Genomic DNA, 230,686 nt, shown 5'->3' on the forward strand with positions numbered 1-230,686 from the left:
GTGGTGGACATCTACGCAAAACGCCTCCAGATCCAGGAGAAGATGACCGCGCAGATCGCCAATACGATCAACGATGTGTTGAAGCCCGAAGGCGTCGGCGTCATCATCAAGGCGACGCATCACTGCATGACCACGCGTGGCGCGCATAAACCTGGAACCGATCTCGTCACCAGCCGCATGCTGGGTGTGTTCCGTGACAACGCGCTGACACGTCAGGAGCTGTTGGGGCTGGCCAATTCGGACGCGTGATCCGCGCGGGCCGAGCTGAAGGAGACGACACCATGACCGAGCACAAGACGCCGAGCGGGCCGGACCTTACCAGGGGCGTGTTGCTGACCGCGTTCGAGGACGGCAAGCTGCTCGGCCATGTCGGCGAGGAAGACGTCTTGCTGGTGCAAGCCGGCAGCGAAATCTTCGCGATCGAACCGTCCTGCAGTCACTACCACGGCCCGCTCGCCGAAGGGCTGGTCGTGGGCGACACGATCCGCTGCCCCTGGCATCACGCCTGCTTCTCCTTGCGCACCGGCGAGGCCACCCGCCCGCCGGCGCTGAATGCACTGGCGGTCTGGGAGGTCACGCGCGACCAGGACAGGATCTCGGTTCAGCGCAAGCGCGAGATGCCGCAGCCTGCAGCGTCACATCGCAGCGCGCCGACGCCGGAAAAATTCGTCATCGTCGGCGGCGGTGCGGCCGGCTTTGCGGCCGCCGAGACGCTTCGGCGCGAGGGCTTTGCCGGCGCCATCACCATGCTCAGCGATGACGGCGCGATGCCGGTCGACCGGCCGAACCTCTCCAAGGATTACCTCACCGGCAGTGCACCCGAGGATTGGCTGCCGCTGCGGGGCGAGGACTATTATCAGGACGCAGGCATCGATCTCAGGCTCAACATCAGCGTTGCAGCGATCGATCCGAAGGCGCGCATCATCACGCTCGGCAATGGCGACAAGCTGCCGTTCGACAGGCTGCTGCTCGCGACCGGCGCCGAACCGGTCAAATTGCAGATTCCGGGCGCGGACCAGCCGCACGTGCGCACCTTGCGCACCGTCGCCGACAGCCGCGCCATCATCAAGGCGGCGGGCAGCGCGAAGCGCGCGCTGGTGATCGGCGCCAGCTTCATTGGCCTCGAAGTCGCGGCCTCCTTGCGGGCGCGCAAGCTGGAGGTGCATGTGGTTGCGCCCGAGGAGCGGCCGATGCAGCGCGTGCTTGGCCCCGAGATGGGCGATTTCGTCCGCGCGCTGCATGAAGACAACGGCGTCCACTTTCACCTCGAGGACACCGTCGAAAAGCTCGACGGCAAACGCGCCACGCTGAAAAGCGGCGGCGTGATCGAGGCCGATCTGGTCGTGGTCGGGATCGGCGTCAAGCCGCGCCTTGTGCTCGCCGAGCAGGCGGGGCTCGCCATCGATCGTGGCGTCAGCGTGAACGAGTATCTCGAGACCAGCGCATCAGGCATCTTCGCCGCCGGCGACATCGCGCGCTGGCCCGATCCGCATTCGGGCCAGAACATCCGCGTCGAGCACTGGGTGGTGGCGGAGCGGCAGGGCCAGGCCGCGGCGCGCAACATGCTCGGCAGGCGCGAACGCTTCAACGTCGTGCCGTTCTTCTGGTCGCAGCACTATGACGTTCCGATCAACTATGTCGGCCATGCCGAGAGCTTCGACGACATCGCGATCGACGGCAGCATCGACGGCAGGGACTGCCTGCTGAAGTATCGCAAGGGCGGGCGCGTGCTGGCGGTTGCTTCGATCTATCGCGATCTCGATAGTCTCAAGGCCGAGCTCGACATGGAGCGCTCGCGCGCGTGAGGCGCCCCGTCCGCCCTTGACCTAAGTCAATGGGGGCTCCCGCGGGGGCTGCTCTACTGGCTGTTGTCCCGGCGCGGCTCGTGCTATCCTGAGATGTGCCTTGGGACTTCGCATGCAGGAGTAGCCGTCATGACAAGTGCTTCGGATACGTCTCCAAACTTGGGTCTTGGGTCCGGCATTGCTGCGCTGCACGCCAAGTGGGGCTGGATCGTCGCCCTCGGCGTCGTCTATCTCATCACCGGCTTCATCGCGCTCGGCAGCATGATGATGGCGACGGTGGCGAGCGTGCTCGTGGTTGGTGTGATGATGATCATCGCCGGGGTCACCGAGGTGATCGGCGCGTTCCAGATGAAGAGCTGGGGCAAGTTCCTGATCTGGGCCTTGCTCGGCGTGCTCTATATCGTCGCGGGCTTCCTGACCTTCGAGAACCCGTTGTTCGCCGCGGTGCTGCTCACCTTGTTCCTCGGCGCGTCGCTGCTGGCCTCGGGCGCCGTCAGGCTGTTTCTCGCCTTCAGCATGAAAAGGGAAAGCCCGTGGGTGTGGGTGGCGCTGTCTGCGGTCATCACCCTGCTGCTCGGGCTCTTGATCCTGGCGCGCTGGCCGGTCAACAGCGTTTATATCCTCGGCCTGTTCCTCGGCATCGACCTGATCATGGCCGGCGCCGGCTGGGTCAGTCTGGGCTTTAGCCTGCGGCGGCGCCATTAAGGCTTGATCCGGAGAAGGACCGTGGTCGCCCAAGAGCGCGATGACGGTTCATCCAGATTTCATCGCGCGTCGGGCGACGCTGAGGGATTGTCATGCGCTGGTTTCATCTCGCCGTGATCGTGTTTTTCGCCGCAGCGACCATCGTCTTCGCCGTGCAGAATCTCGACACGGTCACGATCTCCTTCTTCAAGATGAACCTCAGTCTGCCGCTCGCGCTCCAAACCCTCGTTGTCTATCTCGTTGGAGCCGCGACCGGCGGCAGCCTGTTCGCCCTGCTGCGGCGTTCATACGCAGGTTCGAAACGAGACGTCGAATGAACCAGCAACTCGACGCAAGACCATCTTGCGGAACTCCGCTGATCTGACGTGCTGGCAAAAAGCAGCACGCCGCGCGGTCGCCTCGCGTGGACGATCATCACCGGGGAGAAACCATGAGAGCCGCTTTGGTCCTGGCCGCAGCGCTGGCTGCCGCCTGCCTGTCCACGCCCGTCTCCGCGCAAAAGTCCTACGGTCCCGGCGTCAGTGACACCGAGATCAAGATCGGCAACACCATGCCCTACAGCGGCCCCGCATCGCCGCTCGGCATCACCGGCAGGGTGATCTCCGCCTATTTCGATGAGGTCAACGAGAAGGGCGGCGTCAACGGCCGCAAGCTCAATCTGTTGTCGCTCGACGACGCCTTCTCGCCGCCGAAGACCATGGAAGCCGCGCGACGCTTGGTCGAGGGCGACGGCGTCGCCTTCATCTTCGCGACCATGGGCACGGCGCCGAGCTCGGCGATCGCAAAATACCTCAACAGCAACAAGGTGCCGCAGCTGTTCCTGATCAGCTCAGCCTCGAAGTGGAACGATCCCGCCAACATGCCGTGGTCGATGGCGCTGCCCTGGGCGCCGAACTACACCAGCGAGGCCGCGATCGACGTCGCTTACGCCCGCGCCAAGAACCCGAATGCGCGTTTCGCAGTGCTCTATCAGAACGACGACGCCGGTAAGGAATATTTTCGCGGTGTCAAGGAAGCGCTTGGTGCCGACGCCGACAAGGCGCTCGCGATGGCCTCGAGCTTCGAGGTCACCGATCCCACCGTCGATTCCCAGGTGCTGACGCTGGCCAACACCAAGGCCGATGTCTTCATGATCTATTCGGTGACGCCGCGCGCTTGCGCGCAGGCGATCCGCAAGGCCCATGAGGTCGGCTGGCAGCCGACGCGCTTCCTCGCCTCCGGCTGCGCCAACAAGGCGACCGTCATGGTCCCTGCGGGCCTCGATGCCGGCAAGGGCGTGCTGTCGCTCGGCTCGCTCAAGCCGTTTGTCGAGCAGCCGAAGGACGACCCGGCGATGACGGCCTATATCGACTTCATGAAGAAGCGCCTGCCCAATGCCGACATCAACAACGTCGCCGGCCTCTACGGCTACACCGTCGCCGAGGCGTTGGTCGTCCTGCTCAAGCAGTGCAAGGACAATCTGACGCGCGAGAACATCATGGCGCAGGCGGCGAACCTCAAGAACGTGCCGCTGTCGCTGTTGATGCCCGGCATCACGCTCAACACCACACCGCAGGATTTCCGCCCGATCAAGGACGGCTATATGCTCCAGTTCGACGGCAACGACTGGATCGTGGCGAGCGAGCTCTTGCGCGGGACGTGAGGCGTAACTGGTCGACAGGTCGCACGAACGGTGCACCCTCTCCCCTTGCGGGAGAGGGTGGATCGCCGCGAAGCGGCGAGCCGGGTGAGGGGTATCTCTCGGCGAGTCGTCTCTACATTTGAACTCGCGGTTGCAACCCCTCATCCGGCGCTTCGCGCCACCTTCTCCCACAAGGGGAGAAGGGAAGAGCTAAGCGCAGCGAACAGGAGACCACCATGGACTTTCAACACTCCGCCCGTTCGCTGGAGCTGCAGGAACGCGTTCGCCAGTTCATGCTTGCGCATGTCGAGCCGGTCGAGGAGCTCTATTACGAGCAGGTGAAGCCGGAAGCCGCGCGTTACAAGACGCCGCAGGTGCTGCAGGACTTGAAGCGGTTGGCGCGGGAGCAGGGGCTCTGGAACCTGTTCCTGTCAGGCGAGCACGGCCAAGACCCTAACAATAGTGGCCTCACCAATCTCGAATATGCGCCGGTGAAGGAGATCATGGGCCGCATCCTCTGGGCGCCCGAAATCTTCAACTGCTCGGCGCCTGATGTCGGCAACATGGAGGTGCTGGCAAATTATGGTACGCCGGCGCAGCAGGAGCGCTGGCTGAAGCCGCTGCTGGAGGGGCGCATCCGCTCCGGCTTCTCGATGACGGAGCCGCAGGTCGCCTCCAGCGACGCCACCAACATCCAGTGCGAGATCAAGCGCGACGGCGGCGACTACGTCATCAACGGCCGCAAATGGTTCACGTCAGGCGCGATGAACGAGGATTGCGAGATCCTGATCGTGATGGGCAAGACCGCGCCCGATGATCCCGATCGCCATCGCCAGCAATCCATGATCCTGGTGCCGAAGGCGACGCCCGGCGTGCGCATCGTCCGCGACATGCTGACCTACGGCTACGATGACGCGCCGGTCGGCCATCCCGAAATCGTCTACGAGAATGTCCGTGTGCCGGCCGAGAACATCCTGCTCGGCGAGGGCCGCGGCTTCGAGATCGCGCAGGGCCGGCTCGGCCCCGGCCGCATCCATCATTGCATGCGCTTGATCGGCTGCGCCCAGCGCGCGCTCGAATTGATGTGCCGGCGATCCGTGTCGCGCACAGCCTTCGGCAAGCCGCTCGCAGACCAGGGCTCGGTGCGCGAGGACATCGCGCACTCCTTCTGCGAGATCGCGCAGGCGCGGCTGCTCACCTTGCAAGCTGCCGACAAGATGGACCGCGAAGGCAACAAGTCAGCGCGCGACCTGATCGCCGCCGCCAAGATCGTGGTGCCCAGCATGGCCGCCCGCGTCATCGACCGCGCCATCCAGATCCACGGCGCCGCCGGCGTCTCGCAGGACACCTTCCTCGCCCGCGCCTACGTCTACGCCCGCTTCATCCGCATCGGCGACGGCCCCGACCAGGTGCATCTCGCTGCCGTCGGCAAGGAGTTGATCAAGCGCGGCGGCGTGATGGGGTAGGGGCGCTGCTCTCGGCCTCTCGGGTGTGAATCTGCAGGCTTCTGATCAGCAGCCCAGTCGTCGATCTTGCCCAGCGCGGTTTGGGAGCGAGGTACTCGATATCATCCACGTCCCAGTATTCGACACAATGAGCTACACGGCACAGCGATCTCCGCCGTCCTTTAGCGCGACCACTAGTTCCGCGTCCGGAAAATCAGCGACAGTACAGAGCAACGGATTCCGCGCAGTTCCTCCCGCCGCAATACCTTTTGCTTGCAGGGCCTCTAACGCAAATGGCGAGATGGGACCGACGTCTTCAGGCGAAAGTTTCTCGGCCGCGGCTCGCGAGAAGGAGAGCCAATCCAGACCTTCGAGCTTGGCTCGGTGGTGGAAAACCTCCTCGGCATAGCGGCTTCGGTAGCAATGGCCTGCGCAGAGATTTGGCGCCATTATGATTCTATCAAGACTCCACAACCTAAAGGAGTCAGTTAGAGTGTATCCAACTTGATAAACACGCGTTTGTTGTGATTCTATTAATGGTTGTGTATTCATTTGCACTCTCGTAATGCAGGGAGTGGCCGCAAATGGCGCAGGATTCTTGTGGGAAGTCGTCACATTCAAAGTAGAGAAGCACGACGCAAGACGAAATCGTTTCTCTGCGGCTGTTCCAGCTGAATTGGGCTCTCATCACCATGGTCTTGGGGAGCTTTTGTCTCGGCCTTTTGCTCACCGAATTCCGCATTGAGTGGTGCAGCTACCTCACTATGCTCGGAATCGCCGCGCTGTATGGTACCGTCGGTCATCTCAATGCGAGATCCGCGGCCGGAGACCCCAGGATCTACGCCACGCTCCTGATGCAGGCCCAATTCATTTCGATGATCGTGCTGATCACTTCGCTCGGTTACGTCGCAGCTTCTGCGAACCTGCCAATGCAGGAAGAAAATCTGCTCACGCTTGACCGCAGGCTGGGATTGGATTTCCGGGCCTATCTCGGTGTCGTAAACGACCAGCTTCAGTTACGCTGGGCGTTTGAGCAAACCTATAATTCCATTCAATGGCAGCTCGTCATCCTGATTCTAATCCTGCCGTTGTTCGGCCACCATCGGCGCGCGGCGGAGTTCGCGCTTGCCTTCGCCATAGCGCTGATCGTGACCACCATCATCTCTACGCTTGTGCCGGCGACTGGTGTCTATCACGCTCTTGGACTCGTGCCGAGCGACCATCCCAATGTCGAACCAGTTGTCTACTACGGGACTCTGAAAGAGCTTCCACTCGTGCGCGACGGCACTACCAGACTGCTCAACGCCTATCTCCTGGGGCCTATTCTGACGTTTCCGAGCTTCCATGCCATTTCCGCGGCACTTTACGCTTGGGTCTTTTGGCCGTTTCGTTGGCTGAGGGCCGTTGGTCTCTTGTGGAATGCCGTTATGGTCGCAGCGACTCCAATTGGTGGTGGCCATTTCTTTGCTGATGTTGCCGCCGGATTGATCATAGCCGTGGCGGCGATATACGCGGTGCGCCGTGTTGGAAAATATCTTACGAGCGATCGGCAGAAGCAACAAAAGACTCTGATGCCGCCAGATCCCCTAAACGCGCCGATTTTGAGAGTGCAATGAGACTTCGGCTACGTATCATTTTCGACGGTGGTTTTCGGTTGGTTGATGTCCGCTCTACCCACAAATCGGCGGAAGCTGGATGAGCAGTTCTTGCGCCGCGCATCCTTTGGCGGCTGGCGCAATGCTGCGCCAGAATAGCTCGCAGCTGACTCGAGACGAGCGAACGAAACTCGATGACATCGCACATTTCGAGCAGCGGCTGCTGTTGGCGGACCTGCGAGAGGGCGCCCCGATGTGATTCTCGTGGATGCCTATCTGCTGAGTGCGGCCCGTTTCGATGGGTTGGCTTGGGACACCAATTCGGACCCCGAACTCTGGGTGGAATTGAGTCATTATCGTGAAGTTGAGGACTCCCGGCGGCCGCGTTCAAATTTTGGTTGCTCAATCCAATTCGGAACGCCAGTTCGTTTCATTCGATCTGCGCTGTTGATGGCATAGACTTCCGATCAGCAGCCGAATCGGTTCGTCGATCTTGCCCAGCGCGGTTTGGGGATCGAGGTACTCAATATCATCGACGAGCTGCGCCGGCGAAGCGTTCCTCGATCATGGGGCGATGCTCGGCGTCCTTCTGCACGACGCGTAGCGACTTCGGTAGCAATTGCCAGTGCGGAGCACTCGATTGCCGGCGGGGCGGGTAGCGCCGCTCAGCTGCGACTTCTCGTAGCACAATAGTAACGACTGCCGGTTGAGAATGGCCCATCACGCCATGGCAGGTTCACGCGGGTGAAAGAGAATAGATCGCCTCCTTCCAGGGAGAGCGCCCTGGCCCTGCTAGGAACCGACTTCGGCACGCATCAGCGGCAGTTTGTCGTGATCGCGATCCTGCTGACGGCCCTGCTCGTCCAAATACCTGTCGTTCTCAACGCGGATGTGGGCTGGCTTCTGACCGTCAACGAAAAAATCCTGGACGGCCGAAAGTTTGGGGTCGACCTCTTCGAGTCCAATCCGCCTCTGTCGGTCTACATGTACATGCCGGCGGCGATGCTCGGGCGAATGACCGGCATTGCACCCGAGTTCATCGTGATCGTCCTGGTGATCGCCGAGATATCAGGCGCGCTTTTTGTGATCGATCGCGCGGCTGCGGCCGCGAAGCTGGGCGCTCGGGAGAGGAGTCTTTCAACCTGGTCGTTTGCGTTTCTGCTCGCAATTCTTCCGGGCACCATCTTCGGACAGCGTGAACACATCGCTGTCATCGCGCTGACCCCTTTTGTCGCCATCACCGCGCTGCGCTGGCGCGGGCTCGATCCCGGACGGGTCGCGATCCTCGCTGGCGTAGGGGCGGGGCTGGCCATGAGCATCAAGCCGTTCTTTGCCCTGGTGGCCGGCCTCCCGATCATTCTGAGCGCCCTCCGCCAGCGGTCCTTCAGGCCCTTGTTCACCCCTGAAGCATGGACGGCCGCGATTGTCGTAATCAGCTACGGGGCGGTGGTTGTTGCCGTCTTCCCCGCTTATCTCTCCACCTATGCCCCGATGGTCGCCGAAGCCTATTTGCCGATCAGACGGGAGCTAAGTGCCCTGCTTCCTATTCCGATCGCCGTGATCGGCGCTTCTCTTGGGTTCTTGCGTCTGAGCGGTCCTCAAAACCTCAAGATGGGGAGCGCCGCAATCCCTTGGCTTGCCGCATCGGTCGGCGGCGCCGCGAGTTTCCTGCTTCAAGGCAAGGGATGGCCATACACGGCCTTCGCGCTCTGTCTGTTTGCGATTACCGCACCGTTGCTGCAGGTTGGCACCAAGACGTTGCGGGCGCCTGTTGTGATCGGCGGCCTTGCGACCGTCGTCGCCATCGGGCTCTATTTGTCATCACCAGCCCCGGGATTTCCGCCGCTGCAGGCGCGCGTCCAGGCATATGTGAAGCACCCGCGGCTGCTGACGATTACCGATCACATCGGCCTCGGGCATCCGCTCGTCCGCCAGATCGACGGAGTTTGGGTGGGCAGCTCTTGTGCGCAGCTGCTGGCCGCCGGCGCGATGCTGCGCGAGAACAGCTCGCAACCAAGCGAAGGTGAGCGAGCAAGATTGGACAGCATCATCGAGTTCGAGCGGCAGCAATTGCTGGCGGACGTGCGAAACGGGCGCCCCAACGTCATTCTCGTTGATACCTCTCTGCTGAGCTCGTTCCCGTTCGATTGGCTGGCCTGGGCCAATTCGGATCCCGAGCTCCGGATGGAGTTAAGCCGCTATCGTGAAGTCGAGGATGTCGGCCGCGTTCGAATATTCGTCGATCAATCGAATTCAGAACGCTGATCCCTGCGTTCGATGGCAGGCTGCCAATGCCGGAGCGGGGACTGGCGTGCCATCGCGATGATGACATCATGCCGGTGTTTTGCCCGACGAGTCAAATAGGATTCGTAAAATCCGCAAGGCGTCGAGTGGGGCGGTCAAGCCATTGATATCGTTATCCCCGGCTACTGTGCATGGGGTTGTTTTCGCGTTTTTTGTGAGAGCGTGAGCCCGCCGCGGGTGTGCGCGCTCTTACCCCGCCTTGGCGACGCGGCTGTCCGCGGGGCCCGATCGCAGGTTCTGGAAAAACGTCTCCACCTCCCGCGACAGCGTGTCCGCCGTCTCCGTGAGGCTGCTCGCCGCCGTCAGCACGGAGGCTGCCGCCGTGTCGGTCTCGCCGATGGCGTCGCGCAGCGAGGTGATGTTGGCGACCAGGGTCTCGTTGCCCTGCGCGGCCGATTGGGCGTTGGACGAGATCTCGCGCGTGGCGGTGTCCTGCTGGCCGATGGCGCCGGCGATTGCCGAGGTGACGTCGCTGATCTCGCGCACGGCGCCGCCGATCTCGCGCACGGCATCGACCGCGTTGCGGGTGGACGCCTGGATCATCGAGACGTTCTCGCCGATCTCGGCGGTCGCCTTGGCGGTCTGACCCGCCAGCGCCTTCACTTCGTGCGCGACGACGGCAAAGCCGCGGCCGGCGTCACCGGCGCGCGCGGCTTCGATGGTGGCGTTGAGCGCGAGCAGATTGGTCTGCTCGGCGATCGCCTGGATCAGGTTGAGCACGCCGTCGATGCGCTGGGTGGCGGCCGCGAGGCTTTCGATCTCGGAGATCGACTTCTCGGTGCGCTGACCGGTCTGCTCGACCGCGCCTGCGGACTGCCGGACCTGGCGGCCGATCTCCACCACCGACGCGGACAGCTCCTCGGCTGCGCCTGCCACCGCCGTGACGTTGTGCGAGGCCTGCTCGGTGGCGTTCGCCGCGGTGCCGGCGCGGCTGCTGGCATCCGCCGTGACGCGGGTGATGGTCTGTGCCGTCTCGCGCATGACGGAGGCGTTGTCGCTGAGGCCGCGCATGATCGCGCCGATCGCCTCGCCAAACGCCTCGACGGATTGCTCGATGTGGCGGGCGCGCTGCTCGCGCGCGGCGGAGTCCTGCGAGACCTGCGAGGCGAGATTGCGGTTGCGGCCCATCGCGTCCTGGAAGATCTGGATGGCGCGTGCCAGCGCGCCGATCTCGTCGGCGCGGTCAGAGTGCGGCACCACGACATTCTCGGCGCCGTCCGCGACCTGCTCGATGGTCGCGGTGATGGCGGAGAGGGGACGGGCTATCGAGCGGGCGATGATGACGATGCCGATCACGACGAGGGCCAGCGCCACGCCGCCGAGGCAGGTCAGCACGAAGGAGAGGGTGCGATTGGTCTCGGTCTCGTGCGCGATCTGCCTGGCGCGCTCGGCATAGACCTTGGACAGCGCCTCGAGATCCTTGTTCAGCGCCGAGCGCACGGCGCGATTGGCGTCGTTGTCGCCCCATTCGCGGCCCGCGGCCGCATTGATCTCGACGCCGCGGCGCACCAGCTCCTTGCGGAACTCGACGAACTGCTCGATGCGCCTCTTGAACGTGGCAAACTGCTCGGCATCGTCGGCTTTGACGATGGTCTCCCAGCGCTTCACGACATCGAGGATCTGGGCGTTGAACTTGAGCAGGCCTTCGCCGTATTTCTTCACGACGGCCGGTTCGGTCGACATGTAGACGCCGCGCGATTCCATCACGACCGCGTAGACCAGCGAGTTGACCCGCTCGACATTGAGTGCTGCGGCGTTCGCCGTCTCGATCGCGCTCGTCAACTCGGCGCTGCGGCGGCTGTTGTAGTCGGACAGCATCGCGATCGCCGCCGTGAGCAGCGCGAACAGCGCGAAGATCGCGTAGAGCTTGATCGCAAGCGTGAAACGGCCTGCCACCCCCGTGGCATTCCCAGAACGGTCGGTTGTCATGCTTTTCAGAGGCCCCAATGGCCGGCAGTGGCCGGAGAGCGCGGTCGTATAAAATTGATGCAAAACTATGCAGAATGAAGATGGACGCCGTCTTAACGCCGTGGCCCGGCCCCTTCGTCCTTAGTCAAAAGAAAGGTAAGATATTTCAGTGTCTTGATCTGGGTATAGTTTGGGATCGCGCTGATGTCGGCCACTGGCCGATGAACCCCGGAGGGGCCTTTGGTCTACCGCCACACCATCGACGCCACGACCTACACATTTCCGGACCTGCGCGACCTGCTCGCCAAGGCGACGCCGCCGCGCTCCGGCGACCGGCTGGCCGGGATTGCCGCCGCAAGCGCCGCGCAGATGATCGCGGCGCGGATGGCGCTCGCCGACGTCCCGCTCGGCCAGTTCTTGCAGGAAGCGGTCATCCCGTACGAAGCCGACGAGGTCACCCGCCTCGTCATCGACAGCCACGATGCCAGGGCATTCGCGCCGGTGGCTTCGCTGACGGTCGGCGCCTTTCGCGACTGGCTGCTGTCGGATGCGGCGACATCCGAGGTTTTGCGCAGGCTGGCGGGCGGCATCACCCCGGAAATGGCGGCCGCGGTCTCAAAGCTGATGCGCAACCAGGATTTGATCCTGGCGGCGCGGAAATGCGAGGTCACCACCGCCTTTCGCAACACCATTGGCCTGAAGGGGCGGATGAGCACGCGGCTGCAGCCCAACCATCCCTTCGACGACGCCAGGGGCATCACCGCCTCGATCCTCGACGGCATCCTGTTAGGGGCCGGCGATGCCTGCATCGGCATCAATCCGGCCAGCGACGATCCCGCGGTCATCGGGCAATTGCTGCGGCTGCTAGACGAGATCATCGCGCGGCTGAAGATCCCGACGCAAGCCTGCGTGCTGACCCATGTCACGACGACGCTGTCGCTGATCGGGCAGGGCGTGCCGGTCGATCTCGTCTTCCAGTCGGTCGCCGGCACCGAGGCCGCCAACCGCAGCTTTGGCGTCGACCTCGCGCTCCTGAAGGAGGCGCAGCAGGCCGGCCTGTCGCAGAAGCGCGGCACGGTCGGCGAGAACGTGATGTATTTCGAGACCGGCCAGGGCTCGGCGCTGTCGGCGGGCGCCCATCACGGCGTCGACCAGCAGACCTGCGAGGCGCGGGCCTATGCGGTCGCCCGCGCCTTTGCGCCATTGCTGGTCAACAGCGTGGTCGGCTTCATCGGCCCGGAATATCTCTACGACGGCAAGGAAATCATCCGTGCCGGGCTGGAGGATCATTTCTGCGGCAAGCTGCTCGGCCTGCCGCTCGGGATCGACATCTGCTACACCAACCATGCCGAGGCGGACCAGGACGACATGGACAATCTGCTGACGCTGCTGGCGGCCGCCGGCGTCACCTTCATTATGGGTGTCCCCGGGGCCGACGACGTCATGCTGAACTACCAGTCGACGTCTTTTCACGACGCGCTCTATGTCCGCGACGTCTTCGGCCTGCGCCGCGCGCCGGAATTCGACGACTGGCTGGTGCACTCGGGGATCGCGGGCGCCGATTTCCGTCTTGCCGGCGACGCAGGCCTGCTGCCCGATTTTGCCTCACGGCTGATCGCGTGACGCGGCGGGAGCGCCCGGCGGCTTGAGGAAACCATTGGTCCCTCTCGGAATTATGGTCCTGCCACAATTTTGAGAAATTCCGGCGACAGCATTACGCTATGTGTCTGGCTGGCAATTTCCGCAGCTATGTCGACCGTGGCGGGGGAGCTTTGATGCGAGCTGAAAGTAACGGTACGGCCCGGCGGATTCTGTGCGTGTTTCCCCGGTACACCTCGTCGTTCGGGACGTTCGAGCATTCCTATCCTTTGACCGACGGCGTCTGCGCCTTCATGCCCCCGCAGGGGCTTTTGCTGCTCGCGGCCTATCTGCCCGAGGAGTGGGAGGTCAAGTTCGTCGACGAGAATCTCCGTCGCGCGACCAACGAAGAGTTCGCGTGGGCGGAGGCGATCTTCGTCAGCGGCATGCACATCCAGCGCCAGCAGATGAACGACATTTGCCGCCGCGCCCATGAATTCGATCTCCCGGTCGCGCTCGGCGGTCCCTCCGTCAGCGCCTGCCCGGACTATTATCCGTCCTTCGACTATCTCCATGTCGGCGAACTCGGCGACGCCACCAATCGGCTGATCGAGATTTTGGCGCGCGACACGTCGCGTCCCGGGGAGCAGGTGGTGCTCACCACCAAGGACCGCGTGCCGATGACGGAGTTTCCGATCCCGGCCTACGAACTCGCCGACGTGAAGAAATACTTCCTCGGCAGCATCCAATATTCCAGCGGCTGCCCCTATCAGTGCGAGTTCTGCGACATCCCCGGCCTCTACGGCCGCAATCCGCGCCTCAAATCGCCCGAGCAGATCATCGCAGAGCTCGACCGCCTGCGCGAATGCGGCATGACCGACACGGTCTATTTCGTCGACGACAATTTCATCGGCAACCGCAAAGCGGCGATGGACCTGCTGCCGCATCTGATCGAATGGCAGAAGCGGACCGGCTATGTGGTGCGGCTCGCCTGCGAGGCGACGCTCAACATCGCCAAGCGGCCCGAGATCCTCGAAAAGATGCGCGAGGCCTATTTCATCACCATCTTCTGCGGCATCGAGACGCCCGATCCCGACGCGCTGAAGGCGATGCACAAGGACCACAACATGATGGTCCCGATCCTCGAGGGCGTGCAAACGATCAACTCCTACGGCATGGAGGTCGTGTCCGGCATCATCATGGGGCTCGACACCGACAAGCCGAACACGTCGGAGGCGCTGCTGGCCTTCGTCGAGGAGTCCCGGATTCCGCTGCTCACGATCAACCTGCTCCAGGCGCTGCCGAAGACGCCGCTGTGGGACCGTCTGGAGCGCGAGGGACGCCTGATCGAGGATGACGGCCGCGATTCCAACGTCGACTTCCTGTTGCCCTATGACGAGGTCGTCGCATCCTGGAAGCACGCCATGGGCGTCGCCTACGAGCCCGAGAAGGTCTACGCGCGCTTCCAGTATCAATGCGACAACGTCTATGTGCACCGCCTGAAGATGCCGACGCCGGACGAGATGAAGACCTGGCGCAACATCCGGCGCGGTCTCGTGATGCTGCGCAACATCTTCTGGAAAGTGGGTGTGCTCGGCGACTACAGGCGCGTGTTCTGGAAGTTTGCGCTCGGGCGCATCAAGCGCGGTGACCTCGAAGGGTTGATCGGCTGCACCTTGATCGCGCACCATCTGATTACGTTTGCGCGCGCGGCGTCCAGCGGCAGGCAAAACGCCTCGAACTATTCGATCCGCCTGCGCGAGGCCTCCGTTCCCGCCGAATGATGCGACATGTCTGATCCGGCCGTCCCGCGCCGCCCGACCCTCGATCTGCGGTCGCTGACGCCCGCGCGCGTCGCGCTCGGCCGCAGCGGCGCGAGCGTGCCGACAAGGGCCTTGCTGGATTTCACGCTGGACCATGCCCGCGCCCGCGATGCCGTGCATGCAGTGTTCGACGCGCCGCGTCTGGTCGCCGATCTCCGCGCGCTTGGCCTCGTCGTCACCGAGGCGCGGAGCCAGGCGGTCGACCGCAGGGATTATTTGCGGCGGCCGGATCTGGGACGACAGCTCGATGCCGGCTCGATCGAATTGTTGGCACGACATGCCTCGGAGCCGTGCCAGCTCGCGCTCGTGATCGGCGACGGCCTGTCGGCGGCGGCGGTCCACGCCCATGCGGTGGCGCTGGTGTCTCATCTGCTGCCGCTGCTTGCGGAAGGCGATGACGTCGCGATTGGACATGTCGTTGTCGCCTCAGGCGCGCGCGTCGCGCTCGGCGACGAGATCGGCGCCATTCTCGGTGCGCGCATGGTGGTGACGCTGATCGGCGAGCGGCCGGGCCTGTCCGCGCCCGACAGCCTCGGCGCCTATCTGACCTTCGCACCGAAGCCGGGCCGCACCGATGCCGAGCGCAATTGCGTCTCGAACGTCCACAAGGCCGGGTTGAGCCATGACGAGGCCGCCTTCAAAATCGCTTGGCTTGTTCGCGAGGGGCTGGCGCGGGAGGCCACCGGCGTGGCGCTGAAAGACGAGAGCGGCGATCCTCCCGCTCGAATCGGGACGATCCGGCCGGAATGACCGGTATCAAGGGTCGAAATCGCCGCATGTTGATCCAATTTGTGCGCTTGCGCGCGCTTGCGAGAGGGCGTTTGGACCTGCTAAACCCCTCGCGGCGATTTTCCGCGCATTTTCAAAGGGCAAGCCTCCCATCTGTATGGCATTTTCAAGCCGTTCGCGGGACGCAATAAGCTCACAGACCCGAGCCGATTAGGAACTGGACAAGGCATGCTCGAAAAGCACCGCGAGAATGAGGTTCATGTCGACAAGGTCGAGCAGGGACCGACGTCCTCGATCGCCTTCGGGCTCGAGCGCATCGGGCTGATCGCCGTCCGGGCGCCGATCGTCTCCTGCATCGTTCTGCTCGCCCTGATCGTCGGTGCCGTGTTCGGCATTCACCGGATCAAGATCGACGATTCGCTGTCGCAGCTGTTCCGGTCCAACACGCCGGAATTCCGCCAGTATGAAGCGGTGACAAAGAAGTTCCCGGCTGAGGAATTCGACGTCCTCGTCGTGGTCGAGGGCAAGACCCTCCTGGCGCGGAATAACCTCGAGAAGCTGCGCGACTTCGTCACCGACATGCAGCTGGTCGAAGGCACGCGTGGCCTGGTCTCGCTGTTCTCGGCGCGGCAGGCGCCGGCGCCGGGCAGGCTGCCGGCGGCGCTGTTCCCGCCCGAACTGCCCGAGGGCGCGGCCTATGACAAGTTCGTCGAGACCGTCAAGAACAACGAGATCATCCGCGGCAAGCTGTTGTCGGACGACGGCACGCTGGCGCTGATCGTGCTGTCGCTCGATCCGGAGGTGGTCGCCTCCAACAAGCTGACCAAGACCGTCGGCGACATCCGTGCGCTGATGAAGGAAGACCTCGGCAATACCGGCCTCAACGTGCAGCTCTCCGGCGTGCCGGTGATGCAGCTCGAGATCCGCAACGCGGTCGAGCGTGACGGGCTGACCTACAACATCCTCGGCATCCTCGCCGGCTGCGTTATCGCCATCATCTTCTTCCGCAAGATCTCGTTCATGGTCGCGGCGGCGTTCCCGCCGATGATTGCGATCCTGCTGGCGCTCGGTGCGCTCGGCTGGGCCAATTTCAATCTCAACATGTTCCTGAACGTGATGACGCCGCTCATCATGGTCATCAGCTTCTCGGACTCGATGCAGTTGACGTTCGCCGCGCGCGACCGGCTGATCGCAGGCCAGGACAAGTTCACCGCGTTCAAGAACGCGGTGCTGGTGGTGGGACCGGCCTGCGTGCTGACGCACGGCACCGCCGGCATTTCCTTCATCGCACTCCAGTTCTCCGACTCCGACCTGATCCGCAAGTTCGGCGAGGCGGGCTTGGCCGCCACCATCATCGCGCTGGTCGCGGTGTTGTCGCTGGTGCCGGTGTTCGGCGTGCTGTTGGTGCGCAACGAGAAAGTCTTTGCTTCCAAGTTCCAGAGCGCGGATGCCGGCGTCCAGGCGCTGCGCAATTTCTGCTACTGGATCGCGGTCCGCATGGTGGGTCGTCCCGGCCTGTTCAGCCTGATTGCAGTGTTGTTCGTCGCGGGCCTCGGCGTCATCTACGCCAATCTGGAGCCGCGCTACCGGCTCGCGGATCAGGTGCCGGACAAGCGCCAGGCCGTCGCCGCCAGCGACCGGCTCGATGCCAAGCTCACCGGTGCCAATCCGGTCAACGTGCTGGTCCAGTTCCCCAAGGGTGAGACGCTCTACTCGCCGGAGACGCTCCAGACCATCGCGGACGTGCATGCGACCGTCGAGAAAGCCGCCGGTGTCGGCAACGTCTGGTCGCTCGAGACCCTGCGCCGCTGGCTCGCGGACAAGGCCGGTAGCGCCGACGTCGCGACGCTGAAGGAATATGTCAACGTCATCCCCGAGCATCTGGTCCGACGCTTCATCGACGCCGAGCAGGATGCCGTCGTAGTCGCAGGCCGCGTGCCGGACAAGGATTCCAGTCAGCTGCTACCGATCGTCGACAAGCTCGATTCCGAACTTGACGCCGTCCGCAAGAAGCATCCCGGCTACGAGATCGCGGTAACGGGTCTTGCCGCGATTGCCGCGCGCAACTCGGCCGGCATGATCGAGAAGCTCAACCGCGGGCTCACTGTCGAATTCGCGCTCGTCGCGATCTTCATCGGCCTTGCCTTCCGCTCCTGGGTCGTGATGTTCGCCTGTATCCTGCCGGGCATCTTCCCGGTGGTGATGTCGGGAACGGTGCTGTGGGCGATGGGCGAGGGGCTGCAATTTGCCAGTGTCGTGGCGCTGACCGTTTCGTTCGGCCTGGGCTTGAGCGCGACGATCCACTTCCTCAATCGCCTCAGGCTGGAGAGCAAGCCGGGCGTCGGTTCGGCGCTCGCGGTGGAGCGCGCGACGGTGCTGGTCGGCCCGGCGTTGATCCTGACCACGCTGGTGCTGGCCTGCGGTCTCGTCGTCACCGTGTTCTCCGACCTGCCGTCGCTGCGGCTGTTCGGCTGGCTCAGCGCCTTCTCGATGGTGATGGCCCTCGTCGCCGACCTCTTCATCCTGCGGCCGACGGCGATGTGGCTGATCAACCTGCACGCCAAGCTTCAGGGCCCCGACAAGCCGGCGATCTGAGCGGGCGGCGGCATACGCCGCCCCTTGCTCACGCCTCGACCCGGACGATCCCGTACGGATTGAACTTGAAATCGTCCTCGGCGTAGTCCTGCTCCCGCGAGAGCGTAAGCTTGCGATCGCGTAGCGTCGCTTCGATGCCGCGCTCGGCCATGGCGTTGGCAAGCTCCTCCATGAGCAGCACCGCCGACCATTCGTTGCCGCGCGATTTCGCGACATAGATCTCCGGCAAGCCGACGAGGTGATAGCCGACGGTCTCGTAATAGCGATCGCCGCCGAGCGGACGCTTGGCGAAAGCAAGACGACACGCCTTGGCGACGGCGAGGGTCATGCCAAGGTCCTGACTGGTCTTTGCGCCCTTGCGTGCCTGATCGCCGAGACTGCGCCACCGCTCGAGGCCGTGGGCAACGCCGGCGCTTTCGCCCTTCACGGCGGTGGCGCCGGCTTCGATCATCTCCTCGACGATGCGCAAGGCCGCCGCCGAAAAGGCGACTGCTTTCTGCTGCTCTAGCGGCGGGCTCAGCAAATAAAGCACCGCTTTGTGGTTGACCACGGCCGCTTCGTCCGCGGCAGACCAGGCTTTCGGGAAGACGCGGTCCCAGCACACGCCGAACGACCACTCCATGTGCGGATCGGGCTTGGCCTGCGAATAGGTGCGGTCGATCTCGAAGTTGAAATCCGCGATTGTCTTGGCCACCGCCTTCGGCGGGTGCAGCAGGCTCTCGTCCTTGCCGAGGAAGCAGAGCACGTGACGCGGTTTTACCGACGAAGGCTGCATGCTCGTACCCTGCTGGTCATTGGCGAAGGCGCGGCTGGTTACGAAGAGCCCGGCGGCCTTGAGCAGATGTCTGCGAATTGGGTCCATGTCCGTAACAATGTCAGCAAAAAGCCCCCGGCTCGCGAGAACCGGGGGCGTGTTCCTCTCGAAGCGGGAAGGGTGTCAGCCCTTCGTCATCGTGATGTTGACGCCGCGGATCTCGCCCTTCGAGCTGATCTGCACCGTCTGCTTGGTGCCGTTGGTGCGCAGCGACAGGTTGGCGGCGAAGCCGTTGGCCTCGACGAACACCTCGATCTGGCCTCCGCCGGCGGTGCCCTGGAGATTGCCGAAGATGTTGCGGTTGGTCTCGCTCCAGTTGCCGGAGATTCGCTCGCCCTGGCTCGTCACGTCGCTGGTGAGGTCGAACTTGTAGCTGTCGGACGCGCAGTGAAGGGCCTGCTTGAGGCTGAGACCGGTGCCGGCGACCTTGTAGTCGGCCTTGCAGCGGATGCGCTCGGTGCTACCATCGGACAGCGACACCGTGCCGGTGCCGCTCCACGCACCGTCGAAACCTGCAAACGGTCCGGACGACTGAGCATGGCTTGCCGAGACTGAGAAGAGCAGCGCAGCCCCGATGCCGGCCGCCTTGATTGCCTGTCCAGATCGCCCAATGAATTGCATTTTGAATATCCCGTTTTCGAGCGACGTTCGCTTAGGATGAACGTCTCGCCACATCGAAAGTTTAGTGTTCCGAGCCTGTGTCTGGTTCAAAGCCTGACAGCCAGGGACGGCGGTTCACGACGCCGTCGCGCCAGGTCAGGCTGCGCGATTCTCTCTGTTTCGCTGTGTTTCTCGCGGGAAAAGCAGGGCGGAGAGATGCAGCTCTGCAACAGGTACGCATCAAAACGCAGTGTGCCAGAATTATGACGTAGTATCAATCTGTTACATCTGCCAATGAAGAGCGAGGGAAGACCCGATTTGGTGGCTGTGGCGCCAATTTGGCCGCATTTGCCAGTGCTTGTGCCTTCTCCGAGGCCGCACGTTCCGCGGCGACTTGCCATCAGAACAATCCGTTCCGGTCGTTCGCCCTGTCCGGGATCGGTGCGGTTCTGCCGTCAGAATGAAGGAATACAATGCGTAAGCTTCTCGTCGCTCTCACCCTACTGTTGGCATCCCTTTCGACGGCGGCATTCGCCCAGGCAGGACGTGGCACAGACGCGGAACAGAAGGCCTGCACGCGCGATGTGCAGAAGTTCTGCCGTCCGGTCATCGACCAGGGCGATTTCACCATCCTGGCCTGCCTCAAGGAGAACCGGGCCAAGATCTCGCAGGCCTGCGACCAGGTCCTGAAGACCCACAACCAGTAAGCTCGGCCACTGGCCCACAAGGGCGGCCCGGGGGCCGCCTTTTCGGGCCGGATCCGGAAGGGCAGCCATCGAGAGACAGGATTGGTTTTGCGGCCGTATTCCCCTATATGGGGGCCGCGGCGGCATCGCCGGCATAAGCCCGCGCGAGCGAAAAAGCCCTTCCTGTCCAAACGATTGTAAACCAGCCCTCGATGACCTCTGCGAGCGAATTGCGATCCGGCAAGGGTGACCGCGACGAGAATTTTCCCGTCGCGTCCTGGATCATTCATCCGCGCCATCGCGCGCTGATCCTGGCGTACTACAATTTCGTCCGCACCGCCGACGACATCGCGGATCACGCGACGCTGCCTCCCGACCAGAAACTCGCTTATCTCGACCTGCTCGAGGCGGAACTGCTCGGCGAGGGCGACACCCAGGCCGAAGCCGTCATTCTGCGGCGGGCGCTGGCCGAGCGAGGCATGGCGCCGCGCCACGCGCTCGACGTGCTCATCGCGTTCCGCATGGACGTCACCAAGCTGCGCTACGAGAACTGGGACGAGGTCATCCACTATTGCCGCTACTCGGCGATGCCGGTCGGCCGTTTCATGCTCGACGTCCACGGCGAGAGCACGTCGACATGGGCGGCCTCGGACGCGCTCTGTGCGGCGCTCCAGATCAACAACCACCTCCAGGATTGCGGCAAGGATTTTCGCGAGCTCAATCGTGTCTATCTGCCGCGCGACGCGCTGGCCGCGAGTGGCGCCTCGGTCGAGCAGTTGGGGCTGACGCAGTCGCCGCCGGCGATGCTGGCCTGCCTTCAGGCGCTCGCCGTGCGTAACGCAGCCCTGCTCGACGAGGGCAGATCGCTGAGCGCGGAGATCCGGGATTTCCGCCTCGGCGTCGATGTTGCGGTGATCCAGGCCTATGCCGATCGTATCGTGCGTCTGTTGAAGGTGCGCGATCCCCTGCGCGAGCGCGTGCATCTGAACAAGTTCGAGCTTCTCACTTTCAGCCTCGCCGGCATGATCGGCGAAGTCGGCCGCCGCGCGATCGGACGCAAGGCCATTTCCAGACCGGGGACTGCACATGACGCTTGAGGCGACCTCGCCCAGCGCCAATTACGGCTCGACCGCATCGAACAGCTCCTTCTACGCTGCGATGCGCATCCTGCCGCATGACCAGCGCGAAGCGATGTTCCAGATCTACAGCTTCTGCCGACAGGTCGACGACATCGCCGACTCCGACGGCCCGCGCGACGAGCGGCTCGCCGCGCTTCAGGAGTGGCGCAACGACATCGACGCGCTCTATCAGGGCCATCCGCCGCCGCGGCTGAAGGACTACGTCGCCTCGGTGAAGACCTTCGGCCTCAAGCGCGAGGATTTCCTTGCGATCGTCGACGGCATGGAGATGGACGTGCCGCAGGACATCCGTGCGCCCGACATGGCGACGCTCGATCTCTACTGCGATCGCGTCGCCAGCGCCGTGGGGCGGCTGTCGGTACGGGTGTTCGGCCTGCCCGAGGAAGACGGCATCCAGCTCGCCTACCATCTCGGCCGCGCGCTCCAGCTCACCAACATCCTGCGCGACATCGACGAGGACGCTGGCCTCGGCCGGCTCTATCTGCCGCGCGAGGCGCTGCTGCATGCCGGCATCACCTCCAACGACCCGAACCGCGTGATCACCGAGCGCGCGCTGCCGAAGGTCTGCCAGTCGCTGACGCAGCGTGCGAAGGCGCATTTCGAGAAGTCTGACGAGATCATGAACCGCAACAAGCGCCGCGCCGTGCGCGCGCCGCGGATCATGTCGAAGTATTATCATTCCATCTTGGATCTCCTGATCGCGCGCGGCTTCAACGCGCCGCGCGAGCCGGTGCGTGTGTCGAAGGTCACGCGCATCCTGATCCTGCTCCGTTACGCTTTCATCTGATGCAAAAGACAGCTCATATCATCGGTGCTGGAATTTCCGGCCTCTCCGCCGCCGTGCGGCTCGCCAATGCGGGCTTCAAGGTCGCCGTCCACGAGGCGACGCACCAGGCCGGCGGCCGCTGCCGCTCCTATTTCGACGGCGCCACCAATCTCACCATCGACAACGGCAATCATCTGCTGCTGTCGGGCAACAGCCATGCGCGCGCCTATGCCCGCTCGATCGGCACCGAGGCGGGCCTCGTCGGCCCCGAACGCGCGCAGTTTCCGTTCGTCGACATCAAGACCGGGCAGCGCTGGCAGATCGATCTCGGCGATGGCCGGCTGCCGACCTGGGTGCTCGACGAGAGCCGCCGCGTTCCCGACACCGGGCTCAGCGATTATCTCAAGCTGGCGCCGCTGATCTGGGCGTCGGAGGAGACGCTGGTCGGCAAGTCCATTCCCTGCGAAGGCATCCTCTATCAGCGCTTGGTGCAGCCGCTGCTGCTTGCGGCGCTCAACGTCGATCCGCCAGAGGGCTCGGCCGGGCTTGCCGGCGCGATCGTGCGCGAGACGCTGCTTGCTGGCGGACAGGCGTGCCGGCCGCTGATTGCGCGCGACGGCTTGAGCGCCGTGCTGATCGAGCCTGCCGTGAAGTTCTTGCAGGAGCGCGGCCACACCGTTCAGCTCGGCCATGAGCTGCGTTCGTTTACGACCGGTGACGGCAAGGCTAGCGCGCTGAATTTCGGCGGCGAGGATGTGATCCAGCTCGGTGAGGGCGATGTCGTCGTGATGGCAGTGCCGCCGCGCGCCGCCGCGAGCCTGCTGCCCAGGCTGAAGACGCCGACCGAATTCCGCGCCATCGTGAACGCGCATTTCCGCTTTGAACCGCCGCCCGGTTCGGCGCCGATCCTCGGCGTGATCGGCGGCGTCGTGGAATGGCTGTTCGCGTTCCCGAACCGGCTGTCCGTGACCATCAGCAATGGCGACCGCCTGGTCGACATGCCGCGCGAGGAACTCGCGCAGGCGATCTGGAACGACGTCTGCAAGGCGGGCGGGGTGTCCGGCGAGCTGCCCCCCTGGCAGATCGTGCGCGAGCGCCGTGCCACATTTGCGGCGACGCCGGCCCAGAATGCCCTGCGTCCGGGGCCGGCCACTGCGCTGAAAAACCTGTTTCTTGCCGGCGACTGGACTGCTACGGGATTGCCTGCAACCATCGAGGGATCGGTGCGGTCCGGTGATCGCGCCGCCGATCTGGTTTTGGCCGCAAAGCGGCCCTGACGGGCAAAGTCCCGGTCAATTTCAATCGACTATCGGAGCAATCGAGCGACATGGATGCCGTGAACGCGACCAGCCGCGAAGCCTTGGAATCGGGCGTCCTGGAATCGAGCATTGCGTCGGCGACGCAAGGCGTTCTCGGCTTCCAGCAATCCGACGGCCATTGGGTGTTCGAGCTCGAGGCCGACTGCACGATTCCGGCCGAATACATCCTGCTGCGCCATTATCTCGCAGAGCCCGTGGACGCCGTGCTCGAGGCCAAGATCGGCAATTATCTCCGCCGCGTTCAGGGCGCCCATGGTGGCTGGCCGCTCGTGCATGACGGCGAGTTCGACATGAGTGCGAGCGTGAAGTCCTACTTCGCGCTCAAGATGATCGGCGATTCCGTCGACGCCCCGCACATGGTGCGTGCGCGCGAGGCGATCCATGCCCGCGGCGGCGCGATCAACAGCAACGTCTTCACGCGCTTCCTGCTTGCGATGTTCGGCGTGGTGACCTGGCGCGCGGTGCCGGTGCTGCCGATCGAGATCGTGCTGCTGCCGTTCTGGTCGCCGTTCCACATCAACAAGATTTCCTACTGGGCCCGCACCACCATGGTGCCGCTGATGGTTCTTGCCGCGCTGAAGCCGCTGGCGAAGAATCCCAAGGGCGTCGGGATCGACGAGCTGTTTCTCCAGGATCCGCGCTCGATCGGCATGACCGCGAAGGCGCCGCACCAGAGCATGGCCTGGTTCGTGCTGTTCCGCGCGCTCGACGGCATTCTGCGCGTGATCGAGCCGATGTTTCCGAAGAGCCTGCGCCAGCGCGCGATCGATGCGGCGCTCGCCTTCACCGAGGAACGCCTCAACGGCGAGGACGGCATGGGCGCGATCTATCCGCCCATGGCCAACATCGTCATGATGTATGACGCGCTCGGCAAGGACGAGAATTATCCGCCGCGCGCGGTCACGCGCCGGGGCATCGACAAGCTGCTCGTGTTCAACGGCGACGAGGCCTATTGCCAGCCCTGCGTCTCGCCGGTGTGGGACACGACGCTGACCGCCCACGCGCTGCTGGAAGCCGGCGGTGACATAGCCCTGCCTGCGGCCAAGCAGGGCCTCGACTGGCTGATCCCGAAGCAGGAGCTCGAGGTGAAGGGCGACTGGGCGGTGAAGCGGCCCGAGGTACGCCCGGGCGGCTGGGCCTTCCAGTACAACAATGCCTATTATCCCGATCTCGACGACACCGCGGTGGTGGTGATGTCGATGGACCGCATGCGACGCGAGCACGGTGCGACCGGCTATGACGCCGCGATCGACCGCGGCCGGGAGTGGATCGAGGGCATGCAGAGCGACGACGGCGGCTGGGCCGCCTTCGACGTCAACAACCTCGAATACTATCTGAACAACATCCCGTTCTCGGATCATGGCGCGCTGCTCGATCCGCCGACCGAGGACGTCACCGCGCGCTGCATCTCCATGCTGGCCCAGCTCGGCGAGACCGAGAAGTCCAGCAAGCATGTGGCCGACGGGGTCGCCTACCTCAGGAAGACCCAGCACCCGGAGGGGTCCTGGTACGGCCGCTGGGGCATGAACTTCATCTACGGAACCTGGTCGGTGCTCTGTGCCCTCAACATGGCCGGCGTCCGCCATAACGACCCGATGATTCGGAAAGCCGCCGACTGGCTGGCCTCGATCCAGAACAAGGACGGCGGCTGGGGCGAGGATGCCGTCAGCTACCGTCTCGACTACAAGGGCTGGGAGGCGTCTCCCTCGACCGCCTCGCAAACGGCATGGGCCTTGCTTGCCCTGATGGCTGCTGGCGAGGTTGATCGCCCGGCCGTCGCCCGCGGGGTGGAGTACCTGATTGCAACACAGAACAAAAAAGGACTGTGGGACGAGCAGCGGTACACCGCCACAGGCTTTCCTCGTGTATTCTATCTGCGTTATCACGGTTACCCGAAGTTCTTCCCGCTGTGGGCGTTGGCGCGGTATCGGAACTTGCGGAACACCAACAGCAGGGTGGTAGGGGTCGGGATGTGACTTTGGGGACGGGGGACTATCTGACCGTGGGTAATGCCATCGACCCGCGGCCGATATTGATCGTGACTGGACTGGTTCAGGAGGCCCGTATCGCGGCTGGGCCCGGAATGGCGGTCATTTGCTCGTCGAGCAGCCCGACCCAGTTGCGGGCGCTTCTGACGGTAGTGGATCCCGAGACGATTCGCGGCGTGATCTCGTTCGGCGTGGCCGGCGGGCTCGATCCGACGCTGCGCTCGGGCGACGTCGTGCTGGCGACCGAGGTGCTCTCCGGCGATACCCGCTGGGCCGCGGGCCTGTCGCTCGGCGACGACCTGATCGACCGCCTGACGTCGGGCCGCCGCCGCGTGGTGCGCGGCAGCCTTGCCGGCGCCGAGGAGGTGGTTACGAAGCGGTCCTGCAAGGCGGCGCTGCATTCGGAAACCGGCGCCTCCGCCGTCGACATGGAGAGCCACATCGCGGCCGCCTACGCCGCCGAGGCGGGGCTGCCCTTTGCCGCGGTCCGCGTCATCAGCGATCCCGCCCATCGCGCGCTGCCGGCGCTCGCCCGCGCCGCCATCAAGCCGAACGGCCAGATCGATCTCGCCGCCGTGCTCCGTGGCATCGTGCGCAATCCGACCACGCTGCATGCGCTGGTCTCGACCGGCATCGACTTCAACCGCGCGCTGCGTAGCTTGCGCGGCTGCCGCGACTATTTGATCGGCACCGAGCTCGTCGACAGCGAGGCCTTGGTCTCAAAGGCGGCCTGACCTCTTGATGCGATAAAGCAAAGGGCCCGGTCGCCGTTGGCGACCGGGCCCTTTGCGTTTTGGTGCCTGCTCAGTCGGTCGCTTCCATGCGGTTTCGATCCACGACCCACAGCGTCCGTCGCATCATGCCCTCGACAATTGCCGCCGACTCGCTTGAACGCAGATAGATCGCCGTCGCACGACGCTCGTTCCGGACACGCTGGGCTCGATCGTCGGTTTGCTGGATTCAGCGCGATCAGCCTGACGAAGGTCGGCAATCTGCCTTATGGCACGAGTGGCCGCGCAGGGCCGTTTGGCTTCACGGGGCAGCGGATCTGCCTCCGGTCGCCTCGGGGCGTTCGTGCCGAAGATGAAAAGGCCCGGTCGCGGTGGCGACCGGGCCTTCTTTGTTCGTACCGACTTGCGCGCTTACGCGGCCGTCGAAGCCTTCCGCGCCGCCTTCTCCTGCGCCGCGGCCGCCTCGTCCTTGCGGATCTCCGACAGGCGCTTCTGCACTTCCGCCGAGAAGATGTACTGCGCCGGACGCTGCTTGGTCATGTCGATCTCGGGCGCCATCGGGCCCGTGGTCCTGATGCCGCGCAGCGACACCCACATCGCCTTCAGCGGGTGGCTGATGGCAGCGGTCGCAGCCGTCGGCTCGTAGCCGCAATGGGCCATACAGTCGGCGCACTTCTCGTACTTGCCGGTGCCGTAGGTTTCCCAATCGGTGGTGTCCATCAGCTCCTTGAAGGTCTTGGCATAGCCTTCACCGAGCAGATAGCAGGGCTTCTGCCAGCCGAAGATATTGCGCGCGGGCATGCCCCACGGCGTGCACTCGTATTCCTGGTTGCCGGCGAGGAAGTCCAGGAACAGGCCGGAATGCATGAAGTTCCACTTCTTGCCCTTGCCCATCGCGAAGACGTCGCGGAACAGCTTCTTGGTCTTGGTGCGGTTGAGGAAGTGCTCCTGGTCCGGCGCACGCTCATACGCATAGCCCGGCGACATCGAGACGCCGACACCGAGCTCGACGGTGAGGTCGAGGAATTTCGCGATCTCCTCGGCCGGATGGCCGTCGAAGATGGTGGCGTTGACGTTGACGGTGAAGCCGCGCGCCTTGGCCGCCTTGATCGCGGAGACGGCGCGGTCGAACACGCCCTTCTGCGACACGGCCTTGTCGTGGTGATCCTTCAGGCCGTCGAGATGCACCGAGAAGAACAGGTACGGGGAGGGCGTGAACAGGTCGAGCTTCTTCTCGAGCAGCAGCGCGTTGGTGCAGAGCGAGACGAACTTCTTGCGTTCGACCAGGCCACGCACGATCTCGCCGATCTCCTTGTGGATCAGCGGCTCGCCGCCGGGAATGGCGACCATCGGCGCGCCGCACTCGTCGGCCGCGTCCCAGCACTCTTGGGCGGTCATGCGGCGGTTGAGGATCGCATCCGGATAATCGATCTTGCCGCAGCCGACGCAGGCGAGGTTGCAGCGGAACAGCGGCTCCAGCATCAGCACGAGCGGATAGCGCTTGCGGCCAAGCAGTTTCTGCTTGAGCAAATAGCCGCCGATACGCATTTCCTTGAAGAAGGGGATAGCCATTACAAGTTTCTTTCTGGGCTAGGAATTCGGGTGGGTCAGCTCGCAGCCAGTTCGGCCGGAAGCCGGAATTCGATGTTTTCCTCGCGGCCCGGCAGCACCGAGACCTTGACTGGTCCGATCCGCCGCATCGCTTCGATCACGTCATCCACGAGTACCTCAGGCGCCGAAGCGCCGGCCGTGACGCCGACGGTCTTGGCATCTTTCAACCACTCCGGATTGAGCGCGCTGCCGTCGGCAATCAAATAACTCGCGACGCCGGCCTCAGTGCCGATTTCGCGGAGCCGGTTCGAGTTCGAGCTATTGGCAGCGCCCACCACCAAGATCACGTCGACCAGCTTGCTCAAGTCCCTTACCGCAGATTGGCGGTTCTGTGTCGCATAGCAGATATCCCGGATATCCGGGCCTTGAATATCTGTAAAGCGGGCCTGGAGGGCCGCAATAATGTCCTTGGTGTCGTCGACCGACAGGGTGGTCTGGGTGATGTAGGCCACTGGCGTATCCGCCTGCAGCGTCAAGGCCTTAACCTCTTCAACGCTTTGGACAAGCAGCACCGGGGCGGGAACCTGGCCCATCGTACCCTCGACCTCGGGGTGGCCGGCATGGCCGATCAGGATCAGGGTGCGGCCCCTGGAGATGTAGCGTTTCCCCTGATTGTGAACTTTCGTGACCAGGGGGCAGGTGGCATTGAGCACCGGAAGGTCGCGCGCGGCAGCCTCTTCCTCGACGCTGCGGGCGACGCCATGGGCACTGAAAACGGTCACGGCTTTCGGCGGAACCTCGGACAATTCCTCGACGAAGATCGCGCCCTTGTTCTTCAGGCTCTCGACCACGTACTTGTTGTGCACGATCTCGTGGCGCACGTAGACGGGCGGGCCGTACTTCTCCAGCGCCCGTTCCACGATCTCGATCGCACGTACCACGCCCGCGCAAAAGCCGCGCGGCTGCGCTAGATAAACTTCCATAGGACGCCCATCACGCAAGTTGCACCAATCCGCTTCTCAAGTCCCCGGCGGCACTTCGATACTGCCCAATGAGTTGCAATAACCGCACCATTGGTTTCGCGCACGCGGTAACCGCCCACCCTACTTGGGCCCCGGCGCATGGAGGCACAGCACTTTGTGTCAAAAAATCGGCAAAAAGGAAAGACCGGATGAAACCCTGGTTCCGTTACCGTGCGCATCCGCGGTATTATAATAGGGCATGCGCTCTGAGCAAAATGGCGACATTTGTGCTCACCGCTTCGCCACTTTCCCGCCTCAAGTCACCGGCTATACCGACCGCCCCGCATGATTTTGCCTAGGTCTGTCGCCGTTTACCTCGAACCTTCGTGCGGCGAGAACCACTCAAAACAGCAATAGGTTTCGCCGGGGAACTCCGATAAACAGCGGGCGTTTCCGGCAAGCTGTTAACCGCAGAAAGAAAAGATGCTGCAAAGCGTAGTCGTTGCCATCGTCAGGGCCTGCACCCGGTTTGCCTCCCTCGTCGTCGTTCTCGGGCTCCTGCTTTCGGTCGGGGCGGGCTATTACACGTCTAAGCATTTCGCCATCAACACCGACATCAATTCGCTGATTGCCCAGAATTTGGACTGGCGCCAGCGCGACCAGCAATTCGACCGTGCCTTCGACCGCGACGCGACGATTCTCGCGGTCGTCGAGGCCAGGACGCCGGAGATGGCGACCGCGGCAGCGGATGTGCTCTTCGCCAAGCTGAAGGACAACAAGACCGACTTCCAGTCGATGCAGCAGCTCGGCACCGGCGAGTTCTTTGAGAAGAACGGCTTGCTGTTCCTGCCGACCGAAGAGGTCGGCAAGATCACCAGCCAGTTCGAATCCGCAGCGCCCCTGGTCGAGATCATGGCCGGTGATCCCTCGATCCGCGGCCTGACCGGCGCGCTGGAGACGGGACTTGCCGGCGTCAAGCGCGGCCAGGTCAAGCTCGACAATACCGCGCGGCCCTTCAATCAGATCGCGCAAACGGTCGAGACCGTGCTCAACAAGGGCAAAGCGAGCTTCTCCTGGCGTGAGCTCGTCAGCGACGAGCCGCTGACGGATTCCGATAAGCGCGCCTTCATCGAGTTCAAGCCGATCCTGGACTACAACGCGCTGGAGCCCGGCAAGGGCGCCACCGACGCGATCCGCAAGGCGGCAGTTGATCTGGATTTTGCGAACAAGTACCAGGCACGAGTGCGACTGACCGGTCCGGTCCCGATCGCCAACGAGGAATACGCCACCGTCCAGGAAGGCGCCGTCGTCAACGGCGTCGGGACTGTGCTGGTCGTGCTGCTCATCCTGTGGATGGCGCTGCACTCGTCGAAGATCATTTTCGCGGTGTTCGTCAATCTCTTCGTCGGCCTTGCGCTGACGACCGCTGCCGGCCTGATGATGGTCGGCTCGTTCAATTTGCTGTCGATCGCGTTCGCCGTGCTGTTCGTGGGACTGGGCGTCGATTTTGGTATCCAGTACAGCGTCCGCTACCGCTCGGAGCGCTACAAGCACAACGATCTCTCCGGCGCGCTGGTGCTTGCCGCCAAGCGCTCCGCGGTGCCGCTGTCGCTGGCGGCAATGGCGACCGCCGCCGGCTTCCTCTGTTTCCTGCCCACCGATTACAAGGGCATCTCCGAGCTCGGCCAGATCGCCGGCGTCGGCATGCTGGTGGCGTTCCTCTCCAGCATCACCGTACTGCCCGCAATGCTGAAGCTGTTGAACCCGCCCGGTGAGCAGGAGCCCGTCGGTTATGCCTTCCTGGCGCCGCTCGATTACTTTCTGGAGAAGCACCGTGTGCTGGTCGTGGGCGGCACGTTGCTGCTGGCGCTCGCCGGCCTGCCGCTGCTCTACTTCCTGAAGTTCGACTTCAACCCAATGAACCTGCGCAACCCGAAGGCCGAGTCGATCGCGACCTTCCTCGATTTGCGCAAGGATCCGAACACCGGCGCCAATGCCATCAACGTGATGACCACGTCCGAGGAGCAGGCGAGGCAGGTCGAGGCGAAGCTGGAGAAGGTGCCGGAGGTGCTGCGCGTGATGTCGCTCGACAGCTTCGTGCCGACCGACCAGGCGCCAAAGCTGAAGCTGCTCGCGCAGGGCGCCAAGGTGCTCAACCCCGCGCTCAATCCTGACCAGGTCGACGCTGCGCCAACGGACAAGGAAAACGTCGAGGCGTTGAAATCCTCGGTCGACAATCTGCGCCGGACCGCCGGTGACACGAAGGGCCCGGGCGCCGTCGCCTCGCGCCGGCTGGCGGACGCGCTCGAAAAGCTCGCCAATGGCGACGAGGCCACGCGGAACAAGGCGCAGGACGTGTTCGTCACGCCGCTGAAGATCGCGTTCGGCCAGCTCAGGAACGCGATGCAGGCCGGGCCGGTCACCCTGGCCTCACTGCCCCCCGAGCTCGTCAGCGCCTGGAAGAGCAAGGACGGGATCATCCGCGTCGAGGCGCAGCCGAAGGGCGATCCCAACGACAACGACACGCTGCGCAAGTTTGCAGCCGCCGTGCTCGCTGCCGAGCCGACCGCGATCGGCGGGCCGGTCTCGATCCTGAAATCCGGTGACACCGTGGTGAAGGCGTTCATCCACGCCGGCATCTACGCGCTGCTGGTGATCGGCCTGTTGCTTTGGATCACGCTGCGGCGGTTCGTCGACGTGCTGATGACGCTGGTGCCGCTGCTGGTCGCCGGCGCGGTCACGCTCGAAATCTGCGTGTTGATCGGCCTGCCGCTCAACTTCGCCAACATCGTCGCGTTCCCGCTGCTGCTCGGCGTCGGCGTCGCCTTCAAGATCTATTATGTCGTGGCCTGGCGCTCGGGCAGGACAAACCTGCTCCAGACCAGCCTGACGCGCGCAATCTTTTTCAGCGCGCTGACGACGGCGACCGCGTTCGGCAGCCTGTGGCTGTCGAGCCACCCCGGAACGTCCAGCATGGGCAAGCTGCTCGCACTCTCGCTGGTGACGACGCTTGCCGCAGTGCTGCTGTTCCAGCCGGCCCTAATGGGCAAACCCCGCAATCTCAGGGAGTAGGCAGATGTCGCCGACCGGGTCGGCGGCGTTCTTCTGACCGGGCTTGGCGGTGGTGGTGGCGGTCTTCGGGGCCGCGGGGGCAGGGGCCGGCGCTGTGGCGCTGGCGACGGTCGTGCCGCCTGTTGTGGTGCCGCCGTTGTTGCCTTGGGCTTTCGGCGCCGCACCGGTGGGCTTCGGCGCGCCCTTGGCCATGGCGTTGGCGGTGCTCATAGGAATCGGCGGGGCGACGCGGGTCCAGGTCTCGCCGCCGCAGAGGAAGCCCATCACGCAGCCCTTGATTTCGAGCTGGTCGGTGCCGACGGTCGTGATGGTTGCGCTGTAGAGCTGGCCGTCCTTGGCGTTGTAGACCTGCCCTTCCCACTGATCGACGCCGGGCTTCTTCTTCATGTCGATCAGGGTCGCCATGCCCAGCGTCGGCCTGGTCTTTTTCGATGCATCCGGATTGTATTCATCGCGGCCGCCGGGCTGCTTTTCCCAGGAAACCGCGCCCCACATGCTGCCATTGCATTGGGCGACACGAATGTTGGCGACGGCGTCGGCAACCCGCCAGTCGCCGGTCGGATCGGCGGCGAGCGCCGGGGTCAGGCCGGTGAAGCCGCCAGCCAGTATTAGTCCGGTGTAAAGGGCTAAACGCATGATAGTTCCTTGGCAGTGCAACATGGTTTAAAGCTGTGCTTGCGAAGATGGTCCGAAAAAGGGCAAAAGGCCGCACAGACCGTTTTCGGTAACGGTCCCTTTTCAGTTGACGAGCCGGCCCTCAAGCGAAGTATGTAGCGGATGCACAGCCCAAATCCAGACATGTCTCAGCTATTCGCGGACCGTCAGGCCCAGCGCAGCACCCTGCATAATCGGTATCTGAACGAACAGTTCGTTCGGGTTCTCAAGACCATCGGCTACGATGTCGGCTTCCAGAAGGGGCAGGGGCAGTACCTCTACGATCGCGAGGGAGCGCGCTATCTCGACCTGTTGTCCGGCTTTGGCGTGTTCGCGATCGGGCGCAATCACCCTGTCATGCGCGAGGCGCTCAAGAGCGTGCTCGATGCCGACCTGCCTAATCTGGTCCAGTTCGACGTCTCGGTGCTCGCCGGCGTGCTCGCCGAGCGGCTGCTGAAATACGTCCCCTATCTCGACAAGGCGTTCTTCGCCAATTCCGGCGCCGAATGCGTCGAAGCGGCGATCAAGTTCGCGCGCGGCGCTACCGGCCGTCCCGGCATCGTCTATTGCGCCCATGGCTATCATGGCCTGACCTACGGCGCGCTGTCGCTGACGGGTGATTCGAACTTCCGTGCCGGCTTCGAGCCGCTGCTGCCCGGCTGCACCTCGATTCCGTTCAACGACCTCGCCGCGCTCGAAAAGGCGCTGGCCTCGCGCGAGGTCGCGGCCTTCGTCGTCGAGCCGATCCAGGGCAAGGGCGTCAACATGCCCACCGACGAGTTCCTGCCGGGCGCTGCCGCACTCTGCAAGAAATACGGCACGCTGTTCGTCGCCGACGAGATCCAGACCGGCATGGGCCGCACCGGCCGCTTCCTGGCGGTCGAGCACTGGAACGTCGAGCCCGACATGGTGCTGCTGTCGAAGTCGCTGTCCGGCGGCCACGTGCCGGTCGGCGCCGTGCTGACGCGCAAGAGCATCTTCGACAAGATCTTCAATCAGATGGACCGCGCGGTGGTGCACGGCTCCACCTTCTCCAAGAACGATCTGGCGATGGCCGCGGGCATCGCGACGCTCGACGTCATGGAGTCCGAGAAGCTGATCGAGTCCGCCGCCAAGCGCGGCGCCGAGCTGCGCCTCGCGCTGACGCGCATGGTGCCCGGCTACGAACTGATGAAGGAAGTGCGCGGCAAGGGCCTGATGATCGGCGTCGAGTTCGGCCCGCCGAAGTCGCTGCGGCTCCGGGCGTCCTGGAACGTGCTGGAAGCTGCCAACAAGGGCCTGTTCTGCCAGCTCATCACCGTGCCGCTGTTCAAGGACCACAAGATCCTCACGCAAGTCGCCGGTCACGGCAGCCACACCATCAAGCTGCTGCCGCCGCTGACCATCACCGAGGAAGATTGCGGCTGGATCGAGCGCGCCTTCGACGACGTCATCGCCGGCAGCCACAAGGTCCCCGGCGCGATCTGGTCGCTCGGCAAGACGCTCGTGGACAACGCGGTGCGGCGGTCGGCGTAAATTCGCCGATCTATCTCAGCAATCGTCATTGCGAGCGAAGCGAAGCAATCCAGTATCCCTCTGCGGATGCGGGCTGGATTGCTTCGCTCCGCCAGCTACCCCTCCACATTCGCCTTCATCGCCGCCTCGAACTTGTCGACGAATTCGGCGAGCTCGTCGGCGCCGATATCGCTGACGGCCCAGAAGTTCAGGCCGCGATTGCCCCAGCGGCGGCAGTTGAAGCCCTGCATGGTCTCGGTCTTCGGCGCGCGATATTCCGCGTTCGATGTCTGCGATACGAACAGATTGATCACGTGCTGCCGGCGCTTGTAGACGACGGCGCCGATGGCGCGGGCGTCGATATAGTCGAGCCGGCCGCCGACCAGCGTGAAGCCTTGCGCGGTGAGATCGATCACGGGCGGGGCGACGTCGAGCTTGCCGTTGAACCACGGCTTCACGGTGTGCTGGTCGGTGGAGACCACGTCGATGAGATGGCCGGCCTGAAGCGAGCGCAGATGCGCGGAGACGACCTCCGACAGGATGCGCTGCTGGTCGTCCTGGCGCAGCACCACGGCGACGACGCCGGAGGCGGCGAGCGCGGACACGGCAGAGCCCATCGCAAAGCCGCGCAGCACGGAGCGGCGGGTCGGTTGCCGGCGCTGCGGCTGTGGCAGCGACGCTTCGATCCGGGCGCGCAGGCTAGCCGGCGCGGTATAGCGCAAATCGGTGTCGGCGAGCACGCGCTGCATCTCGCGTTGTGCGGCAAACTCCGCGGCGCAGTCCGGGCAGCCGGCAATGTGGGCTTCGACCTCGCGCGCGTGGCCGGCATCGAGCTCGTTGTCGAGCAGCGCGTGAAGCAGGATTTTTGCTTCGTCGCAGGTCATCTCGAGTGCTCCTCTTCCGCCGTCCAGGCCGCGCGCAGCATGGCGCGGGCGCGGGCGAGGCGGGACATCACGGTGCCGACGGGGGCGCCGACGGCCTCGGCGATTTCACGATAGGACAGGTTGTTGATCTCCCGCAGCACGAATGTTTCCTTGAACGGTTCGGCGAGCGCGTCGATCAACTTGCGGATGGCGCCGGCATCGCGGCTGCGCAGCACCTCGGTCTCGGGGCTCGCCTCGCTCTCCTGCCAGATCGGCGTCTGCTCGGCGGCGCCGGGCGTATCCTCGATCGCGCTGGGCCTGTGCGCGCGCCGCGCGTATTCGGCGTTGCAGACGTTGCGCAGGATCGCGAACAGCCAGGGCTTCATCGCCGGCCCGCGATAGCTGTCAAAATGCTTCAGCGCGCGCAAATAGCACTCCTGCACCGCATCCTCGGCGTCGGAGGCATCGCGCAGCAGATAGCGCGCGAGCGTGTAGACGTCGTCGAGATAGGGCAGCGCGGCTTCGCGGAAGCGCTGCGCCTTCTGCAAATCGTCGTTGGCGGGCATCGCTCCTCGCTTTGCCTCTTGTTCTGCGCGTCGCGTTGTTTCGTCCCTGTTTGTTTCGTCCCCGTGTGTGACGGAAGGCACACGAGCCCGGCCGGCTTGGGACCACCGGCCGGGCAAGACGTTGATGCCTTGGTTTGAGACGTTACTCAACCTTGATCATCCCCGTCATGTGCGGGTGCAACGAACAAAAATATTTGTAGTCGCCCGCATTGGTGAAGGTGAACGAGAACTTGTCGTCGGTGTCCAGGGCCTTGGACCTGAACTTGCCGGCCGACACCACGGTGTGCGGGATGTCGTCCCGGTTGGTCCAGGTCACGGTGGTGCCGAGCTTGATCTTCAACTCGGCCGGCTGGAAAACGAAATTGTCGATATGCACTTCCATGTCGTCGGCACGGGCCGTCGTTGCGGGCAACAGGATGGCCGCGACCACGGCGACACCGAAGTCGCGGCGATTGAGTGTTTTCATTGTCAGCTTCCGTTCAGCCTTTTTCCGTTCAATCTTGGATCAACCCTGCAGTGGCGTGTCGATGATCGCGAGCCGCTGCTCGTTCTGCTTGAAGTTGATGCTGGCGACGCCGAGCATGCCGCGCAGCTTTGCGTCCTCGACCTTCATCGGTCCGGGCGAGGGCGCGGTCCCCGGCGCGGGCTGCGGGAACGCAGTCGAGCGCGCGGTGTGGAAAGTGACGTTGCCCTCGACCTTCTGCATCACCTGATGGATATGGCCGTTCAGCACGGTGACGGAGCCGAAGCCCTTGACGTATTCGAGCGCGCGACCGCCGTCCTCGGTGCCCCAGCCCCATTCGGGATAGACCGTCCAGAGCGGGATATGCGCGAACAGCACGATCGGTGTCGATTTCGACTTGCCGCGCAGATCGTCCTCGAGCCAGGCGAGTTGCTCGGCGCCGAGATTGCCGAGACCGCCGCCCTTGAGGTCGACGACGTTGACGAGGCCGATGAAGTGTACGCCGCCGGCGTCGAACGAATACCAGCCTGCACCCTTGGTGCCGCGGCCGTAACGCTCGCGATAGAATTTCACCTCCTCGTCGAGAAAGTCATGCTCGCCAGGCACGTAGTGCACGTCGAGCTTGCTCTGCGAGATGATGCGGTCGGCATTGTCGAACTCGGCGGCCTTCGACAGATGCGTGATGTCGCCGGTGTGGATCATGAAGGAGGGTTTTGCCGGCATTGCGTTGATCTTGTTGATAGCCTCCTCCAGCGTGCCGAGCGCGTTGGGGTTCGCCGGCTTGTCGAAGCCGACATGGCTGTCGCTGATCTGGAGGAAGGTCATGCCGGGCGCGGCTGCCGTGGCGGCCTGCGCGGAATCGATGATGCCGAGCGAGCGCGGCACGCCGCCCGTGATGGTCCAGAGCACCCCGGTGCCGGCCCAGGTCATGCATTCCAGCACCTTGCGGCGGCTGACGCCGTCCCCGTGATCGTGTCCGCTCATCGCACGTCTCCACTTCGCCCGGAATTGGGCTTCGGGGAGGTGATTGGGGGAGGAGGAGACTTATTCCCGGATGCGATGACGTTTTCGTGAGGTGGCGGATCTCGTGTCCCGGACGCGGTGCAGCGCCCAAAAGCGCGTTCACGCGCGTCTTCGACGCGTTATGGCACTGCGCAGCAGCGTTGCACGCTGCAGCGCGTCCGGGGCGCGAGACTTATTTCGCGAATTCCCGCACGGCGGCTACCACGCGTTCCGGCACTTCCTGCGCCACGCAGTGCCCGGCACCCTCGAAGACCATCGTGCTGACGCGCGGAATCAGCGATACGGCGCGTCGCGCCATCTCCTTGTAGATCGGTCCCGACTTCGCGGCAGTCGCGACGCGGACGGGGCATTCGATCTCGGCGAGCCCTGCAAACGGGTTGCCGCGGGCATCGCCAACGTAAACCTGCTCCATCGCCTCGTAGATCGGACGCAGGATTGCGAATTCGATCTCGGGCGTGCAGCAGAGCCGGACACGGCCATCGTTGAGCGGCACGAAGCCGTGTTGGACATAGGCCCGCAGCGAGGTCTCGGTCCAATCGGCAAATGCCGGCGCAGCGCGGTAGCGCTCGAACACGGTGTCGGCACTGTCGAATTCGGCCCGCCGGCGCAGCGTGCCCTGGACGCGGGTGAGCGAGTCTTCGTTCAATCCTCCGGGCCGTGTCGCGCGCGGGTCCATCACGGTCGGCTCCATCACGAACAGGCGTGTGAAGCGTCCGGGCCGAAGTTTCGTCGCGAGCAGGAGATCGGTCGCGCCGGCGCTGTGGCCGATGCCGTAGACGTCGCGCAGATCGAGCGCATCGATCACCCGGCAGACATCCTCGGCATAATCAAGGAAATGATAGGCATCGGGCTTGTGGCTCGCGCCGTGGCCGCGGCGGTCGAGCGCGTAAACGGTGTAGGTCGATGCAAGCTCGCGCGCGACCTCGTCCCAGACGTCGGCGACGAAACCGGTGCCGTGCACGAGCAGCGCGGGCGGCCTCCCGCTCTCGCCCCATCGCAGCATCGCGATCTGCGCGTCAGTGGGGCCGATGGAGAAGCGATGTGGATTGATCATGGGGACGGGATGCTACTTCGCATCCTCCAAAATCATCGTCGCGCCTTTCTCGGCGATCATCGCGGTCGGCGTATTGGTATTGCCCGAGGTGATCGTCGGCATGATCGACGCGTCGATAATGCGCAGGCCGCTCAGGCCGTAGAAACGCAGCCGTTCATCCACCACCGCCATCGGATCATTAGCCGCGCCCATCTTCGCGGTGCCGACGGGATGGAAGATGGTGGTGCCGATGTCGCCGGCGGCCTTTGCGAGCGAGGCATCGTCGTCGCCGACGGTGGGGCCGGGCAGATATTCGCTCGGGCGATATTTGGCGAGCGCCTTCTGCTGCATCAGGCGGCGCGTGGTGCGGATCGCGTCGGCGCCGACCTGGCGGTCGTCGTCGGTCGACAGATAGTTCGGCGCGATGATCGGCTTCTCGTCCGGGCTCGCCGAGCGCAGCCGCACCGTGCCGCGCGAGGTCGGCTGCAGATTGCAGGCGCTCACCGTGATCGCGGGGAAGCGGTGCAGGGGATCGCCGAACTTGTCGAGCGACAGCGGCTGCACGTGGAACTGGATGTTGGCGCGGGCGCGCGTCGCATCGGAGCGCGTGAAGATGCCGAGCTGCGACGGCGCCATGGTCAGCGGTCCGCGGCGGCGGAAGGCGTAGTCGAGCCCCATCAGGCCACGGCGGAACAGATTGTAGTAGGTCTCGTTCAGCGTGCGCACGCCCACGCCCTCGACCTTGTAGATCGCGCGCTGCTGGAGATGGTCCTGGAGGTTGCGGCCGACGCCGGGCTTGTCCATCACGATGTTGATGCCGAGCGGCGACAGCCAGTCGGCGGGGCCAATGCCGGAGCGATGCAGCACCTGCACCGAGCCGATGGAGCCTGCCGAGAGGATCACCTCGCGCTTCGCACGCGCCTCGATGACCTCGCCATTCTGGATGAAGCGCACGCCGACGGCGCGGCCCTGCTCGATGATGAGACGATCGACCAGCACGTTCTTCTCGAGCCGCAGATTTTGGCGGTTCAGTGCGGGCTTGAGGAAGCCGCGCGCGGACGACCAGCGCCGACCGCGCTTCTGGTTGACGTGGAAATAGCTGGTGCCTTCGTTGTCGCCGGTGTTGAAATCCGGAATGCGCTTGATGCCCATCTCCTCGGCGGCGTCGCCCACGGCGTCGAGAACGGCCCATGACAGCCGCGGCGCCTCGATGCGCCAGCCGCCGCCGGCGCCGTGATGCTCGCTCGCGCCGAGGAAGTGATCTTCGAGTTTCTTGAACAGCGGCAGCACGTCGTCATAACCCCAGCCGGTCATGCCAAGCTGGCGCCAGTGGTCGTAATCGGCGGCCTGTCCGCGCATCGAGATCATGGCGTTGATCGCCGAAGAGCCGCCGATCACCTTGCCGCGGGGATAGGCCAGCGAGCGGCCATTGAGACCGGGCTCGGCCTCGGTCTTGAACATCCAGTCCGAGCGCGGATTGCCGATCGCGAAGAGATAGCCGACCGGAATGTGGAACCAGATCCAGTTGTCGTCGCCGCCGGCTTCGAGAATGAGGACGCGATTCCCTGATACGGCCGAGAGGCGGTTGGCAATGATGCAGCCGGCCGTCCCGGCCCCGACGACAATGTAGTCAAACTCACCTTCGAGCCGCCTCGGCATTCTGCTTCCACCCAAACAGGCGTCATGCCCAGGCTCGTCCCGGGCATCCACGCGCTTTCCGTCCTAATAGTCAGACGTGGATGGCCAAGACAAGCTGGTGACAAGCCCGGCCATGACGAGAGCACAGGGGACCCTCGATCCACGGGAGTTAGGTGGACTGGTGCTTGCATGGTAGACAGTCCTGTATTCCCAACAAGGCTTGAGACCCTCCATGCCCATCGTGAACCGCGTCGCCGACCTCCAACCCGATATTCAGGCCTGGCGCCGGGACATCCACCAGCATCCGGAGCTGCTGTACGATGTTCACCGCACCGCAGCATTCGTTGCGGACCGGCTGCGCGAGTTCGGCTGCGACGAGGTTGTGACCGGCCTCGGGCAGACCGGCGTGGTCGGCGTGATCAAGGGCAGCAAGCCGGCCGGCGACGGGCTCAAGGTGATCGGCATGCGTGCCGACATGGACGCGCTGCCCGTCGACGAGCAGACCAACCTGCCTTACGCCTCCAAGACTCCGGGCAAGATGCACGCCTGTGGCCATGACGGCCACACCGCGATGCTGCTCGGTGCGGCCCGCTACCTCGCCGAGACCCGCAACTTCGCCGGCGATGCTGTGGTGATCTTCCAGCCTGCCGAGGAGGGCGGCGCCGGCGGCGCGGCCATGGTCAAGGACGGCCTGATGGAGCGCTTCGGCATCGAGCAGGTCTACGGCATGCACAACGGCCCGGGCATCCCGATCGGCTCGTTCGCGATCCGGCCGGGCCCGATCATGGCGGCGACCGACGAGGTCGACATCATGATCGAGGGCCTCGGCGGCCATGCCGCGCGTCCGCACAAGTGCATCGATTCCGTGCTGGTCGGCGCGCAGGTGATCACCGCGCTGCAGTCGATCGTCGCCCGCAGCGTCGATCCGCTGGAATCGGCCGTGATCTCGATCTGCGAATTCCACGCCGGCAATGCCCGCAACGTCATTCCGCAGACTGCGACGTTGAGGGGCACCATCCGCACGTTGTCGCCGGAGGTGCGCAAGCTGGTCGAGAAGCGCGTGCACGAAGTGGTGGCGGGCGTGGCGCAGATCACCGGTGCCAAGATCGACCTGCACTACAAGCGCAACTACCCTGTCGTGAACAACCACGCCGCGGAGACCGAGGTGGCGCGGCGCATCGCCAGGAACGTTGCCGGCGAGGCCAATGTGCACGAGATGCCGCCGCTGATGGGCGGCGAGGATTTCGCCTACATGCTGGAAGCGCGGCCCGGCGCGTTCATCTTCTGCGGCAACGGCGACAGCGCCGGTCTGCATCACCCCGCCTACAATTTCAACGACGAGGCGATCGTGTTCGGTACGTCCTATTGGGTCAAGCTGGTCGAGGAGTCGCTCGCGGCGTCTTAACGCCGAACCGAAGCACAAACGAAGAGGGCCCGTGCATCGCACGGGCCCTTTGTCTTTGCGGAATGATCGGCTCAGAAAATCTGCGAGAAGATCACATACAGCGTGGCCGACAGCGCGATCGCGCAGGGCAGCGTCAGCACCCAGGCCATCAGCAGGTTGCGGATGGTCGCCATCTGCAGGCCCGAGCCGTTCGCGGCCATGGTGCCGGCGACGCCGGACGACAGCACGTGGGTGGTCGAGACCGGCAGGCCGAACACGTCGGCGGCGCCGATCGTGGCGGCGGCGACCAGCTCGGCGGAGGCGCCCTGTGCGTAGGTGAGATGGGTCTTGCCGATCTTCTCACCGACGGTGACGACGATGCGCTTCCAGCCGACCATGGTGCCGAGGCCGAGCGCGATGGCGACGGCGACCTTCACCCAGGTCGGGATGAACTTCGTGGCGCTATCGAGGCCGCCCTTGTAGGCGTTCAAGGTCGCGACCTCTTCCTTGTTGAGGTCGTTTTCCTTGTCCTTCATCAGGAAGCGGATCGCTTCCGAGGTCAGGTACATGTCGTTACGGGTGTTGCCGACCACTTCCGCCGGTACCTTGTTGAGCGAGCCGTACTTCGCGACCTGGTCGCCGACATCCTTCACCAGCACCGACAGCGAGGGGTAGGTGCCTTCGCTGATGTGGTGCGAGGTGATGTACTGCGTCACCGCAGGACGGGGATCGCCGATGATCGAGTGACCGGCGCCCTTGGCCGCGATCACCTTGGAGGCTGCGTCCGAGACCTTCTGGAACTGGGCGACCTGGCTCTCCGGCAGCGCGCGGTTAAGCGCGTAAGCGGTCGGCACGGTGCCGATCAGGATCAGCATGATCAGGCCCATGCCCTTCTGGCCGTCGTTCGAGCCGTGGGCGAAGCTGACGCCGGTGCAGGTTGCGATCAGCAGGCCGCGGATCCACAGCGGCGGCGCCTTGTTGCCTTCGGGCGCGGCATAGAGCGCAGGGTTGCGCACGATGAACTTGAGCAGCAGCAGCAGCACGGCGGCGCAGATGAAACCGAACAGCGGCGACAGCAGCAGCGCGTAGCCGATCTCGGTGGCCTTGCTCCAGTCGACGCCCGAGGTGCCGTCGCGGCCGCGCATGACGGCATTGGCGATGCCGACGCCGATGATCGAGCCGATCAGCGTGTGCGAGGAGGAGGCGGGCAGGCCGAAATACCAGGTACCGAGGTTCCAGATGATCGCGGCGATCAAGAGTGCGAACACCATGGCGAAGCCGGCGCTGGAGCCGACCTGGAGGATCAGCTCGACCGGCAGCAGCGAGACGATGCCGAACGCGACCGCGCCGGAGGACAGCAGCACGCCGAGGAAGTTGAAGAAGCCCGACCACATCACCGCGAATTCAGCCGGCAGCGAATGGGTGTAGATCACGGTCGCCACCGCGTTGGCGGTGTCGTGGAAGCCGTTGACGAATTCGAAGCCGAGCGCGATCAGCAGCGCGACGAACAAGAGGATGTAGGGCAGGAAGGTCGTCACCTTCGTGCCGGTCGCGTTGACGTCGACATAGATGCTGTAGGCAACGAACAGCAGGCCTGCGGCAAGGATGCCGAAGAACAGGATCATCGTGAGCGGGTTAAAACCCTTGTCGAGATTTGGCCTGGAAGCCGGCTGGACAGGCGTCGGATCGCCTACCGCACGGTCGAATGCAACATCTGTCATTTTTGGACGCCCCTTAACTAATTTGAAGGGCTATTGTCCGCGATGGATTTGAAGGCTGGATGACAGCTGCGTCGTAAAGTCGCTTTCCCTCCAGTATTTGCCAGTATTTAGGCGGCGCGTGCGGCTTTCTTCTGCAAGCCGGCGGCAATCTTCAGGTCTTCGACAAAGCGCTGATATTCCAGCACTTTGGCTTCCGGATCGGGCAGTCGGAGCAGATAGGACGGGTGCACCGTCACCAGCGCCTTGCGGCCGTCGGGCAGGTCTATGAGCCGGCCACGGGTCTTGCCGATCGGGATGATCTTGCCGAACACGCTTTGCGCGGCGGTGGCGCCCATTGCCACGACGAGCTCGGGCTGGATTGCCGAAACTTCCCGCTCGTACCATTGCCGGCACGCCCGGATCTCCGGCGTCGCCGGCTTCTGGTGCAGACGGATCTTTCCGCGCGGCACGAATTTGAAGTGCTTGACCGCGTTGGTGACGTAGACCTTGTTGCGGTCGACGCCGGCTTCCTGAAGCGCACGGTCGAGCATCTGGCCGGCCGGGCCGACGAAGGGGTGGCCGGCGAGGTCTTCCTTGTCGCCGGGCTGCTCGCCGACCAGCATGATGGTCGCGTCTTTCGGGCCCTCGCCGAACACGGTCTGCGTCGCGTCCTTGTAGAGCGGGCAGGCGCGGCAATGCGCGGCCTCCTCGCGGAGCGCTTCGAGATCGTCGGCAGCCAGCTTGCGTGGCATCGGAGCCTCCGGCCGCTTCTGGGGCTTGTGCGGATCGGTTGCGGCATTGGCGATCATGGCGCCGGTCATGCGCTCGGCGTCCTCGATCAAGGGCTTAATGATCGACGCCTCGGGCAGGTTCCTCCAGTATTTCTTCGGCATCTCCGTCTGCATTGCCTTCACCTTCAGCCGCGCCGGATTGAAGATGCTGGCGTAGTAGCGCCGCCAGGTTTCCTCCAACCGGTCTTCGCCGGGTGCTTCGTTCTTGCTCACGCCCGACGTGAACGAGAGCGCGTGGCCGTCCCAATGCGCACACAGATCGGGTGTCAGGATCGACCAGGGCATGTCGGCGAAGCGCTTGGCAAAGAACGGCGCGGCAAGCTCGACGATGTGATGCTCCGGCTCGAACCAGGCGACGTAATGCGCCGCGCGCTCGCGTCCGATCTCGCGGAAGCGCACGAAGGCATGCATCTTGTGCTCGTCGCGATGGACTGCTCTTGCCATGGCGGTGACTTGCGCGACATCGGGATCGGTCGCGACCTCGATGAGATCGTGATTGTCTTTCAAGCGCCAGAGCAGGCGATAGAGGATCGCAAAGCGCTCGCCGTCGCGATGCAGGATCGCGGCCTTGGCGAGCTCGACGAATTTTGCCGAGACGTTGAAGGTGCCGTCGTTTACCTCAAATATCGGAGACGGCGCGGGCGGTGCGAACAGCTCGGCTTCGCCGCCTTGTACGGTCCAGGTGGCATCGGTTGGCGGCACATGATGCAGCACGAGCGACCGCGCGGCTTTGCGCCAGCCGTCGAAATCGGTTTCGGTGTCGAGGGTGATGTACTGCATCAGAAGCCAAACCCCAGTTGTGTTGCCTTCGGCTTGAACCGTTCGATCAGCCGCGCCTCGTCGAGGCGGTGCGGCGCGGGGCGGTGATCGCTGAGGACGATGAAAGGCAGCGCCTTGTTGCGGGGCACGTGCAGCCGCGCGAGATCGGAGAGGCGGATCGTGGTGGTGCGCCGGGTCGCGATGATGCGTTCGACCGCCTTGGTGCCGAAGCCGGGCACGCGCAACAGCTCCTCGCGGCTGGCGCGGTTGACGTCGAGCGGGAAGCGGTCGCGATGGCGCAGCGCCCAGGCGAGCTTCGGATCGATGTCGAGCGGCAGCATCGCGTTGTCATCGACGATCTCCGCAACGTCGAAACCGTAGAACCGCATCAGCCAGTCGGCCTGGTAGAGCCGGTGCTCGCGCAGCAGCGGCGGCTGTACCAGAGGCAAAGCGCGGCTGGCATCGGGGATCGGGCTGAAGGCGGAGTAATAGACGCGCCGCAGCCTGTAGGAGCCATAGAGATTGGAGCTGGTGTGGAGAATGGTGTGATCGGAGGCCGCGTCGGCGCCGACGATCATCTGCGTGCTCTGTCCGGCGGGCGCGAAGCGCTGCGGCCTCGCCTTCGTCTTTGTGCTGCGGTTTTCCTCAGCCTCGTCGAGCTTCAGCCGCAGCCGGCCCATGGTGCGGCGGATCGCGCGCACATCCTTTTCCGGTGCGTATTGCTGCAGGCTCGTCTCCTCAGGCATCTCGATGTTGATGGAGAGGCGATCTGCATATTTGCCGGCTTCCGCGATCAGCGCGTCGTCGGCCTCGGGAATGGTCTTGAGATGGATGTAGCCGCGAAAGTGATGCTCCTCGCGCAGTTTGCGCGCGACGCTGACCACCTGCTCCATGGTGTAGTCGGGGCTGCGGATGATGCCGGAGGAGAGAAACAAGCCCTCGATGTAATTGCGCCGGTAGAAGTCGAGCGTGAGCTTGACCACTTCGTCGATGGTGAAGCGGGCACGCGGCACGTTGGAAGAGGCGCGGTTGACGCAATAAAGGCAGTTGTAATTGCAGGCGTTGGTCAGGAGCACTTTGAGCAGCGAGATGCAGCGTCCGTCCGGCGCGTAGGAATGGCAGATGCCCATGCCCGGTGCGGTCGAGCCCATGCCCTTGCCGTCGCTGGAATCCCGCTTCTCGGTGCCGCTGGAGGCGCACGACGCATCGTATTTGGCGGCATCAGCCAGAATCTCCAGCTTGCGTTGTACGTCCATCGTGGAATCCCTTTGATTCAGCTTACGAATCCGGATGAGCACCAATTCGATTGACTCCCCGGCCGCTGTTAGCTTTATATTAGAACATATCATGAACAAATGAGCCAGCCGCAGGTTCTTATTTTTGAGAACCTCGGCAATCACCTCTGAAGGAGCGGCGTATATGAGCGGCGCACGGATGAACGCGCTTGCGACCTTGCGCGGCCAGATCGAGCGCATCGAGACGGCGGAGGTCGTGCATCAGCACGATCGCGTCGCGCTCGGCCACGACGAGGTCGACAGCGCGCTGAAGGGCGGGCTCGCGCGCGCGGTGATCCACGAGGTGTTTTGCGAGGGCCGGCAGGGAACCGCCGCGACGGGTTTTGTCATGGGGCTTGCGGGGCGTGTCTCGCGGCGCCGGCCGCTGCTGTGGGTGCGGCAGGATTTTTCGGAACTCGAGACCGGCGCGCTGTCGATGAGCGGGCTTGCCGAGATCGGTCTCGATCCGCGCCGCGTGGTGATGGTGCGCGCCGCCGATGTCGAGAGCGCGTTGCGGACCTCGGCCGATGCGCTCGCCTGCGACGCGCTTGGCGCCGTCGTGCTCGAGCTCTGGGGTGAGACGCGGCAGTTCGATCTCGTGGCGAGCCGTAAGCTGACACTGGCCGCGCAATCGTCCGGTGTCACCGGCCTGATGTTGCGGATGGCCGCGCAGCCGCTGCCCTCGACCGCGGAGACGCGATGGATGCTGCGCGCGGCGCATTCGCCGCCGGGCCCGGCATGGAGTGCCTGGGGCGCGCCGCGCTTCGATGCCGAGCTCTTGCGCAATCGTCATGGCCCCTGCGGCCGGTGGATCATGGAATGGAAATGTGATGAGTGCCAGTTCTCTGAACCGTCGACGTATCCTCAGCCTGTGGCTGCCACGCCTGCCCATCGATCGGATTCAGCGGTTCTTCGGCGCGCTGGGTAAGACCAATGATCCGAGCATCGTCGTCATCAAGGACAACAATGCGCTGGTGATCCATGCGCTGGACGAAGCCGCCGAGCGCCTCGGCTTGCACATCGGCCAGCCCCTGGCCAATGCACGGGCGATGTGTCCGGACTTGAAAGTGTTCGACGCCGATGTCGTGGCCGATGCGAAGACGCTCAGCGACGTCGCCGACTGGTGCGATCGCTTCACGCCGCTGGTGGCGCTCGATCCGCCGCACGGGCTGTTTCTGGACATCACCGGCTGCGCGCATCTGTTCGGCGGCGAGGCTGCGTTGTTGCAGACCTTCGTCCGCGGGCTCGCCCGTCAGGGTTTTGCCGTCAGCGCGGCGATCGCCGGCACCTCGGTCTGCGCGCGCACGCTGACGCGGCAGGCCTCCGGCACCATCGTCGCCGATGGCGGGGAGGCGGCGGCGGTCAGCCGGCTGCCGGTGTCCGCGCTCGGTGCGGGCGAGGCCATCACCACGGGCCTGCGTCGCGCCGGCCTGAAAACCATCGGCGATGTCGCCTCGCGCGAGCCGCATGAGATCACGGCGCGGTTCGGCGCGCGGTTCTCCACGCTGCTCGCGCATGCGCAGGGGCATGGCGATGCCCCGATCAATCCGCGCAAACCGCTGCCGGATTACATCGTGGAGAAGCGCTTTGCCGAACCGATCGCCACCGACACCATGATCGCGATGACGCTGTCGCGGCTGGCCGACACGCTGATCGCGTCCATGGAGAAGCAGGGCAAGGGTGCGCGGCGCCTGGAAGCCGCCTTCTTTCGCACCGACGGCGTGGTGCGCGCGATCATGGTCGAGACCGGGCGGCCGGTCACGCAAAGCAAAGTCATCGACCGGCTGTTCCGCGAGCGCCTCGATGCGCTCGCCGATCCGCTGGATCCCGGCTTCGGTTTCGACATGGTACGACTGTCGGCAAGCCGCACCGAGATCGTGGTGCAGGAGCAGCGCGATCTCGACGCCCATGTCCATGACAATGACGAGCTCGCCGCGCTGATCGACCGCATCGCCGCGCGCATCGGCGGAAAGCGCGTCGTCGTGCATTTGCCTGAGGATACCCATATCCCGGAATGTGCGGTGCTGGCCGCGCCTGCCCAGCACCATCTCGCCGTGGCCATGCAGGCCGAATGGCCGGCGCGCGCCGAGAGCGAGCCGCCGCTGCGCCCCCTGCGGCTGTTCGACAGACCGGAGCCGATCAAGGTGCCGTTCGCGACCGTGCCCGACGGCCCGCCGCATCAGTTCACCTGGCGGCGCGCGCTGCATGCGGTGGTGCGGGTGGAAGGGCCCGAGCGCATCGCGATGGAATGGTGGCGGCAGGACGGCAAGCAATTGACGCGGGATTATTTCCGCATCGAGGATGCCGAAGGCCTGCGCTTCTGGATCTTTCGCGACGGTCTTTACGAAGGAGAGGTGTTCGACGACGAAGGTAAACCCATTCCCCCCAACTGGTATGTGCACGGTCTCTTCGCATGAACACGCCCGCTTATGCCGAGATCGGCATCACCACCAACTTCTCCTTCCTGCGCGGCGGCTCGGATCCGCGCGCCTATGTGCATCAGGCGAGCATCCTCGGCATTCCCGTGATCGGCATTGCCGACCACAACACGCTCGCCGGCGTCGTGCGCGCCTACAAGGAGCTCGACAATGACAAGGTGCTGCACAAGCCGAAATTGCTGATCGGCGCGCGCATCGTTTTCATCGACGGAACGCCCGACATTTTTGTCTATCCGCGCGACCGCGCCGCCTATGGCCGGCTGTGCCAGCTCCTCACCAGGGGCAAGCGCGGCGACGACATCACGCGGATCGAGAAGGGCGAATGCCATCTCACTTTTGTCGACCTTCTTGAGTTTTCCGAGGGCCAGCTCCTGGTCCTGACGCTGCCGCATCGCTTCGAGCCCGCGCAGGCGCTGGATGTTCTCGCCAAGCTTAAGGACAGCCGCGCCGAGGGCGTGTGGCTGGCGGCGAGCCTGGTCTATCGCGGCGACGACCGCCGCCGCCTGGCGCGGCTCGATGATCTCGCCGCCAAAGCAAACGTGCCGCTGCTCGCAACCAACGAGGTGCTCTATCACCATCCCGGCCGCCGCCCGCTCCAGGACGTGCTCACCTGCATCCGGGAAAAGACCACGATCGAGGCGGTCGGACGGAAGCTCGAAGCCAATGCCGAGCGCTTCCTGAAGACGCCACGCGAAATGTCGCGGCTGTTCCGAGATTTTCCCGAGGCGATCGCGGAGACCATGCGCTTTGCGGGCAAGATCGATTTCACGCTCGACCAACTCAAATACCAGTATCCGGACGAACCTGTGCCGCGGGGCAAGACCGCGCAGGGGCATCTGGAGGATCTGACCTGGGCGGGCGTGCAGACATATTTCGGCGGCAACATCGATGACAAGCTTCGCGCGACCCTGAAGAAAGAGCTCGCGCTGATCGCAGAGCTGAAATACGCGCACTACTTCCTCACCGTGCACGACATCGTGCATTATGCGCGCAGCCAGAACATCCTGTGCCAGGGGCGGGGATCGGCGGCGAACTCAGCGGTCTGCTACGTGCTCGGCATCACCTCCGTTAATCCGACCAGCGTCGATCTCCTGTTCGAGCGCTTCATCTCCAAGGAGCGGCTGGAGCCGCCTGACATCGACGTCGATTTCGAGCATTCGCGGCGCGAGGAGGTGATGCAATATGTCTATCGCCGCTACGGCCGCCACCGCGCCGCGATCATCGCCACGATCATCCATTACCGCCCGCGCAGCGCCATCCGTGACGTCGGCAAGGCGCTGGGCCTGACCGAGGACGTCACCGCTGCGCTTGCCGACACCGTCTGGGGAAGCTGGGGCAAGGGCCTCAACGACATGCAGGTCAGGCAGGCCGGGCTCGATCCCAACAATCCCATGATCAACCTCGCGGTCGAGCTCGCGACCGAGCTGATCGAATTCCCGCGCCATCTCTCCCAGCATGTCGGGGGCTATGTACTGACGCAGGACCGGCTCGACACCTATGTGCCGATCGGCAACGCCGCGATGGACGACCGCACCTTCATCGAATGGGACAAGGACGACGTCGACGCGCTCAACATGATGAAGGTCGACGTGCTCGCGCTGGGCATGCTGACCTGCATCCGGAAATGTTTTGATTTGATCGACCACCACAAGGGCAAGCGCTGGGTGCTGGCGAGTGTCCCTCAGGACGATCCCAAGGTTTACGACATGCTGTGTGCTGGGGAATCCCTCGGCGTGTTCCAGGTCGAGAGCCGCGCCCAGATGAACATGTTGCCGCGGTTGAAGCCGCGGACCTTCTACGACCTTGTCATCGAAGTCGCGATCGTGCGGCCGGGGCCAATCCAGGGCGACATGGTGCATCCCTATTTGCGACGGCGTAACGGGATCGAGAAAGTGACCTATCCCTCGCCATCGCCCGAGCATGGTCCCGCGGATGAGCTCTACAAGGTGCTGCACAAGACGAAGGGCGTGCCGCTGTTTCAGGAACAGGCCATGCGAATCGCGATCGAAGCAGCAAAGTTCACCTCCGAGGAGGCTAACGGCCTGCGCCGCTCAATGGCGACCTTCCGCAATGTCGGCACCATCGGCCAATACGAGGAGAAGCTGATCGGCAACATGGTCGCGCGCGGCTACGATCCCAACTTCGCCAGAAGCTGCTTTGACCAGATCAAGGGCTTTGGCTCCTACGGTTTTCCAGAGAGCCATGCCGCGAGCTTTGCTCAGCTCGTCTACATCTCGTCATGGCTGAAATATCATCACCCCGATGCGTTCTGTTGCGGCCTGTTGAACTCGCAGCCCATGGGCTTTTACGCGCCGGCGCAGATCGTCGGCGACGCCCGCAAGAACGGCGTCGAGGTGCGCGACATCGACGTATCCTGCAGCTTTGCGCAAAACACGCTGGAGAACACCGACGGCAAATACTGCGCCGTGCGCCTGGGCTTCCGTCAGATCGACGGCTTTCACTGGCTCGATCCCGATGAGGAGTTGCTCAAAGAGGCGCAGGCGAAACGGCAAGGCAAGGTCTACGTCACTCAGAAAGACTGGGCCGACCTGATCATCGACGCCCGCAACAGCGGTCCCTTCACCTCGCTCGAAGACTTCGCCCGCGACACCGGGCTGCCCAAGCGTGCGCTGATCCTGCTCGCGGATGCCGACGCGTTCCGCTCGCTCGGCCTCGACCGCCGCGAGGCGCTGTGGCAGGTGCGGCGGCTGCCCGACGACGTGTCGCTGCCGCTGTTCGAGGCCGCGACCGCGCGCGAGCAGCCGGACGAGCACGCAAAACCGTTGCCGGAGATGCCGCGGGCCGAGCAGGTGGTCGCGGACTACCAGACCATCCGGCTATCGCTGAAGGGCCATCCGATGGAATTTTTGCGCGAGATGTTTTCGCGCGAGCGTGTGGTGGCCTGCAGGGACGTCAGCCATGAGAACGAGCGGCGCCGCGTCCGCTGCGCCGGCGTGGTGCTGGTGCGGCAGCGGCCGGGCAGCGCCAGCGGCGTCGTGTTCATGACGCTGGAGGACGAGACCGGCATCGCGAATGTCGTGGTGTGGCCCAAGATCATGGAGCAGTACCGCAAGGAGGTGATGGGCGCGCGCCTCATCCTGGTCGAGGGCTATATCCAGAGCAGCCCCGAAAAGGTGACGCATCTCATCGCCCAGCGCATGGTCGACCGCTCGCACGATCTGGTCGGCCTCGCCAACGACGCGCTGAGCCGCAAGCATCCGGTGCCGGCAGGCGCCGATCTGATCGAGCCCCTCAACGACGATCCCGGGGCCCACGCGGATATGCCGGCGCAAAAAATCCGTCACCCCCGCAACGTCCGCATCCTGCCGCCATCGCGGGATTTTCATTGAGAATGTGACGCAGAATGTCGCCACACCGTCATTGCGAGCGCAGCGAAGCAATCCAGACTGCCGCCCGCGGAAAGACTCTGGATTGCTTCGCTGCGCTCGCAATGACGAGCTTGTTGAGCCGGGCCGTGTCAGACTCTCGGTGTCATACCCCGCGAAAGCGGGGTATCCAGTACGCTGCGGCCCCTCGGCTCTAGCCGAGCCGTCTCTGGAATACTGGGTCGCCCGGTCAAGCCGGGCGACGACAGTGTGCTCGTCTCAAAAATTCACCCGGTTCGAGATCGCGCCGTCCACGACGAGATTGGAGCCCGTGGTGAACCCCGACACCGGGCTTGCCAGAAACACCGCCGCGCTTGCGATCTCCTGTGGCGTTGCCATGCGGCCCGTCGGATTGCGCTTCATCGCATCATTGTAGCGCTCCGGCATCTTCTGCTCGATCATATTCCAGACGCCGCCCTTGAAATAGACCGTGCCGGGCGACACCACGTTGACGCGGATCTTCTTCTTTGCGTATTGCCGCGCCAATCCCTTGGCCATGTGGATCAGCGCCGCCTTGATCGGGCCGTAGGAGCTGGCGAGATCGGCCTGCGCCGCCGAGATCGAGGAGATGATGACGAAGGCGGCATCGCCGCTCTTTTCGCCGCTGGCCTCGAGGAACGGCCGCGCGGCGTCGAACGCATGCACGGCGCCGAGCACGTCGAGCCGGAAGTTCTGCTCCCAGGATGCTGCATCGTGGCCCTGCGCCATCGCGCCGGCATTGGCGAACAGCAGGTCGACGCCGCCGAGCTCCTTTGCAGCGGTCTCGATCCAAGATTTCAGCGCCGCGCCGTCGGTGACGTCGACCGGTCCGCCGCTGGCACGGATTCCGCTTGCCTTGAGTTCAGTGACGGTCGCCGCAACCTGATCCGCGTTGCGCGCGCACACCGCGACATTGGCGCCTTCGCCGGCCAGCGTTGCCGCAATCGCCCGCCCGATGCCGCGCGTGCCACCGAGGACGATGGCGTTCTTGCCTTTGAGACCGAGATCCATTGTTTGGTTTTCCTTTTTGTTGGTGCAAAGAGTGTAGCCGTTTCAGGAGACATGCTGAACTCTCCAATTCGTCATTGCGAGCGTAGCGAAGCAATCCAGAAATGCATCCGCAGAGACAGTCTGGATTGCTTCGTCGCAAGGGCTCCTCGCAATGACGACGCGGAGAGGCGGTTCCCTCACTCCGGTGCCGCCCCCACCGGCGGGCCGCCGGGCGGGCGGTGCAGGAAGGTCAGCGACACATAGGCGCCGGCCCAGGAGCCGATCGCCGCGAAAGCGACATAGAACGGGTTTTCGGTGTAGCTGATCACGGCGTAGGAGGAGAGCAGGTACCAGACCGCGCTCCAGTTCGCCGCCGGCACGCGCTTGCGCGCGATCACGGCCGAGGTGAACATGACATAGACTGCGTCGGTGGCCGCCGTTGCGATAAACACGGCGCCTGCGGTGAGGGGATCTACGGCGGCCATTGCATTCCTTTCTGCGATCATGACATGGTCGCGAAAACTACAGCATGATCCAGAAAATGCGCAGCGGATTTCCGAAAGGATCATGCTTAAATCTGAAAGGGAGAGAAGCGGTCATGCAAAGCCCCGCCGATATTCTCAAGGATCTCTGGACCTCCATCGGCGGCGACAAGGCCGCGCTCGAACGCGTGCAGCTGACCGGTGAGGAGCCGCAAATTCCGTCCTCGTTTCGCGTCGCCGTCGCCGGACAGACGATGATCGCCGCCGCCGGTCTTGCCGCCGCCGAAATCTGGAGACTGCGCAACGGTGAGACGCAGGACGTCTCCGTCGACATGCGCCACGCCGTCGTCGAATGCCGTTCGGAGCGTTATTTGCGCCTCGACGACAAGCCGCCGCCGCCAGCCTGGGACGCCATCGCCGGCGTCTACAAAACCGGAGACAACCGCTTCGTCCGTTGCCACACCAATTTCCCGCATCATCGCGACGCCGTCTGCAACGTGCTCGGCTGCGAGCCCGAGCGCGACAAGGTTCAGGCCGCATTGATGCAATGGAAGGGCGAGGATTTTGAAACTGCGGCCTATGCCGCGGGCGGCGTCGTCGCCCTGATGCGTTCCTACGACGAATGGTCCGCGCTGCCGCAGGCGCGCGCGCTCGCCGAACTGCCGCTGGTCTCGATCGAGAAGATCGGCGGGGCCCCACCCAAGCCATGGCCGCAGGGATTGTCGAACGGCGATCGTCCGCTTTCCGGGCTGCGCGTGCTCGATCTCTCGCGCGTCATCGCCGGCCCCGTTGCCGGCCGCACGCTCGCCGCGCATGGCGCGGATGTGCTGCTCGTCTCGGGGCCGGAGCTGCCGGCCATTCCCTGGCTCACCATCGACACCGGCCGCGGCAAGCTCACCACGTTGGTCGAGCTGAAGAGCGAGGCGGGCAGGGCGCAGCTGCGCGAGCTGTTGAAGGGCGCCGACATCTTCTCGCAAGGCTATCGCCCGCGCGCGCTCGCAGCCCTCGGGTTCGCGCCGGAGGATGCAGCGAACATCAATCCGGGCATCGTCTATGTCACGCTGTCGGCCTATGGCCATGCCGGCCCCTGGGCGGAGCGGCGCGGTTTCGATTCACTGGTGCAGACCACGACGGGCTTCAACCACGCCGAGGGGCAGGCCGCGGGCATCGACGGTCCGAAGGAATTGCCGGCGCAGATGCTCGATCATGCCACCGGCTATCTGATGGCGTTCGGCGCGATGATGGCCAAGGCACGCCAGGCCCGCGAGGGCGGGAGCTGGCACGTGCGCGTGTCGCTGGCGCAGACTGGACGCTGGCTGTGGAATCTCGGCCGGCTCGACGGCGGCCTGGACACCCCGGATCTTACGGGCGAGGCCGTACATGCTGCATTCATCGAGTCCATGCCATCTGGCTTCGGCACGTTGAAGGCGGTGCGCCATTCCGCGCTGCTGTCGACCACGCCGGCGCGATGGAGCCGCCCGGCGATGCCGCTCGGCAGTCATCCGCCACAGTGGCCGGCGCGAAACTGACGTGAAGCTGACGCGATGCAATATTTTAACGCAAACGGAAAGGTGGCTGGCGTTTTTTAGGTTGTTTGAAATCCCAATTCAGCACTATTAGCGCGACCGATAAGGCAGGCGTCTGCCGAGATCGTCGCAGACTTGACCGGGCCCCATGGTAGTTGAAAATACCAAGCGATTGCAGGTGTTTACAAAACAACGGGTGATCACATCCGTAGTTTTACTGGCACTCGCCTGCGCCGGTGCCTATGGCTTCCTGCGTGCGGGGGCCAAGGAAAAGAGCCACTCCGAGGTCTCCAGCCAGTCGCGCAGGAATGCGCAGAATTTCACGCCGACGCCGTCCGAGTGGGCGACGCTGACGATCGAGCCGGTCAAGGCCAAGACCTTCCGGGCCGAATATGTCACCGAGGGCAAGGTCGCGGTCGATGAGGATCGCTCGACGCCGGTGTTCTCGCCCTATGCGGGCCGGGTGACCAAGCTGCTCGCCAAGCCGGGCGAGATGCTGAAGCAAGGTCAACCGCTGTTCACGATCGAGGCCGCCGACACCGTGCAGGCCCAGAATGATTTCATCGCGGCGATGACCTCGCAGAACAAGGCGAAGTCTGCGATCGATCTTGCCGACATCCAGTTCAGGCGCGCCAAGGACCTCTATGAGGGCCGCGCCATTCCGCTGAAGGACTATCAGCAGGCCGAAACGACCCAGGTCCAGGCGCAGAACGACATGCGCTCCTCGGGGACGGCGCTGGAAGCCGCGCGCAACAAGCTGCGCATCCTCGGCTTCACCGACGAGACCATCAAGGCATTCCAGGACAAGGGCGTCATCGATCGGGAGATCACGATCTACTCGCCGATCTCCGGCACCGTCGTGCAGCGAAAGATCGGCCCGGGCCAATACGTCAATTCCGGCGCTAGCGATCCGGTGTTCGTGATCGGCGACCTCTCCACGGTCTGGCTCACCGCCTTCGTGCGCGAGAGCGATGCGGCCGCGGTGTGCATCGGGCAGGACATCAGCGTCAACGTGATGGCGCTGCCGGGCCACCCCCTGACCGCCAAGATCAACTACGTCGCCGCCGCCATCGATCCCACCACCCGCCGCCTGCTGGTTCGCGCGACCATCGACAACAAGGACGGCCTGCTCAAGCCGGAAATGTTCGCCAACGTCACGATCTATTCGGCCGGCGACCGTGCCGCGCCGGCGGTGCCGAAGCAGGCGCTGATCTATGAGGCCGACAAGGTCCGCATCTGGGTCGCGCGCGAGGACAAGTCGGTCGAGCTGCGCCAGATCAAGACCGGCCTCATCAATGGCAATTTCGTCGAGGTCACCAGCAATCTGAAGCCAGGCGAGCAGGTCGTCACCAAGGGCAGCCTGTTCATCGACCGCGCGGCGTCCGGTAGCTGATCGACGACCCAAGAAAATTGAAGACCTGAATGGATCGTCTCGTCGCCCTTGCCGTCAACCGGCGCTTCCTGATGGTCGGGATGTTCTTCGCCGTGCTGATCGGCGGCCTGATCGCGTTCAACCAGCTCAACATCGAGGCCTATCCCGATCCGACGCCGCCGATGGTCGACATCGTGACGCAGAGCCCGGGCCTGTCGGCGGAAGAGATCGAGCGCTACATCACGATTCCAATCGAGACCCAGGTCGCGGGTCTGAAGAACCTCACGACGATCCGCACCATCTCGCTCTACGGCCTCTCCGACATCAAACTGCAGTTCTCCTTCGCCTACACCTATGACGAGGCGCAGCAGCAGGTCTTGAACCGGCTGGCGCAGCTCGCGCCGCTGCCGGGCAATGTGCAGCCGCAGATCTCGCCGCTCAGCCCGATCGGCGAAATCTTCCGTTACCGCCTCGTCGGCCCGCCGAACTACAGCGTGCTCGACCTCAAGACCATCCAGGACTGGATCCTGCAGCGTCGCTTCCGCGCCGTACCCGGCGTCATCGACGTCACCGGCTGGGGCGGCAAGAGCAAGACCTACGAGCTCCAGGTCGACTTCAACAAGCTCGTCGCCAACGGCCTGACGCTGCCGCAATTGCTCCAGGCGGTCAGCAATTCCAACGTCAATGTCGGCGGCAACACCGTCAATATCGGCCAGCAATCGGCCGTGGTACGCGGCGTCGGCCTGATCCGTTCGATCGACGACCTCGCCAACACCATGGTCTCGCAGACCAACGGCAATCCGGTGCTGGTCAAGGACGTCGCCACCGTCACTGTCGGCCAAAAACCCCGTCTCGGCATTGCCGGCATCGACGATTCCGACGACATCGTGCAGGGCATCGTCCTGATGCGCCGCGGTGAGCAAAGCTCGCCAACCATCAAGCGCGTCCACCAGCTCGTTCAAACCATCAACAACTCCAGCATCCTGCCGCCCGGCGTGCGCATCGAGCGCATCTACGATCGCGGGGACCTGATCGAACTCACCACCCACACCGTGTTGCACAACATGGTGGTCGGCATCCTGCTCATCGTACTGTTGCAGTGGATGTTCCTCGGCGATCTCCGCAGCGCGCTGATCGTCGGCGCCACCATTCCGTTCGCGCTGTTCTTCGCCGTGATCATCCTGGTGCTACGCGGGGAATCCGCGAATCTGCTGTCGGTCGGCGCGATCGATTTCGGCCTCATCGTCGACGCCACCGTCATCATGGTGGAAGCGATCTTCCGCCGCCTGACGCAGACCACGCCGGTGTCGGAATCCGAGCAGATGTCGCCCGAGACGCTGTTCGGCATGAAGAGCCACGCCATCCTCAGCGCCGCCGCCGACGTGTCGCGCTCGATCTTCTTTGCCGCCGCCATCATCATCGCGGCGTTCCTGCCGTTGTTCACGCTGTCCGGCGTCGAGGGCAACATCTTCGGGCCGATGGCGCGCACCTATGCCTATGCGCTCGCCGGCGGGCTGCTCGCGACCTTCACGGTGACCCCGGCGCTGTCCGCGATCATTCTGCCTGCGCATCTCGAGGAGACCGAGACGAGGGTCATGCGGATCCTGCACCGGATCTACATGCCGGTGCTGAATTGGGCCGTCGCCAACCGCGGCATCATGCTCGGCGGCGCGGTCGGTCTCGTGCTGATGACGGTGGCGCTCAGCCGCCTGCTCGGCCTCGAATTCCTGCCCAAGCTGGAAGAGGGCAATCTCTGGATCCGCGCCACGCTGCCGCCGACCATCTCGCTCCAGGAAGGCAACACCTACGTCAACGAGATGCGCAAGCTGATCCGTGCCCGGCCCGAGGTGGAATCCGTGGTGTCGCAGCATGGCCGCCCCGATGACGGCACCGACGCTGCCGGCTTCTTCAACGCCGAGTTCTTCGCCCCCCTCAAGCCCGCGAGCCAATGGCCGGGGACGCACGACAAGGAGGAGTTGACCGCGCAGCTGTTGAAGCAGCTCGACGACCGCTTCCCCGGCGTCGAATTCAACTTCTCGCAATATCTCCAGGACAACGTCTCCGAAGCCGTCTCGGGCGTGAAGGGCGAGAACTCGATCAAGCTGTTCGGCAGCGATCTCCAGGCGCTCACCGACACCGCCAACAAGATCAAGTCGGTGCTGGCGACCGTGCAAGGCGTCACCGACCTCGCGGTGTTCACCTCGCTCGGGCAGCCGACCATTCAGATTGACATCGACCGTGCCAAGGCCGCGCGCTATGGGCTCGCGCCGGGCGACATCAACGCCACCATCAAGGTCGCGATCGGCGGCGATACCGCGGGCGATCTCTACGAGCCGGGCTCCGATCGTCACTTCCCGATCATCGTCCGCCTCGCGCCGGAATATCGCAGGAGCGCCGAGGCGATCCAGAATTTGCGCATCGGCGCGCCTGGCCCCAACGGCACCGTCACGCAGATTCCCCTGAGCGAGGTCGCCACCATCAGCCTCGTCTCCGGTGCCGCCTACATCTATCGCGAGCAGCAGGAACGCTATCTGCCGATCAAGTTCTCGGTGCGCGAGCGCGACCTCGGCAGCGCGATCCGCGAGGCGCAACAGAAGGTCGCCGAGCAGGTGCAGCTGCCGCCCGGCGCGCACATGGACTGGGTCGGCGAGTTCGGCAATCTCCAGGACGCCATCCGCCGGCTGTCGATCGTGGTGCCGATCTCGCTGGCGTTGATCGGCGTGCTGCTCTGGTTCAATTTCGGCTCGATGACCGACACGCTGCTCGCCATGAGCGTGATTCCGATGGCGATCTTCGGCGGCGTGCTCGGTCTCTTGATCACCGGCACCGCCTTCAGCGTCTCCGCCGCGATCGGATTCATCGCGCTGTTCGGCATTGCGGTCATGGACGGCATCATCATCCTGTCGCAGTTCAACCAGCTCATCGAAGAAGGCATGGACCGCGTGAGCGCGGTGATACGCACCGGCGAGTTGCAGCTCCGGCCGGTGCTGATGACCTGCGTCGTTGCCGGCGTCGGCCTGCTGCCGGCGGCGCTGTCGGAAGGCATCGGCTCGCAGGTGCAGAAGCCGCTCGCCGTCGTCGTCGTCACCGGCATGATGCTCGCGCCGGTCGTGATCCTGGTGACCTTGCCGGTCCTGATCTCCTTCTTCTCCCGCCGCGCGCGCTGATCGCGCGCCGTCGCCGCGCCTCAGAATCCGTAGAGACGCGCGGGATTGTCGACCAGGATCTTCTTGCGCACCTCCGCATCCGGCGCCCACACAGGAAGCTGGTTGAGGAGCCGGCCGTCTTCGATCTGATAGAAGGGCGCGATGTCGGTGGGCTTGCGTCCCTCGACGGGGCTGGAATCCGGATGCGGCCAGTCGGTGCCCCAGACGATGCGGTCCGGGTTCGCCGCGATCAGCGCCCGGGCATAGGGCACCATGTCCTGATAGTCGGGCGCGAGGTTCGACGAGCGATAGGCTCCCGAGACCTTCACATAGGCCTTGCCGGATTTGACGAGCGCGATCAGGTCGGAGAATCCCGGCTGCTCCAGTCCGAGCGACGCCTCGAGGCCGCCGAAATGGTCGAACACGGCCGGCACGGGCGAAGCCAGCACGAGCTCCTTGATCGCCGAGATCATCGGCAGCGTGGTGTAGAGCTGCACGTGCCAGCCGCGCGCCTTCATGCGCTCGACGGCAGCGGTGAAGCGCGCGCGGCCGACATTCGGATCGCTGACGCCGCCGGTGGCGAGATTGATGCGACTGCCGCGAAAACCGTCCGCCTGCATCGCGTCGAGCTGGGCTTCGGTCGTCTTGTCGTCGATCACGGCCACTCCGCGCGCTGTCGCGCCGCGCGCCTTCATGCCGAACAAGGTGGAGGAATTGTCGGTGCCGTAGACGCTCGGCGTCACGATCACCACGCGCTCGATATGCAGCGCCTTGTGCAGCGCCGCCATTTCCTCGGGGCTTGCCGGTTCCGGCGTATAGACGCGCCCCGCGAAGAACGGAAACCTTTCGACGTCACCATGGATGTGCGTGTGGCAGTCGCAGGCAAGGGCCGGAACGTCGAAATCGACCGGCGTCGCGGGCTGCGCCGCACGGGCGTGAGCTTTGTTGGTCATGACTACTCCGGCGGCAAGGGAGGCAAGCAGGACGCTGCGTCGGTTGAGCATGGTTCTCTCCCTGCTTCGTTATTTTTAAGGTGGGACCGGAACAATATCACATCAGCCCGGTAACCCGCTCCGCTTCGCTGCATAGCTGCTCGACAAGATCCGCAAGCGGGCGTGAGCCGTGGATGCGCACGACCGGGCAGGGCAGGCCCGCGAGCCAGGCCTCATCTTTTGTGAGACTGCGGCCCTCGCGATCGCCGGCTTCGTAGCGCGAGGCCCATTCGACGAACGACTCCGTCTCCTCATGACGCCAGCCGCCCTGTGCGACGGCATCAGCTCCGAAATGCGTAGCCTCGCGGCCACGCAGGCGCTGCAAGCGAAGCTCGCGCGGCGTCGTCACAAAGACGACAAGATCGAAGAACGGGACGAGCTCGTCGCCCCAGCCGGTGACGGTTCCGCTCAGCACCCAATCGAGACGCGGCAGAAACATTTCGCGCATCAGGCGCAGGCGCTCCGCGGCGGGACGCGTCGTCTGGTAGGGCGGCACGGTCGGTAGCCAGAAATAATCGTCGCTGTCGTGATGCGGCAGCGCAAGCCGGCCGGCGAGCGTGCGACCGAGCGTCGTCACGCCGGAGCCCGAAGCTCCCATCAGATGGATGCGGCGGCTCTTCATCGGCATCAGGCCAGACGATTTGAAACTACTGCCCCGACGGCGTGCGCAGGCCGTGCCAGGCGTCGCGGACCTGCTGGTAATGCACCTCGGGCAGATAGTCCGGCGTGTTGAGGCTAAGCGTCTTGACGTCGAGATGGCCGACGGCGCTGAGCAGCGTGTAGGAGGCGATGACGCGGTCGCGCAGTGCGCCGATCAGGCGGGCCTTGGCCTGGATCAAATCGGCCTGCGAGTTCAGCACGTCCACCGTCGTGCGCTGCCCGCCGGCGGCCTCGCGCTGCACGCCCTGGAGCGCGACGGTCGCGGCCTTCACCTCTGATTCGGAAGCGGAGACCGTGATCTTGGCGCCCTCATTGGCGACCCAGGCGCTGGTCGCCGCCGTGCGCGCCTGGTTGCGGACCTGGTCGAGCACGAGCCGGCTCTGCGCCGTGATCTCCTTGGCCTGTCGGGTCTGTGCGGCGGCCTGGCCGCCGTCGTAGATCGGCGCGGTGACGTTGGCGACGATCGAGGCCTGGTCTTCGGCGATGGTGCTCAGCGTCGGGTCGTTGCTGCGGCTCTTGCTGGCGCTGCCCTGAAGACTGGCGCTCGGCAGCAGCGCGCCCTCGGCGACGCGGGTGTTGGTCGAGGCAACATCGACGTCGAAGCCCGCCGCCATCACCGCTGGATGCTGGCGGATCGCCGTCGTCAGCGCATCCTCGCGGCTCTTCGGCAGATAGCGGTCGACGACTTCGGCGGGCCGAAGCTGCGATGGCGCATTGCCGATCACCTGCGCGTAGACCGCCTGGCTCACCGCCAGCGCGACTTCCGCGGCGTTGAGATCGGCGAGCCCCCGGCTGAGCCGCGCCTCGGCCTGGGCGCTGTCGGTCGGCGTGACGTCGCCGGCGTTGAGGCGGCGCTGAGTAACGGCGAGCGTCTCGCGCAGGAACGCGACGTTGGAGCGTTGCGCCTCGACCAGTGACTGGTTGGCCAGCACGTTGGTGTAGGCGGTGACCGCGTCGAGCAGCACGCCTTGGCCGACATTGCGCAGAGCCTCGCGGCCGGACTGCACCTGAAGTTCCGCAGCGCGGACGCTGTTGGCGGTGCGGAACCCGTTGAACAGGGTCTGCGTCACGGTGACGCCGATGATCCACGGCTTCAGATTGGCGGTCTGGATCGTGTTGTCGGGCAGCAAATTGCGCACCGATTGCAGGCCGGCGCTGAGGCTTGCCACGATCTGCGGCCGGTAGCCGGCGAGCGCCTGCGGCACGTTTTCATCCGTGGCGCGTTGCCGCGCGCGCTCGGCATTGAGCTGCGGGTTGGTCTGGTAGGCCTTGGCGAGCGCCTCCGGCAGGGCTTCCGCCCATGCGGCGGAGGGCAGGGCGCAACAGAGCGCCAGCGTGGTCCATGTCGCAAGCACAGGACCCACGCCCGATCGATGCCGCGTCATCACGCGACCAACTCTGGCGGCACGCCCAATCATGTAATCCTGCTAAACCCCGGCTGTCCGCCCCCGCCGACGGTGGCCTCTTAACTGTTTAACCAGCCGGGGTCCCGCAGGCAAACTGCCGCGGGGAAAACCCCCATCTATTCCGTGCTTGTTGCAGGTGCGTCACAGGGTTTCTGCACCAGGGCGGCGAAGCCTTACACCAGCCTGACCGCTTGCGGGCATTACCGGTTCTTGTTCACCGGCTTGCGCTTCTCGATGAACGCCGCCATGCCCTCGGAGCGGTCCTCCAGCGCGAAGGTCGCGTGAAACAGGTTGCGCTCGACGCTCATGCCTTCGGCGAGCGTGGTCTCGAAGGCGCGGTTGACCGCTTCCTTGGCCATGGCGACGGCGGGCCGCGACATCGATGCGATCTTTTCGGCGGCTTCCATGACCTCGTCCATGAGCTTGTCAGCGGGCACGATGCGGCTGACGAGGCCTGAGCGCTCCGCTTCCGCCGCATCCATCATGCGGCCGGTGAGGCAGAGGTCCATCGCCTTCGACTTGCCGATCGCACGGGTCAGGCGCTGGGTGCCGCCGATGCCGGGAATGGTGCCGAGCGTGATTTCGGGCTGGCCGAACCTGGCGGTGTCGGCGGCGATGATGAAGTCGCACATCATGGCGAGCTCGCAGCCGCCGCCGAGCGCATAGCCCGCCACTGCGGCGATGGTCGGCTTGCGGCAGCGCGCGACGCGGTCGCCGCCGATCGCGGCGAAATCCTCGGAGAACATGTCGATGAAGCCTTTCGGCTGCATCTCCTTGATGTCGGCGCCGGCGGCAAAGGCCTTCTCGCTGCCGGTCACGACGATGCAGCCGATGGCGTCATCGGCCTCGAGATCGTCGACGGCTGCGGCGATCTCGCGGAAGACGCCGAAGGAGAGCGCATTGAGCATCTTCGGCCGGTTCAGCTTGATGATGCCGACCGCGCCCTTGCTCTCGACGATGATGTGTTCGAACGTGCTCATGCTCCACCCACGCGTTTGATTGGGCGGGCAATGTGCCCGCTGGCGCGGTGGGCTTCAAGGGCCGAAAAGCTGTCGGAACGAGGCCGTCCGGAACGCGCGGCGAGACGCGCGTTCCGGACGAGGTCCCTCACCCCAAAATCAGGCCAAAAATCAGGCCAAGCATCAAGCGAAGAACATGCGTGCGGCAGACGCCAGCGTCAGCAGCGTGCCGACGCCGATGAAGATCTTGCCGATCAGCGAGCTCTGGTCCCAGGCCGAGCTGTGGCTGCTCGCCATCACCGGCGCCGGCCGCGCGTCGGTTGCGGCGATCACCGCCTTCTGTGCCGGCGGGTCCTGTTGGAGGGCACGGTCGATGTCGTTGAGCTGATCGGGCGCCACCACCTGAGCCTCGTCATTCGGCGCGGTGGTATTATCGGCTGCAGCCTGAACGTTGTCGTTGGCGCGGCCGGTCAACGCGGAGGCCGCGGCAGCCGTCGGCGTATCGGCTGCGGCGATCTGCGCGTTGGCGTTGGCGACTGCCGGCGGCATCTGGCTCAAGGCCGGCACGTCGTTTTCGGCCTTCGCCGCGCCGTCCTTCTTGTCGGCCTTGTCGTCGGATTTCTGTGCCGTCTTGCCGCTGTCGCGGTGGCGCGATGCATGGCGCCGCTGCTTGCTCGGCTTGACTGCGTCGGCCTGGTTGCTCGCGCTGTCCGATTTGCTGCTTGCGGCTGAACTCGGTGCCGCCTGTGCAGCGGCTCCGACCAGCACGAAAAGGCCGGCAAGAAGAATCAGTGCGGCGCGCCCGCTGGCTTTCATCATGTTGACGATCTCCCCAATTCCGCCTGTCCCGGGACCGAACAGAGCCCCTGGGGCGTGACCACAGCGGGGCAAAAAATGGGAATCTTCGGGCTATCCCGGGCAAAAGCGGGGCAAACCGCCCCTCGCAACCGGCCGCCGGATGCGGACGGGACCGATCGGTGTTATGAGCCGTCGCGGGTTTCGACGGCCGCATCGCGTGGCGAGGCAAGGCGCAGATCACGAAGTCGTGATCTTTCTGGTGCCGGCGTAACAAACTGAAAGAGCTGCCGAATTGCATGGTGAGGGCGCGTGCGCGGACGTGAGGACGAGTGGACCGGCCTGATGCGGTCGGCCATGGCAGGCGATGATGCGGCGTATCATCGCCTGTTGAAGGCGGTCACGCCTGTGCTGCGCGCTGCCGCGAGGCGGGGTCTGGCGCGGGCCGGGCAGCCTCCCGACCAGGCCGAGGATATCGTGCAGGAGATTTTGTTGGCGGTGCATCTGAAGCGGCACACCTGGGACAGCGAAGCCCCCTTCGCCCCGTGGCTGTTTGCGATCGGGCGCAACAAGCTGATCGATGCGCTCCGGCGGCGGGGCCGGCGGGTCTTCGTCAACATCGACGATTTCGCCGAGACGCTGCCGGGCGAGGCACCGCAGGAGACGGCCTCGGCGGCCGAGGTCGCAACGCAGCTCGACACGCTGCCGCAGCGCCAGCGCGACGTGCTGCAGTCGATCGCCGTCGACAGCGCTTCGATCAAGGACACGGCGTCAAAGTTTTCGATGAGCGAAGGTGCGGTGCGGGTCGCGCTGCATCGCGGACTTGCGGCGCTGACTGCCAAACTGCGGGACCACTAGTCATGGATACCGATCAACTCATTCGCTCGCTCGCGGCCGACAACGCCCATCGCGCGCCGCGCGTCGGCGCCGTGCTGACGATGGCGCTGCTGGTGGCGGCACCGTTCTCGATTCTGATCTTCGCCAGCTTCCTTGGCGTACGGCCCGACGTGATGACCGCCATGCACAATCCGTTCTTCGACACGAAGTTCGCGGTCACGCTGTCGCTTGCGATCCCAGCGATCATCGTGAGCCTGCATCTGTCGCGGCCCGAAGCCTTGATGCGCGGCTGGGGCTGGCTGCTGCTGCTTCCCGTCGGCCTGCTTGCGGTTGCGATCGGCAGCGAGACCATGATGGCCCCGGCGATGCCGATGACGATGCGGATGATGGGCAGGAACTCACGGGTGTGCCTGCTCGCGATCCCCGCAATGTCGCTGCCGCTGCTTGCAGGCGCGCTGTTCGGCCTGCGCCACGGCGCGCCGTCGCATCCTGCACTCGCCGGCGCGCTCGCCGGCCTGCTGTCGGCCGGCCTTGCCGCAACGCTCTACGCCTCGCACTGCACCGACGACTCGCCGCTCTTCGTCGCGACCTGGTATACGATTGCGACGGCACTCGTGACCGCGATCGGCGCCTACGCAGGTTCGAAAGTCTTGCGCTACTAGCGGTGCCGGCCTCACGCCACCGGCGTCGTGCCCTGCTGCATGCGGTGGAAGCGCAGCACCTGCTGCGCGGTCGATGAGCGCAGGGCCTCGTAGGCATCGCGCAGCGTCAGCATGTCGGTCTTCGAGCCGCCCGAGAGCTTTTCGCGCATGGCGATGATCGCGCGGACGCTCGACCATTGCATGCCCGCGACCTTGGCGAGGACCATCACGCCCTCGTTGCGGCTCTCGATCATCATGTTCTCGGCGGTCTCGACCGCGACGCCCGCGAGTGCTGCGAGCCCTGCATTGGTCTCGTCGAACTTGCCCTGCTCGGCGAAGCTGGTGACCTGGAACTCGTTGAGACGACCGTCCTCGTGCAGCGATCTCACCAGCGCGCGCGCCATTTCGGTCTGCCTGGTCATGGCGGCGGCGCGGACCCGCTGGGTCGCTTCCTGGACCACGCTGGACACTTCGTCCGCGAGCTCCGGATGCGCGGTCTCGAGCTTCCTGCGCACGCTCAGGGACGCCTTGGCGATCAGCTTCAGGTAGTGATGGCGCGGCAGGTCGGGCCGCAGGCCGATGCAGGTGGCGAGGTCATCGTCGCGTTCGGCGCGCGTGACGAGGTCGGTGAAACTTCCCTCGGAGAGCTTCGCGCCCGGATTGCTGACGGTCGATTGCACGACGTCTTCGTTGCCGCGCGCCACCAGCACGTCGGTCAGCGCTTCCGACAGCACCCGCCGCAGCGAGATCGCCTTGAGATGCGCCTGGCCCCTGGTGCGCGCGATCTCGATCAGGGTCGCCTCGTCCAGCCGTTCCGATTTCGAGAGCACGGGTCCGGAGACTTCGATCACCTCGTCGAGCGCGAGGGTGCGGATGATCTTGGGCGGCGCGGCCGCGATCGGCGCGAGACGGTTGGCGAGCAGCGTTCTCGCCGAGGCCTCGATCTGCTCGATCAAGCACTGGAACACGTCGTCGAACACCCTGATGTGCTCGTCGGAATAATCCACCGCATTGTTGATGAAGAGATCGGTGACGCGGCGCAGGGCCTCGACCCGGCGCGCGACGGTGCCGTGCGAGAGCGCGGTCTGCAATTCCTCAAGCAGGTTCTCGGATGGTTTGTCGGATTTCGATCTCATGGCCCTGTCCTGGAGCGTTCGGTCCGGCTGCGGCTTCTGCGCAGCCAGGAGAAAATGGATTAGTCAGCTCGTTGCAATTCGGTTGCGCCCTTGCGCCTTGGCGGAATAAAGCGCGCTGTCGGCGCGTGCGAGAAACGTGTCGGCAGTATCGTTGTCGCGCAGCGTCACGACGCCCGCGGAAATCGTCACCCGCATGCCGGGGGAAAATGCACTCCAGTCGAGATCGGCGACGATGCCGCGCAGCCGCTCGAGCATGCGCCCCGCCGCGCCGCCGTCGGTGCCCGGCAGCAGCAGCAGAAATTCCTCGCCGCCATAGCGGCCGAAAAAGTCGGCCGGGCGGATATTTGCAAAAATGGTGATGGCGAAGGTGCGCAGCACCTCGTCGCCGACGGGGTGGCCGTGGGCGTCGTTGATGCGCTTGAACCAGTCGAGATCGATCAGCGCGATGGCGCAAGGTGCGGACGCCTGCTGCGACTTTTCGACCTCTGCATCGAGCTGCCGCATGATGCAGCGGCGGTTGTAGGAGCCGGTGAGCTCGTCGAGCTCGGCGAGCTCCTCGATGCGTTGATAGGCGGCTTTCAACTCGATGCTGCGCCGGTACAGGACCTTTCGCAGTGTGGCGCCGAACAGGCCGAGGAAGGCGCACTGGCCGATTACCAGGACGAAGCACAGCATCGAGGCGGTCCGCTGGAGCCTGGTGGCGACTGGCATGCCGATCGGCAGGTCGGAGGCGAGGAAGACGGCCGCGAGGCAGGTCGTCGCGATCGCCCAGGTGAACATCGCCTGCGCCGAGGTCATGCGCAGCGTGCCGAAGGCGAAGATCAGGAACAGCACGCTGATGAAGGCGATGCCGAGGGTCGGCACCGACACTAGGAAGATGAACTGCAGCGCCATGTGCGCCGAGATCTGGAAGACGGTGAGATAGTGGTCGCTGTGCCTGTCGCCGACGCCGGCTTCCGACATCACGACGAAGATGCCGATGATCATCAGGCCGCCGACCCAGAACAGCGACGGAACGTTCATCGGGACGACGCCGTCATGGGCATAGATCAGCAGCACGAAGGCGCCGAGCGAGTAGCTCGCGACCTGGCCGACATACATCTGCCGGCGTTGCCGGACCCGGCGCGCTCGCACCTCGGGCGCAGCCGCGTCGGGCATGAGAACGAGATCCGCGACCTCAGCGGCATTCCTCTCCGGTAAGGTCGTCGCGGCCGTGCTCATTGTCCCGCCAAGGGTGAATGTCGCCCAAAAATCTACGCGGCAAGCCTTTAGGTTTGGTATCCTTCGAAATCGAATCCAAACGGTGCAGCGCGCAACAGGGTGACAGCGGCCGGCGGGGAAATTTGCCGGCGATTAGGCATCGTTGGCGACGGGGTCGAGCCAAAGCAGGGCTTGGTGAGACATACGTCGTGCAGGGCTGCTATGGTTCCATCATGTCGGGCCGTCCGCGCCGGACGGCATTGCGCAGGGAATGCTTCATTACTATGTTACCGTTATCGAGCGAGCCGGCCAACCGCCGCGGGTGGCAAAAGGAAAATTCGCGTATGTGGGGTAGATCACACAGACCCCCGTGTGACTGCGGTAGGCTGAAGAATTTCGCCCCGCCCGTCGAACCGTCCGCCGCGCCGACCCGACCAACTTTGCGAGACGGGCATTGAGCGTGACACAGGCGGCTTCGGACGAGGTCCTCATCGCCAGGATCGCTCAAGGTGACCGGCTCGCCATGCAGGTGCTGTACGGGCGGCACCACGTCAGGGTCTACAGGTTCGGGCTAAGGCTCGTGCGGGACGAGCAGGCGGCGGAAGACCTCATCAGCGAGGTGTTTCTCGACGTCTGGCGTCAAGCCGGCAAGTTCGAGGGTCGATCCGCCGTTTCCACCTGGCTGCTGGCCATCACCCGATTCAAGGCCCTGTCTGCGCTCCGGCGCAGGAAGGACGTTGGGTTGGACGACGAAGCTGCCAACGCGATCGAGGATTCGTCTGACGATCCGGAAATCGCGGTGCAGAAAAAGGATACCAGTGAAGCGTTGCGGGAGTGTCTGACGGGCCTCTCGCCGGACCACCGGGAAATCGTCGATCTCGTCTACTACCACGAGAAATCCGTGGAAGAAGTGGCCGAAATCGTCGGTATTCCGGAGAACACTGTGAAGACGCGCTTGTTCTATGCGCGCAAGAAACTGGCCGAACTGCTGAAGGCAGCCGGCGTTGAGCGAGGCTGGCCATGATGGCATTGAGCAAAAAGATGCTGGAGCAAGAGCCCAGTGAAATTGAACTGCTGCTGCCCTGGCACGCCGCCGGTACGCTGAACGCGCGTGACGCTCGCCGCGTCGAGGAAGCGCTGGCGCGTGATCCGGCGCTTGCAAAGCAATATGCCGCGATCCGCGGCGAGTACGAAGAGACGATCCATCTGAACGAGAGCTTAGGGGCTCCGTCGGCGCGGGCGATGCAGAAGCTGTTCGCCGCGATCGACGCCGAGCCGGCGCGGCCGGTCGGTTCGCTGCCGCTCTCGGCGCGCATCGCGACCTTCTTCTCGAGCCTGTCGCCGCGTACGCTGGCCTGGTCGGCGAGCCTGGGTGCCATCGCGCTGCTGCTCCAGGCCGGCATCATTGGCGCCGTGCTGATGAAGACCCAGCCCGCGACCTTCGAGACCGCTTCGCTGTCGGTCGGCGCGCCGATCACGCGTGAGCTTGGAGCTCCACCTGCGCGCGCGCTGGTGCGCTTCACGCCCGAGGCGCGCGTCGCCGACATCACCGCGCTGCTCGACAGCTACCAGGCTTCGATCATTGGCGATGCCAAGGGCGGCATGTTCCGTCTCCAGTTCGACAAGGCGATGGGCCGGGACGAGCTCGCCTCGCTGCTCGGCAGGATGTCGCGCGAGAAGTTCGTCAACCTCGCCGTCGCGGCGCCGTAAGGCGCCGCTGTACCGATGACGCGCAAGTCCGAGAGTAAGTCGCGAGCCGGGGCCTACGCTTCATCGGTTGGAGCTGCACTCCTGCTCGCTGCCGGTCTCGGCGTCGAGGTTGCGCAGGCGCAGGCGATCATGCGCACGCCGACGATCAGCGTCCCCACGCGCACCCCGACCATCTCTCCCAGCATCGCCGCGCGCGTCAGCCCCGGTGTCGGTGCGCGGGCTGTCGGCGTCGGCCCCGGCCCGCGTTCTATCCCTGCTATCCCGCGTACCACCACCACGGCGCGGATGAGACCGGTGCTGCCCTATGCGCGCTATTCGCCGAACCTGTACCCCGCCTGCACCGCCCCCTATCGCGACGCCGACGGCGAATGCCTGGCGCAGCCGGGCGCAGGCGGCGATGGCGCGGGCAAATCGGGCAAGAAGAGCGCCGGCAAGGGGCGGGGCAACAGCACGCCGGCCGCCGTCGACTTGCGCACCATCGCCAACGAATTCGTGGCCGAGATCGACGGCGCGCTGTCGGCGACCGAAGCCGACGAGCTTGCGCGTCGCCACGGCCTGACGCGTGTCTCATCCGAGAATTTCCCGCTGATCGGGGCGACGTTCGGCCTGTTCCGCATCACGGACGGCCGGCCTTCCGAGACGGTGCGGCGTGAGTTCGCCGCCGACGGCAGCGTGCGCTCGGTCCAGCCGAACTTCCGCTACGTGCTCCAGGATCAGAAATCGTCGGTGCCGACCGAGGGCGATCCCGCGCAATATGCGCTGGCCAGGCTGCGCCTGCCGCAAGCGCATACGCTGGCGCACGGCGCCAACGTGACGGTTGCCGTGATCGACTCCGGCATCGACGCCCAACATCCCGAGCTCGCCCATTCCATCGCCGACAACTTTGATGCGCTCGGCAGCGCCGAGGGCCCGCATGTCCATGGCACCGGCATTGCCGGCGCCATCGTGGCGCATGCCAAGCTGATGGGCAGCGCGCCCGAGGCGCGCATCATCGCCATCCGCGCCTTTGGCGGCTCGACGGGCGGAGCCCAGAGCTCGTCCTACATCGTCCTGCGCTCGCTGAATTACGCCGCCGAGCACGGCGCGCAGATCGTCAATATGAGCTTTGCCGGTCCGAAGGACGCCGTAATCGAGCGCGCCATCGCGGCGGCCGCTGCCCGCGGGCTGGTGCTGATCGCGGCCGCCGGCAATGCCGGCGCGAAATCGCCGCCGCTCTATCCGGCCGCCAATCCCAACGTGATCGCGGTCAGCGCGACCGACCAGCAGGACAAGCTGTTCTCGGCGTCCAATCGCGGCAACTACATCGCGCTGGCGGCGCCCGGCGTCGACATCTTCCTGCCCGCGCCCGACGGCAAGTACCAGATGACCTCGGGGACCTCGTTCTCGGCCGCCTATGTCTCGGGCGTCGCCGCGCTGCTGCTCGAGCGCAATTACACGCTCAAGCCGGAGGCGCTGCGCATGACGCTGGCGAAGACCGCGCGCGACCTCGGTTCACCCGGCCGTGATGATCTCTTCGGCGACGGTGAGGCCGACGCGTTTGCCGCGGTGATGGCCGTTCCCGTCGACAACGCGACGCCTGTTGCGGCTGCGTCGGGTACAACAAAACGTGAAGATGCCGAGAAGCGTCGCGACGAGCCTGGCGTCCGCGCGATCGAACAACCCTCGCTGTCGAGCGCAGGCGATAAATCCACGATTTCTCAGGCGGATAGGCCGGCGACGCGATAGCGGCTGCGACAACTTTGCGCGCGGTGCGAAGGCCAAGAAATCGAACGCCGCATTGAACGTTAAGCCGGCTGCCACGACCAAATTATGTGGGAGCGGTCATCCCTCCCCATAAGTCATATCAGGCGCGAGCGCCCATCCACCCCAAGCGCCCATATGGCTCGACCCGTCCGGTTGTCCCCCCGGACGGGTCTTTTCTTTTCAGGCGTCTGATTTCTTGAACCGCTCGGTGCGATCAGCTTCCGGTTGAACGAACGCGGCGGCGCCCCTTGTCGGCGTCCGCGAGTCGCCCCCGCAGGCCGGTTATGCTTGTGCGAAGCTTGACTCGAAAACACAGCAATTGTCCGCACGACTACGGTGATTGACGACGACCGGCGTGTCGTTGCTGGACAAGTCAAAACTTTTCCACAAAATATTCATGTCGCGTCTAAATTGATTCGTGTGCGTTGCGTCGCGTCCGTATTTTTCTCCCAACGGGCTGGTTTATGACACATCGCCAAGAGGCTGTTCGCGACGTGGCGCGTGGCCGCGACATTGCGGCACGCTGGTGCGCTCTCGCCGAGCAGCGGCTGGAACATCTCTCCGAAATGTTCGAGACCGGACGCTGGCGCCGCTATCACTCCGAGATCGCATTCCTCGAAAACATCCAGGAAGCCAAGCGCGCCGTCCAGACCTGGCGCGCGCTCGCGACCGGTGCTGACGTGGCCGCGGCGGCCGCGAGTGTCTCGCCCGTATTCGGCTGGTCGCCGGCGACCATGCCCCGCGTGTTTCCGCGCGACCAACAGGCGCAGACCGTGCAGCCGAAGGCCGTCCGCATCGCCGCGGAGACCACCGTCCCGGTCAGGCTCGCAGCCAAGCCGGAGGTCCTTGCCGAAATCACCGAAGCCCCGCTCGTGCCGCGAGCGACGCCTGCTGCGATGGCATTGTTCACTGCGCCCGCCGCTGTCGCGCCGCTCAAGGCTCCCGCCGCGCGGGCGCCACTCACCGCACCCGCCGTGAGGTCGCCGGTCGCCGCGCCTGCCGCAATGGCGGCGTTCACCACGCCTGCCGTGAAGGCGGCGTTCGCCGCACCTGCCGTGAAGGCGCCCCCCGCCACGCCTGCTGCAATGGCAACGCTTCTGCCGCAGTTCGCTCCGCCCGCCGCCGAAATCGTCGCCGCACCCGAGCGCGTCGTCGAATTCACCTTCAGCCTTGACGGCCTGCAAGCGAAGTACCCGCTGCTGAGGAACGCGTTTTAAGGCGGACATTCAAGACGGTCGCCGCGACTTCTTGCGCCGTCATCCTGAGGTGCGAGACACGTGGCGCAATGCGCCGCGTGGGGAGCCTCGAAGGATGCGCGGCCCGTCTGCCGCCGCGCTGACGCTTACTTCTTGGACCTCGGCGCCCCCGCCCGCCGCCGCGCAAGCTGGCTCACCGATCCCCAATCCGAGCGAATGAGCGCCTCCTTCTTGGCGCGACTCCACCCCTTGAGCTGTCCTCAGCCGCAATGCCGTCGGTGATCCGATCGAAATACTCCGACCACATCAGGACCACTGGCCGTCTCGAATAGGTGTATCCCGGATGGGCACCGGCATTGTGTTCGTCGACGCGTCTCGACACGTCCTCGCCGGTAGCGCTCCCGATATAGAAGGGGCCATCCGCACAGCGCAGCATGTAGACATAGATGCCCACAACATCATCCTTCGAGGCTCCCCGCGCGCTGCTCCGCACCGCACGGCTCGCACCTCAGGATGACGGCAGTGTTTTGGTTGTCAAGTTTTGGTACGACAATCTCAGGCGATCCCCGTCATCCTGAGGCGCGAGACACGTGGCGCAATGCGCCGCGTGGGGAGCCTCGAAGGATGCGCGGCCCGTCTGCCAACGGCGCAACTACCGCCGCACCGCGTTGCCGCCGACCATCAGCTGTGCGAAGCGCTGTGCGCCGTCTGCCGACAGATCCGACGTCATTGCACGGGCGTGATCGAGCCCAACCACGGCGCCGCGCGGGGTTTCCGAGATCATGTTGTTGTTGACGAGCGCGGTGCCTGCGCCGGACACCACCGAGACGCCGACGCCGGCCAGCGCCTTGCGGATCACATTGCCCGTGATCGCGACGTCGCGCAGATATTTGCCCCAGCCGGCGACGATGCCATAGGACGGCGCGTTCTCGATCACATTGCCGGTCACAGAGCTGTCAGCCTCGATGTAGATGCCGACACCGGCATCGTCGTCGGGGGCGGTGCCGATCGGCCGCTTCGGGATCAGGTTGCGGATGATGTTGCCCTGGACCACCGCGATGCGGCCGCCTTCGTTGAAATTGCAGACGGAGACGCCGACGGCGGCACCATCGACCGTGTTGTTGGCGATCATCGCGGCCTCGAACGAAAACTCCGAATAGAGCGCGACCTCGCGCACGTCGCTGACGCTGTTGCCTGATATGTGGATGTTCGACGCCGAATTGCCGCGCACCGCCGAGTAGTCGCAGTTCCTGATGCGGTTGCCGCGCACGATCACGTTGCCGGCGCGAAACGCGTTGATGGCGTTGCCGTACTGGCCCGAGCCGCCGGGACCGGCCTTGATGTCCTCGATGCGGTTATCGGTGACCAGCGTGCCGTCGTCGCCGATTGCGGTGCGCAGGATCTCGATGCCGTTATCGTTGGTGCCGATGATGGTGTTGCGCGAGACGCTGAGGCCTCTCGCGTCGAACGAAACCACCGCCGTCACCGCGATGTTGGTGAAGATGTTGCCGGAGATGTCGCCGGACACCTGCTCGAGCCAGATGCCGCTGCCGCCGGAGCCGGTGATCTCGCAATCGGTGATGCGGACGTCACGCCCGCCGAGGACGTGGATCAGGCCACGCCGCGTCGGCAGCGGAATGCCGCCGCCGTTGAAGGTGATGCCGGTCAGGCCGATCGAGTCCGAGCCGTCGCTCTGGATCGCCGCGGCTCCGCCGGTGAAGACGAATTTTGTCGCGCCGCGCATGCCGATCAGCTGAGCGCCATTCGGCAACCGTAGCAATCCGCTGCGATAGATGCCGGGTGGCAGCGCCAGCGGCACCTGTGCCCGCGCAACTTCGTCGATGGCGCGCTGGAGCACGCGGGTCTGGTCCTCGCTGCTGCCGGGCCGCACGCCGTATTGCGTGGCATCGCGGCCGAGCAGGGATGTCAGCGGCGCCGCGCGCGCGGCGTCGGCCGGCATGGCGAGGGCGCCCGCGATGCCTGCGGTCGAAGCTCCGATGAGATGGCGGCGATTGAGGTCCATGACGCATCCTTCGGCGGACGCGGGAGGTCCGCGACCGACTAGGTAGCGCAGGGTGGCTGGGGCGGTGAGGATTGTTCGCGGTAGGGTTAAATGTTTACCCAGAGCAAGGTGCCGTAGGGTGGGCAAAGTGTAGCGTGCCCACCATTGTTACACGAATGCGGATGTATGGTGGGCACGGCGCTACGCGCCTTTGCCCACCCTACGAAATCTGAGTGTTCCGCTGCTTCCTTGCCAATCCCACCATCTCCATCAGCATGGCCTCGCCGGCGTCCACCAGCTCCTCCAGCGTGATCCGGGCTGCGCCCTTGCGGCGGACGGCGCCGCTGCGCGCGAGCAGGGGAATGTGGATGAACGCCGCGAGCTGCGGTCCGCCCGCCCTCACATTCTCGATCGCGCGCCAGCTCAGATAATTGCAGAGATAGGCGCCGGCATCGCGCGAGGCGCGCGCGTCGATGCCGGTGAGGCGCGCGGCGCGCAGCAGTCTTGCCGTGTGCGGACCGAACGTCATCGCGTCCGCATGGCCGGCGATGCCGCGCTTGCTGGAGCGGGTGTTGGCGGCATCGGGCCAGAGCATGGTGACAGCGTTGCGTGCGCGGGTCTCGATGCGGAGGTAAGGCGTGCGCGCGGCGAGGCCGAACATCAGCAGCGCGTCGGGCTTCTCCTTCGCGAGCACATCAGGCAATTGCAGGTCGACCGCAGCATAGGTGACCGGGAAAATGTGGCTCGTGATCGTGACATCGTCGAGCGCCGGACGGCGCAATTGCGCCAGCCGCGCCACCAGTGGCTGGGTCGGGTTATAGGGCGCGCCGGGAAACGGTCCGAACCCGGTGAGGAGAATGCGGAGCTTTTCGCTCATTGCAGCAGCTCCAAAATCTGCCCGGCGGCGAGTGCCGGCGTGAGATGGCCTTCGGCCACCTCAGCCTCGATTTTCCTGACCTTGGTTCGCACCGACGCCTCGCTGCGCAGCCGCGCCAGCATGCGCTGCTCCAGCATCGACCACATCCACTTCACCTGCTGCTCGCGCCGCCGTGCAGCGAAGTCGCCGGACGCGTTCATCGCCTTGCGGTGATCCAGAACCTTCTGCCAGAGTTTTGCGATCCCGTCGCCGGTCAGCGCCGAATAGGTCTCGACCGGCGGGTGCCAATGCTCGGACCGCGGCGCCAAAATATGCAGCGCGCCGCGATAGTCGGCGGCAGTGATGTTGGCGCGCTTGAGGTTGTCGCCGTCGGCCTTGTTGATCGCGATCATGTCGGCGAGCTCGACCAGGCCCTTCTTGATGCCTTGCAGCTCGTCGCCGCCGCCCGGCAGCATCAGCGCGAGGAAGAAGTCGGTCATGTCACAAACTGCGGTCTCGGACTGGCCGATGCCGACGGTCTCGACCAGCACGACGTCGAAGCCGGCGGCCTCGCACAACAGCATGGCCTCACGCGTCTTGGCGGCGACGCCGCCGAGCGTGCCTGACGATGGCGAGGGACGGATGAAGGCGTCATTGGAGGCCGACAGCCGCGCCATCCGCGTCTTGTCGCCAAGGATCGATCCGCCGCTGCGCGCCGAGGACGGATCGACCGCGAGCACCGCGACCTTGTTTCCCTGCTCGATGAGATACGTCCCGAGCACATCGATGGTGGTGGACTTGCCGACGCCGGGCGAGCCGGTGATGCCGACCCGAACCGCCTTGCCGGTGTCGGGCAGCAACTTCTGCACCAGTTCGCGCGCCAGCGCCTGATGGTCGCTGCGCCGGCTTTCCACCAGCGTGATGGCGCGGGCGAGGGCTGCGCGACTGCCGGAGCGCAAGTCGCGGGCGAGGGTTTTGATGTCCAGCGAGGCCTTCTTCTCAGTCATGCCCTGCTTTACAACGCTCCGGCGGGGCAGGCGAGGGCCGCTCGCCCGATATCACCGAGTCGTTGCCGCTGCCGTCTGCACCGGCTTCACCTTGCGCCAGATCCACACCAGCACCGGCCAGAGCAGCGCGCCGATCGCCATGGCGGCGAGGATCGCCGCGACGGGCCGCTCGAAGAACGGCAGGATACTGCCGTCGGACTTGATCAGCGAGGTCACGAAGGCCTGCTCGACCATGGTGCCCATGACGATGCCGAGCACCATCGCGGCCACCGGATAGCCGTTGGCCTCCATCACGTAGCCGATGATGCCGAAGGCGGCGACGGTGACGACGCCGAACATGTTGTTGCCGATCGCGAACGAGCCGACCGCGCAGCACAGCATGATGATCGGCATGATGGCGGAGCGCGGCGCCAGCAGGATGTAGGCGGCGATCCGGATCATGGCGATGCCGAGCGGGATCATCAGGATGTTCGCGATGATGAACATCAGGTAGATCGCGTACATGCTCGACGCCTTCTCGGTGAACAGCGTCGGGCCGGGATTGAGGCCCTTCATGTAGAGCACACCGATCGCGATCGCGGCGATGGTGTCGCCGGGAATGCCGAACAGCAGCGAGGGCACCCAGCCCGAGGCGATGCTGGCATTGTTGCTGGCGCCGGCCTCGACCAGGCCCTCGACGTGGCCGGTGCCGAATTTCTCCGGCTCCTTCGAGAAGCGCTTCGACATCGCGTAGGAGACCCAGGCGGCCATGTCGGCGCCGGCGCCGGGCAGCACGCCGATGATGATGCCAATGATGTTTCCACGCGTCATCTGCCAGTGATACTTCTTGGTCAGCTTCCACTGGCCGGCCATGATGCTTCCGAATTTTCGTCGCGGCAGCGGCGGTGGCTCGGGCGTCAGCATCGCGCGCATCACCTGCGCCACCGCGAACACGCCGACCAGCGCCGGGATCGGCTCGATGCCGCCGAACAAATCGGTGATGCCGAAGGTGAAGCGCGGCACGCCGCCGGGATTCTCGATGCCGATGCAGGACACCAGCAGGCCGAGGAACATGCCCGCGATCGCCTTCACCGGCGAGGAGCGCGCGACCAACGTGGCGCACATCAGGCCGAGCAGCGCCAGCCAGAAATATTCGAAGGTGGAGAACGACAGCGCGATCTCGGCGAGCGGCGGCGCCAGGATCATCAGCGACAGCACGCCGGCGATGCCGCCGACGGCGGAGAACCAGACGCCGGCCCCCAGCGCCAGCTCGGCCTGGCCCTTGCGCGTCATGGCGTAGGCCTCGTCGGCATAGGCGGCCGAGGCGGGGGTGCCGGGAATGCGCAGCAGCGCGCCGGGGATGTCGCCCGAGAAGATCGCCATCGAGGAGGCCGCGACGATGGTCGCGATTGCCGCGATCGGCGAGAGATAGAAGGTGACGGGAACGAGCAGGGCGGTCGCCATCGTTGCCGACAGGCCCGGCAGCGAGCCGATGACGAGGCCGTACACGGAGGCTGCGAACATCGCGATGATGACCTCCCAGGTGGAGATCAGCGCGAACGCTTCAATCAGGGTTTTCAGCATGGGATCACCAGGGCGTCGGCAGCAGGCCGGCGGGGAGCGGCACGCGCAGCAGCTTGCCGAAGATGAGGTGGATGCCGAACGGCGACAGTGCCGCGAGCGGCAGCGCCAGCTTCCACTTCGCCCCGAGCGCGGTCGAGGTGACGTAGACCATGATCGCCGCGGTGATGATGAAGCCGAGCCGGTCGGCGGCGGCGACGTAGAACAGCAGCAGCGCCGGCGGCAGCAGAGCGCGCAGACCATAGAGCTTGCCCTGCGGCGGCGGCGCAGCCGCCACCTGGCCGTCCTCGAGCGGGACCAGCTCTTCCTCCTCCTCGAAGGAATGGCCGATGCCGAACACGATCGCGAGCCCGCACAGCGCGAGCCCGACACCGATCACGAGCGGAAATACGTTGGGGCCGACCGGCTGCCCCGGCACCGGCGGCAGGATCCAGCCGCCATAGGCAGCCGCCGCGCCGAGCACGACGAGAAACGATCCCGTGACGGAGTCGGGAAGACGCATGTGAGAATCCTATGCGAGGTATTCTCCCTCTCCCCACGCGCGGGGAGAGGGTTGGGGTGAGGGGGGCTCTCCACGGGGGAGGTGAGAATTGGACTCGTGGAGAGTCCCCCTCACCCGGAACCCGCGCCTCGCGCGAATTCCGGCCTCTCCCCGCAAGCGGGGAGAGGCGATCAGAGCATCGCAGGTGCGGATCACGCCTTGCTCAGGCCGGCGGCCTTCATCGCCTCGCCCATCTGGGCGTCGCCCTTGTCCATGAAGCTTGCGAACTGACCGGCATCGCCCCACACCGTGCCGAAGCCGCGGTTGCTCATGAAGTCCTTGAACTCGGCGGAGTCGTAGACCTTCTTCAGCGCCGCGGTGAGCTTCGTTGCGATTTCCGGCGGCAGGTTCTTCGGTGCGCCGATGCCGCGCCAGGCGCCGGTCGCGTAATCGATCCCCATCGCCTCCTTCAGCGTCGGCACGTCCTTGAAGATCGGGTTGCGCGCCGGCGCCATGATGGCAAGGCTCCTTGCCTTGCCGGCCTCGATGATGGCGCGCGCCTCCGGCACCGAGCACGTCGTGAGGTCGAGGCCGCCGGCGGCGAGATCCTGCATCGCCGGTGCCGCGCCGTTCGACGGCACCCAGGCGACCTGGTTGGCGGGCAGGCCCATCGCCTGCATCCAGCCGACCAGCGCGAGATGCCAGATGCCGCCCTGGCCGGTGCCCGACGCCTTGAACTTGCCGGGAGGTGCCGCCTTGATGGCTTCGGCGAGCTCCTTCACCGTCTTGTAGGGCGAGGAGGAGGAGACCTGGATGCCCGGCGGGTCCTCGTTCATCAGCGCCAGCGGCGTGTAGCTCTTCGGCGTCAGCTCGGTGAGACCCTGCCAGTGCATCATCGAGATTTCGACGGTGAGCATGCCGATCGTGTAGCCGTCCGGCTGCGCGGTCGCGATCGCGCTATGGCCGACCACGCCTGAACCGCCGGTGCGGTTGACGACGTTGAAGGGCTGGCCGAGATCCTTTTCCAGCAGGGCTGCGACAATGCGCGCAGTCGCGTCGGTGCCGCCACCGGCGCCCCAGGGCACGATCACGGTGACCGGCCGCGCCGGATACGCCTGTGCGCGTGCGGGTGTGAGACCGAATGCGGCGGATGCGGCAATCGCGGCGGAAGAGGCCGCAAAAGTGCGGCGCGAAATCTTGGACATCAATGCCTCCCAGCGGCGCCCGTGACACCGGGCGCTCTTGTCAATGAAGGCATTCTAGTCGGCTTTGCGGCGCCGCTGCAAGGTAGCGCTACCACAGCGCTGTGAGCAATGTGTCGCTGCTCAAAACATCATCACTGCGGCTCCTCGGCGTCGCCCTTCGGCCGCGCGCCGCCGAAGATGCGCATGCCTTCCGCCGTGAGATAGGTCTTCAGCGTTTCCCACGGCACGAAGGCGACATATTCGCCCTCGGCGTAGGGGCCGACCGCGTAAGGCGGATAGTGGAAGGTGAGCCCGGAACTCTTGCCCGCTTCGGTTGACGGCGCGAGCGTCACCGCGCCGATCTTGAGCAGGCTCGGCTCGACGCTCTTGAACCACTCGTCGGTCGCGGTCTCGCTGGTGTCGCGCTTCTTCTTCTCGGCTCTCAGCGAAGCGATCACGGCCTTCACCATCGCCTTCATGGTCGCCCCGTTGTCGGCGGTCTCGGTGAAGAACGGGCGGATCGAGATGCGCTTGTGCTCGCTCTTGTCCCACAGGATCGTGTTCACGTCCGAGTTGGGATGCGCGCCATGAGTGTCCATGTAATCGTTGCGCAGGACGCTGACATAGCGATCGCCGACAACGGAGCGGATCGCATATTTGCGTTCGAAATCCCAGCCGCCGTCCTTGAAGAACTGCGGATCTTCCTTGCGCGCGGCGGCGGCCTCGGCCGCGTTCTTGTCTAGCCACTTCCTGCCCTCAGTGAGGCAATCCGCAGCGAGCGCCGCATCCGCCTTGATCCTGTCGTCGAGGAAGACGCGGGCGTCGATGCTCTTGGTCTTGACGACGGCGTCGGGCTTGGGGTCCGCCGCGAGGGCGGAGATCACGCACGTTGCGCTAAGCGCCATGGCGACGCTCAAACCGATCATGAACTTCAAGGGGAGTGCTCCTACGTGAGCGTCAGAATATTTCGAGGATGTCGTCTGCGATCTGCTGCGCAGAGTGGGGGGAGGCGGAGCGCCGGACAGTCGCCTGCGCCTGCAGGCCGGTTGCGTCCTCGATGATCTGCTCGACGTCGATCAGGTTGAGCAGCGAGAAAGAGGCCTCCGGTTCGACCTCGACCAGGACATCGATGTCGCTGTGCGGGTGATAATCGTCGCCGTCCCGCGTGCCGAGGATGGCGAGCTTCGAGACGCCCTTGGCTTTGATGGCATCAGCGTTCCTGCGTATCGCAGCGATGACCTCATCACGTGTCATGGAGACAATCCGGCCGGTGATGCGGCCAGCGTACCATCTACTCCGCCGCCTCGCTATGCCCGAGCCGGGCATTCAGCTTGCGGATCAGCTCCTCGGCGGCTTCCGCGATCACCGTGCCCGGCGGGAAGATGGCTTCGGCGCCGGCCGCATAGAGCGCGTCGTAATCCTGCGGCGGCACCACGCCGCCGATGATGATCATGATGTCGTCGCGGCCCTGTTTCTTCAGCGCGGCCTTGAGTTCAGGCACTGCGGTGAGATGGGCGGCGGCGAGCGAGGAGACGCCGAGGATGTGCACGTCGTTCTCGACCGCCTGCCGCGCAGCTTCATCGGCAGTTGCAAACAGCGGCCCGATGTCGACGTCGAAGCCGATGTCGGCGAAGGCCGAGGCAATCACCTTCTGGCCGCGGTCGTGGCCGTCCTGGCCGATCTTGGCGACCAGGATGCGCGGCCGGCGGCCTTCCGCCTCCTCGAAGGCGTCGATCAGCGCCTGAACCTTCTCGACCTGGTTACCCATGCTGGACGCCTCCCGCTTGTAGACGCCGGTGATGGACTTGATCTCGGCGCGGTGCCGGCCGAACACCTTTTCCATCGCGTCCGAGATTTCGCCGACGGTCGCCTTCGCCCGTGCCGCGTCGATCGCGAGTGCGAGCAGATTGCCGTTGCCTTCGCCGGCCGAGCGCGTCAGCGCGGCAAGCGCCGCGTCGACGTCGGTCTGGTTGCGCTCGGATTTGAGCCGCGTCAGCTTGTCGATCTGGAGGCGGCGGACATTGGTGTTGTCGACCTTGAGGATGTCGATGGGAGCCTCATCCGTCGGCTTGTACTTGTTGACGCCGATCACCGCCTGCTTGCCGGCATCGATCCGGGCCTGCGTCTTGGCCGAGGCCTCCTCGATGCGCAGCTTGGGCACGCCGGCCTCGATGGCCTTGGCCATACCGCCAAGCTCCTCGACCTCCTGGATGTGGCCCCAGGCCTTCGCCGCGAGATCGCGCGTCAGCCGCTCGACATAATACGAGCCGCCCCAGGGATCGATGATGCGGGTGGTGCCGCTCTCCTGCTGCAGGAACAGCTGCGTGTTGCGGGCGATGCGCGCCGAGAAGTCGGTCGGCAGCGCCAAGGCCTCGTCGAGCGCGTTGGTGTGCAGCGACTGGGTGTGGCCCTGGGTGGCCGCCATCGCCTCCACCGTCGTGCGCATCACATTGTTGAACACGTCCTGTGCGGTCAGGGACCAGCCCGAGGTCTGGCAATGCGTGCGCAGCGACAGCGAACGCGGGTCCTTCGGATTGAACGGCTTCAGCAGCTTCGCCCAGAGCAGGCGCGCGGCGCGCATCTTGGCGACTTCCATGAAGAAGTTCATGCCGATCGCCCAGAAAAACGACAGGCGCGGCGCAAAGCGGTCGACATCCAGGCCGGCGGCAAGTCCTGCACGCAGATATTCGACGCCGTCGGCCAGCGTATAGGCGAGCTCGAGATCCTGCGTCGCGCCGGCCTCCTGCATGTGATAGCCGGAGATCGAGATCGAATTGTACTTTGGCATCTTCGAGGAGGTGTAGGCGAAGATGTCCGAGATGATCCGCATCGAGGGCGCGGGCGGGTAGATGTAGGTGTTGCGCACCATGAACTCTTTCAGAATGTCGTTCTGAATCGTCCCTGAGAGCTTTTCTGGCGCCACGCCCTGTTCGCCTGCGGCCGCGACATAGAGCGCGAGGATCGGCAGCACCGCGCCGTTCATGGTCATGGACACGCTCATCTGGTCGAGCGGAATGCCTGCAAACAGCGTGCGCATGTCGTAGATGGAATCGATGGCAACGCCGGCCATGCCGACGTCGCCGCCGACGCGCGGATGGTCGCTGTCGTAGCCGCGATGGGTGGCGAGGTCGAAAGCGACCGAGAGGCCCTTCTGTCCTGCCGCGAGGTTGCGGCGATAGAACGCGTTGGAATCCTCCGCCGTGGAGAAGCCGGCATATTGCCTGACGGTCCAGGGCTGGTTGACATACATTGTCGGATAGGGGCCGCGCAGGTAGGGCGCAATGCCCGGATAGGTATCGAGGAAATCGAGCCCGGCAAGATCGGCCTCGCCGTAAGCGGGCTTCACCAGAATGCCCTCGGGCGTCAGCCACGGCTCGGCATTGCCGGTCGGCGCGGCGGTAGCGATGCGCTCGAAGGCGACGTCGGCGAAATCAGGAATGCGGCTCATGGTTTCAACCATATCATTAGGCGCTCAATCATGATCCGGATGTTGATGGCTGACGATGGTCGCCATCTTCTCCGGCCCGTAATTCTGTTGCGTGGTCTGGCTCGGCAAATTGGAGATTCCGACCACCCAGCCGAGGCGGGATTCAGTTCCGTATTGGCGCGTCGGCACCAGCTGGTCGGGCCGGTCGAAGGCGCCGGTCATGATCTCGATCCGGTCGCCGTCGATGCGGCCAAAGCTCAGCGGCGTGCCGCAGGCGGCGCAATAGCCGCGATCAGCGATCGAGGAGGAGCGGAAGAACGCCGGCTGCCCCTTGCTCCAGGCGAAATCCGTCCGGTTGATGTCGGCGAAGGACGCGAACGGCGCGCCGCTCGCCTTCTGGCACATCCGGCAATGGCAGATCGAAACCCTGTTGGGGGTTGCCGAAATCGCAAAGCGCACCGCGCCGCATTGACAGCCGCCGGTGAAAACTGGTTTGCCCGCCTCGCTCATGCCTGCTCCATCCGTCGGTAGGCGTCTTGCAGTGTCGCAAGCGCATCGCCTCCGGCGAAGACAAAACCCGTGACGCCGGCCGCACGGAGCGCCGCCTCGGCATCGGTCGGACGGCCTGCCAGATAGATATGTCGCGCGCCCGCCGATTGCAGGGCCTTCGCCGCGGCGTCGGCGTGTTCCGGATAGACCTTGTCGCTGGAACAAAGACAGGCAAGCTCGGCGCCGGAGGCCTTGAATGCGGCGGCCAGTTTGGCCGGATCGGCAAAGCCCTCGCTGTCGATTGCCTGGATGCCGCCGGCCTCGAACAAGCTCTTGGCAAAGGTCGCCCGCGCCGTGAAATCGGCGGGTGTGCCGAGATTGGCCAGAAACACCGTTGGCCGCGCGCCGCGCGCCTTCAGCACCGCATCGGATTTGTCGCGTAGCGCCTCGAACGGTTCCGCCAGCCGGATCGGCGGCAGCGCGTCGAACTTGTACTTCTGTTCGCCATAGGGTGCGAGCGCGACGGGCGTCGCCGTCAGCACGCCTGTCTCGCGCTCATGCAGGTTGGGAAACTCGCTGGCGCCGGTCAGCACGTCGCGGCGCTTTGCGATGTTGGCGTCGCGGGCCTTTCGCGCGGCCGCGACCTTGCTCTGGAACAGACCCTGTTGAAGCGCGGCGAAGGCGCCGCCGGCTTTCTCGCTCTCCTGGAACAGCGCCCAGGCGGCCTCGCAAAGCTGCGCCGTCAATGTCTCGATGCCGCCTGCGCCCGCTGCGGGATCGCTGACCTTGGCGAGGTTGCTTTCTTCCAGCAGCAGGGCTTGCGTGTTGCGCGCCACGCGCCGTGCAAAGGGATCGGGTAGCCCGAGCGCCAGCGTATGCGGCAGCACGGTGATCGCATTGGCGCCGGCGAGCCCGGCCGCGAATGTCGCGATGGTCGCGCGCAGCATGTTCACGTAGGGATCGCGCTGCGTCAGCATGCGCCAGGCCGTATCGGCGGCAATGAACAGCGGCTTCGGCGTCAGCCCGCACGCCGTCTCGATGCGCGCCCACAGCAGCCGCAGTGCGCGGAATTTTGCCATGGTCAAGAACTGGTCGGCATCCGCGGCGAGCCGCGCATAGATCATGTCCTGCGCCTGCTCCAGCGAAACGCCGGCGCCCTCGATCGCGCGCAGATAGGCGACGCCGCAGGCGAGCACGAACGCGAGCTCCTGCACCTCGGAGCCGCCGGCATCGTGGATCACGCGCCCGTCGGCGGATGCGAACGGTCCCGTGAAGCCGAGCGCGGCGAGCCCCTTGATGGCGCCGGTGACGGCCGGAACGATCTCGTTCCATGTGTAGGGGCTGTGACCCCACACCGCGCCGGCCGCGAGCGGATCGAGCCCGAAGCGGATGTTGCAGGCGGCGGGATCGAGGCCGTTGCTCTTCACATATTCCGCGACATGGATCGCCGCCATCCGCGATTGCGGACCGATCTGGAGCTCGATGCCGATGCCGGCATCGAGATGAATATCCTTGAAGACCTTGGCGACCGCATCGGCCGAAGGTTCCAGCCCGAACCCGTGAGCGCCACTGCCGCCGGCGAACACCAGCGCGAGACCCGTCGCGCCATTTTCGAGATCGGTCAGCGCCTGCGCATTCGCGAGCGCCGCATCGGGATGGTCGATCCGCTGCATGATCTGCCACGGCGCGGCGGCAGGCCGTCCCACCACGGGCGCAACGCCCTTGGCGCGGGGATAGAGCGGGTCGATCTTGAGGCCGTCATAAGTCCTGCCGACCAGCTTCTCGAACGGCGCGCCCTTCAGCACGCCGTCGACCAGCTTGCGCCAGTCGTCGACGGTCGCCTTGGGAAAATCGGCCGCCAGCGGCAGGTCGTCAGTCACGGAGGTCATACGGCCAAGGGCTCCCAAAAATCTTGTTGTTCGCAGGCGAAATTGCCACGGCCGGCCGTCGCTGCAAACGGTTGTTTTTGGTTAACCGGTATCCGGAAGCCGCTCAATGCCTTGCGTCGAGACGCTGGCAAGCCCGTCACGCACACGAATGCCTGAGATCACGCGGTCGGGCGCGATTTCGGTCAGCGGCACCAGCACGAAGGCGCGCTCGAACAAGCGCGGATGCGGCAAGGTCAGGTCGGGTTTCTGCAAGCTGACATCGTCATAGGCGATCATGTCGAGATCGAGCGTGCGCGGGCCCCATTGCCTCTCCTTGTTCCGTGTGCGGCCGAATTTCTGCTCGACCTTATGCATCACGAACAAGAGCGCATGCGGATCGAGGCTGGTTTCGATCTCGACGCAGGCATTGATGAAGGGATCCTGGTCCTCGTCGCCCCAGGGCGGCGTCGCATAGTCCGAGGAGCGCGCGACCAGCGCGGCTTGCGCCATGCCGCAGATGTGCGAGATCGCCTTCCGGAACGTCGCGCGGACATCGCCGACATTGCCGCCGAGTGCGATCAGCACGCTCGCCATCTTACGGATGCCGCGAGCGCGTCAGCATGATGCCGACGTCGTCGAAGATCGCGGCGATCGGCGCATGCGGCTTGTGCACGGTGATCTTCACGGCGCGGATGCGCGGGAAGTGCGACAGGATGGCATCGGCGACCGCGCCGGCCGCCCGCTCCAAGAGCTTGTAGTTGGTGTTCTTGAACGCCGCCGTCGTGGTCGCCACGACTTCGGCGTAGGACACCGTGTCGGCGAGCCGGTCGCTACGCGACGGCTCCGACAAATCGGTATAGAGCTCGAGATCGATGACGAAGCGCTGGCCGACTTCGGTCTCGTGATCCATCACGCCGTGGCGGGCATGGATCGACAGGCCGGTGACGAAGATCGTATCGGTCATTGCTTGCTCTCGATTGCGTTCGCGACCCGCAGGGCCTGCAAGGTCTCGGCGACGTCATGGGTGCGGATGATTTTGGCTCCGCGCTGTGCGGCGATCAGATGCGCGGCGATCGAGCCGGCGAGCCGTTCTTTCGGCTCCGAGGGCGACACCGAAGCGATGAAGCGTTTTCGCGAGGCACCAACGAGGATCGGCAGGCCGAACATGTCGAATTCGCGCAGCCGCGCCAGCGCGGTCATGCTCTGCTCGGCCGTCTTGCCGAAGCCGATGCCGGGATCGAGCACGATCTTGTCGCGCGCGATGCCGGCCTTGGCGGCGATATCGAGCGAGCGCAGGAAGAACGCCTTCATGTCCGCGACGATGTCGATGGCGGAATCGACGGTCTCGCGGTTGTGCATGACGATGACGGGGACGCCGCGCGCGGCGATGAGCTGTGCCATGGCGGTGTCGCGCTGCAGGCCCCAGACGTCGTTGGCGATCGCAGCGCCCTGGTCGAGCGCAAAGGCCACGACTTCAGCCTTCATGCTGTCGATCGACACGGGGACGCCCAGCGCCACCACGCCTGACAGCACAGGCTTCAGCCGGGCCAGCTCGTCCGCGGCTGTCACCGGCCGGGCGCCCGTGTAGGGCCGGGTGGACTCGGCGCCGATGTCGATGATGTCGACGCCGGCCTCGATCATCGCCCGCGCCCGCGCAAGCGCCAGCTCGGGCGCGATGAACTCGCCGCCATCGGAGAAGGAATCCGGGGTGACGTTGAGCACGCCCATCACTGCCGGAATCGGCCGCTCCAGCAGCGTCCGCAGCACGTCGGGCCCGGCCGAGCCGGCCGGCGGGACGGATGGGGAGGGCGAGGCATTCATGCGGCCCGCTTTAGCGGTCGGGGAGGGGGGATTCAAGGTGGGAGGTGGCGAATGTCGATGTGTTCGCGGAGCATCGATCGCCTCCACTGTCATTGCCCGCGAAAGCGGGCAATCCAGTATTCCGAGGCCGTGCGGTGATACGGAGGAGCCGCAGCGTACCGGATACCCCGCCTTCGCGGGGTATGACACCGAGAGCTAACGCGGCAGGTCGTATGCCGAGGGAGATGCCCTAATACGTAATCTTCGGCGGCAGCTTCTTCGCCTTGGCGATGATGTCGCCGACCGATTTTTCCGAGGGCAGGATGCGGACGAGCTTCTTCTTCACGTTGGCTTCCCGCATGCTCTGGGCCAGCCGTGCCGGATTCCGATAGGCGAGCTCGCGCACGGTGGTGACGCCGGCGGCGCGGACGAGGCCGACCTTGGCCCGGCCCATCCCGGGAATGCGCATGTAGTCGGAGACGTTGGCCCATTCCAGCAACTGCTGCTCGCTGATGCCGGTCTTGGCGGCGAGCGCCTTGCGACCCTTCACGGTCGAGGCCGCCTCGAGCAGTGCGTCGGTCGTGCGGATTCCTTGCGCCTTCAATTTGTTGGCGGCAAAGGCTGGCAGGCCCTCAATCTCGGAGATCGGATATGTCATGATGCTCGATATGAAAAGCGTCGCTCAGGCGAACTGGCTGAGGCCCGGCGTCCCCGCGATGATCTTGCCCATCTGATCCGCTCCGATTTTGTCTCGGCCGTAGCGGAAAAGTTCACGGGCAACGTTCTGAATCTCGGACATGCCAAGTCCCAGGCCCATCAGGCGCGTGCCGACGGCCATCAGGCCGCCGCCCATCAGCCGCGACAGTCCGCCGCCGCTCCTGGACGCTTCTATCGCCGCTTCTGCACCGGGAATCTGATCGATCAGCGCTTCGACGTTCTCGGAAGGACCTTCGCTGCGGAGGAAGCCCAGGATAATGCCGACGGTCTTTTCAGCCACAGCACCATCTATGCTGGCGTTCGACGCCAGCCGCCCGATCAGCTCGTCCATAAGGCCCGCCCCTCAGCCGGTTTGCATGCCCGAGTATTGCTTCCGAAATGATCTTGATCCGGAGCGATGTGAAATACAAGCGATGAACGTACGCAAGGTTCCGATTCACTCTCGAAGGCGCGAAAAGTGTTGCAACGATGCAAGAGCGGAGATGGATTCAGCGAAAAATTGCCGCGGTGCGAACGCGTCATTCCTACTTTCGGCTGATGTCGGCGGTATGTTTCCGACAATGTCGCATGCTCGGGGCGCGTTGAACGGTTTTAATCCGCACGCGACATGCGTTAAACTACGGAGCAGGTGCATTCGAGTTTCAATAGGCGAAACACGGCAGAGAGATCAGAGAGAAGCATGACCGCACAGGACAGCAAGCTCGGCGACACCGACGACAAGATCTTCGTCGGCAAGGGAGACGAGCAGGCATGGCTGACGCTGGCGCTTGCCAATCGCCACGGCCTCGTCACGGGTGCAACCGGGACCGGTAAGACGGTATCGCTGCAAGTCATGGCGGAAGGATTTGCGCGCGCCGGCGTTCCGGTCTTCGCATCCGACATCAAGGGCGACCTCTCCGGCATCTCCGAGGTCGGCGAGGCCAAGGATTTCATTGTCAAGCGTGCCACCGAGATGGGGCTGACGTTCCAGCCCGACCAGTTCTCGACGGTGTTCTGGGACGTGTTCGGCGAACAGGGCCATCCGGTGCGGGCGACCGTCACGGAGATGGGGCCGCTTCTGCTCGCGCGCATGCTCGACCTGAACGACGTGCAGGAAGGCGTGCTCAACGTCGCCTTCCGCGTCGCCGACGACAACGGGCTGACCCTCATCGACATGAAGGATCTGCGCGCGCTGCTCGATGCCATCGTGCCGGATGCCGGCAAGAAGGGGGCGGACGCCGTGGAAAGCCCGCTTGCCGACATCAAGAAGGAGGCTCAGGGTTTTGGCAACGTCACCAAGGCCACCGTCGGCACCATCCAGCGCCAGCTGCTGGTGCTCGAGAACCAGGGCGGCACCAAATTCTTCGGCGAGCCGGCGCTGACGCTGAAGGACTTCATGAAGACCGACCGCGACGGCCGCGGCATGGTCAACATCCTTGTTGCCGACAAGCTGCTGCAGAGTCCACGGCTTTACGCGACATTCCTGCTGTGGATGCTGTCAGAATTGTTCGAGGAGTTGCCCGAGGCCGGCGACCTGCCGAAGCCGAAGCTGGTGTTCTTCTTCGACGAGGCACATCTGTTGTTCAACGACGCGCCGAAGGCGTTGATGGACAAGATCGAGCAGGTGGTGCGTTTGATCCGGTCCAAGGGCGTCGGCGTCTATTTCGTGACGCAAAACCCCGTCGACGTGCCCGACCGCGTGCTCGGGCAATTGGGCAACCGTGTCCAGCATGCGCTGCGTGCCTTCACCCCGCGCGACCAGAAGGCGGTCGCCGCTGCGGCCCAGACCTTCCGGCCCAACCCGAAGCTCGACACCGCCAAGGTGATCATGGAGCTCGGCAAGGGCGAGGCGCTGGTGTCCTTCCTCGAAGGCAACGGCACGCCGACGATGGTCGAGCGTGTCATGATCCGGCCGCCATCGGCCCGCATCGGATCGATCACGCCCGAAGAGCGCAAGGCGATCATGGATGCGAGCCCGGTGAAGGGCAAATACGACACCGCTGTCGATGCCGAATCGGCCTACGAGATGATCCAGAAGCGGATTACCGGCACGGCTGCGACTGCCGATGCCGGTGCGGCCGACGGAGGTGGCGGCGGCATTCTCGGCCAGATCGGCTCGATGGTCGGCACCATCTTCGGCACCAACGTCAAGCGCGGCCGTTTGTCGGCGGGCCAGGTCATCGCGCGCGACGTGACGCGATCGGTCACCAACCAGGTGATCGGGGGGATGGCGGCCAATCTCGGCAAGTCGGTCGCCGGCCAGCTCGGTGGCTCGATCGGCCGCACCCTGGTGCGAGGCGCGCTCGGCGGGCTGCTGCGTCGTTAGGCAGAGAAGCCGGGTTTGAGGCACTAAAGCCTCCACTGCGTCAAGCCCGGCAGGACGAAATCTCGCGAGTATTTGGATGCGATTGCCCCGCACGCCGGGCGAGGCCGAACACCATAAATTCAGGTGAAGGGGGTTCTCCAAGCGTCCGTCGGTCTGCTACGTGCTATTTGTTGCCGACGGGACATAATGTGACATCACCGAATCTATCAGACAAACTTGGCCCGCACAGAGCCTTGTCGCTGCGTGCGCCGCTCGATCTGCTCTTCCTGATCTGCTGCGTCCTCCTGACCGCTGACGTGCTCGTTCCCGAGATCTTCGGCCACGGCAAGACCAAGGATTATGGGCTGTGGTACTGGGCCGGGCAGCAGGTGCTGCACGGTGGATCGCTCTATCCCGACCAGATCGGCGAGTATTTCGAATTCATTTATCCACCGCTGCCGGCGATCCTGCTGGCGATCCCGAGCTGGTTCGGCAAGATCCCGCTCTATGTCGTGCTGTCGATCCTGAACGTGGTGGCATGGTGGTACACGGGCAACTTCTCCAATGCCATGACGGGATCGGGCCGCAGGCCCGGCCCATGGCTCGAAGCGCTGCCGGCCATCGTCACCGTGACCTTTGTGTTCGACATGTTCGACCTCGGCCAGCCGAACCTCGTGCTGCTGGCGATGATGCTCTGGGGCTTCTGGTTGTTGCAGCGTCAACGGTCCTGGCTCGCGGGCTTCCTGTTCGCGCTCGCCACCGCCATCAAGGTGTTTCCGATCGCGGTGCTGCCCTATCTGATCTGGCGCAGGAAGTGGGCGGCCACCGTCGCGACGGTCGCTTTCACCGGCATCCTTCTCTATGTCGTGCCTGCACCGATCCGCGGCTTCGAGCGCAACGCGGCCGAGCTCAAGACCTGGTATCAGGGCATGGTCGGCACGAGCTCGGAAAAGGGCTTTGGCCAGCGCGATGAGCAGAACTGGTCGTGGGTCAACCAGTCCCTCATTGCCGTCACGCACCGTCTGGTCCGGCCGATCAACTACAATCAGGAAGATCCCAGCAAGCCACCGCGCACGATGAATGTCATCGACGTCGACTACAAGACGGCGAACTTGATCGTGATGGCGTTGTCGGCGTTGCTCGGGCTCGGCTTCCTCGCGGTGATGCCGCCGCAAGCGCGGCGAACGGCGCGCTCGGATGCCGAGGAGCTCGGCATCCTGTTCTGCCTGATGACGGTGGCATCGCCGCTGGCACGGCAATACTACTTCATGTGGCTGTTCTTCCCGATGACGGTGCTGATGCATCGCGCCGCCTTCGACGCGCGACCGAACGTGCGGCTGGGAACCTGGCTCGCGCTGGGCGCCGCCGGCATCCTCATGCTGCTGTCGCTGCCGTGGTTTCCCAATGTCATCCAGGCCTGGGGCAATAACCTTGTCGCGACCGCCATTCTTGCGGGTAGCCTCGCATGGCACATCCGGCATCCGCCGGTTGCGGCTGGCTCCGAGGCGGCGGCAGCGCTAAAACCCGGTACCTCTTGAGACTCAAAAGTCAGGAATACGACCATGGCCAATGCGCAGCTTCAATCGGTGCTCGATCACATCGACAAGGATTTTGACAACAGCCTGGAGCGTCTGTTCTCGCTGTTGCGGATCAAGTCGATCTCTGCGGATCCGGCTTTTGCCGCCGACTGCAAGGCCGCGGCCGAGCATCTCGCCAAGGACATCGCGAGCCTCGGTGTCGCCACTGAAGTGCGCCCGACCGCCGGCCATCCCGCCATCGTCGGCAAGACCGGGGCCGGCGGACGGCCGCATGTGATTTTCTACGGCCATTACGACGTGCAGCCGGTCGATCCGCTCGATCTCTGGCACCGTCCGCCGTTCGAGCCTGCCGTCACCGACCATGCCGACGGCCGCAAGATCATCGTCGCGCGCGGTGCCGAGGACGACAAGGGCCAGGTCATGACCTTCGTCGAGGCCTGCCGCGCCTGGAAGAAAGTGACGGGCTCGCTGCCGATCGACATCACCTTCCTGATCGAAGGCGAGGAGGAGGTCGGCTCCAAGAATTTCGTGCCGTTCATCGAGGCCAACAAGGACGAGTTCAAAGCGGACTACGTGCTGGTCTGCGACACCGGCATGTGGGACCGCAACACGCCCGCGATCACGACGTCGCTTCGCGGTCTGCTCTATGAAGAGCTGAAGATCACCGCCGCCAATCGCGATTTGCATTCCGGCGTGTTCGGCGGCAGCGCCATGAACCCGATCCGGGTACTGACGAAAATCCTGGGCGGCCTGTTCGACGACGACAACCGCATCACCATCCCCGGCTTCTATGACGGCGTGAAGGATCTGCCACCTGATATCCTGGAGCAGTGGAAGAAGCTCAACCTCACGCCGGAGATGTTCCTCAAGCCGATCGGCCTGTCGATCCCCGCCGGCGAGAAGGGCCGGCTGCTGATCGAGCAGGCCTCGTCGCGTCCGACCTGCGACGTCAACGGCATCTGGGGCGGCTATATCGGCGAAGGCTCCAAGACAGTGATCCCGTCGCACGCTTCAGCCAAGGTCTCGTTCCGCCTGGTCGAAGGGCAGGATCCCCAAAAGATCCGCAAGGCCTTCCGCGACTACGTGACGGCGCGTATCCCCGGCGACTGCAAGGTCGAGTTCGGCGATCATTCCGCCGCGCCCGCGGTGGCGCTCGACTGGAACATGAAACCGCTCGCCGCCGCCAGCAAGGCGCTGACCGAGGAGTGGGGCAAGGAGACCGTGCTGATGGGCTCGGGCGCCTCGATCCCGATCGTCGCCGACTTCAAGCGGACGCTTGGGCTCGACTCGCTGCTGGTCGGCTTCGGATTGGACGACGACAACATCCATTCGCCGAACGAGAAATACGACCTCCGCAGTTTCCAGAAGGGTATCCGCTCCTGGGCGCGGATCCTCGCGGCGCTCGCGGACGTGAAATAGGCGCGGTGCCGTAGGGTGGGCAAAGGCGCAAAGCGCCGCGCCCACCCTTCGTCCGCGATCGCGATAGAAGAGGTGGGCACGCTTCCGCCTTCGCTCTTCGAGCTACGGCGGACAAGTCGCTTTGCCCACCCTACGAAGACTCTCTCCTCGTTATTGCGAGCGTAGCGAAGCAATCCAGAATCCCTCCACGGGCACAGTCTGGATTGCTTCGTCGCTTCGCTCCTCGCAATGACGGCGCAAATAAAAACGCCGCCCGGAATTGGGCGGCGTTTCATTCCAAAAGGCGTAGAGGTTCGTTGAACGCTACCCTACACCAAATCCGGAAAATCTCAAGACCGGTAGCCCGGAAGCTCGCGGTCGAGCTTGCGCAGCAGCGGCGGCCAGACCAGGTTGGTGGCGCGCAGCTCGGCGCGGTCGCGGTTGGCGAGCAGCTCGGTGTTTTTCTCGATCGCAATCTCCTCGACCGGATAGACCGGCGTGCCCAGCGCGCGCGTGCGCACCTGCATCGAGCAGGCGCGCTCGAGGTGGTACATGCGCTCGAACGCGGAGGCGACCGAGCGGCCGACCGTCAGCGTGCCGTGATTACGCAGCAGCATGTGGTTGTGGTCGCCGAGGTCCTTCTGCAGCCGCGGCCGCTCGTTGTGGTCGAGCGCGATGCCCTCGTAGTCGTGATAGGCGAGGTCGTGGGTGACGAGCTGGGCGGTCTGGTTCAGCGGCAGCAGCCCTTCCGCGCTGCTCGACACCGCGGTGCCGTCGAGCGTGTGGAGATGCAGCACGCAGATTGCGTCCTCACGCACCTCGTGGATCGCCGAATGGATGGTGAAGCCGGCCGGGTTGATGCTGTACTCGCTCTCGGAGAGCTGGTTGCCGTGCAGGTCGACCTTGACGAGGCTCGATGCCGTGATCTCGTCGAACATCAGTCCGTAGGGGTTGATGAGGAAGTGATGGTCGGGGCCGGGCACGCGCGCCGAAATGTGGGTGTCGACCAGATCGTCCCAGCCGTACAGCGAGACGAGGCGGTAGCAGGCGGCGAGATTGACCCGTTGCTGCCACTCCGCCTCCGTCATGTTCGACGGCACTTCCTTCAGGCGCGCTTCCGCTGGCGACATGGCTTATCTCTCCGAACTTCGTTGTTGCGGGGAGGGAGCGTAGTCGCGGGTGAGGCTGGCGGCAAGGCGGTCAAATCGCAGCAGCCACGCGTAGCCCGCATGGAGCCAACGGGTCGGCGCGAAGCGCCGCCCGATGACAGGCTCCGCGAAATGCGGGGGCCTCACGAAAGGTCCCGGATTTCGCTTCCGCGTTCGCTCTTCGAGCTACGGCGGACAAGTCGCTCCATCCGGGCTACGGTCCGGAGAAAATTATTACGGCGCCGGGATCGACAGCAGGCTGGAAATGCTGCGGCCGCGGATGTCGTAGACGCGGGCGAACACCACGTCGTCGCGCTTGATCTCGACCATCACGGGCGCGGTCAGGCCCTTGCAGTAGAACTCGCCGAGCGTCATCGCGAAATCGGCCGCGTTGGAATCCCAGCCGATGGTGAAGTCGGGCCCGAGCGCCACCTGGGCCGGGCGCTGCGGACCGCACACCGCGACCTTCCATTTGCGGTTGCCCGGCGCCACTTCCTGCCGCTCGACGATCTGCTCGCGCAGTTCGTCCGAGGCCTGCTTCAGCGCAAGGCCCCAATAGTCCAGCATGAAGCGATCGTCGGCGCCGCGCACGGTGCCGGCGATGTGGTTGAAATGCGTGTACTGATAGGGATGCAGCCGGATCATCTCGGCCAGCGAGAGCGCGAGGCCGAAGCAGAAGGTCGCGAGCACGACGGGCTGCCAGGTGCGGTGGTTGGAGCGCAGGCGCTCCATGGCCCAGGCAAAGGCGACGCCGCCGAGCACCGCCATCGGCGGGATCACGAAGACGAAATGGCGGATGCCGTTGTACAGCGCCGGCCGCTTCACCATCGCGATCGCGAGCGGCAGGGTCGCCGCCAGCGTCAGCATCAAGAGGATGGTCTTGCGGCGGGCCGGAACCTCGCGGCGCGGCAGCATCGCGAAGGTGCTGACCACGGCGCCGCCCATCAGCACCAGCATCACCTCGGGCAGCTGCAGCGCGAACAGCGTCGGCAGATAGGACCAGGGCATGTCGGGCACGGACACGATCGCGCCGTCGAACATCTCCTTCCAGGGCTTCTCGAAGAAATGCGAGAAATAGGTCAGGGCCTCGAAGGGATTGCCGGGCTCCATGATCGACCACGGCCAGATCAGGCCCATCACGAGATAGCCGAACACGAGGCCCGGCAGCAGCACGTAGACGACATGGGCGAAGCGGCGGGCTGCTTCGCGGGCGCCTTCGGTGCGCAGCTCCTCCAGGAACAACGGCATGAAGCCGATCATGGCGTAGACCAGCGCGAGGCCGCCGAGGACGCGGCAGCCGAGCGAGAGGCCGGCACCCAGGCCGACGATCAGGATCGTGCGCGGCGACGGCTGCGGATATTCCTCGGCGAGGCGTACGAGGCCCAGCATCAGGATGATCATGGCCACCGCGAAGGGCGCGTCCTTCGGGTTCATGAACATGTGGCCGTAGAAGATCGGGCAGAGCGCGAGCAGCAGGAGCGCGGCAAGACCGGCAAGGGGCCCGCCGATGCGGCGGCCGAGCCGCCACGTCACCGCAAGCCCGATCACGCCGACCATGGCGCCGAGCAGGCGTCGCGTCTCGAACAGCTCGAGCGGAATGACCTTGTGCAGGAGAGCCGCGACCATGTCGAAGCCGCCGCCATACATGTAGAGATTCGCGAAGGAGAGCGCCGCGGTGTCCCTGAAGCCGGAACCGAACATGCGCAGCAGCAGGTCGGCATATTCAGCGTGGGTGTAATCGTCCCAGCCGAGCCCGTAGTCGCGGAAGGTCAAGCCTGCAATGACGGCGACCGCAGCCAGCACCAGCATGGCGAGATCGTCGCAAGTCCGTTCAACCGAGCGCCGCAGAGGCGTGTCGATCGCCGAAGTCGTGATGGATGTCATGGCTATTGGTGACCCGGAATCCCCTCTTGGCCCTGCTGGTGCCCGCGGGCCACTTCCCCGGAATCCCTATAGCGCAGTTCCATTACCAAGTAATTGGGCATTATGGCTAAAATCCTGATGCGACGCAGCAAATCCAGACAGTTGAGAGCAGCTTAGAAGTAGCGGGCCGTAGCTGAAGGGAATGTGAATAAGTCCCTGATATCCTTCCCTTTAGGAACGCAGGCTCTAATTCGCCGTTGGCGTGGAACACCGTATGACGGTATCGTGGCGTAACGGGTGTCGCGCACGGCTGCGCGACCAGGGGTGAGTTCGATGAGCTTGGCATTGTTGATTGTGGGGATTTTCGCCGTCCTGGCGGGCCTCCTTACGATCCTGTTCGGCTTCACCGTTAGGGAGGCCAGCCTCGGCAGCACCCTCATAATCTCCGGCACCATTGGCGTCTGCTCCGGAATGTTACTGGCCGGCCTCTACGTCGTGGTCGTGGAACTGAAGGGCATCGCCCGCCGGTTGGCCGGATCGGCCGCGCCGGGCGAGGTTCGGGTCAGGCCCGTGCTGCCGGGCCTCGCGGTGCCTGGCGCGCCAGTGTCCGAGCCGTTCCCGGCATCGGCGACGAAAACCGAGCCACCACCGGCCGGGGGTCTGCCGCCGTGGCAGAGCGAGGCCGCCGCGCGCGAGCGTCCGCGCGCCGAACCGCCGCCGGAGCCGGAAGCTCCGACGCCGCCTGCGGCTCCGGAAGCGCCGCGCCGCCGCAACCTGTTGTTCGCCTCGTCCTCCCGCAAGGAGCGCGAGCGCGCGGAGGCGAAGGCGACAGAGAGCTTGCCGCTGCAGCCTCATGACGAGCCCACGGAACCGGCCGCCCCGGAGAGTCAGCCGGCGAGCTTCGACGATGCCTGGCCGAGGCCGGACCGTATGCGGCCACCGGAACCGCCGGCCGCCGGGCGTCGCCCGCCGCCGCGCTCGCCGTCGATCTTTACCGAGCCCGGCCCGCCGCCGCCTCCCCCCGAACCGGCGCCGGTCGAGCAGGCGCCCGTGACCGTGCTCAAATCGGGTATCGTCGACGGCATGGCCTATTCGCTCTATTCCGACGGCTCGATCGAAGCGCAGATGCCGGAAGGCATGATGCGCTTTGCCTCGATCGACGAATTGCGCGCCCATCTCGACCAGCGGTCGTGAGACCGCCGCGTCCAAGTAGAGCGCCATCGTTCTTGTCACTTCGTCAGTAATCAGCTCATATTCGTCAGTCGTCTTATTTCGGCCGAACGTATTGTTGACACGGAATACTTTGGCGTCGTCAATCCGGCGAGACGCAAGGTCAGGGAAAGGTCGGGCCCATGTCGGATAACGGGGCTAAGAATTTCATCGAGCTGACGGCGAGCATCGTGTCCGCCTATGTCGGCAACAATCCGACGCCGGCGGCCGATATCCCGAACCTGATCAGCCAGGTGCATGGCGCCCTGGTGCGCGTCTCGTCAGGCCGCACCGAGACCGCGCCGCTCGAGCCGGCCAAGCCGGCGGTGTCGCTGAAGAAGTCGATCGCGCCGGACTATCTGGTCTGTCTGGAAGACGGCAAGCGCTTCAAGTCGCTGAAGCGCCATCTGCGCACCCAGTACAACATGACGCCGGAGCAATATCGCGAGAAATGGGGCCTGCCGGCCGACTATCCCATGGTCGCGCCGAACTACGCGGTGGCGCGCTCGCAACTGGCAAAGCAGATGGGACTGGGACAGCAGCAGCGGAAGCGGAAGTAAAGCTGCTTAGCTTACACAGGACTCGGTCCTCATCCTGAGGAGCCGCGAAGCGGCGTCTCGAAGGATGGCCGCGGGCGAGAGCGGGGCCTGCATGGCTCGTGACGGCGCTCACGCGCCTCCTCACCATGAGGTCTTCCTCTCACGACGCTTCCGCGAGCGCCTCTTTCGCGTCGGTCTTGATGCGCTCGACCATCGAGCGCAGGCCGTTGGAACGCTGCGGCGTCAGATGATCGCGAAAGCCGAATTCGTTGAACACCGCGATCGCGTCGGTCGCAAGGATCTGCTGCGGCGTGCGGCCAGAGTAAAGCGAGAGCACGATCGCGACCAGCCCGCGCACGATGTGGGCGTCACTGTCGCCGCGATATTTCAGGATCGGGGCGCCGCCATCGCGATCGACCAGCTTCTGGAGCCAGACCTGGCTGACGCAGCCATTCACCTTGTTCTCGGCCGAATGCTCGGATTCGGGCATCGGTTCCAGGGTGCGGCCGAGCTCGATGACGTACCGGTAGCGGTCGTCCCACTCGTCCAGAAGCTCGAAATTGTCCCTGATTTCGTCGATCGTCGTCATGCTGGCCCAATGTTCCCGTTCAGGCCAATATAAGGATGCGAGGACGCGAAATCGATAGGGTTTGGGCGCTAATTCGCCGGCGCCGCCGCAGGGCCGCGCCATTCCAGCGCGAGGTCGTCCTGGCTCAGGGTGTCGCGCGGCGCCTCGCCCGAGGCGGCATCGCCTTCGCCGGCCAGCGCGATCGAGCCGGTATGATCGGGCGCCTTCTTGTCGGTCTTCTCGAGCTGCTCTTTCTTGTCGTTGATGATCTGGTAGATCTTCTTCGCGCCGTCCTGTGCGCGCTGGCCGATGATGGTCGCGGCCTGGCCGCCGACCTCGCAGGCCGCCGGCTGGCGCTTGCAGAACTGGGTCACGTCGGAGACGGCCGCGGTCGCAGCCTGCACCGCATCGGCGGCGCCGATCTGCGGCAGCTTCTCCGATTCGGGCGTCTTGTCCCGCGGCAGGAGCACCAGCACCAGCCCGAGCCAGAATGTGATGCGGAGCAGAAAGCGCATCTTATCGACCTGTATGTTAGATCCCGCCGCGGCGATGCCCGCGAGGCGCCGGACCTAGCAACTCTCGATAAATCGCAAGTGATTGCCTTCCGCTTAATTCGCGGAAAATCTGCGCAAGAATCTTCCCGAACCGCCACGTCGTAAATTTTCGATTGACGCCGGAGCCCCGTGATTCCGGTGGCGCCGCTTGTCCACCAATTCGAAACCATGCGGGGACTGGTGAAACCCTGTGTTCACCATCCCCGATGATGACGTGGTCAAATCGCCTAAAAATCTCCGCGATGACACAGTGTCCGGCGGCGGGCCGCATTGCCTTAGCACTCGTTTAAGGTCGCTCTGACACGGTGGCTCAACGATAAGGAGGCGTTCCGGCACGTCTTCTCGACGAGTGGGCCGAAGCGCGAGACCCGTGACAGTTTTGAGTATCATCCGCGATTGTCTCGATGCATTGCTGCATCCCTCCGCGCGTTACGACGCGCTGACGCGAGCGCGCCATCGTGCCTTCATGGCGCCGCGGCTGCTCGGCAGCCTGGCCGCGTTTGCCGCATTCCCGGTCTATCTCGCCACGCGCGGCGCGCCGAGCGCGATCGAGGTCGCCGCCTTCGCGTGGCTGATCGCCCCCATTCTCCTGTCATGGTTCCTGTCGCGCACCGGCCGCTATGAAGGCGCCCATGTGCTGTCGTCGCTGGCGCTTGCCGGCCTGATCATGGCGGTTGCCGGCACCACCGGCGGCATCGAATCATTCGCCGCGATCTGGCTGGTCGTGGTTCCCCTGGAAGCCGCGTTGTCGGCCTCGCGCCGCGTCGCGGCCTTTGCCTCCCTGCTTGCGCTGTCCTGCGCCGGCGTCCTGATCCTTGCCGGCCAGCTCGGCTGGCTGCCGGCCGGAGACGCCAGCGCCGCACAACGCGGCGTGCTGATGGCGTTCGGCGTCGCCTCGGCGACGCTCTATGCCGCGGGCCTCGCCTTCGGTGCGGAATCGCTCGCGCGCACCAGCGTTGCGCTGCTGTTGCGCGAGGAAGAGCGTTATCGCCTGCTGGCGCGCAACATGAGCGACGTCATCTCGCGGCATCGGCGCAACGGCGCGGTGCAGTTCATCTCGCCGGCGGTGGAAGCCATGCTCGGCATGCCTGTCGCGCAGCTGCTCGGCCACGGCCTGTTCGACCGCGTCCATGTCGCCGATCGTCCGGCCTATCTCACCGCGCTCTCCGATGCCGCCCGCGGCGACGTGCGCAGCGTCGAGTTCCGGCTGCGGCGGGAGCCGGCCGGATCGGAGCGTGGCCAGGTTGATTTCATCTGGGTCGAGATGCGCTGCCGGCCGCTCGACCAGGATATCGGCCGCCAGGATATTGACGGTGACGCCACGCGCGAGGCGGAAGTCGTCGGCGTGATGCGCGACGTCACCGATCGCAAGCTCGCGGAGCAGGCGCTCGATCAGGCGCGCAGCGCCGCGGAAGCGGCCGATGCCGCCAAGACCCGCTTCCTCGCCACCATGAGCCACGAGCTGCGCACGCCGCTCAACGCCATCATCGGCTTCTCCGAGATGATCGCGCAGGAGCAGACCCTGATGCTGGGCGCGGCCCAACGCAAGGAATATGCCCAGCTCATCAACGATTCCGGCCAGCATCTGCTGTCGGTCGTCAACGGCATCCTCGACATGTCGAAGATGGAATCGGGCAATTTCGAGATTGCGTCGGAACCGTTCACGCCGCGCGCCTCTCTGATGCATTGCTGCAATCTGCTGGCGCTGAAGGCGCGGGAGAACGGCATCGACCTCATCACCGATGCGCCGCAGGACCTGCCCGTCATGACCGGCGATCCGCGCGCCTTCAAGCAGATCGTGCTCAATCTCGTCGCCAACGCCATCAAGTTCACCGAGCGCGGTGGTCAGGTCACCGTATCAGCCGCGGTGTCCGGATCGCAGCTCGCGCTGCGCATCTGCGACACCGGTGTCGGCATTGCGGCGGATGATCTCAAGCGCATCGGCGCGCCGTTCTTCCAGGCCGGAAAGACCTATCAGCGCCGTCACGAAGGCACGGGCCTCGGACTTTCGATCGTGAAGAGTCTGGTGGCGTTGCATCTCGGCGAATTGACTGTACAAAGCAGGCTCGGCGAGGGCACCTCCGTCACCGTCAGGCTGCCGCTCGTCTACACGCCGCCGCAGGCCAAGACGTCCGATAGAATGGCGGCCGAGAGCAAGATCGCGACGCTGACACCGGTGCCGCGCCAGGAGCTTCAGGACCAATCTCACGACCAACCAGCTCTGGTGAAGAAAAGTGCCTAAGAAGTCTGCCAAGGACGAAGCCGCTCCGCGCCGCCGTGGCGCCAAGGCCGCAGTCATTGATGTCGAGACCGAGCGCAATCTTGCGATGCGCATCCTGCTGCACAGTCCCAAGGACACGCTGGCCGGTCTCGTCGCCGTCGCCGCAGTCAGCGCGATCGTTGCCAACGCGCTGTTCCTTCAGACTGGCCGGCATCCGGCGCCGATGTTCGGCACCGTGATCAATCTTCCCGCGCCGTCGTCCGTGCCGCTGTCGAACCCCTTGCCGCGTCCGCGCCCCGTCGGCGCGGATACCTCGCCGCTGGAGCCGAGAGCGACGGAATTCCGCGCCGAGCCCAAGCCTGTCGAGCGCGCCGCCGAGAAGGCCCCCGAGAAGCCGGTCGAGGCGACGGCATCGATGCCGCGTGCGGGCGATCCGATGACCAATCTGGTCAAGCAAACGACGTCGGCGCCGCCGCAATCCGTCGCCATCGCGCGTCCGCCGGCGCCGATTCCCGTGCAGCAGAGTCCGGCCGCGCGGCGTATCGCCGGCGTGCAGCGCGCGCTGTCCGAATACGGCTATGGCAATTTGAAGATCACGGGCACGATGGGCGCAGAGACGCAGTCGGCGATCCAGAAATTCGAGCGCGAGCACAAGATGCAGGTGACGGGTCAGGTCTCCGACCGCCTGCTGCGCGAGCTCGGAGCCGCGATTGGCCACCCCGTCGAATAAGCGTCATTGTTGTGCGAAGGCTGGTGCTGATTGCAGCACTGGCCTATCGTGCTCTTCATGCGTTTGAAATCAAACATTTGGGTTTCCGCCTACCTGCGCCGGTGCCAGACCGAAGGCGTGTTCGGGGCGGTGCGTCGTCGCGGTGCCGAGGAGGCGGGCGCGGTATTCGTGAAGGTGTCGCTGCTCGACGGCAACGCGATGCTGTACGTACCGGCGCCGCAGACCGTCTATGACGACGGCCGGCCGGTCGACCGCTTCTTCGTGCCACTTGCCGCGCAGCCGATGCCTGAGCCAGCGGTCGAGGAGCGCCTCACCAAGGAAATCCGCTTCGATCCGGACGCCTGGATCGTCGAGACCGAGGACCGCAAAGGCCGTCACTTCCTCGAATTGGCGAAGACCTAGCGGTCCGATCCGTCGGTGCCCGTCCGCACCGCAGGCGCCGAGCCCGGCTGCACGCCCGGCCGGGTCTGGCTGGCGCCCGCACGCGCGCGCTGGCGTTCGCTGTCATGCAGCGACGACTGGTATTTTGCGCGCGTGACCGCGAGCGTCGAGCCGCGCCAGGCCGCCAGCATCACCAGCGCGGAGCGGTCGTTGAGCCGGTCGTAGAGCCGCGACAACCGGTACACCGCATCGACCGACGTGCCGATCTCCGGCTTGAAGAACAGGAGGATGCGCTGGAAGTTCGGGCTCGGCATGTCGAGCGCGCGCGCGGCGATTGCGAGCGCTTCGCCACCGGCATCGTCGACGATCTGCGCTGCGACGCGCGAGGGCAGGATCAGGCTGTCGCCGAGCTCGTAGGTGAAATTCTCGACATCGTTGGCGATTGCCGCCATCTCCAGGATCTGGATCGCGCGCTTGGCACGCACGGTCGGAATCCGCGGCGCGGCCTTCAGCGGGGTTTGCGCCAGATTGTGCAGGACCAGCGCGCGCTGGGTCGCATCGGCGCGGAAGAACATGTCGTGGATCTCGGCCGCTTCCTTCGGCTGCATCGCCATGTTGGCGGCCATGCGCAACTCGGCGTCGGTCGGCGTGCGAGCAGGCGAAGCCGCCTGCGGGGAGCTGCGAATTTCGCGTGCGAGCGGAACCCTGCGGCCTTCCTGGGTCGCAACCAGCCCGAGTTTCTGCAGAACCGGGACGGGCGTCTGCGAATAGATCGCAAGCTTCGCCTTGACGGCCGCGCGCGTCGCATCGTCGACCTGGTCGATCAGCCGCGTTGCAAGCTCGATGAACTGGCGCTGCTCGTCGTCGCTGTGGGTGGGCGCCTGGACATAGAGGTCCGTCAGCACGCGCAGCAGCGTCGGGCGAACATCAACGCCTTCGCGACGGGAGAGGCTCATCAGCCCGTCGAATCCGGGAAACAGCGACTTGGTCATGGAGAGATACGCGACCTGGAAAAGATACTCGTCCGCGAGCCTAACGCAGGTTCCTTTAAAGGCTCGTTAAGGAAAACGAGGCGTGAAGCCGACCCCATGATTTCAGGTGTTGTCGTCCCGCAACGGGACGCGGGAGGCCGCCCGTGAAGTTACGGTCCGGAAGGCGCGTTTACACCCCGTTAACCATGAACTGATCTTAATGAACGCACGTTGCACCAGCGCGCTCGGTCGCGCGGCAATTGATAGAGAGCTGATATGGGGACCATTATCGAATTTCCGGCCGGTCGCCGGGCAGGCTCGTCGGGGGATGCCACGCCGCGCACGGAAACGGGAACGATTCTGATCCTCCCCGTGATCCGCATCGAGCGCCAGACGGAAGAAACCAGCGGCGATCGCGGGCCGGAGCAGGGCACAGCGCCGGGGCGCCGTCGTCGTCGCCGCTAGCATCCGGCTTTTGCAATGCCGGATGCCATCCGCCAGATCCGGCCTGTCGTAACGGCCGTCCTGCTCGCACTCGTCGGTGCGACGCTCGGCGCGTGCAGCGGCGGCGATTTCGGCCGCACCCGCGCTGACATGCGCAGCGACGACATGCATCGCTGGCTCGGGGCCGAGGCCACCGGCAGCGTCGGCCTGAAGTCGTCCCAATTCCAGCTCACCGACGCGGAGCGCCAGCTTCGCGATCTCGCCTATCCCATGATCGAGCCGCCGCTGTCGCGGCCCGCCTGGAAGAGCGTATTCGGCGACTACAGGGCGCTGCCGTCGCCCTGGCAGCAGAAGGTCGTGTTCGACCGCACCATGTATGGGCGCACGCTGATCGACGAGCCGCATCGCTCGCATTCATCGCGCTATGCGCAGCTGATCGAGGACGTGCGCAACGACATCACCCGTTTCGAGCCGTTCTTCGGCTCCGCGATCCGCGTCATCGATCTCGACAGGAAGCGCGATGCGACCATGGCGCGGGTCTCCGAGCTCTCGCCAAGGGAGAGGGATGATGCGGTCGCGCGCATGCGGGAGAACTCGCTGATCATCCAGTGGGTGCAGCTGTGCCTCGAGCAGCGCGTCTCGTCCTATCGCTGGGCGCTGGAGCGTCTGGTGATCCAGGCGCCCGACGGCATGGCCGCCGATGCCGACCGCCTGATCGGCGAGCTCGCGGCCCAGACTGCCAATCCGCCGGTTGCGGCCCAGCCGCCCTATGGCCGCGCAGTCATCTCGAAGGGCTAGGACTTCCTGCGTTTGTTGCGCCGTGGGCCGGTCGGATCCGGCTTGCGCCGCTGCTTCTGAAGTTTCCCGACAAAATCCTTCAGCGCATCCGCCAGCGGCACTGATGCGCGATAGGCAAGCCCGACCTCGCGTTTGACCTTCACCTCGATCTCGCGCACCGCGACGTCGGGATTGCCGCGCGCCACGCCTTCCGGGACGATGGCAATGCCGACGCCGGCCGCGACCAGCGCCATCGCCCAATCCTCGGATTGCGCGATCGCCGCGGTCTGCCTTCGTTGTGAGTTCCGACCGAAGAATTCGCTTTGCTCGCAATGGCAGCGGTCGATCAGGGGGACGCCGGCGAGATCGGCGGTCCGCAGCTTCTCCTTCAGCGTCAGCGGATGCGAGGGCGGAAGTGCGGCGACATAGCGCTCGCTCCACAGCGCGACGAAATGCTCGTCGGCGCGCAGCATGCTCTTCGAGATGATGCGCGCATCGGCGCGCTCGTCGCTGCCGACGAGGCGAAGCGCGATGTCGGTGCGCGCCGTCAGCGGCTTCAGCAGCGCGATCGTTCGGGGGATGTCGAGCGTGCGCATCAGTCCCAGCGTGACGGTGGTCTTCGTATTCGGCTTCCTGAACAGGCTGCGTGCGGCGTCCGCATCGTCGATGATGCGGCGGGCCAGCGCATGAAACTGCTCGGCTGAGGCGGTCGGCGCGCCGCCCTTCTTGTGCCGGATGAACAGCGTGGTGCCGAGCTCGGCCTCCAGATGGGTGATCGCGGTCGAGATCGACGGCTGCGATACGAAGCATGCGCGCGCCGCCGCGGTCAGATTGCGCTCGCGGTACACGGCGGCGAAGTAGCGAAGCTCGCGGATGTCCATAGGATGAACCTAGAGATAGTATCAGTATTCAATATTTTACCTATAGATCGCCCGGTGGCAAGAACGCCCTGCTCACAACAGCAGGAACGCGCCATGAAGATCCACCACCTCAACACCGGCACGATGTGCCCCATGGGCCGCCGTCTTGTGAACGGCACTGGCGGCCTGTTCCAGCGCGCCCGCCTGGTCTGCCATTGCCTGCTGGTCGAGACGAAGGACGGACTCGCTCTGGTCGACACCGGCATCGGTCTCGGCGATATCGCAACGCCCGATCGGCTGGGGGGCCGATGGCTGCGCCAGACCGCGCCGAGGCTGGATCCGGCGGAGACGGCGGTCGAGCAGGTGAAGGCGCTCGGCTACTCGCCCAGCGATGTGCGCCACGTGCTGCTGACGCATCTCGACCGCGACCACGCCGGCGGCGTACCGGACTTTCCCCATGCCGCGATCCACGTCCATCGCGCCGAATACGACATGGCGGTGGTACGCAAGCCCGCGCCGCCCGAAGGGCGCTATGTCACGGGGCAGTGGAGCCATGGGCCGCGCTGGACATTCTATGGTGAGGCCGGCGAGGACTGGTTCGGCTTCAAGGGCGTGCGCGCGCTCGGCGACAAGGAAGCCGACATCCTGATGATCCCGCTCGCTGGCCACACGCTCGGCCATTGCGGCATCGCGGTGCGATCAGGTGACAAATGGCTGCTGCATGCCGGCGACAGCTATTTCCACCACGCCCAGCTCGACCCGTCGCCGCGCGTGCCGTTGATGCTGGGTTATTTCCAGCGCCGCGGCGACATGGATCGCAAGATGCGGATCGCCAACCAGGCGCGGCTGCGCGCGCTGAAGCTCAACCACGGCGACCGCGTGAGCATCGTCAACAGCCACGATCCCGTCGCCTATGAAAGCTGCCGCTGCGCTGCGCATTAGGGTGTCGAAGCCGGGCCGCCGGTTATACGCCCGAACGCACTGCCTGAGTCCGGAGCAAGCGGTGCTTCACCGTTCGGGCGATTGCCGCTGGCGCGTCGTCGGGAATCGCGAAGCAGGAGCTCGCGTTGATTTCGCACAGGACGTAGGTGTCGGTGCCCGCGGCGTCGCGGGGCCCGTACAGGAAGTCGGCGTCCCAGATCACCGGCAGCGACGGCTCGTCGATGCCGAGCGTGTCCATCAGCTGCGGCGTCCATTCGTCCTCCATCGATCTTCGGAGCGCCTGGAATTGCGAAGCATCGGGTCCGTGCATGATCCGTGGGCCCGGCTGCGCCTCGGGTGCGTCGGGGCCTTCCGGCGGCGGCGGGATCAGGGCCTTGATCAATTGATGCCCGAAGCCCGCGACCTTGGCGCCGCTCATGTAGCAGCGGATCATGCCGTCGGGCAGGCGGGGTTGGAACGCCTGGTCGATGATGCAGCCGCCCCATCCGAAATACGGTTCGCAGCGGGCGAGGAGGGCATCGAGCGGTACGTCCTCGGGTAGACTGCCGCGTTGGGCATGCAGTACGCGAACCATGGCGTCTGCGTTGGGCAGGGCCTCCACCTTCCACACCCCTTGGCCACCATTGCCGCGATTTTGCTTGAGCACGCGCGGACCGTTCGCCTGAAGGCGCGCGGGAAATTCGGCGCGGAAGCTTGCGGCGGTGTCATAGCGATGCGTGTCGGCTCCCCAGCCGAGATGACGCGTCCGGTAGAGCACGTCCTTGACGCCCATCTTCAGGATCACGTCGGGATGTGCGCTCACCCATGGCCCTTGGGCCGCAACGTCGCGAAGCAGCGGGTCGAGGGCCTCGCGCGTCTTGCCCTGATGGACCGGATCGACCCAGACGAGCACGCCATCGACGGCGAGCAGTTGATCGCGCACGGCGTCGGCGAAAATCTCGTCGTAGATCACCGGTCGGGCTTCGATGCCGACCGCGGCGAGTGCTTCGAAAACGCGGACGAAGCGGCTGTTTTGTGCCGTCGTGTCCCGGCGCGCGGCAGCATCGCCGCGGGAGAGGATGGCAACGGTATGGCGGACAGGAGGGTGGCGTTCGGTATCCATGCGCAAGCTCCACGAATGGCGTGCTGCGCAGAGCTTGGACCGAGGTCTCACGGGGAGTCTGCTTCGTCCCCACACCGATCAATGTACGTGAAATCGTCCGGTCGTTGCAAGATGGCGATTGTGCGGTTCCGTCCAGACGGCCAACCCCTCGCGCTCGCTACTCCGGTGGCGGCGGATAGCGGTCGAATGTCGGCAGTTCGTGCGCGCGCTCCATCCATCGAAGGCGCTCTGCGACCTGGATGTGCATCGTCGCCGGTACGGCATCGGGATCGTCGTAGGTCGCGCTCTGGACGTCGATGACCCCGGGCAACATGTCGGCATTGACATAAAACAGGCCGGTTCCGCAGTCGCCGCAAAAGTGCCGCCGGGCATGTTCCGAGGAGTGATACACCTTGGGCTCGCCCTTGGTCACCTTGACGGCATCGTCCGCGTACATCGTCCAGCCGACGACGGGAGCGCCCGCGTGAAGCCTGCAATCGCGGCAGTGACACAGCGCGTGCACGATCGCTTCGCCCTCGACCTGATAGCGGATCGCGCCGCAGTGACAACCGCCGGTGATGGTGCTCATGCGTTCCTCCCGATGGAAGCGAGGTTTCGTTGATCGATAGCTCTCGAGACCTGCGGCTTCAACGGCGCAATCGATTTGCGATTGCGTCCTACTGTCGCGTGACAACTCCTGCCACGGCGCGGGCAAGGTGATCCGCGACTACCATTTGAACGAAGCCGCGACCTCGTAGCTGCGTGGCGCGCCCAGGATGATCTGGTCGGTGTAACCGGGATCGCCCCAGGCCGCGTAGAGCTTGTTGGTCAGGTTCCTCACGCGAAAGCTGATCCGGGTCTGGTCGACGCCCGGGAAATAGGCTTTGGGGATGTCGACGAATGCGAACGCGTCGAAGATCGTGTAGGCGTCCATCGTGACCAGATTGTCCTGGAAGTTGAAGCGGTCGCCGACGTGACGGACGAGGCCGCCGATCTCGACCGGCAGCTTCGTGTCGAAGCGATAGGAGGCGCCGGCGTTGGCGATGAAGTTGGGAACGTTGGGCGGCGTCTTGCCCGAATAGGACTGGAAGTCGCCATTGCCGTCGACATAGGTGAAGTCGATGAAGCGCGACTGCACGAAGGCGACGTTGCCCCACAGCTTGAGGCCTGCGACCGGATTGACCGCGGCGGCAATCTCGACGCCCTTGGAGGCCATCTTGCCGGCGACGTTGAAGAGGATGCCGCTTTCGGGGACGTAGACGTTCTTGCGCTCGATGTCGAAGGCCGAGAACGTGGCCTCCGCGCGCTTGTCGGCCGACAGCAGCTTCACGCCGGTCTCGTAGGTCCGCGACGTCGTCAGCAGCAGCGGCGTCGTGGGCCTGAGGATGAAGATGTTCGCCACCGTCGGGTCGGCTGCTGTCGCGTACTGGCTGTAAAGCATCACGCCGGGCGCGATGTCCCAGGTGTAGCCGATGCGTCCGGTGACCGGATTGAACGTCTTCGAGAAAGGATAGTTGGCTTTCAGGAGGCCATTCTCGTCGAAGCGGGTCCGCGACAGCTCGATATTTTCAAAACGGATGCCGCCGATCAGCGCGAAGGTCGAGGTCAGCTTGAGCCGGTCCTCGAACGACAGCGAGGCGGTGTCGAGATGGGTATAGATCTTCTCGTCGGCGCGCGGGCCATAGAACCCCCGATCCGGGTTGAGGAGGTCGACGTAGTCATTGAAGAACAGCGTGTCCTGCGAGACGTTGAACTGATTGCTGCTCGCCGCCACGGTGGCGACGAAGCGATTGTCCATTCCGCCGACGTTGGAATTGACGGTGAGGTCGGTGATGTTGCCGTAGAGCCGCTGCGCGTGATCGAGCGCCAAGCGCTCGCGGTAGATGCTCTGCGCGCCTGCGAAATTGCCTACGGTCTGGTCGAACGACGAGATCTCGTTGTTGAACCAGTGCCGGTGGGCGTCATAGCCGTAGACCTGGCTCTTCAGCGAGATGTTGTTGGTGATGTCCCATTGAAAGCCGCTGCGCAGCCAGAGCTCGTTGGCGCCGCTGTGATTGTCGAGCACGTTGTAGTTCGTGGTCAGCGTGCGCGCGTCGATGGTGACCGGGACCGGCGTGCCGCCGCCGAGGTAATAGTTGCTCCAGAGGCCGGAGACGACGCCATACGTCGGCACGATGCCCGGCGCGTTCGCCGGCACCAGCGGCGTCCCCCAGTAGAAGCGGTCGTTGTCCTGCCTGTATTCGGTCGCGCCCCAGATCCTCAGGTTCTCGTTGACGCGATAGTTCAGCTGGCCCGAGACGTTGCTGAGCTTCGAATAGGTGTCGTCGATAAAGCCCTTGTTGTTGAAATGGCTGATGTCGAAGCGGTAGTCGAGGCCGTTGATCAGCGTGCTGCCGCCCGATCCGTAACCGGCGCGATAGCCGTTGAAGGAATCGTAGGAGGTGAAGGCGTCGTTGACGATTGGTCCGGTGTGCGGCGCCTTGTTCACGTAGTTGATGGCGCCGCCGGTCGCACCGAGGCCCGCCACCAGCGAGTCCGGTCCCTTGATGATCTCGACCTGCTGGAGGCCAGCCACGTCCATGGGACGGCCGGTCATGGTCGACGGCCCGATCGGGATGCCGTTGTAGAGCGTGGAGATCTGGTCGCCGGAAAAACCACGCATCGAGAAGATGGCGGGCGCGCCGGGCGCATCGCCGCCGGTGACGCCGACTGCAGCCTTGGCGACGTCGGTCGTGGTCCGGATGCCCAGGTCCTGCATCGTCCGCTGACTGATGACCTCGACGGTCGCCGGCATCTCGCGCGCCGTGATGCCGAGCCGGGAGCCGACGTCGGTGACGGCTGCCGTGTTGAGCGGCGTCTGCACCGGGCCGCTCGGAGCTTGCGTGGCCGGAACGGCGACAGCAGGGGCGCCACGATTGCGTCCCGCGGCGCGCCGGGCCGCGCGCTGCTTCTGAGTGCCCGGGCTGACGGCAGGAGCCTGTCGCGGCGCAGGCGGCGACACGATCACCGGACCGACCTCCCGGGAGCGGTTGTCCTGCGCCGCGCTTTGCGCGAGCGCCGCGGACGACAAGGACACCGACGAGAGCAGAGTAATCAGGAAAGCACGCGATAACGCTGGCCTTGCGCCAGCACGGAAATGAAGATTTTGCACGACAACGCTCTGCGGCGACGCAAACAAACCGTCACCGCGGTTGCCTTAGTCATCCACCTTCGCCCCAGGCGGCGGATGCACCGGCTACTTGTCCGACATCAGGGCACCCCGCCCAATGCGTTCGCGCGTGACCATGGCTGGTAGCAGGTTTCCTGGCTCGCGGGTCATCGCCTTCGACCACCTTCCCAGAGGCCCAAGCGGGGCTCCAGTGGTTCGTTTGGTCGTCGGCTATCCGCCTACAGTTGCGGGGGCAGCCGCGGAATTGCCCACCGAGGTGGACGCACCGCATTCCCTTGAAGAGTCCTTGCGGACACTACCGATCACGAAACTGGCATCAGGGGATGAGCGCGTCAACATCCGCGCGGGCTGCTGGACGGGTCGGTGGGTCGATGGTGGCCTTGTGTTGCTGTTTTGCACGATAGTCCGAAGGACCGCGTCGAAACGTCCAACCCGGCCTCTGGACGAGCCTGGGTAACGAACGCTTGACCACGATCAATAACTGCTGGTGTCCGAATATGCTACTGAGGTCGAGTTCCGGCCCGACAAGGTAAGTCGATATTGATGCAGTTCGTCCGTACCATCCTGGCAGTCGCCATCGCCATATCCCTGGCGATGCTGCCGGTTGGCGCGTCCGCCGCGAACCTCGCAATGTCGTCGGATGGCATGCAGGCGGCCATGCACATGAGCGGCGACGCCGACATGTCGATGGACGATTGTTGTCCCGACATGAAGGGAACGGGCTCCCATAGCGGCGGCTACAAGTGCGGGATGGGCTTCTGCTGCGTTGGCGGGATCATCGCGCTCGGTGATGTCCGGCCCGTGGCGTTCGAACGTCTCGCCGTCATGGCCAGCACGATGGCTATCCCCCCGGATCAGGTCGTTTCCTTCCGCGGCGGCAGTCCTCCTTTCCGACCTCCTCGAATCTGATCTCGCAAAGCCCGAGACGCGAGCGGCAGGCCTGCTCGCGACGACGACTGACGTGCGCGCTTCACGCGCCACGGCGAAAGATCAATTCATGAGGACAGGACAATGCTTTCCAAGATCAGCACCGCGGCTCTCGCCGCCACCCTTTCGCTTGCCGCTTCCGCCGCGATGGCGGGCGCGGGCGACTACGCCTTCGAGCCCGTCACTCCGCAGATGAAGAAGGGCGAAGATGTCACGCTCGCCGTTCGCCTGACGAACCGGCAGACCGGCAAGCCGATACCGGACGCGGTCATCTTCAAGACCCGCCTCGACATGGCTCCGGACGGGATGGCCGAGATGGAGTCGGCGGTCGCGCCGCTGCCGTCCAGGGAGCCTGGTGTGTACGCGTTCAAGACGGACCTGCCGATGGCTGGCCGTTACCAGATGACGCTGTCTGTGAAGGTGCAGGGCGAACCGGAGACCGTCACCGGCAAGGTGATCGTCACGGCGGTCAAGTGAGCGTTCGGGCGCTGCCCGGCGGCGCCCGACATTCCCCTTTTTCCTTCACACGGACGCGCGCTCCCGGGCGCGCGGATACACGACATGAAAACGCTGCGTCTCCTGACGGCACTTGCGCTGGGCGGCGGCCTGGTCCTGGCCGGCTACTACTGGCATTCGAACGGTGCGGGCTGGCTCGCTGAGGCCGACATATCATCGGCTGCGGCTGCCGCGGAGCGAACGCCGCTCTACTACCGCGATCCAAGCGGTGCGCCGCTCTGGTCTGCGGGTCCGAAGAAGGACGACCGCGGGCGGGACTATCTGCCGGTCTACGACGACGATGGAGCGGCCGTCGCGCCGGCGCCGCCGAAGGCGCAGGCGGCTTCGCCGCGAAAGACCCTCTACTACCGCAATCCCATGGGGCTGCCCGATACGTCGACCGTCCCAAAGAAGGATCCGATGGGGATGGACTATGTCGCCGTTTACGAAGGCGACGACACCGACGACGGCACGGTGAAGCTGTCGCCCGGCAAGATCCAGCGCGCGGGCGTGAAGTCCGAGCCCGTCGCGCGGCGCTCGATCCGGGTCTCGGTGAAGGCGCCCGGCACGATCCAGCTCGATGAACGTCGCGTGTCGGTGATCGCGATGCGCGCCGAAAGCTTCGTACAGAAGGTCGCCGACGTGACCACCGGCACGCGCGTGAAGGCCGGCCAGCCGCTGATGGAGATCTACAGTTCGGCGGTGGCGTCCGCAGCCGCGGAATATCTCGCGACGATCACCTCCAAGACGGTCGGCGGTGTCGAGATGTACGGCCGCGGCTCGCGACAGCGGCTGGTCAATCTCGACGTTCCCGAGTCCGTCATTGCGGAGATGGACAAGACGCACACCGCGCCCGTCGCCATACGCTGGTCTGCACCGCGCGACGGGGTCGTGCTCGAACGCAATGCGATCGAAGGGATGCGGGCCAATCCCGGCGACGTTCTGTTCCGGATCGCGGACACCTCGGTCGTCTGGGCGCTGGTCGACGTGGCCGAGCGCGATCTCGGCAACATCGCGGTGGGGCAGTCAGTCGCGGTGCGCGCGCGCAGTTTCCCCGGCCGAACCTTCACCGGGACAATCGCTGTCGTCTATCCGCAGGTGAACCGCGACACGCGAACCGTTCGCGTCAGGATCGAGCTTGCCAATCCGGACGCGGTGCTGCTGCCCGACATGTACGTCGATGCCGATATCGACACGGCCGATGCCGCGCCCGTCCTGGCGATACAGGACAGCGCGGTGCTCGACACCGGCAGCCGGCAGGCCGTCCTCGTCGACAGGGGGGAAGGGCGTTTCGAACCGCGGGAAGTGAAGCTCGGCCGTCGCGGCGGCGGCTATGTCGAGGTGCGCCATGGTCTCGCGGACGGCGAGGCGGTGGTGACCTCCGCCAACTTCCTGATCGATGCGGAAAGCAACCTGAAGGCGGCGCTGAAGGGTTTTGGCGAGGCGGCATCCCAGGCCACCGACGCCGGCCCTGGCAATGCAACGGGAGATCACAAATGATCGCCCGCATCATCGCCTGGTCGGCGCGCAATCTGCTGCTCGTGCTGTTCGGGACCGGCTTCGCGGCCGCCGCCGGCCTCTATGCCCTGGTTCACCTTCCGCTGGATGCGATCCCAGACCTCTCGGATACGCAGGTCATCGTCTACACCGAGTATCCCGGCCAGGCGCCGCAGGTGATCGAGGATCAGGTCACCTATCCACTGACGACGGCGATGCTCACCGTACCGAAATCGAAGGTCGTACGCGGCTTCTCGTTCTTCGGCGTCTCCTTTGTCTATGTGATCTTCGAGGACGGCACCGACATCTATTGGGCGCGGTCGCGCGTCATGGAATTCCTGAACGGCGCGGCGTCCAGGCTTCCCGCGGGCGTCACCCCGACCATCGGACCCGACGCGACCGGCGTCGGCTGGGTCTACCAATACGCCGTCGTATCGAAGGAATTGAACCTGGCGGACACGCGCACGATCCAGGACTGGAATCTGAAGTTCGCGCTGGCCAAGGCCGAAGGCGTCGCCGAGGTCGCCAGCATCGGCGGCTTCGTCAAGCAGTACAACGTGGTCCTCGACCCGCAGCGGATGCGCGACCGCGGCATCAGCATGCAAAAAATACGTGAGGCGATCCGCGCCAGCAACGCCGACGTCGGCGGGCGCACCGTCGAGCTCTCCGAGTTCGAATACGTCATCCGCGGCAAGGGCTACATCAAGAGCATCAACGATCTCGGCAACATCGTGCTGAAGACGAGCAACGGCACGCCGGTGTTGCTGCGGGACGTCGCCAGCGTCGAGCTCGGGCCCGACGAGCGGCGCGGCATCGCCGAATTGAACGGCGAGGGCGAGGTCGCAAGCGGCATCGTGCTGCAGCGGTTCGGCGTCAACGCCCTCGACGTCATCGAAAACGTCAAGAAGCGCTTCAGGGAGATCGCGAGCAGCCTGCCGAAATCGGTCGAGATCGTGCCGGTCTACGACCGGTCGAACCTGATCTACGCAGCCATCGATACCCTCAAGCATACCCTGTTCGAGGAGAGCATCGTCGTCGGGCTCGTCTGCATCGTGTTCCTTCTGCATGTCCGCAGCGCACTCGTCGCGATCCTGATGTTGCCGGTCGGCGTGTTGATGGCGTTTGGCGCCATGAAGCTGCTCGGGCTGGGATCGAACATCATGAGCCTCGGCGGCATCGCGATTGCAATCGGCGCCATGGTGGACGCCGCCATCGTCATGATCGAGAACGCACACAAGCACCTCGAACGGGCGAGGCCCGATCAATCACGCGTGCAGGTCCTGATCGACGCGGCATCCGAAGTCGGCCCCGCGCTCTTCTTCAGCCTGTTGATCATCACCGTGTCGTTCATGCCGATCTTCACGCTGGAATCGCAGGAGGGCCGATTGTTCAGCCCGCTGGCGTTCACGAAGACCTTCTCCATGGCCGCCGCGGCGTTGCTGTCCGTCACCCTGGTGCCGGCGCTGATGGTGATCTTCGTCCGCGGCAGGATCGTCCCGGAGAGCAGGAACGTCATCAATCGCGTCTTGATCTGGGTCTACCGTCCCGTGATCAAGGGGGTTCTGCGCGCCAAGACGCTGGTCATCCTGGCTTCGCTCGTCGTGCTTGCGGTGACGATCTGGCCGGCGCGCCAGCTCGGCACCGAGTTCATGCCGGCGCTGAACGAGGGAACGCTGCTCTACATGCCAACGACGCTGCCCGGCATTTCGGTCACCAAGGCGGCCGAGCTGATGCAGATGCAGGACCGCATCATCAAGTCGTTCCCGGAGGTCGCTTCGGTCTACGGCAAGGCGGGGCGAGCAGCCACTGCGACCGATCCCGCCCCGACCGAGATGTTTGAGACGATCGTCAACCTGAAGCCGAAGGAGCAGTGGCGTTCCGGCGTTACCGTCGACAGTCTCATCGCCGAGATGGACAAGGCGTTGCAGTTTCCGGGCGTCTCCAATGCCTGGACCATGCCGATCAAGGCACGTATCGACATGCTCTCGACCGGAATCCGCACGCCGGTCGGGGTCAAGGTCATGGGCACGGACCTCGCCGAGATCGACCGGCTCGCGAAGCAGATCGAGCGCGTCATCAAGACCGTACCCGGCACCTCGTCGGCCTACGCCGAGCGCGGCATCGGCGGCTATTATCTCGAGATCGTTCCCGACCGTGAGGCGCTCGCCCGTTACGGCATCCTGATCCAGGATGTCCAGGACACCATCGCGGCCGCGCTCGGCGGCCAGACGGTCACGACGACCGTGGAGGGCCGGCAGCGGTTCACGGTGAACATGCGCTATCCGCGCGACCTTCGCGACAACCCCAAGGCCATCGCCAGCGACATCCTGGTGCCGATGCCGTCGGGCGGCGCCGTGCCGCTCGGCGAGGTGGCGAAGGTCGAACCCGCGCGCGGGCCGACGTCGATCCGGACGGAGAACGGCCAGCTTGCGACCTATATCTACGTCGACATCCGGGATCGCGACATCGGAAGCTACGTCACTGACGCGCAACGCGCCGTGACGGAGAGCATCCGGTTTCCCGCCGGCACCTACGTCGTGTGGAGCGGACAGTACGAATACCTGCAGCGCGCCGCCGCCCGTCTGAAGATCGTGGTGCCCGTGACGCTCACGATCATCTTCCTGCTGCTGTACCTGAACTTCCGGGCGATGACCGAGACCCTGATCGTGATGCTGTCACTGCCGTTCGCGCTGGTCGGCGGCATCTGGATGATGTGGTGGCTCGGCTTCAACCTGTCCGTCGCCGTCGCGGTCGGCTTCATCGCGCTCGCAGGCGTCGCCGCCGAGACGGGTGTCGTCATGCTGATCTACCTCGATCATGCGCTGGCCGAGGTGAAAGCCAGGTGCAGCGCCGAGGGGAGGCCACTGACGCGCCTGGATCTCCACGACGCCATCATGGTGGGCGCGGTCGAGCGCGTGCGGCCCAAGATGATGACGGTGGTTGCCATCATGGCCGGTCTGCTGCCGATCATGTGGAGCACCGGGGCCGGATCGGAGATCATGCAGCGCATTGCGGTGCCGATGATCGGCGGCATGACGTCATCGACATTGCTGACGCTCGTCGTGATCCCCGCAATTTTCGGCTTGGTGAAGGGGCGGGGGCTTCCGCCGGGCGAACGATCGGCTCCTGCCGACGAATGGACCGCGCGCGCGTCGCAAGCCGCCGAATAGGCTGGGCAGCGGAGGTCGTCTTCATGGCGACCTCCGCTCCGCCATGAAAAAAAACGCCGCGGATTCCGACCGAAAAGCGTTAGGGGCGGTGAGTTGCCTGGCGCGCTTCGACCACCTCGCCATCTTCCTTCGTGAACCGGCCGACCGGATTGTCGAGGAGATCGACGACGGCTTCGGAGGGACGGCACAAGCGCGTGCCCTTCGAGGTCACGACGATCGGGCGGTTGATGAGAATGGGATGCGCGAGCATCTGATCGATCAACTGGTCGTCGGTCCATTTGGGGTCGGCGAGGCCGAGCTCCTTGTACGGCGTGCCCTTCTCGCGCAGCAGTTCGCGAACCGGAATGCCCATCGCCGCAATCAGCTGCTTGAGCGTCTCGCGCGACGGCGGGGTCTTGAGATATTCGATGACCGTGGGCTCCGCGCCGCTCTGCCGAATCATCGCCAGCGTGTTGCGCGAGGTGCCGCAATCGGGGTTGTGGTAGATCGTCACGCTCATCGGGTCGTCTCCGCAATTTGTACGGGGCCGCGGGCCCTGGAGTGCCCGAGCAGCCAGTTCATCAACAGCATGCCGGCGAATGCTCCGCAGAGCTCCGCAAGGATGAATCCGGGCAGGTCGGTCGGACGAATGCCCGAGAACGTGTTTGTCAGCGACCGCGCGATGGCCACCGCCGGATTTGCAAACGACGTGGAGGCCGTGAACCAATAGGCTGCCGTGATGTAAAGGCCCACCAGCCAGGGAACCGCCGTCCGCTGAAATCGGATGCCGGCCAGGATCGTCGCGACCAGACCGAAGGCAGCGAACGCTTCGGCGAACCATTGCGACCCGCCCGTTCGAACCTTCGTCGAGAAATCGAGCAGGGGAAGTCCGAACATCAGATGCGCGGCCATCGTCCCCGCGATGCCGCCGGCGATCTGCGCGACCACGTAGAGCACGGCTTCGTTGACCGGAAGCTCGCGCTTGCCGGTGAAGACGAGGGTCACCGCGGGATTGAAATGCGCGCCGGAGATCGGACCGAGCACGGTGATCAGGACAACCAGAATGGCTCCGGTCGGCAGGGTATTGCACAGCAGCGCCAGCGCCACGTCCTTGGTCAGCGTCTCGGCCATGATGCCGGAGCCGACGACGGTGGCGACGAGAATCCCGGTTCCGAGCGCTTCGGCCGCGAGGCGCCGTGGAAGATCGAAATTGTCCATCAGCCGGCCTTCGGCGTTGAATGTGTTGCGCCCTGGGAGCGTCCGATCTCGCGCAGCTTGGTGCCGAGGGAGAGCTTGTCGATGCTCCTGAGCGGCAGGCTCAAAAAGGTGTCGATCCGATTCCTGAGGTAGCGGAATGCGGTGACGAACGCTGCCTGTTTCTCCAGATCGGTACCTTCGGCTGCGGCGGGATCCTCGATACCCCAATGTGCGGTCATCGGCTGTCCCGGCCAGATGGGGCAGGATTCACCGGCCGCATTGTCACAAACGGTGAAGACGAAATCCATCACCGGCGCATCGGGAGCGGCGAACTCCAGCCAGCTCTTCGAGCGCATCCCGTCGGCGGGGTAGTCCATGCTTTCCAGCGTACGCAAGGCCAGCGGGTGCACCGCGCCTTTCGGCGCGCTGCCGGCGGAGAAGGACTGAAAGCGGCCGGCTCCGTCCTTGCGAAGGATCGACTCGGCGAGGATCGAGCGCGCCGAATTGCCGGTGCACAGGAACAAAACATTGTACATCTGGTCAGGCACGGCTTCGCTCCTTTCGCTTTGGCGAGCAGCAGGCTTGAAGGCTCTCGACGACCGGTTCGCAAACCTCCGGCCGGCCGCCGCAGCAATCCCGAAGCAGGAAAACCGCAACGTCCCTGAACTCCGCAAGGTTGGCGCGATAGACGATTGAACGGCTGTGTCGCTCGGAGGTGACGAGGCGGGCACGCGTCAGGATCGAGAGATGAGCCGAAAGCGTATTCGGGGGGACTTCCAGCAGACGTGCGAGGTCGCCGGCCGCAAGGCCATCGGGCTCGTGTCGGACCAGCGTCCGGAAGGCCTCCAGACGGGTCGATTGTGACAGGGCGGCGAGCGCGAGGACGGCTTCTTCAGTTTCCATATATCCAGATTTATAGAAATGATGATAAAGCGTCAATTGAATTTCCGAACTGGGCGCGTTTAGAATGCGTTGTGTCTTGCGATCGAGGAAAGCCGGCAATGCAAACCCAATCGGTCATTACGTGTCCGGTCTGTCATCGCGCGTCAGCCGAAACCATGCCGACCGACGCCTGTCAGTTCTTCTACGATTGCAAGGGATGCGGGACCCGGCTCAAGCCGACGAGCGGCGATTGCTGCGTCTTCTGTTCGTACGGATCGGTCCCTTGTCCGCCGATCCAGCAGAACGGAAAGTGCTGCTGAGGCCGCCCCGCCGGCGGGCGGTCGCCCCTATATTTCCAATATTCTAGAAATACGGTTGACGGCGAGGGTGGATCGGCGCATCTTATGGTCATGAAGATCGACGACGCAGCAGCACGCTTGGAAGCTCTGGGTAACCGGACACGGCTTCAGATCTATCGGGCCCTGGTCCGCGCTGGACAGCCGGGCATGCCCGTCGGTCGCTTGCAGGACAAACTGAAGATCCCGGCATCGACGCTGTCTCACCACATCAAGTCTCTGGTTGCGGTCGGGCTGATAAGTCAGGTCCGCGAATCCACGACCCTGGTCTGCCACGCGAACTACGACGGGATGCGGGGCCTGGTGGATTTCCTGGTGTCGGAGTGCTGTGCCGACGAAACCGAATGCAAAGATACCAAAACGGCGGCCTGATTTTTTTGCCGAGTTATTCGATAATTCTAGAAAGATGAGAGTAGCGAAATGAGCGACGGAAAGACAGTTGCCATTATCGGGGCAGGACCGGTCGGCCTGGCTGCGGCCGCGCACGTGCTCGAGCGCGGCATGTCTCCCATTGTGCTCGAGGCCGGACCCGAAGCCGGACACGCCGTCCGCCAGTGGCAGCAGGTCCAGCTCTTCTCGCCGTGGGAGTACAATGTCGACAAGGCCGCCGCGCGCCTGCTTGCACCGACGGGATGGAATTCGCCGGACCCGCAATCCTATCCGACCGGCGGCGAACTGCTTGACCGATACCTGATGCCGCTCGCGACGCGAACGTCGCTACGCGATGTGATCCGGACCTCCAGCCGCGTCTCGGCCATCAGCCGCGTCGGCTTCGACAAGGCAAAGACCAAGGGGCGTGAGCAGGCGCCTTTCGAAATCCGCTATCAGAACGGCAAGGGGCCCGAGGTTCTGCGTGCAGATGCCGTGATCGATACCTCAGGCACATGGTTCTCCCCCAATCCGGCCGGCCGCAACGGTTTGCCGGCGATCGGTGAGTCCGAATGCGGCGACCGTATTGCTTACGGTATGCCGGATGTGCGGGGTGCCAGCCGTTCCAAATATGCCGGGAAGACTGTTGCGGTGCTCGGCGCGGGCCATTCAGCGGTGGGCACGCTGATCGATCTCGTACATCTCGCCGACGAAGTGCCGGGCGCGCAACCCGTCTGGCTGTTGCGCGGCGCCGATCCCGCGAAGGCTTTTGGCGGCGGCCGTAACGATAAACTCGCGGCGCGCGGCGAACTTGGCAGTGCCTTCGCCGCACTTGTTGCCTCCGGGAAGATCAAGGTCGAAACCGAATTCGGCGTCACGCACCTCTCGGACTCCGAAGGCCGCCTCAAGATCGCGGCAGGGTCCTGTTGCGGTGGGCGAAGCGTGGTCGTGGACGAACTGATCGTGTCGACAGGTTTCCGTCCCGACTTCTCGTTCCTGTCTGAACTGCGTTTGCGGCTCGATCCCGCCATCGAGGCACCGGTCGCTCTGGCGCCGCTGATCGATCCCAACGAGCATAGCTGCGGGACGGTGCGTCCACACGGCGCGCGCGAGCTCGCGCATGATGAAGCGGGCTTCTACATGGCTGGCATGAAGTCCTACGGCCGCGCTCCGACCTTCCTGATGATGACGGGTTATGAGCAGGTTCGCTCGATTGCGGCCGACATCGCTGGCGACGAGGAGGCGGCGGCGAGGGTGGAGCTGGTGCTGCCGGAGACCGGCGTCTGCACGCGTGGTGGTGTCGAGGCCGCCGGGACCGCATCGGGATGTTGCGGCGGCCCTGCGAAGGAAGAGTCGTCCGCCTGCTGCGCTGCCGACGAAACGGCCAAGAAGGCCGGCGCTGCGGGGTGCGGTTGTTCATGACGCAAGTTCCTGCGGGCCAAGCCCGAGGTCCGCTCGCCATCGTGCTCGCGCTCGGCACCGCGCAAACGGTTGCATGGGCGTCGAGCTATTATCTCCCGGCCATCCTGGCTGCGCCGATTGCGCGCGATCTCGGTCTCGCGCCGACTTACGTGTTCGGCGCGCTGTCGGGAGCGCTCGTCATCTCTGGCCTGCTCGGCCCGCGCGTGGGGCATGCCATCGATACGTTTGGCGGGCGCAGCCTGCTTGCCATTTCGAACCTCGTGTTTGTGGCAGGCCTGCTCCTGCTGTCCGTGGCCCATGGCGTGGCGGTGCTGATTGCGGCCTGGGCGTTGCTGGGGATCGGCATGGGCATGGGCCTCTATGAGGCGGCCTTCGCGACGCTTGCGCGCATCTACGGTACCAATGCGCGACGAACCATCACCGGCATCACGCTGATCGCCGGTTTCGCCAGCACGCTCGGCTGGCCCCTCACGACCTGGCTCGCGTCGGAGTACGGCTGGCGCGTCGCCTGTCAGGTATGGGCGGCGATCCATATCGCTGTTGCGTTGCCGCTCAATCTCTCGCTGCCGCGCGCCGTCCCATTGGACCAACAGGCTCGACCGGGGCCGGGTGCAATCCAGCAATCCGGACGCCAGAGCGAGACCTTCGCGATGGTGCTGCTGGCTTACATGTCCGCGGCAGCTAGCTTCGTCAGTTCGGGCATCTCGGCCATTCTGCCGACCATGCTGGTTGCGTTCGGCGCCACACCGGCTCAGGCCTTGCTCGCGGGCGCGCTGGTTGGGCCTGCACAAGTCGGCGCGCGTCTGCTGGAAGCAGGATGGCTCGCCCGGTTTCACCCGCTGCTCTCGGCGAGGCTGGCCATGCTCATGAATCCGATCGGCGTCGTTGCGCTGGTGATGGGCGGACCCTTGCTCGCGTCGACCTTCACGGTGCTGTACGGAGCGGGCAACGGCATCATCACCATTGCCCGTGGTACGCTTCCATTGGCGCTGTTTGGGCCGGCCGGGTTCGGCAAGCGGGTCGGCATGATCTCGCTGCCTTCTAGACTGACGGGTGCCGCCGCGCCGCTAGCACTGGGGCTGATGGTGGAGCACATCGGCAGCAGTGCGCTGTGGATCAGCGCGCTCGTCTCGGTCTCGGCCTTCTTCGCGCTCCTGTTGCTTCGCGCGGAGCGGGCAAACTCAACGCCGCTTCAGGTGGGAGAACAAAATTCGTAAGCTCGGCGGCCGGTCTCTGATTGCGGTGATGTGCATAGGGCAGGTCGGCAACCTGCTGCCGCATGTGACCTTGTCCGCAAATCTGGCGCAGCATTTGATGCCGGAGTGGGGCCTCTCCGCCGCCGAAGGCGGGTTGATGGCAAGCGGTTATGCATTCGGCTACATGCTCGCGGTGCCCGTGCTGACGACGTTGACCGACCGGATCGACGCGCGGATTGTCCTGCTCTGGGGCTCGATCGTCAGCGGGCTCGCGACTGCAGCGTTCGGAATCTTCGCGCAAGGATTCTGGTCGGCGACCGCGATCTGGTCCCTTGCAGGACTTGGTTTTGCCGGCGCCTACATGCCGGGCCTGAAGGCGCTGACGGACAGGCTTCCCGCCGGCGACACCTCGCGCGCCGTTACGCTGTACACCTCGAGCTTCTCGGTCGGCGTCGGCCTCTCGTTCCTGGTCGCCCAACTGATCGCCGACCGCTGGGGGGGGCGCACCGCCTTCCTTGTCACCGGCCTCGGTCCCGTCGCCATGGTCGTCGCGTGCCTTCTGATGCGGGAGCAGCGGCCCGCGCCGAAGGCGGGGCGTCTGCTCAACTTCGCACCCGTCTTCGAGAACCGCGAGGCGCTCGGATACATCTTCGGCTACGGCGCGCACTGCTTCGAGCTTTACGGCATCCGCACCTGGCTGGTCGGGTTCTGGACCTTCGTCGTTGCGCACCAGGGCGCGCCGTCTTGGTTGAGCCCCGTCGTGCTGAGCTTCTGCTTCGCGGTGATCTCGATGCCCGCAAGCATCCTCGGCAACGAGGCCGCGCTGAAATTCGGCCGCCATCGGGCGATCACGATCGTCATGATCGCATCGGCCTGCGTCGCACTTATCATCGGGCTCAACGCGACGGCGCCGGCATGGGTGCTCGCGCTGCTGCTGCTCGCCTATGGCCTGACCGTGCCCGCCGATTCAGGTGCGTTGACTGCCGGCATGTCTGCCGCCGCGACTTCCGAACATCGCGGCGCGACCCTGGCCTTGCATTCGACGGTCGGCTTCGGTCTGTCGGCGGTCGGAGCCTGGGGAACCGGCGCCGCGCTCGACGCCGCCGGTGGTCCGCAGAGCGCGACCGGCTGGCTGCTGGCGTTCGCCGTTCTTGCGGCCGGAATTGCGTTGGGTCCGTTCGCGCTGCTCTGGGCGCGGATTAGTCGAACACATCACGTCTGAGCGCTCTACTCGTGCCGCCATATCTCCATGGCTGAGATGACCAGGATCACAGCCAATCCCGGCAGAAGAATCGAATTCGGGACAATACCGAGAAGCAGGCCGCCGATGAATGTGCCGACGATCGATCCGATCGCCATTGCAAGCATGAACTGCCAGTTGGCGCGGAGCACTGAAAAATTCTGATCGCGACTATAGCGCGCGAATCCCACGAGCATCGTCGGAAGGCTTACCGCGAGTGAGAGGCTGCCTGCCAGCTTCACGTCCGCGCCGAACAGCAGGATCAGGGTGGGGATCAGGAACTCTCCACCGGCAACGCCGAGCAACGACGCCACGATGCCAATCACGAAGCCTGCCGCTACACCCGCGACAATCAGGTACACGCCAGTTAGCGCCGGGGCGGGTGCTGCCGCAGTGCTGTGTGCGAACAGAAGCACACCTGCGATCAGCAGCAACAAGACCGCTATGACCTTGTAGAGCGTTTCGGACTTGAGGCGCGTCGCCCAGGATGCCCCGGCATAGGCGCCAACAAGGCTGCCCGCCAGCAGGTTCAGGATGATCGGCCAATGCGCATGTATTTCGGCAAAGGGAACGGCGCGGGTACGAAATGGCAGCGCGCTGGCCACCACGATCAGGCTCGTCGCCTTGTTGAGGACCACGGCTTCAAGACCTCGAAACCTGAACAAGCTGATGAGTAGCGGCAGACGAAATTCGGCGCCCCCGAGGCCGATGAGGCCGCCCAAGGTACCGATGATTGCGCCCGAGCCGAACGCGGCGGAATTGTTTCGCATGGTCACGACGGAAAAAATGCGCTGGTGCGCGAAACTAGACTTGCCCGTAATCCGTCGTGGCGGGGAGCTTCACACCTGCTTACGGCAGGGCGTGGGGCTGAGGAACAGGCTAGTCTAGAATCTCGGGCGTTGCAAACTTACGTCCACTCGGCTTCGAGCGGCAGGAGACGATGACGATCCTTCGATCATGGCTCGCTTTGCTCCGACAAGAAAAAAACCGCGACGGATTGCTCCGCGCGGGTGTTACGAACTTTAGATGCTGCCGGTATGCCGGTCTTTTGCTCGACGTGCAAAAGGTTCCAAACCGTCGGTGCTATCCTCGCGACGTGCCTCCGATGACTTCTGCATTCCCCGACTTAAGCAGGTTGACAGTTCGGCCATCCGGGTTTTAATTCGCCGCTACGGGGATGTGCGATCTCCCCGTGAGGCGACATGCCCAAGTATCGCGTCCTTAATCACCAAGGGCGCAGCATGTCAGCATCATACATCCCCATTTCTTCCGGCAGATTATTTGGACTGATCGGCACGGCGAATACGCCGGCGCTTATCGATGCGCACATTGACGGGGACGTCTCAGCGGACCCCCGCCTGATACCCGGCGCCGGGCGACGCTCGCGCGACGTCCAGGATTGGGCCTCCCGCTTGATGGGCCGATGCGATCGATCTCGGGGCGTGATTAGCCGCAGCTGCTTCAAGACTTAGGAGCACATCAATGAGAAACACACTCTTCGCGTTCATCGGTCTCGGCGCCTGCCTCCTTGGCTCGGTCTCGACGGCTCAAGCGCAGAACATCGACTGGCAGAAGGTTGACGAGACGCTGGGCCGCAAGCCCGCCGTTTCGGACGACGTCCACCGTTACGGCTTTCCCCGCAGCGATCTCTCCGTGACGTTGGACGGGGTGACGATCAAGCCGGCGCTGGCGCTCGGCGGCTGGGTTGCGTTCAAGCCCGGGCATGGCGGCGCCATGGTCATGGGCGACCTCGTGCTGCTCGAAACCGAGATCAATCCCGTGATGGCGAAGATGATCGCGAACGGCCTCGAGATCACGGCCATCCACAATCATCTGCTGCGCGCGAGTCCGGCGACGTTCTACATGCATGTTGCCGGGCACGGGGACCCGGTCAAGCTCGCCGCTGCGATCCACGATGCACTTGCCGAAAGCAAGACTCCATTGACCGTCGCAGCGCCGGCGAGCCCGCCGCTGGCCGTGGACCTCGACACCGCGAAGCTCGACCAGATTATCGGCAGCAAGGGACAGGCCAACGGAGGCGTCTACCAATTCAACGTGAAGCGACGTGATCCGATCACGCAAGACGGCATGCCATTGACCCCCGTCGCTCCAATGGGCGTTGCGATCGGTATCAACTTCCAGCCGACCGGGGGCGGGAAGGCGGCCATCACGGGCGACTTCGTACTGACGGGCAACGAGGTCAACCCCGTCATTCTGGCGCTGCGCACGCACGGCATCGAGGTGACCGCGCTGCATAGCCACATGCTGGATGAGCAGCCGCGACTTTTCTTCATGCACTTCTGGGCGAACGACGACGCCGTCAAGCTCGCCGAAGGCTTGCGCGCGGCCTTGGACAAGACTGCCAGCACGAAGAGTTGAGCCAAAGATCGAGAGAAGGAGACTCCCGATGCGTTACGAAGCCAAGCCGATGCCGTTCGATCCGAAGTCGATCAGCGGCATCTCCGAAAAGGTTCTTATCAGCCACTACGAGAACAACTACGGCGGGGCCGTGAAGCGGCTCAACGCGATTGGCGCGCAACTCGCAGAGCTCGATTTCGCCAAGGCGCCGAACTTTCTCATCAACGGCCTGAAGCGCGAGGAGTTGATCGCAACGAACTCGATGATCCTGCACGAGATCTACTTCGACGGTCTTGGTGGAGCCGAGAGGCCGAGCGGCGCTCTCGCCGATGCGATTGCGCGCGACTTTGGCAGCATCGAGCGCTGGCGTACGGAATTCGCAGCCATGGGCAAAGCGGAAGGCGGCGGCTCGGGGTGGGTGATCCTTGCCTATTTACCCCGTGACGGGCGGCTCATCAACCAATGGGCCGCAGATCATACGACAACGCTCGCCGGCGGTCGGCCGGTGCTGGTGCTCGACATGTATGAGCACGCCTATCACATGGATTTCGGCGCTGCCGCCGCCCGCTATGTCGACGTCTACATGGAGGCCATTCGCTGGGAGAACGCCGCCAAATTGTACGATCGATACGCCGGGGAATCCTGAAAGAGGCGGGAGGGGGGGTAGGACGCCGAGGTATTGCCAAACGAGTGATCGACTGCGGACCCGCGACCTCCCCATCAGATGGATATCCATCCAAGTGCTCGCCTGCATTGTTCTTGGGGAGACGACCCATGGATGGACCTGTCTTAGCTCTCTTCGCATTTGCCGCGCTCGCTGGCGGCTTCGTCAGCGGCTTTTCCGGATTCGCCATGGGCCTCGTGGTGTCGGGCGTATGGCTGCACATCATCACGCCGATGCAGACCGCTACCTTGATCGCAGGCTACGGGTTGCTCACGCAGGGCTACGGCATCTTCAAGCTGCGACGTCTCCTCGACCTTCGGAAGGCTTGGCCGCTCGCGCTCGGAACTGTCATCGGCATCCCGATCGGCGTCAGCATTCTCGCTTACCTGAACCCCAGCTACCTCCGATTTGGTGTGGGGGTCCTGCTGGTGCTCTACGCAATCTACGGCCTGACGAAGCCCGTATTCGCTCCGGTAAAGATCGGAGTCGGAGCCGATACCGCCATTGGCGTCTCCAACGGCTTGCTTGGCGGCCTGACTGGGCTCGGCGGCGTGATCTCGACGATTTCCTGCCAATGGCGCGGCTGGCCCAAGGACGTGCAGCGCGCGGTGTTTCAGCCAGTGCTGTTCGTGGCGTTCGTTGTCATCTCGAGCTCTCAGGCCGTAGCCGGTACCATTACGAAGGAAACGCTGATGCTATACGCATTGGGCGTTCCCTTCATGGTCGCGGGCCTTTGGTCCGGCTTCAAACTTTTCGGCAAGATCAACGATGAGACCTTTCGCAGGACCGTGCTGGCGCTTCTGCTGCTCGCGGGATTGTCGCTGATCGCATCGGTGCTGTCGTTCGGACTGCGTTGATATCAGCCGAATCCCCGGCGGCTTACCACCTCGGACTATTCTCCGCGGACGAGAAAATCGCCGGAAAGAGGCCTATCGCCGCCTCGCTGCCTTTGGTGTCCCGGTGACGGATTTAAGCAGGCGCAGGTCGCTCGACGCCTCCGCGAGCAGCCAGTCACGAAATGTCGCAATCTTCGGAAGTGACGCGGTCGCCTTGGGGCAGACGATCCAATAGCTCTTCGACAATGGCACCGACTCCGGGAAGGGCAGCGCCAGCCGTCCATTGATCAGGTCCCAGGCCCCCAATGTCGTGCGGGCCAGGGCGATGCCCTGGCCGTTGATTGCGGCATCGATGACCATGCTGGCGCGATTGAGCACCGGACCATGCGTGACATCGGCGTCGTCAATGCCGACGCCACGTAGCCAATTTGCCCAGTCGGATCTGCTGTCGAGGTGGATCAGGGGAAATCTCAGGATATCCGCGACCCCGCCGATGCGGCGGCGTCCCGACAGCAGCTTGGGACTGCATACGGCGAAGAGCCGTTCCGTGCAGAGCCTTGTGGCATCGAGGCCCGGCCAGTTTCCATCGCCATGGCGGACCGCAAGATCGACCTCCTCACGCGCAAAATCGACGTGATGCATCGTTGCCGAGACGCGGAGATCGATTCCCGAATGCGCTTCCGCGAAATGGCCGAGGCGATGCACCAGCCATTTGGCGGCAAAATCCGGGGACGTGCTGACTGTGAGCACGCCTGTATTCTGTCGCTGCAACAGGCGCTCCGTGCCGGTGGCAATTCGATCCAGCGCATCGCGTATCACCGCGAGATAGTCGCGGCCCGCTTCCGTGATGATCAGGCGCTGGCGCTCGCGGCTGAACAGCTTGATGGCGAGCTCCGTTTCCAACGCCTTGACCTGATGGCTCACTGCACCTTGCGTGACGCACAGCTCTTCGGCGGCCCGCGTGAAGCTCTCGTGGCGGGCTGCGGCTTCGAAGGCCTTTAGTGCGTTCAGCGGTGGCAAACGCGGGCGCATCGCGAGTCCGGGTAGATCATGAGAAAATCTAGGGCAGGCCTGAGAAAGGATGCTTTGCGGCCTTCGCCCTAGTGGCCTTATGCAGGCGGCAACGACGCGAAATCATGCGATCCGGAGCCAACAAATGTCAATGTCTTTTGCCGATCGGGGCTTTTTGGCGAGAGTTCGGGGCAGCACGACGGTCGTGGGTCATAAGCAAAATTCATGGCTGACGATGATCGACAGATGGCTCGCCGGCAGCGAGCGGGCGCACCAGCGCGCTGATCTCCGCGCGATTGCCGACGACCCTCATCTCCTTGCCGATCTCGGGCTCACCCGGGAACAGGCCTTGGAGCAAGCGAACAAGCCGTTCTGGCGCTGATCGAGCTCAGCGGCCGCAAGTCAACCGGGAGAAGAAAACATGTCCGAGACCATCGTTTACGGCTTTCCCCGCAGCACGTTCGTCAACATCGTGCGGCTCGTGCTCACCCACAAGGACGTGGCCTACCGCTTCGAGGACCTCGAGCCCGTGATGGGCAGGAGCGAGCATCTCGCGCTCCATCCGTTCAACCGCGTTCCGATCTTCCGGCACGGCGACTTCACCGTCTACGAGACGCGCGCCATCGTCGGCTACATCGACGAGGTGTTCGCGGGAGCACGGCTGACGCCGCAGAACCCGCACGCGCGGGCTCGCATGAATCAATGGATCGGTGTCGTCGATTCCTACGTCTATCCCTACATGATCCACCATGTGACCCACGAGCGGCTGGTGTTTCCCGAGCTGGGGATTGCATCCGACGAGAAGGTGGTGGCGCACGCACTGCCCAAGGTCGAGAACGCACTCGTGGCCATCGAGCGCGAGCTCGCCGTTGGTCGGGACTACCTCATCGGTCCAGAACTCTCGATCGCGGATTTCTACCTTTTGCCAAGCACCTTTGCGTTCAGCCTGACGGAGGAAGGCAAGGCCATGTACCCGAAATATCCGGCCTTCTGTCGATGGCGGGAGCGCATGGAGAGCCTGCCGACGACGCAGAAGCTGCGCGCGATCCTGCCGCCGCGCGCGCCCATTGCGCATGCCCGCGAGTGGGCGCACTCGCACCGCCCGAGATATTGAGCTAGGCTTGGACTGACACTGGGGGCAGGGACTTTCCGCCAGGTACCCGACGCAGTGGATTGCGTTTTCAAGCGGCGGGGGACGACGGTGATCCTTCGATCACGGCAACCTGTGCTACGACATGAAAAAAACGCGGCGGATTGCTCCGCCGCGGGTGTTACGAACTTTCGATGTTGCCATCATGCCAGTGTTTTGCCCGACGTGTCAAAGGCGGCCAAAATGGTCTCGCCGCTGAGGTCGCGCTGCTGCTGATCGGTCGTTCAGATTAGCTAACAGTTTCAACACCCCCGCTACTGTGCATGGGGTTGTTTTTCAGTTTTTGTATTGCGGCTCGCCGAAACGGCCGCGCTCAGCGCCGTCCGCGCGGCGCTTCGGCCTTGGCGGGCGGCTCGGTCTGCGGCGCGCAGGTCGCAGCCTGAAGCGAGTTTTGCGCCTGCTGCATCAGGCCAGGCTCGGCGGCGAGCGCCTTCATCACGATCAGGCCGGTGGTAGCAGGGGAGTCGATGATGAGGCGGTCGGCCGCGGTGATCTCTTCGTCCTCGGGCAGCTCGTTATGCTGCGGCTCGGTCATGAGGTCGAGCTCGATCACCTTCTTGCCGGCGGAACGGTCGTTGATGGCGTAATAGGCGATCTCGTTGCGGGTGTAGAACGACACCGAGGTGTAGGCCTGGCTCACCGGCACCGTGAGCTTGAGCGGCCCGCCCGTGAGGTCGTAGCGGCAGATCGCGATCGCGAAGGCCGGGTCCATGAACGGCATCGGCGAATTGTTGGGATCGGCGAGGGGAAGCTGCGTCACGGCGTTGAGCTTGGTCATCGGCGTCAGCCGCGAATAGGCGTCCTGTGTCGCGATCCGCGGCAGCGCCAGCACGCTGACGAGATGGACCACGAGGCCCAGCACCACGCCCGCGACGATGGTGAACATCAGGCGGATCATGAGCAGCCCACCGTCTTGATCGTGGGCATCGGCGCATCGCGCTGGGTGCGCGTCGCGACCCCGACCGGCGTGTCGTAGAGGCGCAGCATCAGCGCGTAGCGCTCGATGCCGCCGGTCGGCAGCCAGTTGCCGGCGCGCGAGCGCGAGGCGATGCGGATCTCGAACGTCCCGTCGGACTGCCGCACGATCTCCTGGCTGGTGAAGCCATAGCGCTGCAGCGAATTGGCGACGAGGTGGCCCTTGCGGTCGTACAGCGTCAGCGTCCAGAACCGCGCCGGCGGCGTCACGCCGGAGACGATGACGTCGCAGCGGCCGTCGAGCGCCTTCTTCTTCTCGTCGGCGGTCGCGGTGAAGGCGACGCCGTCACCGGTGCCGATCGGCAGCTCGCCATTGCGCACGATGGTGGCGCGCGAATAGGGATCGACGTCGGCGGTGCCGGTGCGCGGGCGGGCGGTCCACGGGCCGATGGTCAGCGCGCCGATCTCGGTGCCGCGCGTCGTCGTCATCCAGGTCGCGCCGACGCCGACCACGCTCGCGAGCAGAAGGGCCGTCAATGTGATCAGGATCAGCCGCACGGGTTTCGATCAGTTCTTGCGCGGGACGGATGCATTCGCATTCTCTTCCGCATAGTTCTGCGGGAAGGCGAGCGCGCTCGTCGACGACGCCGGCTTGGCCAGCTTGTCGTCGTCGGCAGCCGCCTTGGTCGCGGTCCTGGCGGCGTCATCGAGCAGCTTCTCGACGCGCACCAGGACGTCGGCGCCGCGCTTGGTCAGCACGGGCGGCGGGCCGGGCTTGGTCTCCAGCACCTTCGGCGCCGCATTGGCCTGCGCTGCCGTCGGCTGCGGCGGCAGCTTCTGGCCCATGCCGATGCCGGGGATTTCCCGGACCTCGACGCCCTGATGCGCGGTGACCATGATGTCGTGCCAGGTCTGCGCCGGCAGCGAGCCGCCGGTCATGCGGTTGGTCGGCGAATAGTCGTCATTGCCGTACCACACCGCGCAGGTGAAATTGCCGGTGTAGCCGACGAACCAGGCGTCGCGATACGCATTGGTCGTGCCGGTCTTGCCGGCGGTCGGAATGCCGTCGAGCGCGGCGCGGCGCGCGGTGCCTTCGCTGACGACGTGGCTCATCATGCCGGCCATGTCGGCGGCAACGGAGGCCGGGATCGCCTGCCGCGGCTTCGGACCGTCGCGGTCCCAGCGCCAGACCGGATCACCGGCACCGGTGCGCACTTCCAGCACCGAATGCGGCGTCACCGCCTTGCCGCGGTTGGGGAAGGTGGCGTAGGCGACGGCGTGCTCGATCACGGTGACTTCGTCCGAGCCGATCGGCAGCGACGGCGTGTCGGGCAGCGGCGCCTTGAGGCCGAAGCGGCGGGCGACCTCGACGATCTTGGCGCGGCCGAGCTTGGCCGGGTTCGGCGCCTTCGGCTGTTCCTTCTGGCCGATCGCGATCGACAGCTTGACCGGCACGACGTTGATCGAGCGCGTGATCGCCTGCGTCAGCGTCACCGAGCCGGAATAGGAATGGCCATAGTTCTGCGGACACCAATTGCCGATGCAGACCGGACCGTCGACCACGATCGAGTTTGGCGTGAAGCCGTTGAGGAGCGCGGTGGTGTAGACGTAAGGCTTGAACGACGAGCCGGGCTGGCGGTAGGCGTCGGTGGCGCGGTTGAACTGGCTGGCACCATAGTCGCGGCCGCCGACCATGGCGCGGATGCCGCCGTCGAGATCGGAGACGACGGTCGCGGCCTGCGTCGCGTGATAATCGCGGCCGAACTGGCGCAGCTGGTTCTCGATGGCGTCTTCCGCGGCCTTCTGCACGTTGGTGTCGATCGCGAGGCGCACCACGAAGACGCGCTCGGTATACGACTTCGGGAAGGTGTCGACCAGCTTGCGCATCTCGTCGAAGGCGTAGTCGAGATAGTAGTTCGGCGAGGCCTCGTCGCGGCGATCGACCGCGAAGGCCGGGTTGCGGCGGGCGCCGAACACCTGGCCCTCGGTCATGAAGCCGGCGTCGACGAGGTTGTCGAGCACGACGTTGGCGCGGGCACGCGCCGCGGGCAGGTTGATGTGGGGTGCGTATTTGGTCGGCGCCTTGAACAGGCCGGCGAGCATCGCGGCTTCCGCAAGCGTCACGTCACGCGCGGATTTGTTGAAGTAGAAATGGGCCGCGCCGTCGACGCCGAAGGTGCCTCCGCCCATATAGGCGCGGTCGAGATACAGCTTGAGAATCTCGTTCTTGGTCAGGCGCCATTCCAGCCAGACCGCGAGGAAGGCCTCGTTGACCTTGCGCTCGATGGTGCGCTCGTTGCTCAAAAACAGATTCTTGGCGAGCTGCTGGGTGATCGAGGAGCCGCCCTGGCGGACGCCGCCGGCCTGGGCGTTGGTGACGAGCGCGCGCGCGGTGCCGGCGATGTCGATGCCGAAATGCTCGTAGAAGCGGCGGTCTTCGGTGGCGAGCGTCGCCTTGATCAGCACGTCCGGAAAGTCTTCCAGCGGGATCGAGTCGTTGTGCTTGATGCCGCGGCTGCCGATCGGGTTGCCGTAGCGGTCGAGGAAGGACACCGCCAGGTCGGACTTCTTCAGCCAGTCCTCGTCCGCGGTCTCGCGGAAGGCGGGGATGGCGAGGGTAAGCATCACGACCAGGCCGCCGAGGCCCAGCGTCGCGGCCTCCGACAGCGGCTCGATGAACACCCAGCGCTTCCACCGCCCGACATAGAAGCGGTCCATGAAGGTCGAGTAGCGCTCGTAGAGCTCGCGGATACCCTTGGCGGAGGAGAACAGCGAGGAATCGATGCGCGCGTCGAGGTCCAGAAAGAAATTCCGGATGCGGCTCTTCCAGTTGGATGGTGTGTTCTGGACCACCTAGAACCCTTGAGGCTCGGTTCGACAGCGTTCAGGCACCCGGCCGGGGCGGCACCGAGACGTCTTGAGGGAATGTTACGGCAAACCCAAGGCGCCGGTTTCGCGTCCGAGGGGACTTGCTGTTCCTTCTAGCCGAGCAGGGCCCATAAACCAATGGTCAGGCTCGCGATTTTGAACAACAGGCCTAATTGACCCCGGTTCATTACGGGCCTCAATTGGGCGTTGCTTGCAGTGTCCCGGCCGCACGCCGTAGATGAACGAGCCGTAGCTCTTTCGAACCCTTGTTGAGGCGCATGACCGCAGCTCCCAAACGACCTTCAGGCCAGGAAGGATTCTTCTGGAAAACCAAGACGTTGGAAGAGCTGTCGACGGCCGAATGGGAGAGCCTGTGCGATGGCTGCGGCCGCTGCTGCCTGAACAAGCTCGAGGACGAGGATACCGGCGACATCTACTTCACCCATGTCGGCTGCAAGCTGCTCGATGCCGGGACCTGCGGCTGCAAGGACTATCCGAATCGGTCCGCCAAGGTTCCCGACTGCGTCCGCCTGACCCCGGCCAATGTCCGCACCCTGAACTGGCTGCCGCCAAGCTGCGGCTACAAGCTGGTCGCCGAGGGGCGCGACCTCTATTGGTGGCATCCGCTGGTCTCGGGCGATCCCAACACCGTTCATGAAGCCGGCGTCTCCGTCCGCGGCCGGGTCGAGGGCAGCGAGGAGGAGATCCCGGACGAGGAGCTCGAGGACCACATCGTGCAATGGCCGGCGCAGCTGCCGAAACGGGCACGCCTGAAGCGACGTCCGAAGGACTGACCCGCCTGCGACGTCGGATCACGTCATCGCGATGACCCCGCGGCGGGATGCACCCATGCGCCGCGGTGCCTGCCTGAGAAGAACTTTCCTCTCTACATTGCCTGCATAGAACGAATCCTTCGCGGTGTTGCGCCGCCTCACGGCTTCCGATCGAGATGAACAAGTTCGACCGGCAGAGCAGTTCTGCCGACATTCAGGCGTTGCCTGACGACATTGCCGAAGAGCTGTCCCGCCTTCCCAGCGAGGTCTTGAGCGTCGACGACGCGCCCTCGCTCGCGCCGCCGGCGCCGTTGTCGCAGGACGAGGTCCGGACCATCGTGATCAGCCTGATGCTGACGATGTTCCTGGCTGCGCTCGACCAGACCATCGTCGCGACCGCGCTGCCGACCATCGGGCGCCAGTTTCACGACGTCTCCAATCTCTCCTGGGTCATCACCGCCTATCTGCTCGCCTCGACCGCGGTCGCACCGGTGTTCGGGACGCTGAGCGATATCTACGGCCGCCGCGTGATGATCATCATTTCGCTCAGCCTGTTCGTCGCCGGCTCCGTGCTGTGCGCGATCGCGCCGAGCATGCCGATGCTGATTCTGGCGCGCGGTCTTCAGGGCCTCGGCGGCGGCGGCATCATGCCGGTCGTGCAGACCGTGATCTCCGACATCGTCTCCCCGCGCGAGCGCGGCCAGTACCAGGCCTATTTCTCCAGCGTCTGGATGGTCGGCGGCATTTTGGGCCCGGTCATCGGCGGCGTGTTCGCCGAGCATCTGCACTGGTCGATGATCTTCTGGATCAATCTGCCGCTCGCGGCCGCCGCCATCGCGATGCTGCTGCCGAAGATGAAGAAGATCCCGGTGTTCCACCGCAAGCGCAAGGTCGACTGGCTCGGCGGCGTGCTGCTGATGGCCTCTGCGGTCGTCTTCATGCTGGTGCTGACCTGGGGCGGCACGCGCTATCCCTGGCTCTCGCCGACCGTGCTTGCGATGGTGGGCGGCGCCGTCGCGCTCGCGGTCACCTTCGTGTGGCACGCACGGCGGGCCGACGAGCCGTTCCTGCCGTTGAAGCTATTGACGGGTTCGGTGGCGCCTTTCGCCATGACAGCCGGTGGCTGCGGGCTCGGTGCGATCACGGGCCTCACCGTGCAGCTGCCGCTCTATTACGAGTCGGTCTACCATCTCAGCGCCAGCGAGGCGGGGCTCGCATTGATTCCGCTCGCGGCGGTCTCGACCTGCGGCGCGGCGATTGCCGGCCGCACCATGGCGCGCGCAAAACACTACAAGCGCGTTGCCATCATCGGCACGTCCTGGGCCGCGCTGTGCGGCCTCGCCCTCACGGTCACCACCTTGCCGCTGTGGGGCTTGCTGATGCTGATGGCCGCGTTTGCGCTCGGCCTCGGCACGACCTTCCCGGTCTGCGTGGTCTCGCTGCAGAATTCGGTCGCGCGCCCGCAAGTCGGCACCATCACCGGCGCGATGAACTTCTTCCGCTCGCTGATGTCCTCGTTCACGGTCGCGGCGTTCGCGGCGATCCTGCTGATCGCGCTCGGCGCCGACGTTCCGCTGGCCGGTGAGCATCATGCCGTGGGCAACATCCCCGCGATTCCCGCCGAGGATATGAGGCACGCGTTCCGCTACGTCTTCGGTGCCGCCACCGCGCTAATGACCACCGCCTCGCTCTGCCTGATCATGATGGAGGAGCGGCCGCTCGCCGGCCCCTCCGTCACCCAGCAGGTGGAGATGGCGGAGTAGGGGTTAGCCGCCGCGATCGGGATCGTCGTCGGCATCACCTGCGCTCGTCTTTCGCGCCTTCGCCGCAAGCTGTTCCTTGAGCCGCGCGAGTGCTTCGGCGGACCAATCATTGACATCTGTCACCGCGACCCAGGCATCGACGTAATGCTCGGGCGCGTAGACGTGGCCAAAGCCCATCGGCGTCGCGGTCGCGACCGCCATGTCGAGGGCGAGCTGCAGCATCGTCACGACAGGATACCATCGCAGCTGCGGCGACACGTCCGGCCCGCGCGGCGCATTCATCCAGTCCGGCGCCCGATAGGCGTCGCGGTAGGCGAAGAAGGTGATCGCGTCGCTGGCATATTGCAGATAGACGACGCGCATCGGCCCCCAGGGCGTATCCGGCGGCACCGTCGGTCCATTCTGGTTCATGAAGCGGACGAGGCGGCCGTCGCGGAATTCCGGCAGCCAGGCCGGCGATCCCGGATTGCGGTTCGCGGTGACCGAGCGCCAGATGCGGCTCTCGAATGGCGCCCCGCTCCACAGCGCGCCGGCGATGGGATCCCCGATCGTCTCGAACAGCTCCGCGGATTTCTCCGAGTTCATGGCGCCGAGGCTCAGACCGTGCAGATACAGCTTCGGCCGCTTGTCCTTCGGCAGCGTCGTCCAGTAGCCGTAGATTTCCGCGAACAGCGCGCGCGACGCTTCCGCGCCGTATTCGGGCTGAAACAGCAGCGACAGCGGGCTGTTGAGATAGGAATACTGCATCGCGACGCTCGCGACGTCGCCATGGTGGAGATATTCGACCGTATCCATCGCGGCCGGATCGATCCAGCCCGTGCCGGTCGGCGTGATGACGATCAGGATTTTGCGGTCGAAGCCGTGCTGGCGCTTGAGCTCCTCGAGCGCGAGCCTGGCGCGCGCTTGCGCGGTGTCGCGGCTGCCGAGCCCCACATAGACGCGCACGGGATTCTGCGCGGTCCCTCCCGCAACGGCGCTGATCTCGGCTGCGGTCGGGCCTGAGGCAATGAACCGGCGCCCCATGCGCCCGAGCTCGGTCCACTTCACCAATGATGCCGGGCTTCCCGTCCGACCGGGATCTGTCGGCTGCGGCCGCTCGGGCTCGAACAGAACATCGAGTTCGCGGAAGGAGGAGTCGAGTGCGTTGAACGCCGTGCGGATCAGGACATTGCTGGCGATCGACCAGAACAGCAGGGCTGCAACGAGCAGGCCGACCACGTTCGCGACCTTCCGCGGAACGAGGCGTCGTATGCGCGCGGCGAGAAAGCGGGTGACAAGCGCGAACAGCCGCCCCAGCGCCAACAGCACGACGAACGTGATCAGGGCGATGGCGCAGACCTTGAGCGGATGCGCGGTCTCCAGCGGCGCCATCTTCATCACGGTGCGGATCGAGTTCTGCCATTCGGCGGTGCGCGCGAGGGCGAGGATGACGACGAGCAGGCAGCCGACTGCGACAAGCGCATTCGCAACTGATCTTGCGCGCGCCGAAGGCTCGGGCAGTTCGAGATAGTGCCACAGCCGGCGCCACAGGATTCCGGCGAAATAGCCGATCGCAAAGCAACCGCCGGCGAGGGCGCCTTGCGTGAGATAGCTGCGCGGGATCAGCGTCGGCGTCAGCGCGGCCGCGAAGAACAGCGCGCCCAGCATGAGGCCGACGCCGGACAGCGACAGCAATTGTCGCCGAATGAGCTGCGCTGGATTCATGAAACCACCTCGCGAGCGACGCTATCCTCTGGTCGGGTCCGAAAAGCTGCTCTTTCGCGGCAACAGGATCGTGAACTCGGTGAACGCGCCGGGCTCCGTCGTGACGTCGATCGTGCCGCCGTGCTGCTTCACGATGATGTCGTGGCTCATCGACAGCCCGAGACCGGTACCTTCGCCGGCCGGCTTGGTCGTGAAGAACGGATTGAACATCTTCGCCTTCACGTCTTCCGGAATGCCGGTGCCGTTGTCGCGGATGCGGATCTCGACGCTGTCGCCGCGGTCGCGGGTCGCGGCGATCACCACCGGCACGTAACCGGCGCCGCTGCCCATCTGGCGCCGGGTCACCGCATAGAAGCCGTTCGAGATCAGGTTCAAGAGCACCCGGGATATCTCCTGCGGAAACACCTCGGCCGAACCCGCCGCCGGGTCGAGCTCGCTCTTCATCGTCACGTCGAAGAGCGGCTTCTCGGCACGCGCGCCGTGATAGGCGAGGTTGAGGCTCTCCTCGACCAGCGCGTTGATGTCGCTCAGCCGATGCTCGCCGCCGCCCTCGCGCGAATGCAGCAGCATGTTCTTGACGATGGAATCGGCGCGCCTTCCGTGCTGCACGACCTTTCCAAGATTGTCCCTCAGCAGCCCCGTCAGCTCGTCGACCTCCGCGCGCAGATCGTCGGCGAGCGGGACGGGTGCAAGGACCTCGTTCAGCTCGTCGGTCAGCTCGGCCGAGAGCGAGGCGAAATTGTTGACGAAGTTGAGCGGGTTCTTGATCTCGTGCGCGATGCCGGCGGTGAGCTGGCCGAGCGAGGCCAGCTTTTCGGTCTGGACCAGACGGTCTTGCGCCGCGCGCAAATCGTCGAGCGATCTGGCGAGCTCCCGCGTGCGATCCTGCACCTCGTTGAACAGGCGGGTGTTCTCGACCGCGATCACGGCCTGGTCGGCAAAGGTCTTGAGCAGGCTGATCGCCTTGTCCGGGAAAGGCCCGGCCTCGGGGCGCGTCACGCCGATGGTTCCGATTGCAATCCCGTCGCGCAGCATCGGAATCACGAGGATGCTGCGATAGCCGCGCGTCCGCGCCAGCTCCCGCATCGCCTCCGTGAGGTCGGGCTCGTTCTGCATGTCGCTGCGGAAGGCGTATTCACCACTCGTCGCCACCCGGCTGTGAATGCCCGATGCCGCAAGCGGCGCCGGGAACGAGCTACGCAGCTCCGCGTTGCCGGCCTCGTTGTCAGTGGTGAAGGCGGCCAGATGCAGCATGCCGTTGATGACGCGGGTGACGGTGGAGGAATGTCCGCCGACCAGCGCCTTGGCACTGTCGGAGATGGCCTGGAACACCGGCGTGACGTCGGCCGGCGAGGCCGCGATCACCTTGAGGATGTCGGCGGTCGCGGTCTGCCGTTCCAGTGCTTCCCGGGTCGCGTTGAACAGGCTGACATTCTTGACCGCGATCACCGCCTGGTCGGCGAAGGTCTGCAGCAGCCGCACATGATGCTCGGCGAATGCGCCGGTGGTCCGCCGCGTGGCGATGATGACGCCTTTGGCCTCGCCCTCGCTCATCAGCGGCGTGAACAGCATGCTGCGAAAGCCGCGGGCGCGCGCGATGTCGCGTGCCGCCGGCTCGAGCTCGGTATCCGGCAGCTGCGCCGATTCTCCATGGGCCGTGAGCTGGTACGCCGGGAACTGCGCGAACGGCACCGGGAACGAGGCCTGGAGCACGCGGTCGCCGGCCGGATCGCCCGGCGTGAGGGCCACGAGGTGCGCGGCGCCGTCGACATAGCGCAGCACCGCGGTGGAGAAGCCGCCGATCAGCCGGTTGGCGTTGGCGGCGACGGCGTCGAACACCGGCTGCACGTCGGAGGGCGAACTCGCCAGCACTTTCAGAATGTCGGCGGTCGCGGTCTGCCGTTCCAGTGATTCCCGCGTCTCGTTGAACAGGCGCGCGTTCTCGATCGCGATCGCGGCCTGGTCGGCAAAGCTCTGTTGCAGCGCCATCTCGTCATCGGTGAAGGGCGCGAGGCGGTCGCGGTAGACGATCAACGCGCCGATCGCCTTGCCTTCAAGCCGCAGCGGCGAGCCGGACATCGAACGCGTGCCGGCGGCGCGAGCGTGAGGCATGCCGGGCCAGTCGGCGATGGCCGGATCGACATTGTCGAGATCGGGAACATGAACCTGCCGGTTCTCGGCCACGATGGTGCCGGGCATGTTGCGGCCGCCGATCTTGAGCTGGGCGAGCGGCACGCCGGCGCCGACGCGCATGGAGCTGTCGCCGACCCGGATCACCCTGGACCACCCGTCGCCTTCGGCAATGTGAATGGTGGCGCTCGGCGCGCCGAACAGATGCATGGTCGCTTCCGCGATCTGTTGCAGCGAGCCCTCCGCATCGCCCGAGGAGTTAGCGATGGTGCGCAGGATCTCCATGCTGGCGTTCTGGCGGTCGCGCGCAATGGCAAGCTCGGCTTGCAGGCGGGCATTCTCGGCCGCTTGGGATCGCAATTGCCGTTCGAGCTCGGCGGCCTTGTCCTGGGGAGGCGCGGTCATTGATAATCCGGCTAAGCGCCGCGACGTACGCGGTACCAAGCCCGATTATCACATCTCCTGCGGCCGGAGCCAGCGCCCACAGCCTTGTGGCCGCCTCAAGTCCCTGGCCGCGACACCTCGGTCTCCTTGCTGGTGATGAACTCCAGCAGCACCGGCACGCCTTCCTTCGTCTTCTGGATGCCGCGCTTGATCGCGGGGATGATGTCCTCCGGCCTCGTCACCCGCTCGCCATGACCGCCAAAGGCGCGCGCCATCGCGGCATAGTCGCCGGAAATGTCGGTCGAGCGATATTTCTCGGTCGAGATCGGCATCACCTTCAACTCGATCGCCATCGAGAAATTGTTGAGCAGGATCGACATGATCGGGATGCGCTCGCGCACCGCGGTCTCGAAATCCATGCCGGTGAAACCGATGGCGGCGTCGCCCCAGACATTGATGCAGAGCTTGTCGGGCTTTGCGAGTTTTGCGCCCATCGCGAGCCCAAGGCCGTAGCCGAGCTGCGTCGTCTTGCCCCAGCCGAGATAGGTGAGGGGCTCGACCGCCTTCCAGAACGGCGAGAGCTGGTCGCGCGGACTGCCGGCATCATGGGTGATGATGGTGTTCTTGATGTCGACGGTGTGCTGGAGGTCCCAGAGCACGCGATAGGGGCTGAGCGGCGCGTCATTGCTGGTGAGTTTTGGCATCCATTTCGCCAGCCACTCCTTGTGCGAAGCGGCGATCTCGGCCGCGACCGCTGATGCGTCGCGATCCTTCGTGACGGTCTTGCCGATCTCCTCCAGCAGCGCATCGAGCACGAGGCCGGCATCGCCGACGAGGCCAACCTTGGCTTCCACATCCTTGTTGAGATGGTTCGGATCGAGCGTGGAGTGGATGACGGTCTTGCCCTTCGGCATCGCGATGCCAAAGCTGGTCTCGGTGAAGGAACAGCCGATGCCGAAGATGACGTCGGCCTCAGCGAGGAATTTTGGAACAGCGCGCGGCACCGCGAGGCCGCCCGAGCCGAGCGACAGCGGATGCGTTTCCGGGAACGATGATTTGCCCCCTAAACTGGTGGTGACGGGAATGGCGAGCCGCTCGGCGAGCCGCTTCAATTGCGGCCAGGCCTGCGCGTAGTGCACGCCCTGGCCGGCATAGATCACGGGGCGCTTCGCGTTGACGAGCAGGGCTGCCGCCTCCTTCACATGAACAGGATCGGCGCCGTAGCGCGTGCGCAGCACCGGCGTGTAGTTCAGCGGCTCCGGCACCTCCTCGTTCCACATGTCGGCAGGGATCTCGACGATGACGGGACCGCCGCGTCCATTCTTCAGTTTCGTAAATGCGCGGCGGAAGATGTTGGTGACCTCCGCAGCCAGGATGATCGGCTCGGACGATTTCGAAAACGGCTTCATCGCCTCGCTGGAATTGAAGTTCGGCTCGATATGCGCAAGCCTGCGCTGATAGCCCATCGGCAGCACCAGCACGGGCACGGATTCGCCATAGCATTGCGCAACGCCGCCCATCGCGTTCTCGGCGCCCGGCCCGTGCTGCATGCAGAACGCGCCGATCGAACGCCCCGACGTCACCCGCGAGATCGCATCCGCCATGTGCACCCCGACGCGCTCCTGCCGCACCATCACCGGCCGGATCTCGGCCTTGGCCGCGTGCTCGATCAGATGGTTGACCGGATAGCCGCAGAGGATCTCGATCCCCTCGCGCTTCATGATTTCCGCAATGGCGGTGCCGAGCTTCATGGCGTCTCTCTCCTCAGGCTTGGCCGGTTGCTCCGACCGATTGGGGAGAGAGGATCAGGAATTTGCAGGAGGGTAAAGCACGGGCGGGCGACGGTCGCGGTAGGTCAGCCATGCAGCGAGCTGCCGTAGCCCGGACGGAGCGACTTGTCCGCCGTAGCTCGAAGAGCGAGGGCGGAAGCGCAATCCGGGCTACAAACGTCCTACTTGCAGTTTTTGCAGATCGTCAGCTTTCGTTTCAACGCCTCATCTTCCTGATCGACCGACGACTGGCCGGTCGTATCCGGATTGGACTTGGAGCCCTTTGCTGCGCGTGACCTCACAGGCGGCGTCACCTGGCTTGAGGCGTCATTGTCGTCGACGGTGCCTACGCTGAAGCCATCGTAGTCGGCGGCCGGATTAGGCATCGGCGGAGGCCCGCCGATCACAGGGGGCGAAGCCTCCCTGCCGGATGTCGCCGGCGGAATTCTGGAAGTTTTGGCGCTCGCGCGCGGCGGCGATGCATTGGGCGGAGCAAGCGAAACCGGCGGCGCGACCGAAGTCTGTCCTCTCGCGCTGTCGTACGACCATGCGCCGACAAACATGAGGCTGAGAGCCAAGACCGTCACGCTTCTCATCCGCATCCTTCAAATCGCTCTGGTCCAATGATTGAGCATGGCCCGTCGAACCACGCCGGGCCGAAGACTATCAGGACTCAAAAGGCCGTCAAAGCGCGGGAGCGCGAGGATGTGGTTGCTTGAAGGACGTTGCGTAGCGTCCGGGACACGATTTTGAGTGCGCTACGGGCCACGCACCGCTATTGCGATCGCAGCGAGGTAATCCAGAATTCCTCCGCGGGAGGACTCTGGATTGCTTCGCTGCGCTCGCAATGACGAGATCGGGGAGGGAGCATGCGCCGACGGCCGCGCCGGGGTCGGCGCGCGCAGGGACGTCGCCTCAGGCCAGGGCGGCCGTTACGAGGCGGCTTTTACTTCAGCGACGAACTGATCGAGTTGAACTTGTTGTTGAGGAGCTGGCTGCCCGTGTTGTTCACGACGGTCACGATCGCCAGCGCAATGCCGGCGGCAATCAGGCCGTATTCGATGGCGGTTGCGCCAGTCTCATCGGCAAGGAAAGACCTAAGCAAAGTCATTGCCAACTCCTCTTCATCCGATCCAATGTGTGGCAGCGTCGTTTTCGGACTGGTAAATAGTTCGAATAGATTTTTCTGCGCGACGGAAGAATGAAGCCCGGGCGGCCGCGCCTCCGTCACATACGATGGCATCCATTAAATTAAGGTTCCATCGATCCATCCAAATGGATTCAAATCGACCGCCCCCCGCAAGGACACGCGGACGCCGGTGCGCCTGTCAGGGCGTGATGGTCGGGCCCGGTGCGGCGGGGAGGCGGCGCTTCAGCACGGTCGCGAGACGGCCGACGAAGTCCTTCATCGTGCCCGGCTGCGGCCGCGGCGTCGTGCTCGCCGCCTGCTCGTGATCAGGCGCGTCGTTCACGATGCTGATGTAGTTCTTTCTGACGTCCTGCTGCACGGGGGCACGCGAACCTTGGCTCGATCGGAGCCGGAACCATGCTGCGCATAAGGGGAACCAACGGTTAATTTTGTCGCCCGTAGGAATACCCTGTCGTGCTGGACACGAGGGCGCCGATTAACGGTTTGTTGAGTCTGTTCGTCACGGTCGGCACGGATGCCTGCCAGGAATGACAACCAAGGCGCTCATCGGCTGCGGCCGTCCGCATTCAGCGCCCGCAACATCGCGATGCGGGCGAACATCACCCAGCCGCCGCCTGTCTCGGCTGCGTTGATCAAGGTCTCGATGGCGGTCTGCCAGTGCACCTCGTGCTGTGCGTCCTCAGGCAGCTGCATGATGTAGTCCGCCGCGTCTTGCAGCGCCAGCAGCTTGCGCTTGTGGCTTACGCGAACGGGATCGTCGAACGCCGTCGACCAGGGCATGTCAGGCCGGCCGATCGGCGAGGGGAGACATCACGGCGCGATTGCAGACGCGGATTGCGTCTAACCGGCCTTCTTCGCCCGCGCCGGCGCGCGCACCGGCTTGTCGGCCTTCTTGGGCGGCGCTTCCTTGGCTGCTGCAGTCTTGCCACCCTTGCCGGTGATCGGCAGCAGCATCTCGCGCTGGCCCTCGACGCGCTTCTTCGGCTTCTTGCCCTTGACGGTCTCCCTGACGGGCTCCTTGGCGGCCTTGGCCGCGGGCGCCATGTCCTTCTCGCTGGCGATGCTCTTCTTCAGCGCGTCCATCAGGTTGATGACGTTGCCGCCGGTCTTCGGCGCGGCCTTCGCCGCGATCGGTGCGCCGCTGCGCTTCTTGTTGATGAGGTCGATCAGCGCCGTCTCGTAGTGGTCCTCGAACAGCTCGGGCTCGAACGCGCCGGATTTCTTTTCGACGATGTGCTTGGCAAGGTCGAGCATGTCCCTGGTCAGCTTCACGTCCTGGATGTCGTCGAAATATTCCTTCTCGCTGCGGACCTCGTAGGGATAGCGCAGCAGCGTGCCCATCAGGCCGCTCTCGAGCGGCTCCAGCGCGATGATGTGCTCGCGGTTGGTCAGCACGACGCGGCCGATCGCGACCTTGTCCATGCTGCGGATGGTCTCGCGGATCACCGCGAAGGCGTCGTGGCCGACCTTGCCGTCAGGCACGAGATAATAGGGACGGATCAAATAGCGGCTGTCGATATCGGTCTTCGGCACGAACTCGTCGATCTCGATCGTGTGCGTGGAGTCCAGCGCGATGTCGTCGAGCTCGTCCTTGGTGACCTCGATATAGGTGTCGGTGTCGACCTTGTAGCCCTTGACGATGTCCTCGGAGGTCACCTCGTCGCCGGTCTCGGCGTCGACCTTGAGATACTTGATCCGGTGGCCGGTCTTGCGGTTGATCTGGTTGAACGAGACCTTCTCGGTATCCGAAGTGGCCGGATACAGCGCGACCGGGCAGGTCACGAGCGACAGACGCAGAAAACCCTTCCAATTGGCGCGGGGGGCCATGGGCTACTCCAAACGCAACGGGGACAGAGGACGAGGATACCATCGGGGAACAGCGAATCATAGCAAGGCGAATTGCGGAATCTTGCAACTGCGTTAACCGGCCGCCCGGCGCGCGGTTGCAGCCCGATGCAGCGGCAAAAACCGGAACATCATATCCAATCACGCGTTGGCTCAAGACATCAGGCCGCGAGGGGGTTGCGACCACCGCAGCCGACATCCAGAGATTGAGGGCGTTATGGCAACCACGCGAGAGCACGATCAGATCGTCGAAACCGCCACCGAGGCGCGTCAGGGCGAACCGGGGCCGTCAGTGGCGGCGCTGCTTACCATCTCGACCGGGCTCGCGATCCTGATCCTTGCCGTCATCTGGTTCGTGTTCTTCCGGACCTGACGGCCGATCGACGGGACGGTTCTGACCTTCCGACTCGCCGCGTAACGCGGCACATTGCGCCCGCCACGCCCGCCGGCTCGTCCGGTGGCTGCCTGGCGGGCGCCGTCGCGTCGGCGCTTGAGAAGCTCTATATGACCAAAAAGTAACGCGGCCGGTTCCCCGTGTTCATATTCAGTTCACGCCGGAATTGCTCATCTCTGGCGATCGATTGTGCAGTCTATTTCTGGAGAGAAGCGTGCGCCTGCTTGTTGTTGAGGACGACCCCGATCTCAATCGGCAGCTCACCAAGGCGCTGACCGACGCCGGCTACGTCGTCGACCGTGCCTTCGACGGCGAGGAGGGGCATTATCTCGGCGATAATGAGCCCTACGATGCCGTTGTGCTCGACATCGGCCTGCCGAAGAAGGACGGCATCTCGGTGCTGGAAGCCTGGCGCCGCAACGGCCGCACCATGCCGGTCCTGATCCTCACCGCGCGCGACCGCTGGAGCGACAAGGTCCAGGGGTTCGATGCCGGCGCCGACGATTACGTGCCGAAGCCGTTCCATCTCGAGGAGGTGCTGGCGCGCATCCGCGCGCTGCTGCGCCGCTCCACCGGCCATGCCCAGAGCGAATTGAGTTGCGGCCCCGTCACGCTCGACACCAGGACCGGGCGGGTCAGCGTCTCCGGCAATCCCGTCAAGATGACCTCGCACGAATATCGGCTTCTGGCCTACCTGATGCACCATTCGGGGCGCGTCGTGTCCCGCACCGAGCTGGTCGAACACCTCTACGACCAGGACTTCGACCGCGACTCCAACACCATCGAGGTCTTCGTCGGCCGCATCCGCAAGAAGCTCGACGTCGACATCATCCAGACCGTCCGCGGCCTCGGCTATCTCCTGACCCCGCCGCCTGCTCCCGGCGCTTGAGGCGTCAGGACTTGACGGCCGGCCGAACAGGGGCCTTGGTCCGGTCATGACGTCCGACGCCCCGCCACCCCGCGCCTGCCGGGATCCTTCCGATGGCCGCTAGCTCGCTTGCCAACCGCCTGTTCCTGTCGGCGACGGCGTGGCTCGTGGTGATCCTGGCCATCACCGGGGTGGTGCTGTCGTCGGTCTACAAGAGCGCCACCGAGCGCGCCTTCGACCGCCGGCTCAATCTCTATCTGCGCACCCTCATCGCCGAGGTCGCGACCCCCGACGAGCCGCCGGACCGTCAGTTCCAGTCGCTCGGCGAGCCCCTGTTCGAGCTGCCGCTGTCGGGCTGGTACTGGCAGATCACGCGGACCGATACCGAAAAGCCGGAGGTGCGCTCCTCGCGCTCGCTCTGGGACAAGAAGCTGCCGAAGCTGGAGGAGCAGGGCACCGAGCTCACTGCCGCCGGCATTCGCCTCGCCTATGTCGACGGGCCCGAGGGACAGAACCTGCGCATGGTGGAGCGGCCGGTCGACCTCGGCGCGGACGGCAAATATCTGGTCAGCGTCGCCGGCGACGACACCGAGATTTTCGACGAGACGCGGAGCTTCGACTACTACCTCGGCGGCACCTTCACCGCGCTCGGCATCGTGCTGCTGCTGACCACGGTGTTCCAGGTGAGGTTCGGTCTTGCGCCGCTCAAGCGCATCTCGGAATCTATCGCCGACATCCGCTCGGGGCGGGCGGAGCGGCTCGAAGGTGAATTCCCGGTCGAGATCGCGCCGTTGGCGCGCGAGACCAACGCGCTGATCGATGCCAATCGCGAGATCGTCGAGCGCGCGCGCACCCATGTCGGCAATCTCGCCCATGCGATCAAGACGCCGCTCTCGGTGATCGTGAATGAGGCCGGCACGCACGCCACCGAGCCGTTCGCAGCCAAGGTGATGGAGCAGGCGGACGTGATGCGCGACCAGCTCGCCCATCATCTGGAGCGCGCGCGCATCGCGGCACGCGTCTCGGTGGTCGCGACCGTGACGGAGGTCGCACCCGTCATCGAGGCGCTGCGGCGGACCATGGAGAAGATCCATCGCGATCGCGGGATACTGGTCGAGGCCAAGGCCGATCCGTCCGCAAAGTTTCGCGGCGAGCGGCAAGATCTGGAGGAGATGGTCGGCAATCTCGTCGACAATGCCTGCAAATGGGCGGCCTCGCAGGTCTTCATCGAGGTTCTGGTGGAAGCGCCGCACCAGACGGGCGCCGGCCCGCGCCTGCGGATCATCGTCGACGACGATGGCCGCGGCCTGTCGGAGGCCGAGCGCGCCCAGGTCTCCCGGCGCGGCCAGCGGCTCGACGAGTCCAAGCCCGGCTCGGGGCTCGGCCTGTCCATCGTGACCGACCTCGCCGCGCTTTATGGCGGCAGCCTCTCGCTCGCGGGCGCCCCGACCGGTGGCCTGCGGGCGGAGCTGGTCCTCCCCGGAATATAATCCTTTGTTCCGGCACGACTATTTGGCTGGTCCGGTACCGATCCGGACCAAACCGGAGCTATTTCGGAGCGACTTCCTAAACGGCTTCTTAAGTGGGCCCCATCTATGATCGCGCAGGACGCATCCCACGTCTGCCATTTTATCGTGCATCACCCGGGCGCATGAGCCAGACATCGATCGAGCGGCTGAGGGAATATCTCGCGCAGCTCCCGCCGCAGTCGCAGGCGCTGCTGATGCGGGAGTTCGAGCGCGCGCTCGAGCGCGGCCAGGACACGGCGGTGGCGACCCTCGTGCTCGAGCAGCTGCGCAAGATCGTCCGCAAGACCGAAGTCGACGAGGCTGCGCCGCCGCGCACGGACGATCTGTCGCGGCTGTTGTTCCAGGTGCTGGAACCGTTCCTGGTCGAGACGGGCGCCCCTGTCAGGGTCGGCCAGATCCGTCGCTCCTCGCTGCATCCGATCTGGCAATGGCTCGGTCGCGATGGCGCCCCCGACAAGGTCAACGAATTCGAGGCGGCGCTGGCGCGCATGCCGGCTTCAGACAGTGCAGGGCAGGTCGAAGCCCTCGCCGCGAAGCTCCAGGCCGTGGCCGCGGATGCCATCTTCGGGCTGACGGGTCCCGGCGGCGGCGACAAGTCGCGCGCGCTCGCCCGCGTTGGCCCGCCCAACGTGATCGAGGACCTCTATTCGATCGGAGCGGTGCTTCAGGTCCGGGAGGCCATCGCTACGCTGAACGAGAAGCTGCCGCGCTTCCTGCGTACCTTTGGCGAAGCCCAAATCGCGTCAGTGACTTCCACGCTCAACATCCCCGCGCTCCAGACGCCGCAGATGCTGCCCTTCGCGCTGTCGATGGTCGTGCAGCGGATGACCGCGCCGTGGCAGATCATCCGCCTCGCCATCAGGATTGCCGCGTCCGACGACGAGATCCGCGTCGCGGCGACGCCCTACGGCGTGGCCGTCACGATCGCTTTGCATGATTTGTCCTGCGTTGCCGCGATCCTGCGCATGGACATCAAGCGCGGCCATTTCGAGAACGTTGCCGACAATCTCAAGGCGCTGCATGACGGCGTGCGCGGTCTTCGCACGGAGCTCGATCTGCGCAATGATTCCGTCTGGGGCAAGCAGCTGACCTCGATCCGGGCCGACATCTCCAATGCGCTGCAATCGGAGATCGACAGCGTTCCCGGCCGGGTTCGCCGCATCCTGCGCCAACGCGCCGAGAAGGACATTCCGCCGGGCGCGCGGATCGACAGCACCGAGGTCGAGGAAACCGCGGCGCTGATCGATTTCGTCGCGACCTGCCGCAACTATGCGAGCGAGCTTGCGATCAACGAGGTGACGCTGCGCACCTATTCCGATCTCCAGCAATATGTCGAACGATCGACCGAGCAGTTGGTGCAGTCGCTGCGCGCGGCCGATCACAAGGTCCGCACCTATCGGCAGCAGCAGGTGCAGGCCGCGATCCGCTTCTGCCAGGTGCTGTTCGGCGATGATTACGCGTCGCTGATGAGCCGCGCCGCGGAGAACGCGGCCACGGGCGAGCGCAAATCGTCGCGGGCAAGCTGATCAAGCGCATTTTTTTGTGATCACAATTTGTGGTTGACGGTGCCGGTGGCGGGCCCTACGGTCGCCGTGCAAGATTTTGGAATTTCTATCTGTGGGCGCATGAAACCCCTTATCAGCTCCATCGAAATTGAAAACCGCGTCATTGTCGCCAAATACCAAAGGCTGATGGTTGGCGCGAAGGTGGTGCTGATCGAGAAGGCAAGCGGCCGCCAACTGCCTGAGACCGTCACCAGGGTTGCATCGCCCGTTCCCGTCGGGGCGTTGCGCATCAAATTGCCTGAAGCAATCGAGCCGGGAACATACTTCCTGAGGGCCTTCAACGGGCACGGCGAGGACGCGGCTCAAAGCGCGGACTTCGAGATCCGTTAAGCCGTTGGATTTTCACAGTTTCGGGACTGTGTGCGGTCGCGCCGAATTGACAATTGTCAATTGCCGCATCGTCCGGCCGTGGTGTAAAGCCACCTATGGGCGCGGTTCGCGCGCCGCCGGAAGCTTGCCTGATGACGCTATGGTTCGTGTTCGCGCTGATGACGGTCGCGGCGATTTTCGCCGTGCTTCTGCCGCTCGGCCGCAGTGGACGCGCGCAAAATCAGGGGAGCGAGGTCGCGGTCTACAAGGACCAGCTGGCCGAGATCGAGCGTGATCTCGCCGCAGGACTGATCGCCGCGCCGGAAGCCGAGGCCGCACGTGTCGAGATCAGCCGCAGGCTGCTTGCCGCGGCCGGGAGCGAGCCTGCATCGGAACCGACATCGAGCCTCAAATGGCGCCGCGCGGCGGCTGTGCTGGCGCTTGCCGGCCTGCCGCTCATTGCGATCGGCGTCTACATGCCGCTCGGCTCGCCCAGGCTTCAGGACTTTCCCCTGGCGCAGCGGGAGCGCGGGGCCGGGTCCGGCATGGCGCTCGAGAATCTCGTCGTGCAGGTCGAGCAGCATCTGGAAAAGAATCCGACCGACGGGCGCGGCTGGAACGTGCTCGCGCCGGTGCTGGTGCGGCTTGGCCGCTTCGACGATGCGGTGCGCGCCTATCGCAACTCGCTCACCTACAATGGTGAGAGTTCGGAGCGCCGGGCCGATCTCGGCGAGGCGATCGCGGCTGCTGCCGGCGGCGTGGTGACCGCCGAGGCCAAGACCGAATTCGAGCGCGCGCATGGCCTGAACGCGGACGATCCCAAGGCGAACTATTTCCTCGGACTCGCCGCCGAGCAGGACGGCCGCAAGGACGATGCCGCCAACATCTGGCGCGCACTGCTGGCGAAAGCGCCGGCGGATGCGCCGTGGCGTCCTCTGGTGCAGACCTCGCTGGCGCGGGTCGGCGGCGGTGGCGCTACGATGCCGGCGCTGTCGGACGAGACGATCGCAGCCTCCAAGGACATGAACGAGGGCGATCGCAACGCAATGGTGCGCGGCATGGTCGAACGCCTGGCCACCCGGCTGAGGCAGAACGGCGATGATGTCGAGGGTTGGCTGCGCCTGGTGCGCGCCTATCTCGTGATGGGCGATCGTGACAGGGCAATGGGCGCTTCGACCGACGCCCGACAGGCGGTCGCCAACGACGCCGCGCGGCTGCGCCAGCTCAACGAAGGCCTCAAGACTCTCGGGCTCGACGGATGACGATGTCGGGACGAGGCGAGCGGAGAACGGATACGCGATGACGCGCAAGCAGCGACGTATGACCATCATCGGCGGCTCCCTCGCGGTGCTCGCGCTTGCGGCCGCGCTCGTGCTCAACGCTCTGCGCGACTCCATCGTGTTCTTCTCGACGCCAACGATGGTCGCCGAAAAGCACGTCGAGCCCGGCAAGCGGTTTCGTCTCGGCGGCCTGGTGCAGCCCGGCTCGCTCCAGCGCAGCGACAATCTCGCCGTGACCTTCGAGGTTGCGGACGGCGGCGCCAAGCTGCCGGTCGCCTACAAGGGCATCCTGCCCGACCTGTTCCGTGAAGGGCAGGGCGTGGTCGCCGAAGGCGCGCTCGACGCCAATGGCGTGTTCAAGGCCGACACCGTGCTCGCCAAGCACGATGAGACCTACATGCCCAAGGAAGTCGCCGATGCCCTGAAGAAGCAGGGGCACTGGAAGGACGATTACGGCGCCAAGGCTTCTGATAGCGTCAAACCCGCGGCGACGACCGCGCAGGGCAACCCGCAGGGAGCAGTGCGTTGATCGCGGAATCCGGACACTACGCGCTGGTGCTGGCCCTCGGCCTGGCGCTGATCCAGTCCATCGTGCCGCTGATCGGTGCGCGCTTGCGCGATGACGCGCTGATGAACGTGGCGCGCTCCGCCGCGCTGGCGCAGCTGCTGTTCGTCGGTGCGTCGTTCATCGCGCTCGTGATGCTTCACGTGAACTCGGATTTCTCCGTCGCCAACGTCTACGAGAACTCCCATTCGATGAAGCCGCTGATCTACAAGATCACCGGCGTGTGGGGGAACCATGAAGGCTCGATGCTGCTGTGGGTGTCGATCCTGGCGCTGTTCGGCGGAATGGTCGCCGCCTTCGGCAACAATCTGCCGCTGTCGCTGCGCGCGCATGTGCTGGCCGTGCAGGCCTGGATCGCCAGCGCCTTCTATCTCTTCATCCTGGTGACATCGAATCCGTTCCTGCGCATCGCCAATCCGCCGATCGAGGGACGCGATCTCAATCCGGTGCTCCAGGACATCGGCCTCGCCGTGCATCCGCCGATGCTCTATCTCGGCTATGTCGGCTTCTCGATCTCGTTCTCCTTCGCCATCGCGGCGCTGATGGAGGGGCGGATCGACGCGGCCTGGGCGCGCTGGGTGCGGCCGTGGACGCTGGTGGCCTGGATCTTCCTGACCCTCGGCATCGCGATGGGGTCGTACTGGGCCTATTACGAGCTCGGCTGGGGCGGCTGGTGGTTCTGGGATCCGGTCGAGAACGCCTCGCTGATGCCGTGGCTCGCCGGCACGGCGCTGCTGCACTCGGCGCTGGTGATGGAGAAGCGCAACGCGCTGAAGGTCTGGACCATCCTGCTGTCGATCCTGACCTTCTCGCTGTCGCTGCTCGGCACCTTCCTGGTGCGTTCGGGCGTCATCACCTCCGTGCACGCCTTCGCCACCGATCCGACGCGCGGCGTGTTCATTCTGCTGATCCTCTGCCTGTTCATCGGTGGCAGCCTCTCGCTGTTTGCGGGTCGTGCCACCTCGTTGAAGCAGGGCGGCCTGTTCGCGCCGATCTCGCGCGAGGGCGCGCTGGTGTTGAACAATCTGCTGCTCAGCGTAGCTTGCGCGGTCGTGCTGTTCGGCACGCTCTATCCGCTGGCGATGGAAGCGCTCGACTTCAAGATGTCGGTCGGCGCGCCCTTCTACAATCTCACCTTCGTCCCGCTATTCGCGCTGCTGCTGCTCGTGGTGCCGTTCGGGCCGATGCTGGCGTGGAAGCGCGGCGATCTGCTCGGCGTCACCCAGCGGCTGCTTGCGGCGGGCGTTGCCGCGCTCGTTGTGATCGCCATCGTCTGGGCCTGGACCCGTGGTGGCAGTGCGCTGGCACCATTGGCAATTGGGCTTGGAGTCTTCGTCATCGCCGGTGCCGTGACCGATCTGTCCGAACGGACCGGTTTGTTCCGCCTGCCGTTCGCAACGACGCTGCACCGGGCCCGCGGCCTGCCGCGTTCGGCCTGGGGTTCTGTGTTTGCCCATGCGGGCCTCGGCGTCGCGCTGATCGGGATCGTCTGCGAGACCACCTGGAACAGCGAGTATATCGCGACTATGAAGCAGAACGACGTGGCACACGTCGCCGGCTATGATCTCAAGCTCGACGGCCTGTCCCAGCGTCAGGGGCCGAACTTCCGCGAGATGATCGCCGAGTTCGACGTCAGCCGCGACGGTGAGAAGATCAGCGTCATGACGCCGTCCAAGCGCAACTTCACGACGCGCGGGTCCTCGACCACCGAGGCCGCATTGCTGACGCGCGGAGCGAGCCAGCTCTACGTTTCTCTCGGCGACGCGACTGCCGATGGCGCCATTGCGGTGCGCATCTATCACAAGCCGCTGGTGCTGCTGATCTGGTGGGGACCGGTGCTCATGGCCTTCGGCGGCATGCTGTCGCTGTCCGATCGGCGCCTGCGGGTCGGCGCACCGAAGCCGGCGCGGGCCAAGCAGCGCCTTCAGCCGGCGGAGTGATCCGATGCGGCGGATGATGGTCACGATCGTTGCGCTCATGCTGCTGGCTTTGCCCGCCGCCCACGCCGTGCAGCCCGACGAGATCATGTCGGATCCCACGAAGGAGGCACGCGCGCGCGACCTATCGCGCGAGCTGCGCTGCATGGTCTGCCAGAACCAGTCGATCGACGATTCCGACGCACCGCTGGCGCGCGATTTGCGGCTGCTGGTGCGCGAGCGGATCGCTGCCGGCGACAGCAATTCGCAGGTGCTCGACTTCCTGGTCGCGCGCTATGGCGAGTTCGTGCTGCTCAAGCCGCGCTTCGAGCGGCAGACCGTGTTGTTGTGGCTGCTCGCGCCGCTGCTGCTGATCGGCGGCGGCCTGGCGCTCTGGCTGCAAATCCGCCGGCGCGCGCGAAGCGGTGCAGACCAACCAGCTCCGCCGCTCACTGCGGATGAAGAGGCACGGCTCGCAGCATTGATGTCGGACGAGACGAAGTCGTCTTAGCGACTTCAAGTCGTCCCGGCCTACGTAATGATACGTAGGCCGTCTGCGGCCGCGTGTTTCATGCTCTGTTGACCTTTGTCTGGAAGCTTGTCGCGAAATTCGATTCCAGATTTTTGAGTCCTCAGCCGATGTTCACGAACAGCAATCTGACGATCCGCTTCCTGGTCGGCGCCGTCGTCGCTGCATTATTGTTCCTGCTGGGCATCGGCGGCGGCACCGGCTTCGTCGCGGTGCTCTACCTCAACAACGAGATCACCAGCCTGTCGTCGGATTTCGCCGCGCTGAGCGGCCCCGCGCGCGAGCATGCAATGCTGATCTACCAGCAGGCGCAGGCGGCATTCTCCTATTTTCTGATCGCCTGCGGCGTAATCGCGGTGGTCGCTGTCGCGATCTGCCTCACCACCTGGTTCGCTGTGCGCAACGGCATCCTCAATCCGCTGGCGGCGATTGTGCACGCCATGCGTGAGGTAGCCGATCAGAAATTCGAGACGCCTGTTCCGGGCCTCGGCGGTACCAACGAGATCGGCCTGCTCGCCGGCGCACTGGAAGTGTTCAAGACAAACGGCTTGGAGCGGCGGCGCCTCACCGAGCAGCAATTACACGAAGCGCAGCATCAGGCCGAGCGGTCGAAATTCCTGGACGCCCGGATCAAGCGCTTCAACGATCTCGTTGCCAGCGTGGTCGACAGCGTGGCGTCCTCGGCCGCGCACCTGAAGAGCAATGCCGAAACGCTGTCACGGACGGCCAACGACACCAGCTCCAAGGCCAATGCGGTCGCGAGCGCGGCGAACCAGGCCAGCGCCAGCGTGCAGATCGTCGCGGGCTCGGCCGAGGAGATGACGAACTCGATCGGCACGATCAGCCGCCGCGTCACCGACGCGACGCAGCGTGCCGAAGGCGCGGCGACGCAGGCCGAGAAGAGCCGCGACACCATCCACACCCTGTCGGATGCCGCCGACAAGATCGGCGAGGTCGTGCAACTCGTGCAGGCGATCGCCTCGCAGACCAACCTGCTGGCGCTCAACGCCACCATCGAGGCGGCGCGGGCAGGGGACGCCGGCAAGGGTTTTGCCGTGGTTGCCTCCGAAGTGAAGAGCCTCGCGCACCAGACCAGCAAGGCGACGGAGGAGATCACCTCGCACGTCGCCAGCATCCAGGGCATCACCGCGGAGACGCGCGGCGCGATCGACGGCATCTCGAAGACGCTGTCGGAGATCTCGTCGATCATGTCGGGCATCGAGGTCGACACCGCCCAGCAGCGCAACGCCACGCAGGACATCACCCGCAGCGCGCAGGATGCCGCGCATGGAACGCTGGACGTCTCCAACCACATCGTCCAGATCACCTCGACGTCGGCGGAGACCGGCCGCATGGCGGCCGAAGCGCGCGATTCCGCCGTCGATCTGTCGCAGCAGGCCGAAACCCTGAAGCGTGAAGTCGACGAATTCATCGTCAGCGTGAGGGCGAGCTGATCTCGCCAAAGGCGTGTTCGACGCTCGTCAGGGGAACTCGATTAAGTTCCTGTAAGGCCACGACTTTCGGCGTGCGATAAACTGCCGCAACGGCGCGACCCTTCATTACAAAAGTTTAACCCCGCCGCCAGCGCACGGTAAGGCGGGAGCCCCCATCTTCATGTCCGTAACGTGCTGCCATCCGGCACCGAAAGAATTCAAGGCCTTGGAGATTCCTGCATGACCGACCGTCCCGACCTCACGAACCTTCCGTCCTACCGGCCGCCCCGCCGGTCGGTTTTCTCCGCGCGCAGGATCGCGCTGATGGCTTCGGTCGTCGCTGGCCTCGGGATTGCCGTCCACGGCTTCAGCCCGTCGACCTCGCCGAGCGAGCTGTTCTCCAGCCCGGCGCATGCGCAGGTCAACAACGAGGTCCGGAAGGTTGAGCGTCCGGTCGGGTTCGCCGACATCGTCGAGCGCGTGAAACCGTCGGTGATCTCGGTGAAGGTCAATATCAAGGAGAAGACCGCGAGCAACGACGATGGCGATGATTCCTCCTCGCCGTTCCAGCCGGGCTCGCCGATGGAGCGCTTCTTCCGCCGCTTCGGCGGTCCGGATGGTTTCCCGGGCCAGAAGGGTGGCCGCGGCCGCGTCGTGCAGGGCCAGGGCTCCGGCTTCTTCATCTCCGCCGACGGTTTTGCCGTGACCAACAACCACGTGGTCGACGGCGCCGACAAGGTCGAGGTCACGACCGATGACGGCAAGACCTATACCGCCAAGGTGATCGGCACCGACCAGCGCACTGACCTCGCCCTCATCAAGGTCGAGGGCAGCTCGAACTTCCCGTTCGCCAAGCTCGCCGACAGCAAGCCGCGGATCGGCGACTGGGTGCTCGCGGTCGGCAATCCCTTCGGCCTCGGCGGCACCGTGACTGCGGGCATCGTCTCGGCCAGCGGCCGCGACATCGGCAACGGTCCCTATGACGATTTCATCCAGATCGATGCGCCCGTGAACAAGGGCAATTCCGGTGGTCCCGCTTTCGACACCAACGGCGAGGTGATGGGCGTCAATACCGCGATCTACTCACCCTCCGGCGGCAGCGTCGGCATCGCGTTCTCGATTCCCGCGAGCACCGTGAAGAGCGTGGTGGCCCAGCTCAAGGACAAGGGCTCGGTCAGCCGCGGCTGGATCGGCGTCCAGATCCAGCCTGTCACCTCCGACATCGCCGACAGCCTCGGCATGAAGAAGGCTGAAGGTGCGCTGGTGGCGGAGCCGCAGGCGAACGGTCCGGCGGCGAAGGCCGGCATCGAGTCCGGCGACGTGATCACCTCGGTCAACGGTGAATCCGTCAAGGATGCCCGCGAGCTTGCCCGCACCATCGGCGGCATGGCGCCCGGCGCGACCGTGAAGCTCAACGTGTTGCACAAGGGCCAGGACAAGGTCGTGAACCTCACCCTCGGCCAGCTGCCGAACACGATCGAGGCCAAGGCCGACACCGACAAGGATAGCGGCAAGGGTGCGAGCCGTGGCACCGACGTGCCCAAGCTCGGCATGACCGTCGCGCCCGCCGACTCCGTGGCTGGCGCCGGCAAGGAAGGTGTCGTGGTCACCGAAGTCGATCCGAAGAGCGCCGCGGCCGAACGCGGCTTCAAGGAAGGCGACGTTATTCTCGAAGTCGGCGGCAAGAGCGTGAGCACCGCCGGCGAAGTCCGCGACGCCATCAACACGGCGCGGACCGACAACAAGAACAGCGTCCTGATGCGCGTGAAGAGCGGCGGCCAGTCGCGCTTCGTCGCCGTGCCCATCGCCAAGGGCTAAGCCGTCAGGAGGTCTACGAGATGAGGGGTGTCGCCGGCATCAGTCGCCCCCGCCGCCGACGCCCTTCGGGGGAGCAGCATAAGGCCCGCTCCCCCAGCCTACCTTCCGGTGGAATTACGCCCCCCTCCGTCGGAAGGCCTAGGGCGGTGAGGTCCCCCCAGCTTCACCGCCCGCCTTTTTGCCTACCCAAGTCCCGTTTGCTTGGCTTGCATGCGATTGCCGCTCGCGCCATGTTCAGGAAAGGTTGACCCCCTTGACCGCCGCCGAACGCACGATGCGCCTCCTCATCATCGAAGACGACCGCGAATCCGCCGACTATCTCGTGAAGGCGTTTCGTGAAGTCGGACACATTGCCGACCACGCCGCCGACGGCGAGGAAGGCCTCGCCATGGCCGAGAGCGGCGATTACGACGTGCTGGTGGTCGACCGCATGCTGCCCAAGCGTGACGGCCTGTCCCTGATCGGCGCGTTGCGCGACAAGGGCGACTCGTCGCCGGTGCTGATTCTCTCCGCGCTCGGGCAGGTCGACGATCGCATCAAGGGTCTGCGCGCCGGCGGCGACGACTATCTGCCGAAGCCTTATTCCTTTGCCGAGCTGCTGGCCCGGGTCGAAGTGCTGTCACGGCGCCGCGGCGGTCCGGCCGAGGACACGCTCTACCGCGTCGGCGATCTCGAGCTCGACCGGCTGTCCCATCGCGTCGCCCGCGGCAAGGACGAGCTGACGCTCCAGCCGCGCGAATTCCGCCTGCTCGAATACCTCATGAAGCATGCCGGCCAGGTGGTGACGCGCACCATGCTGCTGGAGAACGTCTGGGACTACCATTTCGATCCGCAGACCAACGTGATCGACGTCCACATTTCGCGGCTGCGCTCCAAGATCGACAAGGGTTTTGAGCGGCCGCTGCTGCACACGATCCGCGGCGCCGGATATATGATCCGGGATGGGATACGTTAAAGCTCTGGATGCTCTTCAATACGCAAGGCACTGAGCCAGAAGAATTTTTGAAGCTTCCCCGGAAACGGCGGGGTCGATGAGAAATTCAGCGGTCGCGGCTTTGCGAGCCGCCGCGCATCAAGAGCGTGGTCAGGATTAGATGAAGGACGACTGCCGGCCACAGAAGGACGCCGCTCAATCCACCTGCGAAACCGAGGTAGGCCAAATATAGGGTGATGGCTCCGTTGTAGATCAACATGCCCGGCAGTGGCGGCCACCCTGGCCAACAGGCGATCCCCAAGGCAATCAGCGCAATGCCGGCGACACGCGCGACCGGCGTTGCGACACCGGAAAGCTGCTCGCCCAGCAACAATTGGCCAACCAGCGACGGCGCGATCAGCAGCGCCAATCCCGTTGCAGCTTCGCTGATGGCGGCGAACGCCAATGCGCCTTTCATTTCTTCCCAACGTTCGCGGGTGGCTTTTGAGACTTCGACTCTTCAATGGGATCCGGCTCCGGCGCTGGCATAGGTCCAAGTTCTGCCTTGGCTTGCGCCGGGTCCTTCAACTCAGGTCCGAGCTTGAACGTCAGCTTGTTGATCTTGCCCGTGAACTTGAACGGAGGATCGTAGCGATACTCGAGCATCGCGACCCCGGTGCGGGTGTCCTGGCCGACGTCGAAGGTCTCGTCCTCGGGGAACGTGATGGGCGTACCGTGTTCTATGGATTTCCGGTCTACTTCCTTGCCATCCACTGAAAGTACGCCTGTACCGCCCTTGCCCAATCCCGGCCCATCCGACTTGAAGTCGAAGACGATGGTGTGCTTGCCCGCGCTCAACTCCGGTCCCGACCAGACCGTGCGCTTGAGGTTGAGCAGGTTGTAGAGGAACACGGGCTTACCCCGCCGAAGGCCCGCCACACCCTTGCTTAGAAATAGCCCGTAGCCGCCGAAACGTCCGCCTTCGGTGACGATCATCCCTTCAGCGCCGCCGTTGGGAATCTCAACCTCGGCGGTGATGGTATAGGACTTGTTGAGGATGCTCGGCGCGGCGCTAGCCGGCACACCGGTCAGTTCGCCCGAATAGGTGAATACGGTCTGCCCGGCCGTCAGGCTTGGGCGCGGCGTATTCCAACGCGCGAGCGTCGTGTTATCGAGCGGCAGCACGTTGTACTTCTTCGCCTCGACATCGAAGACGGCTTGCAACTCCTTGACCTTCTCCGGCATCTTGGCGGCCAGATCATTGAACTGGGTGGGGTCTTCCTGGACGTTGTAGAGCTCCCACTTGTATCCCGTGATCACATCGGGCGGGGGCGCGCTGCTTAGCTCCCATGGAAGCGTGATCGGCGTCGTGGCCGCAACCCAGCCATCGCGATAGATGGCGCGATTACCGAGCATCTCGAAATATTGGGTCGTGTGCGTCGTCCCGGCGTTGGCGTTCGCTTTATCCCATGTGTACGCCATACTCACCCCTTCCATGGGGCTCTGTTTGATACCGTCGATCGTGTCAGGTTGCGAAATGCCGGTTGCTTCGAGGATGGTCGGAGCAATATCGATGACGTGATGGAATTGGCGACGGATGCCTCCCACATCGTTGATATGGCCGGGCCAGGACATGGCGACGCCTTGGGCGGTCCCGCCAAAATGCGACGGCACCTGCTTGACCCATTTGAATGGAGTGTCCATCGCCCACGCCCACGGCGCGGCAAAATGCGGGAAAGTCTTGTCCGAGCCCCAGAACGGATACCAGAGGTACTGAGCCTTCACCGGCACCGGGACACCATTGAAGGTCGTGAACTCGTTGGGCGTACCGTTGATCATGCCTTCGGCACTCGCGCCGTTGTCCCCGCCGATATAGATAATCAACGTGTTGTTGAGCTCTCCGAGGTCTTCGACGGCTTGAATGACGCGGCCGATCTCATGGTCGGTGTAGGCAAGGTAGGCGCCATAGACATCTGCCTGCTTGATGAAAAGCTTCTTCTCCAACTCGCCGATAGAATCCCATTGCGGCAATTCCTTCGGCCATGGCGTCAGCTTGGCGTGGTCGGGCATGATGCCCAACCGCTTCTGGTTGGCGAAGATCGTCTCCCGCAGCTTGTTCCAGCCTTGGTCGAACAGGTGCATGTCGCTGATCTTCTTGATCCAGTCCGGCGTCGGATGATGCGGCGCATGCGTGCCGCCGGGCACGTAATAAACGAAGAACGGCTTGTCGGGCGCGATCTCCTTGAGCTGTTTCACGTGCTGGATGGCTTCGTCGGCCATCGCGGTCGTCAGGTTCCAGCTGGGATTGTCCTGGAATGGATAAATCGCTGTGGTGTTGCGGAACAGATTCGGTTGCCACTGACTGGCATCGCCGCCGACAAAACCATAGAAATACTCGAAGCCCATGCCATTGGGCCATTGATTGAATGGCCCCGCCTGGCTCGATTGATATGAGGGCGTGTTATGGTTCTTGCCGAACCACGAGGTGGCGTACCCGTTCGCCTTCAGGGTGGTGCCGATGGTGCCCTTCTCGATCGGAATGATCGAGTCGTAACCTGGGAACCCCGTCGATATTTCGCCGACGACTCCGAAGCCGACCGAATGATGATTGCGGCCGGTGATGAGCGCCGCCCGCGTCGGTGAGCACAGCGAGGTGGAATGAAAATTGGTGTAGCGCAGGCCCTGCGCAGCGATACGATCCATCGCGGGCGTGGGGACAACGCCGCCGAAGGTGCTCGGCGCTCCGAAACCCTGGTCGTCGGTCATGATGAGCAACACATTGGGCGCGCCCTTCGGCGGTACGACACGCGGTGCCCACCACGCCTTCGACTCCGAGGCTCTCTCGTTGATGACCCCTCCGAATTCTGGAGGCGGCGGCGGAAGCAGCTTGCCGTCAATTGTCGTCGTGGCTGCGGGCGAGCCTGGGGTACCCGTGACCTGCTGAGCCGACGCGGAGATGCAACCGAGGGCGAGAACACTTGCTGTGGTCGCAAGGGTGCGGCAACGGATTTTCATATTCCGACCTCCCGCAGTCCATTTGGCGGGTTGAGGCTGTCACCGCTAACCGATACCTGCTTGATTTAGGTCAAATGTGCTGGTTGGGCTGGGCCAGAGATCCCGATACCATCCCGCCGGATTCGCCGCCGTCTCACCGCTCCCGCAAACTCTCCTGCCCATACCGGATCAGCGGTGACACCACATAGCTGATGATCTTCCTCGTACCGGTCTTGATCTCGACGGTTACGGCCATGCCAGGGGCGAGGTTGACGGTGCGGCCGTCGATGTCCATTTGCGAGCGGTCGAGCGAGACGCGGGCAGAGTAAACCAGCTCCTGGCCCTTGGGTTCGCTGGATGATGTGTCGGTGCCGGCCGGCGTGTCGCCGGGCTTTTCCGGCGGTTTCTGGCGGACGATGGCGTCCTGGGAGACGCTGAGCACCTTGCCCTGACGCAGGCCGTAGCGGGTGAAGCTGAAGGTGTCGACCTTGATCGCGGTTTCCTCGCCGGGCTGGACGAAGCCGATGTCCTTGTTCGAGATCATCGCCTCGATCTCGAGGCCGCCGCTGGTGGGCACCACGACCATCAGCGTCTGCGCGGGGGTCACCACGCCGCCGACCGAATGCACCGCGAGCTGCTGGACGATGCCGTCCTCCTGCGCGGCGAGGCGGAGCAGGCTGGTGCGCTGCTCGGCCTTGACGATATCCTGGCGCAGCCCGCCGGCCTTCTGCTCGGCTTTCGCGAGCTCGTCGAACAGGCCGCGCTGATATTCGGCCTCGGTACGCCGCAGCGTCTCCTCGATGCCGCCGACGGCGGCATCGGCCTCGGTATAATGGCTCTTCTGGACCAGCAGCTCCTGCTGTTGCGCCACCAGGTCCTGTGTTTCCGTGAGGTATTGCAGTTTCGAGCCGAACTCGCGGTCGACGAGATATTTTCGCACGTCGACGCGCTGCTGCATGATGGGAATGAGCGCGCTGATCTTGCCGATCGTGGCCTCGGTGGTCGAGCGCTCCGCTTTCTTCTGCATGCCCTGCCATTCGAGCGAGGTGATCTTGGACGCCTGCTCGGCGGCCTGCGAGGCCAGGAAACGCTTTGCGGTGCGGACCTGATCGGAGGTCGCGCGCGCGGGCGCGATGAATTTGGCTGGATCACCGCCGGCAAGTGCGGCGTGCAGACGTGCGATGTCGAGCTCGCTGGCGAGCAAATCGCTCTGGAGATGGCCGAGCTCGGCCTGGCTCATGGTGGGATCGAGCTCGATCAGGCGGTCGCCGGCCTTGACGCGCTGACCGTCCTGCACGTGGATGGCGCGCACGACCGCGGTCTCGAACGGCTGGATCACCTTGGTGCGGCCGTCGGGGACGATCTTGCCGGTCGCGGTCGCGATGATGTCGACCGTGCCGATGCTGGCCCACACCAGCGCGATCAGAAATACCGCCGAGATCGACGCGGAGATGGCGCGGCCGATCGGCGAAGGCGGGGTCTCGACGATCTCGAGCGCCGCGGGGAGGAACGCCAGCTCGTCGCGCGTCCGCGTCGGGCTGCGCAGCGAGGCCATCATCGCCTTAGCCGACTTCATGGATGCCTGCCTGGACACGATGCAGCGTGGCGTAGCGGCCGCCGCTGCGGATCAGCTGGTCGTGCGAACCGTCCTCGACGATACGGCCACGCTCCACGGTGATGATGCGGTCCGCGGTGCGCACGGTCGACAGACGGTGGGCGATGATCAGAACGGTACGGCCCGCCGTGATCTCGCGCATGTTGTGCTGGATGATGCGCTCGCTTTCATAGTCGAGCGCGCTCGTTGCTTCGTCGAAGATGAGAACGCGAGGATTGGTCGTCAGCGCGCGTGCGATCGCGATGCGCTGGCGCTGGCCACCGGACAGCGTGCTGCCGCGCTCGCCGATGACGGTGTCGTAGCCGTCCTGGAGTTCGAGGATGAAGTCGTGTGCGCCGGCGAGCTTTGCCGCGGCGACGACGCGCTCCATCGGCAGCGCGGGATCGGCGAGTGCGATGTTGTCGCGCACCGAGCGGTTGAACAGCATGTTCTCCTGGAGCACGACGCCGACCTGCCGGCGCAGCCAGGTCGGGTCGACCGCCGCAAGGTCATTGCCGTCGACCAGCACGCGGCCGCTCTCGGGGAGATAAAGCCGCTGGATCAGTTTTCCGAGCGTGCTCTTGCCGGAGCCGGAGGTGCCGACGATGCCGACGATCTGGCCGGCCGGAATCTTCAGGGTGATGTCGTTCAGGATCTGCGGTCCGTCGACGCGGTAGCGGAAGCCGACATGCTCGAAGGTGATGTCGCCACGGATGGCAGGCAACGCCGCGCGACCCGGGCGATGGGTCGGCTCGGGCACGGTGTTGAGGATGTCGCCGAGCCGCTCGACCGACAGCCGCGCCTGGTGGAAATCCTGCCAGAGCTGGGCGAGCCGCAGCACCGGCGCGGTGACCCGTCCCGACAGCATGTTGAAGGCGACGAGCTCGCCGACCGTGAGGTTGCCGTCGATGACCAGCTTGGCGCCGAAATAGAGCAGGATCGCCATGTTGATCTTGCTGACGAACTGAACGGCCTGGCTTGCAACATTACCGAGATTGACCACGCGAAAGCTCGAGGCGACGTAGCCGGCAAGCTGCTCTTCCCAGCGCTTCTGCATCTGCGGCTCGACCGCCATCGCCTTCAAGGTCTCGACGCCGGTGACGCTCTCGACAAGGAACGACTGGTTCTCCGCGCCGCGCTTGAACTTCTCGTCGAGACGGTAGCGGAACAGCGGCGTGGCGCCGGCCGAGATCACGATGTAGAGCGGGAACGACGCCAGCACGATCGCGGTCAGCAGCGGCGAGTAGAACGCCATCAGGCCGAGGAAGACGAAGGTGAAGAACAGGTCGATCACCAGCGTCAGCGCCGAGCCGGTGATGAAGTTGCGCAGGTTCTCCAGCTCGCGCACCCGCGCGACCGTGTCGCCGACCCGCCGCGCCTGGAAATAGGACAGCGGCAGCGCCAGCAGATGGTGGAACAGCCGCGCGCCGAGCTCGACGTCGATGCGGTTGGTCGTGTGCGAGAACAGGTAGGTGCGGAGCGCGCCGAGCACGACCTCGAAGATCGAGATCGCGACGATGCCGGCGACCAGCACATCCAGCGTGCCGAGGCTGCGATGCACCAGCACCTTGTCGATCACCACCTGGAAGAACAGCGGCGACACCAGCGCGAAGATCTGGAGGAAGAACGAGGCGAGCAGCACTTCGCCGAGCAGGCCGCGATAGCGGTTGACCGCGCCCATGAACCAGGTGATGTCGAAGCGCCGCGACAGATCGGCGAGGCCGGCGCGCTTGGTCATCAGCACGATGCGGCCGTCCCAGAGCACCTCGAACTGCGCCTTGGTCAGCATCTGCGGCCGCGGCGAGCCCGGATATTGCACGATGGCCTTGCCGTCGCCGGCCTTGCCCAGGATCAGGAAGCCGCCGTCGCGCAAGGGGACGATGGCGGGCAGCGGCGTCTTGTCGAGCCGGTCCCAGCTCGTCTTCACCACGCGCGCCTTGATGTTGAACTGCTTGGTACAGCGCAGCATCTCGGTGGTGCCGATCACGGTGACGCCGAGCTGATGGCGGAGCTGCTCCGGCTCGGCGGGCACCCCGAGGAATTGGAGCATCATGACGAGAGCGGTCAGGCCGGGGTCGGCCGGCGGCTTCGGCACGGCCTGCACCGGCGGCTCCTTCGGCTGCTCTTTGGCGGCCGGGTCGCGTGAAATGGTCTCGTTCGGGCTCATTGGAAGCAAATATCCGCGGTCATCGGGTCCGGACGATTTCACGGACGGGTGTCCCGCCGGTCGGCAGGGCGGCCGATAGCTAACGCGGCTATGTTACGGTTTGATAACTATGTCGGACCGCTCACATAACGGTCGGATTTGGCGTTCTGCGGCAGGATGCGGGACGGCGGGAGGCAAGTTCACCTCCCGCCGCGATCGCATGACGCACCGGGGCGGGGACCCCGGTGCGCGGATCGTGTTGGCCGATCAGCCGTGGCTGGCCAGCGTGGGCTGCTGCTGCGTCGTGTCCGAAGGCACGAGGCTGCTCTCGCCGGCGTCCGGGACGATGCTCGCCGACTGCTGCACCAGCAGGGACAGCGAGATCGCCGATCCGCCGTGGCCGTCGTCGGTGACATTGAGCTCGGTGCCGGACTGAACGCCAGCGAACTGGTAGGTGTGGCTGCCCGAGTTCGTGGCGAGCGTCAGTGTCGTACCGTCGAAGGTGAACGACGAGACCGACGTGTTGAGCAGGTCGATCGTGTCGCCGAGTTCGAAGTTCGACACCGTGCCGGTCAGGCCGGAAGCGTTTTCGAGCGTCAACGTTGCAGCCGAGCCGGCGAAGTTGACGCCGTTCTGGACGCCTCCGGCGAAGACATGCTCGACCCCGCCCGCAAGGTGGGTGTTGTCGGCGGTGCCTGCGACGTCGAGTTCGCCGCTGTTGAGCGTCGTGTTGGACGCCGTTCCAATCACGAACCCGACTCCGCCGTTGATCGTCGTGGACGCGGCCGAGCCGCCGGCGTCGACATAGAGCAGGCCGCCGCCGTTGACCGTGGTCGCCGTCACCGATCCGCCCGCGCCAACGTACGAATTGCCGCCGTTCTCGATCACGGTGTTCGCGGCGATGCCGCCATCCAGCACCTGCTGATTGCCGCTGAGGTTCGTGCCGGAGACGGTGGCATGGTAGACGTCCTGGAAGCCGCCAGCCGCAACGACCGTGCCGGTCGCGCTGCCGCCGTGATAGACGTGCTGCGCGCCGCCGTTCTTGACGGTCACACCGGTCGCGACGCCGCCGCCCAGCGAGTTGCCGCCACCGACCGAACCGCCGGTCGCCGTGCCGTCGACATACTGGAAGCCGCCGTCGATCACGGTGTCGCTGGCCGACCCGCCGGCATCGATGTATTGGAAGCCGCCGGTTTTGACCAGCGTGCCGGCGCTGGTGCCGCCATCGCCGACATATTGGTAGCCGCCGCTATAGACCGTGGTGTCGATGGCCGTTCCGCCCGCCAGCACCTGCTGGTTGCCGCTGAGGCTGACGTTGGTGACGGTCGAGTTCGAATAGACGTCCTGGTAGCCGCCGGCCTCGACGGTCGAACCGTTGGCGCTGCCGCCGAAGTAGACGTGCTGCTGGCCGCCCGCGTGAACAATGGTATCGTTCGCGGTGCCGTAGTCGTACTGCACGCCGCCGCTGCGGATGTCGGTATGCTCAGTGGTCGCGCCGTTGAGGACGTCGACGACGCCGCCATTGCCGATCGTGATCTGGCCGGAGACGTTACCGCCGGTGGCGACATCGAGAGTGCCGTCACCGAGCACGACATAGCCCTGCGAGGTCGTCGATGCGCCCGTGACCGAAACCGCGCCGGTCGAGACCAGCGTCGGTGCCGCGAAGACGGTCGAGGTGCCGGCGTTGCCGGCTGCATCGGTGGTCTTGGCGGTCAGGTTGTTGGCGCCTTCGACCAGTGTCAGGCCGGCGAGGCTCCAGGAGCCGTCGGCGCCAGCTGTGGTGGTGCCGACCAGGGTCGCACCGTCGTAGACCGAGACCAGAAGGCCGGCTTCGGTGGTGCCGCTCACCGTGAAGGTGGGCAGGTTGGCAGTGTCGAGCGTCACGCCGGTGACGCCGACGGCCGGGGCAACCGTGTCGACGGTCACATTGATCGCCGAGGCGGCATCGCTCACGGCGCCGGTCGTATCGGTGACCTTCGCAGTGATGGCGTGGGCCGCGTTGCCAAGCAGGCCGGTCTGGATGTCGACGTAGCCGCGCGCGATGTCGGCGAGCGAGAGCGTGACTGCCGAGCCGATCGCGGTCTGGCCGTCGAACAGCTGCACGACGTCGCCGGCAAAGTTGCTGCCGGTTGCGATGCGGACCGTCAGGTTGGTGTCGTTGGTGCTGGCGCCGTTGGCGAGAGCGCCGCTGTTGGGCGAGACGTCATCGGTGACCGACACGATGGTCGGCGCGGTCGGGGCGTTCGACAGGTTGAAGACCTGCGCGGTGATGCCGTAGGAGGAGTTGTCACCAAGCGTCTGGCTGAAGTCCTGCCAGCTGATGACGAAGCCGCCATTGGCGAGCGCCGAGACGGTCGGATAGTACTGGTAGCTGTTGGTCTGCGAGTTGACGATGTACTCGCCGCCGATCTTGTTGCCGGCCGTATCATAGACCTGCGCCTTGATGCCGGAGCCGCTGCCGTCGGCCGTTCCTTCGTCCGACCAGGTCACGACGAAGCCGCCGCCGGTCAGTGCGGTGATGCTCGAAAAGCCCTGGTTGCCGCCGGTCTGGGTGTTGACCTGGAATTCCGAGCCGACCTTGCTGCCGCCAGCCGTGAAGACCTGCGCGCGAATTTCGCCGCTGGTGTCCTCGAAGCTGATGACGAAATTGCCGTTGGCAAGACCGGTCACGCCGGCAACCATGCGGCTGTTGTAATAGGCGGTGTCGACGGTGAATTCGGAGCCGACCTTGGTCGCGCCGCTCGCACCCGGGTGGAACACCTGGCCGCGGACTTCCCAATTGCCGGTGCGGAAATCGTTCCAGGTGACGACGAAGTCGCCGTTGCTCAGCGTTGCGATCGAAGCACGCTCCTGATCGAAGTTGGCGCTGGTGGAGTTGACGAGGAATTCGGAGCCGACCTTGGCGCCGTTCGCGTCATAGACTTGGGCCTTGATGTCGGGCGCGACGCTGCCCTGGTTGGTCCAGGCGACGACGAAGCCGCCATTGGGCAGGCCGGTGATGGCCGGGGTGTTCTGGTTGTTGGCGGTGACGGAGTTGATCAGGAATTCGCCGCCGACCGGGGCGCCGTTCGCGCCGTAGATCTGGGCCTTGATGTCGCCGCTGGTGGAGTTCTGGTCCTGCCAGGAGACGACGAAGCCGCCGTTGCTGAGGCCGGTCACGACCGGAGCAGCCTGCGAGCCGTTGGTCTGGGTGTTGACGAGGAATTCGCCGCCGACCTTGCTGCCGTCGGCCGCATAGAGCTGGGCATGGACGGCGGAGCCGCTGGCGTCGCCGAGCGTGCTGCTGCCGCTGGTGGAGCCGGCGAGGCCGTCCTGCCAGGTGACGACGAAGCCGCCATTGGTGAGGCCGGTAATGGAGGGATACCACTGGCTGCCAGCCGTCTGGCTATTGACCTGAAATTCGGTACCTATTTTTACGACGGTGGTCATAACATACCTCAAGTGATGCTAAAGGGAGCGCTGAAGAGCTGAATTCCGCGCTGCGACCGCCTGTTGCGGAGACCTGCGCCGAACCTGCACGGGCTCTAAACGATCTATTTATGATATTTTATGATACATTTTTGCGCGGTGTGCGGCATTTTGTCCGGAATAACGTTACATCAATGATATGAAGGGGTTCCGCGCGTGCAGCCGAGGCGGGTGCTCCAAATGGTATGCAATCTGGCGCTGGGCATGCCTCCCGCATAGGCAGGCGTGACTGGAGCCGCCGTCGCACGGCCCGCGTTGCCGATGAACGTGCTCGCGCGTCGCCCCTCGATGGCGCGCGACCTGTTACGTCTGAGACTTGACGAGCGAAGAGTGGCGAGGCTTGCGCCGATGGCCTTGGCCGGAGCAGGGCTCGACAGCCGAGGAAGCTGTACCGGGACTTGTCCCGGTACAGCAATGTCGTCTCAGGTCAGCTCTGGGCGTGAACGAGCGAAGCGCCCTCGGGATCGGAGCCCTGCTGCGTGATCGCGCCTTCGCCTGCATCCGGGACCAGGCTCGACGAGAACTGCGAGAGCAGTGACAGCGACACGGACGTGCCGCCATGACCGTCGGAGGCGACGTTCAACGCGGTGCCGGCCTCGACGCCTGCGAATTGATAGGCGAGCGAGCCGTTGCTGGTGGTCAGCGTGAGCGTCGCGCCATCGAATTCGTACGAGGTCACAGCAAGGTTGCGGAAGTCGATGACGTCGCCGATCTCGAAATTCGAGATCGTGCCGGTCAGGCCGGACGCGTCCTCGAGATAGAGCGTCGAAGCCGTGCCTGCGAAATCGACGCCGTTCTGGACGCCGCCGGCATAGACATATTCGGCGCCGCCGGAGAGATGCGTGTTGCTGGCGCTGCCAGCCACATCGAACTCGCCGCTGTTGACGGTCGCGCCCGAGGCCGCTCCCGCCACGAACACGAAGCCGCCGTTGACCGTCGTGGAGGCCGCCGAACCGCCAACGTCCACATATTGCAGGCCGCTGGCGTTGACGGTCGTTCCCGTCGCCGAAGCGCCGGAGCCGACATATTCGCTGCCGCCGGACAGAACCACCGTGTCGGTCGAACTGCCGGTGCCCAGAACTTGGAGGCCGCCGCTGACCTGGCTACCCTGCACGCTGCCGCTGCTGACCTGCTGGAAGCCGCCGGCCTGGACCGTCGTCGTGATCGCGGTGCCGTCCAGCACGACGTGCTGAATGCCGCCGCTGTTGACGGTGGTGTTGTTGGTCGTGCCGGCGACTTCCTGGACGCCGCCGCCGAACACGACGGTGTCATTGCCGGTGCCGAGCACGAATTGATAGCCGCCGTTGTTGATCGCGGTGCCGTTGGCGGTGCCGTCCTCGCCGACATATTGCAGGCCGCCCGACGAGATGATGGTGCCATTGGTGGTGCCGCCGGTCGCCACGAACTCGTTGCCGCCGTTGACGATGACCGTCGCATAGGTCACGCCGCCGACATGCACCTGCTGGAAGCCGGCGAGCGTCGTTCCGGTGACGGTGGCGTTCATGACGTCCTGGTAACCGCCGGCGCTGATCACGACGTTACTGGCGGTGCCGCCATAGACGTGCTGGGTGCCGCCGTTGGAGATGACGACGCCGTTGGCCGTGCCGTAATTGTACTGCACACCGCCGGCGATGGTCGAGTTGTTGGCGGTGCCGCCGGCCTCGATCATGATGACAGTGCCGGGGCCGACCGCGGTCGCGCCGGACACGACGCCGCCGCTGGCGACGTCGAGCGTGCCCGAGACGACGATGTAGGTCGTGGTGGTGGGGGCGGAGATCGTTGTCGTGCCGCCAAATACAACTTGAGTGGTCATTGATGCCTCAAATGAGCGCTAATGGGGATGGTCGCGATGATGATACAACTCGGAATGGGAATCATTCCGTCGCTAATGATATATTTTGTATCATAATGCGCGAATAATGTTATAGTGCTGTTTAGAACAAGAAGTTGCGGCGAAACGCCGGACGTCTTGCGAGGTCATGCGGACTGTCGCGCATGACCGGCGACCGCGCGGCGCGCCGTGGCCGAGAGGCTGGTCTTCAGGGTCGCTCTACGGGGAATTAACGCTCGACGGGAAAAGCCGGCGGCTTCGGTTGCTCGGAGCCAAAGGCCACCCAGACGTTCGGGTCGGTGGCGCTTTGCCGCGACAGGTAGCGGTATTTGGTCTCGTACCAGAACAGGATTTCCGGGGTCTGGTTGTCGAGGATCATCTCGCCGCGGTCGGAGCGGACGGTGAGTACGGCGTGACGACCTTTGGCCGGACCGGGCTCCTCGACCGTTGTGATCAGGAGCGATCCCTGCGGCCAGCCCAGCTTAGCGAGCATCTTGCGCTTGAGCAGGACGATGTCCTCGCAATCGCCGCGATCGAGCGGAAGCGTCCAGCGTTCGGCCTTGCCGTAAAGCGCGTCATCGCTGGTCCAGGCGACGCGATCATTGACGTATTTGTTGGTCTCGTAGAGCTGCTGAAGCAGTTCGGGCGTGAGCACGACGTCCCGGGCCTGATCAGCGCCGGGCCGGCAGTCCTCGGCATTCTCGGCGCAGAACTGTTGCCAGCCGGACGGTGCCTTGGTCGCGGCGCCGATCGCAGCAAACAGGGTGGGGCGGGCCAGGAAAGCATGGGCCGGCAGCGCCATCGACAGGCAGGCCGCGGCAACGCCGGCGGCCGCCAGCGTCGCCAGTCTCTGCTTTGCGTTGCGACTTCCCGCCATGTCGTCCCCCGACGCTCCCTGTGCAGGGGACGTTGGCAGAGACAGCTCGCGATCCGGCTAAGCTATTACTTCAAATTGTACCGATCCGCGCGATCTCGGCCGGGCCGGCGACGGTGATGGTGTGATTTTCGTTAAGACCGGCGTTACGCCGTCACATCACCGATATGACGGCATTCCGCTGCGGCTTGCGGCCCTCGCCGTCGATCAGAACGGCGACTCCTCAGGCCAGCGCAGCGCGTGCCATTGGCCGGCCGCGATCTGGCCGCGGCTCATCTTCGAGGCGACCGCATTGCGCAGCTTTGCAAAATTCTCGCGGGTTTTCCTCGGTGCATGCGCAGCCGCGAGGTTCAGCCATTTGTAGGCGGCGACGTCGTCCTGCGGCACGCCCTGGCCCTTGTCGTAGGCGAGGCCGAGCAGATATTGCGACGTGGTGTCGCCTTGCTCGGCGGCCAGCCTGTACCAGTAGCCGGCGGCGTCATAGGCCTGCGGCAGGCCTTGTCCCGTCGCGTACATGAAGCCGACCATCCCTTGCGCGCGGGCATTGCCGCGCTCGGCCTGCGGCAACAGCAGACGGGCAGCGGTATTGTAGTCGCCGCGGTTGAAGGCGCCGGTTCCGGCGCCGAGGGAATCTGCATGGGCGATGCTTGTCGATGCAAGTCCCAGCACGATGGCGGCAATCAAGAGTCTGCTGGACCTGATCATGTGAACCGCTCCTCGGGCAATTTGTACTGGCTCAGCGGTAGGTCGTCGGCGCGGGCCTCGGCCCGATCGCGTTGATCGTACCGCGCAGCTTGGTGCGCAGCTCCTCGGCGACGAAATGAGCATCGGCGCCGTCGCGGATGATCTGCGGCCGGATGAAGATGATAAGCTCGGTGCGCTTGACCTGCTTGTCCGTCTGTCCGAACACGGCTTCGCCGAGGCCGGGAATCTGGTCGAGGCCCGGAATGCCCGCGCGGCTCTTGGTCTGGGTGTCGCTGATCAGGCCCGCCAGCAAGACCGTCTGTCCGCTGGCGACCGCGACCGAGCTGCGCACCTTGCGGGTCGACACCGTCGGCGTCAGCGAGTTGGTCGACGTCGAGGACGATCCTGACGACGAGTTGCTGACCGGATTGGAGATCTCCTGCTCGACATCGAGCCTGACATTGCCGTTGGCATTGATCCGCGGCACCACGCGCAGGATGATGCCGGTGCTGCGATAGTCGGTCGTGTTGGCGATGGTGTTGTTGCCGGTCAGCACGGTTGCGCTTCCGGTCTGGATCGGGATCTCGTCGCCGACCTGGAGGGTCGCGACCTGGTTATCGATCACGACCACGGACGGGTTCGACAGCACCTTGACGTCGGTGATCGCATGCAGCGCGTTGAGCACGGCGCGCGGCGTCTGCGCCGAGCCGACCAGGAAGTTGAAGCCGGGGATGGCGCGCTGGAGCACGACATCGGCTGCCGCCGCGGCGACCGACGTTGCGCCGTTAAAGCCTACCGAGCCGGTGTTGGGCTTCAGGCCGACATCGCGGCTCATGATGTAGGATTGGATGCCGTACTGGAGATCGTCGGTCAGCGTCACCTCGGCGATGGTGGCGTCGATGGCGACCTGGAGCTGCGGCTGGTCGATCTCCTTGATGGTCTGCTCGATGATCCGGTACTGTTCCTGGCTCGCATAGATCAACAGCGTGTTGTTGACACTGTCGGCAGTGATGCGGACACCGTCGAGAACGTTGCCGGGACCTGTGCCGCCGCGGCCTGAATTCTGTCCTGTGGAGGAGTTGTCGAACAGGCTGCCGCCGCCCTGCGAAGCGGATGATGAACCGTAGGCGGCCTGATTGCCGGTAGACGCGTCGGAAGCACCCGCGCTTGCGGCGCGTCCGCCTGAATTCGAGCCAAAGCCGCTGCTTGACTGATTGGGCGAGGCCGACAGGCGGCTGAGCGCAGAGCCGCCGCTCGAGCTCGAGGCGAGGCCGGATCCTGGTGCGACCTGTCCACCCGGGCTGTCGAGCTGAGAGGCGGACGAGCCGGATGAACTGCTCGAACCGAAGACGTCGTTGAGCACCCGCGCGATCTGCCGGGCGTCGCCGAACTTCACGCGGTAGACGTGGACCGCCGAGCGGCCTGTATTGGTGGTGTCGAGGCGGCGGATCCAGGTTTCGACACGGTTCAACAGCTCCGGCTTCCGCGTCACCGCGAGCACCGCGTTCATCCGGGCGATCGACTGGAATTTGATCACGTTCTGCGTCATGCCGCCTTCGCCGGAATCGACGATTTTCTCGAGCTCGGCGATGATCGGTCCCGGATTGCTGTTCTGCACCGGGAAGATACCGACCGACTGTCCCTTCAAGAAGTCCGCATCGAAGCTCAGCACGAGATCGACCGCGTTGCGGCGCTCGCTGCCGGAGCCCTGGATCAGGATCAGGTTGCGGCTGGTGTCGGCGCGGATCATGCCCTGCTTGGTGGCAAAACTGTCGACCAGCTTGATGACGGTCTGCGCCGAGACATATTGCAGCGGCACGATCGTTATGCCGTAGCCGGGTGTCATGCGATCGGAGGCGTCCGCACCGCCGACGCCGACCGCGTCGCCCTGCGGCATCAGCCGGTAGCCGGTATCGTCGCGCACCAGCGCGACGCCGCCGATCCGCAGCGCGTTTTCGAGCGCGAAGACGACGTCGGATTTGGGGATCGGGCGGCCCGAGGAGAGGCTGATATTACCCTGCACGCGCGGATCGATGACGTAGCCGACGCCGAGGATGTCGCCGAGCACGATCTTGGCGACGGACGCGACCGGCGAATTGTCGAAATTGAGCTCGAACCGGTCGGTGCTGACCGCCGCTTGCTGCGAGGAGGTGGCGGTCGGCGCATCGTCGCTGGCAACCGCAGCGTAGATCGCAGTCTTGGCGCGAGGGCCGGTCGAGAGCTCGCGCTGCGGCAATTGGTTCGGATAGCGCGGCAACAGGTCAACCGAGCGGACCTTGTCGAAGACATCCGGATCCTTGGTGTCGGCATCGGCGATGCCGCTCACCGTGTTGCACGATCCGAGCAATACGCAGATGGCAGCGCATTGGACAACCAAGCCGATCCGGAATGTTGCTCGGCTCACTGGACTGCCTCACTCACGCGCCGCCCGCTGTTGTTCCCGTCAAGGCGGGGCGGGCCGAATGCGGCTTGCTTAACCCTCTCGTATGACAGTCGTGTGTTACGAATTCTGTTAGCCTTGCGCCCGTCGCGCGAGCTTGTTGTGAGAATGTGATGCGACGGAAAATTGCGCAGGGACATCAAGGACGTTCTGTTCGATCATGTTGTGACTGGTCGGGGACGATATTGCGATCGATCATGCCGTCACATTTCCAATCGGAAAACTAAGGTAAACGGCCCGCTCGCCGCTCTGCGGCCGTCAGAGTGACTACGGTAGACGTTCATGGCCTCCCCGAATGCGCACGAGTTCGTAGCTCGTTTCAGCCAGAAGGTTGGCCTGAAACCGGACGCGGACAAGCTCGGCAGGACGAATGGGGCCCGCCCTGCCGAAGGTGGTCTGCGTAAGCTGTGGGAAATGAGTGAATTGTCGGCGAGCGAATTCGCCGACGAGGTGTCGCTGTTCTTCGAGCTTCCGCGCGTCACGCTTCAGGAGATGATGGCGACGGAATCCCGCGCGCAGCAGTTTTCGCGCCGGTTCCTGCGCGAAATGGCGGTGTTCCCGTGTCAGCCCGCCGGCGGATCGCCGGTGCTTGTGCTGGCCGACCCCACGGACCGGGCCTCCATACAGGCCGCCGCAATCGTGCTTGGCACGGCGCCGACCATCAAGGTTGCCTCGTTCGAGGACATCGCCACCGTGCTCGACCAGCGTCTTGGCGAGGAGGAGAGCGCGAGCGCCGAGACCGCCGTCAATGCCACGGCGCAGGATGACGACATCGACAATCTGCGCGACCTTGCGAGCGGCGCGCCGGTCGTTCGCGCCGTCAACGACATGTTCGAGACCGCCGTCGAGCTGCGCGCCAGCGATATCCACATCGAGCCCGGCCGCACCTCGCTGGTGATACGGATGCGCGTCGACGGGCTGTTGCGCAATGTCGCGACACCGAACGGCGTGCCCCCGGCGGCGGTGATCTCGCGCATCAAGATCCTGGCGGGACTGAACATCGCCGAGCGCCGGTTGCCGCAGGACGGCGGCGCGCGGGTGCGGGCGGCGCGCTCGGAGATCGACGTGCGCGTCGCGATCATGCCGACGCAGCATGGCGAGTCCGCCGTCATCCGCCTGCTGCCGCGGGACCGCGCTCTGCTGTCGATAGACAAGCTCGGCTTCCTGGCCGGCGACCAGGGTAAATTGCGGCGCATGCTCGCACTGCCGCACGGCATGATCATCGTCACCGGCCCGACCGGCAGCGGCAAGACCACGACGCTCGCGACGGTGCTGTCGCTGCTCAACGAGCCGACCCGAAAGATCCTGACCATCGAGGATCCCGTCGAATACGAGATCCCCGGCATCTCCCAGTCGCAGGCCAAGCCCTCGATCGGTCTGACCTTCGCCACCGCGCTGCGCTCCTTCGTGCGTCAGGACCCCGACGTCATCATGGTCGGCGAAGTCCGCGATTCCGAGACCGCTCATGTCGCGATCCACGCCGCGCTCACCGGCCATCTCGTGCTGACCACGCTGCACACCGAGACGGCGGCGGCCGCCGTGCCGCGCCTGCTCGATCTCGGCGTCGAGGCGTTCCTGCTGCGCTCGACCTTGCGCGCGGTGATCGCGCAGCGCCTGGTCCGCCAGCTCTGTGACCGCTGCAAGAGCAGCCGGCCGCTGACCCATGCCGACGTCGAGGCCGATCCGCGCTACACGGCGGTCGGTCTGTCCGTCGGCAACGTCATCTTCGAACCCGTCGGCTGCGAGCGCTGCGGCAATGTCGGCTATCGCGGCCGTATCGGTGTGTTCGAGGTGCTCGAGATGAACGAGGAAGTCCGTGCGCTGGTCGAGGAACAGTCCGACTGGGAATCCATCGACAAGGTCGCCATCCGCAACGGCATGACGACCATGATCGAGGATGGCCTCGCCAAATGCCTGTCGGGCATGACCTCGGCGGCGGAGATCCTGCGCGTGACCACCGTGCGGTGACGAGATGCCGAATTTTCGCTATCGCGCGCTGACGCAGAAGGGAGAGGTGGTCTCCGGCTCGATCACGGCGGCCAACCTCGCCGAAGTGTCCCAGCGCATCGAATATCTCGGCCTGGTCGCGATCGATGCCGGGCCCGAGGAGGAAGCCAAGGGCTGGTCGCTCTCGCTGGCGTCGTTGACGTTGTCGAAGCCGGGGCCCGCGGATGTCACGATCTTCACGCGCGACCTTGCTCTGCTCCTGAAGGCCGGTGCCCGGCTGAATGATGCGCTCGAACTGCTCGCAGGCGACATGGACGTCAGCCGGCTTCGTCCGGTCGTCAATACCATCAAGACCGCGATCATGTCCGGCGAGAGCTTTGCCGAAGCGCTTGCGCGCGAGCCGACGCTGTTTCCGCCCATGTATGTCGCCCTGGTCAGAGTCGGCGAGATGTCGGGCACGCTGGACCACATTCTGGAGACGATCGGGACAGAGCGCACGCGCGCGGAGGCTCTGCGCCGCAAGGTGACCGGCGCCCTGCAATATCCTGCCTTCGTGCTGCTCGCGGCCGGTGGCGTATTGATCTTCTTCGTCACGTTCGTGCTTCCTCAGTTTTCGGCGGTGTTGCGCGACTTCAACGCCAAGACCGATCCCGTCATCGAGGTGTTCCTGACGCTGTCGGACATCCTGCGCGGTCACGGCTTCGAGGTCGGCGCCGTGGTTGCCATCGCCGTCATCGGCGGCTGGCTGGCGTGGCGGAGGCCATCGGTCCGCGCCAGCATCGTGACGCAGATCGCGCGGCTGCCTGTCATCTCGACCGTGGTCGAATTCCACCGCGCCGCGCTGTTCTCGCGCAATCTCGGTATTCTGCTCGGCAGCGGCGTGACGCTGACGGCGACGCTTCGCATCCTGATCGACATCATGAATGCGACCGGAAACGTGCAGGCCTGGGCGGCGATGGCCGACCGCGTGCGTCATGGCGGCAGGCTCGCCGAGGCGCTGGCCGCTTCGGCCGTGCTGCCGCCCGTCGCGGTGCGGATGCTGCGGCTCGGTGAGGAGACCGGACAGTTGCCGACGCTGTCGGGCCGGGTCGCGGAGTTCTACGAGGAAAAGCTGCAGCGGCAGCTCGATCGCGTCGTCGCCATCATCGGGCCTGCCGCGATCATCCTCATCAGCGTCGTGGTCGGGGGCCTGATCGTGTCGGTCATGACGGCGCTGTTGTCAGTGACGCAAGTTGTCGGTTGAGAAGGGGAAGGTTCGCATGATCCGCGTTTCCAAGAAGGGGCTGTTCCCTCCGCCGAGGCGGCGGCGCCGGCGTCGCGGCGAGGAAGGCTTTACGCTGGTGGAGATGCTGGTCGTCATCACCATCATCGGCATGATCATGGCGCTGGTCGGCCCGCGGGTGCTGAACTATCTCAGCGAATCCCGCGTCAAGGCGGCCAAGATACAGATCCAGAGTTTCAGCAGCGCGCTCGACCTGTTCTACCTCGACGCCGGCCGCTTCCCGACCGGCTCGGAAGGACTGGGCGCCCTCGCGCATGCCGTGAGCGGCGTGGCGTCCTGGAATGGCCCATATTTGAAGGGCGGCAACGTTCCCAACGACCCATGGGGCAATCCTTATGTCTACAAGCAGCCGGCGGAACGCGCGCCCTACGAAATTCGCTCGCTCGGCTCCGACGGACAGGAAGGCGGGACGGGAACGTCGACTGATCTCGTCTCCGGAGCGAACTGATACGGGCGAGGCCGGCTTCACGCTGCTCGAAATGGTCTGCGTGCTGGCCATCGTCGCGATGCTCGCGGCCGTGCTGCTGCCGCGCTTTCCGTCGCAGACCTCGCGGCCGCGGCTCGAGGCTTATGCGATCGAGGTTGCGGCCCTGCTCAAGGCCGACCGCAATGCCGCGCTGTCGCGCTACGGCGCGGTCAGCGCCGTTGTGGACGCGCGGGCACGTACCGTGAGGTCGGGTTCGGGCCCCTGGATCATCCAGGTGCCGCAGGACGTGGTGTTCGACGCGCTGCTGCCGCAACGCTGCAACGGCCGGCCGGCGTTCTCGACCATCAGTTTTTTCGCCAGCGGCATGTCGTGCGGCGGCACGATCCGCCTGACACGTCTCGGCAACGCCGTCGAGGTGCGCGTGAACTGGCTGACGGGAGGCGTGGACATTGTCGCGCAGGAAGTCCTCTAGCCGCCGGCGCGAAGCCGGCTTCACCATGATCGAGGCCGTCGTGGCGCTCGCGCTGGTGACGATCGTGCTCGCTGCGATCGGAACGTTGGTCGCGACCAATTCGCGCGGCGCCTGGAAGCTCGAGCAGCATGCCGCCCTCGTCAATGCGGCGCGCGTGGTGGTGTCCACCTTGCCGCGTGCCGGAGCGCCGATGCTTGATGATCTGCGCGGGCGGGCCGCCGGCCACCGCTGGCAGATGCGCATGACGCCATTCCTCGACGATGTGCCTGTCGTGCCGGAGTCGCGGTTTATTCCGCAGCGCGTCGAATTGCGCGTGCAGGCGCCGGGCGGGGCGATGGTGTCGTTCGAAACGATCCGCTTGCAGAGCAGGGGCGGGAGCTGATGACCGACGCCCGGCAATGGCGCGCCGAAGACGGCTTCACGCTGTTCGAAGCCCTGGTTGCGCTGGCACTGATGGGCCTGATCATGGGCGCGCTGGCCTCGGTCACCGGGCAATGGCTGCCGAGCTGGAACCGCGGCATCATCCGTGCCCAGCGTAACGAGCAGGTCGCGGTCGCTCTCGATCGGCTCACGGCCGATCTGGCGGCGGCCGACTACGTGACGCGGTCGGACAATCTGCCGTTGTTTCGCGGCGGGGAGCAGGCCGTGATGTTCGTCCGCTCCGTGCTCGGCCCGAATGGTCGGCCGGGGCTGGAGATCGTGCGGATCTCCGAGATCAACGACAGAAACGGTCCGGCACTGGTGCGCATGCGCGCGCCGTTCGTGCTGCTGAAGGCGGGAGATCCCAGGGCAGACCAGATTCCGTTCGTCGATCCCGTCGTGCTGCTGCGGCTGCCATATCGCATCAGCTTCGCCTATGCCGGTCTTGACGGCAAATGGGGCAGCCGCTGGCTCAACTCCGGCGAACTGCCGATGTCGGTCCGCTTCGACATCAGGGATGTCGAGCGCGGAACCGTGATTTCGAGCGCCGCGCGGATCCATGTCGAGACAGGCGCGCCGCGGCCGGATCCGTCGACCGAGCAGGAGGCGACGCAGACGCAATCCGGTAACGGGCCGACGCAATGACCAGTCCGGCCTCTCGACTGAGACGCAAGCTTGCGGCGCAGGACGGGTTCATCGTCGTCGCCACCCTGTGGCTGCTCGCGGGATTGGCCGCGCTTGCGACCGTCGCTTCGGTCTACATCGCGCAATCGGCCAATGCGCTCTCGGCGCTGGACGCGGCGACCCAATGGGAGATGCTGGGTTCGGCGGGTGTCGAGCTCGCCGCCTACCAATTGTCGGCGCCTGCGACGATGCGGCGTCCGACCCATGGCGGCTTCGGCTTCCGCCTGGCGGATGCCTCCGTGCGCGTCGAGTACATGTCGGAATCGGCACGGATCAATCTCAATATGGCGCCGCGTGCGATGATAGCGGGTCTGTTCAGGGCGCTCGGCGCGCCGGCGGAAGCAGCCGACGAATATGCCGCGCGTGTCATTGCCTGGCGGCGCACGCCGAGACCGGATGGGCGGGATACGGAGCCGGCGGCCTATGCTGCGGCGGACCTCGCTTACGTGCCGCGGCAAGCGCCATTCGCCAGCGCCGATGAGCTGTGGCAAGTGCTCGGCCTGCCGGTCGAGCTGGTCGAGCGTGCGATGCCTTTCGTGACGGTCTACAGCGGTATGGCGGAGGTCAACGTGCTCGATGCCGCGCCGGAGGTGATCGCGGCATTGCCGGACATGACGACGGCCAGGCTCGACGCCTTCCTCAATCAGCGCGCGGACCTGCCGCCCGACAATCCAGAGTTCGTCATCGGCGCGCTCGGCGGGCGGCAGCCGGGCGCCACGATATCGGCGAGCGACGCCTATCGGGTGCGCATACGGATCACGCTGCGGGACGGCCGGCAACGAACGCCCGAGGCGGTGATCCGGATTCCGGGACCGGGCGAGAAGGAGGCCTTCCGCGTACTGGCATGGACCGACGAGGTTGATCCGGATCGAGGAGGGCGGCCAAGGCCGCGGGAGAGCCGATGAGTATTCCCAGTCAAATCGCAGCCGCGCTGTCGCTGTGGATCGACAGCATTGCGCGCACGGTGAGCGCGCGGCTCGAACGAACGCGCGGTGCGCGGCAGATCGCGATTACCGAGGACGAGGAGGGCGCTCTGACCCTGCGCCTTGCTTCGACGACGAGCAAGGATGCCGATCTGCCGCCCGGTCGCATCAACGTCGTCGATGGCGTGATCAGCGAACCGCTGTCGGGCGAATGGTCCGCGGCGATGAAGGGTGCGATGGTCGACCTCGCGCTTCAACCATCGCGCTTCGTATTTCGTCCGCTGGAGTTGCCGGGACGTGCAGTCGAGTTTCTCGACGGAATCATCCGTGCCCAGATCGATCGGCTGACACCCTGGAGCTCGGCGGAAGCGGTGTTTCACTGGACGCCGCCGCAGGCGATCGCCGACGACCATGTCGAGTTGACGGTGGTGGCGACGGCGCGCGCGGCGGTGACGTCGTTGTCGCAAGCTCTCCTCGATGCAGGGGCCGCCGCTGTCGAGGTCTCGACAGCAGCGCCGGGGATGGAGCGGGTCGCCGTCTATCATCAGCGCGTCGGCGGGCAAACCGGCTCGAGCCGGCTCCGCCTTGCGCTGATCGCAGTCCTCGCAACGACCGGCGTGCTGGCGATGCTGTCGGTCGGGCTCGGCGGGATCGCCACCGATTCCTACGATGCCCAGCTGCAGCAGACCCAGCGCCGGATCGCCGAGCGCCGCGCGCTCGCGCGCGGCGGGCAGGGCGGCCAGGGCAGCTCGCCCCTCGAAATCCTGGCGCGCCGCAAGCAGACGATGCCGTCGGCCGTGATGGTGCTGGAAGAGCTGTCCGGCCTCTTGCCCGACCACACCTATGCGACCGAGCTGAGGATCGAGGGCGACAAGCTCCAGATCACGGGTCTGACCAGCGACGCCCCGTCGCTGATCCAGATCCTGGAGCAGTCGCCGCATTTCGCCAGCGCAGGCTTCTTCGCACCGACGACGCGCGCCGCCAACGAGGCGGGCGAGCGCTTCCACATCGAGACCAGGATCAAGCCGCAATTCGGGCCGGGCACATGATCAGCATGCAGAAGTTCGAAGGATATCTCACGCGCTTACCGGTCGCCGCGGTCGCGGCCTATGTGGCGCTGGTGGTGTTGTTCGCGTTCACGACAGTGCAGACCGTGATCGAGATCCTGGGTAGCCGCGATGCTGCGGCGTCAGCCGCGGAGATCCTTCAGACGCTCGAGGCCCGGCGTGCTACGCCGCCGCCCGCCGTCCGGGCCGACATCAGCGTTCCCACGGGCTCGGCGTTCCTCGAAGGACAGACGGCCTCGGTCGCAAGCGCCGTGCTGCTCCAGCGGGTGCTCGCGGCGACCAAGCGGGTGAACGGCAACACACTGTCGTCGCAGGTCGATGTCCAGGGGCCGCTCGCCAAATCCGGCTTCGTCTCGGCGACGTTCAACATCGAGCTCGCTTCAGCATCTCTTCAGCCGCTCCTCTATGACCTGGAGGCCGGCATGCCCTTTCTGTTCATCGATGGTCTGGTCGTCCAGACCGCCTCGGGCAGCGCCGACAACAGCAAGTTGCGCCTGGTCCTCGGCATCTCGGCGCAGCGACAGAACGCGAAGTGAACGAAGCGACCTCGGGTGGAGGCGAAATCAGCTCGCGATCGTTGCGCGGTCTGCGCTCACGCAATTGCTGCGCGACCGGATACCGGCTTCATTTCAGGTTTGAACAGCAGCAACAGGAGCGAGACCCCGAACGCGTCGCCGAGACTGAACAATTGCGGTTGGAAGAAGGCCCCAAACGCCAGGGCGACCAATCCGCCCAAGCGGGCACAGGCAAAGCGGCGTTGCTGCCGATCCTTCCCCGTTGATCGCACTGCTTCGGCGCGTGCAGCGGCAATGACGCAACCGACAAAGAGGATTATCAATCCGCCCCCGACGATTCCGAATTCCACCAGCGTCTTCAGGTAGCCATTGTGCCCGGCCTCAAAGGCTGATGCGCGCTTGAATCCGATGCCGAGCGGATGATCCATGATCGTCGCCAGGGCCGCGAACCAGTATTCATCCCTTCCTGTGAATCCTGAAGACAGATCTCGACTTGAATCGTCAAGCGCGAGAAAGGTGGCAATCTGCGGCCAAAGGAATATGCACAACAGCAACGCAGCGATCGCCGCGGCAACCTTCCACGGGCGCAGGGAATTGAAGGTCAAGTCATGCACGACAAGCGCGGAAATGCAGCCGATCAAGGCGTACCGCGAGCTGACGAGAGCGGCCATCGAGAAGCACAGGATCCTGACGACGATACCCGTTTTCCCAGCGTGAAACTGCGACAGAATGAAGCCTGCGAGTAACGGTGCGGAAAAAAGATTTGGTTGAATACCCCCGACATTGCGGCCTTGCGGTAATCCCAGGACGGCCAGCGCGGAGATGCCGAACAGACAAAATATGATGGATGCCACCTTCATGCAGGTTTCGATGTCGTCCGGTGGCAGCGTCCATACGACAGACAGCATCAAAGCAGTCAGCATGAGCAGAATGGTGTAAAAAACGCCAACGAACGTCGCCGCCTCGTCATCGTGCAATTGTAGGACAACAGACAGGTAGATGATGCCAATGATCGCGACCTGGGCGAGGCTCAATCGCCCCAGGCTGGCGAACGCCCGCGAAGCGTGCATCAAGGACACCGTCGTGATGAACAGCGCGATTCCGGTAATCTGTCCGATCAGAACCGTGCCGCCCAGGGCAAACGAAGTTGGGACGTCCGCGAAGTCCGGGTTCAGGTCAATCATGGGGAAGGAAAGGAGGCCGCACCACGCCCAGAAAGACCCGATAACTGCAATCGTTGAAGGGCTGCGAGCGCGGAAAATTGCGGCAGCACCAGCGGTCAATCGGTGCTTGCCCGGGTTGGTCGTCGATCGATCGACGAAAGATGCTGGCAGGTTCAAGGAAATCGTCCCTCTTGCGGGTGCGCTTGTCAGACGGTGGTTCCCGGCACCCGGACGTGGTCCGGCGGCAATCCCGCCATGTGCCGCTCCATCATGGCCGCGTATGCCGTCTCCAGATCACGCGTGTATTGCTCCGTGTCGTACAAAGGTGTCGTCAGTCGATCGCGGGCCAGCTTCGCTTTCAGCGCCGCGAGCCTGGCGGGATCGTTCGCCAGTTCGATCGCCAATTGTTCGTAGGCCGCCGGCGTCGTCGTGATCAGTGCGGGCAGGCGGATCGCATTGAGCAAGCTCGCCCCGACACGCGCCGCGAATGTTTCGCCGAGGCAGGTCACGACCGGAAGTCCGGTCCAGAGCGCATCGCTGGCGGTCGTATGAGCGCCGTACGGAACTGTATCGAGGAAAAGGTCCGCGCAACGATGCCGCGCCAGGTGCGCGGAGGTGGGGAGCCGTTGGGCGAAAACCAGACGACGCGGCGCCACGCCCCTTGCCTGCGCCTCTCGACGCAAATTGTCCGCAGCCGTCGGATTGTCCTCGAACAGCCACAACACGCTGTTCTCCACCGCGGCGAGAATCCGCATCCAGGATGAGAAAACGTCGGGCGTGATCTTGTAGTTGTCGTTGAAGCAGCAGAAGACGAAAGCGTCATCCGGAAGGCCGTGCTCGGCGCGGACAGGCATCAGATCTGCAATTGCACGGTCGCGATCGTTTGCCTGATAGCTTTCGGGAAGCCAGGCGATTTTCTCCACGTAGCAATCGTAATCGTGCTCGGGAATCACGTTTCGGTCTGCGACGATGTAGTCGATGAAGCCTGCACCGATGGTGCCGGGAAAGCCGAGATAGTTGACCTGGATCGGGGCGGGACGCATGGCCAAGATGCCGGTGCGCGCGTCCTGGGTATATCCTTTCAAATCGACGAGGATGTCGACTTCCAGAGCCCTGACAAGCTCGGCGATTTGAGTGTCACTTTGCGGTTTGGCGTCGACAAAGCGCTCGAACGCGGCTTCGATCCGTCGGCGCATGTCCGAGCCGTCGTTTGGGCCGACCGAGATGGCGGTGATTTCAAAGCGCGTCCTGTCGTGATGTTCGAAGACGCCCGCCATCAGTTGCGAGGTCGCGTGCTGATGAAAATCCGCCGAGAGATAGCCGATGCGGATGCGGTCGTGAGTGTAGCGCTCGCCGCGCCAGACCGGCGAATTCTGGAGACGAAAGTTGTTCTCGGCCCACGTGCGCGCGCATTGAAGCTGCTCGGCCGATGTGGACGGAATCGCAACGAACATGAACGGTGAGACGAGCTTCCCGCTTCGGACCGATGACCTGACCGAGGCACAACCACTCTCGAAATCCGTCCAATCGCATTGATGCAACTTGACGCGCAAACAGGCGGCGGCCACGGCGGACTGATCCGGATTGAGGTCGAGAGCCCTGTTCCAGGCGACTAAGGCGTCGTCGTAACGTTTCTCGAGGTAGGCGACCTGACCCTTCGCCAGCCAGGCGCTCACCAGGCCGGGATTCAGGACTGTGGCGCGGTCGAGAGCCGCCGCCGCGTCGTGGTGACGGCCAAGGGACAGCAACACAGTCCCGCGCCCGAGCCAGGCCTCGGCGAAAGCGGCATCCGCAGCGATGGCGCGATCGAACGCGACCTCCGCATCGCGCTGACGACCTGATCGAAGGAGAATATTGCCGTGTCCGGACCAGGCTGACGCGAGGTACGGCCCGATGGTGAGCGCACGGTCGTACGCTGCCGCAGCGTCCTCGAGGCGACCGAGATCGAGGAGCGCGTTGCCGCGGCCAGCCCATGCTTCGGGGAGGTCGGGTTTCAGCTTCAATGTGTGGTCCGCGGCAGCCAGAGCTTCGTCGCGCCGGCCCAGCTGGATCAGGGCGTAGCAGCGGCCGAGTGCCGCTGCCGCAAGATCGGGCCGCAGCGTGAGGGCGTTGTCATAGGCCGAGAGCGCGTCGTTGTAACGGCAGGTCGCGAAGTGGATCGTTCCCTTATCGAGATGCGCCTCCGCGAGCTGTGGGTTCAACTGCAATGCCTGGTCATACGAAGCGAGTGCCGGTTCATATTGGCGCGACTTCGCCAGCGCCGAACCCAGCATGATGTGGGCTGGAAAATGCCGGGGGTGATGCGCCAACAGGCGTGTCAGTTGCTCGATGGCTTCGGAATGGCGGCTCAGAGCCAACAGCCCGGCCGAGCTTCCATGTAGAAGTCCCAGGCTGGTCGGCGCGAATTGTAGTCCGTGCTGGCACAGCCGGACCAACTCGTCATGCTCGCCGGCCCGGTGGAGCACGGCCGCGTAGTTCTCAAGGAACTCCACGTTGACCGGCTTTGACTGCAACGACCGTGTCATCAGCAGTTTTGCGCGATCAATATTTCCCGCCGCTGCCTCGGCCACGCCCAGGAAGTGCACGGCGTGAAGATTATTGGGATTGGCATCGATGATGCGTCGATACAGTTTGGCGGCGGCCGCGATGTCCCCCTTGTCATGCAAAGACAGCGCCCGATCCAATATCCGTCGCTCGTCACGCATCGCTCGAACCGCACACTGCCTCAAAGGCCCGATGGCCGGGACGAACTCCCGCTCTGCTTGACCCGACCCCACTCCTTACGTTCCGAATTGCACAAGACTGTGACATCGGCGGCTGTAGCGGCGAGCTATGCGATGATCCGAGAGCTGTCGTCGGACCGGTTATGCGAGGTATCAATTCGTGTAACATTGGTCTACATCGGCGCTGCCAGCCGTAGGTTCAGGTAACGACGCCCGCCCCGGAAGACATCATGGTTGAAACAAGTGTCGCGAGCTCCAACGCCTCGGATGGAACGCGCAGCCCTGCGGCGTCTCGATACGGGCTTATACCAGCGCGTGTCGTCGGCTGGGTGAGAGCCGTCCATGGCCAATGGAGGCGGATTGCCAATATCGGGCTGCTGGTCGCCGGGTTCGGCCTCGGTCAAGGGGCGATATTCATTGTCCAGACCGTACTCGTGGCCGCAGGCGAGTACGAACTTCTCGCAGCATTCGGCACGCATTATTCCTTTGCCATTCTGGGCATCGTCCTCGTTGATGCCGGTGCGAGTACGACACTCGCCCGGGCAGTCGCCCGCTTGCCGAGCGGTCGAGAGGCAAGCGGCGAGGTATGGCGGATATTCTGCGAGACGAGCGCGATAAGGATCACGGTGGCCTTGATCGTCGGTGTCGCTGCAGCCCTGTATGTCTGGCGATTCTCGACTGACGAGTTTTCGCGATGGTACGTCGCCCTTGCGCTCCCCGGATTGCTGCTGTGGGCCGTCAACGGGGTTGGCCTGCTCGACGGCCTGAGACTGAGTGGCATCAGCGGAATCACGGGATCGGTGGCTTACCTGGTCACCGCCGCCGGCCTCGCCTTGGCGGCCCACAAGTCGGCTGCCGCAGCAGGCGCGATCCTGGGCGGCGCCTTTTCCATAGGCTATCTCGTGACGTTGATCGCGCAATGGACGACGCTGGCGCGCAAGGGCTGGTACCCGCGATTTCACAGGGTGACACGTGCGGGCCTGACGAGGGCACTGACGGACGGCTGTGCCCTGTCGTTCCAGATCTTGCCGGGGCAGGTCAACATGCGCGTTCAGTTGGTATTGAGCACGGTCTATCTCGGCGCCGAGACGACCGCCCTTTTCGTGTACGCCAAGCAGATCGTGACGGCATCGACCCAGATCGTAGGGTTCGTGCTGAGGGTGGAATTCCCGAGCCTCGTCGAGAAACTGTCGGCAGCCGGAAAGCAGAGCCTCGGCAATATGCTCGGAGCGCAGAGAATGGCGCTCTATTGCGCGACGATGTTTGCAGTCGGGGTTACCGTCGTCGCCGGCATCGCTGCGCAGGTGCCGGAGTTTGGCTTGCACCGGGCTGCGATTGTCATCGCCGGCTTCGCGCCGACGATATTCACGATGTCGCTGTTGCTGATGATGATGCAGGCCCTGGCGGCGACGGGCGCGTATGGCCTCGCCGCCGGGGCTCTGGCGATCGGCTCGTTGGCGGGAATGCTGGTCAGTTACATGCTGGTTTCCATGCTTGGCGTCTATGCTTTCGTGGCGGGAGAGGTCGTATTGAATCTGGTTGGGCTCTCTGTCGGATATCGCTATCTGCGCCGGTGAGGGACGAGCCGGGACGGCCGAGCCCCGATCTTGTCGTCCTGTGATATCAGCTCACGTCGGCCGGTTTCGGCACCATCGCTATGGGGGGAGCGGAGACTGGCTTGGCTGCAGGCCCCCATGGTAACTGGAATGACAAAGGCCTCAGGAAATTTTCGGCAGCAGCGACGATAACCCTCTTCTTCGCCAGGACCTTCGATTCGACGAGATGCCAGGACAACGCCGCGAACACCAAGCTGAGGACATAAGCCATGGCAAAGCTGAGCAGCCAGTTCCTGTTCTCCGGAAAGAGGTGGACGAGGAGCTGCTGTACCGGCAGTCCATACAGGTACACTCCGTAGGAGTAGTCGCCCGTCCGATTGACGAACGTCTCTCGGAAGTTGGAAAGCCCGACGAAGACGGTGGCGTAGGCGATCGGAATCATCGCCAGATATTGCAGCGCTCCGCCCCAGAGCAGGGCGTAGGAAAGCACGACCGACAGAGCGAAAAGGTCAGCTCGCAGCGGAACCTTGTCCTTGAGCTCGAACAAGGACACGCCGATCAAGAACGCGAGGACGAGAGTCTCGATCTGCACTCTCCCGTCGCCTGCAGACCAGTCCGCCGGCGCATGAATTCCCAGTGCCTGCATTCCCAGCAAGCAGATGAACGTCGCCACGGTGACGAGCGGAACGGTCCGGCGCAGGTGTGCGAGCTGCAGGACGAGCACGGTAGCGAGGATTGCGTAGCAGTACATCTCCGCCGGAATGGTCCAGAGCTGCAGATTCACGACACGCGGCACAGGGTTGTTAAGAAAGACACCAGGCAGATAATATTGGATATCGCCGATGATATTGAGAGGATATGCCCGAAACAGGGGATCACTGAAATACGCGGCCAAGGTGAAGCTGGTCACGAGCGGACCGAGCACCAGCATTGCGAGAAGCGACTCGACACAAAGCGCCGGGATAATACGCAGCACTCTGAGCAACAGAAAGCCGATTGTCGTCTTTGAACGATGCAGACTTCCTGAAACAAGGAATCCGCTAAGGGCGAAGAAAGCCGGCACCACTGCCCAGAGAATTGGCTGGTAGATCGGGGGCTGCGCCACAGAAAACATGCCGACGCGGACCGTCGAGTCAACCAGCGACTTGAAGGTCTGGACATCCGCGCCCAGCGTAAACGTCTTGCTATGGATGAAGAGGACGGCCGTAGAGAGAAGTATCCTGAGGTAGTCGAAGCCTGTTGAATGACCCTCAACGGACTCCATCCGAGCGGAGATGCTTTCTCCCTTGGGCAGCGCGGAAGCCATCAGTACCGATCCCCGTCCAGTCTTGCTAATGCTCAGAGCCGACGCCCCTGGCGCGCGGACGCAAGGGCTCTCTTGAGGGCGGCCACCCTGACGTCTCTGGCCGGCGGCGGCTGCCCGTCGTGACATGTTCGATCGAGCGAACCGGCGTCGCCAATGGCGCGGTGCGCGGAGCAGGTGTGGCGGTCCGTTGCGGAAGGGACATGAATTCGTGTTCGAGCGAACGGATGATCGAGATGCGATCCCATTTCTGTTCGGCGCGTGCGCGCGCGACGGCGCCGAGGCGATCTCGCAGTGCTTCGTCTTCGGCCAGAATCGTGACAGCCGCAGTAAGCGCGCCAGCGTCGCCTGGAGCGATGACGAGGCCAGCACCTTCCACTTCGGACGCGATCCCCGTACCAGGCTCGGTCATCGCGATGAGCGGTCGGCCGGATGCGAGCATGCCGGCCAGCTTGGACGGCAGAACCAGGTCGGATATCTCGGCCTTTTGCGGCAAGAGCTGGATGTCGGCGGTGCTGAGCAGCTCCGAGACCCGATCGAGCGGCTGGAGATCAAGGAAGCGGATGTTGTGCAGACCGGCAGCCATTTGCACCAATGCCGGTTTGACCGGGCCATTTCCGCAGAGAACGAACTTTACCGAGGGCTGGCTGTCCTTCAATGCTGCGGCGGCTTCGATGATCAGCTCAAGCCCCTGCTTGTTCGACATGGCTCCCGAGTAGAGCGCCACGATATCGGTCGGCGCCAGCTGCAGCTCCGAGCGGAGCTGCGTTTGATTGCTTCCCGGCACGACGATGCTGGTATCGATCCAGTTCCGGAACTCACGTAACCTGGCAGGCACGATGCCCTTGTGCTCGAGGCGGCGTACCATCTGTATCGAGATGGTCGAAACACGGTCGAATAAACGCAGTATCCACCGCTCGACCGTACGCATCAGCTTGCGCGTGACGCCGCTGCGGAGCAGCCCGACCTCGAACGCTGCGTCGACTTCGAGGTCCTGAACATGAACCCAGGAGGATGCGCCGGTCATCCTGGCGGCCAATGCCGCCATTGGTGCGGAAAGCAGGGATGGTGCCACCACGAAGACGATATCGGGACGCCACCAGAGCGCGCTCGACAGAACGGGGACGGCTGCCGAAAGCATGAAGGAGGTGTGGTGAAGCAGTCGCTTGAGACCCGAGGGCCGGCTTGGCACGTAGATCGGCGCCCGAATGACGTCCACATCGTTCAGACGTTGATGGCGATACCATCTCGAACGATATCCCGGTGGGATGCTCCAGTCGGGGTAATAGGGCGGGGCGGTGACGACGCGAACCTCGTGTCCCCAACTGGCGAGACTCTCGCAGAATTCGGTGTTGTATTTCGCCACGCCGATCAGATCGGGAGCATAATTTATCCCTATCACCAACACCCGCATGACCGTCCTCATTTTCGGTCCAAGCGAAAGGCTTCGACCGGCCGCGACAAATCCCAGCCCGCCGAGCCGGTTACGGGTTCGGTCGTGGCGCCTGCAGGCCGGAGCGTGTCTTGGGGGTGAAGCCGAGTCCGAGATGATCCTGGATAGGATCGATCTCAGCGAGCATCCTCCTGCGTATTGTTATGTCTGATATCATTTCTTGTGTGACGTTATCGTAATAACGATACGACAAGTAACAGGGGGCGGCGTGGCGCGGCAATCCCGGGAATTGGATCGATCGGTGCAACACACGGCGATCGGAAGCCTGGCTCAGCGCGGGCGGCAAATCCAGATCGGGCCGGGGCGCGGATCGCGGCGGCGAAGTCGGGCGTCGCAGGTGTTGCGAGGCGGCACCGTCACTGCCGGCTACGGCGTTTCGGCAATCTGGATCACGCGTTCCAGATGACGAAAGATCGCGACATGCCAGGGCGGGTCATCGGCAACTTCAGACGTCGATCCGGCCGCCTGAACCGCACCAGATACCGGGTTCTCTCGTCACGAGCGGGGAGAGGCCTGCACCGCACGCACGACATCGATCAATGCCGTCGCCATCCGGTCAACACTGAACCGATCCGCGAACAGATCGTGGGTTCGTCGGCCCATGGCTGCCCGGTCTTCCGGAGACATGGCCAGCCATGCGCGCAGGTTCTTGAGTGTGCCCGCCAGCGAATCTTCGGCGACAAGACCTGCGCCGGCCGCTTGAACCTCGCGCCATATATTGACCTTGTCGGAAATCAGCACGGACAGGCCGCAACCCAGGGCCTCGGCGACCGAGATGCCGAAGTTCTCTTGATGGGAGGGCAGCACGAAGGCCTCGCTGCTGTGGAACGCGCCCCATTTGGCGTCGCCCTGCAACATGCCGGGCCATGAGATGCGATCGGCCACGCCCAAGGCGCGGGTCCGGGCCTTGAGCTGACCGACCCAGCCGGTCTGGTCCGGCCCGGCCATCAGCAGATGCAGGCGAGGCTCCTCGGCCGCCACGTGGGCGAATGCCTCGACAAGCAGATCGCAGCCCTTCTTGGCGTGCAGCCGCCCGAGAAAGAGCAAGACCCGCTTGCCGCGCAACTCGGGATGGGCGGCAAGGAAAGCCTCTCGTAGCGGGGGCGCGTCCTGCGGCGGCAATCGCGTGCCGTAGGACACCACGACCTCCTGCGCCCGGTAGGGCCAAAACGAGCGGCGCGCAAGCAACCGCTCATCCTCGCTCGTGAACAGCACAGCCGCAGCGTCGCGCAGAACTCGGTATTCGGCCCAGGGCCAGTAGAGGCACTTCTTCAGATGTTTGAGCGGATAGTTCTGCTTGAACCACGGATCAAGCATGCCGTGCGTGAACACGACGTAGGGCTGCCTCAGCTCGCGCATGACCTGCCAAACGGCAAAGCTGTGGTACTGCCAGATACCGTTCACAATGACTGCGTCATAACCGCCGGCGTGGGCGCGCAACCATGGCTGGAGCGACGTCGAGAAATGATAGCCGCCACGCGGCGGCCCGAGTGCATGCACGGGTAACGGAAAGGATTCCAGATGAGGCGCCCTGGGATCATCCAGACACGCTACTTCGACCTGGTGACCCATCTCCAGCAGTCGCAAGCCACGCTGGCGCACACCCTCGATGGGCCCGCCATTGCTGGGATCGGCGGAGGAAATGACGTGAAGCAGCCTCACTGGTGTCTCCTCAGGCTGCGGCAAAATGCCGATACAGCGTCATCGCCCAGTCGCGATGCCGCGTGACGCCGCTGCTCGCGCCGGGATTGAGCCACTGATGGATCGGCACCGCAAAGCCGGTCTTGGGCCGGTTCAGCACGCCTTCCGGCAATTCGGGCGCGACGCGCCTGACGATGGTGCGCTTTTCGCTGTTCGCGTCGAAATCCGGAAGCTCCACGAAGTGTTGCAGCAGTTGCAGATCGACCAGGGGCACGCGGATCTCGAGCGAATGCGCCATACCCGCCCAGTCGGCGTCGCGCAGCAACTGGTTGCGCATGTACCACTGCATCTCGAGAGCGGAGACCGCCAACCGGTCGCTCTCCAGACCCTCGGTGCTGGCATCGAGGCGGTTCATGGTCGCGAGCTCCTCCAGGCCATCTCTGGCCATGGCCGGGTCCATCAGCTGCGCGAGCTCCCACGGCATGTGGAGTGCTCGCCGCAACAGATATGCCCCCGACAGGCTGTGGCCGTATTCGACGAGTCCCGCATATTTGGGCGACGGCAGTGCGGAGGCGAAAGGTTGGGCCAGATGCCGCAGCAGCAGCCCGGTTCGTTCGCCGACCGGTGCGCGCCGCATCAGGCTCACTAGGCGCGGCACCTGCCGGAAGCTCGGGTAAGATCCGAACAGCTCGTCGCCGCCGAGCCCCGAGATCGCAACTTTCAGGCCCTGCGCGGCCGCAGCCTTGGAGACGAACCAGACGTTGATGCCGTCGATCGAGGGTTGATCCATCGCGTCGATCAGGTGCTGCCGGTCGCACTCGAAGTCGCGGGCTGAAATCCGATGCAGCGCATGCTTTGCGTGGAGCAGGCCGGCGACTTCGTCGGCCAGTCCGGCCTCGTCGTTGGGGCCGTCGGCATACTCGTTGAAGCCCAGGGTCAGCGTGCGCAACTCGCCGGCGCTCGCCGCACAGGCCGCGAGCATGGTTGAATCCAACCCCGCCGAAAGGAAGACGCCAACAGGCACGTCCGCCACCATGTGCGCGGCGACGCTGTCCCTGACCGCTGCGGCGATCTGATCGAGCGCGTCGTCGGTGCGGGCGCCGGAGGCCGTGGGCAGACGACCCAACGCATCCACGATGCTTGCAAACCGGACCGGCCGTCCGGCGCCCGCGGCGCTGAAGCGCTGCCAGTGCCCAGGCGGCAGCGCGCGGATGCCGCGGTACAGGGTGTATGGCTCGGGTACTGACCCCCACAGCAGGAAGCCGGCGTGGCCCGCCGGTTCGGGCCTCCGGTCCACCGGGGCTTGCAGCAACGGCTTGACCTGGGACGCGAAGCGAACGGTGGCGCCGTCGTCGGCCACGTACAGAGGCTTGATGCCGAACGGGTCCCGGGCCAGCAGCAACTCGCGCCGACGCGCGTCCCAGAGTGCGAAGGCATACATGCCGCGAAGGTCGGAGAACATCTCTTCGCCACGCTGGGCGTAGAGCTTGAGCAACACTTCGGTGTCCGATTGAGTTCGCGTCGCGACGCCGTCGTGGTTCAACCGGGCGCGCAACTGCTGGTGATTGTAGATCTCGCCGTTGAAGCAGATCCAGTTGCCGGTTTCGGGGTCAAGCATGGGTTGCGCGCCGCCTTCGCTCAGGTCGATGATGGCCAGGCGGCGATGTCCGAAGCCGACGCGCCCGTCGGCGGCCATCCACAGGCCGGCGCCATCCGGACCGCGCGCGACCATCGCGTCACGCACGCGCAGAAGCTCGGCTTTGTCGATGGGGGCCGCCTCGGCACGGTATGCGAAGGCGCCAGCAATTCCACACATGGTTCAGCTTTCGGTCAGCGAGGGACGTTGTCATGCACGATGATAATGCGACGGTGCGTTACGGCGCCTTGAATCGTTCTCCCTGCGCAGGCCCTCGCGCAATGTGACGGGGAAGCCCGGACCAGCGGCCGGTTTATCTACTCAATGTTACCGTCTTCGGCAATGCGCTGCACGTATCGAGTGCTGCGATCCCGATATCGTCAAACTGTAATGTTCGTTTGATAGGACCTCGGCTGAAACATAACAGAATGATAACAGGGCTGCATGTTCTCCGCTCCCGAACGCACCACGCCGGCGCATGCGCGCTTGCAGTTTCGGCACGGCGAACGGCCCGTCACCACCGCCGGCACCCGATCATCCCAATGCTCTGTCCCGTGAGTTCCGTCGGATATGTACAAGCCTCGCCGGCGTCAACTCTCTGACCGGATTTCACTGGGCTCAGAGATATCGGAACGAGCTACAGCCACGGTCCGCTCGCCTCTGCCATCTCCGGAGGCCGCATCGGCCGTGAATGCAAAAGAGCCGGCCGCGATCGCCGCTCCGTGGCTCAAATCCGTCGTCGTCTTCGGGCTGTTGTTCGGTGCGGTCTGGCTCTCGCTGTACACCGCCTACGCCATGCTGCCCTTTATCAGGCCGGGCTCGGTCGTCATTGCGTACGCAAAACTGGATACTCTTGTGAAGGGCCAGATGTTCGGTCCGCAAGACCGCAATCGGGTGATGATCTTCGGCAACAGCAAGCTTCTCTCCGCGTTGCGTCCATCCGACCTGGATGCGGCCGTCGGATCCGGCTTCCGATCGTATAACCTTGGGCTGCCCGGCGAAGTTCACTTTCTGCCGATTCTGGAAGCCGCGTTGGAAGCTGGCAATGTTCCCACGCACGTGCTGTTGACGATCCCTTGGGATAGCAGGGGCGTATCCGATAATTTTGCTGATACCCTGCGCAACGATAATTTGTTGGCAAGCACGCTGTTTCCTTTTCGTAATTTGCCCCGTGAAGCAGCGCTGTTCGCTCTTCAGAATCTGGATCGACTGTCCGACGCGCGCCGCGACGTGGAGACCCAGCGCGCTGCAATGCTCCGCGACCGGGGCTGGTACTTCATCAAGTCGCAGAGCCATTACCCGGGCGATCGCCTTCCGGATGACTACGCCCTGCCGACCGATCATCCCACACGTATTGAGCTACGGATGATCCCTGAAAAGTCTCACTCTCGTAATCACCTCGAACGGCTGGCGAGCCAGTATGGCTTCCAGATCATGATTGTTCCGGGCTTCTTCCGCGCTGGCGAGGCTGCTCCGCTGCCAGCCGCTGACGACGCCAGGTCGATGATGATCTCGGATCGGCCCCTCATTCGGGTGTTTGGACCGGACTATTTCATGTATCCGCCAGCACTCTTTGCCGATCCGCAGCACATGAATCCGGCTGGCGCGCGCGCCTACACGGCCGATCTGGCCAAATTGCTGAAGGCCACCGGAGCATTCGACTGATGCTCTTCAACTCTTTCGAGTTTCTGGCGTTCTTCGTAACGTTCCTGGTGGTGTTCTTCTCGTTGCCGGGGCGAACCCAGCCGCTGGTGCTGCTGATCGCCAGCTACATATTCTACATGAGCTGGCGCCCTTCCTTCGGACTCCTGCTCGGATTGACGACGATCGTGGATTACACGACCGCACTCATGATGGCCCGGGCTCGGACCGATGGCGGACGCAAGGTGGCGCTCACCATCGCGCTGTCGATCAACCTGGGCGTACTCGGAACGGTCAAATATCTGGACTTCCTGATTTCGAACGTGCTCGGCGTGGTCGGGCTGTTCGGGTATGTGGTGCCGGATTATGCCCTCGGCCTGGTGCTCCCTTTGGGCATTTCGTTCTACACGTTTCAGTCGGTCGGCTATACGCTCGACGTGTACAATCGCCGGGTTGCCGCCGAGCGCGACTTTATCACCTACGCCCAATATGTGAGCTTCTTTCCGCAACTGATCGCCGGTCCGATCGAGCGTGCGGCACACATGCTGCCGCAGTTCCGGATCACGCATCGGCTTTCCTACCAAAATGTCACCGTCGGCCTGTTGCTCGTCGGCTATGGCCTGTTCAAGAAGATGTGCATCGCCGACGTGGTCGCGTCGGTTGTGAACGGGATCTACGCGAATCCGGCGCAGTATTCCGGCAGTTATCAACTGCTCGCGGCGGTGCTTTTCGCCCTCCAGATCTATTGCGATTTTTCGGGGTACTCGGACATTGCGCGTGGCGTGGCACGCATCATGGGCTTCGATCTCATGATCAATTTCGGGCAACCTTATTTCGCCACCAGCCTGAACGAGTTCTGGCGCCGTTGGCATATCTCCCTGTCGACCTGGTTCCGCGATTATCTGTTCATTCCGCTCGGAGGAAGCCGCGGCAGCGAAGGCTCCACCGCGCGCAATCTCATCATCGTATTCGCGGTCAGTGGTATCTGGCACGGTGCAGCGTGGAACTTCGTCGCTTGGGGCACGCTGCATGGGGTCTGCCTGGTTATCGAACGAGCCTTTATCAGGCTTGCGAAACCGGAAGCATGGCTCGGCGAGCCGGCTCGTCTGCTGCTCGGCTGGGCCTGGATGCTAGCCGTCGTGCTCGTGGGATGGGTCTTCTTCCGGTCGACGAGCGTCGCCAATGCGATCGTCGCCCTGCGGAGCCTGGGCGACTTCGGTCCCATCTCCTATTTCACCCTGAAGATGCTGGATCTCGCGAGCGGCGAACTGGTGATGCTCGCCGTCTCGCTCGCACTGCTGTTCGTGATCGACTTCCACCTGTCGTTTCGGCCGCAGCGCCTTCGTGAACTGTGGGAGGTGCGCTGGCTGCCAACGGCTGCCGGTGTCGCGCTGGCATATTACATCGTGCTGTTCGGCATTTTTGGACATGCCGAATTCATCTACTTCCAGTTCTGATCGCGGCCGACGCCCGGCCGCGAAGGTTGGGCGTGAGTATCCTGATCCGAACAACGAAAAGGGGGCGTCGCAACCGCCCCAATTCACGGCGTCAGCGGCCTACGCGTCCGACAACAGCTTGGCATGCTCGCCTTTCACCACCAGGTACCTGCCAAGGCAGATGGCGTCGAGACCGGTGCGAAGGAAGCAGCTCATGGCCTGTTCGGGTGTGTCGACGATCGGTTCGTTCTCATTGAAGCTGGTATTGAGCACGATCGGTATCCCGGACAGTTCGCCGAAGCTGTGGATCAAGTCGTAGTAGAGCGGATTGGTGTCCCGCGCGATGCTTTGCAGCCGTCCGGTGCCATCGACATGGGTGATGGCGGGAAGTCTCTCGCGCCATTCCGGGCGAAGCTTGACGACATGCATCATGAAGGGACTGAACACATCCTGTTCAAAATAGGTCGATACCGCCGGCTGCAAGATGGTCGGAGCAAAGGGACGGAAGCCCTCCCTTCGCTTGATCTTGGCGTTGATCACATCCTTCATGTTGGCGCGGGTCGGGTCGGCGAGAATGGAGCGATTGCCGAGAGCGCGCGGGCCCCATTCGGATCGCCCCTGGTACCAGCCAACTACTAGTCCTGCGTGCAACAGGGATGCGACCGCCTTCGGAACGTTGCCGGGCGATAGTTCGCGCATGGGAGTTTTGGCCGATTCTGCTGCGCGCCGCATCGTCTCATCCGAGTGAGCCGGCCCCCAATAGGAATGCGTCATATGGAATCGTTCTCGTCCGCCCGCGACATTGTGCCATGTCCACAGGCCCGCACCGAGACACAGGCCGTCATCCGATGAGGCCGGCTGCATATATGCCTGCTGGAAAGGCGTGTCGCGCAACAGGCGCGCGTTCATGACGCCGTTGAGTGCGCAACCTCCGGCATAAACGACCTGCTTGCTCGGGACCAGATTGTGCAGCTTGTTGAAGCAATGCACCGCCACTTCCTCGAAGCGGACCTGACAGGAGCGGGCGATGTCCTTGTCCCGTTGCGTCAGCTCCTCGCCGCGTTGGCGCGGTGAACCGAATTTCTCGATCCATTTGTCGGTGAACAAGCGCAGCATTTCCACGTGATTTCGCTCGTCCATCTTTCCGCTTTCGCCGCCGCGGTGCATGCCAAAGAAGCCCTCGGCGAGCTTGAACCAGCCATCGGGCCGCGTTTGGACGAGTTCTCGCATCGTGTCCGCAAAGCTGTCGACGCCGTATGGCGCGAGCCCCATGACCTTGTACTCTTCGCCATATTCGGCGAAGCCGATGAACTGACAGCATGCCGTGTAGAAGAAGCCCAGGCTGTTCGGAAGGTTGACGCGGTCGAGCACGTCGATCCGTGTCCCCTCGCAGCGCGCCGCCATCGCGCTGGTGAAATCGCCGCTGCCATCATAGGAGAAACCGGCCGTCAGCCCGTCGAACGGCGAGCAGTAGTACGAGCTCGCAATGTGGGACAGATGATGCTCCACGTTGACGACTTTGGCCTTGACCATGTCCGGGGCCTGCCCGGACGCCTCGGCGACCTGCTCGCTGATGCTCAGCTCGTCCTTGGCCCGCCGGATATGCTCAAGCGCCGCTTTGCCGCCCGAAAGCGGATTGCGCAATACATACGAGACCTGGGCCGCGCGATTCTGCGACGGATCGCGCGCGACCGCGATGAAATCCAGATCCTTCGACGATATGCCGCCCATGGCAAGAACCGATTGGATCGCCTGCAGCGGGAAGGACGGGTCATGCTTGATGCGTTTGCCGAAGCGCTCCTCGGCCGAAGCTGCGACCACCTTGCCATCGATGATGAGCGCCGCGGAGGCATCGGGATGGTTGAGGTTGAGGCCGAGAATTGCGGTCATCGGTACAGTCTTTCAGGTTGTGAAGCGGCTGCCGGAGAGGAATTCCGTTCGGCCACAGCGGGAGATCGCAGCCAGAGCAGAGGTTTAACTAACAACGGAACTTATCATTACCGTGACCGATCGAGAGGGAGCGCGAGGCGGGGGCGTTAGCTCGCAGCGCTATTTCTGGATACGCCGTTCTTCGACGTTCCTTCGGCTGAGCCACCACGCGACGCCGCGATCAATCATCAGACCGACCCGTGATGGCCCCATGGTGTTTCCTTCGACGACCACGTCGCGGACGCCGGGCGAGGTCGCGGCAAAGCCTTTGATTTCGATGTGAGCGTCCTGATCGAGGCGATTGCCTCGAACGATCACCGCCTGCACCATCGGCGGCCGACCCGGAGCCTTTGCGGTCTGGTTCGCCTGGACGAGAATTGAAGCCTCATTGGAGAAAATGCTCCGTTCGGGCCCGGCCCGGTAGACGTTTCCCTCGAGTATGTGATTGTCGAGGATCTGAATCCGCCAGCCGGGTTGGAAACTGTCGTAGGACAGTCCGAAGACGGCAAAACCGCTGGTCCTGTTGGATCGATTGCCGGAGATGACATGTCCCAGCGCCGTCCCGTACGTCTGCGCGGCGACGCCCGTGTCTTCGAAGTCATTATCGATGATCAGATAGTTCTGCTGCGCCTGGGTAATTGTGATCTCCGAATTCGAGTCCAGCGCCACCTCGAGCGGTCGATCGAGCACCACCGACAAGTCGGACGGCTTTTTCTCGAATGCTTTGACCCTGGCGTATTGGCCGGCACCGCGCCCGTTGACCACCATGACGGCGGCGCCGGTCCAGTCCGTGCCGGCCGGATACGGATTGGCTGCATCCAGCAGCGACAACCGATCCGGACCAGTGCTGTTCGCGTGTCCGAAATAGAATCCGCCTGGCCCGTCCGACGTCATGGCTTCCCGATCCCAGCCATAAATGGCCTTGAACGTGTTGCCGCCGACGAAGATGTTCTCGGATGCGCTGACCCATTTTGACAGCGTCGATATTCCGCCGCCAGTTCCCTGGAGGTCGGCGGCAGTCACCGTATTGCCTTCAAATATGACCTGACGCGATCCCACGATCGAGTAGGAGCCATAGCGGCCGTTGGTCAGGATATTGCGGGCCACAATCGCGTTGGTTGCCTTGAAGAGGCGAAGCGAATGTCCGGATCCGAGAATGTCGCAATCGGATACTTCGATCCTGTTTCCGCTCAATCGAATGGTGTCGGGAGATCCATCGGGATAGATCCGGCGGAAGTCGTTCATTTGCTGCAGGGTGGCTTCAGCCTCCATGAGACCCCGGAAGGCCGAACCGCGAATGCGAACATGTCGGATGGCGATATCGGCCGCGTCAGGAATAGGGGCGTCGCCGAACTGAAAGCCCCCCGCGATGATGTGCGGGTGGTTCGATGCGTAGATTGTCAGGTCTTCGACCGAGAACTGCGACCTTCCCTGTATCAGTGCGGCCGGAAGCGTTGCCAGACTAGGCCAGACCAGGTTGACCAGATCGATGCGTTCCCCCTGCAATTTGACGCGAGGTGGAATGGCGATCATGTCCGAGATCAGATAGCGCCCGCGCGGAAAGTACACGGTCCCGCCTCCGGCCTGGCTCGCAGCTTCGATGGCGGCCTTGACGGCGCGAGTACAATCAAACTTGCCGTCGCCGTTAGCGCCATACGCCCGTACATCGAAGGATTGCACCGCGTTCGCCTCGGGAGAGCGCACGACGATGCTGCCCACGTCGACCCATTCGGTGTCGCCGCCGTCTCCGTTGGAGAGGCGCAACCGGTAGCGGCCGGGTGAAACCTGATCAGGGATGCGAAACGCACCGCGCCACAGGTCGCCTTTGGTCAGAACGGCTTTCGTCGGTGCGCTCCCGGCATCGGGCAGCATCAACAATTGTGCACGGCTTGCCTGGCGAACGATATTGCGACCGAACACCTGGAGCCAGCCCGACGGCGAGACCTCGTCGCCGAGGTTTCCCTGCGTCCAATAGATTGTTGGCAGGTTGATGCGGCCGCTGAGAGTGCCTTGGGCATGGGTCAGGCTGAAGCGATAGATCCCGGGTGTGAACTGCTCCGGGATCGTGAATTTAAGGGAGAGGGGATTGGCCTGCAGAATCGGAACGGAGGTTTCCTGTCCGCTCTCGCGGGAGGGGCCGTCGCCAATTCGGTCAACCGTCACAGATGTAATCTTGTCGAGCTCGGCGCCGGTGACGAGCACGGTTTCGTCCGGACCGACAGGATCGTTGAACCAGAACATCGCGGACTGTGCGGTTGCCTCCGCCATCCAAAGCAACTGGAATAGGGCAACCATGGCCGCGACACTACGCGTCATGGACCGTGCCCATTGAAATCATTTTGGCTTTCGAGCGCATGTTGATCAGAGCTCGATGACGAGGCCGGTCAGGCGTCGTAGCTCCGCGCGCATTTCCGCCGGATCTTTCAGATGAGAGATGGCGGCTTCCAGCTCTTCCACCTTTGCGCCGACAAGGAAGCGATACCAGAGACCCTGTAATCCGTGATAGACGAGGCCTTCCTTGCCGTCGAGAAAACCGAGCTGGAAAATCAGGCGAAACAGGAAATAGGCCGGCGCGCTGATTTGATAAGGGATACGGTTGTACAGGCGTTCCTTGATCCAGCGCTTGATGGCTGCCTGGCGCGAGCCTTCCTCCGATATCAGATCGACATCGCGCCCGAACAGGCGGTGACGCTCGTTGATCACATCGATTGCCTCGCGTGTGGCGTATTTGTTGTGCTTGTCGGTGAAGAACGTCAGATCGTTGAGATTGTGATCGGCGAACCCGCCATCGAATGTAACGGTCTGGCCGCCCCACAGAATCATGTGCTCGTCCATCCAGCGGTCTTCGATGCGGCCGTGGCCGCGTCGCCAGATCCGCAGGAGGAGGAGCGGGTAGCGGCCACCATGGCGAATCCAGCGACCAAGGAAGATGTGCTTGCGCTTGAGGTTGATCCCGACGACCTCGTTGCTCAGGCGCGGCAGTTCATCGCGAATTCTGGCGCCGAGATCGGCTTCGATGATTTCGTCGGCATCGAGCCGCATGATCCACGAGGCGGTGATCGGGGCATTCTCGAGCGCCCACTGAAACTGCTTCGCGTAGTTGACGAATCGGTTCTGCAATACGGTTGCGCCTTGAGCGCGCGCCAACTCGACCGTTCGATCGCTTGAGAAGCTGTCGACAACAAAAACCTCGGTTGCAATTTTGGCAACCGAGGCGAGAGCCCGCAAGATGTGGCGCTCTTCGTTGTGCGTCAGGATGATGACGGCAAGGCCCATAGCTTACTCACTGCCGGGATATCGCGGGATTGGCAGGCAGGGCAGGGGCGCTACCTGACTTTGGCGCCTTCCTTGTCCGCTTTATGAATCTGGTCCATGCGCACGATCTTCGCCTCGGCGCGCACTTTATCCACGAGCTCGATCTGCGCTGCAGAGGCGACCATCGCGGCCAGGCGATCACGGATCTTGTCGTAGTCGGCCGGTTTACGTGGACGCGTATCCTCGAGTTTGAGGATATGCCAGCCAACTGCAGTCTTGAACGGCTGCGAAACCTCGCCCTTTTTCAGCTTGATCGCCACGTCGGCGTATTCCTTGCCCATTTCGCCGCGCTGCCGCCAATCGTAGTCGCCGCCCCTCGCTTTGGTGACGGGGTCCTCGGACACTTCGGCGACGACGACTGTGAAGTCCTCGCCCTTGTTGATCCTGTCCATCGCCGCCTTGGCCTTTTGTTCGGCCGCCTTGACCGCGGCATCGTCCGCGGGCGGAGCGATCATGAAGACAAGGTGGCGCAGATGCAGCTCGGGCTCGGTTGTCACCCCATTGAGCACGACCTCCTGATATGCCTTGCGCATTGCCTCCTCGCTCACCGCCTGCTGACCAACGACAGTCAGAAGATGATTGGTGAGGCCCTGATTGCGCGCGAAAATGGCGCGGCGCTGAAGATCGGCCGGGTCTTCTATGTGTCGATCGGTCGCCACCTTCGCGAGCAGCACGGCGTCGGTCACCATCTTCAGAAGGGTTTCGCGCCTCTCGATGGGGTCTTGAACCAGCAGATTTCGGCCGATGACTTCGTCCGCCAGTTCCAGATCGCTCTCATGGATCGGGCTTCCGTTGACGACGGCGACAACGGGATCGGCCGACGGCGATTGGCCAAATGCCGGTGCTCCGGCGCCGAGCATGACGGCCAGCCAGACGGTAGCTAAGCCGGCGCGTGCCGTCATTGCGCGGTAAGGCATGCGGAAACCGGGCAGAGCGTTCATTTCGTGGATCCTTCTTGCTTGCTGGTCTTATCCGCGCAGCACTCACACGATGGCGAACGATATTGTTGTGATACGAGGCATCATGTGCGGCGCGGCCGGATTGCCGGGGTGCCTTTTAACGATGCGACATTAACGGTGATGTGATGTCGACAAGACAGGTCTGTGAAAGCACGCAGGCATTTGCTCACAGCACGTCGTAAAGAGATGATCGTCGAATAGGGCGGGTCGATTGCGCCGCGGATGTTCGCGCTTCAAGCTTCGGGATACGTGCGAGGCGTCCGATCCGACGGCGTCCACATATTTTACGATGCGATTTGATGCGTGGATAACATTTGGTGCGGGCGAGAATTCCATGCTTCTGCTCGTGAAATTATGAGCTTGTCGCCGGATCGGCACGAAGATCGATCTCATTGTAGATGGGATGAGTATCATAATTCACAAAACAACAATCAAAGTCTCACATACCGCCGATAGCGTCCGCCTCGCTCCGGGGCCCGGCTGCTGATCGTAGCAGGCTTGGGGTATCCAAACAGGGAGACTGAGGTTATGCGAAACTTGAAGACTTTACTCTTGGGATCGGTTGCGTTCGCTGCGATGGGCGTTGCTTCCGAATCTGCTCAGGCGCAGTCGGTTGCGTTTGGCGCGGGCGCGACGTTCCCGCAGGTTGTCTATCGGCAGTTGATGGACTGCATCTACACCCAGGCGCAGGGCAGCCCCGGCAAGCCGGGTCCGATGGCCAAGGCTGCGAGCTGCGGTAGCTTCAACACCAGCGGCATCGGCGGCGCGATTCTCTATGCCGGTACCGGTTCGGGCAACGGCAAGACCGTGCTGCGCACCAACGACAAGACCCAGATCGGAACGCCTTCCTCTTCCGCTCCCGCCTACACCAGCAGCAACTTCGGCATCAACAACATCTCCGACTATGATGGCGTGCAGTTCATCGGCAGCGACGACGTCGTCAACGCCGCCGACATGACCGCCTGGAACACGGGCGGCGCCAGCAGCGCGCAGTCGAAGTTCGGCAATCTCATCCAGATTCCGGCGGTCATCGGCGCCGTTGCGTTTGGATTGAACGGCAAGGATGGTGCCGGCGCTACCCTGAACATTCTGCCGGCGACCCCGGCTGGCGGCAGCAGCGGCCTCAACCTGTCGCGTAACGCGTTCTGCGGCATCGCGTCGGGCCACATCACCAAGTGGAACAACGCGATCCTGACCACGCTCAACGGTGGCACGCTCGGCACCGGCAACATCACCTTCGTGCATCGTCAGGACGGCAGCGGCACCACCTTCCTGCTCTCCAACGCGCTGGTTGAGCAGTGCCGTTATGAGTTCGGACCGAACAGCGAGAGCGATGCGACCGTCGTGTCGTACGCTTTCCCCTGGACCGATCGTTCGCAGGCCTGCACCACTCCGCTGCTCGCGCGCGGTGCGAACCAGCTGAACTGGCCGGATCAGTTCCCGACCGACCAGTGCGGCAACGCCGTGACCAGCCCCGGCACGTTCGCCAACGCCTCGGGCAGCGGCGCCCTCGTCACCCTCGTCACCTCGACGAACGGTGCGATCGGCTACGCCTCCCAGGACTTCTGGCTGCCCGTCAAGGCCGGTGGCCTGAAGACCGCCAACCTCCAGTCGCAGTGGGACATCACCGGCGCGACCGGCAAGTTCCAGCCGCCGACCTTCCAGGGTGCGCAGAAGGCGATGGCGACCGCCATCCCGCAGTTCGACAGCGTCAGCCGTGCGAACCCGCTGACCTGGAGCTTGCAGGGTGTCAATCCGAATCCGGTGGTTTCCGGTTCGTATCCGATCTCCGGCTTCTCCTGGTTCGAAATGTATCAGTGCTACCAGACGCACTCGAACAGCAACAACGCGTTCATCTGGTTCAAGACCTTCCTCGACTACGTTTACGGCAGCGGGTCGGCTTTGATCATGAACGACAACGGCTTCGCTCAGGTTCCGGCTGTCTGGCAGGGCGAAATCTACACGCTCCTCAACGACCCGACCAACGGTGTGGGCGGCAGCGGCTGCACCGGCAAGGTCGGCGCTTACTGATCGCTATCAGGTCTCAGCCTGATCGACGATCGACAACACTTTGCACCCGGCTCGCGCCGGGTGCATTTTTTTGAAGCGCGCCCGGCTTTGATCCAACATCGTGCCCCAGTAGATGTGATGGCGGCGGACGATAGGGCGCGCGCGCATTGATGCTGACATGCCCTGCGATCTCGCGGACCGGCCTGGGACATCGGTTCCCTGCTCGCAAATGTCACATGATTGATATTCATGACGGTTATCGCTCGGGTCCGATCAGGGACGGTCAGTGCCATGTCGACGCGCCTATACATTGCTTTGCTCGCTGGCATCCTTGCCGGGGGAAGCGTCCAGGCGTTCGCCGTCAGCGCGCCAGGTTCGATGGATTCTCCGTCCGCCGAGTCGCGCGATGATCTGTTTGCCACGAAGCCGACCGGCCCGGCCCCAGCTCCCGCCGTCGTGCCGGCGCCCGCGATTGTCGAACGGCCGCCGGCGCCTCCGCCGGCACAACGCGCGCTCAGCGACAACCCGCTGTGGGCTATCCCGCTCGGGCGTTTGACAGCCGGCCGCGAGCGGCCGCTGTTTGCGCCCACGCGACGGCCGCCTGCGCCCGCACCGGTTGCCATGCCGGCGCCCGTGCAGGTAGCTCCGCCGCCGCCGGCCGAACCCGAGAGGCCGCAGCTTTCTCTGCTCGGCACCATCGTCGGCAGCGAAAAGATCGGCTTGTTCATTGATTCCGCCAGCAAGTCCGTGGTCCGGCTGAAAGCGGGCGAAAACCACAAAGGATGGACCCTTCGGGCGGTCGAGCGGCGCCAGGTGGAGTTCGCGAGGGGACTCGATATTACCGTGCTGGACATCCCGTCGCCCGACATGAAGGCCGGCGCGGTTCCGGGCGGGCCAGTGCTTGCAGGGCCGCCGCCCGTTCCGGTCGCCATGCCGGTCCCGCCTCCGCGAGGTGGGCCAACCCCGGCTTCCGACGTCCACCCTGGCGCCAGCAAGAACCTGACGATCAACAAGAGTGCGCAGCCGGCAAATTTCAAGCTGCCGCCGGGTCTGCTTAGCCCGTTTGCCAACCAGGGCCAGCGCTAGGGCAGCTCAATCTCATCATGCTTTAGGGCCATTCTGGCCGGGCCGCCGCAGCCCGCATCGACGCGATAACGCGCTGATAACAAGCAATAACATAATTAATCGCACGCTTTCCTGCTGAAATTGAAGCGATTTTGCCGCACCTCGGCCGGAGGAACGCGATGTCGCGGATGCACATAGTGCTTCAATGCTACAAATCTGACATATGAATGTTAGTAAACGAAAAGTAAATGCGAGGCGCGAATGCGCCTGCATCAGCGGCGTGCTCGACTGGAACTTGCAATCAGAAAGTGCCGCAGCGTGCCCCATCGCGATATCCTTGTTTCTCCCCCCGGGATGCGGCGTGCGTTTGAGCGGACGCTGCTTTGTGGCGTCAGCCTGCTGGCGCTGTCGGTCGCGGGCGGTTTCGGCCATGCACGCAGCCTCACGCCGGGCGCCAGCACGGTGGTGCCGACGGCGGCCGCACAGCAGGCGGCGATTTTGGCCGCGCAGCAGGCTGCCGGCGCGGCGACCCAGGCCCAGACCTCGCTTGCCCGTGCGGCAGCAGCGCTTGCCGCCGCGCGCAAGCTCCAGTCGGATGCTGCCGCCGCCGCCCAGGCCGCTGCGTCGTCCGTCCCGAATGGATTGAGCCCGGGCGGATTGATGCCGTTCGGCGGCACCGCGGGCGATCCATTGGCGGGCATCAAGGCCGATGCCTCCAAATGGCTCGGCGCGAATTTGCCGAAGCAGACGACGAGCGGCTCGAAGGTCTCGGTCGATATCCAGCAGACCCAGAAGAAGAGCATTCTTTACTGGGACACGTTCAACGTCGGCGCCAACACCACGGTCAATTTCAGGCAGTCCGCGTCCGACTGGATTGCGCTGAACCGGGTGCAGGATCCCAGCGCCTCGCCGAGCCGCATTCTTGGCCAGATCAATGCCATCGGCGGCGTCTACCTGATCAACCGCAACGGCATCATCTTCGGCGCGGGCTCACAGGTCAACGTTCACACGCTGATCGCGTCCAGCCTCGATGTCGGCAAGCTCGGCAGCGATCTGGCGACGCGCGACCAGTTTTTTCTCAACAACGGCATTGCCGATCTCAACTCGTTCTCGATCTATGACAAGGACGGCGGCGCGGCGACCAAGTTGATTGCCGGCGACATCAAGGTCGAGCGCGGCGCGTCCATCACCGGCAATATCCTCTCAGACCAGGTTTCGCTTGGGTCGCCCGGCTCGGTCTATCTGTTCGGTGCCAACGTCTACAATTCCGGCTCAATCACCGCGCCCGGCGGGGAGGTCGCCATGGTCGCGGCGCGAACGATCGATGTCGTTCCGAACGGCTATTCGCTGCTGCCGGACAGTGTGCTGGGCAAGGACGACAAGGGAAACACCATCAAGTTCCGCGGCACCGAATTCAGGCTGTCGCAGTTTGCGTCGGTGTACAACCCGGACGACCCGCAAGCGCCTTTCGGCTATCCCAAAACCAGTACCTATTTGCCCGGCACCGGCGCTGTGGTTCACGACGGCCTGATCGACGCCTCTCGCGGCATCGTGGTGATGAATGGCGATACCGTAGCGATCGGAAATCCCAAGGATGCATCAGGCCACGGTCTGGCCGACAGCACCGGAAAGCTGATCCAGGGCGTGATCTCCGTCGATACCAGCATCGACCGCAACAGCTTCGTGCTCCTCCGCGCGGCGACAAGCGTCACCATGAACGGCGTGATCTCGAGCCTGCCGGTCGATGACGGCGCGGCGGGATTGACGAGCACGCAGAGCTTCGCGCCAGCCTACATCGAGATGACTGCCCAGACCAACGTGGAGGTCGGATCAAATGGGCTGATTTCGGCCCCGTCGGCCCAAGTCGCGCTTAATGCTCAGATCTTTTCCCATCTCCGGACGATCAACGGGGAGCAGGTTGTCGTCCCGAATCTGTTCAACCAAGGCATGACGTCTACCGGGGGCGGCAACGCAGATGTCCTTCCCAACTCGAACGCTGCGCAGTCCGTCCTGCTCGCGCCGGGCGCAACGATCGACGTCGCCGGGCTCCAGAACGTCGAGCTGCCGGCGAGCTACAACATCATCTCGTTCCAGCCGCGCGCCGAGTTCGCGGACATGCCCTTGCAGCGCAACGGCGCGCTGTACGGCCAGACGATGTATATCGACATTCGCAACACCGGCACCCGCAGCGACGGCACCGCGTGGGTGGGAACGCCGCTCGCGGACGCCAGCGGCTATGTCGCCAAGGTCCCGCGCAGCATCTACCAGCTGATGACCGTCGGCGGCAGCGTGTCTCTGACGACGGACCTCTCCACCAGCAACGGTGCTGCCAGCGTCAAGACCGACGGCTCGATCATGAACGTCGCGGGTGGCAGCGTGAAGTTCCTGCCCGGCATGGTGAACACCACGCGCCTGATCGGCAGCGACGGCCGCATCTACAGCATGACCAACGCCGACCCGAACATGACCTATCTCGGGATCGCGGGCCAGTTCACCGTCAAGCATGCGCGCTGGGGCGTCACGGAAACCTGGTCCACGCCGACCCAGATCTATTCGGCAGGCTTCACCGAGGGGCATGACGCCGGACGCGTAAGCGTCGTGACCGTCAATCCGGCGCTGCTTGGGACGATGTATTTCGGCTCGACAGCCGGCGAGCGCCAGATCAGCGGCGGCCAGTTGCCGTTGCAGGGCTCACTCGAGCTGACGACGCCGTCAAGCGTGCAGATCGGCGCGACGGCATCGGCCAACTTCACGACCCAAAGCACCTATACGACGAATCTGTCGGCCGACATCCTGTCGGGTTACGGCCTCAGCTCGCTGAAGGTGACGGCCAACGATTTTGTGTTGTCCAACGACAGCATGCTCAATCTGGCGGCCGGCGGCAGCCTCTCTGTCAGCGCGGGCGGGGCCATCGATATCGCTGGAACGGTTTCGGCGGCAGGGGGAAGCGTCAGCCTATCAACGGATCGTGTCTCGGTTGGAGGCAAATTCAGTTCTTTGTTCAAGGCCCCAACCGATCAATCGGGTCACGCGATCGCCGCGAACATTTTCGTCGAGGGCACGATCGATGTCAGCGGTCGATTTGTAAACGATATCGGAAGAGTGGCGGGAGTTGACGCGGCTGGTCCCGCCTTCACCAATGGCGGCACAGTTTCGATTACCACAACCAAGGACAGCACAGCTGTCGTAGGTGGCTACCTGGACGCGACCGGAAGCATATTGTTGGCAAACGGTAGCGTCCTTGATGTATCCAGTGGCGGTTACATCTCGCCGCAGGGTAAGGCCAAGACTGCAGCCACCGGCGTAATGGCTGGCAAGGCAGGCAGTATCTCACTCGCCCTGTACTCGGGTAAAGAGTGGGAGCCCATCAATGGCCCGCATCCTCCAACGCCCAATCTAGCGACGCCGGCTGTCATCGGGCTCGACGGCACTCTGCGCGGCTACGGCTTCGAGAGCAATGGAAGCCTGAGGATTGCCGCGGCCGGCACTATCCGGATCGAGGATAGTCAGACGTCGTCGATCCGCATCGGCGGCCAAGCGAGCACGCTGCCTGTCTCGTTGCTGACGAGCGGCGGCTTCGGCTCCTACATCATCGAGACGGTGAGCGACGACTGGTCGGGCGCGAAAGCCCAGATCATCGTCTCGGCCGGGACCAGCCTGACCCTTCAGCAGAAGAACCTGGCGAGTCTCGCCGACTACACCGCGACGCCGACCGGGACCAAGCTCGGCCAGCAGCCCGCGCCGCAACTGGCGCTGCTTGCGGACGACCGGCGCAAGCCGGTCGATCTCACGCTCAGGGCCGACAACATTAAGCTCGATACGGGTTCGAAGATCATCACTGATCCCAAGGCGAGCATCACGATGGCTGCGGTCACAAAAGATCGCAGCGGGTCGACATCTACCAGTCCAAAGCCAAGCACTCCGGATTGGAGCGTCCCAGCGCAGTCCGTCGAGCTGCGTGGCACGATCATCGACCATGGCGGCTCCGTCTTCATCAACTCGCTGGCGACGCATCTTTCGTCCGATGCGAAGATCGACCTGTCCGGGACATTCGTCGCCAATTCCCTGTTCGGGACGGTCAACGGTCCAAGGACGAGCGGCAGCTATATCGCCGGCGGCACGTTCGCGGTGGAAGGTGGAACGATTACCACGGTCTACACATACAAAGACCCGACAGGTGATTCCAGCAAAGACAAGCTCTATTTCACTTATGGCCCTCCTGGCTCCGCTGGCACTCCGCAGCAAAGCTACCTCGTCGCCGATGCCGGCGCGGTGGTCGACGTCTCCGGCGCGGCCGGCAATATCCAGGTGGCAGGCGCGCGCGGCGCGACCACGTCGCAATGGTCCTGGAGCGACGCCGGCACGGTGAGCGCAGACGTCAGCGGATTTTCCTGGGGCGGCAGCTTCGCCGCGGCCGGTGGCCGTTATGTCGCCAACGATGGCACCTTGCATGCTGATGCGCGCGCCAATGGCGGGACCATCCTGCTCGGAGGCGGCAACATATCCCTGCAGCAGGGCGCCGCCGGCGTCATCAGCGCGCCGACGACGCTCACCGTTTCGGCCGATCAGCTCGCGCCGTTCGACAACGTCTATCTCTACGCAGCCGCAGCTGTGGGCGGTGCCGCGCGCATCTTCACCGACCTGCCCGGCACCACCTACGGCGACAGCGATCCGTCATGGAAAGCGCTCACGATTTCCAGCTCGCTGAACTGGACCGTGACCAACCGTCTGCACATTGCGGCAGGTGACATCAACGCGCCGGGATCCGGCTCGATCGATGCACGCATTGCGGCGCCCTATGTCGTGCTCACCGGCTTCTCCAGTAATAAGCCGGTGGCCGGCACCAGCACATTGACGGTGAATGCACAGACGATCGATCTGGAGAGTGGAAGACCGTCCAATTTCAAACCGGGCGACGCTCAGCCGGGCCTCGACTTCTCGGGCTTCAGCCAGATCAACCTGATTGCGAGCGGCGACCTCCGCCTCGGCACGCTCAAGGTTGTGAACGGTCTCAAGACCAATGGAAACGACACCAGCGCGACGGCGGAGCAGTCGAGTTTCACCGGCAAGCTGGTCTCGGCCGGCGATCTCCTGCTCTCCGCCCAGCGAATCTATCCGGTCTCCGCCGTTAACTTCACGATCGAGACGCCGGGGAACGTCAAGTTCGCCGCGCCCGCCAACAGCTACACCGGGATTCCGCTGTCAGCCGGCGGCGGCATCACCGTCATCGCAAACACCATCGATCAGGCTGGCAATCTGTTCGCGCCGCTCGGCAAGATCGCGCTCGGCAATACCGACAGCGCAGTGTCCAAGATCATCACGCAGTCGGTGGTGCTGGAGGCCGGGAGCCTCACCTCGGTGTCGCTGGCCGACACGACCGTTCCCTACGGTGCGACGTCCGACGGCACCAACTGGTACTACAACGCCAATCTCAATCCGCTGGCGCAACCGCCGTCGAAGGGTCTGATCCTGGCCGGATCGAACGTAACGCGCGTCGACGGTTCGACGATCGACCTGCGTGGCGGCGGCGATATCCAGGCCATGGAGTGGATTGCGGGCAAGGGCGGCTCGCGCGATAGCCTGACCACGACGCCTTCCGGCCAGACCGTCTACGCGCTGTTGCCGTCGCAGACCGATCCGATCGCTGCGTATGACATCCATTTTGCGACCGCGCGCAGTGCCGATGCGGGCAAGACCGTCACCGCCGGCGACGCGATCCCGCTGGCCGGCACCCAGATCACAATCGACGGCGGCAATGGTATCCCGGCGGGAACGTATACACTTTATCCCGCGCACTACGCGACGCTGCCGGGCGCAATGCGTGTCGTCGTCTATTCCAGCGACAACACCGGCAAGAACATTGCCACGGGAACCAAACTGCCTGATGGCACCGTTCTGGTGACCGGTCATTACACGCAGTCGACCGCGCCCGGAAAGCAGTCGTCCGGCCAGACGGTGTTCGCGGTGCAGACAAGCTCGGTCTGGCAGCAATACAGCGAGTACAGCTTCAACGGCGCCAACACCTATTATGCCCAACTGGCGGCCAAGAACAATGTCACGGCGCCGCGGCTGCCGATGGATGCGGGCCGGCTGTCGATCTCCGCGCTCCAGTCGATCGTGATGAACGGCGTTGCGCGGACGCTGCCGGGACAGGACAAAAACGGCAACACCGGCCGCGGCAGCGAGCTGGACATAAGCGCGCCCAAGCTCGCGGTGGTCGGCCATGCCGGGTACGTCAACAACGACATTCCGGCCGGCTATGTCGGCCTCGACGTTGCCCAGCTCAACGGCTTCGAGAGCATTCTGATCGGCGGCAGCCGCAGCGACTTCGCAACGGGCACGCTGATCACGCCGACGGCCAGCAATGTCGTCGTGGATACGCGCGGCGAGACGTTCAGCGCGCCGGAGATCCTGCTTGTCGCCCAGCAGGTCGGCCAATGGCAGGAAGTCACGCAATCGGTGACGGTCGGATCGCAGTCCGTCCTGCTGGATCTTCCGGTCTATGTCCCGGAGGCCGGTAGCGGCACGGTGACCATCAATACCGGCAGCATCATCAAAACTACGGGTGTCGTTCATGCCGGGCTCGGGCGCCATTACGTCGTTGCTGCGGACGGGCAGGCGCCTGTCACGGCCCAGAGCCTCGCCGCGGCTTTAGGCGGGACGCTCTCTGGAACGGAGATCGTGGGTGCCGATCTTGCAAAACTCCTCGATCCCACGAGCCCCGCGCGGCTGGCTCTCGGTTATTACGCGAACGGCGGTGCGCAACAGCCGGGGCGCGGCGCCTTGTTCGTGGCGAGCAACGACCCGACGCTGCAACTGACGGGGCCGACTGCGACCGGAGTTTCGGCGCCAGCACTCACGATCAAATTCAAGGATGTCGCGACCGCAACGGCCGTGCTGCCGGCCGGGCCGGTGACCGGAAGCCTGACATTGGCGGGCGGTGACACCAGCAACAGCGGGAAGGTGGCGATCGCCGACGGCGTCAAGATCTCGACCAACACGCTGACGCTGCAAGCCACCGCCTCCAACAACGCGATCGCCATCAATACAACGGACCTGCACGCCAATCTGGTCAACCTGATCGCGCCGAGCATCGGCGTCGGAGCGGCCTCGGCGGTTGCCGGCAAGAGCCTGGTGCTGCCGGCCAACAGCACCCAGTTCGCCGACGTGCAGACACTGGCCCTGCGCGCGCTGTCTGGTCCGGTTACGGTGTATGGCGATTTCAATTCCGGTGCGCGCAGTCTGTCGCTGGACGCCACCGGCATCGCGCTCGGCAGCGAGGTGCTCAATCCCGGCACCAGCCTGAATCTGCGCGCCGGAACGGTGCTGGCGTTTTCCTCCTCGGCGACGGTCGAGTTCAGCGTCGGCGTCACCGTCACATCCGCCGCAGGCGTCGCCACGACCTACGCCGCCAACACCCAGATCGCGCTCGATCCGAACAGCAAGGTCAGCGTCGCATCTGCCGGGACGATGACGGTTGCGGGTTCGGGTGGCGCCACCCTGACGCGGGACGGCCTGATCTCGGCGAGCAACAACATCACGCTCAAGAACACCGGGGCCAGCCCGCCCTTCAGCGCTCCGGCGGCGAACGGCAACAGCCTCGAACTGGCCGCAAAGGAAATCGACCTGGGCAGCGGCCGGGTCAATGGGAATGTCGTCAACGGCAACTTCACCATTGCCGGTTTCTCCAAGGTCAAATGGTCGGCCGACGACAGCGTGGTCGTCAAAGGCCCGGGCACGATGACGCTCGGCGCGAACGGCGACAAGACCGACCTCACCGTCAGCACGCCGCGCATTCTGGTCTCCGGCGCAACCGCGGGAACTCCTCAGGGTTTTGTCCTGACGGCGTCGGGCGATATCTCCATCGTCGATCCGGTGACGCGCGGCTCGGCCGCAACTGCGCCTGCCGACAGCGACGAGACCGGCGGCATTCTCACGGTCACGGCGTCGAACATTGCCGTCGGCAGCACCATTCAGGCGCAGGCCGGCACGATTACGCTCGGTGCGATCGCGGGGAACGTTACCCTCAATCCCGGCGCGTATATCTCGGCGCGCGGCTACAAGAAGACGCTGGTCGACGTCGACACCTATCTGTCAGGCGGCAAGGTCGTGCTGTATGCCGACATCGGGTCGAACGCCACGGGCGGAGGCCAGGTCATCACCGACGCCAGCAGCACCATCGACGTCGCGACGACGAGCGGTGGTCAAGGCTATGGCGGGACGATCGAGGTGGACGCGCTCCGCGGCGGCGCGATGCTCGCCGGCCGGCTGCTCGGCACCGGCGGTCCCGGCCTCGGCGGCCGGTTCAAGCTTGATACAGGCGGTGCGGCCGACCTGACGGCGCTTGCGGACATTCTGCTCGCCGGCGGCCTCACCGGCGCGATCGACATCCACACCCGCACCGGCAATCTCGAACTGGCGGCAGGGCACACGCTGAAGGCCAATAACATTACGCTTACGGCGGACGATCCGACCTGGATTCCCATCTTCCAGGAAAGGCAACTGGGTCAGGTCATCATCCGCGGCACGCTGGATGCCACCGGCTATGGCGGCAGCACGATCGACGGCACCGGGCAGGCCGGCGGAAAGGTCGCGCTCTACGGTGCCAATTCGGTGTTCCTGGCGAGCAGCGGCGTGATCGACGCCTCGACCACGCACGCCGACGAGCGTGGCGGCGACGTCACCATCGGAATCGGCTGGGACGCCAAGTCGAAAATCTGGCTGCAACAGGGTACGCAGATCAACGTCTCCGGCGGCACCAGGGGCGGCCTGAGCGGCGGCACCGTGACGTTCCGCGCCCCTCTGGACGGCAACAACGACGTCAAGATTGCCGCGATCAGCAATGTCGCCAACCCGTCGGGCACGCACGGCATGAACTTCTACGCCGACGGCGACAAGACCTTCGACGCGCTTCCCGTCATCGATGCCACCAACAACATCAACGATCGCTCAAAGGTCAGCATCGTCGGTGCGCGCTCGGTCGCCGTGAACGGCTTCATCGCATTCGACACCACCGCTAGCAACCACGGCCTCGACGGATCAAGCCTTGGCTGGTTCGGCACGATCGATCCTGCCGGCTGGTACAAGTTGGACCCGAACGGGAATGTAATACTTGCGACGGATGGATCGTGGACCAACGTTTCGGGATGGCAGCTTTCGAGTGTCACCACGGCCAACGGCTTTACCAGCGTGGTCAGCGGCGATGTTTCAATTCCGAACAGCAATGGCGCAGTGCTCAAGAACTTCGTCATGGGGATATACAGTTTCACTGCCGCCGATAATCTCGGATACGCGCCAGGTCAGACGAATATTCCGGTCACGATCGATCCGCCGCCGGCGGGCGGCGTCGCCGCCCTGGGTTATGGGCAGGTCGATGCCAACGGGGTGCTGTTCGTCGTTATCACCAACCCGGGCAGCGGTTACACCAGTCCCTTGGCGAGCGTGAAGGTTGGGCCCAACGGCGTAGTCGTGCTACCGTCTGTCGGACGCTTTAGTGGCGTACCAAATTCCTTCCTCACGATTGTGTCTGCTGATGTGGTGCCCGGGAGCGGTGGCGCCAGCAGCGCCGTGCAACCGTCGGTCCAGGTGAGATTGGGCAACGGGAACGCCACCATAGGATTCTCGGCCGCGAACAATCTTTCCGGTACATCAAAGCGGAATCCGGACGGTACGATCACCTTTGTAGGCAAGACGAAGAACTTCATTCCATGGAGTTCAAGCGGGGTCTACGACACGTTTGACCCTGCCAACCAAGGCAAACCGGGTGTCGCGAGCTTTACCGGCGACACGAGCCCCGACCGAGTGTTCTTCGGCGATACGATCTCCCAGATCACCAAGGGGACGTGGAGCTATAACGGGCAGAGTTACGGCTTCACCAACCTGTTCACGCGCCTTGCTCCATTGGTCGACAGCCTCGGCGCGGACGTCGTGCACGTGCAGCCGGGCGTCGACCTGGTGACCTCCAAGGGCGACATCACCGTCAGCAGCAACTGGAATCTGGCGGCTGGTACGGTGGGTAACCTCGCAACCGACGGCGGCGTGACCTATTTCGATCCGGCATCGAGCTACGTGAACTTCACCTACCGTCTCGCGACGCCCTGGGGCGGGCTCGACGCCGGCGTGCTGTCGCTGCGCGCTGCCGGAAACATCAACGTCAACGCCTCGATTTCCGACGGCTTCTTCCAGTTCGCGAACTATCTCGACAAGGGCTACACGGACAAGCTCGCGAACTATGCGACCAGCCGCTCGGTCGATCTCGGTTCGATCTATCTGAACGACTATACCACCGGCCAGCTGCCGATCGCGCCCTACAAGATCGGCGATAGCGGCAACGGCATCAGCCCGGCTTCGCAGGATCTCGCGAGTGCCGATCTGTTCCCGCACACATTGCTCGTCTGCACCGTCGATTGCAGCCAGGCGAACATCAAGACGGTGACGGCGCCGTCGTCCTGGGCTTACATCCTGACCGCCGGTTCCGATGTCTCGAGCGCCAATCCGACCGGCAGGGTCCCCCTTGCGAACGGCAGGGGAGACGTCATCGTCGACAAGCACGGCAGCTATGGCCAGTTCCTGAAAGACGGCACCACCAAGGTCGATGTCAGCATTCCGACCATGATACGGACGGGCACTGGCAACATCACCATCTCGGCAGCCCAAGATGTGATCATGAGGGACGTCGCTGCGCCTGGCGTGATCTACGCGGCTGGCGTCAATACCGCGACCTATGCCAATCCCTACAGCTTGCAGGCCTCCGGCGTTGTCGTGACCAATCCGGACGGCTTCTTCGAGCCCCGCGTGCTGGGATATGGCAACGCGGCTTTCGCGGCCGGAGCCACTGAGCTCTATTATGGCCCGCCGACCGCTGCGGCATTCCCCGAAAAGGGCGGGGACGTCGTCATCGACGCGCAGCGCGATGTCGTGGGCGGCACCAAGGTGATCGCAACAAAGGATGCGAACGGCAACACGGTCTACAAGAAAGTGCCTCAGTACTATCAGCCTTGGCTGCTATCCAATTCCGGTGTGACGCCCAGCGCCGGTGCTTCGATCCTCGGAGCCGGTGTCTTCGCCCCGGTTGGAACGCAGATCGCCTCGCAAACCGCGTGGTGGATCCAGTATGGCAGCTTTCAGCAGGGCTTCCTGAGCGCAGGCGGAAATGTGAGCGTTCTCGCCGGGCGCAATATGCTCGATGTGTCGGTATCGGCTCCGACGACTGGGCGCGTCACCGGCGGCCTGTCGGCGAACAGTACGCCCGTGACGCATCTCTACGGCAGCGGTAATATGATCGTGCGCGCCGGCGGTGACATCCGGGGCGGCTCGTTCTACGAAGGATCCGGCCACGCCAGCATCGTCGCGGGCGGCGACATTGGCCAGAACGATTATGTCTACAGGTACGCGAGCAGCACGCTCAAGCTTCCGAACCTTCCGCTGCTTGCTGTCGATACCGGGCAGATCACGATGACGGCAAACGGCTCGATCGCGATGGCGGGTGTCGTCAACCCGGCTGCCTTGCACGCCCAGCAACCGAGCAGGGCGAACCCCTTGGATACGGGCAACGTTCAGTCCCCTTTGTACATGGACACCTACGGCCCAGATAGTAAGGTCCGGTTGGTGGCGCAGTCGGGCGACGTCACGATCGCCATCGCGCCCACGGCGATCCGCATCCAACCCGCTAACAGTCTCAACGTTCTGGCGGCTCCGGCGACCTATCCTGCGAGCTTCGAGGCCATCGCGCTGCAAGGCAATTTGATAACGACCGGGATCGGGGACATCCTGAAGCAGAATGTTTTGGCTAATGCTACGGCTTCGGTTCCGACACCGGGCATCGTGCTCAGTCCGTCCCTGCACGGCACTTTCAATCTGCTGGCGCAGGGCAATATCGACCTCACGTTCGGCTACCCCGATACGTCGGCGCCGCAATCGATCTCGCGCCCGTTGATCTCCGCCGGGCCGTCGTTGATCGACGCTGCGTTCGATCCATTCCGCCCCAATAGCGGCAACGGCGAGGCTTCCAGCCGTGCGCTGCTTGCGCATGAGAACGATGTGGCCGACGGACTCGAGACCACTGCCCGGATCTACGCCGCGACCGGTGATATCAAGGCAACGGGGAGTTTCGGCGTACGTACGATTGGCGATGGCCAGAGGGTCTACCAGCGTATCGAGATCAATCGCCCGACCAGCATCTATGCGGGGCGAGACATCGTCGATCTCAACGTCATCGTGCAGAACATCCATGCCAGCGACGTGAGCACGATCGCGGCCGGCCGGAACATCACTTACACCGGCTTTCAAAATGGCGGCGGCTTGCAGGTGGCCGGACCCGGGTTCCTCGTGGTTCAGGCCGGCGGCGACATCGGCCCGTTCCTCCCGGCGGCGTTCGACAACGCGACCCAGGCGCCGGTCCAGGAGGGCATCGTGTCGGTCGGCAATTCCAGCCCGACGCCGGTCGGAAACATCTACATCTCGAACACCACGGGCGGCGGTTCGGTCGGCATCTACAACCAGTCGCTGCTCGGCCCGTCGAATAATCCGCGGCGCAATGCGACGCTGACGGACGCTGCCGGCACCAAGCAGGGCGCCGACATCATCACGATGTTCGGCACCAAGTTCGGTGTCGATTACGCCGCCGTGGCGGCTTCCTATATCGATCCGGCGAATGCCAGCAGCGTCAAACATAACTATGTGTCCGAGCTGCGCTCCTTCTTGAGCCGGATCGGCAAGCCGGCAAGCGACAGTGACTCCGATGCCAGCGTGTTCGCGGCCTTCCAGGCCTTGCCCACCGACCTCCAGCACGTCTTTATCGACCAGGTATTCTTCGCCGAGCTCAAGGCCGTCGGCATCGGCCAGAAGGACGGCACGTCGTCAGACACCCAGCGCGGCTACCGCATGATCGAGACGATGTTCCCGGCGAGACTGGGCTACACGGCAAATGTGCTCGGCAGCGGGAGCAACGGCGCCAGCCAGCTGGTCAGGACTGGCGACATGAACCTGCTGCATGCCACGGTTCAGACCCAGCTCGGCGGCGATATCTCGATGTTCGGCCCGGGCGGCAACATCATCGTCGGCTCGCTTGCAGCCGAACCCAACTCGGCCCTCAAGCTGCGGGATATCGGCATCCTCACCCTGGGTGGCGGCGCGATCAACACCTTCACAGACCAAAGTGTGCTGGTGAATTCGAGCCGCGTGCTCACGACCCAGGGCGGCGACATCCTGATGTGGAGCTCCAACGGCAATCTCGACGCCGGCCGCGGCTCCAAGACGACCTTGTCGGCACCGGCGCTGCAGGTGCTGTATGATCAGGATGATTACCAGTCAATCGATCTTGGCGGCTTCGTGACCGGCGCGGGCATCGGCACGCTGCAGGCGTCGTCGCAAGCAGCGGCGTCCCAGCTTTATCTTCTCGCACCGCGCGGCACGATCGATTTCGGCACCGCCGGCGTGCGCGCTTCGGGCAGCGCCGTCTTCGTCGCACCTGTCATCGCCAACGCCAGCAATTTCCAGGTGCAGGGGAGCACGACCGGAATTCCGACCGTATCCGTTCCCAATATCGGCGCGCTCACGGCAGGCTCGAATACGGCCGGCGCGGCCGCCAAGTCCGCGGAAACGCCAACCGCAACCGGGGCCCGCAGACAGGGTTCGATCTTCATCGTCGAGGTGATCGGCTATGGCGGCGGCGACGGTCAGGATGACCAGGCGACTGACAAGAAGGAGTCCGATACGACGTCATCGGGGAACGACAAGCAGTGATGATCCGCGCGTTCAACTCGAGATTGATAGGCTTGCGGTCGCGGTCGACAGCTCCGTGTCGCCGTCATCCATCACGATTGAGCGAGACGCCGGACAAGCCGAGCACACCCGCCACCGAATGAACGCTTTTCGTCCAGAAATCTGACTTCTTGTTTAGGATTGGTCACAGCAACGATAAGAAACAGACCTACAAGGTCGGCAACAGGCTTCTGGGAGACGGGCAGTGGGCTGCTGTCCGTCCCATTTTGGAGACGGCCTGTCTGTAATTTTTGTTTTGGGGGTTGAAATGCGCGCGACGAATCCGACCGAACCGGTCTGCTCCGAGTCCGCGCTGCCTAGATTGAAGGCCAACGTCTACGATCTTGGACTGAAACAGGACGAGGACGGCCGGCTTCGCCGCATCAGAGATCTCGAGCACGAGAATGCATTGTTGATGCGTATGGTCTCGGAAACTCAGATCGAGCTCGCGCGCCTGCGCGAGCTGTTGTCCTCGAACTGATGTGATCCGGGGCCTTTTCGGCCGCCGGGCGCCGCGTCTTCGCCGATTTGAGCAATCGATGCACCCGAGCGACAGCTGCGGGGGCGGTGACACGTTCGGTTGACCGATTCCGTCGGGTTCATCGGCCGCGGGATTTGTGGCCCTGAAGTCTCGTCGGCTGCCGTGCTCGTTTTCGCAGATGCGTTGCGCCGAGCGTCTACTCAGCAGGAACCGCACATCACCTGCGCCGGCGGCGCGGGAGGCATGCTCCGCCGCGAGGCGTCCCGCAAGCCGGTCCAGGTGTGCGTCAGCTTGGTGTGAAACGAACGGTCATGCGATTTTCGAAGTTCTTGTTGATCGCATGCTGCCTGATCTCGTCGGCCGTGCTCGGCGGCTGTGGGTTCATTCCGATGTCAGGACCGGCAAGTCTCGACATCAGGAACGAGAACACGACGGTGCTGCCCTTTGCGGTGGTTAAGCTCAATCCCGAGGTCCTGCAGGTGCTCGAGAAATACGAGCCCAACGGACTATCCGGAAATCTCGCGGACACGCGTCCGCCCTCGAGCATCAAGTTCGGCATAGGCGACGTCATCAGCGTCACGATCTTCGAGGCCGCGGCGGGCGGGCTCTACGTGCCGCTGGAAGCCGGCGTACGCCCGGGTAATTTCGTGAATCTGCCCGATCAGGCCGTCGACAACGACGGGAACATCACGGTGCCCTATGCCGGCCGGATCCGTGCCGCGGGCCGCACCAATGTGCAGGTTCAGGAAGACATTCTTGCCCAGATCAAGAAACGCGCGATCGACCCGCAGGTCGTGGTGACGTCCAGCCAGCAGCGCTCCTCGCTCGTCAGCGTGTTCGGCGAGGTCAGGACGCCGGTGCGTTTCCCCATGCCGTCGGCTGGCGCGCAGGACCGCATCACCGACGCGATCACGCGGGCGGGCGGCATCAGCGGCGCCGGCTGGGAGACGTGGGTCGTGCTCGAGCGCGGCGGAAAGCGCGCCACGGTGCCGTTCGGCAATCTGGTCTATTTCCCGGCTAGCAACGCCTTCGTGCAGCCTGGAGACCGCCTTTATCTCTACCGTGAGCCGATGAAATTCATCGCGTTCGGCGCCACCGGCCAGCAGGGCGAGTTCAATTTCGATGCCTGGCGTATCAATCTGACGCAAGCGGTCGCGAAGGCGCGCGGGCTGCTCGACCTCCAGGCCGATCCGGCATCCGTCTTCCTCTATCGCCGCGAGCCGCGCGAGGTGGCGCAGCGGCTCGGTGTCGACTGCTCCAGGTTCGACGGCGATTCCGTGCCGATCGTCTTCAACGTCAACTTCCAGGATCCGGCCGGATATTTCATCGCCACCAAGCTATCGATGCGTCCGTTCGACGTGCTCTACGCAGCCAACGCGGCGCAAGTGGATGTCACGAAGGTTCTGACCTTCATCAACACGGCGCTCGTGACCGCGGAGAGCGGAGTGAGCCTCGTCAACAACATCCGCTTCCCGGGGCCGACATCCTCGACGACCACCGTCTTGCAGTGAAGCCGGGCCGGGCATTCTGATGATGGAGGCGGAGGAGGCGTCTTGACGGCGGGTCCGCAAATGTTACTCATCGTGCAGGATACGATCCGACGATATCGAATTATGTTAATGCTCGCCCGCGGCCCGGCCAACGAACCTGCCGGTTGGTGGAGGAACGGGGCTATGAGCCGAGTTTTGCATTGGTCTGCGCGTACGGGGGGCCGCGCTCTCGCGGCCGGTCTCGTCGCGCTCGCGGCGGCGGGAGGTGCGGGGGCCCAATCAGCCAATCCGGGCAATCCGCCGGTGGAGCGGCAGGGCACAATCATCGGCGGGCAGGGGACGAAGCCCACATACGAGCGCTGCGTCGATGTGCAGATCGGAAACGAGAGCGCGTTCGGTTGCATCAATCAGCAGCTCAAGCGCGAGGTCAACAAGGTCAATCCTTCGCTCAACCTGCCACCGGTCGACGCGCGTTCGTCCGACGTGCGTGTCGGCAACCCGAACGAGGCGGCGATTCGCCAGCAATATGGCTCAAATTACGGTCGTTCGGCCGTTCCCTTTAGGCCATCCGCTCCTGCCATCGTGCCGCCGCACCGCTGATGCCTGGATCCGCTTCACATCTGCAAGCCAGTCGAAGCATACGCTGGTCGTGGCGGGTCGCGGCGCTGTGCCTGCTGATCGTCGCGAGCGGCGAGGGGCGCGCCCAGGAGCACGAAGACGGCAGCAAGGCCGAAATCGGCCACGTCGCGGCTTCCGTGGGCGACGCGGATGATGGCGCTGTGGAGCCTTTGGCGCTGGAGCCGTTTGCACCGCGCCCGCTTACCGCCGCCGATTTCCCTCCCGCAAATCCGCTGCTTGCCAATTTCACGTACCGCACAAACGCCATGTTCGGCCGCGACTGGCGCGCCGGCCGTGCCGAGTACCGGCAACTGGTCGAGCGCGAAGCGCTGGCTTTCGGCCTGCCGCCCGCGCTGGTCGATGCGGTGATGGCGGTCGAGAGCCGATACAATCCCGCCGTGGTCGGCATGGACGGCGAAGTCGGGTTGATGCAGGTGATGCTGCCGACTGCACGGATGATGGGTTTTGCCGGGACGCCGGCTGAGCTGGCTTCGCCCGAGGTCAACGTGCATTACGGCGTTCGCTATCTCGCCGGTGCCTGGCGCCGGGCCAACGGCGATCTCTGCACCGCGACGATGAAATATCGCGCCGGCCATGGCGAGACACGATTCTCGAATCTGTCGGTCGAGTATTGCACGCGCGTCCGCGCGCATCTGGCGGCCAACGGCGTCGCCGTCACCGGCTCCGTTCCACCACCGACGTTCGGACGGACTTCGGCGAGCGGCGCGCCCGCACGTGGTCGCGTCCTGACGGGCGGGAGCAAGATCAATTTCGCTGCTCTGAACACGCGCCTGCGCGGCGTAGCCGACCGCAAGACGCCGTCTGATTTGCATTGACAGGCTGCAGGGGCAGGAACCTGCGGCTCGCAGGTCGGGCCTGATGCATTAGGTGCGCGCTTTGCCCTTCGGTGCGCGCCGCCGCCGGCTTGCCGGCGCGGGACGGCCGGTCGCAAGCGCCTGGCCGATGGCGCGCCAGCACTTTACCGCATCGCGGAAGGCATTTTCATGCGCGGCACTTCGCCCGCGCCAGTCCATAAGCTGTTCGGCATCTGCAAGCGTCGCCTCGCCCGACTTGAGGCGCATGATCCATGAAAGGGCTTCACGGATTAAGGGATCCAAGTGATCGACCTGATGGCTTCGCTTCGTCACGATCCAGCGCTTTCCCGCACACGCCGGGCGTGAGCGGATGCTCGCGATCGGCATATCTATGTACGTAAGACGAAGCTGGACGCTGAAAACCGAATTTGGTCCGCACGGGACGTTTGAGACGATCAGCGCAATGCTCGACTGCCTGCTTGAGGTCGGTCTCGACAGTGCGGACGGTGACGCCGAGAAGGGCCGCGATCTCTCGGTTCGGCATGCCGTCGATGCGCGAGAGCATCAGCACGCGTCGGCGGCGCTCGGGAAGCTCGGCGATTGCGTGCCTGAGCAGATTGACCTCGGAGCGATCCTCGATCACGCGCGCGGCGTCGGGCCGGTCGTCGGGAATTTCGAGCAGGGCATCGACCTCGTCGACGGTGAGGCGGCGCTTCTCGGCGCGGCGGCGGTCCGCAGCGATATTGAGCGCGATGCGGAATAAATAAGCCTTCGGGCTGCGCACCGGCCCAAGCCCGCGCATGCCTTCGAGACGAAGGTAGGTTTCGTTGAGCGCTTCCGAAGCAAGGTCCGAGGAGCCCAGTCGGCGCGTCAACCTGCGATCGAAGTCGACATACTCTGCGAGCAGAAGCGTCCGCAAGCTGCTGATGCTGTCGATGGTCATGCTACGCCCCACTTCACTCAGTCCCCAATTTGTGGCCGGACGGTAGTAAGGCCGCACAACGGTAATGTGACGAACTGTTATCGAGTAACAGGCATCGAGTGATAGTGGCGTTATGTTGCGTGAAATCATCACACGGACGATCGAGCGGTGTCGCGAGCATCGTAAAAAAGTTTTCGCTGCGCCTGCGCGCACAACGTCTATCGGATAAGGCCCTCGCAGACCGGCGTCTCGGTCGGTTTCGGGCTGTCCGAAGGACGCTGCGGTCGCCGAAGGGCGTCTGCAATGCGAGCATGATATCGAGGCTGAGGTGAATTCGCGTCGTCTGTATCATAATGGCGCGCGCCGTCATGCGCCGCCGCCGCTGCGCGCTGTGCGGAGTGGTCGGTCTGATGCGGCATGTGCCTCGCGTCTCGCTATCTGCGGATTGATCATCTGCGCGATCTGCACGAAGCCGGCCGCGGCGAAATCCGAGGCCGACGCGAGCAAGCCAGCTGCGGCGAAGCCCGCTGCTGCTGCGCCCGCAAACGCCAAGCCGGCCAAGAGTGAGGCGGAGGCGGCCAAGCCGGCAGCACCGGAAACCCGTTTCGATATCGACGAGTATCGTGTCGAGGGCGCGGACAATCTGCCGCAGATCGAGATCGAGGCTGCTGTCTATCCCTTCCTCGGTCCGGACAAGAGCTCGCAGGATGTCGAGAAGGCCCGCGCCGCGGTGGAGAAGGCCTATCACGACAAGGGCCTTCAGACCGTCAGCGTGGCCGTGCCGCAGCAGGATGCGCAGCGCGGCTTCGTCGTGCTCAAGGTTACCGAGAACCGGGTCGGACGCCTCCGCGTCAAGGGCTCGCGTTATTTCGACCTCGACAACGTCAAGAGCAGCGCGCCATCACTGAAGGAAGGAACGCTGCCGAATTTTCAGGACGTCACGAAGGACATCGTCGCGCTGAACCGCTGGCCGGACCGGCGCGTCACGCCGGCGCTGCGAGCTGGCGTCGCGCCCGGCACCGTCGACGTCGATCTCAACATCGAGGACACGCTTCCGCTCCACGGCAGCATCGAGCTGAACAACAAGCAGAGCCCGAGCACCACGCCGCTGCGTACCAGCATCTCGATGCGCTACGACAATCTCTGGCAGCTCGGTCACTCCATGACCTGGACATACCAGGTCTCGCCGATGAACCCGAAGGACGCCATGGTCGTGTCGGGGTCGTACCTGGCGCGAACCGAAATCGACTGGCTCAGCGTCCTCGTCTACGGCCTGACCTCGGACAGCTCGGTCGCGACAGTCGGCGGCTCGAACGTTGTCGGCCCCGGTCAGGTGGTCGGTGGACGTGCGGTGCTGACGCTGCCGTCCAGGGGCGAACTGTTCCACACCCTGTCCCTCGGGGTCGACTACAAGGATTTCAAGCAGTCGCTCAAGCTCGGCTCCGATGCCTTCGACTCGCCCGTGACCTATGTGCCGCTCGTCGGCACCTATGGCGCAACCTGGCAGGGCGAGGGGCGGCTCACGCAGCTCAACGCAACGATCACGGCAGGCTTGCGCGGCATCGGCTCCAGCCGCGACGAGTTCGACGCCAAGCGTTTCGACGCGACCGCGAGCTTTATCACGCTGCATGCCGACATCTCGCACACTCAGGATTTCGCCGGCGGGTTCCAGCTCTACGCGAAACTGCAGGGACAGGCGGCGGATCAGCCGCTGGTGTCCAGCGAGCAATTCAGCCTCGGCGGACAGGACACGGTGCGCGGCTATCTCGAATCCGAGGTGATCGGCGATTACGGCGTCGCCGGGACGCTGGAGCTGCGCACGCCCAATCTCGCACAATATCTCGAGCAGAAGCTGCCCAATCCGCTCGGCGAATCCATCAAGTACAACGCCTTCGACGACATTCGTTTCTTCGCTTTCGCCGACGGCGGCAATACCAGAATCCACAAGCCGCTCATCGATCAGGAATCGCATTTCGACCTCGCAAGCTACGGAGTCGGCATGCGCATGAAGGCCCTTCGCTACCTCAACAGCATTGTTTTCGTCGGTATGCCGCTGACCAGCCAGCAGGTCACCGTCGCCAATCATCCACGGTTCAGCTTTCGGGTCTGGGGAGAATTCTAGATGTCACTCCTTCGCTTTGGATCACGCCCCGGACTTCGCCTGAGCGCGCCGGTGATGCTCGCGTTCGTCTTCCTCGCCGCGCTGTGGCCGTCGCCCGCGACGGCGTGGTGGAACGATCAGTGGACGCTGCGCAAGAAGATCACGATCGACACCGGTCCGTCCGGTGCAGGGATCAGCGATGCCATCGGCACCACGCCGATTCTCGTGCGACTGCATGTCGGCAATTTTCGCTTCGGCGGGGCAAAGGAGGACGGCGGCGACCTTCGCTTCGTTGCCGGCGACGACAAGACGCCGCTCAAGCACCATGTCGAGAAATACGACTCGCTGCTCGGCGAAGCGCTGGTCTGGGTCGGCGTTCCCGATCTGAAGCCGGGTACCAAGAACGACATCTGGCTCTACTACGGAAACCAGAAGGCGCCGACCGCGGTCGAGGCGAAGGGCACCTACGATCCCGACACCCTGCTGGTCTATCATTTCAACGATCGCTCGACGCCGGCGCAGGACATCACCGCCTGGGCGAACACCGCCCAGAACGCGGTCCCGGCTGCTGACGGCGCCATCATCGGGCAGGGCGCGCGCCTCGACGGGCAGACTGCGCTTACGCTTCCCGGCTCGCCCTCGCTCGTGACCGCGGAAGGCGGCGAACTGAGCTGGTCGCTTTGGATCAAGATGACTGCGCTGCAGCCGGGCGCAGTGTTGTTCTCTCGTAGCGAGGGCGCGAACGGGCTGACGGTTGGGCTGGACAACGGTGTGGCGTTCGTGGAGGTCACGAGCGGCGGCAATACGCAGCGTGCCGCCGGCGGGGCGGCGATCGCGGCCGGGACCTGGCACCAGGTCGCATTCACGGCGAAGGGCGCCCAGATCATCCTTTACGTCGACGGCAGCCAGGTCGCGACGCTTGCTGCGGCCCTGCCCACCATGACCGGCGTGTCGCAACTCGGTCGCGCCGCTGCCGCGGCAGCTCCCGCCGCGGATGCAGCCGCGCCCGCAGCTGACGCGGCTCAGGCGACGCCGCCTGCGGCCGTGCCTTCTGGCTCTGCCGCCGGCTTTGCCGGTGACGTCGACGAGCTTGCGATCGCGAAGGTCGCGCGCTCGGCCGGGTTCATCAAGCTGTCGGCGGTCGGGCAGGGACCCGACCAGGCCAAGCTGATCTCCTTCAGCGTCGACGAGGAGAACGCGGGCTGGTTCAGCGGCGGCTATTTCGGCGTGATTCTGCGCTCGGTGACGCTGGACGGCTGGGTCGTCATCGGCCTGCTCGGGATCATGGCGTTGATCAGCTGGTACGTCATGGTCGATCGCATCTCGTATCTGAACCGCGTCTCGGCCGGCAACACGATCTTCCTCAAGCATTTTCGCGAGACCTCGACCGACATCGGAGGGCTGCTCCAGCTCGACAATCAGGAGAACGATCCCAGCTTCGGGGGCGAGCTCGGCAAGAAGCAGCGCAAGGTGGTTCATGCCGCGCCGCTCTACCGCCTGTTCGCGGCCGGTGCGCAGGAGATCCGGCGCCGCTTTGCTGGCGGCGGTTACCGTCGGCTGTCGCCGCAGGCCATCCAGTCGATCCGCGCCGTGCTCGACAGTGGCTACGTGCGGGAGAGCCAGCGCCTCAATCGCCTGATGGTGATGCTGACGATCGCGATCTCGGGCGGCCCGTTCCTCGGCCTGCTCGGCACAGTGGTCGGCGTCATGATCACTTTCGCGGCGATCGCAGCCAGCGGCGACGTCAACGTCAATGCGATTGCGCCGGGTATCGCGGCCGCGCTGGTCGCCACCGTCGCGGGCCTCGGCGTCGCGATCCCCTCGCTGTTTGCCTACAACTACCTGACGATCCGCATCAAGGATGTCAGCAGCGAGATGCAGGTCTTCGTCGATGAGTTCATCACGAGGATCGCTGAGTCCTACGAATTGCCGGAAGAGCCGGTGAAGCAGGCGGCGGAGTGAACCCATGCAAGTCCAGTCCGAAAGCAAGCCGTACGACGACATCAACATCACGCCGATGCTCGATCTCGCCTACGTGCTTCTGGTGATCTTCATCATCATGACCACGGCGACCGTGCAGGGCATGAAGGTGAACCTGCCGAAGGCGAGCGCGGCGCCGAGCCTCGCACAGCAGACCACCAAGGCGATCACGGTCGCCAACGACGGCAAGCTGTTCCTCGACACCATTCCCGTGACGCTGCCCGAGCTCGAGCAGCGACTGGTGCAGCAGCGTGCGCTGACGCCCGAATTCCCGATCGTCGTGCGCGGCGACAGCCAGACCCAGTACCAGAACGTCGTCGACGTGCTCGATCTGCTCGGCCGCCTCAACTTCACCCAGGTCGGCATGGCGACCAAGCCGTCGGCGCGATGAGACTGGACGATGGCGTGGGACGACGACAGCAACGACGACGACGGCCCGCCGGCATGGCGGCGCTATCTGCTGCTCGGCGGCTCGGCGCTGGTCGTGATCACGTTGGTGGTCGGCGTCGTCATCATGGTGATGAGTGGCGACAAGGATCCGCCGCGCAAGGTGAACGAGCTTCAGGTGACGATGGTGCTTCCACCGCCGCCGCCTCCGCCACCACCGCCGCCCCCGCCCGAGCAGCAGCCGGAACAGCAGCCCGAGCAAAAGGTGATGGAGCAGACGCCGGTCAAGGATGTCGTCGAGGAGAAGCCGGTCGACATTCCAAAGGACGCGCCGCCCGATGCCGGACCGGATCCGACGCCGGGGCCGCCGGATCTCGGTCTCGGCACCGGGCCGGGCAGCGGCGGCTTTGCACAGGGCAAGGGACGCGGGGGCGGCGGAGGCGGCGGCAACAGCCGCTTCGGCTGGTACGCGAGCATGCTGCAATCGCAGATCGACGCGGGACTGCAGGCGAATGAAAAATCTCGCGACGCCGCGTTCCGCACCGTCGCCAGGGTGTGGCTCGACAGTTCGGGCCGGGTCAGTCGCGTGCAGTTGTCGCCATCGACGGGCGACGGTGCGCTCGACGTGGCCATCCGCGACCAGGTGGTGGGCGGCCTGCGCGCACGCGAGCCGCCGCCAAAGGACATGCCGATGCCGATGATCATCCGCCTCACGGGCCAGAACCGGGGGTGAGTGCGGTGAGACGAGTGACTGTGAGTGAGTTGAGAGCAGAAGAGGTGATGTCATGTGGCGTGAAATGAAGACGCGAGAACTGGCAGCGACGGCAGCGGTGCTGCTTGCGCTCGCAGTCCCCGCCGCGGCGCAGGACGACGGGATGCCGCAGGGCAAGCGTCCGACCGTCTCGCGCGACGCGCCGCCTTCATCGAACGCGACGGTCAATCTGATCAATCTGCTCGTGAAGCAGGGAACGTTGAGCGAGGAACAGGCCGCGGTCCTGGTCAAGCAGGCCGACGACGAAGCCTATGTCGCCCGCCAGGCGACGCGCGACGCCGCGGCCAAAGCGGAAGGCGCGGAGAAGAAGGCGACGAGCGCTGCCGACGCAACGTCGCCGCCCGGCACCAAGCGCGTCACTTACGTGCCCGAGATCGTCAAGAAGCAGTTGCGCGAGGAGATCAGGGCCGAGGTGATGGACCGCGCCCACAAGGAGAATTGGGCTTCGCCCGGCAAATATCCGGAATGGGCGCAGCGGATCCGATTCTACGGCGACATCCGCGCGCGGTATGAGGGAGATTATTTCCCGGCCGGAAATGCGCCGCTCACCAATTTTAGCGCCATCAACACAGGGTCGCCATTCCAAGAGGAGAGCAACGCCCCGCCCAACCCCTATTTCCCGCCGTCATACAATGTCTCGCAGGATCGCAATCGTTTCCGTTTCCGGGCCAGGCTTGGTGCCGACATCGATCTGTTCGATGGCTTTACCGCGGGTCTGAGGATCGCGACGGGTGAGAATAGCTCTCCGGTCTCGACCAATCAGACGTTCGGTGGCAATGGCGGAAATTTCTCCAAATATGCGCTGTGGCTCGATCGTGCGTTCGTCAAGTATCAACCCGTGCAGGATGTCGTGGCCTCGGTCGGCCGGTTCGATAATCCGTTCTGGTCGCCTACCGATCTGGTTTGGTACAAAGACCTCGGCTTCGACGGCTTTGCCGTGCAAGCCAAACATGAGATCGACGAGGGCTTCACACCGTTCTTTGTTGGCGGTGCCTTTCCGGTGTTCAACACCGATCTGAACGCCGGCCTGAACATCGCGGATCTGCAGCGCAACAATGTCGTACCGGTCAAGCTACCGAGCCGCGACAAGTGGCTGTTCGGCGCGCAGACGGGGTTCGCCGCAAGGTTCGATGCCGAAACCAATCTGACAATGGCGGTCGCCTACTACGACTTCACGAACGTGAGAGGGCGGCTGTCGAGTTCGTGTCTTGTGTATCTGGCGAGCGACACATGCGATACCGACCTCCTTCGCCCGAGCTTTGCCCAGAAGGGCAACACCTATATGAGATTACGCAATATTCCAGACGTGCCGATCCCGGTGCAGACCTTTGATTACCAGTACTATGGTCTTGCCAGCGATTTCCGGCCCGTTGTCGCGAGTGCTCAGCTTGACTTGACCCAGTTCAATCCGATCCACGTCATCCTCGACGCAGAATATATCTGGAACACCGCCTTCGATCGCGCAGCAGTCGCTTCCGTCGCCGTGAACAATCTCGGCTCAACGACAGACGGCAGCGCGAGCGTGTACAACGGCGGCAATCAGGGTTGGCTCGCGCGCATGACCGTCGGCAACAAGGAGATCAAGCATCTCTGGGACTGGAACGCGCATGTCGGCTACAAGTACCTCGAGTCCGACGCGATGGTTGACGCGTTCGTCGATTCCGACTTCGGCCTCGGTGGCACCAATCTCAAGGGCTATTTCATCGGCGGTAATGTCGGCCTCGGCGAGAACATCTGGGGCTCGGTGCGCTGGATGAGCGCGAACAACATCGCCGGCCTGCCGTACAAGGTCGACATCGTCCAGCTCGATCTCAACGCGAGGTTCTGATCATGCGGCTGTTGCGTCTGTCGTCAATTGCTGCACTGGCGCTCGTCGTCGCCTCGGCCGCCCATGCCGACCAGGAAAGCGATCGCTTGCGCGAGGCGCTGCGCAGCGCCACCGCGCAGGCGCGGGCCGCCGAGGATCAACGGGCCGCAGTCCAGGCCAAGCTGACCGCGGCCGAGCAGGAGCGCGACCGCCTGCGTAAGCAGATCGAGGGCTATCGCGCCCAGGTGAAGGAAGCCGAGCAGGCCTATCGCCAGGCGGTGAAGGACTTCAACGACCGGATCGCCGAGCGCGACGATTCCCTGGAGAAGTGGAAGGCCGCCTATGGTGAGGCGGCGAGCGTTGCGCGGACCAAGGACGCAGAGCGCTCCAAGTTCGAGGGCGAGGCGACGACGTGGAAGGCGAGCGCCAAGGCCTGCGAGGCCAAGAATGTCCGTCTCGTCAGGATCGCCGACGATACCGTTAAGCAATATGAGAAGATGGATCCGCTGGAGAAGGTGATCCACCACGATCCCGTGATCGGGTTCAAGCGGGTCGAGCATCAGAACGCCGCCCAGGATCTTCGCGACCAGATCATCGAACAGAAGGCCAAGCCATGACCCGGAACGTTTTCAAGCTCGTGCTGCTAGCCGGCGCGCTCCACGCTGCGGCATCATCGCCGGCACTCACACAGACGCGCAATCCGCCCCAGCCCGCAGTTCCGCGCACAACGCCTGCGCCGGCCATT

184 protein-coding genes, 2 pseudogenes and 1 riboswitch (2 of these 187 running past the window's edge) are annotated in these 230,686 nt (G+C 64.4%); of the genes and pseudogenes, 98 read left to right on the top strand and 88 right to left on the bottom strand.

What is annotated here, in order from left to right; genetic code table 11:
- The 8 genes from folE to ABIB99_RS02115 all read left to right on the top strand — a co-directional run.
- Positions 1 to 249, top strand: the end of a protein-coding gene (folE, locus tag ABIB99_RS02080) for a GTP cyclohydrolase I FolE (protein WP_247308228.1). Its footprint begins 378 nt before the window's first position; the window shows 249 of its 627 coding nt (coding positions 379–627); its start codon lies off the left edge, out of view; its stop codon occupies positions 247 to 249.
- 32 nt (positions 250 to 281) lie between these two features.
- Complete coding sequence (locus tag ABIB99_RS02085; RefSeq protein ID WP_354174679.1) at positions 282 to 1,805, top strand: FAD-dependent oxidoreductase; 1,524 nt, start codon at positions 282 to 284, stop codon at positions 1,803 to 1,805.
- Between the two features lie 129 nt (positions 1,806 to 1,934).
- On the top strand, positions 1,935 to 2,510 hold the full coding sequence (locus ABIB99_RS02090; protein ID WP_014496836.1) for an HdeD family acid-resistance protein: 576 nt from the start codon (positions 1,935 to 1,937) through the stop codon (positions 2,508 to 2,510).
- A 92-nt stretch (positions 2,511 to 2,602) separates the two neighbouring features.
- Entirely contained in the window at positions 2,603 to 2,827 is a 225-nt protein-coding gene (locus ABIB99_RS02095; protein WP_014496835.1) for a LapA family protein, read from the top strand.
- 113 nt (positions 2,828 to 2,940) lie between these two features.
- Entirely contained in the window at positions 2,941 to 4,152 is a 1,212-nt protein-coding gene (locus tag ABIB99_RS02100; protein WP_354174682.1) for an ABC transporter substrate-binding protein, read from the top strand.
- 215 nt (positions 4,153 to 4,367) lie between these two features.
- Positions 4,368 to 5,597 carry an acyl-CoA dehydrogenase family protein gene (locus tag ABIB99_RS02105; protein ID WP_354174684.1) on the top strand — a complete coding sequence of 410 codons (1,230 nt, stop codon included), beginning with the start codon at positions 4,368 to 4,370 and terminating at the stop codon, positions 5,595 to 5,597.
- 743 nt (positions 5,598 to 6,340) lie between these two features.
- A complete protein-coding gene (locus ABIB99_RS02110; RefSeq protein ID WP_354174686.1) occupies positions 6,341 to 7,192 on the top strand; it encodes a phosphatase PAP2 family protein in 852 nt (283 codons plus the stop codon).
- A gap of 810 nt (positions 7,193 to 8,002) precedes the next feature.
- Positions 8,003 to 9,436, top strand: a complete 1,434-nt coding sequence (locus ABIB99_RS02115) for a glycosyltransferase family protein (protein WP_231144420.1) — start codon at positions 8,003 to 8,005, stop codon at positions 9,434 to 9,436.
- Between the two features lie 228 nt (positions 9,437 to 9,664).
- Here ABIB99_RS02115 and ABIB99_RS02120 read toward each other — a convergent pair whose 3' ends face one another.
- On the bottom strand, positions 9,665 to 11,404 hold the full coding sequence (locus ABIB99_RS02120; protein ID WP_354174688.1) for a methyl-accepting chemotaxis protein: 1,740 nt from the start codon (positions 11,402 to 11,404) through the stop codon (positions 9,665 to 9,667).
- 219 nt (positions 11,405 to 11,623) lie between these two features.
- On the opposite strand from ABIB99_RS02120, the gene ABIB99_RS02125 reads away from it, so the two are divergent.
- The 4 genes from ABIB99_RS02125 to ABIB99_RS02140 all read left to right on the top strand — a co-directional run bounded on the left by ABIB99_RS02125 (position 11,624) and on the right by ABIB99_RS02140 (position 18,108).
- On the top strand, positions 11,624 to 13,006 hold the full coding sequence (locus ABIB99_RS02125) for an ethanolamine ammonia-lyase subunit EutB (RefSeq protein ID WP_354174690.1): 1,383 nt from the start codon (positions 11,624 to 11,626) through the stop codon (positions 13,004 to 13,006).
- Positions 13,007 to 13,158: 152 nt separating this feature from the next.
- On the top strand, positions 13,159 to 14,745 hold the full coding sequence (locus ABIB99_RS02130) for a B12-binding domain-containing radical SAM protein (protein WP_354174692.1): 1,587 nt from the start codon (positions 13,159 to 13,161) through the stop codon (positions 14,743 to 14,745).
- A 6-nt stretch (positions 14,746 to 14,751) separates the two neighbouring features.
- Complete coding sequence (gene eutC, locus ABIB99_RS02135) at positions 14,752 to 15,534, top strand: ethanolamine ammonia-lyase subunit EutC (protein ID WP_354174694.1); 783 nt, start codon at positions 14,752 to 14,754, stop codon at positions 15,532 to 15,534.
- A 207-nt stretch (positions 15,535 to 15,741) separates the two neighbouring features.
- Positions 15,742 to 18,108, top strand: a complete 2,367-nt coding sequence (locus ABIB99_RS02140; RefSeq protein ID WP_063984642.1) for an efflux RND transporter permease subunit — start codon at positions 15,742 to 15,744, stop codon at positions 18,106 to 18,108.
- A 28-nt stretch (positions 18,109 to 18,136) separates the two neighbouring features.
- Here the strand turns inward: ABIB99_RS02140 and ABIB99_RS02145 are convergent, their stop codons facing one another.
- Together ABIB99_RS02145 and ABIB99_RS02150 are read right to left on the bottom strand one after the other, a co-directional pair.
- Positions 18,137 to 18,970 carry a hypothetical protein gene (locus tag ABIB99_RS02145; RefSeq protein ID WP_063984641.1) on the bottom strand — a complete coding sequence of 278 codons (834 nt, stop codon included), beginning with the start codon at positions 18,968 to 18,970 and terminating at the stop codon, positions 18,137 to 18,139.
- A 75-nt stretch (positions 18,971 to 19,045) separates the two neighbouring features.
- Positions 19,046 to 19,543: a hypothetical protein gene (locus tag ABIB99_RS02150; protein ID WP_063984640.1), complete on the bottom strand. Its 498-nt coding sequence runs from the start codon at positions 19,541 to 19,543 to the stop codon at positions 19,046 to 19,048.
- Positions 19,544 to 19,995: 452 nt separating this feature from the next.
- Between ABIB99_RS02150 and ABIB99_RS02155 the strand changes: the two genes are divergently transcribed.
- The 6 genes from ABIB99_RS02155 to ABIB99_RS02180 all read left to right on the top strand — a co-directional run bounded on the left by ABIB99_RS02155 (position 19,996) and on the right by ABIB99_RS02180 (position 26,154).
- Positions 19,996 to 20,229 (top strand): hypothetical protein, encoded by a 234-nt coding sequence (locus tag ABIB99_RS02155; RefSeq protein WP_063984639.1) that lies wholly within the window; start codon positions 19,996 to 19,998, stop codon positions 20,227 to 20,229.
- Between the two features lie 191 nt (positions 20,230 to 20,420).
- Positions 20,421 to 21,305, top strand: coding sequence for a squalene synthase HpnC (gene hpnC, locus ABIB99_RS02160; protein ID WP_063984638.1), 885 nt, complete (start codon positions 20,421 to 20,423; stop codon positions 21,303 to 21,305).
- Positions 21,295 to 22,134 carry a presqualene diphosphate synthase HpnD gene (hpnD, locus tag ABIB99_RS02165; RefSeq protein ID WP_063984637.1) on the top strand — a complete coding sequence of 280 codons (840 nt, stop codon included), beginning with the start codon at positions 21,295 to 21,297 and terminating at the stop codon, positions 22,132 to 22,134. Before hpnC ends, hpnD begins: the two co-directional genes overlap by 11 nt.
- A complete protein-coding gene (gene hpnE / locus ABIB99_RS02170) occupies positions 22,134 to 23,390 on the top strand; it encodes a hydroxysqualene dehydroxylase HpnE (RefSeq protein ID WP_063984636.1) in 1,257 nt (418 codons plus the stop codon). Before hpnD ends, hpnE begins: the two co-directional genes overlap by 1 nt.
- Positions 23,391 to 23,440: 50 nt before the next feature.
- Positions 23,441 to 25,408 carry a squalene--hopene cyclase gene (shc, locus tag ABIB99_RS02175; RefSeq protein ID WP_354174699.1) on the top strand — a complete coding sequence of 656 codons (1,968 nt, stop codon included), beginning with the start codon at positions 23,441 to 23,443 and terminating at the stop codon, positions 25,406 to 25,408.
- Entirely contained in the window at positions 25,405 to 26,154 is a 750-nt protein-coding gene (locus ABIB99_RS02180) for a phosphorylase (RefSeq protein WP_063984634.1), read from the top strand. The genes shc and ABIB99_RS02180 overlap by 4 nt, the downstream gene beginning before the upstream one ends.
- A gap of 408 nt (positions 26,155 to 26,562) precedes the next feature.
- Here ABIB99_RS02180 and hpnH read toward each other — a convergent pair whose 3' ends face one another.
- Both hpnH and ispH read right to left on the bottom strand, forming a co-directional pair.
- On the bottom strand, positions 26,563 to 27,723 hold the full coding sequence (hpnH, locus tag ABIB99_RS02185) for an adenosyl-hopene transferase HpnH (protein ID WP_063984632.1): 1,161 nt from the start codon (positions 27,721 to 27,723) through the stop codon (positions 26,563 to 26,565).
- Between the two features lie 35 nt (positions 27,724 to 27,758).
- Positions 27,759 to 28,685 (bottom strand): 4-hydroxy-3-methylbut-2-enyl diphosphate reductase, encoded by a 927-nt coding sequence (ispH, locus tag ABIB99_RS02190; protein ID WP_063984631.1) that lies wholly within the window; start codon positions 28,683 to 28,685, stop codon positions 27,759 to 27,761.
- Between the two features lie 462 nt (positions 28,686 to 29,147).
- Between ispH and hpnN the strand changes: the two genes are divergently transcribed.
- On the top strand, positions 29,148 to 31,736 hold the full coding sequence (gene hpnN, locus ABIB99_RS02195; protein ID WP_354174702.1) for a hopanoid transporter HpnN: 2,589 nt from the start codon (positions 29,148 to 29,150) through the stop codon (positions 31,734 to 31,736).
- On the opposite strand, the gene ABIB99_RS02200 is transcribed toward hpnN, so the two are convergent.
- Positions 31,704 to 32,372 (bottom strand): DUF2147 domain-containing protein, encoded by a 669-nt coding sequence (locus ABIB99_RS02200; protein ID WP_354174704.1) that lies wholly within the window; start codon positions 32,370 to 32,372, stop codon positions 31,704 to 31,706. The genes hpnN and ABIB99_RS02200 overlap by 33 nt on opposite strands.
- Before the next feature lie 141 nt (positions 32,373 to 32,513).
- Between ABIB99_RS02200 and hpnO the strand changes: the two genes are divergently transcribed.
- Positions 32,514 to 33,905: an aminobacteriohopanetriol synthase HpnO gene (gene hpnO, locus ABIB99_RS02205; protein WP_354174706.1), complete on the top strand. Its 1,392-nt coding sequence runs from the start codon at positions 32,514 to 32,516 to the stop codon at positions 33,903 to 33,905.
- A 95-nt stretch (positions 33,906 to 34,000) separates the two neighbouring features.
- Here the strand turns inward: hpnO and ABIB99_RS02210 are convergent, their stop codons facing one another.
- From ABIB99_RS02210 to ABIB99_RS02235, 6 genes are all read right to left on the bottom strand, one after another.
- Positions 34,001 to 34,768 carry an anti-sigma factor family protein gene (locus ABIB99_RS02210; RefSeq protein WP_354174708.1) on the bottom strand — a complete coding sequence of 256 codons (768 nt, stop codon included), beginning with the start codon at positions 34,766 to 34,768 and terminating at the stop codon, positions 34,001 to 34,003.
- Entirely contained in the window at positions 34,765 to 35,313 is a 549-nt protein-coding gene (locus tag ABIB99_RS02215) for a sigma-70 family RNA polymerase sigma factor (protein WP_028146963.1), read from the bottom strand. Before ABIB99_RS02215 ends, ABIB99_RS02210 begins: the two co-directional genes overlap by 4 nt.
- 142 nt (positions 35,314 to 35,455) lie before the next feature.
- A complete protein-coding gene (locus tag ABIB99_RS02220) occupies positions 35,456 to 35,779 on the bottom strand; it encodes a cupredoxin domain-containing protein (RefSeq protein ID WP_028146964.1) in 324 nt (107 codons plus the stop codon).
- Between the two features lie 39 nt (positions 35,780 to 35,818).
- Entirely contained in the window at positions 35,819 to 36,760 is a 942-nt protein-coding gene (locus ABIB99_RS02225; RefSeq protein WP_085403881.1) for a metallophosphoesterase family protein, read from the bottom strand.
- A gap of 211 nt (positions 36,761 to 36,971) precedes the next feature.
- Positions 36,972 to 37,853: an alpha/beta fold hydrolase gene (locus ABIB99_RS02230; RefSeq protein WP_354174711.1), complete on the bottom strand. Its 882-nt coding sequence runs from the start codon at positions 37,851 to 37,853 to the stop codon at positions 36,972 to 36,974.
- A gap of 12 nt (positions 37,854 to 37,865) precedes the next feature.
- Entirely contained in the window at positions 37,866 to 39,491 is a 1,626-nt protein-coding gene (locus ABIB99_RS02235) for a GMC family oxidoreductase (RefSeq protein ID WP_354174712.1), read from the bottom strand.
- A 211-nt stretch (positions 39,492 to 39,702) separates the two neighbouring features.
- Here ABIB99_RS02235 and ABIB99_RS02240 point away from each other — a divergent pair, with 211 nt between their 5' ends.
- Entirely contained in the window at positions 39,703 to 40,875 is a 1,173-nt protein-coding gene (locus ABIB99_RS02240) for a M20 aminoacylase family protein (protein ID WP_063984624.1), read from the top strand.
- Between the two features lie 71 nt (positions 40,876 to 40,946).
- On the opposite strand, the gene ABIB99_RS02245 is transcribed toward ABIB99_RS02240, so the two are convergent.
- The 3 genes from ABIB99_RS02245 to ABIB99_RS02255 form a co-directional block, all read right to left on the bottom strand.
- On the bottom strand, positions 40,947 to 42,575 hold the full coding sequence (locus ABIB99_RS02245) for an inorganic phosphate transporter (RefSeq protein ID WP_063984623.1): 1,629 nt from the start codon (positions 42,573 to 42,575) through the stop codon (positions 40,947 to 40,949).
- 107 nt (positions 42,576 to 42,682) lie between these two features.
- Complete coding sequence (locus ABIB99_RS02250; RefSeq protein WP_354174715.1) at positions 42,683 to 44,125, bottom strand: UdgX family uracil-DNA binding protein; 1,443 nt, start codon at positions 44,123 to 44,125, stop codon at positions 42,683 to 42,685.
- A complete protein-coding gene (locus ABIB99_RS02255; RefSeq protein ID WP_231144422.1) occupies positions 44,125 to 45,360 on the bottom strand; it encodes a putative DNA modification/repair radical SAM protein in 1,236 nt (411 codons plus the stop codon). The genes ABIB99_RS02250 and ABIB99_RS02255 overlap by 1 nt, the downstream gene beginning before the upstream one ends.
- Positions 45,361 to 45,523: 163 nt before the next feature.
- Here ABIB99_RS02255 and ABIB99_RS02260 point away from each other — a divergent pair, with 163 nt between their 5' ends.
- From ABIB99_RS02260 to ABIB99_RS02270, 3 genes are read left to right on the top strand one after another with little or no spacing between them, the layout of a single operon-like run.
- Positions 45,524 to 46,306: an ImuA family protein gene (locus ABIB99_RS02260; protein ID WP_063984620.1), complete on the top strand. Its 783-nt coding sequence runs from the start codon at positions 45,524 to 45,526 to the stop codon at positions 46,304 to 46,306.
- A complete protein-coding gene (locus tag ABIB99_RS02265; protein ID WP_063984619.1) occupies positions 46,209 to 47,795 on the top strand; it encodes a Y-family DNA polymerase in 1,587 nt (528 codons plus the stop codon). Before ABIB99_RS02260 ends, ABIB99_RS02265 begins: the two co-directional genes overlap by 98 nt.
- Positions 47,792 to 51,166 carry an error-prone DNA polymerase gene (locus ABIB99_RS02270; RefSeq protein ID WP_063984618.1) on the top strand — a complete coding sequence of 1,125 codons (3,375 nt, stop codon included), beginning with the start codon at positions 47,792 to 47,794 and terminating at the stop codon, positions 51,164 to 51,166. The genes ABIB99_RS02265 and ABIB99_RS02270 overlap by 4 nt, the downstream gene beginning before the upstream one ends.
- 255 nt (positions 51,167 to 51,421) lie before the next feature.
- Here ABIB99_RS02270 and ABIB99_RS02275 read toward each other — a convergent pair whose 3' ends face one another.
- Positions 51,422 to 52,192 (bottom strand): SDR family NAD(P)-dependent oxidoreductase, encoded by a 771-nt coding sequence (locus ABIB99_RS02275; protein WP_063984617.1) that lies wholly within the window; start codon positions 52,190 to 52,192, stop codon positions 51,422 to 51,424.
- A gap of 176 nt (positions 52,193 to 52,368) precedes the next feature.
- Positions 52,369 to 52,656: a hypothetical protein gene (locus ABIB99_RS02280; RefSeq protein ID WP_085403970.1), complete on the bottom strand. Its 288-nt coding sequence runs from the start codon at positions 52,654 to 52,656 to the stop codon at positions 52,369 to 52,371.
- 113 nt (positions 52,657 to 52,769) lie between these two features.
- Between ABIB99_RS02280 and ABIB99_RS02285 the strand changes: the two genes are divergently transcribed.
- The 3 genes from ABIB99_RS02285 (at position 52,770) to ABIB99_RS02295 (ending at position 58,718) form a co-directional block, all read left to right on the top strand.
- On the top strand, positions 52,770 to 54,182 hold the full coding sequence (locus ABIB99_RS02285) for a CoA transferase (RefSeq protein ID WP_354174719.1): 1,413 nt from the start codon (positions 52,770 to 52,772) through the stop codon (positions 54,180 to 54,182).
- A gap of 145 nt (positions 54,183 to 54,327) precedes the next feature.
- Positions 54,328 to 55,572 carry an efflux RND transporter periplasmic adaptor subunit gene (locus ABIB99_RS02290; RefSeq protein WP_354174721.1) on the top strand — a complete coding sequence of 415 codons (1,245 nt, stop codon included), beginning with the start codon at positions 54,328 to 54,330 and terminating at the stop codon, positions 55,570 to 55,572.
- 29 nt (positions 55,573 to 55,601) lie between these two features.
- On the top strand, positions 55,602 to 58,718 hold the full coding sequence (locus ABIB99_RS02295; RefSeq protein WP_063984613.1) for an efflux RND transporter permease subunit: 3,117 nt from the start codon (positions 55,602 to 55,604) through the stop codon (positions 58,716 to 58,718).
- A gap of 20 nt (positions 58,719 to 58,738) precedes the next feature.
- Here the strand turns inward: ABIB99_RS02295 and ABIB99_RS02300 are convergent, their stop codons facing one another.
- The 5 genes from ABIB99_RS02300 to ABIB99_RS02320 form a co-directional block, all read right to left on the bottom strand.
- Positions 58,739 to 59,701, bottom strand: coding sequence for an amidohydrolase family protein (locus tag ABIB99_RS02300; RefSeq protein ID WP_354174723.1), 963 nt, complete (start codon positions 59,699 to 59,701; stop codon positions 58,739 to 58,741).
- 46 nt (positions 59,702 to 59,747) lie between these two features.
- Positions 59,748 to 60,311 (bottom strand): P-loop NTPase family protein, encoded by a 564-nt coding sequence (locus ABIB99_RS02305; protein ID WP_354174903.1) that lies wholly within the window; start codon positions 60,309 to 60,311, stop codon positions 59,748 to 59,750.
- 25 nt (positions 60,312 to 60,336) lie between these two features.
- Positions 60,337 to 61,767 (bottom strand): TolC family outer membrane protein, encoded by a 1,431-nt coding sequence (locus ABIB99_RS02310; protein WP_354174725.1) that lies wholly within the window; start codon positions 61,765 to 61,767, stop codon positions 60,337 to 60,339.
- 188 nt (positions 61,768 to 61,955) lie between these two features.
- Positions 61,956 to 62,735, bottom strand: coding sequence for an enoyl-CoA hydratase (locus tag ABIB99_RS02315; RefSeq protein WP_085403867.1), 780 nt, complete (start codon positions 62,733 to 62,735; stop codon positions 61,956 to 61,958).
- 162 nt (positions 62,736 to 62,897) lie between these two features.
- Complete coding sequence (locus tag ABIB99_RS02320) at positions 62,898 to 63,533, bottom strand: hypothetical protein (RefSeq protein WP_354174728.1); 636 nt, start codon at positions 63,531 to 63,533, stop codon at positions 62,898 to 62,900.
- Between the two features lie 288 nt (positions 63,534 to 63,821).
- Here ABIB99_RS02320 and ABIB99_RS02325 point away from each other — a divergent pair, with 288 nt between their 5' ends.
- Positions 63,822 to 64,367 (top strand): sigma-70 family RNA polymerase sigma factor, encoded by a 546-nt coding sequence (locus ABIB99_RS02325; RefSeq protein ID WP_028146986.1) that lies wholly within the window; start codon positions 63,822 to 63,824, stop codon positions 64,365 to 64,367.
- Between the two features lie 2 nt (positions 64,368 to 64,369).
- Positions 64,370 to 65,008, top strand: a complete 639-nt coding sequence (locus tag ABIB99_RS02330; RefSeq protein ID WP_354174730.1) for an NrsF family protein — start codon at positions 64,370 to 64,372, stop codon at positions 65,006 to 65,008.
- An 11-nt stretch (positions 65,009 to 65,019) separates the two neighbouring features.
- Here ABIB99_RS02330 and ABIB99_RS02335 read toward each other — a convergent pair whose 3' ends face one another.
- Together ABIB99_RS02335 and ABIB99_RS02340 are read right to left on the bottom strand one after the other, a co-directional pair.
- A complete protein-coding gene (locus tag ABIB99_RS02335) occupies positions 65,020 to 66,123 on the bottom strand; it encodes a DUF2336 domain-containing protein (protein ID WP_354174732.1) in 1,104 nt (367 codons plus the stop codon).
- A gap of 63 nt (positions 66,124 to 66,186) precedes the next feature.
- Positions 66,187 to 67,344, bottom strand: a complete 1,158-nt coding sequence (locus tag ABIB99_RS02340; protein ID WP_354174734.1) for a GGDEF domain-containing protein — start codon at positions 67,342 to 67,344, stop codon at positions 66,187 to 66,189.
- Between the two features lie 433 nt (positions 67,345 to 67,777).
- Between ABIB99_RS02340 and ABIB99_RS02345 the strand changes: the two genes are divergently transcribed.
- The 4 genes from ABIB99_RS02345 to ABIB99_RS02360 all read left to right on the top strand — a co-directional run bounded on the left by ABIB99_RS02345 (position 67,778) and on the right by ABIB99_RS02360 (position 71,993).
- Positions 67,778 to 68,347 (top strand): sigma-70 family RNA polymerase sigma factor, encoded by a 570-nt coding sequence (locus tag ABIB99_RS02345; RefSeq protein WP_008140099.1) that lies wholly within the window; start codon positions 67,778 to 67,780, stop codon positions 68,345 to 68,347.
- Positions 68,344 to 69,033, top strand: coding sequence for a hypothetical protein (locus ABIB99_RS02350; RefSeq protein ID WP_063984606.1), 690 nt, complete (start codon positions 68,344 to 68,346; stop codon positions 69,031 to 69,033). The genes ABIB99_RS02345 and ABIB99_RS02350 overlap by 4 nt, the downstream gene beginning before the upstream one ends.
- A 15-nt stretch (positions 69,034 to 69,048) precedes the next feature.
- Entirely contained in the window at positions 69,049 to 70,758 is a 1,710-nt protein-coding gene (locus tag ABIB99_RS02355) for a S8 family serine peptidase (RefSeq protein ID WP_354174737.1), read from the top strand.
- A 512-nt stretch (positions 70,759 to 71,270) separates the two neighbouring features.
- Positions 71,271 to 71,993: a TIGR03809 family protein gene (locus tag ABIB99_RS02360; RefSeq protein ID WP_354174904.1), complete on the top strand. Its 723-nt coding sequence runs from the start codon at positions 71,271 to 71,273 to the stop codon at positions 71,991 to 71,993.
- 125 nt (positions 71,994 to 72,118) lie between these two features.
- Here ABIB99_RS02360 and ABIB99_RS02365 read toward each other — a convergent pair.
- From ABIB99_RS02365 to ABIB99_RS02445, 17 genes and pseudogenes are all read right to left on the bottom strand, one after another.
- Positions 72,119 to 72,426: pseudogene (locus tag ABIB99_RS02365) on the bottom strand (GIY-YIG nuclease family protein).
- Positions 72,427 to 72,624: 198 nt separating this feature from the next.
- Positions 72,625 to 73,995: a TIGR03808 family TAT-translocated repetitive protein gene (locus ABIB99_RS02370; protein ID WP_354174739.1), complete on the bottom strand. Its 1,371-nt coding sequence runs from the start codon at positions 73,993 to 73,995 to the stop codon at positions 72,625 to 72,627.
- Between the two features lie 199 nt (positions 73,996 to 74,194).
- Positions 74,195 to 74,851, bottom strand: coding sequence for a pyroglutamyl-peptidase I (locus tag ABIB99_RS02375; RefSeq protein ID WP_354174741.1), 657 nt, complete (start codon positions 74,849 to 74,851; stop codon positions 74,195 to 74,197).
- The gene (gene meaB / locus ABIB99_RS02380) at positions 74,848 to 75,837 is read right to left on the bottom strand and encodes a methylmalonyl Co-A mutase-associated GTPase MeaB (protein ID WP_354174743.1); all 990 of its coding nucleotides are present in this window, start codon (positions 75,835 to 75,837) and stop codon (positions 74,848 to 74,850) included. Before meaB ends, ABIB99_RS02375 begins: the two co-directional genes overlap by 4 nt.
- 51 nt (positions 75,838 to 75,888) lie before the next feature.
- Entirely contained in the window at positions 75,889 to 77,400 is a 1,512-nt protein-coding gene (locus ABIB99_RS02385; RefSeq protein WP_208085735.1) for a tripartite tricarboxylate transporter permease, read from the bottom strand.
- Between the two features lie 4 nt (positions 77,401 to 77,404).
- Entirely contained in the window at positions 77,405 to 77,899 is a 495-nt protein-coding gene (locus ABIB99_RS02390) for a tripartite tricarboxylate transporter TctB family protein (RefSeq protein WP_354174745.1), read from the bottom strand.
- A gap of 191 nt (positions 77,900 to 78,090) precedes the next feature.
- A complete protein-coding gene (locus ABIB99_RS02395) occupies positions 78,091 to 79,083 on the bottom strand; it encodes a tripartite tricarboxylate transporter substrate binding protein (protein ID WP_028146998.1) in 993 nt (330 codons plus the stop codon).
- A gap of 131 nt (positions 79,084 to 79,214) precedes the next feature.
- On the bottom strand, positions 79,215 to 79,988 hold the full coding sequence (locus ABIB99_RS02400; protein WP_208089341.1) for an RsiV family protein: 774 nt from the start codon (positions 79,986 to 79,988) through the stop codon (positions 79,215 to 79,217).
- A gap of 31 nt (positions 79,989 to 80,019) precedes the next feature.
- Positions 80,020 to 80,316 (bottom strand): nucleotidyltransferase family protein, encoded by a 297-nt coding sequence (locus ABIB99_RS02405; RefSeq protein WP_354174748.1) that lies wholly within the window; start codon positions 80,314 to 80,316, stop codon positions 80,020 to 80,022.
- Positions 80,317 to 80,353: 37 nt separating this feature from the next.
- Entirely contained in the window at positions 80,354 to 82,510 is a 2,157-nt protein-coding gene (gene scpA, locus ABIB99_RS02410; RefSeq protein ID WP_208085738.1) for a methylmalonyl-CoA mutase, read from the bottom strand.
- 24 nt (positions 82,511 to 82,534) lie between these two features.
- A complete protein-coding gene (locus ABIB99_RS02415; RefSeq protein ID WP_063984598.1) occupies positions 82,535 to 82,999 on the bottom strand; it encodes a GFA family protein in 465 nt (154 codons plus the stop codon).
- Complete coding sequence (locus ABIB99_RS02420) at positions 82,996 to 84,867, bottom strand: methylmalonyl-CoA mutase family protein (protein WP_354174751.1); 1,872 nt, start codon at positions 84,865 to 84,867, stop codon at positions 82,996 to 82,998. Before ABIB99_RS02420 ends, ABIB99_RS02415 begins: the two co-directional genes overlap by 4 nt.
- Before the next feature lie 81 nt (positions 84,868 to 84,948).
- Positions 84,949 to 85,440 carry a 2-amino-4-hydroxy-6-hydroxymethyldihydropteridine diphosphokinase gene (folK, locus tag ABIB99_RS02425; RefSeq protein WP_354174753.1) on the bottom strand — a complete coding sequence of 164 codons (492 nt, stop codon included), beginning with the start codon at positions 85,438 to 85,440 and terminating at the stop codon, positions 84,949 to 84,951.
- Position 85,441: 1 nt separating this feature from the next.
- A complete protein-coding gene (gene folB / locus ABIB99_RS02430; protein WP_008553485.1) occupies positions 85,442 to 85,810 on the bottom strand; it encodes a dihydroneopterin aldolase in 369 nt (122 codons plus the stop codon).
- Entirely contained in the window at positions 85,807 to 86,667 is an 861-nt protein-coding gene (folP, locus tag ABIB99_RS02435) for a dihydropteroate synthase (RefSeq protein WP_354174755.1), read from the bottom strand. Before folP ends, folB begins: the two co-directional genes overlap by 4 nt.
- A gap of 229 nt (positions 86,668 to 86,896) precedes the next feature.
- Positions 86,897 to 87,304 (bottom strand): DUF4332 domain-containing protein, encoded by a 408-nt coding sequence (locus tag ABIB99_RS02440; protein ID WP_071915663.1) that lies wholly within the window; start codon positions 87,302 to 87,304, stop codon positions 86,897 to 86,899.
- Positions 87,305 to 87,328: 24 nt separating this feature from the next.
- Positions 87,329 to 87,694 carry a hypothetical protein gene (locus ABIB99_RS02445; protein ID WP_063984593.1) on the bottom strand — a complete coding sequence of 122 codons (366 nt, stop codon included), beginning with the start codon at positions 87,692 to 87,694 and terminating at the stop codon, positions 87,329 to 87,331.
- A 348-nt stretch (positions 87,695 to 88,042) separates the two neighbouring features.
- On the opposite strand from ABIB99_RS02445, the gene ABIB99_RS02450 reads away from it, so the two are divergent.
- The 3 genes from ABIB99_RS02450 to ABIB99_RS02460 all read left to right on the top strand — a co-directional run bounded on the left by ABIB99_RS02450 (position 88,043) and on the right by ABIB99_RS02460 (position 92,604).
- Positions 88,043 to 89,668 carry a helicase HerA-like domain-containing protein gene (locus ABIB99_RS02450; RefSeq protein WP_354174758.1) on the top strand — a complete coding sequence of 542 codons (1,626 nt, stop codon included), beginning with the start codon at positions 88,043 to 88,045 and terminating at the stop codon, positions 89,666 to 89,668.
- A gap of 233 nt (positions 89,669 to 89,901) precedes the next feature.
- Positions 89,902 to 91,185, top strand: coding sequence for a glycosyltransferase family 87 protein (locus ABIB99_RS02455; RefSeq protein ID WP_354174760.1), 1,284 nt, complete (start codon positions 89,902 to 89,904; stop codon positions 91,183 to 91,185).
- Positions 91,186 to 91,209: 24 nt separating this feature from the next.
- Positions 91,210 to 92,604 carry a M20/M25/M40 family metallo-hydrolase gene (locus ABIB99_RS02460; RefSeq protein ID WP_354174762.1) on the top strand — a complete coding sequence of 465 codons (1,395 nt, stop codon included), beginning with the start codon at positions 91,210 to 91,212 and terminating at the stop codon, positions 92,602 to 92,604.
- A 329-nt stretch (positions 92,605 to 92,933) separates the two neighbouring features.
- On the opposite strand, the gene ABIB99_RS02465 is transcribed toward ABIB99_RS02460, so the two are convergent.
- Complete coding sequence (locus tag ABIB99_RS02465; RefSeq protein ID WP_354174764.1) at positions 92,934 to 93,713, bottom strand: class II aldolase/adducin family protein; 780 nt, start codon at positions 93,711 to 93,713, stop codon at positions 92,934 to 92,936.
- A 252-nt stretch (positions 93,714 to 93,965) separates the two neighbouring features.
- Positions 93,966 to 95,615, bottom strand: coding sequence for a glycosyltransferase family 39 protein (locus ABIB99_RS02470; RefSeq protein WP_354174766.1), 1,650 nt, complete (start codon positions 95,613 to 95,615; stop codon positions 93,966 to 93,968).
- 312 nt (positions 95,616 to 95,927) lie between these two features.
- On the opposite strand from ABIB99_RS02470, the gene ABIB99_RS02475 reads away from it, so the two are divergent.
- Together ABIB99_RS02475 and ABIB99_RS02480 are read left to right on the top strand one after the other, a co-directional pair.
- Complete coding sequence (locus ABIB99_RS02475; protein ID WP_354174768.1) at positions 95,928 to 96,788, top strand: DUF308 domain-containing protein; 861 nt, start codon at positions 95,928 to 95,930, stop codon at positions 96,786 to 96,788.
- 158 nt (positions 96,789 to 96,946) lie between these two features.
- Positions 96,947 to 97,363, top strand: coding sequence for a Ros/MucR family transcriptional regulator (locus ABIB99_RS02480; RefSeq protein WP_063984587.1), 417 nt, complete (start codon positions 96,947 to 96,949; stop codon positions 97,361 to 97,363).
- Positions 97,364 to 97,502: 139 nt separating this feature from the next.
- Here ABIB99_RS02480 and ABIB99_RS02485 read toward each other — a convergent pair whose 3' ends face one another.
- On the bottom strand, positions 97,503 to 97,931 hold the full coding sequence (locus tag ABIB99_RS02485) for a SufE family protein (RefSeq protein ID WP_166098574.1): 429 nt from the start codon (positions 97,929 to 97,931) through the stop codon (positions 97,503 to 97,505).
- 68 nt (positions 97,932 to 97,999) lie between these two features.
- Positions 98,000 to 98,425 carry a DUF5330 domain-containing protein gene (locus tag ABIB99_RS02490; protein WP_063984586.1) on the bottom strand — a complete coding sequence of 142 codons (426 nt, stop codon included), beginning with the start codon at positions 98,423 to 98,425 and terminating at the stop codon, positions 98,000 to 98,002.
- A 409-nt stretch (positions 98,426 to 98,834) separates the two neighbouring features.
- Here ABIB99_RS02490 and ABIB99_RS02495 point away from each other — a divergent pair, with 409 nt between their 5' ends.
- The 3 genes from ABIB99_RS02495 to ABIB99_RS02505 are packed head-to-tail and all read left to right on the top strand — an operon-like array spanning position 98,835 to position 101,817.
- The gene (locus tag ABIB99_RS02495) at positions 98,835 to 100,706 is read left to right on the top strand and encodes a PAS domain-containing sensor histidine kinase (RefSeq protein ID WP_354174771.1); all 1,872 of its coding nucleotides are present in this window, start codon (positions 98,835 to 98,837) and stop codon (positions 100,704 to 100,706) included.
- Positions 100,699 to 101,415 carry a peptidoglycan-binding domain-containing protein gene (locus tag ABIB99_RS02500; RefSeq protein WP_247308376.1) on the top strand — a complete coding sequence of 239 codons (717 nt, stop codon included), beginning with the start codon at positions 100,699 to 100,701 and terminating at the stop codon, positions 101,413 to 101,415. The genes ABIB99_RS02495 and ABIB99_RS02500 overlap by 8 nt, the downstream gene beginning before the upstream one ends.
- Before the next feature lie 57 nt (positions 101,416 to 101,472).
- Positions 101,473 to 101,817: a DUF1491 family protein gene (locus tag ABIB99_RS02505; RefSeq protein WP_063986550.1), complete on the top strand. Its 345-nt coding sequence runs from the start codon at positions 101,473 to 101,475 to the stop codon at positions 101,815 to 101,817.
- On the opposite strand, the gene ABIB99_RS02510 is transcribed toward ABIB99_RS02505, so the two are convergent.
- Entirely contained in the window at positions 101,814 to 102,788 is a 975-nt protein-coding gene (locus tag ABIB99_RS02510) for a DUF2336 domain-containing protein (protein WP_354174774.1), read from the bottom strand. The two genes, ABIB99_RS02505 and ABIB99_RS02510, sit on opposite strands and share 4 nt — an antisense overlap.
- Before the next feature lie 255 nt (positions 102,789 to 103,043).
- Between ABIB99_RS02510 and ABIB99_RS02515 the strand changes: the two genes are divergently transcribed.
- Together ABIB99_RS02515 and ABIB99_RS02520 are read left to right on the top strand one after the other, a co-directional pair.
- Positions 103,044 to 103,232 carry a hypothetical protein gene (locus tag ABIB99_RS02515; protein ID WP_014496746.1) on the top strand — a complete coding sequence of 63 codons (189 nt, stop codon included), beginning with the start codon at positions 103,044 to 103,046 and terminating at the stop codon, positions 103,230 to 103,232.
- 15 nt (positions 103,233 to 103,247) lie between these two features.
- Positions 103,248 to 104,009 carry a hypothetical protein gene (locus ABIB99_RS02520; RefSeq protein ID WP_354174776.1) on the top strand — a complete coding sequence of 254 codons (762 nt, stop codon included), beginning with the start codon at positions 103,248 to 103,250 and terminating at the stop codon, positions 104,007 to 104,009.
- On the opposite strand, the gene ABIB99_RS02525 is transcribed toward ABIB99_RS02520, so the two are convergent.
- Positions 104,006 to 104,869: a LysR family transcriptional regulator gene (locus tag ABIB99_RS02525; protein WP_354174778.1), complete on the bottom strand. Its 864-nt coding sequence runs from the start codon at positions 104,867 to 104,869 to the stop codon at positions 104,006 to 104,008. The two genes, ABIB99_RS02520 and ABIB99_RS02525, sit on opposite strands and share 4 nt — an antisense overlap.
- Positions 104,870 to 104,962: 93 nt before the next feature.
- On the opposite strand from ABIB99_RS02525, the gene ABIB99_RS02530 reads away from it, so the two are divergent.
- Positions 104,963 to 105,790, top strand: a complete 828-nt coding sequence (locus ABIB99_RS02530) for an MBL fold metallo-hydrolase (protein ID WP_354174780.1) — start codon at positions 104,963 to 104,965, stop codon at positions 105,788 to 105,790.
- Positions 105,791 to 105,812: 22 nt separating this feature from the next.
- Here ABIB99_RS02530 and ABIB99_RS02535 read toward each other — a convergent pair whose 3' ends face one another.
- The 3 genes from ABIB99_RS02535 to ABIB99_RS02545 all read right to left on the bottom strand — a co-directional run bounded on the left by ABIB99_RS02535 (position 105,813) and on the right by ABIB99_RS02545 (position 109,947).
- Complete coding sequence (locus tag ABIB99_RS02535) at positions 105,813 to 106,892, bottom strand: Cj0069 family protein (protein WP_354174781.1); 1,080 nt, start codon at positions 106,890 to 106,892, stop codon at positions 105,813 to 105,815.
- Positions 106,893 to 107,049: 157 nt separating this feature from the next.
- A complete protein-coding gene (locus ABIB99_RS02540; RefSeq protein ID WP_354116908.1) occupies positions 107,050 to 107,460 on the bottom strand; it encodes a GFA family protein in 411 nt (136 codons plus the stop codon).
- 138 nt (positions 107,461 to 107,598) lie between these two features.
- Positions 107,599 to 109,947, bottom strand: a complete 2,349-nt coding sequence (locus tag ABIB99_RS02545; protein WP_354174782.1) for a TonB-dependent receptor — start codon at positions 109,945 to 109,947, stop codon at positions 107,599 to 107,601.
- 200 nt (positions 109,948 to 110,147) lie between these two features.
- A riboswitch (cobalamin riboswitch) is annotated at positions 110,148 to 110,355 on the bottom strand.
- Positions 110,356 to 110,583: 228 nt separating this feature from the next.
- Here ABIB99_RS02545 and ABIB99_RS02550 point away from each other — a divergent pair.
- The 4 genes from ABIB99_RS02550 to ABIB99_RS02565 all read left to right on the top strand — a co-directional run bounded on the left by ABIB99_RS02550 (position 110,584) and on the right by ABIB99_RS02565 (position 116,129).
- A complete protein-coding gene (locus ABIB99_RS02550) occupies positions 110,584 to 110,949 on the top strand; it encodes a hypothetical protein (RefSeq protein ID WP_259261155.1) in 366 nt (121 codons plus the stop codon).
- Positions 110,950 to 111,051: 102 nt separating this feature from the next.
- Positions 111,052 to 111,444 carry a FixH family protein gene (locus ABIB99_RS02555; RefSeq protein ID WP_354174783.1) on the top strand — a complete coding sequence of 131 codons (393 nt, stop codon included), beginning with the start codon at positions 111,052 to 111,054 and terminating at the stop codon, positions 111,442 to 111,444.
- Between the two features lie 84 nt (positions 111,445 to 111,528).
- Positions 111,529 to 112,962: an efflux RND transporter periplasmic adaptor subunit gene (locus tag ABIB99_RS02560; RefSeq protein ID WP_354174784.1), complete on the top strand. Its 1,434-nt coding sequence runs from the start codon at positions 111,529 to 111,531 to the stop codon at positions 112,960 to 112,962.
- Positions 112,959 to 116,129: an efflux RND transporter permease subunit gene (locus tag ABIB99_RS02565; protein ID WP_354174785.1), complete on the top strand. Its 3,171-nt coding sequence runs from the start codon at positions 112,959 to 112,961 to the stop codon at positions 116,127 to 116,129. Before ABIB99_RS02560 ends, ABIB99_RS02565 begins: the two co-directional genes overlap by 4 nt.
- A 79-nt stretch (positions 116,130 to 116,208) precedes the next feature.
- On the opposite strand, the gene arsC is transcribed toward ABIB99_RS02565, so the two are convergent.
- The 4 genes from arsC to ABIB99_RS02585 are packed head-to-tail and all read right to left on the bottom strand — an operon-like array spanning position 116,209 to position 118,208.
- Complete coding sequence (gene arsC, locus ABIB99_RS02570; protein WP_354174786.1) at positions 116,209 to 116,628, bottom strand: arsenate reductase (glutaredoxin); 420 nt, start codon at positions 116,626 to 116,628, stop codon at positions 116,209 to 116,211.
- On the bottom strand, positions 116,625 to 117,326 hold the full coding sequence (locus ABIB99_RS02575) for an aquaporin (RefSeq protein ID WP_354174787.1): 702 nt from the start codon (positions 117,324 to 117,326) through the stop codon (positions 116,625 to 116,627). Before ABIB99_RS02575 ends, arsC begins: the two co-directional genes overlap by 4 nt.
- Complete coding sequence (locus ABIB99_RS02580) at positions 117,326 to 117,853, bottom strand: arsenate reductase ArsC (RefSeq protein WP_354174788.1); 528 nt, start codon at positions 117,851 to 117,853, stop codon at positions 117,326 to 117,328. The genes ABIB99_RS02575 and ABIB99_RS02580 overlap by 1 nt, the downstream gene beginning before the upstream one ends.
- Positions 117,846 to 118,208: an ArsR/SmtB family transcription factor gene (locus tag ABIB99_RS02585; protein ID WP_063984569.1), complete on the bottom strand. Its 363-nt coding sequence runs from the start codon at positions 118,206 to 118,208 to the stop codon at positions 117,846 to 117,848. The genes ABIB99_RS02580 and ABIB99_RS02585 overlap by 8 nt, the downstream gene beginning before the upstream one ends.
- Before the next feature lie 98 nt (positions 118,209 to 118,306).
- Here ABIB99_RS02585 and ABIB99_RS02590 point away from each other — a divergent pair, with 98 nt between their 5' ends.
- The 5 genes from ABIB99_RS02590 to ABIB99_RS02610 all read left to right on the top strand — a co-directional run bounded on the left by ABIB99_RS02590 (position 118,307) and on the right by ABIB99_RS02610 (position 122,752).
- Positions 118,307 to 118,507, top strand: a complete 201-nt coding sequence (locus ABIB99_RS02590; protein WP_354174789.1) for a GDCCVxC domain-containing (seleno)protein — start codon at positions 118,307 to 118,309, stop codon at positions 118,505 to 118,507.
- 90 nt (positions 118,508 to 118,597) lie between these two features.
- A complete protein-coding gene (locus ABIB99_RS02595) occupies positions 118,598 to 118,915 on the top strand; it encodes an ArsR/SmtB family transcription factor (RefSeq protein WP_063986549.1) in 318 nt (105 codons plus the stop codon).
- 48 nt (positions 118,916 to 118,963) lie between these two features.
- Positions 118,964 to 120,334 carry an NAD(P)-binding domain-containing protein gene (locus tag ABIB99_RS02600; protein WP_354174790.1) on the top strand — a complete coding sequence of 457 codons (1,371 nt, stop codon included), beginning with the start codon at positions 118,964 to 118,966 and terminating at the stop codon, positions 120,332 to 120,334.
- Positions 120,331 to 121,551 carry an MFS transporter gene (locus ABIB99_RS02605; RefSeq protein WP_354174905.1) on the top strand — a complete coding sequence of 407 codons (1,221 nt, stop codon included), beginning with the start codon at positions 120,331 to 120,333 and terminating at the stop codon, positions 121,549 to 121,551. Before ABIB99_RS02600 ends, ABIB99_RS02605 begins: the two co-directional genes overlap by 4 nt.
- A 28-nt stretch (positions 121,552 to 121,579) precedes the next feature.
- Positions 121,580 to 122,752 (top strand): MFS transporter, encoded by a 1,173-nt coding sequence (locus ABIB99_RS02610; RefSeq protein WP_354174791.1) that lies wholly within the window; start codon positions 121,580 to 121,582, stop codon positions 122,750 to 122,752.
- A gap of 5 nt (positions 122,753 to 122,757) precedes the next feature.
- On the opposite strand, the gene ABIB99_RS02615 is transcribed toward ABIB99_RS02610, so the two are convergent.
- A complete protein-coding gene (locus ABIB99_RS02615; protein WP_354174906.1) occupies positions 122,758 to 123,540 on the bottom strand; it encodes a sulfite exporter TauE/SafE family protein in 783 nt (260 codons plus the stop codon).
- A 712-nt stretch (positions 123,541 to 124,252) separates the two neighbouring features.
- Between ABIB99_RS02615 and ABIB99_RS02620 the strand changes: the two genes are divergently transcribed.
- The 3 genes from ABIB99_RS02620 to ABIB99_RS02630 all read left to right on the top strand — a co-directional run bounded on the left by ABIB99_RS02620 (position 124,253) and on the right by ABIB99_RS02630 (position 126,649).
- A complete protein-coding gene (locus ABIB99_RS02620) occupies positions 124,253 to 125,149 on the top strand; it encodes a DUF1259 domain-containing protein (protein WP_354174792.1) in 897 nt (298 codons plus the stop codon).
- 28 nt (positions 125,150 to 125,177) lie between these two features.
- Positions 125,178 to 125,774, top strand: coding sequence for a superoxide dismutase (locus ABIB99_RS02625; protein ID WP_354174793.1), 597 nt, complete (start codon positions 125,178 to 125,180; stop codon positions 125,772 to 125,774).
- 128 nt (positions 125,775 to 125,902) lie between these two features.
- The gene (locus ABIB99_RS02630; protein ID WP_354174794.1) at positions 125,903 to 126,649 is read left to right on the top strand and encodes a sulfite exporter TauE/SafE family protein; all 747 of its coding nucleotides are present in this window, start codon (positions 125,903 to 125,905) and stop codon (positions 126,647 to 126,649) included.
- Between the two features lie 72 nt (positions 126,650 to 126,721).
- Here the strand turns inward: ABIB99_RS02630 and ABIB99_RS02635 are convergent, their stop codons facing one another.
- On the bottom strand, positions 126,722 to 127,660 hold the full coding sequence (locus ABIB99_RS02635) for a transcriptional regulator GcvA (RefSeq protein WP_354174795.1): 939 nt from the start codon (positions 127,658 to 127,660) through the stop codon (positions 126,722 to 126,724).
- Between the two features lie 130 nt (positions 127,661 to 127,790).
- Between ABIB99_RS02635 and ABIB99_RS02640 the strand changes: the two genes are divergently transcribed.
- Together ABIB99_RS02640 and ABIB99_RS02645 are read left to right on the top strand one after the other, a co-directional pair.
- Positions 127,791 to 128,021: a DUF1127 domain-containing protein gene (locus ABIB99_RS02640; RefSeq protein ID WP_354174796.1), complete on the top strand. Its 231-nt coding sequence runs from the start codon at positions 127,791 to 127,793 to the stop codon at positions 128,019 to 128,021.
- A gap of 39 nt (positions 128,022 to 128,060) precedes the next feature.
- Positions 128,061 to 128,753: a glutathione S-transferase family protein gene (locus tag ABIB99_RS02645; RefSeq protein WP_354174797.1), complete on the top strand. Its 693-nt coding sequence runs from the start codon at positions 128,061 to 128,063 to the stop codon at positions 128,751 to 128,753.
- A 349-nt stretch (positions 128,754 to 129,102) separates the two neighbouring features.
- Here ABIB99_RS02645 and ABIB99_RS02650 read toward each other — a convergent pair whose 3' ends face one another.
- Genes ABIB99_RS02650 through ABIB99_RS02660 form a run of 3 tightly spaced genes read right to left on the bottom strand, consistent with a single transcriptional unit; the run spans position 129,103 to position 132,557 of the window.
- Complete coding sequence (locus ABIB99_RS02650) at positions 129,103 to 129,687, bottom strand: DUF1254 domain-containing protein (RefSeq protein ID WP_166351371.1); 585 nt, start codon at positions 129,685 to 129,687, stop codon at positions 129,103 to 129,105.
- On the bottom strand, positions 129,684 to 130,262 hold the full coding sequence (locus tag ABIB99_RS02655) for a DUF1214 domain-containing protein (RefSeq protein WP_063984558.1): 579 nt from the start codon (positions 130,260 to 130,262) through the stop codon (positions 129,684 to 129,686). Before ABIB99_RS02655 ends, ABIB99_RS02650 begins: the two co-directional genes overlap by 4 nt.
- 9 nt (positions 130,263 to 130,271) lie before the next feature.
- Positions 130,272 to 132,557 carry a transglycosylase domain-containing protein gene (locus ABIB99_RS02660; RefSeq protein WP_071915626.1) on the bottom strand — a complete coding sequence of 762 codons (2,286 nt, stop codon included), beginning with the start codon at positions 132,555 to 132,557 and terminating at the stop codon, positions 130,272 to 130,274.
- Between the two features lie 293 nt (positions 132,558 to 132,850).
- Here ABIB99_RS02660 and ABIB99_RS02665 point away from each other — a divergent pair, with 293 nt between their 5' ends.
- Complete coding sequence (locus ABIB99_RS02665; protein WP_014496718.1) at positions 132,851 to 133,366, top strand: YcgN family cysteine cluster protein; 516 nt, start codon at positions 132,851 to 132,853, stop codon at positions 133,364 to 133,366.
- A gap of 155 nt (positions 133,367 to 133,521) precedes the next feature.
- Positions 133,522 to 135,108, top strand: coding sequence for an MDR family MFS transporter (locus ABIB99_RS02670; protein ID WP_354174798.1), 1,587 nt, complete (start codon positions 133,522 to 133,524; stop codon positions 135,106 to 135,108).
- 3 nt (positions 135,109 to 135,111) lie between these two features.
- On the opposite strand, the gene ABIB99_RS02675 is transcribed toward ABIB99_RS02670, so the two are convergent.
- From ABIB99_RS02675 to ku, 8 genes and pseudogenes are all read right to left on the bottom strand, one after another.
- Positions 135,112 to 136,812, bottom strand: a complete 1,701-nt coding sequence (locus ABIB99_RS02675) for an alpha/beta hydrolase (protein WP_354174799.1) — start codon at positions 136,810 to 136,812, stop codon at positions 135,112 to 135,114.
- A gap of 21 nt (positions 136,813 to 136,833) precedes the next feature.
- Positions 136,834 to 139,347 (bottom strand): GAF domain-containing protein, encoded by a 2,514-nt coding sequence (locus tag ABIB99_RS02680; protein ID WP_354174800.1) that lies wholly within the window; start codon positions 139,345 to 139,347, stop codon positions 136,834 to 136,836.
- Between the two features lie 95 nt (positions 139,348 to 139,442).
- Positions 139,443 to 141,086: pseudogene (locus tag ABIB99_RS02685) on the bottom strand (thiamine pyrophosphate-requiring protein); the annotation flags it as partial.
- 191 nt (positions 141,087 to 141,277) lie between these two features.
- A complete protein-coding gene (locus ABIB99_RS02690; protein WP_354174801.1) occupies positions 141,278 to 141,691 on the bottom strand; it encodes a hypothetical protein in 414 nt (137 codons plus the stop codon).
- A gap of 350 nt (positions 141,692 to 142,041) precedes the next feature.
- The gene (locus tag ABIB99_RS02695) at positions 142,042 to 142,206 is read right to left on the bottom strand and encodes a Flp family type IVb pilin (protein WP_014496710.1); all 165 of its coding nucleotides are present in this window, start codon (positions 142,204 to 142,206) and stop codon (positions 142,042 to 142,044) included.
- A 217-nt stretch (positions 142,207 to 142,423) separates the two neighbouring features.
- Positions 142,424 to 142,603 (bottom strand): hypothetical protein, encoded by a 180-nt coding sequence (locus tag ABIB99_RS02700; protein ID WP_354174802.1) that lies wholly within the window; start codon positions 142,601 to 142,603, stop codon positions 142,424 to 142,426.
- A 185-nt stretch (positions 142,604 to 142,788) separates the two neighbouring features.
- Positions 142,789 to 143,025 (bottom strand): hypothetical protein, encoded by a 237-nt coding sequence (locus ABIB99_RS02705; RefSeq protein WP_354174803.1) that lies wholly within the window; start codon positions 143,023 to 143,025, stop codon positions 142,789 to 142,791.
- A gap of 60 nt (positions 143,026 to 143,085) precedes the next feature.
- Positions 143,086 to 144,072 (bottom strand): non-homologous end joining protein Ku, encoded by a 987-nt coding sequence (gene ku / locus ABIB99_RS02710; RefSeq protein WP_085402737.1) that lies wholly within the window; start codon positions 144,070 to 144,072, stop codon positions 143,086 to 143,088.
- 235 nt (positions 144,073 to 144,307) lie between these two features.
- Here ku and ABIB99_RS02715 point away from each other — a divergent pair, with 235 nt between their 5' ends.
- The 12 genes from ABIB99_RS02715 (at position 144,308) to ABIB99_RS02770 (ending at position 157,251) form a co-directional block, all read left to right on the top strand.
- On the top strand, positions 144,308 to 144,463 hold the full coding sequence (locus ABIB99_RS02715; protein WP_223153641.1) for a hypothetical protein: 156 nt from the start codon (positions 144,308 to 144,310) through the stop codon (positions 144,461 to 144,463).
- A 235-nt stretch (positions 144,464 to 144,698) separates the two neighbouring features.
- A complete protein-coding gene (locus ABIB99_RS02720; RefSeq protein WP_014496705.1) occupies positions 144,699 to 145,373 on the top strand; it encodes a response regulator transcription factor in 675 nt (224 codons plus the stop codon).
- A gap of 92 nt (positions 145,374 to 145,465) precedes the next feature.
- Positions 145,466 to 146,842, top strand: a complete 1,377-nt coding sequence (locus ABIB99_RS02725) for an ATP-binding protein (protein ID WP_063984549.1) — start codon at positions 145,466 to 145,468, stop codon at positions 146,840 to 146,842.
- A 161-nt stretch (positions 146,843 to 147,003) separates the two neighbouring features.
- A complete protein-coding gene (locus ABIB99_RS02730) occupies positions 147,004 to 148,407 on the top strand; it encodes a hypothetical protein (protein ID WP_354174804.1) in 1,404 nt (467 codons plus the stop codon).
- Between the two features lie 99 nt (positions 148,408 to 148,506).
- Complete coding sequence (locus ABIB99_RS02735; protein WP_028149902.1) at positions 148,507 to 148,776, top strand: hypothetical protein; 270 nt, start codon at positions 148,507 to 148,509, stop codon at positions 148,774 to 148,776.
- A gap of 131 nt (positions 148,777 to 148,907) precedes the next feature.
- Positions 148,908 to 150,017, top strand: coding sequence for a c-type cytochrome biogenesis protein CcmI (gene ccmI, locus ABIB99_RS02740; RefSeq protein ID WP_354174805.1), 1,110 nt, complete (start codon positions 148,908 to 148,910; stop codon positions 150,015 to 150,017).
- Between the two features lie 37 nt (positions 150,018 to 150,054).
- Positions 150,055 to 150,564, top strand: coding sequence for a cytochrome c maturation protein CcmE (ccmE, locus tag ABIB99_RS02745; RefSeq protein ID WP_354174806.1), 510 nt, complete (start codon positions 150,055 to 150,057; stop codon positions 150,562 to 150,564).
- Positions 150,561 to 152,540, top strand: a complete 1,980-nt coding sequence (locus ABIB99_RS02750; RefSeq protein ID WP_354174807.1) for a heme lyase CcmF/NrfE family subunit — start codon at positions 150,561 to 150,563, stop codon at positions 152,538 to 152,540. Before ccmE ends, ABIB99_RS02750 begins: the two co-directional genes overlap by 4 nt.
- Positions 152,541 to 152,544: 4 nt before the next feature.
- Complete coding sequence (locus ABIB99_RS02755; RefSeq protein ID WP_354174808.1) at positions 152,545 to 153,027, top strand: cytochrome c-type biogenesis protein; 483 nt, start codon at positions 152,545 to 152,547, stop codon at positions 153,025 to 153,027.
- A gap of 128 nt (positions 153,028 to 153,155) precedes the next feature.
- The gene (locus ABIB99_RS02760) at positions 153,156 to 154,499 is read left to right on the top strand and encodes a methyl-accepting chemotaxis protein (protein WP_247308448.1); all 1,344 of its coding nucleotides are present in this window, start codon (positions 153,156 to 153,158) and stop codon (positions 154,497 to 154,499) included.
- Positions 154,500 to 154,718: 219 nt separating this feature from the next.
- A complete protein-coding gene (locus ABIB99_RS02765) occupies positions 154,719 to 156,296 on the top strand; it encodes a Do family serine endopeptidase (protein WP_028149896.1) in 1,578 nt (525 codons plus the stop codon).
- Between the two features lie 274 nt (positions 156,297 to 156,570).
- Positions 156,571 to 157,251: a response regulator transcription factor gene (locus tag ABIB99_RS02770; protein WP_063986547.1), complete on the top strand. Its 681-nt coding sequence runs from the start codon at positions 156,571 to 156,573 to the stop codon at positions 157,249 to 157,251.
- An 85-nt stretch (positions 157,252 to 157,336) separates the two neighbouring features.
- Here the strand turns inward: ABIB99_RS02770 and ABIB99_RS02775 are convergent, their stop codons facing one another.
- The 9 genes from ABIB99_RS02775 to gspD all read right to left on the bottom strand — a co-directional run bounded on the left by ABIB99_RS02775 (position 157,337) and on the right by gspD (position 173,126).
- On the bottom strand, positions 157,337 to 157,687 hold the full coding sequence (locus ABIB99_RS02775; protein WP_085402745.1) for a hypothetical protein: 351 nt from the start codon (positions 157,685 to 157,687) through the stop codon (positions 157,337 to 157,339).
- Positions 157,684 to 160,224: an arylsulfatase gene (locus ABIB99_RS02780; protein ID WP_354174809.1), complete on the bottom strand. Its 2,541-nt coding sequence runs from the start codon at positions 160,222 to 160,224 to the stop codon at positions 157,684 to 157,686. The genes ABIB99_RS02775 and ABIB99_RS02780 overlap by 4 nt, the downstream gene beginning before the upstream one ends.
- 133 nt (positions 160,225 to 160,357) lie before the next feature.
- Positions 160,358 to 161,779, bottom strand: a complete 1,422-nt coding sequence (locus tag ABIB99_RS02785; protein WP_354174810.1) for an HlyD family type I secretion periplasmic adaptor subunit — start codon at positions 161,777 to 161,779, stop codon at positions 160,358 to 160,360.
- Positions 161,766 to 163,964, bottom strand: coding sequence for a type I secretion system permease/ATPase (locus ABIB99_RS02790; protein WP_354174811.1), 2,199 nt, complete (start codon positions 163,962 to 163,964; stop codon positions 161,766 to 161,768). The genes ABIB99_RS02785 and ABIB99_RS02790 overlap by 14 nt, the downstream gene beginning before the upstream one ends.
- 246 nt (positions 163,965 to 164,210) lie before the next feature.
- Positions 164,211 to 167,372: an AIDA repeat-containing protein gene (locus tag ABIB99_RS02795; protein ID WP_354174812.1), complete on the bottom strand. Its 3,162-nt coding sequence runs from the start codon at positions 167,370 to 167,372 to the stop codon at positions 164,211 to 164,213.
- 466 nt (positions 167,373 to 167,838) lie between these two features.
- Complete coding sequence (locus ABIB99_RS02800) at positions 167,839 to 169,224, bottom strand: hypothetical protein (RefSeq protein ID WP_354174813.1); 1,386 nt, start codon at positions 169,222 to 169,224, stop codon at positions 167,839 to 167,841.
- A gap of 247 nt (positions 169,225 to 169,471) precedes the next feature.
- Entirely contained in the window at positions 169,472 to 170,119 is a 648-nt protein-coding gene (locus tag ABIB99_RS02805) for a transglutaminase-like cysteine peptidase (RefSeq protein WP_354174814.1), read from the bottom strand.
- A 204-nt stretch (positions 170,120 to 170,323) separates the two neighbouring features.
- The gene (locus ABIB99_RS02810) at positions 170,324 to 170,821 is read right to left on the bottom strand and encodes a tetratricopeptide repeat protein (protein ID WP_071915606.1); all 498 of its coding nucleotides are present in this window, start codon (positions 170,819 to 170,821) and stop codon (positions 170,324 to 170,326) included.
- A gap of 31 nt (positions 170,822 to 170,852) precedes the next feature.
- Positions 170,853 to 173,126 carry a type II secretion system secretin GspD gene (gene gspD / locus ABIB99_RS02815; protein ID WP_245344174.1) on the bottom strand — a complete coding sequence of 758 codons (2,274 nt, stop codon included), beginning with the start codon at positions 173,124 to 173,126 and terminating at the stop codon, positions 170,853 to 170,855.
- Positions 173,127 to 173,522: 396 nt separating this feature from the next.
- Here gspD and ABIB99_RS02820 point away from each other — a divergent pair, with 396 nt between their 5' ends.
- The 9 genes from ABIB99_RS02820 to gspM are packed head-to-tail and all read left to right on the top strand — an operon-like array spanning position 173,523 to position 180,998.
- On the top strand, positions 173,523 to 175,208 hold the full coding sequence (locus ABIB99_RS02820) for a GspE/PulE family protein (RefSeq protein ID WP_354174815.1): 1,686 nt from the start codon (positions 173,523 to 173,525) through the stop codon (positions 175,206 to 175,208).
- Positions 175,209 to 175,212: 4 nt separating this feature from the next.
- Positions 175,213 to 176,430 (top strand): type II secretion system F family protein, encoded by a 1,218-nt coding sequence (locus tag ABIB99_RS02825; RefSeq protein ID WP_085402754.1) that lies wholly within the window; start codon positions 175,213 to 175,215, stop codon positions 176,428 to 176,430.
- A 16-nt stretch (positions 176,431 to 176,446) separates the two neighbouring features.
- Entirely contained in the window at positions 176,447 to 176,917 is a 471-nt protein-coding gene (gspG, locus tag ABIB99_RS02830; protein ID WP_354116943.1) for a type II secretion system major pseudopilin GspG, read from the top strand.
- Positions 176,895 to 177,368 (top strand): prepilin-type N-terminal cleavage/methylation domain-containing protein, encoded by a 474-nt coding sequence (locus tag ABIB99_RS02835; RefSeq protein WP_256461638.1) that lies wholly within the window; start codon positions 176,895 to 176,897, stop codon positions 177,366 to 177,368. The genes gspG and ABIB99_RS02835 overlap by 23 nt, the downstream gene beginning before the upstream one ends.
- Positions 177,346 to 177,750, top strand: a complete 405-nt coding sequence (locus ABIB99_RS02840; protein WP_354174816.1) for a prepilin-type N-terminal cleavage/methylation domain-containing protein — start codon at positions 177,346 to 177,348, stop codon at positions 177,748 to 177,750. Before ABIB99_RS02835 ends, ABIB99_RS02840 begins: the two co-directional genes overlap by 23 nt.
- Positions 177,750 to 178,433 (top strand): PulJ/GspJ family protein, encoded by a 684-nt coding sequence (locus ABIB99_RS02845; RefSeq protein WP_354116944.1) that lies wholly within the window; start codon positions 177,750 to 177,752, stop codon positions 178,431 to 178,433. Before ABIB99_RS02840 ends, ABIB99_RS02845 begins: the two co-directional genes overlap by 1 nt.
- The gene (locus ABIB99_RS02850; RefSeq protein ID WP_354174817.1) at positions 178,430 to 179,377 is read left to right on the top strand and encodes a type II secretion system minor pseudopilin; all 948 of its coding nucleotides are present in this window, start codon (positions 178,430 to 178,432) and stop codon (positions 179,375 to 179,377) included. The genes ABIB99_RS02845 and ABIB99_RS02850 overlap by 4 nt, the downstream gene beginning before the upstream one ends.
- The gene (locus ABIB99_RS02855) at positions 179,374 to 180,444 is read left to right on the top strand and encodes a PilN domain-containing protein (RefSeq protein ID WP_354174818.1); all 1,071 of its coding nucleotides are present in this window, start codon (positions 179,374 to 179,376) and stop codon (positions 180,442 to 180,444) included. The genes ABIB99_RS02850 and ABIB99_RS02855 overlap by 4 nt, the downstream gene beginning before the upstream one ends.
- On the top strand, positions 180,441 to 180,998 hold the full coding sequence (gene gspM, locus ABIB99_RS02860) for a type II secretion system protein GspM (protein ID WP_071915597.1): 558 nt from the start codon (positions 180,441 to 180,443) through the stop codon (positions 180,996 to 180,998). The genes ABIB99_RS02855 and gspM overlap by 4 nt, the downstream gene beginning before the upstream one ends.
- 56 nt (positions 180,999 to 181,054) lie before the next feature.
- Here gspM and ABIB99_RS02865 read toward each other — a convergent pair whose 3' ends face one another.
- Together ABIB99_RS02865 and ABIB99_RS02870 are read right to left on the bottom strand one after the other, a co-directional pair.
- Positions 181,055 to 182,317: an O-antigen ligase family protein gene (locus tag ABIB99_RS02865; protein WP_354174819.1), complete on the bottom strand. Its 1,263-nt coding sequence runs from the start codon at positions 182,315 to 182,317 to the stop codon at positions 181,055 to 181,057.
- A 29-nt stretch (positions 182,318 to 182,346) separates the two neighbouring features.
- Positions 182,347 to 184,845, bottom strand: a complete 2,499-nt coding sequence (locus ABIB99_RS02870; protein WP_354174820.1) for a tetratricopeptide repeat protein — start codon at positions 184,843 to 184,845, stop codon at positions 182,347 to 182,349.
- Positions 184,846 to 185,093: 248 nt separating this feature from the next.
- Here ABIB99_RS02870 and ABIB99_RS02875 point away from each other — a divergent pair, with 248 nt between their 5' ends.
- Positions 185,094 to 186,440 (top strand): oligosaccharide flippase family protein, encoded by a 1,347-nt coding sequence (locus ABIB99_RS02875; protein WP_354174821.1) that lies wholly within the window; start codon positions 185,094 to 185,096, stop codon positions 186,438 to 186,440.
- Positions 186,441 to 186,486: 46 nt separating this feature from the next.
- On the opposite strand, the gene ABIB99_RS02880 is transcribed toward ABIB99_RS02875, so the two are convergent.
- The 4 genes from ABIB99_RS02880 to asnB form a co-directional block, all read right to left on the bottom strand.
- On the bottom strand, positions 186,487 to 187,725 hold the full coding sequence (locus tag ABIB99_RS02880) for an acyltransferase family protein (protein ID WP_354174822.1): 1,239 nt from the start codon (positions 187,723 to 187,725) through the stop codon (positions 186,487 to 186,489).
- Positions 187,726 to 187,750: 25 nt separating this feature from the next.
- Positions 187,751 to 189,136: a glycosyltransferase WbuB gene (locus ABIB99_RS02885; RefSeq protein WP_354174823.1), complete on the bottom strand. Its 1,386-nt coding sequence runs from the start codon at positions 189,134 to 189,136 to the stop codon at positions 187,751 to 187,753.
- A 534-nt stretch (positions 189,137 to 189,670) separates the two neighbouring features.
- The gene (locus tag ABIB99_RS02890; protein WP_346016152.1) at positions 189,671 to 190,837 is read right to left on the bottom strand and encodes a glycosyltransferase; all 1,167 of its coding nucleotides are present in this window, start codon (positions 190,835 to 190,837) and stop codon (positions 189,671 to 189,673) included.
- A gap of 10 nt (positions 190,838 to 190,847) precedes the next feature.
- Positions 190,848 to 192,632, bottom strand: coding sequence for an asparagine synthase (glutamine-hydrolyzing) (asnB, locus tag ABIB99_RS02895; protein WP_354174824.1), 1,785 nt, complete (start codon positions 192,630 to 192,632; stop codon positions 190,848 to 190,850).
- A gap of 507 nt (positions 192,633 to 193,139) precedes the next feature.
- On the opposite strand from asnB, the gene ABIB99_RS02900 reads away from it, so the two are divergent.
- Positions 193,140 to 194,117: a hypothetical protein gene (locus tag ABIB99_RS02900; RefSeq protein ID WP_354174825.1), complete on the top strand. Its 978-nt coding sequence runs from the start codon at positions 193,140 to 193,142 to the stop codon at positions 194,115 to 194,117.
- A 47-nt stretch (positions 194,118 to 194,164) separates the two neighbouring features.
- A complete protein-coding gene (locus ABIB99_RS02905) occupies positions 194,165 to 195,550 on the top strand; it encodes an MBOAT family O-acyltransferase (RefSeq protein ID WP_354174826.1) in 1,386 nt (461 codons plus the stop codon).
- A gap of 99 nt (positions 195,551 to 195,649) precedes the next feature.
- Here the strand turns inward: ABIB99_RS02905 and ABIB99_RS02910 are convergent, their stop codons facing one another.
- The 4 genes from ABIB99_RS02910 to ABIB99_RS02925 form a co-directional block, all read right to left on the bottom strand.
- On the bottom strand, positions 195,650 to 197,419 hold the full coding sequence (locus tag ABIB99_RS02910) for a carbamoyltransferase family protein (protein WP_354174827.1): 1,770 nt from the start codon (positions 197,417 to 197,419) through the stop codon (positions 195,650 to 195,652).
- Between the two features lie 159 nt (positions 197,420 to 197,578).
- Entirely contained in the window at positions 197,579 to 199,774 is a 2,196-nt protein-coding gene (locus ABIB99_RS02915; RefSeq protein ID WP_231144457.1) for a glycosyl hydrolase family 28-related protein, read from the bottom strand.
- A 45-nt stretch (positions 199,775 to 199,819) separates the two neighbouring features.
- Positions 199,820 to 200,734, bottom strand: a complete 915-nt coding sequence (locus tag ABIB99_RS02920) for a glycosyltransferase family 2 protein (RefSeq protein WP_085402769.1) — start codon at positions 200,732 to 200,734, stop codon at positions 199,820 to 199,822.
- A 50-nt stretch (positions 200,735 to 200,784) separates the two neighbouring features.
- Entirely contained in the window at positions 200,785 to 201,714 is a 930-nt protein-coding gene (locus ABIB99_RS02925) for a peptidylprolyl isomerase (RefSeq protein ID WP_231144458.1), read from the bottom strand.
- A gap of 546 nt (positions 201,715 to 202,260) precedes the next feature.
- Between ABIB99_RS02925 and ABIB99_RS02930 the strand changes: the two genes are divergently transcribed.
- The 7 genes from ABIB99_RS02930 (at position 202,261) to ABIB99_RS02960 (ending at position 221,993) form a co-directional block, all read left to right on the top strand.
- The gene (locus tag ABIB99_RS02930) at positions 202,261 to 203,763 is read left to right on the top strand and encodes a substrate-binding domain-containing protein (RefSeq protein ID WP_231144459.1); all 1,503 of its coding nucleotides are present in this window, start codon (positions 202,261 to 202,263) and stop codon (positions 203,761 to 203,763) included.
- Between the two features lie 219 nt (positions 203,764 to 203,982).
- Positions 203,983 to 204,828, top strand: a complete 846-nt coding sequence (locus ABIB99_RS02935; protein WP_283018557.1) for a hypothetical protein — start codon at positions 203,983 to 203,985, stop codon at positions 204,826 to 204,828.
- 333 nt (positions 204,829 to 205,161) lie between these two features.
- A complete protein-coding gene (locus tag ABIB99_RS02940) occupies positions 205,162 to 218,550 on the top strand; it encodes a filamentous hemagglutinin family protein (protein WP_354174828.1) in 13,389 nt (4,462 codons plus the stop codon).
- 286 nt (positions 218,551 to 218,836) lie between these two features.
- The gene (locus ABIB99_RS02945) at positions 218,837 to 219,049 is read left to right on the top strand and encodes a hypothetical protein (RefSeq protein WP_071915580.1); all 213 of its coding nucleotides are present in this window, start codon (positions 218,837 to 218,839) and stop codon (positions 219,047 to 219,049) included.
- A gap of 311 nt (positions 219,050 to 219,360) precedes the next feature.
- Positions 219,361 to 220,560, top strand: coding sequence for a polysaccharide biosynthesis/export family protein (locus ABIB99_RS02950; protein ID WP_223153637.1), 1,200 nt, complete (start codon positions 219,361 to 219,363; stop codon positions 220,558 to 220,560).
- Positions 220,561 to 220,620: 60 nt separating this feature from the next.
- Positions 220,621 to 221,139 carry a hypothetical protein gene (locus tag ABIB99_RS02955; RefSeq protein WP_354174829.1) on the top strand — a complete coding sequence of 173 codons (519 nt, stop codon included), beginning with the start codon at positions 220,621 to 220,623 and terminating at the stop codon, positions 221,137 to 221,139.
- Positions 221,139 to 221,993: a lytic transglycosylase domain-containing protein gene (locus ABIB99_RS02960; protein WP_354174830.1), complete on the top strand. Its 855-nt coding sequence runs from the start codon at positions 221,139 to 221,141 to the stop codon at positions 221,991 to 221,993. Before ABIB99_RS02955 ends, ABIB99_RS02960 begins: the two co-directional genes overlap by 1 nt.
- A 48-nt stretch (positions 221,994 to 222,041) precedes the next feature.
- On the opposite strand, the gene ABIB99_RS02965 is transcribed toward ABIB99_RS02960, so the two are convergent.
- Together ABIB99_RS02965 and ABIB99_RS02970 are read right to left on the bottom strand one after the other, a co-directional pair.
- Positions 222,042 to 222,239 (bottom strand): DUF4880 domain-containing protein, encoded by a 198-nt coding sequence (locus tag ABIB99_RS02965; RefSeq protein ID WP_354174831.1) that lies wholly within the window; start codon positions 222,237 to 222,239, stop codon positions 222,042 to 222,044.
- 16 nt (positions 222,240 to 222,255) lie between these two features.
- Positions 222,256 to 223,044 (bottom strand): RNA polymerase sigma factor, encoded by a 789-nt coding sequence (locus ABIB99_RS02970; RefSeq protein ID WP_354174832.1) that lies wholly within the window; start codon positions 223,042 to 223,044, stop codon positions 222,256 to 222,258.
- 178 nt (positions 223,045 to 223,222) lie between these two features.
- Here ABIB99_RS02970 and ABIB99_RS02975 point away from each other — a divergent pair, with 178 nt between their 5' ends.
- The 7 genes in view from ABIB99_RS02975 to ABIB99_RS03005 are tightly spaced (at most 52 nt apart) and all read left to right on the top strand, a layout consistent with a single transcriptional unit that may run on beyond the window.
- The gene (locus ABIB99_RS02975; RefSeq protein WP_354174833.1) at positions 223,223 to 225,016 is read left to right on the top strand and encodes a ShlB/FhaC/HecB family hemolysin secretion/activation protein; all 1,794 of its coding nucleotides are present in this window, start codon (positions 223,223 to 223,225) and stop codon (positions 225,014 to 225,016) included.
- Positions 225,017 to 226,957 (top strand): DUF2341 domain-containing protein, encoded by a 1,941-nt coding sequence (locus ABIB99_RS02980; RefSeq protein WP_502917478.1) that lies wholly within the window; start codon positions 225,017 to 225,019, stop codon positions 226,955 to 226,957.
- A gap of 4 nt (positions 226,958 to 226,961) precedes the next feature.
- On the top strand, positions 226,962 to 227,366 hold the full coding sequence (locus tag ABIB99_RS02985; RefSeq protein ID WP_027534659.1) for an ExbD/TolR family protein: 405 nt from the start codon (positions 226,962 to 226,964) through the stop codon (positions 227,364 to 227,366).
- Between the two features lie 9 nt (positions 227,367 to 227,375).
- A complete protein-coding gene (locus ABIB99_RS02990; RefSeq protein ID WP_231144468.1) occupies positions 227,376 to 228,095 on the top strand; it encodes an energy transducer TonB in 720 nt (239 codons plus the stop codon).
- Between the two features lie 52 nt (positions 228,096 to 228,147).
- A complete protein-coding gene (locus ABIB99_RS02995) occupies positions 228,148 to 229,962 on the top strand; it encodes a putative porin (RefSeq protein WP_354174834.1) in 1,815 nt (604 codons plus the stop codon).
- Between the two features lie 2 nt (positions 229,963 to 229,964).
- Complete coding sequence (locus ABIB99_RS03000) at positions 229,965 to 230,558, top strand: hypothetical protein (RefSeq protein WP_354174835.1); 594 nt, start codon at positions 229,965 to 229,967, stop codon at positions 230,556 to 230,558.
- Positions 230,555 to 230,686, top strand: the beginning of a protein-coding gene (locus ABIB99_RS03005) for a peptidylprolyl isomerase (RefSeq protein ID WP_354174836.1). It continues 909 nt past the right edge of the window; 132 of the gene's 1,041 nt are visible here — the first part of the coding sequence; it begins with the start codon at positions 230,555 to 230,557; its stop codon lies off the right edge, out of view. The genes ABIB99_RS03000 and ABIB99_RS03005 overlap by 4 nt, the downstream gene beginning before the upstream one ends.

This window comes from Bradyrhizobium sp. LA6.1 (assembly GCF_040547805.1).
In the GTDB taxonomy this organism is placed as follows: Bacteria; Pseudomonadota; Alphaproteobacteria; order Rhizobiales; family Xanthobacteraceae; genus Bradyrhizobium; species Bradyrhizobium barranii.

Bases quoted from the DNA above. Each gene is read 5' to 3' on its own strand.
- ABIB99_RS02400 (WP_208089341.1), bottom strand. From the start codon at position 79,988: ATGATCGGTTTGAGCGTCGCCATGGCGCTTAGCGCAACGTGCGTGATC.
- ABIB99_RS02715 (WP_223153641.1), top strand. From the start codon at position 144,308: ATGGCAACCACGCGAGAGCACGATCAGATCGTCGAAACCGCCACCGAG.
- ABIB99_RS02790 (WP_354174811.1), bottom strand. From the start codon at position 163,964: ATGAGCCCGAACGAGACCATTTCACGCGACCCGGCCGCCAAAGAGCAG.
- ABIB99_RS02260 (WP_063984620.1), top strand. From the start codon at position 45,524: ATGAGCGGCGCACGGATGAACGCGCTTGCGACCTTGCGCGGCCAGATC.
- ABIB99_RS02725 (WP_063984549.1), top strand. From the start codon at position 145,466: ATGGCCGCTAGCTCGCTTGCCAACCGCCTGTTCCTGTCGGCGACGGCG.
- ABIB99_RS02635 (WP_354174795.1), bottom strand. From the start codon at position 127,660: ATGCGCCCGCGTTTGCCACCGCTGAACGCACTAAAGGCCTTCGAAGCC.
- ABIB99_RS02565 (WP_354174785.1), top strand. From the start codon at position 112,959: ATGATCGCCCGCATCATCGCCTGGTCGGCGCGCAATCTGCTGCTCGTG.
- ABIB99_RS02775 (WP_085402745.1), bottom strand. From the start codon at position 157,687: ATGAAAGGCGCATTGGCGTTCGCCGCCATCAGCGAAGCTGCAACGGGA.
- ABIB99_RS02880 (WP_354174822.1), bottom strand. From the start codon at position 187,725: ATGGCTTCCGCGCTGCCCAAGGGAGAAAGCATCTCCGCTCGGATGGAG.
- ispH (WP_063984631.1), bottom strand. From the start codon at position 28,685: ATGGAAGTTTATCTAGCGCAGCCGCGCGGCTTTTGCGCGGGCGTGGTA.
- meaB (WP_354174743.1), bottom strand. From the start codon at position 75,837: ATGACTGAGAAGAAGGCCTCGCTGGACATCAAAACCCTCGCCCGCGAC.
- ABIB99_RS02805 (WP_354174814.1), bottom strand. From the start codon at position 170,119: ATGGCGGGAAGTCGCAACGCAAAGCAGAGACTGGCGACGCTGGCGGCC.
- ABIB99_RS02225 (WP_085403881.1), bottom strand. From the start codon at position 36,760: ATGAGCGGACACGATCACGGGGACGGCGTCAGCCGCCGCAAGGTGCTG.
- ABIB99_RS02275 (WP_063984617.1), bottom strand. From the start codon at position 52,192: ATGGATCTCGGTCTCAAAGGCAAGAACGCCATCGTCCTCGGTGGCACG.
- hpnC (WP_063984638.1), top strand. From the start codon at position 20,421: ATGACCTCTGCGAGCGAATTGCGATCCGGCAAGGGTGACCGCGACGAG.
- ABIB99_RS02615 (WP_354174906.1), bottom strand. From the start codon at position 123,540: ATGCGAAACAATTCCGCCGCGTTCGGCTCGGGCGCAATCATCGGTACC.
- ABIB99_RS02675 (WP_354174799.1), bottom strand. From the start codon at position 136,812: ATGAATCCAGCGCAGCTCATTCGGCGACAATTGCTGTCGCTGTCCGGC.
- ABIB99_RS02765 (WP_028149896.1), top strand. From the start codon at position 154,719: ATGACCGACCGTCCCGACCTCACGAACCTTCCGTCCTACCGGCCGCCC.
- ABIB99_RS02940 (WP_354174828.1), top strand. From the start codon at position 205,162: ATGCGGCGTGCGTTTGAGCGGACGCTGCTTTGTGGCGTCAGCCTGCTG.
- ABIB99_RS02540 (WP_354116908.1), bottom strand. From the start codon at position 107,460: ATGAGCACCATCACCGGCGGTTGTCACTGCGGCGCGATCCGCTATCAG.
- ABIB99_RS02665 (WP_014496718.1), top strand. From the start codon at position 132,851: ATGACCGCAGCTCCCAAACGACCTTCAGGCCAGGAAGGATTCTTCTGG.
- ABIB99_RS02530 (WP_354174780.1), top strand. From the start codon at position 104,963: ATGAAGATCCACCACCTCAACACCGGCACGATGTGCCCCATGGGCCGC.
- ABIB99_RS02235 (WP_354174712.1), bottom strand. From the start codon at position 39,491: ATGCCGAGGCGGCTCGAAGGTGAGTTTGACTACATTGTCGTCGGGGCC.
- ABIB99_RS02280 (WP_085403970.1), bottom strand. From the start codon at position 52,656: ATGGCCGCCGTAGATCCCCTCACCGCAGGCGCCGTGTTTATCGCAACG.
- ku (WP_085402737.1), bottom strand. From the start codon at position 144,072: ATGGCCCCCCGCGCCAATTGGAAGGGTTTTCTGCGTCTGTCGCTCGTG.
- ABIB99_RS02105 (WP_354174684.1), top strand. From the start codon at position 4,368: ATGGACTTTCAACACTCCGCCCGTTCGCTGGAGCTGCAGGAACGCGTT.
- ABIB99_RS02600 (WP_354174790.1), top strand. From the start codon at position 118,964: ATGAGCGACGGAAAGACAGTTGCCATTATCGGGGCAGGACCGGTCGGC.
- ABIB99_RS02955 (WP_354174829.1), top strand. From the start codon at position 220,621: ATGTTACTCATCGTGCAGGATACGATCCGACGATATCGAATTATGTTA.
- ABIB99_RS02950 (WP_223153637.1), top strand. From the start codon at position 219,361: ATGCGATTTTCGAAGTTCTTGTTGATCGCATGCTGCCTGATCTCGTCG.
- ABIB99_RS02395 (WP_028146998.1), bottom strand. From the start codon at position 79,083: ATGTCCAAGATTTCGCGCCGCACTTTTGCGGCCTCTTCCGCCGCGATT.
- ABIB99_RS02970 (WP_354174832.1), bottom strand. From the start codon at position 223,044: ATGATTTCACGCAACATAACGCCACTATCACTCGATGCCTGTTACTCG.
- ABIB99_RS02850 (WP_354174817.1), top strand. From the start codon at position 178,430: ATGACCAGTCCGGCCTCTCGACTGAGACGCAAGCTTGCGGCGCAGGAC.
- ABIB99_RS02370 (WP_354174739.1), bottom strand. From the start codon at position 73,995: ATGGACCTCAATCGCCGCCATCTCATCGGAGCTTCGACCGCAGGCATC.
- ABIB99_RS02440 (WP_071915663.1), bottom strand. From the start codon at position 87,304: ATGACATATCCGATCTCCGAGATTGAGGGCCTGCCAGCCTTTGCCGCC.
- ABIB99_RS02480 (WP_063984587.1), top strand. From the start codon at position 96,947: ATGTCGGATAACGGGGCTAAGAATTTCATCGAGCTGACGGCGAGCATC.
- scpA (WP_208085738.1), bottom strand. From the start codon at position 82,510: ATGAGCCGCATTCCTGATTTCGCCGACGTCGCCTTCGAGCGCATCGCT.
- ABIB99_RS02730 (WP_354174804.1), top strand. From the start codon at position 147,004: ATGAGCCAGACATCGATCGAGCGGCTGAGGGAATATCTCGCGCAGCTC.
- ABIB99_RS02820 (WP_354174815.1), top strand. From the start codon at position 173,523: ATGGCCTCCCCGAATGCGCACGAGTTCGTAGCTCGTTTCAGCCAGAAG.
- ABIB99_RS02620 (WP_354174792.1), top strand. From the start codon at position 124,253: ATGAGAAACACACTCTTCGCGTTCATCGGTCTCGGCGCCTGCCTCCTT.
- ABIB99_RS02595 (WP_063986549.1), top strand. From the start codon at position 118,598: ATGAAGATCGACGACGCAGCAGCACGCTTGGAAGCTCTGGGTAACCGG.
- ABIB99_RS02760 (WP_247308448.1), top strand. From the start codon at position 153,156: ATGTTCACGAACAGCAATCTGACGATCCGCTTCCTGGTCGGCGCCGTC.
- ABIB99_RS02110 (WP_354174686.1), top strand. From the start codon at position 6,341: ATGCTCGGAATCGCCGCGCTGTATGGTACCGTCGGTCATCTCAATGCG.
- ABIB99_RS02520 (WP_354174776.1), top strand. From the start codon at position 103,248: ATGCCGGATGCCATCCGCCAGATCCGGCCTGTCGTAACGGCCGTCCTG.
- shc (WP_354174699.1), top strand. From the start codon at position 23,441: ATGGATGCCGTGAACGCGACCAGCCGCGAAGCCTTGGAATCGGGCGTC.
- ABIB99_RS02375 (WP_354174741.1), bottom strand. From the start codon at position 74,851: ATGAGCGAAAAGCTCCGCATTCTCCTCACCGGGTTCGGACCGTTTCCC.
- ABIB99_RS02965 (WP_354174831.1), bottom strand. From the start codon at position 222,239: ATGCGCCTCAAGTCGGGCGAGGCGACGCTTGCAGATGCCGAACAGCTT.
- ABIB99_RS02250 (WP_354174715.1), bottom strand. From the start codon at position 44,125: ATGCAGTACATCACCCTCGACACCGAAACCGATTTCGACGGCTGGCGC.
- ABIB99_RS02390 (WP_354174745.1), bottom strand. From the start codon at position 77,899: ATGCGTCTTCCCGACTCCGTCACGGGATCGTTTCTCGTCGTGCTCGGC.
- ABIB99_RS02460 (WP_354174762.1), top strand. From the start codon at position 91,210: ATGGCCAATGCGCAGCTTCAATCGGTGCTCGATCACATCGACAAGGAT.
- hpnO (WP_354174706.1), top strand. From the start codon at position 32,514: ATGCACAGCCCAAATCCAGACATGTCTCAGCTATTCGCGGACCGTCAG.
- ABIB99_RS02230 (WP_354174711.1), bottom strand. From the start codon at position 37,853: ATGATCAATCCACATCGCTTCTCCATCGGCCCCACTGACGCGCAGATC.
- ABIB99_RS02755 (WP_354174808.1), top strand. From the start codon at position 152,545: ATGCGGCGGATGATGGTCACGATCGTTGCGCTCATGCTGCTGGCTTTG.
- ABIB99_RS02735 (WP_028149902.1), top strand. From the start codon at position 148,507: ATGAAACCCCTTATCAGCTCCATCGAAATTGAAAACCGCGTCATTGTC.
- ABIB99_RS02270 (WP_063984618.1), top strand. From the start codon at position 47,792: ATGAACACGCCCGCTTATGCCGAGATCGGCATCACCACCAACTTCTCC.
- ABIB99_RS02920 (WP_085402769.1), bottom strand. From the start codon at position 200,734: ATGGGCCTTGCCGTCATCATCCTGACGCACAACGAAGAGCGCCACATC.
- folB (WP_008553485.1), bottom strand. From the start codon at position 85,810: ATGACCGATACGATCTTCGTCACCGGCCTGTCGATCCATGCCCGCCAC.
- ABIB99_RS02925 (WP_231144458.1), bottom strand. From the start codon at position 201,714: ATGAACGCTCTGCCCGGTTTCCGCATGCCTTACCGCGCAATGACGGCA.
- ABIB99_RS02845 (WP_354116944.1), top strand. From the start codon at position 177,750: ATGACCGACGCCCGGCAATGGCGCGCCGAAGACGGCTTCACGCTGTTC.
- ABIB99_RS02350 (WP_063984606.1), top strand. From the start codon at position 68,344: ATGATGGCATTGAGCAAAAAGATGCTGGAGCAAGAGCCCAGTGAAATT.
- ABIB99_RS02555 (WP_354174783.1), top strand. From the start codon at position 111,052: ATGCTTTCCAAGATCAGCACCGCGGCTCTCGCCGCCACCCTTTCGCTT.
- ABIB99_RS02690 (WP_354174801.1), bottom strand. From the start codon at position 141,691: ATGAGAAGCGTGACGGTCTTGGCTCTCAGCCTCATGTTTGTCGGCGCA.
- ABIB99_RS02310 (WP_354174725.1), bottom strand. From the start codon at position 61,767: ATGATTGGGCGTGCCGCCAGAGTTGGTCGCGTGATGACGCGGCATCGA.
- ABIB99_RS02245 (WP_063984623.1), bottom strand. From the start codon at position 42,575: ATGACAGATGTTGCATTCGACCGTGCGGTAGGCGATCCGACGCCTGTC.
- ABIB99_RS02150 (WP_063984640.1), bottom strand. From the start codon at position 19,543: ATGCAATTCATTGGGCGATCTGGACAGGCAATCAAGGCGGCCGGCATC.
- ABIB99_RS02510 (WP_354174774.1), bottom strand. From the start codon at position 102,788: ATGACCAAGTCGCTGTTTCCCGGATTCGACGGGCTGATGAGCCTCTCC.
- ABIB99_RS02585 (WP_063984569.1), bottom strand. From the start codon at position 118,208: ATGGAAACTGAAGAAGCCGTCCTCGCGCTCGCCGCCCTGTCACAATCG.
- ABIB99_RS02450 (WP_354174758.1), top strand. From the start codon at position 88,043: ATGACCGCACAGGACAGCAAGCTCGGCGACACCGACGACAAGATCTTC.
- ABIB99_RS02680 (WP_354174800.1), bottom strand. From the start codon at position 139,347: ATGACCGCGCCTCCCCAGGACAAGGCCGCCGAGCTCGAACGGCAATTG.
- ABIB99_RS03000 (WP_354174835.1), top strand. From the start codon at position 229,965: ATGCGGCTGTTGCGTCTGTCGTCAATTGCTGCACTGGCGCTCGTCGTC.
- ABIB99_RS02810 (WP_071915606.1), bottom strand. From the start codon at position 170,821: ATGATCAGGTCCAGCAGACTCTTGATTGCCGCCATCGTGCTGGGACTT.
- ABIB99_RS02825 (WP_085402754.1), top strand. From the start codon at position 175,213: ATGCCGAATTTTCGCTATCGCGCGCTGACGCAGAAGGGAGAGGTGGTC.
- ABIB99_RS02240 (WP_063984624.1), top strand. From the start codon at position 39,703: ATGCCCATCGTGAACCGCGTCGCCGACCTCCAACCCGATATTCAGGCC.
- ABIB99_RS02650 (WP_166351371.1), bottom strand. From the start codon at position 129,687: ATGATCCGCCTGATGTTCACCATCGTCGCGGGCGTGGTGCTGGGCCTC.
- ABIB99_RS02870 (WP_354174820.1), bottom strand. From the start codon at position 184,845: ATGCGTGACGAGCGACGGATATTGGATCGGGCGCTGTCTTTGCATGAC.
- ABIB99_RS02695 (WP_014496710.1), bottom strand. From the start codon at position 142,206: ATGACTTTGCTTAGGTCTTTCCTTGCCGATGAGACTGGCGCAACCGCC.
- ABIB99_RS02640 (WP_354174796.1), top strand. From the start codon at position 127,791: ATGTCTTTTGCCGATCGGGGCTTTTTGGCGAGAGTTCGGGGCAGCACG.
- ABIB99_RS02355 (WP_354174737.1), top strand. From the start codon at position 69,049: ATGACGCGCAAGTCCGAGAGTAAGTCGCGAGCCGGGGCCTACGCTTCA.
- ABIB99_RS02215 (WP_028146963.1), bottom strand. From the start codon at position 35,313: ATGCCCGCCAACGACGATTTGCAGAAGGCGCAGCGCTTCCGCGAAGCC.
- ABIB99_RS02305 (WP_354174903.1), bottom strand. From the start codon at position 60,311: ATGAAGAGCCGCCGCATCCATCTGATGGGAGCTTCGGGCTCCGGCGTG.
- ABIB99_RS02885 (WP_354174823.1), bottom strand. From the start codon at position 189,136: ATGCGGGTGTTGGTGATAGGGATAAATTATGCTCCCGATCTGATCGGC.
- ABIB99_RS02120 (WP_354174688.1), bottom strand. From the start codon at position 11,404: ATGACAACCGACCGTTCTGGGAATGCCACGGGGGTGGCAGGCCGTTTC.
- ABIB99_RS02385 (WP_208085735.1), bottom strand. From the start codon at position 77,400: ATGCTGAAAACCCTGATTGAAGCGTTCGCGCTGATCTCCACCTGGGAG.
- hpnE (WP_063984636.1), top strand. From the start codon at position 22,134: ATGCAAAAGACAGCTCATATCATCGGTGCTGGAATTTCCGGCCTCTCC.
- ABIB99_RS02085 (WP_354174679.1), top strand. From the start codon at position 282: ATGACCGAGCACAAGACGCCGAGCGGGCCGGACCTTACCAGGGGCGTG.
- ABIB99_RS02985 (WP_027534659.1), top strand. From the start codon at position 226,962: ATGCAAGTCCAGTCCGAAAGCAAGCCGTACGACGACATCAACATCACG.
- ABIB99_RS02255 (WP_231144422.1), bottom strand. From the start codon at position 45,360: ATGGACGTACAACGCAAGCTGGAGATTCTGGCTGATGCCGCCAAATAC.
- ABIB99_RS02315 (WP_085403867.1), bottom strand. From the start codon at position 62,735: ATGAGCACGTTCGAACACATCATCGTCGAGAGCAAGGGCGCGGTCGGC.
- ABIB99_RS02140 (WP_063984642.1), top strand. From the start codon at position 15,742: ATGCTCGAAAAGCACCGCGAGAATGAGGTTCATGTCGACAAGGTCGAG.
- ABIB99_RS02265 (WP_063984619.1), top strand. From the start codon at position 46,209: ATGAGTGCCAGTTCTCTGAACCGTCGACGTATCCTCAGCCTGTGGCTG.
- gspM (WP_071915597.1), top strand. From the start codon at position 180,441: ATGATCAGCATGCAGAAGTTCGAAGGATATCTCACGCGCTTACCGGTC.
- ABIB99_RS02090 (WP_014496836.1), top strand. From the start codon at position 1,935: ATGACAAGTGCTTCGGATACGTCTCCAAACTTGGGTCTTGGGTCCGGC.
- ABIB99_RS02575 (WP_354174787.1), bottom strand. From the start codon at position 117,326: ATGGACAATTTCGATCTTCCACGGCGCCTCGCGGCCGAAGCGCTCGGA.
- ccmE (WP_354174806.1), top strand. From the start codon at position 150,055: ATGACGCGCAAGCAGCGACGTATGACCATCATCGGCGGCTCCCTCGCG.
- ABIB99_RS02625 (WP_354174793.1), top strand. From the start codon at position 125,178: ATGCGTTACGAAGCCAAGCCGATGCCGTTCGATCCGAAGTCGATCAGC.
- ABIB99_RS02705 (WP_354174803.1), bottom strand. From the start codon at position 143,025: ATGCCCTGGTCGACGGCGTTCGACGATCCCGTTCGCGTAAGCCACAAG.
- ABIB99_RS02285 (WP_354174719.1), top strand. From the start codon at position 52,770: ATGCAAAGCCCCGCCGATATTCTCAAGGATCTCTGGACCTCCATCGGC.
- folP (WP_354174755.1), bottom strand. From the start codon at position 86,667: ATGAATGCCTCGCCCTCCCCATCCGTCCCGCCGGCCGGCTCGGCCGGG.
- eutC (WP_354174694.1), top strand. From the start codon at position 14,752: ATGTCTGATCCGGCCGTCCCGCGCCGCCCGACCCTCGATCTGCGGTCG.
- ABIB99_RS02320 (WP_354174728.1), bottom strand. From the start codon at position 63,533: ATGATGAAAGCCAGCGGGCGCGCCGCACTGATTCTTCTTGCCGGCCTT.
- ABIB99_RS02470 (WP_354174766.1), bottom strand. From the start codon at position 95,615: ATGACATCCATCACGACTTCGGCGATCGACACGCCTCTGCGGCGCTCG.
- ABIB99_RS02475 (WP_354174768.1), top strand. From the start codon at position 95,928: ATGAGCTTGGCATTGTTGATTGTGGGGATTTTCGCCGTCCTGGCGGGC.
- ABIB99_RS02945 (WP_071915580.1), top strand. From the start codon at position 218,837: ATGCGCGCGACGAATCCGACCGAACCGGTCTGCTCCGAGTCCGCGCTG.
- ABIB99_RS02130 (WP_354174692.1), top strand. From the start codon at position 13,159: ATGCGAGCTGAAAGTAACGGTACGGCCCGGCGGATTCTGTGCGTGTTT.
- arsC (WP_354174786.1), bottom strand. From the start codon at position 116,628: ATGAGCGTGACGATCTACCACAACCCCGATTGCGGCACCTCGCGCAAC.
- ABIB99_RS02930 (WP_231144459.1), top strand. From the start codon at position 202,261: ATGCGAAACTTGAAGACTTTACTCTTGGGATCGGTTGCGTTCGCTGCG.
- ABIB99_RS02220 (WP_028146964.1), bottom strand. From the start codon at position 35,779: ATGAAAACACTCAATCGCCGCGACTTCGGTGTCGCCGTGGTCGCGGCC.
- ABIB99_RS02200 (WP_354174704.1), bottom strand. From the start codon at position 32,372: ATGCGTTTAGCCCTTTACACCGGACTAATACTGGCTGGCGGCTTCACC.
- ABIB99_RS02335 (WP_354174732.1), bottom strand. From the start codon at position 66,123: ATGAGATCGAAATCCGACAAACCATCCGAGAACCTGCTTGAGGAATTG.
- ABIB99_RS02785 (WP_354174810.1), bottom strand. From the start codon at position 161,779: ATGAAGTCGGCTAAGGCGATGATGGCCTCGCTGCGCAGCCCGACGCGG.
- hpnD (WP_063984637.1), top strand. From the start codon at position 21,295: ATGACGCTTGAGGCGACCTCGCCCAGCGCCAATTACGGCTCGACCGCA.
- hpnN (WP_354174702.1), top strand. From the start codon at position 29,148: ATGCTGCAAAGCGTAGTCGTTGCCATCGTCAGGGCCTGCACCCGGTTT.
- ABIB99_RS02405 (WP_354174748.1), bottom strand. From the start codon at position 80,316: ATGACACGTGATGAGGTCATCGCTGCGATACGCAGGAACGCTGATGCC.
- ABIB99_RS02340 (WP_354174734.1), bottom strand. From the start codon at position 67,344: ATGAGCACGGCCGCGACGACCTTACCGGAGAGGAATGCCGCTGAGGTC.
- ABIB99_RS02875 (WP_354174821.1), top strand. From the start codon at position 185,094: ATGGTTGAAACAAGTGTCGCGAGCTCCAACGCCTCGGATGGAACGCGC.
- gspG (WP_354116943.1), top strand. From the start codon at position 176,447: ATGATCCGCGTTTCCAAGAAGGGGCTGTTCCCTCCGCCGAGGCGGCGG.
- ABIB99_RS02605 (WP_354174905.1), top strand. From the start codon at position 120,331: ATGACGCAAGTTCCTGCGGGCCAAGCCCGAGGTCCGCTCGCCATCGTG.
- ABIB99_RS02990 (WP_231144468.1), top strand. From the start codon at position 227,376: ATGGCGTGGGACGACGACAGCAACGACGACGACGGCCCGCCGGCATGG.
- ABIB99_RS02490 (WP_063984586.1), bottom strand. From the start codon at position 98,425: ATGCGCTTTCTGCTCCGCATCACATTCTGGCTCGGGCTGGTGCTGGTG.
- ABIB99_RS02995 (WP_354174834.1), top strand. From the start codon at position 228,148: ATGTGGCGTGAAATGAAGACGCGAGAACTGGCAGCGACGGCAGCGGTG.
- ABIB99_RS02100 (WP_354174682.1), top strand. From the start codon at position 2,941: ATGAGAGCCGCTTTGGTCCTGGCCGCAGCGCTGGCTGCCGCCTGCCTG.
- ABIB99_RS02800 (WP_354174813.1), bottom strand. From the start codon at position 169,224: ATGACCACTCAAGTTGTATTTGGCGGCACGACAACGATCTCCGCCCCC.
- ABIB99_RS02610 (WP_354174791.1), top strand. From the start codon at position 121,580: ATGTGCATAGGGCAGGTCGGCAACCTGCTGCCGCATGTGACCTTGTCC.
- ABIB99_RS02095 (WP_014496835.1), top strand. From the start codon at position 2,603: ATGCGCTGGTTTCATCTCGCCGTGATCGTGTTTTTCGCCGCAGCGACC.
- ABIB99_RS02465 (WP_354174764.1), bottom strand. From the start codon at position 93,713: ATGTCGCCAGCGGAAGCGCGCCTGAAGGAAGTGCCGTCGAACATGACG.
- ABIB99_RS02960 (WP_354174830.1), top strand. From the start codon at position 221,139: ATGCCTGGATCCGCTTCACATCTGCAAGCCAGTCGAAGCATACGCTGG.
- ABIB99_RS02300 (WP_354174723.1), bottom strand. From the start codon at position 59,701: ATGCTCAACCGACGCAGCGTCCTGCTTGCCTCCCTTGCCGCCGGAGTA.
- ABIB99_RS02525 (WP_354174778.1), bottom strand. From the start codon at position 104,869: ATGGACATCCGCGAGCTTCGCTACTTCGCCGCCGTGTACCGCGAGCGC.
- ABIB99_RS02515 (WP_014496746.1), top strand. From the start codon at position 103,044: ATGGGGACCATTATCGAATTTCCGGCCGGTCGCCGGGCAGGCTCGTCG.
- ABIB99_RS02560 (WP_354174784.1), top strand. From the start codon at position 111,529: ATGAAAACGCTGCGTCTCCTGACGGCACTTGCGCTGGGCGGCGGCCTG.
- ABIB99_RS02980 (WP_502917478.1), top strand. From the start codon at position 225,017: ATGTCACTCCTTCGCTTTGGATCACGCCCCGGACTTCGCCTGAGCGCG.
- ABIB99_RS02670 (WP_354174798.1), top strand. From the start codon at position 133,522: ATGAACAAGTTCGACCGGCAGAGCAGTTCTGCCGACATTCAGGCGTTG.
- ABIB99_RS02855 (WP_354174818.1), top strand. From the start codon at position 179,374: ATGAGTATTCCCAGTCAAATCGCAGCCGCGCTGTCGCTGTGGATCGAC.
- ABIB99_RS02330 (WP_354174730.1), top strand. From the start codon at position 64,370: ATGGATACCGATCAACTCATTCGCTCGCTCGCGGCCGACAACGCCCAT.
- ABIB99_RS02155 (WP_063984639.1), top strand. From the start codon at position 19,996: ATGCGTAAGCTTCTCGTCGCTCTCACCCTACTGTTGGCATCCCTTTCG.
- ABIB99_RS02915 (WP_231144457.1), bottom strand. From the start codon at position 199,774: ATGACGCGTAGTGTCGCGGCCATGGTTGCCCTATTCCAGTTGCTTTGG.
- ABIB99_RS02645 (WP_354174797.1), top strand. From the start codon at position 128,061: ATGTCCGAGACCATCGTTTACGGCTTTCCCCGCAGCACGTTCGTCAAC.
- ccmI (WP_354174805.1), top strand. From the start codon at position 148,908: ATGACGCTATGGTTCGTGTTCGCGCTGATGACGGTCGCGGCGATTTTC.
- ABIB99_RS02770 (WP_063986547.1), top strand. From the start codon at position 156,571: ATGCGCCTCCTCATCATCGAAGACGACCGCGAATCCGCCGACTATCTC.
- ABIB99_RS02290 (WP_354174721.1), top strand. From the start codon at position 54,328: ATGGTAGTTGAAAATACCAAGCGATTGCAGGTGTTTACAAAACAACGG.
- ABIB99_RS02535 (WP_354174781.1), bottom strand. From the start codon at position 106,892: ATGGATACCGAACGCCACCCTCCTGTCCGCCATACCGTTGCCATCCTC.
- ABIB99_RS02145 (WP_063984641.1), bottom strand. From the start codon at position 18,970: ATGGACCCAATTCGCAGACATCTGCTCAAGGCCGCCGGGCTCTTCGTA.
- ABIB99_RS02295 (WP_063984613.1), top strand. From the start codon at position 55,602: ATGGATCGTCTCGTCGCCCTTGCCGTCAACCGGCGCTTCCTGATGGTC.
- ABIB99_RS02910 (WP_354174827.1), bottom strand. From the start codon at position 197,419: ATGACCGCAATTCTCGGCCTCAACCTCAACCATCCCGATGCCTCCGCG.
- ABIB99_RS02780 (WP_354174809.1), bottom strand. From the start codon at position 160,224: ATGAAAATCCGTTGCCGCACCCTTGCGACCACAGCAAGTGTTCTCGCC.
- ABIB99_RS02210 (WP_354174708.1), bottom strand. From the start codon at position 34,768: ATGACCTGCGACGAAGCAAAAATCCTGCTTCACGCGCTGCTCGACAAC.
- ABIB99_RS02485 (WP_166098574.1), bottom strand. From the start codon at position 97,931: ATGACGACGATCGACGAAATCAGGGACAATTTCGAGCTTCTGGACGAG.
- ABIB99_RS02445 (WP_063984593.1), bottom strand. From the start codon at position 87,694: ATGGACGAGCTGATCGGGCGGCTGGCGTCGAACGCCAGCATAGATGGT.
- folK (WP_354174753.1), bottom strand. From the start codon at position 85,440: ATGGCGAGCGTGCTGATCGCACTCGGCGGCAATGTCGGCGATGTCCGC.
- ABIB99_RS02630 (WP_354174794.1), top strand. From the start codon at position 125,903: ATGGATGGACCTGTCTTAGCTCTCTTCGCATTTGCCGCGCTCGCTGGC.
- ABIB99_RS02795 (WP_354174812.1), bottom strand. From the start codon at position 167,372: ATGACCACCGTCGTAAAAATAGGTACCGAATTTCAGGTCAATAGCCAG.
- ABIB99_RS02590 (WP_354174789.1), top strand. From the start codon at position 118,307: ATGCAAACCCAATCGGTCATTACGTGTCCGGTCTGTCATCGCGCGTCA.
- asnB (WP_354174824.1), bottom strand. From the start codon at position 192,632: ATGTGTGGAATTGCTGGCGCCTTCGCATACCGTGCCGAGGCGGCCCCC.
- ABIB99_RS02550 (WP_259261155.1), top strand. From the start codon at position 110,584: ATGCAGTTCGTCCGTACCATCCTGGCAGTCGCCATCGCCATATCCCTG.
- ABIB99_RS02505 (WP_063986550.1), top strand. From the start codon at position 101,473: ATGCGTTTGAAATCAAACATTTGGGTTTCCGCCTACCTGCGCCGGTGC.
- hpnH (WP_063984632.1), bottom strand. From the start codon at position 27,723: ATGGCTATCCCCTTCTTCAAGGAAATGCGTATCGGCGGCTATTTGCTC.
- ABIB99_RS02415 (WP_063984598.1), bottom strand. From the start codon at position 82,999: ATGAGCGAGGCGGGCAAACCAGTTTTCACCGGCGGCTGTCAATGCGGC.
- ABIB99_RS02420 (WP_354174751.1), bottom strand. From the start codon at position 84,867: ATGACCTCCGTGACTGACGACCTGCCGCTGGCGGCCGATTTTCCCAAG.